We start from the raw sequence: 230,686 nt of genomic DNA, 5'->3' as shown, positions 1-230,686 counted from the left end.
GTCTCCCAGGCCATGCGGGTGCCGGCGGCGCGCAAGCGCGCGTTCGACGGGCTGGCGCACCGCAACATCGACGACCTCACCGAGGCGTGGGTGCGACCGGGGCTGTCCGACCCGCACATCGCCGAAGACCTGCGCCAGTTCACCCTGTCGATGCGCACGGAGGTGACGACGGGCGTCGCGGCCCGGCTGCCCGAGTTCGACAAGCCCACCCTGATCGCGTGGTCGGCCGACGATGTGTTCTTCGAGCAGGAGGACGGCGCCCGCCTGGCCGCCACCATCCCCAACGCCCGCCTCGAGGTCATCGAAGGCGCCAGGACATTCTCGATGATCGACCAGCCGGACCGGCTCGCCGACCTGTTGTCGACGATCGCGGTGCGCACGTAACCACCCGCCCCGCCGGCGGTAGCGTCTTGCGCATGTCAGACACGACGCCACCGCTGCGGGGCCGGCGGATCCTGGTCACCGGCGGTGCGACCGGGATCGGCGCGACCGCCGTGCGAGCCTTCAGCGAGGCCGGGGCCGAGGTCGCCGCCACCTATCACCAGACGCCGCCGCCGGACGGCCTCGCGGCCGGCTGGCTGCAGTGCGACGTGCGAGACGCCGACGCCGTCTCGGCGATGGTGCGGCAGGCCACCGAACGCATGGGTGGGCTCGACGTGTTGGTGAACGCCGCGGGGCTGTGGCAGGCCGGCATTCCCGGTTACATCGGCGTCGACGAGATCTCGTTCCTGTTGGACACCAACGTCAAGGCGACCATCCTGACCAATCAGGCCGCCTACTCCGTCATGAAGGGCCAGGACCCGAAGGGCGGCAGGATAATCAACTTCGGCTCGTCCGAAGCCGTGATGGGCAGCCCGATCTCGGCCGTCTACGCCGCGACCAAGGGCGCGGTCCAGGCGTGGACGCGCTCGGCCGCCAAGGCCTGGGCGGCGGACAAGATCACCGTCAACGCGCTGGCGCCTGCGGTGCAGACGGCCGGCGCCGACCGGCTGCGCGAGTTCCTCGGCCCCGACGCGAGTGCGTTCATCGACCAGCAGATGCAGATGATGATCCCCCTGGGCGGGAGACTGGGGGATCCCGCCCGGGATCTGGGCCCGATGCTGGTCTTTCTGGCCGGGCCCGGTTCGGGCTTCATCACGGGGCAGCTGCTGGCGGTCGATGGCGGTCTGATGATGGTGGGCGGATAGCGGCGGGGAGCGCGGCCAGTCGACCACCATCGCGCCACCGGCCGGAGAGATCCGTCGATCGTGATTGTGAGACTTGGCGATGGAATTCTCGCGCTCGATTCCTGAGCAGAATCAGCGACCTGTGCAACTCAAACAGCATGAGGCAATGTTCGCCGTTCAATACGGAGGGGGCCGCGATACACGCAGTGTTCGGTAGGGAATCCTGGGCAAATCTGGGATGAACTCTCACAACACGGGGTGGTGGACGGCCCTGCCAGTCCGGTGCCGACGACGTCGATCGACTGCCGCGATTTTGCGACCCTCAACTGGTCGCTACCATAAGACGGACCGTCTCGTCTCGCAGTGGCCAGGCAGAGTGAAGGTGATTTGAGACCGATGACTGACGACACGATTCAGGCGCTGCTGCGCAGGCGCTTGTCCGACCCGGGCGTCGCGGTCAAACACCGCGGCCTGCAGTGGAGTTGGAGTCAGTACCTGGCGGGAGCGGCGCAGCGAGCGGCGGCCCTGATCTCCGCGGCCGACCCGGGCCGGCCGATGCATGTCGGCGCCCTGCTGGGCAACAACCCCGAGATGCTGGCCCAGATGGCCGCGGCGGGCCTGGGCGGCTACGTGCTGTGCGGCCTGAACGACACCCGGCGCGGCGAGGCGCTGGCGGCCGACGTCCGGCGCGCGCATTGCCAGTTCCTCGTCACCGACGCCGAACACCGGCCGCTGCTGGACGGCCTGGACCTCGAGGGCACGCACATCCTCGACACCTCCACCCCGCAGTGGGCCGAGTTCATCGAAGGGGCCGGCGAACTGGAGCCGCACCGGCAGGTGACCGCGATGGACCCGTTCATGATGATCTTCACCTCGGGAACGAGCGGGAATCCCAAGGCGGTGCAGGTGTCGCACCTGATGGCGACGTTCGCCGGCATCAACCTGGTCGAGCGCTTCGCGCTCTCCGAGCAGGACACCTGCTACGTGTCGATGCCGCTGTTCCACTCCAACGCCGTCGTCGCCGGCTGGGCGCCCGCGGTGGTCTCCGGCGCCGCGATCGTGCCGGCGAAATTCTCGGCCAGCAGCTTCCTCGACGACGTCCGCCATTACGGCGCGACGTACATGAACTACGTGGGCAAGCCGCTCGCCTACATCCTGGCCACACCCGAGCGCGACGACGACGCCGACAATCCCCTGCGGGTGGCATTCGGCAACGAGGCCAACGACAAGGACATCGAGGAGTTCGCGCGCCGCTTCGGCGTGCAGGTGGAGGACGGCTTCGGCTCGACCGAGAACGCGGTCATCGTGATCCGCGAACCCGGCACGCCGAAGGGTTCGATCGGCAAAGGGGTCGACGGGGTGGCGATCTACAACGGCGACACCGTCACCGAGTGCGCGGTCGCGCGGTTCGACGCCGACGGCGCCCTGGTCAATGCCGACGAGGCCGTGGGCGAGTTGGTCAACACGGCGGGATCGGGATTCTTCACCGGCTACTACAACGACCCGGACGCCAACGCCGAACGCCTGCGCCACGGCATGTACTGGTCGGGTGACCTCGCCTACCGTGACGCCGACGGCTGGATTTACCTGGCCGGCCGCACCGCCGATTGGATGCGGGTGGACGGGGAGAACCTCGCCGCCGCACCGATCGAGCGAATCCTGTTGCGGCACAACTCGATCAACCGTGTAGCCGTGTACGCCGTCCCGGACGAGCGCGTCGGCGACCAGGTGATGGCGGCGATCGTGCTCAACGAGGGGCACACCCTGGACCCCGACGCGTTCGAGGCATTCCTCGACGCTCAGCCCGACCTGTCCCCGAAGGCCCGCCCACGCTACGTCCGCGTCGCCGCCGACCTGCCGAGCACCGCCACTCACAAGGTGCTCAAGCGCCAACTGATCGCCGAAGGAACGGCTATCGGTGCGGGGGAAACGCTGTGGGAGCGCGAGGCGCGCGGCACCGCCTACGCGGTCGCCGCGCCTAGTCCGGGCTCGGGGGTACCCGGCGGCGGATCTGGCCCTTCGACCGTCGCACCCGCTTGACGGGGTCTCGCGTTGTGCCGCCGGCGATCTCGTCGCGCAGCTGCGTGATGTTGGAGAGCTCCGCATACAGGCCGCGGATCGCGTAGTCCAGGACGGCGAACGAGAAGCGCTGGTCCGGGTCGGCGCTGATGCCGAGTTCACGCGACCGCTGACGCGACCACAGCGCCTCGTCCAGCCGCGCCCGGGTCGCCTCGAGGTGCCGGTCCAGGGTGTCGACGATGAGGTCGGGGTCCTCGCCGCGGGCGAGCCAGGTCTTGAGGATGACGGGGTGCTTGATGACGACCTGGTCCTGGCCGGGGAAGTGTTGCACCCACCGGCGCAGCGCGTCACGTCCGTCGTCGGTGGTCTCGTAGAGCGTGATCGCCCGCTTGCCCGCTTGGGCGCCGATCTCGCCGACCATGCCGCGCGCCAGCAAGCGGTTCAGCTCGCGCCGCACGTGACTGACCGACGGCGACCAGTAGAAGTGGCCGACGGACAGCTCGGCGCGCATCTTGATCTCGCCCGCGGTGAGCTGCTCGTCGTTGGCGGCGAGCACGCCGAGTACCAGGTAGGCGGTTACCGGCAGGCCGTTGCTGGTGCGCCGGGGGCTCACGGTTGCCTAGTCCTGGCCGGTGAAGTAGGGCAGGGTCACGTCGGGAGCGACGGCGTGAAACTGAACCCGCACGCGCATGCCGATCCGCAACTCCTCCGGCGCCACGCCGACGACGTTGGTCAGCATCTGGTAGCCCTCGTCCAGCGTGACGATCGCGGGCGCGTAGGGCGGGGAGAATTCAGCCGTCACCGGCCGGTGAACCACCGTCCAGCTGTAGATCTCGCCCAGGCCGGCGCTGCGCTCCCAGCGCACCTGGGCCGAAAGGCATTGGCGGCAGTGCTCGGTCGGCGGAAAGTTCGGGTACCCGCAGGCGTCGCAGCGCTGATACCACAGCTCCTCCGACCGGCAGCCCTGCCAGAAGGGCAGGCTCAGGTGGCTGCTGGCATGGGGCACCGGACCGGTCTGTGGGCGCAGGGCGTCGGAGGTCACAGCGGTTCGTCCCCCAGGATCAGCAGCGTGGTGAATAAGGCCCCCGCTCCCCCGTTGCTGCACAACGCGATATGGGCATCGGGGACCTGAAGTTCGCCGGCCTGGCCGCGCAGCTGCTCGACGGCCCGGACGGCCCGCTGCATCATCTGCGGATTGGAACCCGCGTGGCTGAACGACATGGTTCCTCCGTCGGTGGTGATGGGATGGCTGCCGTCGATCGCGATGTGGCCGTCGGCGACGAACGGTCCCCCCTCGCCCTCGCCGCAGAACCCGAACGCCTCGAGCTGGCGGATGATTTCGAAGGAGAACGGGTCGTAGAGCTCCAGCACGTCGATGTCGTCGGGCCGCAACCCGGCGTGGCGGAAGGCGCGCTCGGCCGCGCGCCGGCCGACCACCCCGTTGGCGTATCGGTCCCCCCGCCCGGCCAGGTCCCACGCCGGCGGATGCTGGTAGGACGGGCCGTGGAAGTCCGCGCCGCTGCCCAGCATGAAGATGGGTTGGCTTGCGCCATCGGTCTTTTCGACGTTGGCCACGACCAGGGCGCACCCGCCTTCGGAGGTGGTGGCGCAGTCCAGCAGATGAAACGGGTCGGCGATGGGCCGGGACGCGGTGATGTCGTCGGGCGCAAACGGTCCGCGTTGGTAGTAGACGGCGTGGGGGTTGCGTGATCCGTTGTTGCGGATGGTCGCGGCCACGATCGACAGCTGTTCGCGGGTGGTGCCGTAGGCGTGCATGTGGCGGCGCGCGATGAGCGCGAACTCGGCGGTGGTGAACATGCCCCAGGGCGCGACGAATTCGTTTTCGGGCCGGGTCCACGGCGCCGTGGCCTCGTGGTCGCGGTATTCCCCGGCCTGGGCCGCGACCAGCACCACCACGTCGGCCATGCCGTGCTCGATGGCGGCCGCCGCCTCGGTGATCATGCCGACGCCGAAGGCGAGCCCCTGCCAGGCCGGGCCGAGGCGCAGGTCGTAGATGAGCGCGGTGGACAGCGGCCCGGCACTGATCCCGTCGACGTCGTCGAGGCACAGGCCCGCGTCGTCGAGCGCGCCGCGGATGGCGGTCAGTGCCAGGCTCCGTGAGGTCTCGCCCTCCAGGCGCCGGCCCTGCCGGGTGTTGTGCACCCCGACGATCGCCGCGGTGCGTTTCGTGCTTGCCACGTCGTGATCCTTCGCGTTTAGTTTTCGTCCGCCACGACGCCGAGATAGGTGCCGACGACGTCGTACTGCCGCCCGTCACGGGTGATGGTCCCGATCGTCGTGGTCCGGACGTCGGGGGGCGGCCCCCCGGTGGCCGGACGCCGTTCCACGACGTCGATCCGCACGTCCACGGGACGCGCCGTCTGCGGGTCGGTGATCTCGACGACCATCACCACCGCGCGCTCGCGCTCGTCCCATTCGACGCCGGTGATGCGATGCCGGGCGGTCAGTTCCATCACCACCGAGTCCTCGCGCACCAAAAAGCGCACCGGCGCGCACAATTCGCCGGGCCGGGGTGGCACGCACAGGGTGACCGCCATGTCACAGGCCCGCCGGCCGGTCGCTGACGGTCCCCGACTGCCGCAACGCCGACAGATCTTGTTGGCTGCGCCCCAACAGCTCCGTCAGGACCTCGCCGGTGTGCTGGCCGTAGAGGGGCGGCACCCGGCGGATCCAGCGCCGCGGCCGGCCGAGGAACGCGAACGGCATTCCCGTGCACAGGAAGGAACCGGCGACCGGGTGATCGACGGTTTCCCAGAAACCGCGCGTGCGCAGGTGCGGGTCGCTCAGGAGTGCCGCCGCCGGCGTGACGGGCGCGGCGGCCACCCCTGCCGCGCGCAGCGCTTCGACCGCTTCGGCCACCGACCGGCGCGCCGTCCAGTCCGAGATGAGCCTGTCGCTTTCGTCCGGCCGCTCCCGCCAGTCGCCGTCGGGCGGCCGGCCGAGCAGCCGCGCCAATGCCACCCGCGCGTCGTCGTCCGTCGCGGACAGCGCCAGCCAGTCGTCATCCCCCCGGCAACGGTAGACGCCCTGAGGGCAGGCGCCGGGGCCCCGATTACCGTTGCGCCGCATCGCGATCCCGTTGCGGGAGTACTCCAGCATCATCTCGGCGGCCACGTTCAACGCCGCCTCCACCATGGTGGACTCCACGTGCATCCCACTCCCGTCGCGGTCGCGGATCACCAGCGCGGCCACCGCGGCGAAGGCCGCGTGCAGGCCCGCGATCGGGTCGCACACGCCGCGCGGAATCACGGGAGGCCCGTCGGCGTGGCCGGTCATCCACGCCATACCGGTCGCCTGCTCCATCGTCTGGGCGAAGCCCACGCGGTCCCGCCAGGGACCGTCGAGCCCGAATGCCGGCATCCGCACCATGATGGCGCGCGGGTTGGCCGCGCGCACGGCGTCCCAGCCCAGACCGAAGTTCGTCATTACCCGGGGCGAGAAGTTCTCGATGACCAGATCGCTTGCGGCGACGAGCTCCAGCGCGATGGCCCGCCCGGCCTCGGTGCTGAGTTCGACGCTCACGCCGCGCTTGTTGTTGTTGCTGCACAGGAAGACCGGGCCCCACTCCCACCACTGGTCCCAGCTGGGCGGGCGGCCGGCGGAGAACCGCATGCCGTCGGGCCGGCGGACCCCCTCGACCTTGATCACGTCGGCGCCCAGAGCCGCCAGCAATTGTGTGGCGACCGGCCCCGCCCAGAAGGCGGTGAAATCGGTGATCCGCGTGTCAGCCAACGGGAGTGCGCCGGCCCCGGCGCCCCGGGGCGGGGACGGTCGTGGCGGCCAGCGGACCCGGCCGTTGTCGGCGCCGAGCCGCGGCGGCCGCCCCGGTGGCCTCGTCGCCATCGCGTCGCTGCGATACGGCACCCTCGGCTGCAGCCCGCCGGCCCCGGATTCGACGAACACCCCGCGTTCCACGAAATGGTCGATCTTGGGCAGCATTTCGGGTGTTCCGATGGGGGCCACCGGGATGCGGAAGGCGACCGCGAGGTCGACGATCTCCTGCGTGGTGCGCGACTGGGTCCACCGGGTCACCATGGCGAGGAACTCGTCGCGGCGGGCGACCCGCCCGTCGAACGATGCCAGCTCGGCGTCGTCGAGCAGATCGGCGCGATCGATGAGCACCAGGAAGTCCTGGAACTGCTGCGCCGTGATGGTGCAGAAGCCCACCATCCCGTCGGCCGTCGGGACGATCGAGGGCAGTTCCAGACTGCGCCGGCCCAGCAGGGAGTCCGCGCCCAGCACGCTGGCCGACATGGCCGACAGCCCGCCCATCGCGATGACCATCGCTTCGTACGTCGAGACGTCGACGACCTCGCCGCGGCCGCTGCGCGCCGCGTGCCGGGCGGTGGCCGCGGCGACCGCGGCGGCGAAGGTGCCCGCCAGGAACTCGCCGAGCTGCCCGCCGGCCTGCACCGGTTCGTCCTCCGGCCAGCCGCGGCCGGCGATCGAGCCGCACAATGCCTGCAGGATGAACTCGTTGGCGATCACGCGATCGTCTACGTAGGGTCCCGTCGTGCCGAACGGTGTCACGGCGACCACCACCGCCGAAGCGCCGGTGTGGGCCGTGATTTCGTCGAGCGTCCAACCGTCGGTCAGGTCGGTGAGCACGATGTCGGCGCCGGCCAGGAGCGCGGCGATCTCCGCCTGGCCGCCGCCGGTCACCGATTTCTTGCCCGCGGCCAGGTAGCCGAACAGCGTCCCGGCGGGCCCGCCGGCGGAGCGCCTGCGTAACGAATCCCCTTGCGCCGACTCGATTTTCACCACTTCGGCGTCGGCGTCGGCGAACATCTTGCCGCAGTAGGACACCGCGATCCCGTTGGACAACTCCAGCACGCGCCAGTCCGCGAACGGCGCTTGAGCTGCCACGTTCAGTTGCCCAGGGTGGTGGCGCGCCCCGCGATCCCGGCGGCTTCCGCCGTCACCTGCGCCTGCAGGGCGAACTGGGTCATCCGGGTCCACGCGTCGCGGTCACGCTGGCTGGCCCGGCGGCCGACGTGCGTGACCACGTCGACGTCGGCGGCCTGGGCGCGGAGGCGTCCGGCGCGGGCGTGTTCCTTGGGGATGTGCCGGAACGGGTCGAACGAGTAAGCGGCCATGGCGTTTTCGTGAGTGATCTTGTCGATGACCGAATCGTCGAGATGCCCCATGGTCTCGATGACGTCCTCGGGCGCGAACGGCCAGTTGCTGTCGGAATGGGGGAAGTCGGACTCCCAGCACAGCATGTCTTCGTTGAACCAGTCCATGTTGTGCACGCCGACCTTGTCGCTGATGAAGCACGTGTAGAAGTGCCGCTTGAACACGTCGGCCGGCCCGCTGTAACCGGGCGGGAACTTGGCCAGCGTCCACCCCGAATGGCGGTTGTACACGTGCTCGGCCCGCCAGAGGAAGTACGGTATCCAGCCGACGTCACCCTCGGTGAGCGAGAACTTCAGCTGCGGGAAGTCCGCCCAGAACTCGGCCCAGATGAGCTCGGTGAAGGTGAACATGCTCATCATCGACGACGCCGTCATCTGCACGCTGGGCGGAGCGTCGCTGGACACCTGCGGGGAACGCGACGCCGAGCCGACGTGGGTGCACAGGACGGTCTTGTTCTCGCAAACCGCCTCGAACAGCGGGTACCAGTATCTGGTGTGAATGCTGGGCATTTGCAACGCCTCCGGGTTCTCGGAGAACGTCACCGCGTGGCAACCCTTGCCGGCGAGGCGATTGACCTCCTCGGCCGCCTCGGCCACGTCGAACAGGGGCAGGATGCCGCAGGGGATGAATCGGCCCGGGTAGGCCGCGCACCACTCGTCGACGTGCCAGTCGTTGTAGGCCCTGATCATCACCAGGTTGACGGCGCGGTCCGGACCCTGGTTGAGGACCTGGCCGGAGAAGCCGGTGAAGTTGGGGAAGTTCAGCCCGGCGAGCTGGCCGCCGGCGTTCATGTCCCGAACCCGCTCGTCGACGTTGAAGCAACCGGGCCGCATCTCGTCGTACCGGGATGCGTCGATGTTGTACATCTCCCGGGGCTTCCCCGCCACGGCATTGAGCCCCATGTTCCGGCCGCGGACCTCGCCGTAGTACCACTGCTGGACGCCGTCGGGTTCGATGACCACCCGGGGTGCGCGGTCTTTGTATTTCGCGGGGACGTGGGCGTCGAACATATCGGCGGGCTCGGCGATGTGGTCATCCACGCTGATCAGAATCAAGTCGTCCTTGTTCATGCCGCGCTCCTCGGTGATATAGGACTAGTAGATAATGGCGCCGATCACACTGTCAACCGTGCGCGGTCGTTCCCGGACCGCCGTATTCGGTTGCCGTGCAATGCGCACAGACCGCCCCCGTTCGAGCGCCGCCCCCGTGGTGTCGCCGCCTGTTATGGACTAATAGTCCGCGTCGCTGCCGGGCCGAAGGGGTCAGTCGGCCGGCTCGTACCGCAACATCGTCACGTCGTGCTCCGGGTAGTCGAAGAACACCGGCCGCACCCGCATCCCGACCCGGAGGTCGGCCGGGTCGACGTTGACCATTTCGGTGGAAAACCGTGGCCCCTCGTCCCATTCGACGATGGCCAGCAGTTGCGGGACGGCGTCCGCGAAGTGCGGACTGACCGGGCGGCGCGCCACGGTGTAGGAATACAACGTCCCCATTCCCGAGATCTCTCGCCATTCCAGATCGTCGGCCAGAGTGCGCGGGGCGCGCACCCGCGGGTAGAACACGTAGCTTCCCAGTGAGGGCGAATACTGGACGACGATGCGGTGCTGGGCCAGTGCGTCCCAAAAGGGCGTGCTGGTAGGGGTTTTGACCGGCATCGGGCGTTCGAAGGTGGCCATGTCGGACTCAATCCCCCTCGAGTATCAGCGTGGTTTGTTCCGACAGGATTCCGCCGTTGCCGGACACGAAGGCGCGGTGACAGTCGGCGACCTGCGCCGCACCCGCGCGGCCCATGATCTGGCGTGTGGCGTCGCAGACATGGTGCATCCCACCGGCGAGCCCGGCCTGCCCGAAGCCCAGCTGCCCGCCCGCCGTGTTCAGCGGGAAGTCACCGCGGAACGTCAGGTCATGATCGGCGACGAATTCCATGCCCTTGCCCTTCTCACAGAACCCGGCGTCCTCGAGCGACAGCAGCACGGTGATGGTGTAGCAGTCGTAAATCGACACCATGTCCATCTGCTCCCGGCTCAGAGCCGTCATGGCGAACGCGGTGTCGGCGGCCTCCGCGATCGGGGTGTGCAGCAGGTCCTTGGCGTAGGTGGGGGTCTTGAACGGCACGTGCTCACCAAATCCCTTGATCCACACCGGTCGATGACGGGCACGCCTGGCGAGGTCGGCGTTGGCGACGACCACCGCGGCACCCCCGACGCAGGGCATGACGATCTCCAGCATGTGCAGCGGGTCGGCGATCACCGGGCTGGCCAGGACCTCGTCGACCGTGAGCGGCTTGTCCTTCCAGATCGCTCCCTCGGTGTTATTCGCGTTGAACCGCTGGTCGACGACGATCTTGGCCATCGCCCGCTCGTCGTAGCCATAGACGGCCGCGTAGCGCTGCGCCACCTGCCCGTACGGGCCGTTCTGGCCGAGGTTGCCGTAGGGGATCTCGAATTCGGCTTGGGGAGAGCCGTATTGGTTGCTCGACGAACCGAAGAACATCGCGTCGACCAACGGTCTGGGCTTCTTCTTCGAAGACGGCGTGATGTACCGGGCCGGCAGCGCGCACAACACCGCGTCACAGATGCCCAGCTCGATCGCCGCGGCGGCCCGCCAGACCATGGCGGCGGCGCTGGCACCGCCGAGGTCGACGTGCTCGGCGAATCGCGCACCCACGCCGAGGTATTCGGCGATGGTGGACGGCACGAAGATCTCGGACTCCGCCAGGTGCGATGCCACGATTCCGTTGACGACATCGCCGGCCAACCCGGCATCGTCGAGGGCGGCGGCGGACAACTCCGCCCATTGCTCGATCGCGAACGGGGCGAGCGAGGCCTTATTGAGGCGCTCAGGCGGAAGTTCGACGTAGCCGACGATCGCGGCTTCCCCGCGTAATCCCATGGGTTGTCCTACTTTCGGGGTAGTCCGAGGATCATCTGCGCGATGATGTTCAGCTGGATCTCCCGGGTGCCGCCGCCGATCAACTCGGCGGGCAGGTGCAGGTAGCGCTCCACGATGTCGGGGTCGGAGTCGGCGACCATCGCCGCACGGCCGGTCAAGCGCAGCGTGGCCTCGAACGTCCTGCGCAGCAGCACGTTCATCGCCACCTTGGCGATGCTGGAGGCCGGCCCCGATGCCTGGCCGTCGAGCAACCGGATCGTTTCCCGCACGCCCAGCGCCTTGATGGCATTGGTGTAGGCGTCAAGCTCGCCGAGTGCGCGGAGTGCGTCGTCGCGGTCCGGTCCCGGTTCGGCCGCAAGCCGGCGCAGCGCGGCCGCCCGGTCGAATTTGACGTAACCGCTGATGGCGGAACGCTCTTCGGCCATGGTGGCGATCGCGAGGTTCCACCCTCCGGTCGGGTCGCCGAGCAGCATGTCGTCGGGCACGAACACGTCGGTCAGGAAGACCTCGTTGAAGTGCGCGTCGCCGGTCGCCGTCTTGATCGGCTGGACCTCGATGCCGGCCGATCGCATGTCGACGATGAAGTATCCGATGCCGCGGTGTTTGCCGGCGTCAGGATCGGTGCGCGCCAACAGGGCCCCGAAGTCCGCCCGATGCGCCGCCGACGTCCAGATCTTGTGCCCGTTGATCTTCCAGCCGCCGTCGACCTTCGTGGCCCGCGTGGACAGCGCGGCGAGATCCGATCCGGCGCCGGGCTCGCTGAAAAGCTGGCACCACGCGATCTCGCCGCGCTGCGTCGGAGGGATCAGCTTCTCCTGCAGATCCGGCTGCGCCGCGCGCAACACGGACGGCAGGATCCACTCGGCGATGCCCAGGGAGGGACGCACCAGGTCGGGCCGCTTGGCGAACTCGTCGTCGATGATGAGCTGCCGCAGCGGGCCGGCGTCAAGGCCCCAGGGCGCCGGCCAGTGCGGCGCGATCAACCCCTCGTCGGCGATCAGGGTGCGCTGCGGTCCGGTCTCGAACTCCGGGTAGTCGCCCTGGCGACCGGGCTGGTCGTTGCGCAATTGCGCCGCGGTGTCCAGGGTCTCGGCCACCCAGGACCGGAATTCCGATTCCGCGTCGCCGAGGTCGACCGACATGTCGCGTTGCCGGCTGCAGGTCAGCAGGCCCAGGCGCCGGGCCCAGCGATTCGCCGGGCCGATCGAGGCGGCGAGGCTGATCGCCCGCCGCCAGTACAGGTGCAGATCGTGCTCCCAGGTGAATCCGACGGCCCCGAACATGGTCAGCGCGTCGAGGACGAGATCGGGCACCGGTGAGATCGCGATCACCGCCGCGCCGGCGGCCGCCATGCGATGCTGGTCGATCGGTTCGTCGGCGGCACGCACGGCGTCCCAGGCCGCCGCGGTGGCCAGCTCGCTGCTGACCAGCAGCATCGCCGCGTTGTGCTGCAACGCCTGGAAGGTGCCGATCACCTTGCCGAACTGTTCCCGGATGCGCAGGTGCGCGGTGACCGCCTCGACGCACCACTGCACGATGCCGGACAGCGCGCTGGCCAACAGGGCCAGCGTGACGCACCGCGCGCGGTCGGGGTCGATCCCGGTGAGCACCTCGGAGCGGGCCGCCCGGTAGTCGTCGAGCCGCAAGGTGCCGGTGTCGGCGACCAGGTCGGTGCCGTTGACGGGTTCCGCTGTCACACCGGGCCTTTCGGTGTCCACCAGCACCCAGACCACGCCGTCGTCCTCCGCACGCGCTCCGACGAGAACCGTCCCCGCCGCACACACACCGGCGGAGACCTCCGACGCGCCGGTGATCAGCCACCCCCCGCCGTCGGCGCGTGCGCTGAAGTCGCCTTCGTCGGGAAGCACGACCGCCGCAGTGACCCCAGCGACCAGCTCCCGTACCAGGGCTTCGGCGGCCGGCGTCGGGTCGGCCAGCAACGCGACGGCCCCGGCGGAGACCGTGGGCAGCAGCGGGCCGGGCAACAGCGCCTTGCCCGCCGCCTCCAGAACGCACGCGGCGTCCATCAGCCGGCCACCCTGCCCGCCCAGGCTCTCGGGCAGGTGCACCGCGTGAAAGCCGTTGCCCACGAGGGCGTCCCACCACCCGGGCCGCCGCCCGGCCGCGAGGTCGTCGAAGCTCTCGCGGGTGGCGGCGATGGGCGCGTGCCGGCCGGCGAACTGCCCGACGGCGGCGCTGAGCTCCTGCTGCTCCGGGCTCAGTCCCAGGGTCACGGTGACGGCCGTGAGGTGACTAAGGTTGGCCGCACGGACTGCTACCCTTCCGACTTACAAGACGGACCGTCTCGTCTTGTGGCAGACTACCGGGGGTAGTCAGGCTGTGTAAAGCCGGCCACCGCGGCAGTGAGGATCACCATATGCCAAGCGATCTCACCCAGGTGAGCGCGCCGAGGCGCCGCAGCGAGAAGTCGCGCAGGGCGATCGTCACCGCCACGCGCGAACTGCTTCTCGAGCGCGGGTTCGACGGCCTGACCATCGAGGCGGTCGCCGCTCGCGCCGGGGTCGGCAAGCAGACCATCTATCGGTGGTGGCCCAGCCGCCCGGCCCTGGTCGCCGACGTGATGCTCGAGGACGCCGACAAACTCCTGGCGTCGGTGAATCACACCGACGATCTGGCCGCCGACCTGGTGGGGTGGGTGCGCAGGCTCGCCACCACGCTGACGACGGCCCGCGGCTCGGCGATGCTGCGAGTCTTGACCGCCGCGGGCATGGAACACGAGGACACCGCCGTCAAACTGCGCGGCGGGTTCAGTGAACCCCTGCACGAGAGCGTCAGGGCGCGGATCGTCGCCGACGGCATCGACGGGGCCACCGCCGAGTCGGCCGCGGACGCGATCGTCGGCGGGGTCGTCTACCCGATCCTGTCCGGCGCCCAGCCCTACTCACGACGACGGGCCGAGCGGACCACCCGGCTCATCGTCGAGGCCCTCGCCGATGGACGCTGACCAGGACCGCAGCGGACGAAACAATGCGTTCTTCTTGTAGTGGTGCTCCGCCATTCGCGACATGATGTTGTCGAGGGCGGTGATCGCGTCGTTGAGGTACGGCCCCTTGTTGAGCATCACGCACTCCGCCCGCTCGCTCATGGCCGCATCGCTGATCTCGGCGCGGGACGGCAAGCCGGTTTTGGCGAGCTGCTCGAGCACCTGCGTCGCCCAGATCACCGGCAAGTGCGCAGCCTCGCACAGCCACAGGATTTCCTCCTGCAACTCGGCCATCCGCTCATAGCCGCACTCGACCGCCAAATCCCCGCGCGCGATCATCACCCCGGCCAGGGGGCGGCGCATCGCCGTAAGCAGCAGTTGCGGCAGGTGTTCGAAGCCCTGCCGGGTTTCGATCTTGAGGACGATGCCCAGGTTGTCGCCACCCAGCCGGTCGAGCTCATCGAGCAACCGTTCGACGTCCGACGGCGTTCGCACGAACGACATATCGACCAGATCCGCCAGTTCGACCACCGCGGCCAAGTCGACGACGTCGCGGTCCGTGAGCGCCGACACCGGCAGGTCGGTATCGGGCATGTTGATGCCCTTGCCGGCCTTCAGGCGGGCTTGCCCATTCTCCGGATGGTCGATGCGCACGGTAAGAACGTCGCGGTCGACCGACACCACCCGCCCACCGATCCTGCCGTCGTCAAAGTGGACCGCATCATCGACACGGGCCTGATCGAACGCCTCGGGCAGCGTGCAACCGATGCGCGGAATCGCTTGGCTTCCGTCCACCGGGGCCGGTGAGCAGTCGCGCGTCAACCGCAGCAGGTCGCCGGCATGCAGCAGCAAGCTCTGCTCCGTCGTGGGGAGCAACCCCACTTCGGTCGATTTCCCGTCGCCTTCGGCGCGCAGCGCCGTTCCCGTCTGCACGTACGTTGTCTGCCGCGCGGACACGACGAATCCGCTCGGCCCGCGGCTCGCACCGAGGGCCCCGAGGACGAGCCGGCGCGTGGATCCGCGTGCGTCCGTCAAGGCCAGCACCTCACCGGCGGCGCGGTTGGCCAGCCACTCCCGCGGCACCGTAACCAAGGCCATTCCGGGTTCCGGTGGGTGGGTCGGTTCCTCGGTCGACGTCAGCCACGCGCGCGCCGGGGCGACAACCTGACCGAGAGCGTCCCGCCGCGGACGCAGTTTGATCACGCGCGGCCCCGGCATCAGGGGCCCGGTCCGCAGCTTCGGCCCGGCCAGATCCATTGCCACCAGACATGTCGTGCCCGCGCATGCGGCCGCGTCCCGAACGTGGTGGACCATCGCGCGCCACGCCCGCACATCGTCGTGAGCGCAGTTGATCCGGGCAATGTTCATGCCGCGTTGCACAAATCCGCGAACCACCTCGCGGTCGGTCGCGGCCTCCGACGGGAGCGTGACCATGATGCGGGCCATGCGATGCGCGGGCTGAGGGCCCAGCAGCTCGGCCGCGCGTTGTCGCAGGATCCTCGGTCCCTGCGCAATGGGCACCGCTGACGGTGGCGGCGGCCGCCAGCTTCCGTGCACCATGGCGGCGATCGCCGAGCGAACCGCCGCCAGGGTGGCCTGCACATGTGCCTCGCTGCGACCCAACGACGAAAGGCCGAAGTCGGCCAGGGTGGCCTGCAGATCGCGCAGATCGGATTGGCGAATTGCCCAATAGTGCACCAGGTTCCGAGCGCTCGATCGATGCTCGGTAGCGACGGCCGATAGCCATCCCGCCCAGGAGGATTCCGCGTCCGACAAGCTGGTCAGGAGGCCGTCGATCTGATCGAGCAAACCCACCAGGCGCCGGGGGACGCCGGCTTCCACGCCTGCCCGTATGAGGTGCGGGGCGCTGTCCACCTGGTTGGCCATGCGCTCACCGGACACGGCAGCTCCTCGTTTGTATGGCATCGCGGCGGCCACCCGGTGTTAACCTTCGCGTAACGCCATTGACGCGAATCCTCAAGCCACACACCAAAATAGCGACGATACGCGCTCCGCAGCAGGGGCATTGGTCCCCAATCGGTGCCGACGTCGGTGATCGGCGACACGTGGGGAAGCGATCTGCCGGAGTTCCGAATCGAATCCCGGCTCACCCGATCGTGATCGCGGCCAGGCCCTGAGCCACGCGGTCCGGCAGGGATCCCCCGTGGCTCAGCCAATCGTCCAGCGCGATCCGCACGGTCGCCATCGCGAGCGCGCCGATCAGGCGGGGCCTGGGGTCTTGCGGGGCCAATCGCGGCAGGCGCGGCGCGATGAGATCGGCGATCGCCAGCTCGTAGCGCACATAAATGTGGAGCGTCCACGCGTCCAGCGTCTCGGAAGACCTTGTGAGAATCGCCAATTCACGAATTCGGTCCTCGATGTCGGCGGACCCGGCGGCGAGCTCGGCGAAGGCGCCGATGACCGCGTTGGTGGCGCTCAAGCGCTCGGGCTGGGCGGCCAGCGCGGTGGTGATCCGGTTGAGCCAATGCACGGTCATGCCCTCGGCGACGGCGTCTTCCTTGGAGTTGAAGTACCGGAAGAAGGTCGCCCGCCCGATGTCGGCTGCGTCGGCAATGCGTTCCACCGTCGTGCCCGCCAAACCGCGGTCCGCGACCAGCTGAGCCGCCGCCGCGGCGATGCGCTGACGCATCGCCGTTCGCTTCCGTTCGGCCAACGACGCCGTGGCAGCCATCCCCCACCTTTTCCGCGAATCGACGCCTTAATCGTAAGACATAGTCTTAGCATGAGACGATGTCTCAGGAACCCGCTTCGCCCGATCCGGTGGCCCCGAAGACGCGCGCCGCGTGGCAGTTCTTCCAGCAGATGCTCGCGGACGTGACGAAGATCGTCACCGAGGACGCCGAGTCCGAGCGGGAGCTGCTTGAAGGGTTGCGGCTGATCGCGCGCGTCTCGTCCCTGTGCGCGCAAATGTCGGTCGAGGCCGATGCCGAGCGGCCCTTTTTCTTCGATATGTGTTCGCCGAACCGCATGGTCGGCGGCCCCAACCCCGACGGCAACTATTACCTGGCGATGATCCGTGGCGACCGGAGCTACCGGGTGAGCGGTTCCCGGGGCACCAGCGCCTACCTGGGGCTGCAGGTCCTGGCCGGCACGGGACTCACACCGCGCCGCATGGCCGGATATGTCCGCGACGGCGACTTGGCAATGGACTTAGGCGAATTCGCGCTCGTGCTCTCGGCGGACGAACCCTCGGACCTCGCCGGTGCGCAGTGGGTGCAGATCCCCGCCGACGCCTCGTCGTTGGTGGTCCGCGAATACATCGGTGATCGCGCGCACGAGAGGTTGGCCACGCTGCGGATCGAGGCCTTGGATCCCGCCCCCCTGACGCCGCTGACGGACGCCGAGCTCGCCGATCAGTTCACCGCGATGGCCTGGTCGTTGATGAAGCTCGCGACACTGCACCGCAGCATCAAGCCGGAGCTGCTCGACATGCCGAACACGCTGCTGACCGCCGAGGCCGCGAGCCTGGGCGCCGCGGACACCACACCGGACAACCTGTACATGATCGGGACCTACCGGCTTCAACCCGACGAGGCCCTGGTGCTCGACATCGCGCCCCCCGACACCCGGTACTGGAACGTCACGCTGGAAAGCATCTGGCACGAGTGCCTGGAACCGCGCGCCCGGCACAGCTCGGTGACGAACTGCGGCGTGGTGCCCGACGCCGACGGCCGGGTGCGGATCGCGGTGTCTGCCAAGAATTTCGGAGCCGGCCACTGGCTTGACACCGGTGGCAGGCAGCGAGGCTTCGTCGTCTTGCGCTGGCTGGACAACCCCAGCCCTCCCGAGGTGACGGTGTCGGTGCGCCAGTGTGAGGAGCCGGTATGAACCTGCAGGACCGATTCGCCCCCGAACGGCTGATCGCCGCGGCCTGCGAGGAGGCCGGAAGCGACGACTTCGGCGCCGAGGGGTGGCGGCCCGGGCTGCATCGCCTCACCGACGGTCTGATCAACGACGCGCGGCTGTCGGACATCGGCGTGGAGATCGCCCACCTCGACATCATGCGCGCCCTGAAGAACCGCCTGGGCGTAATCGCCTGGCGCAAGCAGCATCCCGAGATCGCCGCCAAGCCGGTCGCGGCGCCGATTTTCATCGTCGGGCAGCCCCGGACCGGGACCACCATCCTCTACGACCTGCTCGCTCAGGACCCGGAGCTGCGCGCCCCGTTGACATGGGAGGTCGACGAGCCCTGTCCGGTTCCGCGGCCCGAGACCTATCACGACGATCCGCGTATCGCGCAGACGCAGGCCAGCATCGACATGTCCGAGCAGATCATGCCGGGCTTTCTGGCCTTTCATCCGATGGGCGCCCTGGTCGGGCAGGAGTGCGTGCGCATCACCGCCGGAGAATTCGTCAGCATGATCTTCTCGGTGCAGTACCGTCTGCCGAGCTACTACCGCTGGCTGCTGTATGATGCCGACCACACCGGCGCCTACCGCTTCCACCGAATCTTCTTGCAACACTTGCAGTCCGGCGTGCCCGGTCAATGGTTGCTCAAGTCTCCGGCGCACCTGTGGCAGCTCGACACATTGCTGGCCGAATACCCCGACGCGTTGATCGTGCAGACTCACCGCGACCCGCTCAACGTGATCTCGTCGATCGCCGCCCTGACCCACCACCTGCGCCGAATGTGCAGCGACGAGTCCAGCATCGCCGAGTGCGCGGCGCAGTCCTATGAGGAGATCGTCGTCGGGCTGCAGCGCGAGATGGCCCTGCGCGACAGCGGGGCGGTGCCGGCCGACCGCGTGATCGACGTGCAATACCGCGACTTCGTCAACGACCCGTGGACCACCATCAAGGACATCTACCAGCGGCTGGATCGCGAGCTGCGACCCGAGGCCGAGCAGAGGATGCGTGAGTTCCTGGCCGCCCACCCGGGCGACGGCGGGCGCGGCCGCTACACGTGGTCGGACACCGGCCTGCGAGAGGACGAGGTGCGCGAGCGGGTGCGCGCCTACCAGGACCGCTACGCGGTGCCGACCGAGAAGCTGCGTTGACTTGAGCGTCGAACACCGTTGCCGCGCTTGCGGTCTGAAGCGAGTAAGATCGCGGCAAACCGACGGGAGCGGCCATGGACGAGGACAGCCTGAAGCTCACCACCTATCTGGCTGAGCGTCGGCGAACCGATGACGGCTTCGTGTCCGATGCGCTGCTCGACCTGTGTACGCGGCATCGCATCGCCTGTGCCGTGGTGCTGCGCGGCATAGGCGGCTTCGGTACCGGGCGCCACCTGAGGACCGACGAGTCATTGACGTTGTCCGAGGATCCGCCCGTCGCGATCGTCGCGGTCGACACCAGGGCGAAAATCGAGGCCCTGCTCGACCCGGTGCTTGCCATCAAGCGGCGCGGCCTGGTCACCTTGGAGCGGGCGCGGTTGCTGCGCGAACACGTCGGGCCGCTGGAGCTGCCCGACGAATTGCGCGAAGCCGTCAAGCTGACCGTCTACGTCGGCCGCAAGGAACGGGTCAACGGCACCCCGGCCTACATCGCCATCTGCGATCTCCTGCACCGGCGTCGCATCGCGGGTGCATCGGTGCTGCTGGGGGTCGACGGCGTCACCGACGGGCAGCGGCACCGGGCGCGCTTCATCGGCCGGAACGCCAACGTGCCGATGATGATCCTCGCCGTCGGCTCCGGTGAGCGCATCGCGAGGGTCCTGCCGGAACTGGCGGCGCTGCTGCGCCGCCCGATGTTCACGCTGGAGCGGGTCCGCGTGTGCAAACGCGACGGCGAACTACTGGAACGGCCGCACGAGCTGCCCGGGGTCGACGAGCGTGGCTTGCCGCTGTTCCAGAAATTGACGATCTACACGTCCGAGTCGGCCCTACACGAGGGCGCGCCGATTCACCGCGCGATCGTGCGGCGGCTTCGACTGCACGAAGCGCCCGACGGGGCGACCGTGCTGCGGGGCATCTGGGGATACCACGGTGACCATCGACCGCACGGTGACAAGTTCCTGTCGCTGCGCCGCCGCGTCCCCGTGGTGACCATCGTCGTGGACACCCCCGCCAACATCGCCGAAACCTTCGATGTGATCGACGAATTGACGCGCGACGAGGGGCTGGTGACGAGCGAGATGGTGCCCGCCGTGGTGTCAGACGAACACGATAGCGGCGACGGCCCGCCGCGCATGGCCCACCACCGCTACTAGGTCAGCCGGCGACCGAGGCGTCGTAAATCGACTGGATCGCCTTGTCCAGCGTGGCGTTGAACTGCTCATCGGACTGATCGACCGTGAGCCCCTCGGTCAGCGCGCGGCTGAAGCTGGCGATCAATCCGGTGTTCTTCGCCAACAGCTCGTTGGCCTCTTCGCGCGAATAGCCCCCGGAGAGCGCGACCACCCGCATCACCCTCGGGTGTTCGATCAGGGGGCGGTAGTAGTTGACCTCGCTGGGCAAGCTCAGCTTGAGCATCACGCGCTGCCCGTCGGGCACGTTCTCGAGTTGCTTGGTGATCTCGTCGCGCAGGATCGCCTCGGCCTCGGCCTTGTCCGGGATCGAGATGGTGACCTCAGGTTCGATGATCGGCACCAGACCGTGCGAGAGCACCTGGCGGGCCAACTCGAACTGCTGGGCGACCACGGCGGCGATGCCCTTGTTGTTGGCGCCGCCGATCACCGAGCGCTCCTTGGTGCCGAAAACACCCAGGCCGACCGCCCGCTCGAGCAGGCCGTCCAGGCCGGGGATCGGCTTCATCAGCTGCACGTCGTCGGACGACTCCGCCAGGCCCTTGTCGATTTTGAGGATGGGCACCACGCCCTTGGTCTCCCACAGGTAGGTGGTTGACGGTTTGCCCGCGATCTCGCGGTCCATCGTCTGCTCGAACAGGATGGCGGCCAGCACGCGGTCACCGGTGAACGCCGGGGAGGTGATGATCCGCGAGCGCATCTGGTGGATGAGGTCGAACATCTCCTCCTCGGACGAGTACGCGTCGTCCTGGATGCCGTAGAGGCGCAGCGCCTTGGGCGTGGAGCCGCCGCTCTGGTCGAGCGCCGCGATGAACCCCTTGCCTGACGTCATCCGGTCGGCTTGCTGCTGGTTCGGCATGGAAGTTCCCACTCCTTCGTGGTCGGCGTATGGGCGCGGCGCCCGCGGCGCGGCGCACCCTCCATGATCGTGCCGATCATATTCGGCCGGTCGTCTCCCGAGGAGGCAGGCCGTCAGAGCTCGGCGTGATCGGGCTGCGCGGCGGCGGGTCTGCCGCGCCACAGCGCCATGCGATCGAGGAGCCGGTCCCGCAGAACGAGCGTGTGGAAGAGGACCGCGCACATGTGCGCGGTGAACGTCAGGAACAGCAGCAACGCCAAGGCGCCGTGGCACTCGCGCAGCACCGCGAACACGTCGATGCTCTGCGGCGCGATGCCCGGCAATCGCAGCGGCCCGACCAACGTGACGGGAACCCGCGCGGCCGACAGCGTGGCCCACCCGGTCAGGGGTTGCAGCAACAGCAGGGCGTACAGCAGGTATTCCGACCACGTCGCAACCCGCCGTTCCGCCCGGCTCATGGTGGACAGGAACGGTGGCGGGCGGTGTCTGAGCCGATTCGCCAGCCGCACGACGGCAAACGCCAGGATCAGGATGCCCAGCGGCCGGTGGATGGCCAGCAGTAGCGGGTAGTAGCTCAGGGACGCGACCATGGTGACACCGATGAGCAGTTGCGCGATGACCATCGGCGCCATCAGCCAGTGCAGCACGCGGGACGGCAGCGCGAACCGGGTCGCCGCGGTGCCTCCCGTCACCGGAGCACCCGGGAGACGTCGACGGCGCTGGGTGTCTTGGGTTCCTCGGCGCGGCGGGTGAACGAGCGGGCGTAGACCGCCGATCGCGCGGCCAGCAGCGGGTCGTCGGATGCGGCGATGCCGTCCGGCAGGACCAGCGGGTCGAAGTTGATGTCGCGCGCGTTGCCGGGAGCCTCGGTCTGTACGGCGGTGATGGTGATGGTGCCGGCATCGACGGTGCGGCGGGCCACCGGCCACGGTTTCGTGGCGTCGTTCGTCGGGTCGCCGGGCTCGCCGATGGTAAGGACCAGCCGCCAACTCAGCGGTCGCTGGGCCAGCACGCGGATCAGGTCGTCGAACAGGTAGTCCTTGCCGCCCGTCGGCCCCGGAGTGCCCGCCGCTTGCTGCGGGACGGCAGCCCAGCGGACCGGAACCGTCGCCCCGGCGGCGCTGGTGAACCGGAACGCGTTCAGGCCATAAAAGGCGCTGTCGGCGAACCCCGCGCTCGGCGGGGCCTGCTTGATCACCTTCATCGCCGCGACGGTCTCGGGATGGCGATCGAGGAAGGCGGCCATCTTGTCGGGGTCGGGCTTGCCGGTCCCCGGTACGGGTTGGGACGCCAGCAGCCGGTCGTAGAACCCCTGCGGGGTGCGGTCCGGGAAGACGGGGATGTTGACCATTGCGGTGCGCCATTGCTGGCCGCCGGGACCCTGGAAGAGCAGGCCGAGTCCCCTGACCGTGGTGCGCGCGTCCGCCTGATCGGGCAGTCCCCCCGACAGGGAGAACCGGCCGATCAACGGGACGCTCCCCGCGCGCAAGACCGCGGCCCGGCAGATCGCCGCCCCGGCGCCGGTGCTCGCGAAGGTTCCCACCGCGCTCAGACCCTTGGCGTGGTTCCGGCGGAAACCGTCGTGGCGTCCGTAGACGTGTTCGAAGCGGTCGGCGAATCGCGGTGGGGTCAGCGCGCCGGGCCGCAGCCAGCCGCCGGCGTAGGCGAACCCGCCCACATCGACCGCGGCGATCCCCGCCACGGCCCCCATGCCCAGCAACGCCCGCCGGCGTGACACCGCGTCGGCAACGGGCCGGGTGGACTCAACGTCGCCGGGCGGGTCGTCCGGCTCGCCACTGCGATCATCGGGCTCCATGCCCACCGCCCTTCCGTGTTTGCGCAGGCAACGAGGCCCACACTGGACACGAATCCGATTGAGCTGATTCACGCACGGGCCGACGCCCGGTGCAACTTCTGCGGGGACCGCCAGACACACTCTCAGGACGGGGCGGTGGCGCGATCGGTTCACTCGTTTTGAGTGTGGTTCGCCCCGTGTCATACCATCGAATAAACAAGTTGCGGCTGCACCTGTTGCTAGCAGCGCAGATCGACGGAGTGTGTCTCCTCCGAAGGCAAGCGCTTTCCGCGGGGTTGAACAAGCAGCCCCCGGCCTCGGCAGCGGCTATTTTGAGAGCTAACGGCGTCCCACCGGGGACCGAATGTGAGTGATGGACCATGGGCGAACAAACCGGCGATCCAATCGATCCGACCGCTTTCGCAGTAGGAAAACAGCAGGTAGATCAGGCGGTCGTGCTCACCGTCTCGGGTGAGGTGGACATGCTCAGCTCGCCGCATCTGGCCGACGCGATCCAGACGGCGCTCGGGACCAAACCCGCCGCGCTCATCGTCGACCTCTCCAAAGTCGACTTCTTGGCATCGGCGGGGATGACCGTCCTGGTCACGGCGCAGGCGGAGGCCGAGCCGCCCACCCGGTTCGCGGTCGTCGCCAACGGGTCCGCGACGAGCCGGCCGATCAAACTGATGGGCATCGACAGCGTGCTCGCGCTCTACAGCTCGCTCGACGACGCGCTGAGCGGCGTCGCTGCTGGGTGAGGCCTGAGATGGGGGCACAGCTGGGAACGATGGGGTGTTCTGATCATCAGCCGCACAGCGCGGCGAACCTCGGTGATCGGTCCCGCTTTGTACGGAACCGCGTCCCCACCGACGCCCGCAGCGCCGCCCGGGCCCGCGCCGAGTTCGCGACCTGGCTCGAAACGCACCTCGCCCGCGACGCCGACCGGTTCAGCGACGTGTTGCTGGCGGTGAACGAAGCCATCGCCAACGCCGCGGAATTCGCCTATTGCGACGCCTCCCGGCGCGGGACGCTGGACGTGAGTGCGGCCTATGACCACCGATCCGACGGCCTGGCCGTCACCGTCGACGATCGCGGCCGCTGGCGCCACAAAGTTCCGGCACTGCACCATCAGCAGCTCCGCGGGCGCGGCATCCCGCTCATGGAGGCACTGGCTGACGAAGTGACCATCGACCGCACGCCGCAGGGCACCCGCGTCACGCTGACCTGGACCGCCCTGACCCGACGACCCTAGGCGTCGAGGTCTTGGTGCAAGGCATCGGCGATGTGCTTGGTTGGCAATCGATTTCGTTGTTTCCCGCCAGGGGCGCCGTAACATCTGCGCCATGGAACCGAGCCGTCGGTGGGGCGACGACCGCGCGATCCTCGACGACGAAGAGGCGCGCAGGCGCATCCTGGACGCCGCGGGCCGCTGCATCGTGCGACGCGGTAACACCCAGTTCCGGATGGGCGAGGTGGCCGACGAGGCGGGAGTGTCGCGGTCCACTGTGTACCGGTACTTCCCCGGCCGCGACGACGTCCTGCTGGATCTGATCTTGGCGCGCGTCGACCGCGCGCTCGGCGAGTTGGTGCGCTCACTGGCCGCCCCGGACGATCCCGCGCGTTCGGTGCCCGAGATGATCTTGGCGCGCGTCGAATCGGTGGACGGCGACCCACTGAACGAGGCGCTGTTCGCCGCCGAGAGCACCGCCGTGGCGACGGCGCTCGAGAGGGGTTCGGAGCCCATCGTGGAGACGCTGTTGCGCCACTACGAACCGTTGCTGGAGCGGTGGACATCGGCGGGCCGCCTGCATGCGGACCTCGATCCGCGGTCGGTCGTCCAATGGCTGCACGCGACGACGTTGTTTCTGCTCGCGCCCTCGTGGCGACACCGCCCGGTCGCCGACAAACGCGAGTTCGTCGAGAAGTTCGTGGTACGCGCCCTGGTGCCGAACATCAGACAATAACGGCGTATTGTCTGATGTTCGGACGATCGCGTATTTTTGTCTGACCCCGTGCCGCGACGCCGCCCAGGCTCGCGGCGCGGGTGACATGTCCGCGCCACGAAACGAACGGATATGAGAAACCCTGTGTCACAGGCGGTTTCGGCCGTCGGCCTGGCCGCTCACCTGGGCCGCGGCGTGGGCCGGGTAGCCACCGACGCATTCGTCGGTGGCCGGTTCGGACTGCCCCGCCGGGTTCAGGACATCGACGCGGCGGTGCTCTCGAGGCTGATGGGCACCACCGTGCGGTCGATCCGCGTCCTTGGCAGCGACGCGGGAACGTCGACGCGAGCGCGGCTGGTATTGACCGGGAAGAACGTCCCCGACTCGGTGTTCGTCAAGCTCGCGGCGAAGTCGGCGGCCACCCGCCTGATGGGCGAGTTGGGCCGGCTCGGGCAGACCGAGGTGCTGTTTTACAGCCGGCTCGCCCCGCAAGTCGTGGGCGCTCCGTATGCCTACGGCGCGGCGTTCGATCCGTGGACCGGGCGCTACCTCGTGGTGCTCGAAGACCTTCCCGCCGAGACGTGCGTGTTCCCCGACACCTTGCACCCGCTGTCGTTGGAGCAGGCCGGACTGATCGTCGAACTGCTGGCGGATCTGCACGCCACCTTCTGGGAACGCCGACCCCGCGACACGCGCGGCCCGCTGGGCTGGGTCTACACGCCCTCCGGCGACGTCACCTCCCTGCTGACAGGCTCGCTCATGCACGCCGCCATCAAGCGCCTCGCCGAGCGCACCGACATCCCCGTCGAGAACGGCCGCTTCATCGCCGACAATTACCGTGCGGTCGCCGCCCTCATCGACACTCCCCCACACACCCTCATGCACGGCGACGCCCACCCGGGCAACATGTACTTCCACGGCGGCAAGGCCGGCCTGCTGGACTGGCAGGCGGTGCGGCGCGGGCACCCGTCCCGGGAACTGGCCTACACGCTGATCACCAGCCTCACGCCCGAAGATCGCCGGGCCACCCAGCGCGAGCTGCTCGACGACTACCGCCGCGCGCTCGCCGCGGCCGGCGGGCCCGAGCTGGACCGCGACGACCTCTGGCTGAGGTTCCGCCAGGCCGCGCTGTATGCCTACGTCGCCCCGCTGATCACGGCGGGAATGGGCGGCATGCAGGTCGAAGACATCGCCATGGAAGGGTTGCGGCGCGGCGTCGCGGCGCTCGACGACCTGGAAACGGTCGCGGCGCTGAAGAGTTCGCTCTCCAGCACGTAAGTTTGCGCCGAACCTATTGCGATGGCCGCCCCACGAGTTACGCTACTTAGCGTAGCGAAATGCTGGCGCGTCTTGTTGCGTCTTCGGCCCGTGGCGGCAAGGAGAGTCTCGTGTTGGACCTGAAGATCATTGGTGGCACCGTCGTCGACGGCACCGGCGCGGAGCGCTATCGCGCCGACATCGGCATCAAGGACGGCAAGATCGTCGACGTCGTGCGCCGCGGCGCCGACGACGGCGGCCTGGAAATGGCCGGGGCCGCCGAAACCATCGACGCCACAGGGCGTGTGGTGGCCCCCGGCTTCGTCGACATCCACACCCACTACGACGGTCAGGTGAGCTGGGACAGCCTGCTCGAGCCGTCCAGCGGTCACGGCGTCACGACGATCGTCACCGGCAACTGCGGCGTCGGTTTTGCGCCGGTGCGGCCCGGCACCGAGCAGTGGCTGATCGAATTGATGGAGGGCGTGGAAGACATCCCCGGCACCGCGCTGACCGAGGGCATCGAATGGGGCTGGGAGACCTACCCCGAGTACCTCGACGCGATAGGCAAGCACAAGTTCGCGATCGACGTCGGCAGCCAGGTCGCCCACGGCGCCATCCGCGCCTACGCGATGGGCGAGCGGGGCGCCCGGAACGAGCCGGCGACGCCTGACGACATCGAGGCGATGGGCCGGCTGGTTCGCGAGGCGATCGAAGCCGGCGCGCTCGGCTTTTCGACATCGCGCACGATGGGCCACCGCGCGATGGACGGCGAGCCGGTTCCCGGCACCTACGCGGCCGAGGATGAGCTGTTCGGCCTCGGGCGGGCCATGGCCGCCGGCGGCCAGGCGGTGTTCGAGCTCGCCCCGCAGGGCTCCGCCGGCGAGGACATCGTCGCGCCCAAGAAGGAACTGGACTGGATGCGCCGGTTGAGCGGCGAGATCGATCGGCCGGTTTCCTTTGCCCTTATTCAAGTGGACGCCGATCCCAACCTGTGGCGCGAGATGCTGGACCTGTCCGCGGACGCGCACGCCGAGGGCGCCCGGCTCTACCCGCAGGTCGCGGCTCGGCCGTTCGGCATGATGATCGGATTTCAGGGTCATCACGGCTTCAGTCACCGGCCCACCTACCGCCGGCTGGCGGCCGAGTGCGAGCGCGAGGAACTCGCACAGCGCCTGGCGGACCCGGCGGTGAAGGCGGCGATCCTGGCCGACGACGACCTGCCCGCCGACCCGACGCTGTTGTTCGACGGGATGTTCGCTCTGGTCCAGCATTCACTCAAGCGGCTGTACGCGCTGGGCGACCCACCCGATTACGAACCGACCCCGGACCGCACCGTCGCGGCCATCGCCGAGGCCCGCGGCGAGGACCCGCTGTCCACGCTGTACGACCTCATGCTCGAGCGGGACGCGACCGCGATGCTGATGCTGCCGCTGTTCAATTACGCCGAAGGCAACTGCGACGCGATCCGCGAGATGCTGCTGCACCCGGCCGGTGTGCTCGGGCTTTCCGACGGCGGCGCCCATTGCGGGATGATCTGCGACGCTTCGTATCCCACCTTCCTGCTGACGCACTGGGCCCGGGACCGGCGCCGGGGCGAGAAGCTTTCGCTGGAGTACGTGATCCGCAAGCAGTCCCGCGATACCGCGCACCTCTTCGGCCTCACCGACCGGGGCACCATCGAGCCGGGCAAGAAGGCCGACCTCAACGTCATCGACTTGGACGCCCTGACGCTGCATCCCGCCGCGATGGCCTTCGACCTGCCCGCCGGCGGAAACCGGATCCTGCAGGGAGCCAGCGGCTACGCGGCCACCGTCGTCAGCGGGACCGTGACCCGGCGCGACGATGTCGACACCGGGGCCCGTCCCGGCCGGCTGGTACGCGGAGCGCGTTAAGGCTCCCCGCGTGAACGCGCCCGCCGGCAACCCGACCCGCACCCGCGACGAGGACGCGATCGGCACCCCGCCGGACAGTCCGACCCTGGTTCCGGCCGAGCGCTACTACTCGCCGGCGTTCGCCGCGCTCGAGGTCGAGCGGATGTGGCCGAAGGTCTGGCAGCTCGCATGCATGGTCGACCACGTCGCCGAACCGGGCGACTATTTCGAGTACCGGTGCGGCCCGTACGGGGTGCTGATCGTCCGCGGCGACGACGGGCTGCTGCGCGCCTTCCAGAACGCCTGCCGCCACCGCGGCAACTCGGTGTGCGTGGGCTCGGGTTCGGGGTTGCGCGAACTCAAGTGCGGCTACCACGGGTGGACCTGGGACCTGGCCGGCACGCTCAAGCGGGTGCCCAATCGCAGGGGCTTCGGGTCGCTCATGCTGTCCGACTTCCCGCTGGTGCCGGTCCGGGTGGACACCTGGGAAGGCCTCGTCTTCGTCAATCTCGACCTCGACGCGATGCCGTTGCTCGAGTATCTCGAGGCGGTGCCCGACGACATCGCCTGGTGCCGGCTGAGCGACTTCCGCTGCTATGCCACTCTGACCGTCGAGGTCGACGCGAATTGGAAGACGATCGCCGACGGCTACAGCGAGACCTACCACGTCCAGACGCTGCACCCGGAACTGCTGCGCTGTGTCGATGACATTCATGCGCCACAACAGATCTGGGGTCACACCGGCAAATCCGACCAGCCCTACGGCGTCCAGAGCCCCCGCTTCGACGGCACGCTGAGCGACGAAGAGGTCTGGGATGCTTACGTTTACACGCAGGGGGCGCTCATGGGCGCCGCCGAAGGCACCCCCTTCCCCGCTGATGAGCGCCGGCCCGGGCAGACGGTGCAGGATCTGATCGCCGCGCACACCCGGGCCTTCGCCGCCAGTCGCGGGGTGGACCTCGAATGGGCCGACACCGACCGCATCACCCGGCTGCACCAGTACAACGTCTTCCCCAACATGACACTGCTGGCCAACGCCGACCACCTGACCGTCATGTGCTCGCGGCCCGGCCCCGACCCAGATAAGGGTGAGCTGGTCATGTTCTTGATGACGCGCATGCCGCCGGGGGCTCCGCGCGCCAAACCGACCGACGTGCGGGTGCCCGCCGGGGAGGCCGAGCCCGGCGTGGTACTCACCCAGGACATCAAGGTGCTCGCCGGGCTGCAGCGCGGCATGCACCAACCGGGCTTCACCCATCTGGTGCTTTCCGGCGAGGAGCGGCGCGTGATCAACACGCACCGCAACCTGGAGCGTTATCTGGACCTGCCCGAGGCCGAGCGCGCGAGCGGTGGCGCGGCGCGCGGTCAACATAATTTGTGTGTAGACACGCCGTAATCGGCCCGATGCGATTTAGAATCCGTTTCGTGATGACCCCGTCAAACCCGTGGGGGGAAGACCGAGGGCAACTCGCGCATCAGCTACAGATGCGATATCAACCACTCGCGCGAAGACGCGCGCGACGAATGTGCCGGAGCTTTGAGCGGGTCGGCGTCCGAACGGCGCCCGACCGCCTGCAGGAGATGCTGGCGGGCGCGCCCCTGGCCGCCCACGAGGTGACCGACGTCAAATTCGCATTGATCGCGCTGCGGTTCGACCGGGAAACCCGCGCCGCCCGGTACAAGCGGCTGAAGCGACAGGGCACCCGCTCACTGATGTTCGCCGGGTTGGTCCTGGTGGTGCTGAACTTCTTGATGTGCATGGCATACGCCCTGCTAAACCTGGCGGAGCAGGGCGCCCCGCTGTAATCCCGCTTTGTCCCTCAGCGCGGGACGACGATGCCGTTGTCATAGGCGTAGACGATCGCCGCCGCCCGGTCCCGCAGGTCGAGTTTTCCGAAGATCCGGCCGATGTGGCTTTTGACGGTGACACCGGAGATGCAGAGTTCGTCGGCGATCTCGGCGTTGGAAAAGCCTCTGCCCATCAACGTCAGCACGTCGAGCTCTCGGGTGGTCAACTCGGCGGTGGCGGTGCCGCGGGGCCCCGGCGCGGCCTTGCGATAGGTGGTCAACACGCGCGCCGTGACGGCCGGATCGAGGTAGCTGTCGCCCCTGGCGACGGCCCGCACGGCGCGGATCAGCTCCTCGGCGGACGAGTCCTTGAGCACGAAACCGGCGGCCCCGGCGCGCAGCGCCTCCGATAGCAGCTCGTCCTCGTTGAAGGTGGTCAGCGCCAACACCGGCGGCGTGCCCCCGAGCCGGCGCGTCGCCTCGATGCCGTCAATCCGGCGCATGCGCAGATCCATCACGACGACCTCGGGCCGGTGCTCGGCAACCGCCGCCGGCACCTCGTCACCATCGGAGCATTCCGCGACGATAACGAACCCATCCTTACGACGCAGGATCCGGCGAAGTCCCGAGCGCACCAGGTCCTGGTCGTCGACGAGGAGGACGGTGATCTCGGGCGTCTCCGGGTGTGGGATCACGCCTTGCACCACCAGGGCCGCCAACCCGTCTCACCTTCGTGCAGCGGTATGTCGGCACGCACCGACCACCCCTCGGGGGTGGGGCCCGCCTCGATGGCCCCGCCCAACAGCTCGACCCGCTGACGCATGCCGCGCAACCCGCGGCCCTCCGCGGACAGCGGGGCGGTGATCGCCACGGGCAACCGGTTCTCCACGGTGAGACCGGCCGACGTCGCCGAGATACAGAGCGACACCGTCGATTTCGAGTCCGGAGCGTGCTTGGCGATGTTGGCCAGCGATTCCTGGGTGATGCGGTACAGCGCCAGGCCGACCGCCGCCGAGACGTGGTCGGCCGGGCCGTCGACGCGCAGCGCGACGTCCAGGCCGGCGCGCTGGAAATCCGCGACGAGGCCGCCGACGTCATCGATGCCGGGTTCCGGCGTCGTCTGCGCGGATTTCGTGGGCGCGCCGTCCAGGAGCCCGACGGTGCGCCGGATGTCTGCCATCGCCTGCCGGCCCAGGCGTTCGGCCTGTTCGAGCGCCTCGATCGCGTCGTCGACGTCGCGGTCCTGCTGCAGCCCCCGACGCGCGCCCGTCACATGCAGCAGGGTGATGCTCAGCGAGTGCGCGATGACGTCGTGCACTTCCCGGGCGATGCGCCGCCGCTCGTCGGCGGCGGCGTGCTGGGCCAACATCTTCTGCGCCTCGATCTGATCGGCCAGTAGCAGCCGCTGGGCACGCATGACATAACCGAGAAGCCACCCCGCCCCGACGAAAGCCAGGTACAGCATTACCGCGTCAAGGCGGTGCAGTCCGGACGCGGCCAGCAGCAGCGCGACCGCCGACACGGCGGACAGGAATCCGCCCGCGATGGAGCTCAATGTCGCAATGGACAACACCATCAGCACCAGCAGCGCGGGGGCGAAATCGGCACGAATGGGTGTCGACGTGCCGAACAGCATCATGGCGGTGGCCGTCCACCAGGTTGCCCACATCAGGACGGGGCTGAGCTTCGTGTTCAGGAAGAAGAACACCAGCGTCGGCGCGATCGACACCGCGAACGCGGCCAGCCCGACGGGCAGGTCGGCGGAGGGGCGCTGCGCGATCGCGATCAGCGCGCCGCCGACATGGCTGACATCGACGGCGAGAAGCGACGCCCAGGTGAGACCGACGGGAATCAGCTCGCTTCGCCGGCGAAACTGTTCCCGCGCGTATCTCGTTGCGCCACGCAACATCGTCCAATCGTAAAAGAGGGCGCGAACTGGTCACATCATCCCGTGGGCGGCAATCGCCTCCGCCCGTGGTAGGAGACAAAGACTGCACTTCGGCACGACGCGCACCACCCGGTCGCTTTCCTAGCGTCGAGTCATGACATGGACACTGCTGCACGACCGGATGGCCTTCATGGCCGAAGTGATCAAAACCGCCGACACCGATCCCGACGCGGCGCTCACGTTGGTCGCCAACTCCGCCGACGTCCCCCGGCTCTTCGGTGACCAGGAGGGCCTGCTGCTGTCACTGGGACAGCGCTGGATCACCATGCTGGTGGCCAAGCTGGACCAGGCGGCGCACGAGGGCCTGTCGGCCGAACAGGTACGGGCAGACCTCGAGGCCGCCGAGCCCGGCCTGCACGCACTCGTGCGGATCGGCTCGCGGCGCTCGCTCCGGGTGCGCGCCCTGTCCCGGGGCGAGCACGTCGCCGTGGGCCTCTTCGGTGGACCGGCGGGCGATCGGCAGACCGTTGCATGACCGCGGCGGATTACTGAGGCACCTCACCGGTCGCTACGCGGTCCTGGTCGTCGGCCTATGGGTCCTGGCGGCGGGCGCCGCCAATTTGCTTGTCCCGCAACTGGAGCGGGTGGTCGACTCGCACGCCCGATCCTTCATGCCCACCGACGCACCGAGCGCCGTCGCCGCCTCGCGCGCCGCCCAATTGTTCGATCAAACCCCGAGCAACAACTTCGTTTACGTTGTGCTGGAACGCGATCAGGGGCTCGCGCCGCGCGACCGGCAGTTCTACGACGCGATGACGGCGGCGCTGGGATCGGATCATCGTCACGTGTATGCGGTGACCGACCTGTGGTCGCAGCCCGCCACGGCCGCCGGCGCGCAGAGTTCGGACGGGCGGGCCGTCAGCGTCATGGTGCGGCTGGCCGGGATGCTCGGCACGGCTCAGGCCCGCGACTCGGTGAACGCCGTGCGCGCCACCGTCCAAAGGCTTTCCCCGCCGGCCGGCTTGGACGTCCATGTCACCGGACCCGGTGCCACGATCGTCGACGAGTTCTCCGCGATCGATCGACAGATGCTCGGCATCACCGCCGCCACCATCGGCCTCATCCTGCTCCTCCTGCTGGTGGTGTACCGATCGCCGATCGCGGCAACGATACCGCTGATCTCGGTCGGGCTCGCCCTGGCGCTGGCCCGCGCCGTCGTCGCCGCTCTGGGACAGTCCAATGTGGTTGAAGTGTCGCTGTTTTCCGTCGCGCTGATGGCGGCCATGACGCTGGGCGCCGGCACCGACTACGCGATCTTCCTGGTCGGCCGCTATCACGAAGGCCGCCGCCGCGGCGTCGCACCGGCCCAGGCGCTGGCGCAGGCCTACCGTTCGATCGCGCCCGTGGTGATCGGGTCGGCGCTCACGGTGTCGGTGGCGCTGGCGTGCCTGGTGTTCGCTCAGGTGGGTTCGTTCCGCAGCGCCGGGTTGCCCTGCGCCGTCGGCATTCTTTCGACCATGGCAGCCGCGTTGACCCTGACGCCCGCGCTGATGGGCCTGGCCATCCGCCGGGGGTATCTCGAACCGCGGCCGTCGAGGACGGCGTGGCGCTGGCGCCGCGTGGGGACGGCCGTGGCCCGCTGGCCCGGCCCCGTCCTGGTCGCCGCGGGCGGGTTGACGCTGCTGGCCGCGCTGCCGTTGGCCGGCATGCGGGTCGGCTTCGACGAACCCGCCGCAACGCCGTCGTCGACCGACTCCAACCGCGGGTACGTCAGCGCCGACCGCCATTTCGCGGCCAACTCGCTGTTGCCCGACGTCGTCGCGATCCAGGCCGATCACGACCTGCGAAACCCGGCCGGCCTGATCGCCATCGAGCGAATCACGCGGCACATCATGGCCGTACCCGGTGTGCGTGCGGTGCAGTCGGCCAGCCGGCCCGACGGCAAGGTCCCCGAACAGGCCACCCTGAGCTATCAGGCGGGTGTGCTCGGGCGGCAGTTCGGGGACACCATGGACTCGCTGACCCAACGCCTCAGGCGGGTCTCCGAACTGGACGGCGCGCTGGCACAGACCCAGCTGGCGGTGGACGGCTTGGGGAAGGGCCTGCGCGGCGGCGGTGCGGGGCTGGCCGAGGTGTCCGGCGCCGCGGACGACATGCGCGCGGGAATGGATGGGCTGCAACGCAACGTCACCACGGTGTCGGGATACCTCGACCCGCTGCGCGACTTCGTCGGTCGAACCGCCGACTGCGCCGCCAACCCGATCTGTTCGACCGTGGACCGCGTGCTCCAGCCGGTAGACAGCCTGGTGCAGGCGTCGGCACGCCTCAACACCGGCGCCGCCGAACTGACCAGCGGTTCGAGGACGGCCGCCACAGCGATGGCCGCTCTGCCGCAGAGTGTGGCCTCGATGAAAGACGCGTTGGGGCAGGCGCGTTCGGCCACCCGTGACCTCCTGAGCCTGACCGATACGCTCGGGCCCCAGATGCGGCAATTGACCGACTACCTCAACGAGCTCGCAACGCAATTCCAGGGCAGTGCGGCGGCGGATTTCTACCTGCCGCGGCGGGCTTTGACCGATCCGCGCTACACCGCCGCCCTGGGCCACCTGATCTCCCGGAACGGCCGCGCCGCCTACCTGCTGGTCTACGGCGGCGGCTCGGAGTGGGGCTCCGACGGAGCCAAGCGGGCAGACCAGGTGCGCGCAGCCATCGAGGAGGCCACCAAGGAGGGCACCCTGGCCCCGGTCGAGGTCGACCTTGCCGGCGTCGGGCCCGTCACTGCCGACCTGCAGCGCTTCGTCGCCGACGACGTCAAGCTGCTCGTCGGCGTCGCCTTGGTGCTGATCTTCTTGATCGTCACGGCGATGCTGGGCAGCCCGGTCGCGGGCCTGGTCGTCGTCGGAACAGTCGTCACCTCCTACGCGTCGGCCCTCGGCGCCAGCGTGCTGATCTGGCAGCACCTGCTGCACCACGAATTGCACTGGGCCGTCGCCCCGATCGCGTTCATCGCGCTGATCGCCGTCGGGGCGGACTACAACCTGCTGCTGGCGCTGCGTATCAAACAGGAATCGGCAGCGGGCCTGCGGACCGGCATCATTCGCGCCTTCGGCGGCACCGGCGGGGTCGTCACCGTCGCGGGCATCGTCTTCGGGCTCACCATGCTGGCGTTGCTGAGCAGCAGCGTGCTCAGCATCGCGCAGATCGGCACCACGATCGCGGTCGGGCTGCTGTTGGACACCCTGATCGTGCGGGCTTTCATCGTGCCGTCCATCGTGGCGCTGCTCGGCCGCTGGTTCTGGTGGCCGCGGACGCTACCGCTGCGGCCCAACGCCGCCGTGGAAACCCGCGCGGCACAGCCGATTCCGATGGCTACTGCTGCGGGATCACGACCGTAGACGGCAACCCCACCAGCACGCCTTCGACGTCGCCGTCGGCGCTCACCATCAGGCCGCGCCCCGGCGGCAGCGCCTGGGCGCGGACCAAACGGTTGATCCGGTTTTGCGGGTCGTTGTCCATGTAGAGCTGCGCCACCTTCGCCGAGTTCTGGAACCTCATCCACGGATCCATCTGCAGCGTCGCCCAGTTCGCGCTGTTGCGGGTGGTGAACACGTGCAGGCCGATCTGCCGGGCGCGTTCCATCAGCTTCCACAACGCCGCCCCCACCGGCGGTTTGGGCGGGTAGCTCTGATCGGGGCGCAGATCCTGCGCATCGTCGATCAGCACGAAGTGCCGGGGGCCCTCCCACGGCTTGAGCGCACGCAGCTCCTCCTGGCTCAGGCCCTTCGGGGGTAGCCGGGGCAGCAGGATCTGTTGCGCGAGTTGGGTTATGACTTCATCGATCTCATCTTGGTCGTAGGCATACGCGCGCACATAGCCGGGCCCGCTCAGATCCCGCAGTCCGTGCGGTGCGGTTTTGGGGTCGATGAGCGTCAGTTGCGCCTCCTCGGGGCTGAACCGGCTCATGATCGCCTCGCCGATCGACACCAGTGACAGCGTCTTGCCGCAGCCCTGCCGGCCCAGGATCATCAAACCCGGGCTTTCGCGGAGCTTCAGCGGAACCGGACCCAGCTCGTGGCGCTCGCCGATCGCAAACGCGATCGACAGGTCGTCGCCACTGGGGTGCGCCGCGTCGTATTCCAGGATCGCGCGCAGCTCGACACGCTGCGGAAGCCGCTGCAGGGTAGCGTGTTTGGTCACGCCCGCGACGTCGGCGATCCGCGCCCCGACGTCGATGATGCTGACCAGCGAACCGGTGGCGGGGTCGGCGAGCGCGGGGATGCCCACCCTGAGCTCGTGCAGGCTGTCGGTCAGACCGAAGCCCGGCCGGTTCAGCGTCCGCCGGGCGGCGTCACGCGATTCGAGCGAAGAGTGGCCCATCTGGCTTTCGCTGGGGTCGGCCAGCCGCAATTGGATTCGGGCCGTGGCGTTTTGCAGCAGGCTCTGCCGCTGGCCATGAATCCATCCGCCGGCACTGCACATCACGTGAACCCCGTACTCGGGGCCGCGGCTGCTCAACGAGATGATGCGGTCCCCCAGGACGGTGTCCTTGGAGTACACGTCGTCGTAGTCATCCACCACGACGAACACGTCACCGAAGGGGTCGTTGGGGTCGGTGCCGCCCAGCCCGTCGCTGCCCGGCGCGAACCGGCGCTCGCGGAAGCCGTCGAGGTCGATCTTCAGCCGCCGGAACGAGTCCTCACGCGCGTCGATCAACGCGTCCATGCTGCTCAAGATGCGCTCGATGCCCTCGGCGTCCTTCGGCGACACGATGTCCGTGACGTGCGGCAGCGACGCAACCTGGGCCAGCGTGGCGCCGCCGATGCAGAAGAACGTCACGCGCGCCGGGCTGTACATCGTTGCCGCCGCGCACATCAGCGTCATCAGCGTGGTCGTCTTGCCCCGCTGCTTGGCGCCCACCACGATGACGTTGCTGCGTAGTGCATCGACCGCGTGCACGACCTGCTTGGACTCCTCGGGGATGTCCATGACGCCGACCGGGAACATCAGCCCCGCGTTCTGGCCGTAGTCCACATGCCACGGCTTGCCCCGGTAAGCCGACACCAGGACGTCGACGGGTTCCGGGTCCTCCAGCGGCTCGAGCCAGGGCCGCCGGGGCGCCCGGTGCGGAACATGCTGCAACGACTCCCGCAGCACGTCGACGATCTTCTTCCGTTTGAAACCGTCATCGTGATAAAGGAATTCGTCGGGCTCGGTGTCGGCCGCCGCCGCCGCTTCCAGCGCCGCGGCGTCGGCAGCCTCGAGCGGCTGGTACTGCCAGTTGTAGAGCCGGGGCTTGGTCAGGGTCATGTCGACGGTGGTCGCGACCTCCTTGCCCTTGGGCACCACGAAGGGAGCCGACAAGTAGAAGCACCGGAACGGTTCGAGGTCGCGCGGCCCCACCTTCAGCAGGGCGAAGCCGTTCTCCTTCGACGGCAGGTGGTAGGCGGCGTCCGAACCGATCACCTCGCGGCTGTCGTCACCCGATTCGGCGCGCAGCGCGATCCGGAACGCGATGTTGGACTTGACCTTCTGCAGCGACGACAGGTCCAGCCGCTGCCCGCCGAGCATGAAGAAGACGTTGGCGCCGCGGCCTTCCTGACCGATGTGGATGATCAGATTGATCCACTTCTCATGATTGGCAAAGAGTTCCAGGTACTCGTCGACGATGACGAGCAGGACGGGCACCGGCGGCAGGTCTCGTCCGGCCAACCGGATCTCTTCGTAGTCGTTGGCATCGCGCGCGCCCACCGAAGTGAACAGCTCATAGCGCTGCTTGATCTCGCCGTCGATGACCCTGCGCATCCGCTCCGCCAGATGCCGCTCGTCCTTGCCCAGGTTCGACAGCGCGGCCACGACGTGCGGGATGCCCAGAATGTCCTGGGCCGCCGACTCGAACTTCATGTCGACGAAGATGACGTTGAACGCCTCTGGGGAGTGCGTCAGCGCGATGCCGTAGACCAGCGACAGGAAGAACTCCGACTTTCCCGAACCACTGGTGCCGATGACCACGGAGTGAAACCCGAAGCCGCCGAAGTCTTTCGCGCGGATGATGATGTTCTGCAGCTCGCCGGTGGGTTTGGCGCCGACCGGGATCTCGCACCACCGCTCGTCGCCGCGGCCGCGGCGCTCGGCCCACAGCCGGTCGACGTCCAATTCGCGCGGATCGATGATGCCCAGGCCGCGCAGCAATTCGGCGGCGCCGCCGGTCGAATCGGCGATCTCACTGCGGCTGGTCGGCGACCACCGGGCCATCGCCCGGGCATACCGGTAGGCACGGTGGATCGACAGCTGGTCGGCGTGGGCGAAGAACTTGCCGCGCACCCGTAACAACGGCGCGGGGCGCCCATCCTCACCGTCCGCGTCGAACCCGTTCCGGCCGAACCTGACCTCGCCGTTGACCGGCACGGTGTGCCGCTCCCCCATCTCGAACACCTGGTCCTGGGCGAAGCCGACGCCGGCGCCTACCCGGGATGCGATGCGCAGCAAGGTGATTCCCGCCTTACCCACCTGGCCCACCACGCTCTCCCACGCGTCGGGGCTGCCGGTGTTGTCGTCGACGATCACCAGGTGCGGTCCCAGGTCGACAGTGTCGGCGCCGGTCTCGAGCGCCGATCCCATGGCGGTGGGGCTGGCCGCCGCGAGCGGTGTCCACGCTCCGCGCTTTCCTTTCATGTGCAGCTCCGCGCCGAGGGTCTCCTCGAGCTCCTCCGGTGTGGCGAACACCAGCCGCCGCCAGCCGCACGCGTCGAACAGCTCGTCGTGCAGGTTGTGCGGCAGCCACACCATCCACGACCACACCTCGGGGTTGCGGGTGACCACCATCAATTTCAGGTCGCGCGGGTTGTGGAACACCGCCAGCGAGCACAAGACGGAGCGCATCAACGAGCGCAGCCGGTCCAGTTCGTCGCCGACGAAGCTGAAGCCGGGCGCCGATCGCAGGTTGACCACTTTGGCGATATCGCGAATCTTGCGCTGCTCCAAGATGAAATCGCGCAGCGCCTGCCCGGTGACGGGTTCGAGCTCCTCATCGGAGGCGATGTCGGGCCAGGTCACCGACAGCACGGAGTCGGGGGCGTGCTGCACGCCGGTGCCCAGCCGCACCTCCAGGAAATCCGCGTCGCCGCGTCCGCGTTCCCACATCCGCGGGCCGCCGATGATCGCCCCCAGCCCGCGCGGATCCGAGTGCAGCGCGTTCTGCCATTCGCGCTGCGCGCACACCGCGGTCTGGATCTCGTCGCGGTTGGAGTCGAGGTCCCGCAGGTAGCGGCGGCGGCCCTTTTCCATTTCGCCCCAAGTGATCTTGCGGGCCCGCCCGAAGCGTCCGGAGAACGCCAGCATGCTGAACGCGCCGATGCCCATCAACGGGAAGAACCCGGTCGACAGGCTGCGCACCCCGGACACGTAGAGCATGACGATGGTGCCGATGAGCGCCACGATCAGCGCCGGCACCCCGATCATCACCCAGATGTTGCGGGGTTCGCGCTCCGGCAGCGCGATCGGCGCATTCGGCGCTACCCGAACGGGTTTCGGCGGTTCGATCTTGACCCGGTTGATCGGAAACGCTTTCTTGGACATCCCTAGCCTCCCGCCTTCGCCGATGTCGTGACCACCGCCGCCCGACCGAGTGCCGGCACGGTGTCACGCGCCACGAGCGCTGCCTCCCGCGACAACGCCGGGCCCGCGGCGAACGTGCGCAGCAACGGCCACGGCGCCTGGACGGCCGAGGCCGCATCGAGGCCGAGCGCGCGCATGGTGTCGTCGTTGGCGGCGATGCCGAACCGAACGCCGTTGTCGGACACCCAGAACAACGACTCGCGGGAATCCGAGGTGATCACCCCGCTGGTCGAGGTGACGAAGTTGGCCGCCCCCGGCAGCACCAGCACCTGGTTGGCGACCACCGAGCCCGGGTTGCGGTCGTCGCGCACCAGGTGCACGATCCGGTCGTCGAGGTAGGAGTACACCGGCAGGCCCCGTCCGTTGTAGATGACCACGCGGGCCTGCGGGTCCGTCGAGCCCTTCTCCCAGCTGACGCAGGTGGTCGGATTCGCCGCCGTGTCAATGAAATTCAGCCGCTTCGTCGGGTAGTAGTCCACCGCCAGCGAGTTCACCTGGGGAATGTTGACCAGCACGTCGGGGGTCACCACGCGCGGCGCCGTCGACCCGTAGGAGTTCGCGCTGCGGAGCAGGTCCGCGACGAAGCTGGTGATCTTCTGCACGCCGTCGGGCAGCAGCACGTAGAACTGTTTGCCACCGCCGGCGGTCTGGGCCTGCAGCACGGCGCCCACCTGCGAGCCGGAGACCCAGGTCGACGGCGCGCCCGCCTGGGGGACGTCCGGGACGCGCAGCGGCTCGGTAGCGGGCAGCCCGTCGTAGAGCGCGCGCGAAATCTCAACGGGCGAGGTCACTCCGGGGTCCAGCCCGAGACTCAGGGTGATCGCTCTGCTGGCCGGATCGATTTGCGAGCGTTTGCCGCCCCAGATGACGTACGTGTTGCCCTCGAAGGTCACGAGCACACCGGCGTCGTCGGCCAGCGGCGACGCGCGGCCGCCGCCGTCGAGTGTGCCGGCGATTGACGTGACGACCGGCTTCTCCCCGCTGCGCGGGCGCCCGGCGGTATCGCACACCGCCCACGCCGAGATCGCGCCCCGGTTCACCGGCATCGCCGCCGGCGCCCCCGGGATGCCGATCAGCGGCCCGGTCGGGTACTTCGCGATCTCGCTGCGCTTCACCCACGTCGGCGGATTCGCCGTCCCGGTGGCCAGCCGCGCCGACGTCAAGTTCAGGGCCGGATACAGGCGGCCGTCGATCCGGGCGTAGATCGCGCCCGAATCGCGGTCTCCGATGATCGCCGATTGACCAACTGCCCCAGTCGGTTTCAGGACGTTCAGCAGCATCATCCACCCGGCGGCGATGGCCACCAGCAGGATCGACAACACCAGGGCGGCGGTCTGCTTGCGGTCGTCGTGCTTCATGCGCACCGAGAATCGCGTGGTCGCCGCGCGCAGCCGTCGGTTGTAGAACAGGTGACCGGAGTTCTGGTCGCGATTCGACAAACTCAGCGGCATGCTCAATACCCCTTAGGTGATCGCCGAGGATCGGCCTGCTGAATCAGATCAGCCAGATTCGACGCGTCAACCGCGACGCCGTAGCGGCCCATCGCATAGTTGATGAACGCGCAGGCCTGCGCCACCAGATCGTTGATGTCGCGGGAGGTTCCCGGCTGGTGATAGGCCGCGAACGTGGGCGCGATGAACTGCCAGGCGCCCTTGCTGGGTGTGCCCCGTGCCGCGTTGGAGTCCGAGTCGTTGACCGCGTTGGCGTTGTAGTTGGATTCGCGGCGGGCCACCAGATCCATGCCCCGCTCCCAGCGGGCCCGCGCCGCCGGGTCGTGAATGCCCTTGATGTCCAAGGCTTTACGGATCGCCGCCGCAACCGCCGCCCGCCCGCTGCCGTGGTCGCCTCGCATCGCCGTCCGCCTCTGCCGGTAGCGCAGCCGCCGCACTCGCAGCGCCAGGATTCGCGCCCGCCGGCGCGAGTTCACGATGTGCCGATGCTGCGCGCGCAGCCTCGCCGCCATCCGGGCCATCGCCTCGCGCCGCGCCATCGGGGTGTCGGCGGTCGTCGTGTCGGCCAACGCGTCTTCGAGTACTGCCCTGGTGGCAGCCCTTGCTTGCGCGTGATCCTTGTGCGCCATCGCCATGATGCGTGCCAGCGTGCGGTCGGTGTCGGTGGACCGGTGGAGGTCGTTCCGCATGTTCGTCGACCTTTGCGCTGCCGCGCCGGGGAGGCCGTCGGTTCTCACTTCGCCGTGTTGCTGCGTGTTGTCGACCCGGACGACGGTCGCCTCACCGGCGAACAGACCGTGGCCGCGGGCCAAGACCGCCACCGCATGCATCGTCAGCGGATCAGTCAATGACCGCCCCACCCTGGTCCCCTATTGCGTCCATCCGTCCTGGACACTCGAGCTGCTACTCCCACACCCTCTGGCCGCAAAATCCGTAGCAATAGCATGCACGAATCGGCAGTCCCGCTGTCAATAACGAGCGATTACGTAGCGACCCTACTGCCGGGGCCGGCGCGCGACCACTCACCTTCGGAGTCTTGGGAATGGCGCTGTAGGTCGGGCTATTACTTCGCCTCGTCCTCGGTCGGCATGATCACGATTCGCCGATTCGGCCGGTTGGTAACGACGGTGGGTTTGTCCTCGCCCGGCTTAGGCCCCGGCGGGCTCGGCGGCATCGTCAGGCGGCCCTTGACGGGCTGGCCGTTCGGCACGCCCGGGGCCGAGATGCGCTTCTCCGGCGGCTTATCTTTGTTGCCGCCTTCGCCGTGGCCGCCCATCGCGCCGGGGGGCATCATCCCCATGCCACCCATGCTGGTCGGCCCCGCGGTGGTCGGCGCGCCGCTGACCGGCGGCGTCATGCCCGCCTTTGCCGCGCCGGCGGGAGTCGTCGGCGGGGACGACGTCGGCACCGGTGGCGGGCCGAGAGAGCTGGCCGGGGTGGTGCCACCGCCAAGGCCGGCGCCGCCTCCGCCCGACCCCGCGCCGCCGCCCGGTCCCGCGTCTGGTTTGACGCTGTCGACCAGATGCGCGTCGTTGACGAGGCCCGCGCCGTGGGCGCCCTGGACCGCGCTCATCAACGGCTGGATGGCGCTCTGACCGGCCTGCATCGCCTGCTGCGGCAGCTGCGTCAGCGGCTGCATGACGCCGCCGACGGCGCCGCCGAGCGCGCCCGTGATGCTCTGCAGCATCTGCTGCATCATTTGCGGGGCCTGCTGGCCGACGTTCTGCATCTGCTGCTGTGATTCAGCTTCGTTGGCGGGGAACTTCGCGGCGGCGTCGGCGGCGTGCGCACGGCGATCCGCGTCCGCCGCGGCGGCGTCGGCGGCGTCCTTCGGCACGCCCGCGTTGCCGGCGGTTTCAAGCGCTCCCCGTAATCCGTCAGTCGGGCTGGTTCCACCTGCGGACATAGGAAACGGCATCGGCGGCGGCGCTTCCGGCGCGCCGACCAACCCTCCCAATACGGCTGGAGCGCTTTTGATGGTGCCATCGCCACCGGTCATAGCCTCACCTCCACCCCGCTATTCGAACCGGAACCCCTTGGTGCGCGTTCAAGCGCACTTCATCAGTTTGGCATAGCAGCCTGAGATTGGTATTCACCTCGGTTTTTGGACGATGCCCTAGGCGCCGGGGAGGTGGCCGATGACGTCGAACCAGGCCATGTGGTAATTCGCGAGATACTCGTGCCCATCTATCATCGCCTCGATTGTCGCGAGCAGCATCCAATCCCCCACGGCGGCCGGGTCATGATTTGGGTATGCCGTAAGAACCGAATTCTGAATATCAGCGATGCAAGTACGCAAGAGCTCAATTTCGGTTTCGAGTACGCCGGTATGCCGGACGGCTGGCGCCGCGATCGCCTGCGCAATTCGCGGCAAACCATCGCGACGGCGCACAGCTTCGACCAAAGCTGGTCCGAGTTCGTCTACCTGGGGCGAGGCCGACCGCGCCGGTCGATCACCGCTCAGCACAGGAGCTTCGGGGTCCGGTTCGCCGACATACGTGTTGTGCTCGTGGGCAGCGGCGCAGACGACGGCCCCCAGCAAGTCCACCGCGCTTGCATCTCGTCGGCGCGGGGCTGGCTCGAGCAGCGTTACGTGGGCTGGCAGTTTGACGTGGGGCGGGACCCACCCGGCAGCGAGGTCGGTGACCAGCAAAGTGGTGCTGCCGTCGTCCCGCAATCCGGCAGCCCACGAAAGTCGCGGCTCCTGTCGGGCCACCGCATCGACGAGCCGCTGCAGGCGTTGCTGTTCGGCCGCCCTACTGGATACCGCGCCGGCGGTCGCGCCTGTTGCCGCCGACGCCGCTGATGCACCGACCATGCTCGACGAGTTCGCACCCGCCTGCCCTGCCGCGGCTCCCGGAGCCCCGCGTTCCACCGGAGAAACCAATGGCCCACCCGCGGACGGGGACGATCCCGGCGACGGCGCCACCGGCGCCCCCGACACCGGCCCCGCCGGAGCCACAGGCATAGTGGCGGGCGCCCCAACCGACGGGCGCAGGTCGGAGCCGTAGGCGGGCAAAGGTCCAGCAGGAATATTCGGATTACCGCTTAGCGGCGCTGACGACCCCGACCACGATCCCCCTGTCATCACCGGCGCTACCGTGCCGCCGGAGGCCGGTGGCGCGGAAGCGGCCGGCGGGGCTGCGTCGACTGGTGGGTTCGTAGGGACAAACACTCCGGCGCTGGGTGCGGTCGGCGCCACCGGAGGCGTTCCCGCTGGAGCCTCGGCTTGCGGAGGTGTACCCGCTCCGGACTCCATCGCGTGCACGGCGCCTGACGACAACCCCTGAGCACCGGCACCGGCCGGCTGCCCAGTCGCCATGCCGGATGCGAACGATTGAGCCAAGTTCGGCGGGCCGCCCTGCCCCAAGCCGGCGGCTGGCACGCCGCCACCGTGAATTGATGAATTCATTGATGGCGCACTGAAAGCCGACCCACCACCACCTGCCGGCGGTGCACCTGTGCGCATGGCCGGCGCGCTCCCCGGGAATTGAACCCCGTGGCCCTGCAGTCCATTGATTGCCGGGGCCGCAGGCGAGGGCGTGCCGGTGCCCCCGCTAGCCGACGCCTGCACGCCGTGCCCCTGCAAGCCGCTCACCCCGGGCTCGCTAGGCGAAGTCGAAAGTGGACCACCTCCTCCACCTGCCGTTTGTCCGCCATGCCCCTCACCGCCTCCAACAGCAGGCGTTTGAGATGCCGCACTTGAAGGCGGATGGAGATCGTCACCGGTAAGCAAGGGCGGCCGGGATTGATTGTCGGCGGTAAAGCCATGTTCACGCGCCCACGTTCGGGCATCACCACCAACGCCTTCAACATCAAGAATCTTTTGGGTCGACGTCACGAGTTTGTCGGCTGCCTGCAAACTCGCGTTCGTCGCATCACCATTGCAGCGCAACTGGACCGCCTGTATCTCTGCTATTTGTTCGGGAAGCGGTTTTTTCGACGCAAGGATCTGATCGATTTCTTGGTTGCCAGTGTCCGATATGTCTGACAACCGACTCCGTAGATAGTCGATGGCATCAGCCCCCGAATTGAAGGCCGACGCCTTCACCTGATACTTCTCAGCGAGATCCAGATGAAACTTCTCGCCTTGCTGGTACCTCGAGATCAAGTCATCCGCCGTGTGGCCCTGGTTACTCGCCGCGATAGCCGCCCACTGATTGCGCAGGACTTCCGAAAACAGTTGCTGCTCCGCGCAAGCCTGGCTCCAATGCTGAGCGCCAGCACGAAGTGTGGTAGACGGCTCCGGCCACCAGGGCCCAATCAGCGCCAGGGTCCACTTTCCCGGCGGAAGGTCAACCGCCACTGCATACCTTCTTCATCGCAGCATCCTTTGCGATGGCGTCATCGATTGCTGATTGAAAGGCGGCTTCCGTCGCAGCCCCATAGCTGCTCTTTGCCGTCATCGTCAGGCAAGCAGCTTCTAGAGCGCGCGCGGCATCCCGGTGGTTAGCGTCGAGGGCCGGGTTACTCGCTGCCATGTCGAGCATCAGAGCCCCATTGGTTGTGGCGATGCGAGCGAGCGCTTTGTGAGTGCCAGCGGTGTCTACCTGGACAGCTTTCGCTGCGAGTTGGTACATGTCACAGAGTTGTTGTTGTGCGGCGGCGACATCGGCGGGCGCATGGGTCGGCGTCGTAGTAGCGGTTGATGAACTCGGAGCCCTCGGGCGTGTGCGCGCCAAGATTAGAGCGGCGATGGCTAAGCCTGCTGTTAATACGACGGCGATTGCCAGCCACGGGCGCGAGCGAGGCACTGGCTGCTCGACATATTTCGGTGACCAATTTGCCCAGGGCGGCTGCGGGGCCGGACCCCCAGCAGGCCTCCAAGGCTCGTTGCCCACCATCCACCCTCCTCGAAGTCCAAAACAGGGAGGACACTGTCGCCCGGATACGCGTGCCTCCTATTCCATAGTGGAACAAGGAACCGCGGAGCGGGCAATTCACTGGCTGCTGTCGGGCATCGAGCGATCGACGAAACGGTCAGGGCGCTTGAATAGTCTCAGGATGTGAGTCCACGCGGAACCAAGCTAACCCCCTAGACCGTGCACGGCCGCTGAGCTCGCGATGCGTGTCCAGATGTCGTCAACCGCCACCGCATACCTTTTTCATGGCGGCGTCCTTGGCGTTGGCATCGCTGAGCGCGGCTTGCCAAGCCGGGTCTTGACCACCCGCCAGGCTAGCCGTCGCCGCGACGGTGGTATAGGACTCCGCGAGGGCCAGTGCGGCAGCGCGGTCACCAGAAGCAAGCGCTGGGTATGCATTCACCACGCCTTGCAGCATGACTGCCCCGTTTACCGTCGCAATCCCGGCGAACGCTTGATTGGTGCCATTTGTTTCGATCTGGACGGCACGCGCAGCGAGCTTGTAGGCGTCGCACAACTTTTGGTGCGCGGCTGCAGTTTCACCTGCGCTATGTGAAGGGACCGTCGACGTAACCGGGAGCGATTCCGACGAGCCGCTCGTTGAGCGTGTTGAGACCACAATCAGGGCCACAACGCCCAGCAGAAGCGCAATTGACGCTAGTGCGATCGCTGGCCAAGTCCGTACACGATTTACCGCCTGGGATGGATAGGTTGGCGGCCACTGACCCGGTGGCGGCCCGATAGGCGGTTCCCCTCTGAAGTTTGGAGGCGTATCCCCCATCAGCCCTCCTCACGTCGCCCCACACCTTGGAAGCGTTTCTCCCGGATTATCCACACGTTTCGCACCTCACGTTGGGAACGACCCCATCAATGCGGGGCAAATGCGGGGGCACCTACCTCCGCGACATGGACTGTGATGCATAAGGCCTGATCGACGGGATAGCCGCGCCCGTGTAGTGCCTTGCAGCCCGCGGTGGCAACTGGACAATTCGTTTGCGCGGTGTTGTGCTGTCTATGTATGGCAAAGACTTAGCCTCCCGACCGCGCTTGCGATGCTCGTGGCTCTCGATCGGAACCAGGTCAGCCCATCAGAAGGGTGTGACAACCAAGGTCACTGTCGCGTTTGCAGGGGTCGAAACTTTAACCAGTGATAGGGCCTCGATCCTCGTGTTCGTTAATCAGGTCACCGCAAGTCTCGCGAAACCAGGTTCCGAAACTACGGGCAGCTCGGTGCGAGTGGGGCTACAGAAAGGTGAACGGAGCCTGGCTAATCGATAGCTTTAATCCCGTGTAATTCAGCGACTCATGGGTTGGCGCCCCTGCGGCTGAGGCGATCAAACTCGCGGCGTAGAGCCGTTTGCGCTCGGCCGCACCGCCTGCAGTTCGCCGGCGTTCTGCTGGTCCATGCTCGTGAATCCTCGAGCCGCAACGTGCGCCTTCGCGCCGACGTCGGTCAGCGCCTGCTGGTGCCCCTGCAGATTCTGCACATGCTTCGTGTGAGCGGCGGTGACGGCCCCGTGGAACGAATCGGCCGCGGCGAAGTCACCGAACATTCCCGATGCCAGCGGTCCGCGCGCGAGTTGGTCGGCTCCCTCTTGGGCGTGCCCGCCCGCACGATGCGAATCGTTGCCCCCGGAGTGCAGCAGTGCTGTGTCGACGAACATTGCCACCCCTTTCGATCGATCGCAGCGATCCCCCGCGCCACTATCGACCAGGTTAATGCCCCGCAGGCATCGGTCAATTCACGTCACCTCGACCAGCCTGGGGCCGCCTTCACAACGCGTTTGCACCGTCGGCAAGACCGTCCCCGTCCGCATCACTCAGCCGCACGTTCCACTTGCCGTCGCCGTCGGTGTCGACGTACCCGGTGACGCCGTCCTCGTCGGTGCACAGCACCCGATCGGCGACACCGTCGCCGTCGAGATCAAAGAGTCGATCATTGACGCCGCCGTGGCCGTCGAAGTCGACCAACGGGCCGCCGGTGTGCTCCACGCCGTCGAGTCCGAACCAGCGCAGTTGCCGGCCCTGCTCGGTGGCTACCCCCCACGTCCCGGATCCGTCGTCGGTGAAGTACGCCTCGGGAGTGCCGTCGTTGTCGAGGTCGAGCACCGCGTGATCGGCGATGCCGTCGCCGTCGAGGTCCGCGAGCGCGTCGTCGTGCAGGCCGTCACCATCGAAGTCCAGACCGAACGCATCGAGCCGGCCGTCGCCGTCAAGGTCCATGTCGAGGTCGCGGTGCCACATCGCCGCCGTGCCGTCGTCCCCACTCATGCAGTAATCCACGAATGATCGGACGCCCGACCACCGTTACGGGTTCCCGCGCGAGCGCCACCAGTCCAGCAGTTCCGCGGTGGCCTCCTCGGCCGTCAGCGGCCCGCGCTCCAATCGCAGCTCTTTGAGGAAGCGCCACGCCTCGCCGACTTGCGGGCCGGCGGGGATGTCGAGCAGTTTCATGATCTGGTTGCCGTCCAAATCCGGACGCACGCGCGCCAAATCCTCTTGGGCGGCCAGCTCGGCGATGCGCGCCTCCAGCCGGTCGTAGCTCGCCTGCAGCCGCGCGGCCCGGCGCTTGTTGCGGGTGGTGCAATCGGCCCGCACCAGCTTGTGCAGCCGCGGCAACAGCGGCCCGGCGTCGGTGACGTAGCGGCGCACCGCGGAATCGGTCCACCTCCCCTCGCCGTACCCGTGAAACCGCAGATGCAGATACACCAGCTGCGAGACGTCTTCGACCATCTGCTTGGAATACTTCAACGCCCGCAACCGCTTTCGCGCCATCTTGGCGCCGACCACCTCGTGGTGGTGAAAGCTCACGCCGCCGTTGGCTTCGTGGCGCCTGGTCGCGGGCTTGCCGATGTCATGCAGCAGCGCGGCCCAGCGCAGCACCAGATCCGGGCCGTCGTCTTCCAGCGCGATCGCCTGTCGCAGCACCGTCAGCGAATGCTGATAGACGTCCTTGTGCTGGTGGTGTTCGTCGATGGCCATCTGCATGCCGCCGACCTCGGGCAGCACCACCTCGCCCATGCCGGTCTGCACCAACAGGTCGATGCCGGACACCGGGTCGTCGCCGAGCAGAAGTTTGTCCAACTCGGCGGCCACCCGCTCGGCGCTGATCCGCCCCAACTCGGGCGCCATCGCCTCGATCGCGTCGCGCACCCGCGGCGCGACGGCCAAGTCGAGCTGCGAGACGAACCGCGCCGCGCGCAGCATCCGCAGCGGGTCGTCGCCGAAGGACACCTCCGGCGCGGCCGGGGTGTCGAGCACCCGATCACGTAGGGCCGCCAAACCGCCCAGGGGATCGAGGAATTCGCCCGGTCCGTCCGGCGTGATGCGCACGGCCATCGCGTTGGCCGTGAAATCTCGCCGCACCAGGTCGTCGTCGAGGCGCTCGCCGTACTGCACCGCCGGTTTGCGGGACACCTGGTCGTAGGCGTCAGCCCGAAAGGTGGTGATTTCCAAGCGGTGGCCGCCCTTGCCGACACCGACGGTGCCGAACTCGATGCCGGTGTCCCACAAACTGTCGGCCCAGCGCCGCAAGAGTTGTTGAACCTGCTCGGGGCGGGCGTCGGTGGTGAAGTCCAAATCCGGACTCAACCTGCCCAACAGCGCATCTCGCACCGAACCGCCGACGAGGTACAGCTCATGGCCCGCGGCATCGAACGCCGACCCCAGCTCGCGCAGCATGGGCGCGTGTTGATTCAGGGCTACCGCAGCGGCGGCAAGCAGCTCGACATCGGCTTCGGACACGTTCGATCAGCGTAGTCGGCCGGGACCGAAAAGCCCGTGTGAGGAGCCTCGCACGGGCTCGTGGGGCGCGCACCGAAGGGTGAATTGACCGTCTGACGGGCGGTATTAGCGTTACGTGCAAGGGGGAAGGTGGACGGGCGGGGTGATGCGGTGCATCTCCGATACATAAGCAAGGGCGCACTCATCATGTTCGCCGGCGGAGATCCGTGGAAGATCAACCAGACGTTCCAGAGCGGTCAGCCAGCCCAGATTTCGAACCTTGCACAAGCGTTTCATGACGCAGGCCGGTCCACGAGTGAAGCCGAGGCAGCATTCCATCAGGCACGTGATCGGTTCGACAAGGCCTGGATTCACGATAGTGGCGAGAATCCGATCAACACCTCCGCCGAGGTGCAGCGGGCCACCAAGTCACTCGGGGCGCAAGCTGCTCAATTGCCCAAGATCGCCGCCGATCTGGAGAAGGTCGCCGCCGCACTCGCCGAGGCTCAACGTTTCGGGCGAGGCGAAATCTCCGCGCTGGAAGGACAGCTAGAAGGTCTTGACGACCAGATTGGTGAAGCCGTCGAACTGGAGAAAAGCCCCGCCCTGAACCAATCGGAAAGGCAGCTCCTAGATCACTACATCGACGGGCTTGAGAAGCACGCGATCGACGACACCAAGGCGTCGCTGAACAGGGTGACACAAATCCGCGATCAATATTCTCGGCAGCTGCACGCGTCGATGGCCAACCTTCATAAGCAAGACGGATACGATCCGCCAGTCCAGGCCCTGGACGGTGACATCCCCGAAACGCCTCCGCAGAATGCCGAGGAACGCTGTCGGAACCAGATCGAGGCGTTCAAGCAGGTCTTTGGTCGCGAACCGACCGCGCCGGCCGATTGGGAGACCGCGGCAGCTTTGGATCCGCAAACCTACGACCCGAAGTTCAAGGGCGACAAATCGGAGATCCGAGTGGTGAAGATTCGCCCCGTGCCAGGGCAGGGAGTAGTCCGCGTCTCGCAGTGGATCGCCCAACGGGACGTGACGAGCTTTCCGCCGTGGAAGCGCGACCTTGGGAACAACCGAGGGCCGAATCCCAATTTCGATCCCGAAGACACCAAGGTAACGACCTACATCGACTACGAAAACGGCGTCGTCGTTCTAAGGCAGAATCCTTCAGTTGAGGAAAACTCGACCGGCGGGCCGGGCCAGGTAAAGGTCGGCATACCCAAAGGCAGCGTGACGCAACTTCCGGATGGATCGGTCCGGGTGAAATACGACGCGGGCAACCCTTTCGCGCCGGGAATTACCTCAGATCCCACAGGGCCTTTTGCGGGCCATACAGTTACGGTCAACGGCGACCTCGTTTTCACGCCCGGGTCGGGAGGTGTCCAAGTCAACGGAACGCGCACTGACTACCCGTCATTGGAGGTGTATCAGGACTTGCCCAATGGGGGCACCCGCACAGTACTGATCGACCCTGCCCAGTCAGGTCGATCATGGGGGCCGGCTTTCAACCTGCCCGGCCACCATGACGTAGGTCCGCTCGGCGGTAAGGCGTTCACGCCGTTCGACGCCGGCGGATGGAATCCGAAATACGATGTGCCAGCTCCCTTGCCGGCTACCGATTTTGGCCCAGTCACCGACATACCGTCGGTACCTCCCTTACCCACGGGCAGCGCAGTTCCCGCGTGATCGCGATTCAATTGAAAGCAGGTGAAGATGCCTCTTCGAGTTCGTGACTTGGACGCCCGCGCCTGGCGCACGGCGACGTTGTCGGCGCCGTTCATCGTGCAGATCGTCTTGGGCTTGCTGCTCGCCACGATCTGGGCCTTGGGCAAGGCGCCCTTCACAACCGAAAGCGGGCACGGCGAGCGCGGCTGGGTGCTCACCGGCGTCGTCATCACGACGTTGGTCTGTCTTGTGCTCGCCGCCGCACTGCTGCGGTCGTCGGCGCAGCGCAATCTTGGTCTTGCGCTTAGCCTTGCGGGAACTTCCGTGGCGGTTCTCATCGGTGGGAGTGTTTACGCTTACTTGGTTTTGCGCTGAAAGGTCCTGCAGTGGGAGAAGAATCGGTGGTCGGGGCCTCGAACACCTCCTATGGCCCGCTCACCTTCCTGGTTGCTGTATTGCATATTTTCGTCGTTGAATTCGCCACTTGGCTGTTCATGCCGTACTCAATCGTGTTCGTACTCCCGATAGTCCTCATCTATATGGCGATCGCAGCCCTTGCGATGCGGGCTCCGGGCATGATCGGCCAGATCGGACGCGGGACGCTCATCGGTAGCCTGTCCGGACCGCTTTCTCTGATCATCTTTGGTGCGGCCTGGGCTATCGCGCACGCAATAGGCCCGCTCTGACCAGACGCATGCAGCAATGAGCCATCGCGGGGCCGCCCAGCGGCGAGTATGTCCTGGGAGACGATGTCGTGCCAGCTACTATCGCTTGGGTGTCGGACGGCGAACAACACAAGCCACGTCGACGCCGGGGGCGGCGGCGCGGTCGTGGCGCTGCGAGTTCGACCGAGAACCAGACGAACGGCCAAGCGCCCGCCGACTCGACGGCGACGAAGTCGCGCCGATCCCGTTCGCCTCGCCGCGGACCGGACCGGCTGCGCACCGTGCACGAAACCTCCGCCGGCGGGCTGGTCATCGACGGCCTCGACGGCCCGCGCGACTCCCAGGTCGCCGTGCTGATCGGCCGCGTCGACCGGCGGGGGCGGATGCTGTGGTCGCTGCCCAAGGGGCACATCGAACAGGGTGAGACCGCCGAACAGACCGCTATAAGAGAGGTCGCCGAAGAGACCGGCATCCGCGGCAGCGTGCTGGCGGCGCTGGGCCGCATCGACTACTGGTTCGTCACCGACGGCCGCCGGGTCCACAAGACCGTGCACCACTATTTGATGCGCTTCTCCGGCGGCGAGTTGTCCGACGAGGACCTCGAAGTGGCCGAGGTGGCCTGGGTGCCGATCCACGAGCTGCCGTCCAAGCTGGCCTACGCCGACGAACGCCGGCTCGCCCGTGTCGCCGACGAGCTGATCGACAAGCTGCAGAACGACGGCCCGGCCGCGTTGCCGCCGCTGCCGCCCACCTCTCCGCGGCGCCGCCCGCAAACGCACTCCCGCACCCGGCACGCCGACAAGCCGGCCACCGGCCGCAAGAACGGCCACGGGCCAGGGCCGTGACGGCATCCCGACTCCGCTTGTTGCGCCTCGCGGCAGTGATCGGCATCGTGGCCGGGTTCGCGATGCTCACCGGGCCCGTCATGCCGCACGCCACCGCCGGTGAACCCGGCGTGACGCCGTTCGTCCGGGTCCGCATCGACCAAGTCACCCCCGACGTCGTCACCACGACCAGCCAACCCGTCGTGACCGTCAGCGGCATGGTGACCAACATCGGCGACCGCCCCGTCCGGGACGTGATGGTCCGGCTCGAACACGCGGGGGCGGTCACCGCGTCCGCGCGCTTGCGAACCACCCTGGACGGCGACACCGATCAATACCAACCGGCGGCCGACTTCCTCACGGTCGCCCCCGAACTGCAACGCGGACAACAAGCCGGCTTCACGTTGTCGGCGCCGCTGCGCTCCCTGACCAAGCAATCGTTGGGTGTCGAAAAGCCGGGCATCTACCCGGTCCTGGTCAACGTGAACGGCACCCCCGATTACGGCGCCCCGGCCCGGCTCGACAACGCTCGCTTCCTGTTGCCCGTGGTCGGCGTGCCGCCCGACCAGGGCGGCGATCTGGGCTCCGCTGTCGCGCCCGACACCTCCAAACCCGTGGGGCTCACCATGCTGTGGCCCCTGGCCGACCGGCCCAGGCTGGCTCCCGGCGTTCCCGGCGGCACCATTCCGGTGCGCCTGGTCGACGACGACCTCGCCACCTCCCTGGCCGGCGGTGGCAGGCTGGACGTCCTGCTGTCCGCAGCCGAGGTCGCCACCAGCCACGACGTCGACCCCGACGGCGCAGTCGGCCGGGCGTTATGTTTGGCCGTCGACCCCGACCTGCTCGTTACCGTCAACGCGATGACCGCCGGCTATGTGGTGACCGACCCGCCCGAGGGCCCCGGTCAGCTCCCGGGCACTTTGACCCATCCGGGTGCCGGACAGGCCGCAGCGACCGAGTGGCTCAACCGGCTGCGTGCCCTGGCCCGCCGCACCTGCGTCGCGCCGCTCCCCTACGCGCAAGCCGACTTGGACGCTCTGCAGCGCGTCAACGACCGCGGGCTGAGCGCCGCCGCGACCACAGCCGTCAACAGCATCGTCGACCGCATCCTGGACGTGCCGTCCATCCACGGCGCCACGCTGCTGCCCGACGGCCCGTTGACCAACCGCGCGGTCAACCTGCTCGGGGCCAACGAAAACACCGTCGCCGTTGCGGCCGCCAACCTGTCCGCCCCGGATGCACAGGGACCCTCCGAAGCCGCCGTCGACATCGCGCCGCGGCGGCTGTCCCCGCAAGTCGTGGTCGCGCCGTTCGACCCGGCGGTGGGCGCCGCGCTGGCCGGGGCGGGAAACGCACCCACGGTCCCCACCTACCTGGACCCGTCGCTGACCGTCCGGCTCGCGCACGACTCGGCGATCGCGCGCCGCGAGGACGCCCTGGGATCGATGTTCTGGCACGCCTTGCGCCACGACGACGAGCCGCGCACCCAGCTCCTCGTCCCGCCGGCGACATGGAACCTGCAGGCCGATGACGCCCACGTCATCCTGACCGCGCTCACCACCAGCATCCGGTCCGGGCTGGCGGTGCCGCGACCGCTGCCGGCGGTCATCGCCGAGGCAAATCCGGCTGAGCAACCCGGCGCCGAGCCGTCCGAACCGGTGGGGCCCTACACCTCGGCACGCGGTCGGTTCGGCGACGATGTCACGGCCTCGATCGCGGGTCAGGTAGGTCGGCTGTGGGGCCTGACCTCCGCGCTGACCACCGACGACCGCACCGGGCTGACCGGCATCCAGTACACGGCCCCGCTTCGTGAGGACATGCTGCGCGCGCTGAGCCAATCCGAACCGCCCGACACCCGCAACGGGCTGGCCCAGCAACGCCTGGCCGTCGTCGGCAAGACGATCAACGACCTGTTCGGCGCGGTCACGATCGTCAACCCGGGCGGCTCGTACACCCTGGCCACCGAGCACAGCCCGCTGCCGCTGGCCCTGCACAACGGCCTGGCCGTTCCCATCCGGGTGCGGCTGCACGTCGACGCCCCGCCGGGGATGACGGTCACCGACATCGGCCAGATCGAGTTGCCGCCGGGGTACCTACCGCTGCGGGTGCCGATCGAGGTGAACTTCACCCAGCGGGTGGCCATCGACGTCACGCTCCGCACCCCGGACGGCCTGCGGCTGGGCGACCCGGTCCGCCTGTCGGTGCATTCCAACGCCTACGGCAAGGTGCTCTTCGCGATCACCATGACGGCCGCGGCCGTGCTGGTGTTACTGGCCGGACGCCGCCTCTGGCACCGTTTCCGCGGCCAGCCCGACCCCGCCGACCTGGACCGGCCCGACCCACCGCGCACCAGATCCGCGGGCCTGGACGACGGCGCCGACGATCGGGTCGAGCAAGAGCACCGAGTATGAATCCCGCCCACCGGCAGGCCGCACCGCAACACCCACGCCTGCCACAGCCCCCACGGCGACCCCGGATCCCGGGCTCACCGCCCACCGGTCCCCTGCCGCCCGTCCCCGCGGGCGTCGATCGCCGGCGACCGGAACTGTCCGACGCCGCCCTGGTGTCGCGGTCGTGGGCGATGGCCTTCGCGACGCTGGTCAGCCGGCTCACCGGCTTCGCCAGGATCGTGCTCCTGGCGGCCATCCTCGGCGCCGCGCTCTCCAGCGCGTTCTCAGTGGCCAACCAGCTGCCCAACCTGGTGGCCGCGCTCGTGCTCGAGGCGACCTTCACCGCCATCTTCGTGCCCGTGCTGGCCCGCGCCGAGCAGAGCGATCCCGACGGCGGGGCGGCATTCGTGCGCCGCCTGGTCACGCTGACCACCGCGCTGCTGGTGGTGGCGACCGTGTTGTCGGTGCTCGCCGCACCCCTGCTGGTGCGGCTCATGCTCGGCCGCGACCCGCAGGTCAACGAGCCGCTCACCACCGCCTTCGCCTACCTGCTGCTCCCCCAGGTGCTCGCCTACGGGCTCACCTCGGTGTTCATGGCGATCCTGAACACCCGCAACGTGTTCGGGCCGACGGCGTGGGCGCCGGTCGTCAACAACGTCGTCGCCCTCGCGACCCTGGCGGTGTACGCGGTCGTGCCCGGTGAGCTGTCGGTCGACCCCGTCCGGATGGGCAACACCAAGCTGCTTGTCCTCGGCGTCGGCACCACGCTGGGTGTCTTCGCGCAGACCGCGGTCCTGCTGGTGGCGCTGCGGCGCCAACGCGTCGACCTGCGCCCGATGTGGGGGATCGACGAACGCCTGAAGCGCTTCGGCACCATGGCCGCCGCGATGGTGCTCTACGTGCTGATCAGCCAGCTCGGCCTGGTGGTCGGCAACCAGATCGCCAGCACGGCGGCCGCCTCGGGCCCGGCGATCTACAACTACACCTGGCTGGTCCTCATGCTGCCGTTCGGCATGATCGGCGTCACCGTGCTGACCGTGGTGATGCCGCGGCTGAGCCGAAACGCCGCCGCCGACGACACCGAGGCCGTGCTCGGCGACCTGTCGCTGGCCACCCGCCTGACACTGATCACGCTGATCCCGATCGTCGCGTTCATGACCGTCGGCGGCCCCGCGATGGGCAGCGCGTTGTTCGCCTACGGCCACTTCGGCGGCGTCGACGCCGGCTACCTCGGCGCCGCGATCGCCCTGTCGGCTTTCACCCTGATCCCCTACGGGCTGGTGCTGCTCCAGCTGCGCGTCTTCTACGCGCGCGAGCAGCCCTGGACGCCGATCGTGATCATCCTGGTCATCACGGCCGTCAAGATCGTCGGCTCCGTGCTGGCGCCACACCTCACCCATGACCCCAAGCTGGTGGCCGGCTATCTGGGGCTGGCGAACGGGGTCGGCTTCCTGGCCGGCGCGGTCATCGGTTACCTCCTGTTGCGGCACGCCCTGCTGCCGACCGGTGGCCAGTTGATCGGCAAGGGTGAGCTGCGAACCATCCTGGTCACCATCACCGCGTCCATGCTGGCCGGATTGGTGGCCCACGTGGCCGACCGCCTGCTCGGGCTCGACCGGCTGACCACGCACGGTGGGGGCGCAGGATCGCTGCTGCGCCTGCTCATCCTCGCGGTCATCATGCTGCCGATCATGGCCGCGGTCATGCTCCGCGCACGCGTCCCGGAGGCGCAGGGCGCACTCGACGCCGTCAGACGGCGCTTCCGCGGGCGCACGCCGACCCCCCGCAAACCGGTGACACCGGATCGATCGTCCCGCCCATCCCCGGTCACGTACCCTGAGCAGAGGAATTCGTCCCCGCCTGGGGTAAATGCGGTCCAGGAGCCGATCCGGCGCAGACCTCCGGAGCGGGCAACCCCAGCCCGGCTAGCGAAAGGACCGGAGGTGACCGACCGCCCTGTCGAGAGCGCCGCGTCGGGTGCCGAGCTGCCACGACCGGTCGCAGACGACTTCCAACCCGACATACCCGCCGGCCGTGAGCCGCCGTCGACACCGCGCCCGTCCGACCAGCGCAACGGCGACGTCACCCCCGAGTCGCGGCGCGGCCCGGCCCCGTTCGATGCGCCCCGCGACCGCGGAGGGGACCCCGCGGCGGACGACGTCCATCTGGTTCCCGGTGCCCGCATCGCCGGCGGCCGCTACCGGCTGTTGGTCTTCCACGGCGGCGCACCGCCCCTGCAGTTCTGGCAGGCTCTGGACACCGCGCTGGACCGGCAGGTGGCGCTGACCTTCGTCGACCCGGACGGGGCGTTGCCCGACGACGTGCTGCAGGAAATCCTGTCCCGCACCCTGCGGCTCAGCCGCATCGACAAGCCCGGCATCGCCCGGGTGCTCGACGTGGTCCACACGGGCCACGGCGGCCTGGTCGTCTCCGAGTGGGTACGGGGTGGTTCGCTGCAGGAGGTGGCCGACACCGCGCCGTCGCCCGTCGGCGCCGTGCGGGCCATGCAATCGCTGGCGGCGGCCGCCGATGCGGCCCACCGGGCCGGCGTCGCGTTGTCGATCGACCACCCGAGCCGGGTGCGAGTCAGCATCGAGGGCGACGTCGTGCTCGCTTACCCGGCGACCATGCCCGACGCCAACCCGCAGGGCGACATCCGCGGCATCGGTGCGGCGCTGTATGCCCTGCTGGTCAATCGGTGGCCGCTCACGGAGTCCAGCGTGCGCAGCGGGCTCGCCCCGGCCGAACGCGATTCGACGGGCCAGCCGGTGGAACCAATGGTCATCGACCGCGAGATTCCGTTCCAGATCTCGGCCGTCGCGGTCCGGGCGGTCCAGGAGGATGGCGGGATTCGTAGTGCCTCAACGCTTTTGAACCTGCTGCAGCAGGCGACCGCCGTGGCCGATCGGACCGAGGTGCTGGGCCCGATCGACGATTCGCCCGCACCCCCCATCGCCCGCGTGTCCGCGGCGCAAGACGACGCCAACTTGGCGCGCCGCCGCCGCAACGTGTTGATCGGCGTCGGGGCCGGCCTCGTCGTCATCGTGGTGGCCCTGCTGGTCCTGGCGTCGGTGGTGAGCAAGATCTTCGGCAACGTCGGCGGCGGCCTGAACAAGGACGAGCTGGGGCTCAACGGCCCCTCGTCGTCCGTGTCTTCGTCGGCCCCGAGCTCCTCCGCCGCCGGTAGCGTCGTCAAACCGACCAGGGCGTCGGTCTACGCCCCCGACGGCGACGCCGACAACGCAAGCACGGCGGGCCAGGCCATCGACGGCGACCCTTCCACAGCCTGGGCGACGGAGGTCTACACCGACGCCGTCCCGTTCCCCAGCTTCAAGCAGGGTGAAGGGCTCATGCTGCAGCTGCCGAACCCCACGGTGGTCGGGCAGGTCACCATCGACACCCCCAGCAGCGGGACGAAAGTCGAGATCCGGTCGTCGGCCACGGCGTCGCCGGCGTCGCTGAACGACACCACCGTGCTGGCGCCGGCGTTCACGCTCAAGCCCGGGCACAACGTCATCCCGGTCCGATCCGGCTCGCCGACGTCGAATCTGCTGGTGTGGATCTCCACGCTGGGAACCACGAACGGCAAGAGCCAGGCCGGCTTTTCGGAGATCACGGTCCAGGCCGCATCCTGATCTCGCCCCACAATCGGCCGCCGTGGTGAAGTGCCGCCCCGCAGCCGATTGGATACTGTCCGGCCGTGGGCTCCCGGGGAGACATCCAGCGTGAACGCAGCGACGCCGAACTGCTGGCAGCCCACGTCGCCGGCGATCGCCGCGCCTTCGGGGAGTTGTTTCTTCGCCATCAACGACAGCTGCACCGGTTGGCCCGGCTGACCACGCGCACCGCGGAGGATGCGGAGGACGCGCTGCAGGACGCCATGCTCTCGGCGCACCGCGGCGCCGGCGCGTTCCGGCATGACGCCGCCGTCGGCAGCTGGCTGCACCGCATCGTCGTCAACGCCTGCCTGGACCGGCTGCGGCGCACGAAGGCACATCCCACCGTCCCGCTCGAGGACGTCTTCCCGGTGGCCGATCGAACGGCCCAAGTCGAGACCGCGATGGTGGTGCAGCGCGCCTTGATGCGGCTTCCCGTCGAGCAGCGGGCGGCGGTGGTGGCCGTTGACATGCAGGGGTATTCGGTGGCCGACACCGCCGCGCTGCTGGGCATCGCCGAGGGCACCGTCAAGAGCCGGTGCGCGCGTGCCCGGGCGCGCCTCGCCGAGCTCCTCGGCTACCTCAAGGCCTCCCCCGACCTGGCCCCACCCATGGCCGTCAAGCAGCCCATGACGGACACTGGGGCGGATGGATGAAGCCGACCACGACGCCGACGAGCCGCCCCTGACGGTCGAGCTTCTCGCCGACCTGCAGGCCGGCCTGCTGGACGACGAGTCCGCGGCCCGGGTGCGCCGGCGGGTCCGCGGCGACGCCGATGCGGAGCAGATCCTGCGCGCCTTGAATCGGGTGCGCTGCGACGTCGCCACCCTTGGCGCCGAGCCACCGCCCGATGTCCCGCCGGAGGTCACCGCCCGCGTCTTGGCGGCGCTGGAATCGGCGCCGGCGGGCCGGCCCGCCGCGCACTCGGCTCGGCCAGCGATGCGGCCCGGGCGGGTCGTCGCCACGGTGGCCGGCGTCGGCGCGGTGCTGGCGGCGGTGGGCGTGGGGACCGCGGCGCTGATCACCGCCCCGGAACCCGCGCCCAGCACCCCGGTCACCGCCGAGCACATCACGGTGTCGACGCCGCCGATGGCGATCCCGTTGTCGAAGGACGAGATCCTCGGTCTGCTCGACCAGAGTCCGGATTACGGCCCCCTCGGCGACCCTGGCCGGCGCGCCTCATGCCTCACCGGCCTCGGTTATCCGGCGGCCACGCAGGTGCTGGGGGGGCGTCGTGTCGAGATCAACGCCCGCCCCGGCGTCGTGCTGGTGGTGGCCGGCGACACTCCCCACAGCCTGGCGGTCTACGCGGTGGCGCTCAACTGCAGCGCCGCCGATACCGGCTTGTTGGCCACCACTTCGGTTCCGCGCCCCTAGTGTGGTGCCGGGGTGTCCGACGCGCCGGGGAACACCCGTGCCTACGCTGGCGTTTGTACGAATCCAGGGACGATCGTTTTGAAAGGGTTCTATGACCGCCGACACTGTCCACGACGTGATCATCATCGGCTCGGGTCCCGCCGGATACACCGCGGCGTTGTATACGGCGCGGGCACAGCTGGCGCCGGTGGTGTTCGAGGGAACGTCGTTTGGCGGGGCCTTGATGACCACCACCGAGGTGGAGAATTTCCCGGGATTCCGTGACGGCATCACCGGTCCGGAGTTGATGGACCAGATGCGTGAGCAGGCCCTGCGCTTCGGGGCCGACCTGCGGATGGAAGACGTCGAGTCGGTGTCGCTGGACGGGCCGATCAAGTCGGTGACGACCGCCGAGGGTGAGACCGTCCGCGCGCGGGCGGTCATCCTGGCGATGGGCGCCGCGGCGCGGTACCTGGGCGTGCCCGGCGAGCAGGAGCTGCTCGGCCGTGGCGTGAGCTCGTGTGCGACCTGTGACGGATTCTTCTTCAAGGATCAAGACATCGCGGTCATCGGCGGCGGGGACTCGGCGATGGAGGAGGCAACGTTCTTGACCCGATTCGCGCGCAGCGTCACCCTGGTGCACCGCCGTGACGAATTCCGCGCCTCGCGCATCATGCTCGACCGCGCGCGCGCCAACGAGAAGATCACCATCCTGACCAACAAGGCGGTGCTGGGGGTCGACGGGGACCAGACGGTGACGGGTTTGCGGGTGCGCGACACCGTCACCGGGGAGGAGAGCACCCTGCCCGTGACCGGCGTCTTCGTGGCGATCGGTCACGACCCGCGCTCGGAATTGGTGCGCGACGTCCTCGACACCGACCCCGAGGGCTACGTGCTGGTTCGGGGCCACACCACGGCGACCTCGATCGAGGGGGTGTTCGCCGCCGGGGACCTGGTGGATCGCACCTACCGCCAGGCCATCACCGCGGCCGGCAGCGGTTGCGCTGCGGCCATCGACGCCGAACGCTGGCTGGCCGATCACGTCGAATCAAGCTCGCCCGCCCATAGCGACGCAACCGAATTTCCGGGCAGTACCGAGATGATTGGAGCACCTCAATGACCGACGCCGAAAAAGCCGGGGCCACAATCGAAGTCTCTGACGCATCCTTCTCCGCAGAGGTGCTATCCAGCAATAAGCCTGTGCTGGTTGACTTTTGGGCGACATGGTGCGGCCCGTGCAAGATGGTCGCGCCGGTTCTCGAGGAAATCGCGAGCGAGCGGGCCGGGCAGCTCACTGTCGCCAAGCTCGACGTGGACGCCAATCCGGTGACCGCGCGCGACTTCCAGGTCGTGTCGATCCCGACGATGATCCTGTTCAAGGATGGCCAACCGGTCAAGCGGATCGTCGGTGCCAAGGGTAAGGCGGCGCTGCTGCGCGAGCTCTCGGACGCGGTGCCCAACCTCAGCTGACCCGTCCTTTCAGTTCGCCGCACCACGCCCCGCGTTCAGCCTGGGGTTTTCCCGAATATGGGAAGCATCTGCGACAATGACCGTTAGCTGTTGCCCAGATGCGAGCCTGTCAGTGTGTCCCGGAGGGCCTTTGGTATGTCGAGTCCGCGCCGTGAACACGGCGATGCGCTGCGCTGTGGTGACCGCAGCGCGGCTGTGACCGAAATCCGGGCTACGTTGGCGGCGCTAGGGCTGCTCGACGGCCCCGAGGACGACCTCGCGACCGGCCGGCAGGTGCCCGCCGAGCTCTTCGACACCGAACTCGACCAGGCGGTGCGCGCCTTCCAGCAGCACCGCGGCCTGCTGGTCGACGGCATCGTCGGCGAGGCCACCTATCGCGCGTTGAAGGAAGCGTCGTACCGGCTCGGCGCGCGCACGCTGTATCACCAATTCGGCGCACCGCTCTATGGCGACGACGTCGCCAGCCTGCAGGCCCGCCTCCAAGACCTCGGTTTCTACACCGGACTGGTCGACGGGCACTTCGGGTTGCAGACGCACAATGCGCTGATGTCGTACCAGCGTGAGTACGGGCTCGCCGCCGACGGCATCTGTGGCCCGGAAACGTTGCGCTCCTTGTACTTTCTGAGCTCCCGCGTCACCGGCGGTTCACCGCACGCGATCCGCGAGGAAGAACTGGTGCGCCGATCGGGGCCCAAGCTGTCGGGCAAGCGGATCATCATCGATCCGGGCCGCGGCGGCACCGATCTCGGCGAGCTGATGCAGGGTCCGTCGGGACCGGTCAGCGAAGCCGATGTGTTGTGGGACTTGGCAAGCCGACTCGAGGGGCGAATGACCGCCATCGGGATGGAAACGTTCTTGTCGCGGCCGGTCAACCGCAGCCCGTCCGACGCCGAGCGCGCCGCCACCGCCAACAATGTCGGCGCGGACCTGATGATCAGTTTGCGCTGCGAGAGTCAGCCCAGCGCCGCGGCCAACGGGGTCGCTTCCTTTCACTTCGGCAACTCGCACGGCTCGGTGTCCACGATCGGGCGCAATCTCGCCGACTTCATCCAACGAGAGGTCGTGGCCCGCACGGGGTTACGGGATTGCCGGACGCACGGCCGGACCTGGGATCTGTTGCGCCTGACCCGGATGCCGACCGTACAGGTTGACGTCGGCTACATCACCAACCCGCAGGATCGTGCGATGCTGACCTCGACGCAAACGCGCGACGCCATCGCCGAAGGCATCCTCGCCGCGGTCAAACGGCTCTACCTGCTGGGCAAAAACGATCGGCCCACCGGGACGTTCACCTTCGCCGAACTCCTGGCCCACGAACTGTCGGTGGAGCGCACCAGCCGGCTCGGCGGCTCCTAGCCGATCTCGGCGCCGCGCAACGTATTTCCCGCCACCGACCCGGCTCCGACCGGCTCTTGCAGCTGCGCGTTTTCCAGCAGGCGTTCTAGGGCCGCCTCGACTTCGGCCTTCCAACCGAGGCCCTTGTCCAGCTCGAGCCGCAGCCGCGGGAAGTACGGATGTGGCGCCACCACAACAAAACCCGCGTCCTTCAAGAACTCCGCGTCGATGACGCAGTGGTCCACCGAACAGTCACCGACGGCCTCCAACACCGGCCGCACATCCGGGCTCGCGGTCAGCGGGTCCTGCAGTTCCGAGGCCGCCGGGGTGCGGCCGAAGGCTTCCAGCGCCCGGACCCCACGGCGGACCAGTTCGTCGATCACCCGGGCGAGAAGACCGTGCGGCAGATCGTCGGTGGCCTGACCGGGCTCGACGCCCATCGACGTGAGCAGCACGGCGTCCGCGGAGACCGGGGCCGTGGGAAACCGCTGCGCTCGGGGCACCGCCCGCGGCGGTGCGTAGAAGACGTAGCCCAGGCAGGGGGGCTCGCTTTGGCTTCGGTCGTCGGTGGCCGCGGTGGCGACCTGGCCGCACGAGCCCCACTCCAGCATCACCATCGACAACCAGGCTTCCTTCTCGAATTCCGGGTCGGCGAGGTGGTCCTGGTCACCGAGGATCGCTGGATCGACCTCCCAATACACGCAGCGGCGAGCATGCTTGGGAAGCTGTTCGAAGGCCTCGAGGCGCAGCGGTGTGATTCGAGCGGACACTAGCCTCCTGGCTCCTGTGCGGTGCTGCAGCCAATTTGCGCCGGCAACCCCTCCAGGATAGGAGAGTAAGTCGCAATCGGGCCAGCTTTGCCGTCGAGGCGCCGATCACGGCACCGGGACGCCCCGGTGCGTTACCGTCCCGACCGGGTTGTTACCGAAAATGATTGGAACGCATGCGCTTTCGTAATCCTACGGCGCCGAGAACCCCTTGTTGCCGAGCCGCAACCGCTCCGATGTCACAGTGACGTAATTACAGCGTATGGCGGGTTAGGCCTTCGCGGCGGTCATCATGTCGATGATCCGCTGCAAATCGTCCACGGAGCCGAACTCCACGACGATCTTGCCCTTTCGCTTGCCCAGGCTCACCGTCACCCGCGTATCGAAGGCGTTGGACAGCCGCTCGGCGACCTCCTGCAGGCCGGGCATCTGGATCGGCTTGCGCCGCTGGGGTGCCGGGGTGGTCGCGCCGGCGCGGTTGGCCAGCGTGACCGCCTCCTCGGTCGCCCGCACCGACAACCCTTCCGCAACGATCCGGCTGGCCAGTTCCTCTTGCGCCTCGGGACCGGCTTCCAGCGAGAGCAGGGCGCGGGCGTGACCGGCCGAGAGCACGCCGGCGGCCACCCGCCGCTGCACGGGGATCGGCAGTTTCAGCAACCGGATCATGTTGGTGATCAACGGCCGCGAGCGGCCGATGCGTGAGGCAAGTTCGTCGTGGGTGACGCCGAACTCGTCGAGCAGCTGCTGGTATGCCGCCGCCTCTTCCAACGGGTTCAGCTGCACCCGGTGAATGTTCTCCAGGAGGGCGTCGCGGAGCAGATTGTCGTCACCGGTCTCGCGCACGATGGTGGGGATGGTGGCGAGCCCCGCCTCTTGGGCCGCCCGCCAGCGTCGCTCCCCCATCACGATCTGATACCGCGGTCCCGTCTTGGCGCCGGGCACCGCCCGCACCACGATCGGCTGCAGCAGACCGAACTCGCGGATGGAGTGCACCAACTCGGACAGCGCCTCGTCGTCGAACACCTGCCGGGGCTGACGCGGGTTGGGCTCGATATCGGCCGGCGCGATCTCGCGATACACCGCGCCCGCCGGCGCCAGGTCGGGCCCCGGTCCCCCGATCAACACGTCCGCCGCCGCGTCACCCATCCGCGGACCGAGCGTCGCGGGACCCGAGTCGCCCTCGGCGGGACCAGTCGGGATCAGCGAAGCCAGGCCCCGGCCGAGGCCACCCTTCTTGCGTAACGGCTGCGTCATCGTCGTCCCTTCACGGATGGTGGTCAATCGCGTTCGGCGAGTTCGCGACTCGCGTCGAGGTAGCTCATCGCCCCGCGGGAGCCGGGGTCGTAATCGATGATGGTCATGCTGTAGCCGGGCGCCTCGGAGACTTTGACGCTGCGGGGGATAACCGTGCGCAGCACCTTGCTTCCGAAGTACCGGCGCACCTCTTCGGCCACCTGGTCGGCGAGCTTGGTGCGGCCGTCGTACATCGTGAGGATGACGGTGGACACGTCGAGCCGGGGATTCAGGTGGGCCTTCACCATTTCGATGTTGCGCATCAGCTGTGACACACCCTCGAGCGCGTAGTACTCGCACTGGATCGGGATCATCACCTCGGGCGCGGCGACGAGCGCATTGATGGTCAGCAGTCCCAGTGAGGGCGGGCAGTCGATGAAGACGTAATCGAAGTCGAGGTCGTCCAGTTCGGCCAGGGCGGTGCGCAACCGATTCTCGCGGGCGACCATGCTGACCAATTCGATCTCAGCCCCCGCCAGGTCGATGGTGGCGGGAACACAGAACAGGCGCTCGTTGTGCGGGCTGCGCCGCAGCGCGTCCTTGACCGCCACCTCACCGATGAGCACCTCATATGACGACGGAGTGCCCGATTGCCGATCGGTGATACCGAGCGCCGTGCTGGCGTTGCCCTGCGGGTCGAGATCGATGACCAATGTCTTGAGCCCCTGGAGCGCGAGGGCCGCGGCGAGGTTCACTGCGGTGGTGGTCTTGCCGACGCCGCCCTTCTGATTGGCGACGGTCAGCACCCGACGGTGGCTCGGCCGGCGCAGCGGCGGATAGGTGGTGTGCAAGACCCGCATCGCCCGTTCGGCGGCCGCGCCGATCGGGGTATCGAACTCGTCCGATGTTTCACGTGAAACATCCGTCTCGGGGTCGCCCACGGTGCTCGATACCGGCGGCCGGGCCTCGGGGGCGATCGGCGCGTGGGCGTCCGCGACGCTGGGGGCCGGCCCTGACGGCGTCGGCCGATCTCCCGGACTGCTCATCGGTTCCCGGCCTTCCCGATCCGTGCCGACTGGTGGCGCTGCGGTCTTCCGCGCCGCGCTATAACTACGGTTGCGGGGGGATGCAAATAGGTCGCGCCACATGTCACCACCCTGGCATCAACGGCGCCCGATGCTGCCATCACACGCCGGTACTGTTCAACTTCCTCGTGGCCGCGCTCGCCCTTGATCGCGAGCATCCGCCCACCCGTCCGAAGCAACGGCATGCTCCACTTCGCCAACTTGTCCAACGGCGCAACCGCTCGTGACACCGCCGCATCCCTTCCCCCGAACTGGTGGCGCACCCACAGTTCCTCGGCACGGCCGCGGACCACTTCGACGGCTAACCCTAGTTGGTCGACGACCTCGCCGAGAAATTCGCTGCGGCGCAGTAGCGGTTCAAGAAGCACCACCTCCACGTCGGGGCGCGCGAGCGCCAACGGGATGCCGGGTAGCCCCGCTCCGCTGCCGATGTCGATGACCCTCTCCCCGGCCTCCAACAGTTCGGCCATGGCGGCGCTGTTGAGCAGGTGCCGATCCCAGATGCGATCCACCTCGCGAGGTCCGAGCAGTCCCCGTTCCACCCCCGGACCGGCCAGCAATTCCGCGTACCGCCGCGCGATATCGATTCGCGTACCGAAGATGGTCGCCGCCGCCTCTGGCGCGGTGCCGGGCCCTGGCGAAGCGTGCATGCCCGCCGCAGCGTCGCCCGGGCCGACATGTTTCACGTGAAACATCCTCCGCTCGGCCGGCACCCGGATGGGCTTCGGCGTAGGAACTACACCGCTGTAACTCGCTAGTCGTGCAGGACGACCACGCGGCGCGCGGGCTCCGCGCCCTCGCTTTCGCTGTGCACGCCGGGCACCGCCGCCACGGCGTCGTGCACGATCTTGCGCTCGAACGGCGTCATCGGCGCCAGCTCTTCACGCTCGCCGGATTCCAGCACGCGTCGGGCAACCTTGTCGCCCAGGGCCGCCAGCTCCTCGCGGCGCCGGCGTCGCCAGCCGGCGATGTCGAGCATCAGCCGGCTACGCACACCGGTCTTTTGGTGCACGGCCAGCCGGGTGAGCTCCTGCAGCGCGTCGAGCACGTCGCCGCCGCGCCCCACCAACTTGTTCAGGTCGTCGCTACCGTCGATGCTCACCACCGCGCGGTTGCCCTCGACGTCCAGGTCGATGTCGCCGTCGAAGTCCAACAGGTCGAGCAGCTCTTCCAAGTAGTCGCCGGCGATCTCGCCCTCGGCGACCAACCGCTCTTCTTGATCGTCGAATTCGTCGGCGCCGGCCTCCGCACCGTTCTCCGATGGCCGCTCTGCATCGAGTTCGGTGTCTGCGTCGCGTTCGGTCGTCGTCTCTGCGTCGGTCATGTCTTTCTCTCCCTCATCCGCGGGTCCCTGCCCTCGGGGTCACCATGCCAAGGCGACCCGCTCCGGCTGTGTCCCCTTGTCAGCGTTTGCGTCTCTTGGGTCGCGCCCCGGGCCGCGGGGTGCGGTTGGCGGTTCCACCGTTTTGGCCACCCGGATTCGGCTTGGGCGGCGGGGGCTTCGCGGCCGCCGCGTCCCCGTCGGCGGCGTCGGACTCCGCCTCTTCCTCCCCCGCGGTCGACGACCCGTTACCACCCGGCTGTCCCGCCTTGGCGTTCCGCTTGGGTTTGGCCCCCGGCGCCGGTGCGTTGGCCGCTCGTCGCTCCAGCGCTTCCCGCTTCTTGGCCTCGTCCTCTTTTTCGATCATCCCGAACACGTAGTGCTGCTGACCGAACGTCCAGATGTTGTTGGCGAACCAGTACAGGATGATCGCCAGCGGCAGGAACGGGCCACCGACGACCACGCCGAGCGGAAACACATACAGCGCAAGCTTGTTCATCATCGCGGTCTGCGGATTGGCCGCGGCTTCCGGGCTCTGTCGCGCCACCGAGGCCCGGCTGTTGAAGTACGTCGCTATGCCGGCCAGGATCATCACCGGCGCCCCGACCGCGATGACCGCCGGCCGGCTGAAGTAGGTGAACGCGTCCAGCCCGGTCCGCTGCGTCATGAAGGCGCCGATCGGTGCGCCGAAAAGGTTGGCGTCCAGGAAGTGCCCGACGTCCGTCGGGCTGAAGACGTAGTTTCCGGTCAGCCTGTTCTGAGCCACCGACAGGTGGGGCTGACCGAAGCCTCCCGTGGTCCGGTTGAACGACCGCAGCACGTGATACAGGCCGATGAAGACCGGGATCTGCGCGAGCATCGGCAGGCAGCCGAGGATGGGGTTGAACCCGTGCTCGCGTTGCAGCTTCTGCATCTCCAGCGCCATCCGCTGGCGGTCCTTGCCGTACTTCTTCTGCAGCGCCTTGATCTGTGGTTGCAGTTCCTGCATCTGGCGGGTGGTGCGGATCTGCCGGACGAACGGCTTGTACAGCAGCGCACGCAGACTGAAGACCAGGAACATCACCGACAGGGCCCACGCGAAGAAGTTGGACGGCCCCAACATCGCGGCGAACAGCTTGTACCAGGCCCACATAATCCACGACACCGGGTAGTAGACGAAGTCGAGGCTAAAGAAATCAAACAAGAGTTCCACTCTCCCCTCGCGCCGCCGGGTGGGGCCACGCGTCGCTGGCGTCTTCGAAGTTCTCTTGGCATCCCGGGCGCTCCGGTATCGGATCCCATCCGCCCCTATGCCATGGTCCGCACTTCGCGAGCCGGACCGCGGCCAACCAACTCCCCCGCACCAAGCCGTACTCGGTCAGCGCCTCGACCGCGTACTGGCTGCACGTTGGAACGAAGCGACATGTGGCCGGTCTCAGTGGCGAGACCATATGCCGGTACAGCTGGATCACCGAGACAAGCCCGCGCACCACCGCCGCGCACAACGTATGGCCGACGCTCGCGGGCGCGCTCACCGGTCCCGCCCCGCCACGTCGAGTGCCCGTCGCAACCCCCGCCGCAGCTCCTGTTCCAACCGCGCCGACGATGCCGTGCGACTCCCGGGCAGCGCCCGGATCACCAACTGGTCGGAATCGTGGAGCTCACCCAACACGCATCGCGCGACGTGCCGCAGCCGACGCGACACCCGGTGACGTTCGACCGCCGACCCCACGGACTTGCCGACGATCAATCCGACGCGCGGAGCCCTCGCAGCGTCACCATCGCCCGCACGCCGAACATGGACGACGACGTCGGGCTGCGCCGCGCGGGTTCCGTGCTTCACCGTCGCGTCGAAGTCCGTTGACCGCCTCATGCGGTTGCGTGCCGGAAGCACCGCCGAAAAACCCGACGTTGCGATCAGGCAGATAGCGCGCGGCGCCCCTTACGGCGCCGGCTCGACACAATCGAGCGTCCGGCGCGGGTACGCATGCGCAACCGGAAGCCGTGCACGCGGGCTCGGCGCCGGTTGTTCGGCTGGAAGGTCCGCTTGCCCTTGGCCACGACGTTCTCCTCGTTGTGTCTCGCATTTCCATCCGGCCGGCAGACGTCTCGCTCAGGTTCGTCTGCGGGTCGGTCGGAGGTAATCTTGCTGCTGGCCGGCGCGGTCCCCAGGCAGACCTGGGTCGCAGCCGCATCGCCGACTTTCGGGCGACTGTTTGAGGGTACTGACCGCGCTTCCCCTGGTCAAACCTGGCCTGCCGCAAGGCACCCGCTCGATCGCAGCCGGCGATATGCCGCCAGCGGCGCCTTCCGGGGAGCCATCTCACCGGCGTCGAGCAGAGCCAGGCCCACCGAACCCTAAACAACCCGATTGGAATGCAGCAGAACGGTTGGCAGCCGCACGGAAAACTGTTAGCTTCTGCCAGTGTCGTTTTAGACTGCAACGGCGCTCGACAACGAAGCGAGGATGGTGGGTCGACTAGCTGCCTGACAGCCTTCAATGGTTTTCTTCCAGCACGGAGATCACGAGCCGTCGCCGGTAGGTTGTGGCTCGCATACGCTCATCCTGTCCACACCTGTGTATAACTATGTGGACAGTCGCTTTGTCGCCAAGCGTGGTTGTACTTCGACCCGGGATGCTCGAGAACCAGGGGGATGCGTCGTTGACCGATGACCCCGGTTCAAGTTTCACCACCGTGTGGAACGCGGTCGTGTCCGAGCTCAACGGGGAATCCACCCCGGACGGGGTCGCCGGCAACCGCACCACCCTCATCACTCCCCTCACCCCTCAGCAGCGGGCCTGGCTCAATCTCGTCCAACCACTGACCATCGTCGAGGGGTTCGCCCTGCTCTCGGTCCCCAGCAGCTTCGTGCAAAACGAGATCGAGCGTCATCTGCGCGCACCCATCACCGATGCCCTCAGCCGGCGGCTCGGACAGCAGATCCAACTGGGGGTGCGCATCGCACCCCCCGACGACGACGCCGACGATGTCGTCCTTCCGCAAGCGGAACAGTTCCCGCAGTCCGAGTCGCCGTTTGCCGAGGACGAGGCCGACGAGAACGGCGAGGGCGTTGACAGCGCGTCGCAGAGTTGGCCGAACTACTTCACCGAGCGTCCGCACCCCACTGACCCGGCGGTCGCCGGCGGCACCAGTCTCAACCGGCGGTACACCTTCGACACGTTCGTCATCGGTGCGTCCAACCGCTTCGCGCACGCCGCGGCCCTGGCAATCGCCGAAGCGCCAGCGCGCGCCTACAACCCACTGTTCATCTGGGGCGAGTCCGGGCTGGGCAAGACCCACCTGCTGCACGCCGCCGGCAATTACGCCCAGCGACTGTTCCCGGGCATGCGCGTCAAGTACGTCTCCACCGAGGAATTCACCAACGACTTCATCAACTCGCTGCGCGACGACCGCAAGGTCGCCTTCAAGCGCAGCTACCGCGACGTCGACGTGCTGCTGGTCGATGACATTCAGTTCATCGAGGGCAAGGAAGGTATCCAGGAGGAGTTCTTCCATACCTTCAACACCCTGCACAACGCCAACAAGCAGATCGTCATCTCGTCGGACCGGCCGCCCAAACAGCTCGCCACGCTCGAAGACCGCCTGCGGACCCGGTTCGAGTGGGGTCTTATCACCGACGTCCAGCCGCCCGAACTCGAAACCCGCATCGCCATCCTTCGCAAGAAGGCACAGATGGAGCGGCTGGCCGTCCCCGATGACGTCCTCGAACTCATCGCCAGCAGCATCGAGCGCAACATCCGCGAACTCGAGGGCGCCCTCATCAGGGTCACCGCGTTCGCCTCGTTGAACAAGACCCCGATCGACAAGGCCTTGGCCGAGATCGTGCTACGCGATCTGATCGCCGACGCGAGCACGATGCAGATCAGTGCGGCGACCATCATGGCCGCCACCGCTGAATACTTCGATACCACCGTCGAAGAACTACGCGGACCCGGCAAGACCCGCGCGCTGGCGCAGTCCCGCCAGATCGCCATGTATCTGTGCCGCGAGCTCACCGACCTGTCATTGCCCAAGATCGGGCAGGCGTTCGGGCGGGACCACACCACGGTCATGTATGCCCAACGCAAGATCTTGTCCGAGATGGCCGAGCGACGTGAGGTCTTCGATCACGTCAAGGAGCTCACCACTCGCATCCGCCAGCGCTCCAAGCGCTGAATCCTGGGGTTCTGTCGGCCCTCGCGGGGAATCAATTTCAAAAAACTTCTCCCCCGGTTGTCACACCCGCCACACCGAGAGATTGTGGGCAGCACTGTGCACAACACACTCAATCAGCCGTGCACTAACCGTCGCCGCGTTCACAGCCGCAATTCGTCCCAAGCCGCCCCACACCGCACGCACAGTTGTCCACGCCGTGATCCACAGCCCGATCCACGCCCTAGCTGCATCGAACCGTCGTTGTCCCCAGGATGCACAGCCCTTATTACTAGTACTGAGATCTCTTCGTCGTTTCTTCTTTGAAATACAGCGCTGGGGAGTCCCGGTGCAACGCGCATGGCGGATCCGCCGGTAACCCGCCTTGTCGGGCTTCGCGATTAGCTTTCAAGATGGCCTCCGACGATCTACGGTTGTTCTTCGACTGCCGTTGCGCTCGTCGTTGGCCGAGGTGCCAGTGGCGTTCGTGGCGGAGCCCCGTGCTAGCGGGGAGAGGCTAGCCACTGAACTTTTTAATCGCTCGGTAGGTGAAGGGACGCTATGGACGCGGCGACGACTAGAGCTGGCCTCAGCGACTTGAAGTTTCGTTTGGTGCGGGAGTCTTTCGCCGATGCGGTGTCGTGGGTGGCGAAGAATCTGCCGACCCGGCCGGCGGTGCCGGTGCTGTCGGGGGTGCTGTTATCGGGGTCCGACGAGGGCCTGACAATCTCGGGATTTGATTACGAAGTTTCCGCCGAAGCGCAGGTTGCTGCCGAAATCGCTTCTCCCGGAAGCGTTTTGGTGTCGGGAAGGTTGTTGTCCGATATCACCCGGGCGTTGCCGAACAAGCCTGTCGACTTCTACGTCGACGGCAATCGGGTCGCGCTGAACTGCGGAAGCGCGAGATTCTCGCTGCCGACCATGGCCGTCGAGGATTACCCGACGCTGCCGGGGTTACCGGACGAGACCGGCACGCTGCCCGCCGATCTTTTCGCGGAGGCGATCAGCCAGGTGGCCATCGCGGCCGGCCGGGATGACACGTTGCCGATGTTGACCGGGATTCGGGTCGAGATCTCGGGTAACACCGTGGTTTTGGCGGCGACCGACCGGTTCCGCCTGGCGGTGCGTGAGCTGACCTGGTCGGCGTCGTCAGCCGACATCGAAGCCGCCGTGCTGGTGCCGGCGAAAACGTTGGCCGAGGCGGCCAGGGCCGGCGCCGACGGTTCCGAGGTTCGGTTGTCATTGGGCGCCGGCAGCGGGGTCGGCAAGGACGGGCTGCTCGGGATCAGCGGGAACGGCAAGCGGAGCACCACGCGGCTGCTCGACGCGGAGTTCCCGAAGTTCCGCCAACTATTGCCGGCCGAGCACACGGCGGTGGCGACGATAAACGTGGCCGAGCTGACCGAGGCCATCAAGCTGGTGGCGTTGGTGGCCGATCGGGGCGCCCAGGTTCGGATGGAATTCTCCGAGGGCTCGCTGCGGCTGTCCGCGGGCGCCGACGATGTGGGCCGGGCCGAGGAAGACCTCGCCGTCGATTTCGTCGGCGAACCCTTGACGATCGCGTTCAACCCGACGTACCTGACCGACGGGCTGGCCGCGGTGCATTCGGAGCGGGTGTCGTTCGGCTTCACGACCCCGGGCAAGCCGGCGCTGCTGCGGCCCGCCTCGGCCGACGACAGTTCTCCGACCGGAAACGGACCCTTCGCGGCGCTGCCGACGGACTACGTCTACCTGTTGATGCCAGTTCGGTTGCCCGGATAGGTGTACGTCCGGCATTTGGGACTGCGTGATTTCCGGTCCTGGGCGCACGCCGACCTCGAGTTGGAGCCGGGCCGGACGGTGTTCGTCGGCTCGAACGGATTTGGTAAAACCAATCTCATCGAGGCGCTGTGGTTTTCGACGACGTTGGGGTCGCACCGCGTGGGCACCGATACGCCGCTGATCAGGGCGGGCGCCGACCGTGCGGTGGTTTCGACGATCGTGGTCAACGAGGGCAGGGAATGCGCCATCGACCTGGAGATCGCGGCGGGGCGCGCGAACAAGGCACGGCTGAATCGGTCACCGGTGCGCAGCACGCGCGAGGTGATCGGGGTGTTGCGCGCCGTGCTGTTCGCCCCCGAGGACTTGGCTTTGGTGCGGGGGGACCCGGCGGACCGGCGGCGCTATCTCGATGATCTGGCGACGGTGCGGCGCCCGACCGTCGCCGCGGTGCGCGCGGATTACGAAAAAGTTCTGCGGCAACGCACGGCGTTGCTCAAATCCGCCTCCGGGATACGGCACCGTGGTGACCGCGGCGCCCTGGACACCCTCGATGTATGGGACAGCCGGTTGGCCGAGTACGGCGCCGGGTTGATGGCCGCGCGGATCGACCTGGTGAACGAGTTGGCGCCCGAGGTGGAAAAGGCTTACCAGCTGCTGGCACCGGCATCGCGGCCGGCGACGATCTCCTACCGCACCAGCCTTGGCGCACAGGCGCCGGCTGACATGGGCGGTGGCGACCGGGCATTCCTCGAGGCAGCGCTGCTGGCGGCGTTGGCGGAACGCCGCGACGCCGAGCTCGACCGTGGGATGTGTCTGGTGGGCCCGCATCGCGATGATCTAGAGCTCTGGTTGGGTGATCAACCGGCGAAAGGTTTTGCCAGCCATGGGGAATCATGGTCTTTCGCGGTGGCGTTACGGCTGGCGTCGTACGAGTTGCTGCGCGCCGACGGGACCGAACCGGTGCTGTTACTCGACGACGTCTTCGCCGAACTGGATGCGGCCCGGCGGCGGGCCTTGGCGACGGTAGCGGAATCGGCGGAGCAGGTGTTGGTCACGGCGGCGGTGGTCGAAGACGTCCCGGCGGACTGGGCCGCCACGCAGGTGAACATCGAATTGCGGGACGACGATCTGGGTCGGGTCTCGGCGGTGCGGTCATGACCGGCGGCGACGAGCAAGAATCGGCCGGCGCCGGGGATCAGGGCCTGCTGCGCGGGATGGACATGGTCCGGCGCACCCTCGAGGAGGCGCGCGCCGCGGCGCGGGCGCAGGGAAAGGATGCCGGGCGGGGGCACTCGACGCCACGAGTCGCCCGCCGTGTGGCCGGACAGCGACGAAGCTGGTCGGGCCCGGGGCCCGACGCGCGCGATCCCCAGCCGTTGGGCAGGTTGGCGCGCGACTTGGCCAAGAAGCGCGGTTGGTCGACGCAGGTGGCCGAAGGCACGGTACTCGGCAACTGGTCGTCGGTGGTGGGCGCGCAGATCGCCGACCACGCGACGCCGACCGCACTGAGCGATGGCGTGCTGAGCGTGACAGCGGAATCGACCGCGTGGGCCACCCAGTTACGGATGATCCAGTCGCAGCTGCTGGCCAAGATCGCCGCCGCCGTCGGCAACGGGGTGGTGACGTCGCTGAAGATCACCGGGCCGGCGGCACCGTCGTGGCGCAAGGGGCCGCGCCACATCGCCGGAAGGGGTCCGCGCGACACCTACGGCTAGGGCCCGGGCCCGCGCCGACCATCCCCAGCCGAGCGTTCATCAACAGGCCGCTCAAAGCCGCTAGGACGACGCGGAGTGCCTTGATGCACGTCGGGACGCGGCGGGAATCCAGAAATTGCCCGCACGGCGCAGTTAGCTGGGCAGAAACGCGCCCAGAGAATCGGTACGGACGGCCCATCACGGTAGACTGGGCACATGCGACTGACGCGGTGACCGAACCGCCCGCATGAAACCCCAAGGAGAGCATTCCGACCGTGGCTGCCCAGAAGAAGAAGGCGCAAGACGAATACGGCGCGTCAGCGATCACCGTGCTCGAAGGGCTGGAGGCGGTCCGCAAACGCCCCGGCATGTACATCGGGTCCACGGGTGAGCGTGGGCTGCACCACCTCATCTGGGAGGTGGTCGACAACTCGGTAGACGAGGCGATGGCCGGCTACGCCACCCTGGTCGACGTGCGGCTCCTCGACGACGGCAGTGTGGAGGTGGCCGACGACGGCCGCGGCATTCCGGTGGCGATGCACGCCACCGGCGCCCCCACCGTCGACGTGGTGATGACCCAGCTGCACGCCGGCGGCAAGTTCGGTGGCGAGAACAGCGGTTACACCGTCAGCGGCGGGTTGCACGGCGTCGGCGTCTCGGTGGTCAACGCGCTGTCCACCCGACTCGAGGTCACCATCAAGCGCGACGGGCACGAGTGGTTTCAGTATTACGACCGCGCGGTGCCCGGCACGCTCAAGCAAGGCGAGGCGACCAAGAAGACCGGCACCACCATCCGGTTCTGGGCCGACCCGGAGATCTTCGAAACCACCCAATACGACTTCGAGACCGTGGCGCGCCGCCTCCAGGAGATGGCGTTCCTGAACAAAGGCCTCACGATCAATCTCACCGACGAGCGAGTGGAACAGGACGAGGTCGTCGACGAAGTCGTCAGCGACACCGCCGAGGCGCCCAAGTCCGCCGAGGAGAAGGCCGCGGAATCGACCGCACCGCACAAGGTCAAACACCGCACGTTCCACTACCCCGGCGGCCTGGTGGACTTCGTCAAGCACATCAACCGCACCAAGAGCCCGATCCAGCAGAGCGTCATCGATTTCGACGGAAAAGGCACCGGCCACGAGGTTGAGATCGCCATGCAGTGGAACGGCGGCTACTCGGAATCGGTCCACACCTTCGCCAACACCATCAATACCCACGAGGGCGGCACGCACGAAGAGGGCTTCCGCAGCGCGCTGACCTCGGTGGTGAACAAGTACGCCAAAGACAAGAAACTGCTGAAAGAGAAGGACGCCAACCTGACCGGCGACGACATCCGGGAAGGCCTGGCGGCGGTCATCTCGGTCAAGGTCGCCGAGCCCCAGTTCGAAGGCCAGACCAAGACGAAGCTGGGCAACACCGAGGTCAAGTCGTTCGTGCAGCGGGTGTGCAACGAACAGCTGACGCATTGGTTCGAGGCGAATCCCTCTGAGGCGAAAACCGTTGTGAACAAGGCGGTGTCGTCGGCGCAGGCACGAATCGCGGCCCGCAAGGCACGGGAGCTGGTGCGCCGCAAGAGCGCCACGGACCTCGGCGGGCTGCCCGGGAAGCTGGCCGACTGCCGCTCGACCGACCCGCGGAAATCGGAACTCTATGTGGTGGAGGGCGATTCGGCCGGCGGCTCGGCGAAGAGCGGCCGCGACTCGATGTTCCAGGCGATCCTGCCGTTGCGCGGCAAGATCATCAACGTGGAAAAGGCCCGCATCGACCGCGTGTTGAAGAACACCGAAGTCCAGGCGATCATCACCGCGCTCGGTACCGGCATTCACGACGAGTTCGACATCACCAAGTTGCGTTACCACAAGATCGTCCTGATGGCCGACGCCGACGTGGACGGCCAGCACATCTCGACGCTGCTGTTGACGCTGTTGTTCCGGTTCATGCGGCCATTGATCGAGAACGGGCACGTGTTCTTGGCCCAGCCGCCGCTGTACAAGTTGAAGTGGCAGCGCACGGATCCCGAATTCGCCTACTCCGACCGTGAACGCGACGGCCTGCTCGAGGCGGGGCTGAAGTCCGGCAAGAAGATCAACAAAGAGGACGGCATCCAGCGTTACAAGGGTCTGGGTGAGATGGACGCAAAAGAGTTGTGGGAGACCACGATGGACCCGTCGGTGCGGGTGCTGCGCCAGGTCACGCTGGACGACGCCGCCGCGGCCGACGAGTTGTTCTCCATTCTGATGGGCGAAGACGTCGACGCGCGCCGCAGCTTCATCACCCGCAACGCCAAGGACGTTCGCTTCCTGGATGTCTGACGTATCAGTCGGGCACGCCAACCCACAAAGGGGAATAGATGACTGACACCACGCTGCCGCCCGGCGACGAGGCCGGCGACCGCATCGAACCTGTCGACATTCAGCAGGAGATGCAGCGCAGCTACATCGATTACGCGATGAGCGTGATCGTCGGCCGCGCACTGCCGGAGGTACGCGACGGCCTCAAGCCGGTACACCGGCGCGTGCTGTACGCGATGTACGACTCGGGATTCCGGCCCGACCGCGGCCACGCCAAGTCGGCGCGTTCGGTCGCCGAGACGATGGGCAACTACCACCCCCATGGCGACTCGTCGATCTACGACACCCTGGTCCGGATGGCGCAGCCGTGGTCACTGCGCTACCCGCTGGTCGACGGGCAGGGCAACTTCGGCTCGCCGGGTAACGACCCGCCGGCGGCGATGCGGTACACCGAGGCGCGGCTGACGCCCCTGGCGATGGAGATGCTGCGCGAAATCGACGAGGAGACAGTCGATTTCATCCCGAACTACGACGGCCGGGTCCAAGAGCCGACGGTTCTGCCCAGCCGGTTCCCCAACCTACTGGCAAACGGCTCCGGCGGTATCGCCGTCGGCATGGCCACCAATATGCCGCCGCACAACCTGCGCGAGCTGGCCGAGGCGGTGTTCTGGTGCCTGGAGAACCACGACGCCGATGAAGAGGCCACCCTGGCCGCGGTTTGCGAGCGGGTCAAGGGACCAGACTTCCCGACCTACGGCCTGATCGTCGGATCGCAAGGCATCCACGACGCCTACACCACCGGCCGCGGTTCGATCCGTATGCGAGGTGTCGTGGAGATCGAAGAGGACTCGCGGGGCCGCACCCTGCTGGTGATCACCGAGCTGCCCTATCAGGTCAACCACGACAACTTCATCACCTCGATCGCCGAGCAGGTCCGCGACGGCCGACTGGCAGGCATCTCGAATATCGAGGATCAGAGCAGCGACCGGGTGGGGTTGCGCATCGTCGTCGAGATCAAGCGCGACGCGGTGGCCAAGGTGGTGCTGAACAACCTCTACAAGCACACCCAGCTGCAGACCAGCTTCGGCGCCAACATGTTGTCGATCGTCGACGGGGTGCCGCGCACGTTACGTCTCGACCAGCTGATCCGGCACTACGTGGTCCATCAATTGGACGTCATCGTGCGGCGCACCACCTACCGGTTGCGCAAGGCCAACGAGCGGGCCCACATCCTGCGCGGCCTGGTCAAGGCGCTCGACGCGCTCGACGAGGTCATCGCGCTGATCCGGGCGTCGGAGACCGTCGACATCGCCCGAGCCGGACTGATCGAGTTGCTCGACATCGACGAGATCCAGGCGCAGGCGATCCTGGACATGCAGTTGCGCCGGCTGGCTGCCCTGGAGCGCCAGCGCATCGTCGACGACCTGGCCAAGATCGAGGCCGAAATCGCCGACCTGGAAGACATTTTGGCCAAGCCGGAGCGGCAGCGCGCCATCGTGCACGACGAACTGGCCGAGATCGTCGAGAAGCACGGCGACGACCGGCGTACCCGGATCGTCGCGGCCGACGGCGATGTCGCCGACGAGGACCTGATCGCCCGCGAAGAGGTCGTCGTCACGATCACCGAGACCGGCTATGCCAAGCGGACCAAGTCCGACCTGTACCGCAGCCAGAAACGCGGCGGCAAGGGCGTGCAGGGCGCCGGCCTCAAGCAGGACGACATCGTGCGGCACTTCTTCGTCAGCTCGACGCACGACTGGATCCTGTTCTTCACCACCCAGGGCCGGGTCTATCGCGCCAAGGCGTACGAACTGCCCGAGGCGTCCCGCACAGCTCGCGGTCAGCACGTCGCCAACCTGCTGGCCTTCCAGCCCGAGGAGCGCATCGCCCAGGTCATCCAGATCCGCAGTTATGAGGACGCGCCCTATCTGGTGCTGGCCACCCGCAACGGCCTGGTCAAGAAGACCAAGCTCACCGACTTCGACTCCAACCGGTCGGGCGGGATCGTGGCGATCAATCTGCGGGACAACGACGAGCTCGTCGGCGCGGTGCTGTGCTCCGCGGACGACGACCTATTGCTGGTGTCGGCCAACGGTCAATCGATCCGGTTCTCGGCCACCGACGAGGCGCTGCGCCCGATGGGACGCGCCACCTCCGGCGTCCAGGGCATGCGGTTCAACACCGACGATTACCTGTTGTCACTCAACGTGGTTCACGAGGGCACCTACCTGTTGGTGGCGACGTCGGGCGGTTACGCCAAGCGCACCGCGATCGAGGAGTATCCGGTGCAGGGCCGCGGCGGCAAGGGCGTGCTGACCGTGATGTACGACCGGCGGCGCGGCAAGCTGGTGGGCGCGCTGATCGTCGACGACGACAGCGAGCTCTACGCGATCACCTCCGGCGGCGGCGTGATCCGCACCGACGCGCGCCAGGTCCGCAAGGCGGGACGACAGACCAAGGGCGTGCGGCTGATGAACCTGGGCGAGGACAACACGCTGCTGGCCATCGCGCGCAACGCCGAGGAAAACGCGGACGAGGTCGTCGAGGAAGCCGAAGGCGCCGCGGGCTCGGATGGCTAGCCGGTAACAATCCGGGGGGTTCGGGGAAGGGCCGGGCAATTAGACTCGGCCCGACCAGACAAAATGCGACTGCCATAGCCCCGGGGCCGTGGCGGCAGATGTAAGGAGTCGGGGTGACCTCACCGAACGAGCCGGGCGCCCCCAAGAAGGGCGACGGCCTTAATGGGGACGGTTCGGCCGAGCGTGCCGGTGTACACCGCGCGGCGCCGCCCGCACAGTCCGGCCGCGCTCCAGATTCCGGGGACGTACCGCCGTGGCAGCGCGGCGGGCCCAGGCCGCCGCAGGCACCGCAGCGCCAGAGCGAGCCGCCGACCGAGGCGCGGCCGTCGGGACCGCCCAGCGGTGTCGAGGCACGGCTCAACCGCTTCGTCTCGGGCACCGCGGCACCGGGGGCCGGCGCTCCCCCACCGGCGAAGAACCCGTCGCACGACACCGATGCGCCGGCACCGCGCGGCGACGGGCCGCCCGCGGAGGCCTACGCCAGCGAGTTGCCCGACCTGTCCGGCCCGATGCCGCGGGGTCCGCAGCGCAAGACGACGCCCGACCGCTCGGCGGAGCCGCCCAGCGCGCCGGGTTCCGGCCGTTCGCCGGCCTCGGAAGGCCGGGAGGGCCGCGAAGCCCGGGACAATCGAACCCAGGTGTCCCGGCGGCCGCGCGGCCCGGTACGCGCGAGCATGCAGATCCGCCGGATCGACCCGTGGAGCACGCTGAAGGTCTCCCTGCTGCTCTCGGTCGCGCTGTTCTTCGTCTGGATGATCGCCGTCGCGTTCCTCTACCTCGTGCTCGGGGGCATGGGCGTGTGGTCGAAGCTGAACAGCAACGTCGGCGACCTGTTGAACAACACCAGCGGCAGCAGCGGCGAGCTCGTCTCCAGCGGCACCATCTTCGGCGGCGCCGTGTTGATCGGCTTGGTCAACATCGTGTTGTTGACCGCGATGGCCACCATCGCCGCGTTCGTCTACAACCTGACGACCGATCTGATCGGCGGCATCGAAGTGACGCTGGCGGACCGCGACTAGCGTTTTTGGGGGTGCGGCGGCGATTGCGGTAATCTCGTCGCTCGGCCGTACCGCGAGTACGGGCCTATAGCTCAGGCGGTTAGAGCGCTTCGCTGATAACGAAGAGGTCGGAGGTTCGAGTCCTCCTAGGCCCACAACCATGTGCCCATCGAGACGTTGCGTAAGACTCGCCCTGCCAATCACACTGATCGCTGTGGTGGCGGCGGTGGGACGCTACCGACGCGGGGTCGAGGTCTGGCACGTGGCGGTGGACGACACATCCGGTCAGCCACCCGATCACGTCGAGGGGCCTTAGCTCAGTTGGTAGAGCACCGCCTTTGCAAGGCGGGTGTCAGGGGTTCGATTCCCCTAGGCTCCACACATCACGGCCGCGGCTGAACGTCGACGCTGGGGGGTCGCGACTGCGGCTCCTGCGGCTTCGCCCGCACCGAGCGCCGCACCACGCTGAACGCGACGGCGCCGCCGGCAACGACCGCGACGACGACTCCGGCGATCACCCACGGGCGCTTGCCTCGCCGCTGCCCCCGACGTGCGTCCTGAAGCGCCTGAGGCAGCCCCGCCACCACCTCCTGGGCGGCGGCCAACTCCTGAGCCAGGGTCTCCTGGGCGGCGGTGAGCTCCTTGGCCAGGCGCCCCTCCTGGTATTTGCGGCGAATCTGCGCTGCGGTCGACTGCGCCGACTGGACACCGAGGCCGACCGCTCCACGGGTGACGTCCACCGGTCCCAATGTCGAGTAGGTCAGCCCGCGAGTCAGTCGCTCCCGCGGGGTCAGCCGGGATTCCGCCTTCGCCCTCATCTGTCGCCTTTCTGTGCGTGCTGAACAGACTGCCAGCATAGGGAGCTCGGCGGAACCGTTATGTGCGCGCCGCGTTTTCGGCCGTGGCTTGGCTGGAGCGACACCGGGTGCGGGCATGCGGATGGGTAGTGGCAGACTCTCATGCCGTGACCAACAGCCCCTTTCAGACCGCTACCGCCACACTCCACACCAACCGCGGCGACATCAAAGTCGCCCTGTTCGGAAACCACGCGCCCAAGACCGTCGCGAACTTCGTTGGCCTGGCGCAGGGCACCAAGGAGTACTCGACCCAGAACGCATCGGGCGGGTCGTCTGGTCCGTTCTACGACGGCGCGGTGTTTCACCGGGTGATCCAGGGCTTCATGATCCAGGGCGGCGATCCGACCGGTACGGGCCGCGGCGGCCCGGGCTACAAGTTCGCCGACGAGTTCCACCCCGAACTGCAATTCGACAAGCCGTACCTGCTGGCGATGGCGAATGCCGGCCCGGGCACCAACGGCTCCCAGTTCTTCATCACGGTAGGCAAGACTCCCCACCTGAACCGGCGGCACACGATCTTCGGCGAAGTGACGGACCCGGAGTCGCAGCGGGTTGTCGAGGTCATCTCGACGACGGCCACCGACGGCAACGACCGCCCCACCGAGCCGGTCGTCATCGAGTCGATCACCATCTCGTAGGCCCGTCAGCGCGCGCCCGGTCAGCGCGCGGGGCCTCCCGCGTAACCGGCGTCTGTCAGCGCATCGAGCACCTCCAGCGGGTCCGTCCCGAGGTCCCACCGGGAGAAGAGCACCAGCGCGTCGTCGGCCGTCTCGACCTCGAGCAACCGGACCTTGCGTCCGTAGCGGCGGAACTCGGTGATGCGGATGATCTTGATATCGGGGGGCCGCAATACCTGCGTTCGGACCCATCCCCGAAGCACCAGCCCGTCGGCCGTAATTGCCAGCTTCGGCCGCGCGCGCCACGTCGCGCCCGCAAACAAGATCAGACCCACCGCGGCAATCCCTGCCAAAATGCGGCCCGGAGCGTCTGTGACGACGGTCACAGCGGCGATAGCCATCAAAACACCGGCGGCCCCACAACCAGCGATTCCCGCCGCGCTGGGCTCCCATTGTGTTTGCTGCACGGGGCCTTCAGCCCCTCCCACCACGGCCGATGGAGTTATCCACAGACGCTATCAACAGTGGGGATAAATCACACGCGTGTGATTGGGTGGTAGCAATGTTGCTGACGCAGTAACGAAGCAACCCAAAAATAAATTCATTCCGGCGGGGGTTGTGCTCAGTGCCACCGCATGGTCAGCAACAAACCGGTGATCATGAAAGCGAACGCGATGGCATAGTTCCACGGTCCCAGTTGCGCCATCCAGTTGAGGGCGGCCGGCGCCTGGCTGCCGACGGCGGCCAACTGGAACACCATCAGCCAGACCAAACCGATCAGCATGAGGCCGACGAACAGGGCCACGAACCACACGCTCGACGGCCCGACCTTCACCTTCACCGGCGTGCGACTGACCGAGCCGACGGCGAAGTCGTTCTTCTTGCGGACCTTGGACTTGGGCATGATTACCTCAACAAGACGGTGAGCGGGACGGGGTGCAACGATGAAGACCGCAGCTGCACGCACAGCTTGGCTACGAGACTAACTCACCGGACGCGGCGACCAGGAAATTGGAGACCCGATGAGCGACGGACGCCCGTCACCGTGGCGCTTCGGCGTTCCGGTGGTGTGCCTGTTGGCCGGGCTGCTGCTCGCCGCCACGCACGGGGTGTCCGGCGGCGCGGAGATCCGGCGCAGTGATGCCCCGCGGCTGGTGGACCTGGTCCGGGAGGCCCAGTCGTCGGTGAATCATCTCAACGCCCAGCGCGACGAGCTGTCCGGCAAGATCGACGCCGCGCACGGACGGTCCTCGGATCGAGCGTTGTCGGCGATGCTGCGACGCTCCGCCGAGCTGGCCGCCGACGCGGACATGAACCCGGTACACGGGCCGGGCCTGGTGGTCACCCTGGAGGACGCGCCACGGGATGCCAATGGGCGGTTCCCGCGGGACGCCTCCCCCGACGATCTCGTGGTGCACCAGCAAGACATCGAGGCCGTCCTCAACGCGATGTGGAGCGCCGGGGCCGAGGCGATCCAGATGCAGGACCAGCGCATCATCGCCACCTCGGTGCCCCGCTGCGTCGGCAACACGCTGCTGCTCAACGGGCGCACCTACAGCCCGCCCTACACGATCACCGCGATTGGCAACGCGGCCGCCATGCAGGCCGCTCTGGCCGCCGCTCCCCTGGTCATTCTGTACCGGCAATACGTGGTCCGGTTCGGGCTCGGCTACCGCGAAGAGGTCAAGCCCGACGTCCAGGTCGTCGGCCACACCGAGCCGGACCGGCTGCATTTCGCGCAGCCAATGGGAACCATCGGCTACTGATTTCGGGCGGACGGTAATCTGGCACGGTGCGGATCCTTGTCGTCGACAACTACGACAGCTTCGTGTTCAACCTGGTGCAGTACCTCGGCCAGTTGGGCGTCGAGGCCGAGGTGTGGCGCAACGACGACGCCAGGCTCTCCGACGAGGCCGCCGTCGCCCAGCGGTTCGACGGGGTCCTGCTCAGCCCCGGGCCGGGCACCCCGGAACGTGCCGGCGCTTCCATCGGTCTGGTGCGCGCGTGTGCCGCCGAGCGCACGCCGCTGCTCGGCGTCTGCCTCGGCCACCAGGCCATCGGAGTGGCCTTCGGCGCCACCGTGGATCGCGCGCCCGAACTGCTGCACGGTAAGACCAGCAGCGTCTTCCACACCAATACTGGTGTGCTACAAGGGCTTCCGGATCCCTTCACGGCTACGCGCTACCACTCGCTGACCATACTGCCGGAGTCACTGCCCCCGGTTCTGGAGGTGACGGCACGCACGCGGGGTGGCGTCATCATGGGGGTGCGGCACAGCGAGCTTCCCATTCACGGCGTCCAGTTCCACCCGGAGTCGATCCTGACCGAGGGTGGGCACCGGATGCTGGCGAACTGGCTGGCGTACTGCGGGTGGCCCCGCAACGACACGTTGATTCGCCGGCTCGAGAACGAGGTCCGTGCGGCGGTGCAGCCCTATTTCCCGGCCGACCCGGCGGCTACTGGCCGAACTTCAGCGTGATGATCCCGTCGCGGTTGCAGCCGGCGCCGGCCGGCGGGTTCTGATACACCACCCGGTGGGACTGCGAGCCGCCCGCGTCCACGTCGGGTCCCTTGTCCAGCACCCCTGTCCAGCCCAGCGCCCGTAACCGCGGCTCGGCGTCCGTCCAGAACATGCCGCTGAGGTCGGGCATCACGAACTGGTTGCCCTTGGACACCTGCAACTCGATCACCGAATCGACCGGAACCATCTGGCCCTTGGGCGGATTGGTGCCGATGACCTCGCCGGCGGGTCGGGTGCTGTCCACCTGCGCCTGGGTGATCTTGCTGAACCCGTAGACGGTGAGATTCTTCTGGGCGACGTCGACGGTCTGGCCAGCGACGTCGGGCACCTGCTTGGTCTCCGGGCCGGAGCCGACGATGACGGTGATCACGTTGGTGATTGCCGACGTCTGGTTGGCCGGCGGGTTGGTGCCGATCACCTTGCCCATCGACTCGGGACTCGACGGCGAATTGGCCTGCTTGAACTTGCTGAATCCCGCGGCCTTGAGCTTGCTGACCGCGTCTGAGTAACTCAGCGAGGACACGTCGGGTACTTCACGCTGTTCGGGACCGGTCGAGACGTTGATGGTGATCTCGTCGCCCGCGCTCACCGACGCGTTGGCGCCGGGATCGGTGCTAATGACATGGTCGGGCGGGATCGCGGAATCGGGCTTTTGCAGGGTGCGGGTCTTGAAGCCGCGATTCTGCAGCGCGGCAATGGCATCCGCGGACACCTGGCCCCGCATGTCGGGCACCTGGACATCTCGGGTCGTGCCGCCGAAGGTGTTGAAGGCGATGACGACGACGATCGTCAGCACCGCCAGCGCGGCGACCGCGACGATCCAGCGACCGACCGATCCGCCGTCGCGGTCCTCGATGCGGCGCAGGGACTGCCGGGGCAGCGGATCAGTGCGCGGGCCGGGCAGGTTGCCGCCCGTGGCGAGCAGCGACGAGCGGTCGGCATCGGTGAGTATCTTTGGCGCCTCGGGGGTTTCGCCGTTGTGCACCCGCACCAGGTCGGCGCGCATTTCGGCGGCCGTCTGGTAGCGGTTGTCCGGATTCTTGGCCAGCGCCTTGAGCACGACGGCGTCGAGGTCGGCCGAGATGCCCTCGTGCCGATGTGACGGTGGAATCGGGTCCTCGCGCACGTGCTGGTATGCGACCGCGACCGGGGAGTCGCCGGTGAAAGGTGGCTCACCCGTGAGGATTTCGTAGAGTACACACCCTAGCGAGTAGACGTCGGATCGGGCGTCGACCGTGTCGCCGCGGGCCTGCTCGGGCGACAGGTACTGGGCCGTGCCGATCACGGCCGCCGTCTGGGTGACGCTGTTGCCGCTGTCGGCGATCGCGCGCGCGATGCCGAAGTCCATCACCTTGACCGCGTTGGTGTTGCTGATCATGATGTTCGCCGGCTTGACGTCGCGGTGGATGATGCCGGCCTGGTGACTGAAGTTCAGCGCCTGGCATGCGTCGGCGATGATCTCGATGGCTCGCCGCGGGGGTAGCGGGCCGTCGGTGTGCACGATGTCCCGCAGCGTGACACCGTCGACGTACTCCATAACGATGTAGGGCAGCGGGCCCGTTGGGGTCTCCGCCTCGCCGGTGTCGTAGACCGCGACGATCGACGGGTGGTTCAGCGCGGCGGCGTTCTGCGCCTCGCGGCGGAACCGCAGATAAAAGCTGGGATCGCGGGCCAGGTCGGCGCGCAGGACTTTGACCGCGACATCGCGGTGGAGCCGGACGTCGCGGGCCAGGTGAACCTCGGACATGCCCCCGAAACCGAGGATTTCGCCCAGTTCATAGCGGTCAGACAGGTGTTGAGGGGAGGTCATCGTGGTATCTCGTGTCGGGGCGGTGACACGCTGGGCGCCAGTGGTGCACGCCACCCGTGCTCGGCCGGCCCCCTTCGCGGTCCAGAATTCCCTATCGTCGGTCGATCCGTCCAATTGAGCCGCAGCGCGGCGCCGGGCGCAGAACCGCTCGGGGTCTTGCTCGGCGGCGGCGCCGGCGGACCCCCCGTGTCGGTGACCGTCGGAGGCGGCGGTTGCTGCGGGGTGTCCGCGCGGGAATTGATGACGATGAGCACCGCGATGATGATCGCCAGCGCTCCGAGCACCCCGGCGGCCCACAACAATGCCCGCTGACCCGACGAGAAGGTGCGCCGCGCCGGGGGCGGACGATGACCGCCGGTGGCCGGCCGGGTTCGGCGCGGCGCCGCAGCGCGGGTGCTGGTGACGGCGGCCGCCCTGGTGGTGGGGCTGGACGGGATGGCCGCCGGCGACGCCCGTCCGGGCGGTGGTGACTGGCTGGGCCGGGGCGGCCGGCGGCCGGCGCGCACCGCCGCCACGGCGTCGGCGAAAGGACCGCCACTGCGGTAGCGCATCGCGGGATTCTTGACGAGCGTGATCTCGATGAGCTCGCGCACGTTGGGCGGCAGCTCGGCGGGCAGCGGCGGGGGCGGCTCTTTGATGTGTTTCATCGCCACCGTCAGGGCGCCGTCACCGGTGAACGGCCGCTTGCCCGACACCACCTCGTAGCCGACGACGCCCAGCGAATACACGTCGCTGGCGGGGGTTGCGTCGTGCCCCAGTGCCTGTTCGGGGGCGATGTACTGGGCGGTGCCCATCACCATCCCGGTCTGGGTGACGGGTGCCGCGTCGACGGCTTTGGCGATACCGAAGTCGGTGATCTTCACCTGGCCCGTCGGGGTGATCAGGATGTTGCCCGGTTTGACGTCGCGGTGCACCAAGCCGGCGGCGTGCGCGACCTGCAGCGCCCGGCCGGTCTGCTCGAGCATGTCCAGCGCGTGCCGCAGCGACAGCCGGCCCGTGCGCTTGAGCACCGAGTTCAGCGGCTCGCCGTTGACCAGCTCCATCACCAGGTAGGCCGTGCGGCCTTCCCCGTCCAGCTGACTTTCGCCGTAGTCGTGGACCTGGGCGATGCCGGGGTGGTTGAGCATGGCGGTGGTGCGGGCCTCGGCCCGGAACCGCTCGATGAACTCCGGGTCCTGGGAGAACTCCTGCTTGAGCACCTTGACCGCGACACGGCGGCCGAGCCGGCTGTCCACGGCCTCCCAAACCTGGCCCATGCCGCCGGTGGCGATCAGGCGCTGCAGGCGGTAGCGGCCCGACAGCGTCACACCAACTCGCGGGCTCATGGTCCTCCCTGTAGCGCGGCTTGGATGACGGCCCGTCCGATCGGCGCGGCGAGTGCACCTCCCGTCGCGGACAGGCGGTCGCCGCCATTCTCCACCAACACTGCCACGGCGACTTTGGGCGTCTGCGCGGGCGCGAAGGCGATGTACCACGCGTGCGGCGGCGTATTTCGCGGATCGGTGCCGTGCTCTGCGGTACCAGTCTTTGATGCGATCTGCACGCCGGGAATGGCCCCTTTCTGCTGCGCGACCTTCTCGGCGCCGACCATCAGCTCTGTTAGCTTAGCGGCGACTTGGGGTGACACCGCGCGGCGCTGCTGATAGGGAACGGTGGTGCTGATGGTCGCCAGGTCGGGGCCCTTGAGGCTGTCGATCAGGTAGGGCTGCATCGTGACGCCGTCGTTCGCGATGGTCGCGGCGATCTGAGCGTTTTCCAGCGGCGTCAGCGCCACGTCCTTCTGGCCGATGCTGGACATGCCCAGCGCGGCGGCGTCCGGAATGATCCCGAGGGCGGATTCGGCCACCTGCAGCGGAATGACGCCGGGGGTGGTGTCCAGGCCGAACGAGTGCGCCATGCTGCGCAGCGCATCGGCCCCGGTGTGGATGCCGAGCTGAACGAATGCGGTGTTGCACGACAGGGCGAACGCCTGCTTGAGGGATACCGTGAGCTCGCTGCCACAGGGCTGGCCGCCGTAGTTCTCGAGCGTCGCGGTGCTGTCGGGCAGCTGGATGGAGGCCGCCGCGGTCAGCTGCTCGGCGTCGGTCGCACCGGCCTCGAGCGCGGCGGCGGTGGTGATGACCTTGAACGTGGAACCGGGTGGGTACGTCTCCGAGATGGCGCGGTTGGTCATGGGATTGTCGGGGTCGTCGCGAAGCCGCTGCCATGCCTGCGCCTGCACCTCGGGATCGTGCGAGGCGAGCAGATTGGGGTCGTAGGACGGCGATGACACCATCGCCAAGATCTTGCCGGTGGACGGCTCGAGGGCGACGACGGCACCCTTGCACGGCGGCCCGCCGCAGCCCTGCTGCATCGCGTCCCACCCGGCCTGCTGGACCCGCGGCCGGATCGTGGTGTCCACGTTGCCGCCGCGCGGATCGCGGCCGGTGAAGAAGTCGGCCAGCCGCCGCCCGAACAGCCGCTCGTCGGAGCCGTTCAGCAGCGGGTCCTCGGCACGCTCCAGGCCCGTGCTGGAGTAGCGCAGCGAGTAGAAGCCGGTGAGCGGCGCGTACACCGCGGGGTTGGGATAGACCCGCAGAAAGCGGAAGCGGCTGTCGGTGGCCACCGAGTACGCCAGCAGCTGGCCACCCGCGACGATCTGGCCGCGTTGCCGCGAGTACTCGTCGAGCAGGACGCGCTGATTGCGCGGGTCCGCCCGCAGCGAGTCGGCGGCGAACACCTGCGTCATCGTGGCGTTGAGCAGCAGCAGCACGATCAACGCCATGACGGTGACCGAGATGCGGCGCAGAGAGGTGTTCATACCTTCTCGATTACCTCGGTCTTGGCCGCCGCGATCGGGGAGTCCGTGCGGTCGCGCCCGCGCACGGGGTGCCGGGCGCTGTTGGAGATGCGAGCGAGGATGGCCAGCAGTATGTAGTTCGCCAGCAATGACGAGCCGCCATAGGACATCCACGGCGTGGTCAGTCCGGTCAGTGGAATGAGTTGCGTGACGCCGCCGACGACGATGAATAGTTGAATCGCCAGGGTGGAAGCCAGGCCCGCGGCCAGTAGCTTGCCGAAGCTGTCCCGCGTCGCGATCGCGGTGCGCATGCCGCGGACGATGACGATGGTGTAGAGCATCAAAATGCTGGCCAGGCCCACGAGTCCCAGCTCTTCACCGAAGGCCGCGATGATGAAATCAGTCGACGCGGCCGGCACCGTATCGGGCTGACCATTGCCGAGCCCGGTGCCGAAGATGCCGCCCGTGGCGAAACTGAACAGGGACTGCACGATCTGGTAGCCGCTGCCGTCCGGGTCGGAGAACGGGTCCCACCACATCTGCACGCGCACGCGGACGTGGGCGAAGATGAAATACGCGATGACGCTGCCCACCGCGAACAGCACCAGGCCGATCACCACCCAGCTGAACCGTTGTGTCGCAAGGTAAACCACCACCAGGAACGACGCGTAGAGCAGCAGCGAGGTGCCCAGGTCCTTCTCGAAGGCCATCACACCCACCGAGATCACCCAGGCCGCCAGCAGCGGCGCGAGGTCGCGCGGGCGCGGCAGGGTCAGGCCCATGAAATGCTTTCCGACGCTGTTGAAGAGCCCCCGCTTGGCGATCAGCACGGCGGAAAAGAAGATCAGCAATAAGATTTTGGAGAATTCGGCTGGCTGAATTGAGAAGCCGGAGAAGCGAATCCAGATCTTCGCGCCGTTCTGCTCGGATAGCGATGCCGGCAGCAGGGCGGGAATCACCAACAGCACCAGCCCCGTGATGCCGCAGATGTAGCCGTACCGCGCCAACTGGCGATGGTCTTTGAGAAACGTGACCACGAGCGCGAACGTGACGACCCCGACCACGGTCCACATCATCTGCTGGGTGGCGCTGGGGTGATGGCGGCCGCTCATCTGGTTGTCGACCAGGTCGAGTCGATGGATCATTACCAGGCCAAGCCCGTTGAGCAGGGCCACAATTGGCAACAGCAGCGGATCGGTGTAGGGGGCGAAGCGCCTGATGGCCATGTGCGCGGACCCGAATACGAGCAGGAACACCAGCCCGTAGCTGATGACGTTCCAGCGCACTTCGCGATCCTGGTTGGCCTCGACGATCAGCAACGCGGCGACGGTGATCGCCGCGGCGAAACACAGCAGCAGCAGCTCGGCGTTGCGACGCGTTGGCAGCGGAGGCGTGACCGCGACGGGCGGCTGCAGTTGTGTTGTCATGCCACCGTCCGGCAGTCAATGCCCGGTTGCAGTGGAGGCGCTGGAAGCGCGGTGACCGTCTGGGAAGTGGTCGTGGGGCCCACCGGCGAAGGGATCGCGCCGCCTGTGGCACTGGTGGGGGCTGGGGCGCCGGGAGCGGAAGAAGTGGTGGTCGGTGGAGCGGTCGTTGTCGACGATGTCGCGGCACTTGACTCGGGGGGGCCGCTCCCGGGGGCAGGCGGCCCCGGCGGCGACGTGGCGCGCGGCGACGGACAGGTTGGCAGCAGGTACTCGGCCAGCAGTTGCCGTAGCTGCGACTCCGCCTGGTCCAGGCTGCCTCCCGGCAACCCGGTCTGCACCTGCACCTGCCCGGGACGGCGCAGATCCCGCAACGTCATCAGCTGGCAGTTCGAGTGACCGGATTGGCCATAACTGATCAGCGACAGTTCGTTGCGCGGACTCAGGCAGCCGACCAAATATGGCTCCTGCAGGGGCACGCCCAACAAGGACCCCTGAATTCCGCGGACGATCGACACCTTGCCGTCGTATTCGGCGACGTAATAGTTGCGCTGGATGACCCACCACGCGATGGCGAGGCCCGAGAGGGCGAACAACACCGCCAGTGTCGCCACGAAGAACATCCGCCGCCGGGGCCAACGGGGGCGGATGGGTGTTTCTGGTTGTGGCGCAACGCGTTTGGCGGATTCGTCGCGCGGCCTGATCGCCGAGGCGCGGCCCGCGGAGGTGTTCGGCAAGGTCATCTGGTCGTCGTCACCGGAAACTGCGCCGGCCAGAATCGGCTGGGTCTGGCCGTAGTCGTAGTCGACGACGTCGGCCACCACCACGGTCACGTTGTCGGGGCCGCCGCCGCGCAGCGCCAACTCGATGAGCCGGTAGGCGGCTTCGGCGACGTCGGGGATCTGCAGCGCCTCGAGGATGGTTTCGTCGCTCACCGGGTCGCTGAGCCCATCGGAGCAGAGCAGGTACCGGTCGCCGGCGCGTGCCTCGCGCATGGTCAGGGTGGGTTCGACCTCGTGACCGGTCAGCGCGCGCATGATCAGCGACCGTTGCGGGTGGCTGTGTGCCTCTTCGCGGGTGATGCGGCCCTCGTCGACCAGGGTCTGGACGAAGGTGTCGTCCTTGGTGATCTGGGTCAGTTCGCCGTCGCGCAGCAGGTAGCCGCGCGAGTCGCCGATGTGCACCAGACCGATCCGGTCACCCGCGAACAGGATGGCGGTGAGCGTGGTGCCCATTCCCTCGAGCTCGGGCTCCGCCTCGACCTGCGCCGCGATCGCCGCGTTGCCTGAGCGCACCGCGGCGTCGAGCTTGGCCAGCAGGTCCCCGCCGGGCTCGTCGTCGTCGAGATGGGCCAGGGCGGCGATCACCAGTTGGGAGGCGACCTCGCCGGCGGCGTGGCCGCCCATGCCGTCGGCCAGGGCGAGCAGTCGCGCACCGGCGTACACGGAGTCTTCGTTGTTGGCGCGCACCAGGCCGCGATCGCTGCGGGCGGCATATCGCAAGACCAGCGTCACGGGCGCAACTCGATCGCCGTTTTGCCGATCCGAATCGGCGTCCCTATCGGAACTCGTACCGCAGTCGTCACCTTTGCCCTGTCAAGGTAAGTGCCGTTCGTCGATCCTAGATCCTCGACGTACCATTCCGAACCGCGCTGAGACAGCCGCGCGTGCCGTGTGGAGGCGTAGTCGTCGGTGAGGACCAGGGTCGAGTCGTCAGCCCTCCCGATCAACACCGGTTGCCCGCTGAGTGTGATGCGCGCCCCGGCCAACGCTCCCTCGGTCACCACCAGATAGCGCGCGGCGTGCCGGCGCTGCCGCGACGGCAGCAGGGTGCCGCGCAACGCCAACCCGCGGCGCACCATGACGGCGCCCGTGGGCGCATAGATATCGGTCCGCAAGATCCGCAAGACGGACCAGATGAATACCCATAACAACATTAAAAATCCGGCGCGCGTCAGCTGCAGAACGAGTCCCTGCATCTGGCGTCCTTTCCGTCCTGGCGTCATCCCCCCTGCGCCCGTGACCCCGAGCACATCGGCAACGTCACGATACTTGGACGCCGGTCGACACGGGGCGAAGCACGGCAGCGTTGAGCCGAGCGGGTTAGTGGATCCGGACGATGATCTCCGAGTGGCCCAGACGAATCACGTCACCGTCCGCTAGCTGCCACTCCTGCACGGGCGCGTTGTTCACGGTGGTGCCGTTGGTCGAGTTCAGGTCCGAAAGGAGCGCCACCTGCCCGTCCCAGCGGATCTCGAGGTGACGCCGTGACACCCCCGTGTCGGGCAGCCGGAATTGGGCGTCTTGCCCGCGGCCAACGATGTTGGAGCCTTCACGCAGCTGATAGGTGCGGCCGCTGCCGTCGTCGAGCTGCAGGGTGACCGTCGTTCCGGCCGCGCCGTAGCCGCCACCGCCGTACGCGCCGTAGCCACCGGCCGGCTGGCCGTAGTCGGCGGGCTGGCCGTACTCGCTCGGCTGTGCGTACTCGGCCTGCTGGCCGTAGTCGTAGTCGCGGTGCGCGGGCTCGGCGTATCCGCCGGCCTGGCCGGGGTATCCCCCGGCGGGGACGTTTTCGGCGTATTGCGTGTAGTCGCCGGGGCCGTAGTCCGGCCGGCCGTAGCCGCCGCCCTGCGGGTATCCCTGCTCGTAGCCGGCGCCCTGCTCATACCCGGCGCCTTGCTCGTAGCCGGCACCCTGCTCGTAGCCGGCGCCTTGCTCGTAGCCGGCGCCCTGCTCGGGATAGGCCGGCCGTTGCTCGGGCGGGGCGTAGCCCCCCTCGTCCGGGCGCGCCGGTCCGCGGCCGTATTCGCCGTAACCGCCGTAGCCCTGCTGGCCGCCGGGCTGACCGCCCCCGGGCGGGGGGCCGTAGCCGCCGCCCGGGCGGTAGCCCTGGTCGTAACCCTGGCCGCCGTACCCGCCGGGTCCGGGAGGACGCTGCTCGTACTGCGGCGGGTAGCCGCCCTGGCCCTGCTCGGGGTAGCCGCCCGGGCCCTGGTAGCCGCGTTGGTCGGGGTAGCCGCCCGGGCCTTGGTAGCCGCGTTGGTCGGGGTAGCCGCCCGGGCCTTGGTACCCGCCTTGTTCCGGGTAGCCGCCCTGCTCGGGCTGCCGGGGTGGCGGGTAGCCCTGCTGCGGCGGATAGCCGCTCGGCTCGGGCGGATACCCACCGCGCTGGTCAGGTGCCCCCTGAGGTTCCGCGCCACCCTCTGGCGGACGCTGGTAGCGGTCGTCGTAATACTCATCACTGGGCCGCCCCGGCCCCTGAGCCCCGCGGTAGCTCGAATCGTCAGTCATTGGTGCTACTCCTCGTTCTGCGCCGAACGCATTATTTGATTGTGGCCGGACGGGATCGTTGACCGTCGGGCGGGGCTGCACATCGGGGTTGACAGCACCACGGGCGCGGTACTGGCCGGTACGCAGGTTCGATGACTGCTCGAACCGGACGACCACCTCACCATACGTTTGCCACCCCTGTTCACGGATGTAGTCGGTCAAGTACCCAGCGAAAGCGTCCGAAGTGAGATCAGGGTCGGCGCCCACCTTCTCGAAGTCGTGCCTACCGAGGGTAATGATGTATTCGTTGGGGGCCAAAAGGCGATTTCCCTGCAGCCTCTCGACACCGTCCCGGGCCTCGCGCCGCAGGAGGGCTTCCACCTCCTGCGGAACGATCGAGCCGCCGAAGACGCGGGCGAACGCATTGTCGACGGTGGCCTCGAGCTTGCGCTCGATCCGCGCCGCCAGGCCCCGTTGGTTACTCATGCGCTGGCATTCACCTGCACGTGACGCGGTATGCCGCACGCCGGCGGCAAACCAATCGCGCGGTGACCTTTCACTCCAGCATGGTATCGGGACAGCGCGCCGCCGCGGCACCGTGGAAACTCTGAGAACTGCGTCGGACCTGCTCAGAGGCGTTGTCGCGCAGTGCCGCCCAGCTTCCGAGCCCGACCAGCGGGTTGGGGAACGCGGCTATTAGAGTGGTATGGTCCACCGGTTGTTTTCCGGGCGAGTGGCGGAATGGCAGACGCGCTGGCTTCAGGTGCCAGTGTCCTTCGGGACGTGGGGGTTCAAGTCCCCCTTCGCCCACATTTGAATATTGGCGGTGAGTTCACGGGCTCGAGGAGCTCGTGACCTCTGTGTATTCCCTCATGTTGCGCCGGAGGCAGGACACCCGGCCACCCTCCCCATCCCAGTAGGAGCGGTGTGTTGGTCATCGCCCCATGGGCTGAAGCCCGCAGTGAATTGACGGCTGCGATCGCATTAGTAGCGTAATTGCCAGCTCAGGAGGGGTGGCAATGGTCGTGGCGTATGACGCCGCGCAGCTAAGGGTGATGCGATGCAGCTGCGCTACATAAGCGTTGCGGCGCTGATTGGCGAGGCCGGCGGTGACCCGTGGGCGATCAACAAGAGCTTGCAATCCGGGAGCCCCGGGCAGATCTCCTCGCTGGCGGAGGTCTTCCACCGCGCCGGCCGATGCACCGCTGAGGCGCAGCACGCCTTCGAGCAAGCTCGCAACCGATTCAACGCTGCGTGGGACCGCAGGGATGGCGGTCATCCGATCAACGACTCCGCCGAAGTGCAGCGGGTGACCCAGTCGCTCGGTATTCAGTCCCGTGGGGATTCCTACAAAGGATAAGGTGATGCAAGACTTTTCCCGCTTATCGAGCCACTGGTATCGATGGGCGCCCGGGATGGGCGGTGGCAAGGCATTTGTCACGACAAATTGCCCTGACTGTGTCGTCCTTTTTGGCACCGACGACTATTCGGTCCATCTTCGCGATGAGGGGGATTGGTGGGTTGTGGATACCGTGAATGACCGTGGGCAGCGACGCAATGGCGCCGCACGACTTTCGAACTTCAACCTGACCGAAAAATATCTCATCTGGGACTGGGCAACCACCTCACGCTCAGATCTTGCATCAGGTCCCTTGGGAGCCGATCTCGCCCGGCAGGGCTATGCGCCGGGTGTGGACGTTTCCAAAACAGAGTCAGGATACGAGATATGCCTGAACAAAGAATGTGCTGTTTTATCAGCGGTCAATGCCACGATTTTCAGCCATCTCATGGCGAAATCGGTGGATGAGATTGAGCGCATGGTTCTCAATGGATCCTAGCCGCGGGTTGTAAAGCCGAGTAACCGGAACCACCCGCCACTTCCGCGAAGATTCACCCGCCAAACTACGACTGCACCCACCGCAAGACATCCGGCGTCACGGCGTCGGTGATGTCGTCGTACTCGGGGTGCTTCTTCAACACCGTGCCGATCATCGAGCACACGGGGACGATGCGCTTGCCTTCGCCGCGGGCGTCGTTGAGTGCCTCCTCGACGAGGATGGTCGCCAGGCCACGTCCGCCGTACGCCGGATCGATTTCGGTGTGGTAGAAGACGCGCTGGTCACCGCGGTCGGCGAAATCGGCGAGGCCGACCTGCCTGCCTTCCACGGCAATGGTGTAGCGGCCCTCCTCCAGCCTGACAGTGGTTTCGGCTCCGGTCTTATCGGTGGTCATCTGTGCTTTCCTCTCTTTGCGGTACAGGCCGGGGCCGCAGCCGGGTGGTCGGCAGCGGCGGGGCGGGCAGTCGCGCAAGCGAACCGCGGTAGCCGTGGACGGCGCCGAAGCGCTCGTCGCCGTCCTCCCACAGGCGGCGGTAACCGACGATGTCGTCGTGGCTTCGTCCCACGAAGTTCCACCACATCACCAGCTCTTCGGTGAATGGTGGCCCACCGAGCAGCAGCACCCGCGCCGGCCCCTCCCCCACGTTGTGCAGGTGCAGCGAGGTGTGGCCGGGGCTCAGATAGGCGAGCTCGGCAACCGTCAAAGCGGTCTCCTTCACGCGGACGGAACCCCGATCGGCGAGCACGCCGTGCTCGAATGACGGGTCGATGGCGATATCGAGGCGGGCCCCGGCGTCGAGATCGACCTGCGCGCCCAGCAGCGGAGTAAAGGTATGCACCGGGGACGAGGCATCGGGCAGCTCGCCGAGGAACACCCGCACCGTCGCACCGGGAAGCGCCGCCGGCGGCGGCACGTAGTGGGCGAAGTCGCGACCGGTATCGCGGTCCGACCCCGGCAGCGCCACCCAGAGCTGTACGCCGTGCAAGGCGGCCGGCGATTCAACCGATACCTCGGAATGGCAGATACCGGCGCCCGCAGTCATCAGGTTCAGCTCGCCGGGCCGGACCATCGCGTGCACGCCGGCGCTGTCGTTGTGCTCCACTTCCCCACTGAACAACCAACTCACCGTTTGTAGTCCGGTGTGCGGATGCGGCGGGACGTCCATGCGCGTGGATGCGGGGCCGTAGTGGTCGACAAAGCACCACGCCCCGATCAGCGAGCGTTGGCGCTGCGGAAGCGTGCGATGCACCCGCATGGCGCGGGGCCCGCCCAATGGAACCTCCCGGGGGCGCAGCACCTCGAGGCCCGCGCTTGGGAAAGCAGCGCAGGCGACTTCGATCGGCGCCGCCTCAAGGTTGCTCATCGTCACCTCGACCGTACCCAGACACCCCTACTTGCGCGGCGGGCGGAGCACCTTCATGGCCAGCCGCATGACGGGTTCGGGCACCCGGTCCTGCATCGACAACGCGGCGTCGGCGGCGCGGGATCGAAGCGGGGTGCCGCGCCCGAAGACCCGGTTCAGCGGTCCGCCCGACGGCTCGAGCACCACATGCAGTGGGGGCGTGCCGACGCTGGCCCCCAGCGCGTTGGCGATCACCATCCGCTGGATCTCGCTGGTGCCCTCAAAGATGGTGTACAGCTTGGCATCCCGATACCACTTCTCCACCGGGTGATCGGTGATGTAGCCCCAGCCGCCCATGGTTTGAATCGCGCGTTCGGTGGCCTTGACGGCCACCTCACTGGCGGCCATCTTCGACATCGAGCCTTCCCCGCGTTCGAACGCAACGTTGTTGGCCGCCATCCACGACGCTCGCCAGGTCAGCAGTCGGGCGGCGTCGATCTGGGTGGCCAGCTCCGCCAGCGGGAAGGCGATGCCTTGGTTGTCGATGATCGGCCCGCCGAACGCCTCGCGCTCGGTGGCATACGCCGTCGCGTACTCCAGCGCCGCGCGGGCGATCCCGATGGCCTGGGCGGCGACCATGGGCCGGGTCTGCTCGAACGTGCCCAACGTCGCGGAGCCGGAGCGCTTCCCGCCCGCCACGACTTCGCGTGCCTTGGCGAGCTTGTGCTCCAACTTCTCTTGTCCGCCAAGCAGATTCGCGCCAGGCACCCGAACGCCTTCGAACAGCAGCTCGGCGGTGTGGGACGCGCGGCAGCCCAGCTTGTCCAGCTTGCGCACCAGCTTCAGCCCCGGTGTGCCACCGGGCACCACGAACAGCGCCTGTCCGCGATGGCCGAGTTCTTCGTCGACGACCGCGTTGACGACGTGGACGTTGGCGATCCCGCCATTGCCGATCCACATCTTGTGGCCGTCGATGATCCAGTCGTCACCGTCGCGGCGTGCGCGTGTGCGCAGGTTCCTGACGTCGCTGCCGCCCTCCGGTTCGGAGATCGCCAACGCCGCGAGCTTGAGATCGCCTGGGGTTCCGAAACACTCGGGCGCCCACTGGAGCATCTGCTCGGGCGACGCGGCCTGCCCGATCGCCGACAGCGCCAACGCCGGCATCACGATCGCCAGCCCGATCCCGGCGCAGCCCCAGAACAGCTCCTCCATGAACATCGGCAACGAGAGGCCGCTCGGATCGCCGATGAGGTCGCGGTAGAACAGGGGGCTGTAGAAGCCGCGCTGGGCCGCCTCCTCCAACACCGCCCACGGAAACTCCTGCCGTTGGTCGTAGTGCAGCGCCACAGGGCGGATCACTTCTTCGGCGAACTCGTGGGTTCGCCGGGCCAGGTCGTGCTGTGCTGCGGTCGGGGTCAGGTCGAACGTCATGGATCCCGCCTTCGGGTCGACAGACACGGTCGTGCCGCCCGACTACCCCGTTGACTACGCCAGCAAACGATTCGAATGCCGGACGGAAACGTCAGGCGGCCGAGCGCGGCCCGACCTGGGCGAGCGGCAGGTGCAGCACCACCGCGGCCACCGGAACGGTCTCGTGTTCGTGGTTGGCGAGCAGGGCCGCATTCTCCGGCAGCTGGCGCGCATTGATCTCGCCGGACGCGATGCGCCGCAGAACCTCATGAGCCTGGGCAAGCTGTTCGCGCTTGCGGTACTGGCCACCGGGGAGCTTCACCCCCGCCCAGACGCCGTACTCCTCGCGGTGTGCAATGGCGTGCTGGGCGCAGCGGCGCTGCTGCGCCAGCGGGCAGCGGCGCAGGCACTGGATGCGCGCCTCGACGGCCGACCGTTCGTACGCACGGGCCTTGGCCGCGCCATCACCACCGTCGTCGTCGGGGTAGCCGAACCAAAGTTCCGGGTTGGCAGCGCAGGGGTGTCCCATGTCGGTCTCCTTGTCGAGCGCGAAACGTAGATAGAAGCGTATACAGATAGACGGGCGGCGCGCAAGAGAAACGTGACAAAAACGTATATACGGAGCGATACGGCCTGCGCTGTGTACTATCCGGCCTATGGCCGGAGCGTGCGGTGAGCCGTGAATCGGCCGGCGCGGCGATCCGCGCTTTACGAGAGTCGCGCGACTGGTCACTGGCCGACCTTGCCGCCGCGACCGGTGTCAGCATCATGGGGCTGAGCTTCCTGGAGCGCGGCGCCCGTAAGCCACACAAAAGCACAGTTCAGAAGGTTGAGAACGGACTTGGCCTCCCCCCGGGCACCTATTCCCGGCTGTTGGTGGCCGCCGATCCGGATGCCGAACTGGCCCGGCTGATGGCCGCGCAGCCGCCCGCCGCCGTGCCCGCCAGGCGCACCGGGCCCGTGATCGTGGACCGGCACACTGACACCGAAGTGCTGGAAGGTTACGCCGAAGCTCAGCTCGAAGCGCTCAAGTCCGTCATCGATCGGTTGCCTGCGACAACATCAAACGAATATGAGACGTATATTCTGTCTGTGATCGCTCAGTGCGTGAAGGCCGAGATGCTCGCCGCCGGTTCCTGGCGGGTCGCGGTGAATGCCGGCGCGGACTCCACCGACCGCCTGATGGAGCACCTCCAAGCCCTCGAGGCCACCCGCACGGCCCTGCTCAAGCGGATGCCTACCAGCTTGAGCGCACGCTTCGACAGGGCCTGCGCGCGCTCGTCACTGCCGGAAACGATCATCGCAGCCCTGGTCGGGGTCGACGTCGAGGAGATCTGGGACATTCGCAACCGGGGGGTTATCCCGCCCGGGGCACTCCCCCGCGTGCGCGCCTTCACCGATGCCGTCGAAGCCGAAGGCCGCCAAGGCGAGGAGGCGCAGTGAACGGAAGCGAGATCGCGGCATTGAGCCGTGCTCACGACATGTTCGTCGGTAGTACTCGGGCCCCGTCGTTGGATGCCGGCATCGGGCATTACCGCGACCTCTTGCGTCCGGCCGCGGAGCTGAGCGACGGATTGGGACACGGTGGCTATCGGCTCGCCGCGGATCACAGTCGGCAACGCCTCGCGGCCGCCGCTGCGACGGACGCCGCGGCGGCAAACGTCATCGCCGGAGCCCAGCGGGATCGGGACCAGGCCCGCGATTTGACCCGGACCGTCCTCGAAGAGGCCCGCGCCGACGCTGTGGTCCCGACGACACCGATGGCGCAGCGCGAGGCGATGCGCCGCCGCGCGGCGCGACTTCGGACACAACGCGCGCACGTCTTGTCGGCCCGATTACGGTCCCGACGACACCTCGCGGAACTGCGGGCACTGCGCTACCAACTCCTGCGCCACCGCGTCGCCGGATCGGGGCTGACCGGGCGAGCCGCAGCCGCGGTGCGCGCCGCGTTGTCACGCCTGGGTCGGCCCTACGTGTGGGGTGCGACGGGGCCCGACGAGTTCGACTGTTCGGGCCTGGTCCAGTGGAGCTACGCGCAAGCCGGAATTCGGTTGGACCGCACCACCTATCAGCAGATCAACGACGGGATCCCGGTGCCTCGTTCGCAAGTCCGTCCCGGTGATCTCGTCTTCCCCCACCCCGGGCACGTTCAGCTGGCCATCGGCAACAACCTGGTGATCGAAGCGCCGTATTCGGGTGCTTCGGTTCGGATCAGCCGGCTGGGCGCCAACGTCGCTATCCGCCGACCGCTATGACGAACAGGGTGAACCGATGACCGAACAAGCCGGACCTTCGGTAGCCGCCATGCAGGCGCGGCAGTCGGCGTTGGCCGGCCGGCATGGCACGGCCGCCGACGCCGACCGCGTGCTGGCGGAGGTGCTCACCAGCGCTCATGCCGCGATGCGGGAGGGTGCCCGGCGGCTGGATGCCATCGCCGAGCAGATCGACCACGCCACCTCGCACCAAGCGGGCCTCGCCGTCGATACGCCCATGGGCGCGCGGGAGTTTCAAAGATTCCTGCTGGCCAAACAGCGCGAGATCGCAGCGGTCGTCGAACATGCACGCGAACTCAGTCAAGCGAAAAAGGTTGTCCTGGACGGTCTTCGGGACCAGTACGCCCCCGAGAACGGCTAGCACGGCGCGGTCGCAGTGTCATCCACAGTCGCCCTGCGCAGTGAATTGTCGGCAGCCAGATGTCTGGGTACTGTCGCCGGACATGGAGGGGCCGCAACGCATCCCGCAAACACGTGCGGTGCATGCAGCGCCGGTCGCCTAGATGTCGGCGTACGAGGAGCTGCTTGCCGCGGTGCAATATGCGCGAGATCGCACCGGTGACCCGAACGCGTGGCAGGCGGGCCTATCGCCCGGTGAGCTGGCCGCCGTGATCGCCCCGACGACGCGCCCCGAACAGCTTCAGGCGATCGTGGGCAAGATCCGTCAGCAACACGCGACGCCCCCGGGTGGGGAGAAGGGTGAAGCGGCGGAAGCCATCGCGCGCGCCGAAGCCGCTTTGGCACACCAGAATTCGTCGAGCTCCCAGCTCGACATGCAGGTGATTACCGCCATCTTGAATGCCCACCTGAACGCCGTCGATGGCGGCCAGGCGCTGGCCAAGTTGCAGCACGACACCGAAGCCGCGGTACGGACGCGATCGGATCTGGACACCCCGGCCGGAGCGCGAGACTTCCAGCGCTTTCTGATCGGCAAACTCCGAGACATTCGCGCGGTGGTCCTCAGCGCCAGCCTGGACGACACGTCGAAATCAGCTCTGATGGCCGCATGGACATCGCTCTACGACGCATCGAAGACCCAGCCGAACGGCCCCGACGAGCGCCCGCCGGGCCGGGCCTCCGGCGCCGATACCGAAACCCAGCCGTCGGCGGATGATGCCGAGTGGGATCCGCTGCTGGATTCATTGCTGGCCGACGATCCGGGCCCAGCACCCGATGACGGAATGGGTGTGCCGGACGGCGTGACCGCCCCGGCGGCGCCCATGCCTGCGATGTTGCCGCAACTGCCCAGCCTCGGCCCGGGACTGCCGAGTCTCGGCGCCACGCCGGGCGGGTTCCCGCTTCCCGCCCCGCAGGGCGGCGAATCCCTGCCCGGCCTCGACGACGGCGGCCCGCTGGAGTCCGGGCAAGACCCGGATCCGGAGGCCGACGCTTCATCAGATGAATCAGGCGCACAAGACGGTGACGCCCCCATTGACGTGCCGGCGGATGGGGACGAGCCGGCACCGGCCGGTCCCACCACCGTGACCTTGCCCGACGGTGAGACGGTGACCGCGGCCAGCCCCCAGTTAGCGGCGGCGATCAAAGCCGCGGTTGGTGGGGTGGCTATATCAGATGCCTTTCAACAGCAGGGAATAACGATTCCGCCGCCGGGCACGGCGGTCACCGAACCGATCGACGCGTCGCGCGTGGCTCCGGCGGACATCGGGATGTTCGTCGACCGGCACGCACTTGCCCTCGGCCCGGGCAAGGCCCTTCTCGATGGCCGAATTCAAGACATCGCCACCGTGAGCGGGCCGGCCTTTCTAGGCTGGGAGCATCCACCGGCGTCGGCCGTGACCGCGCCGGCGAAGCCCGACACACCGACACCCACACGGCCGGCGAGTTCGTCGACCACCTGACAATAGTGATCACGCCGGTCTGGCCGGCAACCGTGAACAGGAGACAGCGGATGGCAGATTCGATCCATGTGGTTCCCACGCACTTGCGTCAAGCCGCCGCGCGTCACCAGGAAACCTCCGAGTACTTGCGTACGGTCCCGTCGTCGCATGAGGCGATACAGGAAAGCCTGGACTCGCTGGGCCCGATCTTCGGTGAACTACGCGACGCCGGGCGCGAACTGCTCGAACTCCGACGCCAGTGCTACGAACAACAAGCCGCCGACCACGCCGACCTGGCGGACAAACTCGCGGCGTCGGCGGCGATGTGGGAGCAGCACGAGCAGGAGTCGGCGCGCAACCTCGGCGGCATTGCCGACCGCGGTCGATGACGGACGCGAATCCCGCTTTTGACACCGTTCACCCGAGTGGGCACATCCTCGTCCGCTCCTGCCGCGGCGGCTACATGCACAGCGTCGCGCTGAGCGAAGAGGCGATGGAGACCGACGCCGAGACGCTGGCACGTGGCATTTTGCTGACCGCCGACGTTTCTTGCCTCAAGGCATTGCTGGAGATTCGCGACGAAATCCTGGCGGCCGGGCATACCCCCTCGGCGGAGGTTCCCACTCCGCGCGATCTTGATACGGCGATCGAGAAGTTGCTTGCGCATAAACTGCGCCGCCGCGGCACCGCACGGTAGCCGGTTTCGGGCCCTACAGCAGCCAGGTCTTGGCCGCCCGGGGATCCGGAGCGATATCGGTGGGCGGCTCGACGGGATTGGGGCCGAACAACTCTCGTGCGCGAGCGAGCAGGGCACGCACTTCGTCGAGTTGCTGCTGCAGCGCAGATTCAGCCATATCCCCACGCTACCCAGGCCGTCACAGCTGCACAATTCACTGACCGAATAAGCGATTCGTCAGCTGCCGGTACGCTTAACCGGTGGCGATCTTCGGTCGGATGACGGCGCGTCAGCGCCTCCGGAGAGCTACCCGGGAATCACTGGCGATGCCGGCCTTTAGCTCTCCCATCGATTGCACCCCCTGGGTGATCGGTGGGCTTTGGCCTGCCGAGCTTGCGACGCTCACCACCGAAAACGCCACGCTCGCAGAGTATCTGAAGGTCGACCTGCAACGAATCGCCGACAACGCCAACCAGCAGCTGAGGATGATCAAACGTGCGGGATTGGCAGATCTGCCCCGCCAGGCCGAAGAAGCACGGGTCATCGATGAGGCCCGTGCCCGCGCCGTGCGGCGCGTGGAATCGACGATTCGCCAGCTGCACTCGGTGAACGCCGGGTATCCACGTCCGCAATTCGCCGAGCCGCCGTCGTCGGACATGGAGCAGACCCGGATCATCCCTGCTGTCACGGACGCGCGACCTTCCGAAGCGCCCACCAGGACGGTGCGTAAGCCGCGCTGGCGGGTCGCCGACAGGCCGCCTCCCGTGATGCCGACAGGGGACGAGCCCGGGCCGCCGCCGCGTGAAACCCCTGCACAGGAGATCGCGGCGGAGGCTGCGACCGCGCCGGAAATGCCGGATGTGCCGGAAATCCAGCATATGGAGGAGACGCAGGTCATCCCGAGCTTGGCTGAAGTGGAGCACGTCGCCGAAGCGCCGGCCGAGGACGTGGAAGCCGGTCATGAGTCCCTCGCGAACGGTCGCCACTACGTGGAGGCGCAGGAGCCGGCACCGCGCCAGGACGAGCCCGAGTGGCCGCCGGAGGACGATGCCGCGGTGACCGCGGTCGAGGAGACGCGGGTCATCCCCGCGATCACCGAAGTCGAACGTGTCGTCGACGAGCCCGCCGACAGCGTGCCCGCGATGGATTGGGCGCCCGTCGCCACCGGTCGCCACCATGTCGACGTGGCGGAGCCGGCGCCGGGACCGGACGAGGCCCAGCAGGAGCCGGAACCCGCCGACACCGCAGCGGCGGCTTCGATTGCCGAGACACAGGTCATCCCCGCGATCACCGAGGCCGAGCCCGTCGTCGACGAACCGGCGGACGCCGGTCGCCACCACGCGTTCGTCGGCGAGCCCGCTGCCGGGCACGACGAACCGCGGATTCCCCGGGAGTCCCCCGGCCTGCCCCGCGAAAAACGCCCCACTGCAACGGGTTTCGAGGTCGACCGGCTGAACCGATTGCTCGAGTATGTGGTCCGCCAGGAGCCGCGGCTGAATTGGGCGGTCGGCGAGCGCGCCGACGGTACGACGGTCTTGGTCACCGATCTCGCCCACGGCTGGATACCTGCAGGCATCACCCTTCCGGCCGGCGTGCGGTTGTTGGAACCCGAGCCACGCACCGGCAGGGTCGGGGCGTTGATCGGCGACGCGGTACGCGTCGTGACTTATGCCCCCGGTGATTCGCTGCGCCGCTCGGCGGACTTCGCCGCGACGAAATCGTCTGTGGAACCGCGCGAGCTGCCCGCGATCGAGGACCTGGGCAGGGCGCTGAGCGAGACCACGCGCCGCTTCGACGGGCTTCCCCGGATCGTGCAGAGGCTGGCGGATGCGGCCGCCGCGGACGCCGTGATCATCGACCAGGAGGTCGATGTCTTGCGGGTGCACCTCGATACGGCGCGCTACCAGCTCTTGGTCCAATACCCGACCGTGAATCCGGCACTTCTGCTCAAGTGCCTGTTGATGGCGGCCACCGAAGGCCTCGCCAGCGGTGACGCGATATCGGCGAACTACCACCTCGCCTGGTATCGGAAACTCGCCGGCCCGCCGCCCGACGCCTAGGCGATCGGAGTTGCCCCTGGCCCACGAATTGTCGAATTGACGCTGGTTGGAGGGGTCGACATACTGTGATCGTGTCGGGTTCGGGCGGTCGCGCGAATCTCAGCGACAAGGATCTCGTCGAGTCGGTTCTTCGCGAACTGAGCGAGGCCGCCGACAAGTGGGAAGCCCTTGTGGCGCAGGCCGAGGCCGTCACCTACAGCGTCGATCTCGGCGACATCTTTGCCGTGGCCAATGCCGACGGACGGTTGCTCAAGCTGACGCTGCATCCCGGCGTGATGACCGGATATGCCCACGGCGAGCTCGCCGACCGACTGAACCTCGCGATCACGGCCCTGCGGGAAGAGGCCGAGGCCGAGAACCGGGCAAGTTACGGCGGACCGCTGCACTAACTCGCGCCGGCGCGCTCATCGACCGACGCTCGGTCCGTGGGCGTCGGCTCTCTTCGCGCGCCGGCGCGCTCATCGACCGACGCTCGGTCCGTGGGCGCCGGCTCTCTTCGCGCGCCGGCGCGCTCATCGACCGACGCCGGGCGGGCCGGCGAAGGCCTGCGCGATCTCCAGCCAGCGCTGGGCGTCGGGCCCGTGCGCGGTGATGTCGAGGGCACTGAGCGAGCGGCGCTGAGTGACCAGACAGCAGAAGTCTTCCGCGGAACCGGTGACCCGCTGGGCGGCGTCGGGCGGTCCCCAACTCCAGGTGTCGCCGCTGGGTCCCCGCAACTCGACCAGGAAAGGCTCGGCCGGAGCGGGGAGGTTGTTCACGAAAAAGGCGTAGTCGCGGGTGCGCACCCCCAGATGAGCGATCGACCGCAACCGGTCGGTGGCCACCCGCTTGACGCCCAGCGCGTCCGCCACGTCCAGTCCGTGGGCCCACGTCTCCATCAACCGCGCGGTAGCCATCGACGCCGCGCTCATCGGGGGGCCGAACCAGGGAAGTTTTCGCCCGGCGGGAACCATCAGCAGGTCGTCGTGCAATCGGCCGCGGGTGACCCGCCAATCGGCGAGCAGCTCGGCCGGCGGAAGAGCCGCCAACTCTTCGGCGCCGGCGTCGACGAAGCCGGCTGGGTCGGCGGCCGCCGCCTTGAGCTCTTCGGCGAACCCGGCCTCGTCGGTGACCGCGGTCAGCGCGACCCGGTCGGTCCACAACAAATGCCCGATCTGATGGGCGATTGTCCAGCCGGGCGCGGGCGTCGGATCGGCCCAGCGTTCGGGCGGCAGCGGTGCAACCAGGGCGTCGAGCTCATCGCTTTCGGCCCGTAGGTCAGCCACGATCGGTTCGGGACCCGCCATCATTGCCTCCGCTCGTCGGTTGCCGCCGCCGGGTAGCGATTATTCGCCTGCTCGCCCCGCCGGCCCAGGACGCCGTGCATGGCCAGGCCGGCCAGGTACACCCCCGAGCCGAACAGGACGAAAGCCGGCGCGTGGCCGTCGGCGGGAATCAACAGCGCGGCCACCGTGATCGAGACGATGAACGAGACCCAGAACAGCGCGTCCTGCACGGCGAACACGTGCCCGCGCAGGGCGTCATCGACATCCATCTGCATCGCCGAGTCGGCGCACAGCTTGACCATCTGCCCGGTCACACCGAGGAAGAAGCCGCAAGCCACCATGATCGGTAGCAGTAATCCCGCGCCGGCGACTTCGATGATCGCCGACATCACCAAAGCACCATTGACCGTCGCATAGCGCCCCCAGCGACGGACCGCGGGCGGAGTCAGCACATTGGCCAGGAATGCGCCCAGACCCGCGGCGCCGAAGAACACCAGCGCGGTGCCCAATCCCCCGGCTTCGGGGTCGGTCATGTGGTGGACCAGCAACAGGACCAGCAAGGAATTGATGCCGATCACCATCCGGTGGGCGGCCAGGCCGGACAAGGTCGCGGCGACGGTCGGCCGTTGCGCCACCGTGCGCGCGCCGTGCAGCCAGCCGGTGACCACGGCGTAGATGACCGGTCCGTGGATCGCCCGCTTGGTGTCGTCGGGGCCGAGGACACGAGGGCCGAACCGCCACGACAGCAGCAAGGCGATCACGACGGGGATCGCGGTGAGGAAGATGATCGCCGAGGCCCCCTTGTCACCGGCGCCGAATACGAACCGGGGCACGAGCATGAAGTTGGCGCCGATGAAGGCGGCGACGGCCCCGGCCGCGTTGGCTGCGGCGTTCATCGTCACGACCTGTTCGCGCGGCACGACGTGCGGCAGCGACGCCGAGAGCCCGGAAGCGACGAACCGGGCCAAACCGTTGGCGAACAGCGCGCCCAACAACAGCGGCAGATCGCCGGCCCGGACGGCCAGGATGGTGCCTATCGCTGCGATCAGGATGACGCGGCCGGCGTTGGCGCCGACGAGCACGAGCCGCCGGTCCCAACGGTCCATCAGCGCTCCCGCGAACGGACCCAACAGCGAATAAGGCAGGAACAGCACGGTGAACGCCCGCGCGATGGCCATCGGATCGGCGGCCCGGTCCGGATTGAACAGCAACGCCCCGGCCAGACCCGCCTGGAACAGCCCGTCACCGAATTGACTCGCCATGCGCACCTGCAGCAGCCGCCAGAATTCCGGCAAACTGCGCACCGACCGCCAGATTTCGGCGGGTGCGCTTGAGTGCATCCGGGATTGGATCACAAAACCGACTTCCAAGAGGGGGGCTAGCAAGCTCGTCACGTCCGAGCCGACTTACCAACAGTACAAATCTTCACGCCCCGCGCTTGATTCCCCCGAGCGGCAACCGCCGGATGCGATGATGGTGGGGTGCCGCCCGAGGATCCAGAGGACTATGTCGCGCCGGCCGCGCAGCGGGTGCGCGCGGGTACCTTGCTGCTGGCCAACACCGATCTTTTCGAACCGACGTTCCGGCGCAGTGTGATCTACATCGTCGAGCACAACGATGGCGGCACCTTGGGTGTGGTGCTCAACCGCGCCAGCGAGACCGCGGTGTACAACGTCTTACCGCAGTGGACCAAACTGGCGGCCAAGCCGAAGACGATGTTCATCGGCGGTCCGGTGAAGCGCGACGCGGCCCTATGCCTGGCGGCGTTGCGCGTTGGCGCCGATCCGCAAGGCGTGGCGGGCCTGCGGCATGTGGATGGCCGAGTGGTGATGGTCGACCTCGACGCCGACCCCGACACGATCGCGCCCTTCGTGGAGGGGGTGCGGATTTTCGCGGGCTACTCCGGATGGACCATCGGGCAGCTGGAAGGCGAAATCGAACGCGACGACTGGATCGTTTTGTCCGCGTTGCCCTCTGACGTTCTCGCGGGGTCGAGGTCCGACCTGTGGGGGCAGGTGCTGCGCCGCCAGCCGCTGCCGCTGTCGCTGCTGGCCACCCATCCGATCGACCTCAGCCGCAACTAGCCCCGCCGGGCTCAGTGGCAGGACTGCGCGCAGCCCGCACAGGTCCCCGCGCAGGCCGGCGCGGCCGACTCTTGTCGCAGTGCGAAGCGCGCGCTCTGCCAGGACCCGGCGGCGAGCGTTCCGAAGGCGCCGATGACACAGACGATCAGCACCACCAGCGCCGTGTGCGCAGGGGCCGCCAGCGCCACCACCCCCCCGGCGGAAAGCATGATGGCCGCCGCCAGTTGAGCGGGAGCCATGGACCGCAGCGCCAGCGCGGTGGGGTCGACATTCCGGGGGCGCGCCAGCGACCAGGTCCCGAACCCGGCGGAGGCGACCGCCGCACACATGCTCAGCAGGCCCGCAATCAGCATGGCCTCACAATACGAGGCCGAACCCCCGTCCGCTCAGTCGGCTCCGAGGGGTCGGGGCCGTGGGCCTAGTGCTGCAAAAACGAGAAGTTGGGCAGCGGGGGCAGCCCGGGAACCAGGGCCAGCAGGTTTGGCGTGGGCTGCCGGCTGGGCATGGGCGCCTGCACCGGCAGGCCAACCGGGGCGGTGGCCGAGGTCTGCCGGAGCGGGGCCACGGCGGGTGCCTGGCCGACCGGAGCGGTGACGGGTGCCTGCCCGATCGGGGGCATGGGCGGTACTTGCCCGACCGGGGCCGCGACCGGAACTTGCGAGACCGGGGCCTGGGGGACCGGAGCCAGGGCCGGCCTTTGTGCAACCGGCGCCGGGGCCGGGGTCAGCCCGACCGGCGAGGCCGCGGGCGCTTGGACCGGCGCGGGGACGGGCGCCCCGGGAACGGTCACGCGGAAGCCGTTGACGATCGCGTCGGTGGCCGGTGCGTCGGCCACGGCGACCGCGCGATCGGTGGTTACTGCGAGCGAGACCAGGTAATTGTCATGCCCTGAGGTGGCGATGACGTGACGCCGCGACGTGTTCAGCGTCATGTCGCCGTCACGGTAGGTGCCTTCAACGATCGAGGACGGGAAGCCGCCGAAATCGGCCATCGAGGCGTTGGTGGGCTGCCAGGCGAGAAGTTTCTGGCTGTCGACATAACCGTGGGAGATGGCCTCTCGCGGGTCGAAATTGCCGACCAGCTTGTACACCACCACCTGGGCATTCGAGGTGTAAATGCTGCTGCCTTGCCGGTCGGCGATCACCGCGAACGCGTCGGGCACGTTCGGGTCGGGCACCTGGGTCCAGCGCGCCGGCACGGGCAGGGTGATGTCGAGCGCGTTGAGCCCTTGGGGCTTCTGCGCCTCGAGCTTGACCCCCTTCGACTCCAGGTATTCGCGGATGGTGCCCGAGGCGGCCGGGGTCACCGCGGGGGCCACCGGCGCGGCGGGCGCGACCGGGGCCGCGGCACCCGGGGCCGTCGGCGACGCGACGGGATTCGACGCCGGGGGGGCGGCGAGGAGCCGGTTGGTCGGTGCCTGTCCCGGCACGGCGGTGACGTTCTGCGGCGCGGGTGCCGGGAGCACGGGAACGGGTGATGGTGCGGGAAGCACGGGGTCTGCCGATGCCTGGGCGCAAGTGAAAACCGCCATGCCGATCAGGCCGGCGACCATACCCCCGAGGAGCGCACGGTGGGCGGGGACGATCTCGATCATCTGCGTCGGTCCTTCCAATGGCGCACTGCCAGCAGCTAGAGGCCGACTGTAACTACAGGTCAAAGGCGATGAATAGGCCCGAAATCGAGATGGGATGAACCTCTGATCGGTGCGCAACGGAACCGAGACCATCCTGTGGCCGGGGGTCGGGCCGAGGCCGCCCTTATACCCTGTTCAGGTGACCGACTCCCCGACCGCCGCCCCCGGGAACAACCCCGGTGCCGTTCAGACGGACTCCGATGCGCCGACGTATCGTTACACGGCGGCGCTGGCGGGCCGTATCGAGAGCACCTGGCAGGAGAACTGGGCGAGGCTCGGCACGTTCAACGTGCCCAACCCGGTCGGTTCGCTGGCCCCGACGGACGGCACCCCTGTCCCCGCCGACAAGTTGTTCGTGCAGGACATGTTTCCCTATCCCTCGGGCGAGGGACTGCACGTCGGGCACCCGCTGGGCTATATCGCCACCGACGTGTACGCCCGCTACTACCGGATGACTGGACATAACGTCCTGCACGCGTTGGGTTTCGACGCCTTCGGGCTGCCCGCCGAGCAATACGCCGTGCAAACCGGCACCCACCCCCGCACCCGGACCGAGGCCAACGTCGTGAACTTCCGGCGTCAACTGGGCCGGCTGGGCCTGGGCCACGACAGCCGGCGCAGCTTCTCGACCACCGACGTCGAGTTCTACAAGTGGACGCAGTGGATCTTCCTGCAGATCTACAACGCCTGGTTCGACACCTCGGCCCGCAAGGCGCGCCCGATCGCCGAGCTCATCGCCGAATTCGACTCGGGCGCAAGGAGGCTCGAGGACGGACGGGACTGGGCCGCGCTGTCGGTGGGGGAGCGCGCCGACGTGATCGACAGCCACCGACTGGTCTACCGCGCGGACTCGATGGTGAATTGGTGTCCCGGTCTAGGCACGGTGCTGGCGAACGAAGAGGTCACCGCGGATGGCCGTAGCGATCGCGGCAACTTCCCCGTGTTCCGGAAGCGGTTGCGGCAGTGGATGATGCGTATCACCGCCTACGCCGACCGCCTGCTCGACGACCTGGAACTGCTTGACTGGCCGGATCCGGTCAAGACCATGCAACGCAACTGGATCGGCCGCTCCACCGGCACCCGGGCGCTGTTCGCGGCGATCAACGCCGGCGGCGAGACGGTCGACATCGAGGTGTTCACCACCCGGCCGGACACCATGTTCGGCGCCACCTACCTGGTGCTGGCTCCCGAGCACGACCTGGTCGACGGCCTGATCGCCGCCGGCTGGCCGGAGGGGACCGACGCGCGGTGGACCTACGGGGCCGCGACGCCGGGCGAGGCGGTCGCCGCCTACCGGCAGGCGATCGCGGCGAAGTCGGACCTCGAGCGTCAAGAGAACAGGGACAAGACCGGCGTGTTCCTGGGTAGCTACGCGACGAACCCCGCCAACGGCAAGCCGGTACCGATCTTCATCGCCGACTACGTGTTGGCCGGCTACGGCACCGGCGCCATCATGGCGGTCCCCGGCCACGACCAGCGCGACTGGGACTTCGCCCGGGAGCTCGGGCTGCCGATCGTGGAAGTCATTGCGGGAGGAGATATCTCGGAGGCCGCATACCCCGGTGACGGTGTTCTGGTCAATTCCGGTTACCTCGACGGAATGGACGTGCCCGCGGCGAAGGAGGCGATCACCGCCCGCCTGGAGGCGGACGGCCGCGGCTGGGCGCGGATCGAATTCAAGCTGCGGGACTGGCTTTTCGCCCGGCAGCGCTACTGGGGTGAGCCGTTTCCGATCGTCTACGACGGCGACGGACGCGCCCACGCGCTCGACGAGGCTGCGCTGCCCGTCGAGCTGCCCGACGTGCCCGACTATTCGCCGGTGCTGTTCGACCCCGACGACGCGGACAGCGAGCCGTCGCCACCACTGGCCAAGGCGACGGGGTGGGTGCATGTCGACCTGGACCTCGGCGACGGCCTGCAGCCCTACACCCGCGACACCAACGTGATGCCGCAGTGGGCCGGCAGCTCCTGGTACGAACTGCGATACACCGATCCGCACAACTCGGAACGGTTGTGCGCCAAGGAAAATGAAGCTTACTGGATGGGACCGCGACCGGACGAGCACGGCCCGCAGGATCCCGGCGGCGTCGACCTCTACGTGGGAGGCGCCGAGCACGCGGTGCTGCACCTGCTGTACGCCCGGTTCTGGCACAAGGTTTTATACGACCTGGGCCACGTCAGTTCCCGGGAGCCGTACCGCCGCCTGGTCAACCAGGGTTACATTCAGGCCTTCGCCTACACCGACTCGCGCGGGTCTTACGTTCCGGCCGACGAGGTGCTCGAGCGCGGCGGCCGCTTTTTCTACCGGGGTCCGGACGGCGAGATCGAGGTCTTCCAGGAATTCGGCAAAATCGGCAAGAGCCTGAAGAACTCGATCTCGCCCGATGAGATCTGCGACGAGTACGGCGCCGACACGCTGCGGGTGTACGAGATGTCGATGGGTCCGCTGGAGGCCTCCCGCCCATGGGCCACCAAGGACGTCGTCGGGGCGCACCGCTTCCTGCAACGTGTGTGGCGCCTCGTGGTCGACGAGCAGACCGGCGAGACGCGGGTAGTCGATGTGGCAGGGGAGCAGGAGCTCGACGTCAACACCCTGCGAGCGTTGCACCGCACCATCGCGGGAGTGTCGGAAGACTATGCCGCACTGCGCAACAACACTGCGGCCGCCAAACTGATCGAGTACACCAACCACCTCACCAAAGAGCACCGCGACGCGGTGCCGCGGGCGGCGGCCGAGCCGCTGGTGCTGATGTTGGCGCCGCTGGCGCCGCACATGGCCGAGGAGCTATGGCTGCGGTTGGGCCACACCACGTCGCTGGCGCATGGCCCGTTCCCGGAGGCCGACCCGGCCTACCTGGTCGACGACAGCGTCGAATACCCCGTCCAGGTGAACGGCAAGGTGCGGGGGCGAGTAGTGGTGGCCGCCGACGCCGATCAGGACACCCTGAAGGCCGCGGCGTTGTCGGACGAAAAGGTTCGGGCATTCCTGGCCGGAGCCAACCCGCGCAAGGTCATCGTGGTCCCGGGCCGGCTGGTCAACCTGGTCGTCTAGCGGCCGACGAGTCACCGGCCCGTGGGCCGCAGCACCACCTCGTGGACGTGGCCGTCTGGGGGCGTAGCCACCACGTTGGCGACCGCGACCGCGACAGTTTCGGGCCGGAGGAACTTGCTGGGGTCGTACGTCCCGCCCTCGTACTCGACGAGCTCGCGTTGCATCTCGCTGTCCGTGCGGCCGGGGTAGACCGTGGTCACCCGCAGCTCGGGCTCGTCGGCGCGCAGCGAGTCGGCGAAGGCGCGCAGCGCGAACTTGCTGGCCGAGTACGAGGCCATGCCGGGCGAAACGTTGCGGCCCGCCCCGGAGTTGATGAACACCACCTGACCGTGCGCCTGCCGCAGCGCAGGTAGCAACGCCAACGTAAGTTCCACCGGCCCTAGCACATTGACGGCAAAGGTGGCGCGCCACTCGTCGACGTTGGACTCGGCCACATGACCGGGGATCGACACGCCGGCGTTGTGCACCAGCACGTCGAGTTCGTCCACGATCTCGCAGGCGGCCTCGATATCACCGGAGTCGGTCAGGTCCAGTGGAAACGTCGTCGACCCGAGCCGCTGCGCGACGGCGTCGAGCCGGTCGGACGGCCGACCGGCCAGCAGCAGGGTGTGGGTGGGCGCCAACGCCGTGGCGATCGCGGAACCGATGCCGCCACCGGCGCCGGTGATGAGTGCAGTGGGCATGTACCGCAGTCTACGGGTGCGACCAAACTTGTTGCATGGCAGACATTTTCATGCCTCTTTACACGCCGGCGGCGCACCCGCGGGGCCCGCGGTCGGTTCGCCGCAGCCCAGCCGCTCCAGCGGCGCCAGCGCCTGCATCAGGATACCGAGGTCGGACGGGGGTAGCTGACTGAGCATCGCGGCCAGCGAGGCGCGCCGGTTGGCCAGCGACTCGCCGTGAACGGCACGCCCGCGCGGGGTGATGTCGACCAGCACCGCCCGCAGGTCGGACGGGTCGCGCGAGCGTTTCACCAGCCCCAGCTTTTCCAGCCGGCGGATCGCCACGGTGGTGGTGGGCGTGCGCACCCGTTCGTGGGCCGCGAGGTCGGTCATCCGAATCGGCCCTTGGTCCAGCAGGGTGACCAGAATCGACAGTTGCGCCAACGTCAGTTCGCCCGCGGCCGCCGTGCCGCTGGGGTCCCCGCGCCGCAGAATCGAAAACAATTTGGACAGCGCACGGTGCAAACCTTCCGCAAGCTCGGTGACGTCGGCCGCGGTGGATTCGCTGTCCGCCATAAACGGGGAGTCTAACGCTATATCAGCACGGACAAGGTAGCTATGCCGACTAATTAGTCGCAATGAGGTGGTCAAAGTACCTGGGACAAGAATCGCTGTAGCCGTTCGGTCCGCGCGGCTTCGAAAATCTGGTCCGGCGCCCCGGATTCCACGACCTTGCCGCGATCCATGAAGACAACGGTGTCGGATGCCGAGCGGGCAAAACCCATTTCGTGAGTGACCACGATCATGGTCATACCGTCGGCACCGAGGTCGGCGATGAGTTGCAGAATTCCTTTCACCGTTTCGGGATCCAGCGCCGACGTCGCCTCGTCGAAAAACATCACCTGCGGGGCCATGGCCAGCGCCCGGGCGATCGCCACCCGTTGTTGTTGGCCGCCGGACAGCATGCCGGGCCGCGCATCGGCCTTGTGCTTCAGGCCAACTCGCTCCAACTGAGCCAGCGCCAGCTCGCGGGCCTGGTCGGCGGGCAGGTGCCGCAACTTGCGCGGCGCCATCGCAACGTTTTTCAGCACGCTCAGATGCGGGAAGAGGTTGAATTGCTGGAACACCATGCCGATGCGCTGGCGCAGCTCGTTGGGGTCGTCGCGCAACACCGATCGGCCGTCCAGCAAGATGTCGCCGCTATCGGGTTCGTGCAATCGGTTCAAGGTGCGCAGCAGCGTCGACTTGCCGGAGCCGGACGGCCCGATGACGGCGACGGTGGTGCCGGCGGGCGCCTCGAAGTCAACGCCGCGCAGCACCTTGTTTCCGCCCAGAGTTTGGTGAATGTCTTTGGCGGCCAGCGATACCGGCGCACGTCCCGCAGCGGCGACGCTCACGTGATCTCCTGGCCGAACGTGGTGGCGAGCAAGCTGGAATTGTCATCGGGGTCGGGGGCGCCTCGACCGCGGCGCAGGCGCGCGTCGATGTAATTCACCAAATGCGTTAACGGAATGGTCAGTATCAGGTAGAACAGACCGGCCGCCACCAGCGGGGACAGGCTCCCGGTTTGGGCATTCAAATCCCGGCCCACCTGGAACAACTCCCGTTGATCGGCGATCAGGCCGAGGAAGTACACCAAAGCCGACGCCTTCAACAACCCGATGAACTGATTGACCAGCGCCGGCAGTACCCGTCGGATGCCCTGCGGCACCACCACCAGCCGCATCGCGGCCGTATAGCTGAATCCCAGGGCCCGCGAGGCCTCCAACTGGCCGGGGTCCACACTTTGTATTCCGGAGCGGAGGATTTCGCCGATGTAGGCCGCCGCCATCAATCCCAACGCGGCAATACCTAAGGGATAGGGATTCTTGTTCGTCAGTCCACCGACCAACGGCCCGATGCCCATTCCGATCAGCAGAATGATCACCACTTCGGGAAGGCCACGGAAGATGTCCGTGTAAACCCGCGCCGGCCAGCGCAGCCAGCGCCGATGCGAGATGCCCGCCATGGCCAGCACCATTCCGAGCGCCAAGCCGATCACGATGGCGCTGTTGGTCAGGATCAACGTGTTTGGTAGGCCCGTCGTGAACAGGACCGGAATGGCCTGGCGGTACATGTCCCAGTCGAAGAACGAGTCACGCAACTGGGCCAGCGTCGACTTGGGCGCGGCTTGACCCGTCGGCGCGCCATGCCGGCTGGCGGCGATCGCGGCGAAATCCGGCAGGCTTGGGACGGGCGCGGCCTTGGACCCGGGTTTCCAGCCCGGCGGCAGGCTACGCGGGACCCATTGGCAGTACAGCTTCGCCCAGGTGCCGTCGGCGATCACCGCGTCCAGCGCGGAGTTCAGCGCATCGATCAGTGGCTGGTTCTCCTTGGCGACCGCGTAGGCCACGAAATTGCCTGCGCTGTAAGTGTTCGCGACGGTCACCGCCGGATCGCCCGGTCGAATGACGGTCGAGGCGAGGGTTCCGGGCGCCACCCACGCGTCGATCTGCCGGGTCTTCAGGCTGGCATACAGGGTCGCGAAGCCCGGATACTTCACCGGTTGCAGATGCAGGGTGTCGACGACGTAAGACTCCTCGACGGTGCCCTGGACGACACCGATGCGCTGGCCGGCCGCCAGGTCGCTGAACTTGTGGATCGGCGAACCGGGCGGCACCACCAGCGAATAGAAGCCGAAGTCGTAGCCGTTGGTGAACGCGACGGTGTGACGGCGCCGCTCGGTGGCTTTCACCGACGCCGATCCGACGTCGAAGCGCCGGGACGCCACTTGGGCGAGTAGCGCGGAGAAGTCCGTGCTGACAAAGCGGACCTGCAGGTGCAGCTTGTCGGCGATGGCGCGCAGCAGCAGGTTGTCGAAGCCGCTGAATTCGCCGGTGGGATTGATGCAGATGTTGGGCGGGGCGTCCGACAGCGTCCCCACCGTCAGCACGCCCGGAATGCCCAGGCGCAGCGCGCCGACGTCGACAGCGCTGAGCGGTTCCACGGAATTGGTCGTGTCCCGGTCTTCCTCGGGCGTGGGCTGGGACTCGGTCAGATCTTTGGGCAGGGCCCTTGCGCTGTCCAAACCGGCCGGCGCGCATTGGTTCCAATCGGCAGCGGCGGGCACGGCGAGCCCGCCTAATGCCATGCAGCACACCAACACCGTGGTCGCGGTGAGTCCGAACAGCCTGCCGCGACGCAGGGTGCGCCGGTCCGCGCGCGCGTTCATCCCTGCCACCGTAACGACCGGCGCCCGGCCTCGTCGGGTGAGCGTCCCCTCTATAGGGCCAGCGACGGCTCGACGCCCACGGGTTCGGCGTCGTCGAGTCCCTCGAGCGGTCCGGGGACGACCGGGATCACCTCGTCGGGCGCGGTGAACACTCTGCGCCGGGAAAGTTCGGCCAGCATGGTCTGGGCCATCAGGTAGGAGCGGCCGACGCACGCGGCCCGTGCCGCCTCGGGGTCGCGCCGGTTGATCGCGGCCGTCTCGTCTTCGTAGAACGGCAGCATTTCCTCGCGGCTGCCTTGATAGATCAGCCAGAACACCCGGGGGACCAGGTTTTGCGAGGCGCGGATCGTCGCGTGCAGTCGCGGGCCGGCGTATTCGTCGTTGATCGTTTGCCGGTATTCCGCGGCGATGTCGCAAAAGGTCCGCGAATCCTTCGCGGCGCGCAGCGATCGCATCAGGGCGTCGAGCCGACCCAGGATCCTCGGGGTGGGACTAGTGGCCGCGCGCGCGGACGCGATGCCGTTGAGCAGGCCCTCGAGCTCGTGATGCTCGAGGACGGTGGCTTCGTCGAATCGCTCGACGAACGCCCCACGGTGATAGCGGGTGGAGACAATGCCGTCGTGTTCGAGCTGAACCAGCGCCTCTTGAATGGGGACGCGGCTCACTCCCAGTCCCAACGCGATCTCATTGCGATCGACGCGGTCGCCGGTGCGCAACTTTCCCGTCAGCAAGAGGTGAAGGATGTGCGAAACAACCAGGTCCTTTTCTTTGACCCCGTATTTCTTCGGCATTCGTCGTTGAGTCTCTTTCAAACCCGATTCGGTCATCAGCGCGAGAAGTTTCTCACGAGTGGGCTCGTACTTTCCGGCGTTTGACCGATAAATGGTCGGAGGCCTCAACGACTATCGCGCCACCGGCACAGCGCTTCGGCCGCGCCGAGGTCGTAATCCGGACCGTCACAGGCAACCGTCAACAGCGTGACACCGAGGCCGACGAGCGTCTCGGCATTGCCTACCAGGTCGCCGCGGTGCTGCACGGCCGCCGAACGTTCGATGCTCGCCGGGTCGCGGCCGACGTCGGCGCAGTGCCGGGCCAGCACCTCTGACTTGGCCGGGAACTCGTCGGCGGAGGTGAAGCTGTGCCACATGTCGGCGTATTGGGCGACCAGCCGTAGCGTCTTACGCTCGCCGCCGCCGCCGATCAGGATCGGGATGTCGCGGTTCGGCAGCGGATTCAGCTTGGCCAGCCGGGCCTTGATGCGGGGGAGCGCGCCGGCCAGGTCGTCCAGACGGCTGCCCGCGGTGCCGAAGTGGTAGCCGTATTCGTCGTAGTCCTTCTGCTTCCAGCCCGAGCCGATCCCCAGCACGAGGCGGCCGTCAGAGATGTGGTCGACCGTGCGGGCCATGTCGGCCAGCAACTCGGGATTCCGGTAGGAGTTGCAGGTGACCAGCGCGCCGATCTGAATGCGCGATGTCTGCTCGGCCCACGCCCCGAGCATGGTCCAGCATTCGAAATGCGCGCCGTCGGGATCCCCGTAAAGGGGGAAGAAGTGGTCCCAGTTGAACGCGATGTCGACGCCGATGTCCTCGCAGCGACGCACGGCGTCACGGATTTGTCCGTATTGCGGCGCGTGCTGCGGCTGCAGTTGCACACCGACGCGGATGGGGAGGCCTGATTGCATACCACCCACCGTAGGCTCAGCGCGCCTCCAGCACCCCGCGCAGCAGGTCGATCAGGGCGCGGGGCTGGTCGCTTTGCACGGAGTGGCCGGCATTCTCGACGACGTGTGCGGTACGGAAATGCCTTGTTCGACGCCGTAATTCGGCGGCATCGTCGTCGCTGACGAATCCGGAGTTGCCGCCGCGGATGAGGGTGATGGGCGCGGACAACCTGTCCACGTCGTCCCAGAGGACGTCGAAGTCGGGGAACTTGCGGATGACGTCGTAGCGCCACGTCCACGTGCCGTTGTCCAGCCGCCGCGAGTTGTGAAAGACGCCGCGGCGCAGCGCCGTCACCTCGCGATGCGGCGCCGCGGCGATCGTCAGGTCCAGCATCGCTTGGAAGCTTTCGAATTCGCGCTCCCCATGCATCAACGCCACCGTGCCCTGCTGTTCTTTGGTCATCTCCGAGTGCCGCTGCAGCGCCGACGGTGTGACGTCGATGAGGACCAGTTCGTCGACGAGTTCGGGCGCCACGGCGGCCAGCCGTATCGCGGTCAACCCGCCCAGCGACATGCCCACGACAAGATCGGCGTTTGGGGCGTGCTCGCGCAGCGCCGGCAACAGGGCGTCGGCGTTGAGCTGCGGCGAGTAGTCGCCGTCCTCGCGCCACGCCGAATGGCCGTGCCCGGGCAGGTCGACGGCCAGCGCGGGCTCGCCGAGGCCGACGATGACGGTGTCCCAGGTGTGCGCGTTCTGACCGCCGCCGTGCAGGAAGACGATCCGCGGGGGAGTGGCGCCCCAGCGCAGCGCGCTGATCTTGCCCTCCCCGTCGCCCGCCTCGACGCGTTGCACATCGGGCAGCGGGCCGGTGACACCGGCTTGCTCGGCGTTCTCGCCCAACAGCGCGAATTCAGAGAGTCCATCCAGTACGTCTTCGGAGATTTCGGCCACGATCTAAGACCCTAGCTCCGGTGTCTAGAGGACGTAACGACGGCGAATGCCGTGGAAGCGCTCCCACATCGCGGCGGTGCGTTCGGCTGGGGTGACCATGGCGGTGCCTGCGGGCAGGGCGGCGAGCAGTTCGTCGTGCTTGACAACCCGGGTGTTCAGCGCGGCGGGCTCGCCTTCGAGCATGTGCCGGTAGGTCAGGTTGCCGCGCGCGAAGCCCTGGGTGTCGAGCCAGTTGTGAACGCCCAGATCACGGTGGGCCATGACGAGACGAACACGTCCGTCTGCGTCGGTCTGCGTGCGGCTCGGCGTGTAGCTCACCGGCCGGTACAGGTAATCCATGCTGTTGAAGAAGACACCCATGTTGCTCAGCATCCACAACCCCTCGTGGGCGCCGAACTCGACGATCAGCGCCTCGTCGTCCGCGAGTTCCCAATACATGTTGGCGGCCGCCCGGCCGCGCCTGGTATCCGCATCGGACGCGGCGACGTGCGGGAAGGTGTTGGGGCAGTTGGCGTCGACGCCGCCGTAGGTGAAGGGAAACTCGGGCCAGTCGGCCATCAGGCCGGTGACGAACTCACCGGCCCAGCGCATCGCCTCGACCATCTCGATGGGCGAGGGCAACGGCTTGGGGGAGTCCATGTCGATCCGCTCGATGCGCAGCTGCGCCGGCAGTTCGTCCCAACGGTCGAAACCCTGGCGAACGAACAGTTTCCGCGACGCGGCCGTGGTGGGCAGCCAGTTCGGCCCGCGCTCGGGTCCGCCGATGTAGAGCTCGAATTCGCTGTCGTCGCCGACCTGGAGCTGATGACCGAGCAGATTGGCCTCCGGTACGTCGCCGAACGGTTCGTGCAGCACGCCCGGGCCGGGCGCACGTGGCCCGTGGACCGTAACGTTGAAGAACCTTGCGGTGCCCCGGGTCCCGGCGAGCCGGTACGTCGACTGCCCGTCGATCCACGCCTGCTGGTAGGTGAAGTCGGCGCAGTCGCCGCCCAGCTTGCGGGTCGGGCCACAGAAGGTGTGCAGAACCGGGTAGCGGGTGTCGTGCGTCTCGAGCGCCAGATCGAAGGCCTGGCCGAGGTTTTGGGTGAGAAACCGGTAGGCGTCGACCCGATGCACGCCCGACGCCGGGTTGGCCTGCTTGAAGACCTGCTCGCCCGCTTCCTGCAGCCGCGCGCAGAATTCGGACCACGCCCGCTGCAGCGCTGCGTCGTGGGGACCGTCACCGAAGGCCATGCTCACGCACCCAGCCTCTCGAGCATCGCGCTGAGGACACCACATGCGCGCCGGGCGGATTCCAGATGCCCCTCGCGGTCGATCCGGGGACCGATCAGTTCCAGGTCGAAACCGTGGGAGTAGCCGCCGGCGAGCGCTTGGGCGACGAACGCCTCGAGCGGAATCGTGCCGTCGCCCGGCACCGCCCTGGCCGGCAACGCCCGGTCGCCGAGCACATAGTCGCTCAGCTGGATCAGCGACGTGCGCGGTAACGCCCGCTGCACCATAGCCTCGACATCCCCCTCAGCCCAACAGTGGAACACGTCGATGCAGACACCCAGGCCGCCCATCTCGGCCAGCGTGACGGTGTCGCGCAGGGTGTGGGCAAGGTGGATGTCGGCGTAGAGGCTGGACGCATTCTCGATGGCCAGCGCCACCCCGGCCGCCTCGGCCTGCGCCACGCAGGGCGCGACCATCGCGCAAAATCGGTCGGCGGCCTGCGCCCACGTGAGGTCGCCGCGCCCGCCGGTCAGCAAATAGACGGTGCGGGCGCCGACTGCGGCAGCGGCGTCGATCACAGCCGACAGCGCATCACGCGCGGCGTGCGAGTCGCTGGACAGCCGGCCACCGGCGAACAGGTGGTAGACGGCCTCCACGGCATATGCGTTGCCGTGCAACAACATTGGGAAGTTCGGTTCGAGCAGCTGGCTGTCCAGGATGCTCAGCCGGGAGACACCAAGCGCCGCCCAATGAGCTTCCAGTTCGGCCAGGGACTCACCGTGGAAGGTGACGTTGTGCACCGACAGACGGTGGTGTGGGCCGGCCATGTCAGGCGCGGTTCTCGATGGCGATGCCGAATCGCTCGCGGAATGACTGGAATTCGGCGTGCAGCGCATCGAGGTCTTCGCCGATGTCGGTCAGCAGTTGGGTGGAATAGGTGAATTTGCCGTAGCGGTCGCCACGATTGTTGGCCAGGTAGGCGCGCATCGCCGATTCGGCGTCGTCCGACAGCTGGCGGCCGCAGAACTGGTAGTAGCGCCGCACGGTGCCGACGTGGTCTGCGACGAAGTCGGCGTAGCGCACGTGCAGGATGCGCGGGTCGTCGACGAACGGATTGCTCATCGTGTTGGCGATACTGGCGCGGGTCATCTCGAGGTGCCTCTTTGCTTCGGCATGCAGGTCGACCGGACCGACGATGCCCTCGGCGATGTCGGCCATCATCATCGTGCGCGACGCCGCGACCTGGACGGGGTCGCGATGCAGCCACACCATGTGCGCGTCGGGATAGGTGTCGAACAGTTCCTTGAGGCGAAAACCGTGAAAACCCTTGAGCACCCAATACTTTCGTGGCCGACGATATTGCAGCTGTTGCAGCATGGCCTTGTGGAGCCGATATTGCGCCGCCGGATCGGTGGCCAGGCCGCCGACCAGCGACTGCATCGGCACTCGCCACCAGGCGGTGGGCGTCATCACGCGGAAGTCGAACGCCCAGGTGCGCTCGTCCTCGGGCAGGCCGTCACCCAGCATGTCGTTGTACGGGTGGCTGTGCAGCCACTTGGGCAGCTTGGCGTTGATCTCCCGCCAGTCCTCGTCGGCCCGCTCCCGGCGGTCGTCGTCGGGACCCGCCAGACCCGGCGGCGGTGACGGATACATCACTTCCCAGAAGCGCAGCGCCCGGGCTGACGGGTCGACGGACATCAGGGCGTGCATGAGCGTTGTGCCCGAGCGGGGTTCGCCCGTGACGAACATCGGCCCGTCGATCACCTCGTCGGCGATCGGGTAGCGGTTGCGGTCTTCGATGAGTTCCAGACGCGACGTCAGCAGCCAGCGGCACACCCGTGCCGCCTGCCGGTTTCCCTCGGTGTCCATGCCCAGGCCGTTGAGGTGGTCGACGGCGACGGCGAAGCGTTGCGGCAAGGTGGGATCGCCGTAGTCGCGCAGCCCCGTCTCGGCCTGCGCGTCGGCGAGCAGCTGGGCGGCGTCCAGGGGCGTCGTCACGATGACGCTCCGCACAGCCGCACCAGTTCGTCTTCGGCGGCGCGCACGTTGGCCGTCGAAGCCTCGGCGTATCTCAGGCCTGCCATCGCGCCATAATCCAGGATCTTGGGGACGCGCAGTCCCGCGTCCACAAAGGTCTTGACGATCTCGGCGACCTGCTTCGGCGTCCCGTGCGGTACGGCGGCCAGCACCATCTCGGGCCGCGCTTTGTCGAGGAATTCCAGGACCCGGTCGCGGGTGAGCACCGCCGGGTCGATGTCGTGGAATCCGCGCCACCGGTCGCCCATCGGGTGCTCAAATCCGAAGTCGCGCAACGTGTCCGCGGATACCTGCAGCAGGAACGCCTTGACCAGGGGCGCTTGGAGGATCTCGGCGAGGGCGTCCTCGTCCTCGCCGATCAGACACACCTGGATGAAGCACGGCGTGATCGCCTGCGGATCGCGGCCGGCGCGTTCGGCCGATTCCCTGACCGCGGCGAGCATTTCGGCGTAGTGCTCCGGTGTCCAGGCGCCGGCGGGCCACCACCCGTCGGCGTGCCGGCCGGCGATGTCCAGCATCCGGGGGCCACTGGCACCGATCCAGATTTGCGGCGGCCGGCCCGCGTAGGGTTCGGTGTCCAGCCGGGCATGGCGCAGCGTGTAGAACTGCCCGTCGAAATCGACCGGGCCGTCGCTCTCCCAGAGCAGCCGGATCACCGTCAGCGCCTCCTCGAAGCGGCTGACCGGCCGGGAGAAGTCGAAGCCGTAGGGCAGGGTGTTCTCGCTCTCGCCGCTGCCCAGGCCCAGGATGAAGCGCCCCTTGGCCAGGTGGTCGATGGTGAGCGCCGTCTGGGCCAGCATGGCTGGGTGGCGGCGCACGGTGTCGACGACGGCGCTGACGAGCGGCACGTTCTCGGTCAGGACGGCGGCCGCGGCGGCTACCGCCAGCCCGTCCAGGTGGCGGTGCGGCGACGGGGATGCGGTGGCCAGGTCGGTGAACTCGGGGGTCCAGAGGGAGTCGGGCCAGAAGCTGACCATGTGGTCGGGCAGCCAGATCGAGTGGTATCGGCCGCTGTCCAACTCCGCGAGCCGGGACAGGTCCAGCGGGAGGGTGGTGCGCAGGAACGCGGCGGGCTGAACGGTCATCGAGAGATGATGCTAAGCACTCGCACAGCGCGGTGGGGCCGAAACGGCTCCAGCGACCGCGAGCGTAACGCTGTGGCGAATTCCAGAGGTGAAAATCGCCGCGGCGTTACGCCCGCGGTTAGAGACTTCAGCCTTCGCTGATGAACTCTTCGAGCTGGGTGCGCGCGACATCGTCGGGCAGCTGCTGCGGCGGGCTCTTCATCAGGTAGGCCGACGCCGGGATCACCGGGCCGCCGATGCCGCGGTCCTTGGCGATCTTGGCCGCGCGCACCGCGTCGATGATGACGCCCGCTGAGTTCGGCGAGTCCCACACCTCGAGCTTGTACTCCAGGTTCAGCGGCACGTCGCCGAACGCCCGACCCTCGAGCCGCACGTAGGCCCACTTGCGGTCGTCGAGCCAGCCGACGTGGTCCGACGGCCCGATGTGCACGTCCTTCGTCTTGAACTCCCGCTGCAGGTTGGAGGTGACCGCCTGCGTCTTGGAGATCTTCTTGGACTCCAGCCGCTCGCGCTCGAGCATGTTGAGGAAGTCCATGTTGCCGCCCACGTTGAGCTGCATGGTGCGGTCCAGCTGCACACCGCGGTCCTCGAACAGCTTGGCCATCACGCGGTGGGTGATGGTCGCGCCGACCTGGCTCTTGATGTCGTCGCCGACGATCGGCACACCCGCGTCGGCGAACTTCTTGGCCCACACCGGGTCCGAGGCGATGAACACCGGCAGCGCGTTGACGAACGCCACGCCTGCGTCGATGGCGCACTGGGCGTAGAACTTGTCGGCCTCTTCCGAACCCACGGGCAGGTAGGAGACCAGCACGTCGACGTTGTTCTCCTTGAGCACCTTGACCACGTCGACCGGCTCGGCGTCGGAAAGCTCGATGGTGTCGGCGTAGTACTTGCCGATGCCGTCCAGGGTCGGGCCGCGCTGCACTGTCACGTTGGTGGGCGGCACGTCGGCGATCTTGATCGTGTTGTTCTCCGAGGCGAAGATCGCGTCGGACAGGTCGAATCCGACCTTCTTGGCGTCCACGTCGAAGGCGGCAACGAACTTGACGTCGCGCACGTGGTACTGGCCGAACTTCACGTGCATCAGACCGGGGACGGTGCTGTTCTCGTCCGCGTTCTGGTAGTACTCGACGCCCTGTACCAGCGAAGACGCGCAATTACCGACGCCGACAATGGCGACTCGTACCTCGGTGTGCGCCTCTTCCGCCTTCGGCGGCAGGTGGTCACTCATGGGGCGTTCTCCTAACTCCAATAACCTTGTTTCGCAGCTGATGGGATTCGTGCAGGGGTTTACGTCTGCTCGGAGAGGCCGGGCATCGCCCGCTCCGCGGCGATGAGCTCGTTGAGCCACTTCACTTCGCGCTCGCTGGACTCGAGCCCGAGTTGGTGAAGTTGGCGGGTGTAACGGTCGAACGAGTTACTGGCCCGCGCCACGGCTTCGCGCAAGCCCTCCCGCCGCTCTTCGACCTGACGGCGGCGGCCCTCCAGGATGCGCATGCGTGCTTCCGCCGGAGTCCGGTTGAAGAAGGCCAGGTGCACCCCGAAGCCGTCGTCGGTGTAGTTGTGCGGACCGGTGTCGGCCACCAGCTCACCGAAGCGCCGACGGCCCTCGTCGGTTAGCTGGTAGACGCGCCGGGCGCGCCGAACCGGGGTCCCGGCCGGGGCGGCATCCTCGGCAATCAACCCTTCGGCCTGCATCCGCCGGAGGGCCGGGTACAGCGAACCGTACGAGAATGCACGGAACGCACCGAGGAGTCCGGTCAGTCGTTTGCGCAACTCGTAACCATGCATCGGCGATTCGATCAGAAGGCCCAGGATGGCGAGCTCGAGCATCGAATCACCCCCTTTGCACGATTGGTTACGACGGTTCGACGCCTCGCGTCATCGTATCGCCTCGATATATTCGCCACAACACCACCGGATGTTCGTCGGCTGTTAGTCGGGGTGCGCGAAATCGAATTGCGGCGGGTGCCGGCCCGCTCACATGGCGGTCAGGACGGCAAGTTCAGCTGCTTGACGGTTCCGTCACCTGCGAAGACGATGTAGCCACTACCGTAGTCGCTGGAGACATACAGCGATAGCGACAGCGCGCCGGGGGTGGTCGGGTCGCTCGCCGGTTCGATGATCAGGTACTGGGTTTTGACGTCCGACGGCTTCATGCGAAGCGTCTGCGGGGCGCCGCGCATGATGCCCACCGTCGCCGTGACGTCGAACTTGCTCAGGTCGACGGCGACGGGACCGTCGGCAGAGCTCCTGGCAGAACTGGAGGGGTCTGACCATCCGCCGCGGTAGGTGTAGGTCAGCACCCTGCGGTCGTCGGAGGGATCCGGGCGGTCGAACACCGCGTACGTCGGGTAGATCACCAGCCGGTACCCGACGGCGTCGCCGAACCGTTTGCGCGTTTGCTCGAGCAGCCCGGTAAGCCCGCCGACCGAATGCAGTTGGGTGGGCGGGGTCAGCACCACGGGGCCGACTCCGTCCGGCCTGGCTCCGGGATCGGTGGTGAAGTCCAGGGGCGAGCTGGTGTTGCCGTACAGGCCCCAGCCGATGCCTATGCCGAGCAGCACCGACACGGCGAAGGCGGCGGCGAGCGAGCCCCAGCCGCCGAGCTTCGGCGGCAACCGCGGGCCCTTGACCGCCGGCGTCGGCAGCGCGGAGCTGTCGGTCTGCAGGTCGGTCACCAGGGCCTGGAGGTCGCCGAGGGTGACCGCATTGGTGGCCGCGCTGACACGTTCCCGGTGTTCCTCCATGGAGAGCTGGCCGTCGTTCAACGCGTCGTCGAGGATCTTGCAGGCGTCTTGCCGGTTGGTGTCCGTCGCGCGGGTGTTCGCCGCCGGCCGCCCAGCGAGCGACGTCCCGAGCCATTTCGCCACGGGGATGATCGTAGAGTCCGGCCCCCGGTCCGGGGCGGAAAGCAGCGGCCGACCACCCGCCGCGGGACGCCACGGTTTTGGTTGCGTATCGGCGCTCGCCGATGGCGACGTACTCTGGGGGCGTGCGACTGCAGCGACAAGTGGTGGACTACGCGCTCCGGCGGCGAGCACTGCTGGCCGAGGTGTACTCGGGCCGCACGGGTGTGTCCGAGGTGTGTGACGCGAACCCTTATCTGCTGCGCGCCGCCAAGTTTCACGGGAAACCGAGCCAGGTCATGTGCCCGATCTGCCGCAAGGAGCAGCTGACGCTGGTGTCGTGGGTATTCGGTGAGCACCTGGGTCCGGTGTCGGGCTCGGCGCGCACGGCCGAAGAGTTGGTCCTGCTGGCAAGTCGCTTCGAGGAGTTCGCCGTCCACGTGGTGGAGGTATGTCGAACCTGCGAGTGGAACCATCTGGTCAAGTCGTACGTGCTCGGCGCGGCGCGCACCGCACCTCCGCCCAGGGGCACCCGGACCACGCGGACGGCGCGCAACGGCGCGCGAACGGCCATTGAATAACGACGGACCCCACAACCAGCCGCCGGGCGACGCGGACGGGCCGGCGACTGAGCGTGTGGGCAGACATGGAATCGGCGATCGTCCGCGCGACGCGCCATCGCCCGGCCACCGCCGGGGCGTCCCACCCGATGACAGGCTGACCACGATCCTGCCGCCGGTTGTCGACGACCGGTCACCCCGCCGGCCCGACCCCAGCGTCGACGAAGTCAAAGCCGCGATGGACGCCCCCCCGTCGACGCCCCTGCAACGGGACGCGCTCGAAGAGGTCAAGGCCGCGCTGGACAGCCGGACGTCGGCGCGCCGCGACCGGCCGGGCGGGGGAGGCCGCCCGCCGGAAGGCCCACCGCCGCCGGCGGGGCCGCGCGGACGGCCCGGCGGGCCCGACGGCTTCGGGCCCCGACCGCGGGGTGGCGTTCACTGGACCCAACAGATCAACTGGGTGTGGGTGCGGCGAGCGGCCTACCTGTCGGCGGCGGTGCTGGTGCTCCTGCCGATCGTCACGTTCGCCATGGCCTACTTCATCGTCGACATCCCCAAGCCGGGTGACCTGCGCACCAACCAGGTCTCCACCATTCTGGCCAGCGACGGGTCTGAAATCGCCAAAATCATTCCGCCCGAGGGTAATCGGGTCGACGTCAACATCAACCAGGTGCCGGTGCACGTGCGCCAGGCGGTGATCGCCGCCGAGGATCGTAACTTCTATTCGAACCCCGGGTTCGACTTCAGCGGCTTCGCGCGGGCGGTGGACAACAACCTCTTCGGCAACGGCGACCTGCAGGGCGGGTCGACGATCACCCAGCAATACGTGAAGAACGCGCTGGTGGGGTCGGCCCAGCACGGCCTCAGCGGTCTGATGCGCAAGGCCAAGGAACTCGTCATCGCCACCAAGATGTCGGGGGAGTGGTCGAAAGACGATGTGCTGCAGGCCTACCTGAACATCATCTACTTCGGCCGCGGTGCCTACGGGATCTCGGCCGCCGCCAAGGCTTATTTCAACAAACCCGTCGAGCAGCTCACGGTCTCCGAGGGTGCCTTGCTGGCGGCCCTGATTCGGCGGCCGTCCGCGCTGGACCCGGCCATCGATCCGCAGGGCGCCCGGGCCCGCTGGAACTGGGTGCTCGACGGCATGGTGGAGACCAAGGCGCTCTCACCCAGCGACCGTGCCGCGCAGGAGTTTCCACAGACCGTTCCGCCCGATCAGGCGCGCGCGGAGAACCAGACGACGGGGCCCAACGGGCTCATCGAGCGCCAGGTGACCAAAGAGTTGATGGAGTTGTTCAACATCGACGAGCGGACCCTGAACACGCAGGGCTTGCAGGTCACCACCACCATCGACCCGAAGGCCCAGCAGGCCGCCGAGAAGGCGGTTTCGAAATACCTTGACGGGCAAGACCCCGACATGCGGTCGGCCGTGGTGTCGATCGACCCGCACGACGGGGCGATCCGCGCCTATTACGGGGGCACGGACGCCAACGGCTTCGACTTCGCGCAGGCCGGGCTGCAAACCGGTTCGTCGTTCAAGGTGTTCGCCTTGGTCGCCGCGCTCGAGCAGGGGATCGGACTGGGTTACCAGGTCGACAGTTCACCGCTGACGGTCGACGGCATCAAGATCACGAACGTGGACGGCGAGGGCTGCGGGACGTGCAACATCGCCCAGGCGCTCAAGCAATCGCTGAACACCTCCTATTACCGGTTGATGCTCAAGCTCAAGGGCGGACCCCAGGCCGTCGCGGACGCCGCGCACCAGGCCGGAGTCGCGACCAGCTTCCCCGGCGTGGACCACACGTTGTCCGAAGACGGCAAGGGTGGGCCGCCCAACAACGGGGTTGTGTTGGGGCAGTACCAGACCCGGGTCATCGACATGGCCTCGGCGTACGCCACCCTGGCCGCGTCCGGTGTCTACCACCGGCCGCACTTTGTGCAGAAGGTCGTCAACTCCGACGGGCAGGTGCTCTTCGACGCGAGCAAGTCCGACAACAACGGCGAACAGCGCATCCCGAAGGCCGTGGCCGACAACGTCACCGCGGCCATGGAGCCGATCGCCAGCTACTCGCGCGGCCACGCCCTGTCGGGCGGCAGGCCGTCGGCGGCCAAGACGGGCACCACGCAGCTCGGCGACACCAACGCCGACAAGGACGCGTGGATGGTCGGATACACGCCGTCGTTGGCGACGGCCGTGTGGGTGGGCACCGCGAAAGGCGACGTGCCGCTGGTAACCGCTTCGGGCGCACCGGTTTACGGCTCGGGGCTGCCGTCGGACATCTGGAAGTCCACCATGGACGGCGCCCTGAAGGGCACGCCCAACGAATCCTTCCCCAAGCCAACCGAGATCGGCGGCTACGCGGGTGTCCCGGCGCCGCCGCCCCCGCCGCCGCAGCCGTCGGTGACCGTCATTCAGCCGACCGTCGAAGTGGCGCCCGGCATCACCATCCCGGTCGGCCCGCCCACGACGGTCACGGTCGGGCCGGCGCCGCCCGGCGGCGGTCCCGAGCCCGGTGTCCCGCCGGGTGGTCCCCAAGCCCCGCCGCCTGGCCAACCGCCACCGTGACCGAGGCTCAGCGGCAGACCGCCACCATTTCCCCAGTGCCGCTGGCCGCCGATCTGCGTAGCGTCGGCAATCGCGATTGCCCGAGTCGCACCGACCCGTTGGGCGCCGCGCTGGCGGACGTCGCCGGGGGGCCGGTAGGCCGGCACGCCCTGATCGGCCGTACCCGGGTGCTGACCCCGCTGCGGGTGATGTTCATGATCGGCCTGGTGTTCCTGGCGCTTGGCTGGTCGACGAAGGCGGCCTGCCTGCAGAGCACCGGCACCGGAACCGCCGATCAGCGGGTGGCCAACTGGGAGAACCAGCGCGCCTACTACGAGTTGTGTTACTCAGACACGGTTCCGCTTTACGGCGCGGAGTTGTTGAGCCAGGGTAAGTTTCCGTACAAGTCCAGCTGGGTCGAGACCGACGGCAGCGGCACCCCGCAGACCCGCTACGACGGCCGGCCCGCGGTGCGCTACATGGAGTATCCGGTGCTGACCGGGATGTATCAGTACGTCTCCATGGCGCTGGCGAAGACCTACACCGCGCTGAGCAAGCTGGCCCCGTTGCCGGTGGTCGCCGAGGTGGTGATGTTCTTCGACGTCGCGGCATTCGGCCTTGCGCTGGCGTGGCTGGCCACGGTCTGGGCGACCGCCGGTCTGGCGGGGCGGCGGGTCTGGGATGCGGCCCTGGTGGCCGCGTCGCCGCTGGTGATCTTCCAGATCTTCACCAACTTCGATGCGCTGGCAACGGCATTCGCGATGGCCGGGCTGCTGGCGTGGGCGCGGCGCAGACCGGTGCTCGCCGGTGTGCTGATCGGATTGGGCGCCGCCGCCAAGCTGTATCCGCTGTTGTTCCTCGGTCCGATGGTGGCCCTGGCGATCCGGACGGGGCGCTTCCGCGCGTCGGCCCGCACGGCCGGGACGGCCGCGGTGACCTGGTTGTTGGTGAATCTGCCGGTCCTGGTGCTGTTTCCGCGTGGGTGGTCGGAGTTCTTCCGGCTCAACACCCGGCGTGGCGACGACATGGATTCGGTGTACAACGTGGTGAAGTCGTTCACGGGCTGGCGCGGTTTCGATCCCAAGCTCGGGTTCTGGGAGCCGCCCACCGTGCTGAACGCGGTGGTCGCCGTACTTTTCGTAATCGGTTGTGCGGCAATCGTATACGTGGCGCTCACCGCTCCCCAGCGGCCGCGGCTGGCGCAGCTGGTGTTCTTGGTGGTGGCCGTCTTCCTGTTGACCAACAAGGTGTGGAGTCCGCAGTTCTCGTTGTGGCTGGTGCCGCTTGCGGTGCTGGCCTTGCCGCATCGCCGGATCCTGCTGGCCTGGATGACCATCGACGCGGTGGTATGGGTGCCGCGGATGTACTACCTGTATGGCAACCCGAACCGCTCGTTGCCCGAGCAGTTCTTCACCACGACGGTGTTACTGCGCGACATCGCCGTCGTCGCGTTGTGCGCGCTGGTGGTCCGCCAGATCTACCGGCCCGACGAGGATCTGGTGCGCTGGGGCGGCCGGGTGGACGACCCGTCGGGCGGCCCGTTCGACCGCGCCCCCGACGCCCCGCGGGGGTGGCTGCCGGACCGGCTGCGACCGCCCGGCGCGCGCCGCGCGGCGGTCCCCGAGGTCGAGCCCGCCGTGCCATGACACTCGTCGCCGTGCCGCTGTTTCCCCGGGTGACCGCGCTCGACGCGGTGGGCCCCTACGAGGTGCTGCAACGCGTCCCGTCGATCGAGGTGGTGTTCATCGGTCACCGCCGCGGCGAGGTGCGTACGGAAAACGGCATGCTCGGGCTGAGCTGCGACGCGCGATTCGACGAGGTCACCTCGCCGGACGTGGTGCTGTTTCCCGGCGGGATCGGCACGCGGCAGTTGATCCACGACGACACCATCCGCGCCTGGCTGCAAGCCGTGCACCCCACCACGACGTTCACCACGTCGGTGTGCACCGGCGCATTGTTGTTGGCCGCCGCGGGCCTGCTCGACGGGCTCACCGCCACCACGCATTGGCGGGCCAGCGACCTGCTCACCGACCTCGGAGCGCGTTACGTGCCGGACCGGGTCGTCGAGCACCTACCGGAGCGGATCATCACCGCCGCCGGCGTCTCCAGCGGCATCGACATGGCCTTGCGGCTGGTTGAGCTCCTGGTCGATCGACAGGCCGCGCAGGCTGCGCAGCTGCTCATCGAATACGACCCGCAGCCGCCCTTCGATTCCGGTTCCCTCGCCAGGGCCGATCAGGCGACGCTGGACAGGGCCACCGAATACCTGGGCGCCCGGCGGTAGCCGGGTTGCTCGAGCGCCCGGATCGCCGTCAGTTTTGGAGGCCACCCCGCCCGTCCGGTAGCCTGGTGCGGTTGCCGACGCAGGCGACCCTCCTGCCACGGATCGACCGTGGCCGTGCAGACCAGAGGAGGTGGTGAGGTTTCCATGCGTCCATACGAAATCATGGTCATTCTTGACCCCACGCTCGACGAGCGCACTGTTGCCCCGTCGCTGGAGACGTTCCTCAACGTCGTCCGCAAAGACGGCGGAACCGTCGAAAAGGTCGACATCTGGGGCCGGCGCCGGCTGGCCTACGAGATCGCCAAGCACGCCGAGGGCATCTATGTCGTCGTCGACCTGAAAGCGGAGCCGGCGACGGTCTCCGAGCTCGACCGCCAGCTCAGCCTCAACGAGTCGGTATTGCGCACCAAGGTGATGCGCACCGACAAGCACTAACACCCGTGGCTGAGTCGCGGGCCCACGGTCGGTGGACTTGCGTAGGCTCAGCGAGGACACGTGCCATCCACCGTCTGAGAAGCGAGTAGCAGGGCGGAACTAGGAGGAAATTGTGGCTGGTGACACCACTATCACCGTCGTCGGAAACCTGACCGCCGACCCCGAACTGCGGTTCACCCCGTCGGGTGCCGCCGTCGCGAATTTCACCGTCGCGTCGACACCGCGGATCTATGACCGCCAGAGCGGGGAATGGAAAGACGGCGAGGCCCTCTTCCTGCGCTGCAACATCTGGCGGGAAGCCGCCGAGAACGTGGCAGAGAGCCTCACCCGCGGCGCGCGAGTGATCGTCACCGGCCGGCTTAAGCAGCGGTCCTTCGAGACGCGCGAGGGCGAGAAGCGCACGGTCGTCGAGGTCGAGGTCGACGAGATCGGGCCCTCGCTGCGGTACGCCACCGCCAAGGTGAACAAGGCCAGCCGCAGCGGTGGCGGTGGCGGTGGTGGCGGATTCGGCGGCGGAGGCGGGTCCCGGCAGGGGTCGGCTCCGGCGAGCCCCGCGCCCGCCGACGACCCCTGGGGCAGCGCCCCCGCGTCGGGTTCCTTCGGCGGCGGCGACGACGAACCGCCGTTCTAAAAAGAACTTCAACAGTAAGAAACGGAAAGAAAGACAGTCATGGCCAAGTCCAGCAAGCGACGCCCGGCGCCCGAAAAGCCGGTCAAGACGCGGAAGTGTGTCTTCTGCGCGAAGAAGGACCAATCGATCGACTACAAGGACACCGCGCTGCTGCGCACCTACATCAGTGAGCGCGGCAAGATCCGCGCCCGCCGCGTCACCGGCAACTGCGTGCAGCACCAGCGCGACATCGCGATCGCGGTGAAGAACGCCCGCGAGGTGGCTCTGCTGCCCTTCACTTCCTCGGCGCGATAGCCGCCGAAGCCTGAGCGAAAGTACGAACAACGATGAAGCTGATTCTGACGGCCGACGTCGACCACCTCGGTACCGTCGGTGACACGGTCGAGGTCAAGGACGGCTATGGCCGCAACTTCCTGCTCCCGCGCGGCCTGGCGATCGTCGCATCACGCGGCGCGCAGAAGCAGGCCGACGACATCCGCCGGTCCCGCGAGAGCAAGGCGGTGCGCGACCTCGGGCACGCCAACGAACTCAAGACGGCGATCGAAGCGCTGGGCCCCGTCCAGCTGCCGGTGCGGACCGCGGCCGACTCCGGCAAGCTGTTCGGCTCGGTGACCTCCGGCGACGTCGTCGCGGCCATCAAGAAGGCGGGCGGGCCGAACCTCGACAAGCGGATCGTCCGGTTGCCCAAGTCACACATCAAGGCCGTCGGCACCCACCCGGTGTCGGTGCATCTGCATCCCGAGGTCGACGTCGAGGTCGCTCTCGAGGTTGTCGCGGAGAGCTAAGCCTCCGACGTTTGCTCTTTCCCGGCGGCGGCCCTGATCGGCCGCCGCCGGGTTCAGTTGTGCTGCGGTCATGCCCTCTGCCCTGATGGCCGACGGTCGCGGAGGCGTGCGCCAGCGAACTATTGGTGGGGGGTGTTTGGCGGACCCTATTTACCCTGCCGTAACTCTCCGAAAATATGGCTGAAAGCCAACACGCCCGGCGCAGTAACCTGCGACGACACGCCGTAGAGATTCTTGTCCACACCAAATTCGTCGCGTTACATGGCCCTTAACAGCATTGATGTTCAAGCCCATTGAATTCATACACAGGTTCTCCACACCCCACTCAACACAGGTGTCGACGGATATGCACACACGATGCACAGGTTCATGAACAGCGCCCCTTTCACCTCCTAGCCAGCAACGTCTAACGTCATCCCGGCGCGAGGCGTGCGAGTGCTGTGCGGCGAAAGTGTCGGCTCCTTGACTTACGCTGACGAGAGCGGTTTTCGAATGTACGTTCGGGTGCGTGGTAGGGGAGGAGGGATCCATGGCGGTCGTCGATGACCTGACGTCTGGCATGGATTCGCCGGCTCCCAGCGAGGACTTTGGTCGTCAGCCACCGCAGGATCTCGCGGCGGAGCAGGCGGTGCTCGGCGGCATGCTGCTGAGCAAGGACGCCATCGCCGATGTGCTGGAACGGCTGCGGCCCGGCGACTTCTACCGCCCCGCGCATCAGAACGTCTACGACGCGATCCTGGATCTTTACGGGCGCGGTGAACCGGCCGATGCCGTGACGGTGGCCGCGGAATTGGACCGCCGCGGGATGCTGCGCCGCATCGGTGGCGCGCCCTATCTGCACACGCTGATCTCGACCGTGCCCACGGCCGCCAACGCCGGCTACTACGCCGGCATCGTCGCCGAGAAGGCGCTGCTGCGCCGGCTGGTGGAGGCGGGGACGCGGGTCGTGCAGTACGGCTACGCGGGGGCCGAGGGCGCCGACGTGGCCGAGGTGGTCGATCGGGCGCAGGCGGAGATCTACGACGTCGCTGACCGCCGCACGTCGGAGGACTTCGTGCCGTTGGAGGACTTGCTGCAACCGACGATGGACGAGATCGACGCCATCGCCTCCAACGGCGGCATCTCGCGCGGCGTCCCGACCGGCTTCACCGAACTCGACGAGGTGACCAACGGCCTGCACCCCGGGCAGATGATCATCGTGGCGGCGAGACCTGGAGTCGGGAAGTCGACCCTCGGACTGGATTTTTTACGGTCCTGCTCGATCAAGCACCGGATGGCCAGCGTGATCTTCTCGCTGGAGATGAGCAAGTCCGAGATCGTGATGCGGCTGCTCTCGGCCGAGGCGAAGATCAAACTGTCCGACATGCGTTCGGGCCGGATGAGCGACGACGACTGGACGCGGCTGGCGCGGCGGATGAGCGAAATCAGCGAGGCCCCGCTGTATATAGACGACTCGCCCAACCTGACGATGATGGAGATCCGCGCCAAAGCACGCCGGCTCAAGCAGAAGGCCGACCTGAAGCTGGTCGTGGTCGACTACCTGCAGCTGATGACGTCGGGCAAGAAGCACGAGTCACGCCAGGTCGAAGTCTCGGAATTCTCGCGCCAACTCAAGTTGTTGGCCAAAGAGCTTGAGGTGCCGGTGGTGGCGATCGCTCAGCTGAACCGCGGTCCCGAGCAGCGCACCGACAAGAAGCCGATGTTGTCCGACCTCCGTGAGTCCGGGTCGCTGGAGCAGGACGCGGACATGGTCATCCTGTTGAACCGGCCGGACGCTTTCGAGCGCGACGATCCACGCGGGGGGGAGGCGGATTTCATTCTCGCCAAACACCGTAACGGGCCGACCAAGACCGTCACCGTCGCGCACCAGCTGCACCTGTCGCGTTTCGCCAACATGGCGCGGTGATTCGCTGTGGGTGTCGGTTCTCAACCAAGATGGCGGAATTGTCATCGTCGCGACATCGAATGGCGGATCCGTCACCACGATGGTTAATTCGGGAGCCGGCAACCACCGCGGCTGCTCATCAGCAGCTTCGATCCGGCGACAGCGAAGTGGGACCGTTGATCGATGACGTCATCGAATTTGCAGATGCGAGAAGGGCGTTCAAGCAATTGCTCGACGGTAAGCATCGGCAAGCTCGTCATCCGCATCAGCTGACGCGCGAGGTAAGCCGCACATGATGCTTCGAGCCCATGCATCCGCTGACGCGGACCAATAGGCCACCCCTCCCACGGAGGACATTCAGCGAAAGCGGATGTTCAACGTCGCCAGGCCGAAGATTTTCCGGCCACCGGACTTGGCGCCGATGATGATCACACCGGTTCGGGTCGCGGGGTCCAACGACTTGATCCGGCCGCTGTACTCGATGTCTGCACCGCCTGCGGCCGACACGATCGCGGGCTGCGACAGGCGCACCGCGTAGCGGGTCACCGCACCGGGGTCGCCCGACCAGGCGGACGCGAACGCGGCACCCAAACCCATGGTGAGCATTCCGTGGGCGATCACATCGGGCTGCCGCGCCAGCTTGGCGACGTTCTCGTCCCAATGCAGCGGGTTGGCGTCGCCGGCCACGCCGGCATAGTTCACCAGGTCGCCGCGCGACAATCGGGCGTGGTGCACCGGCAGCTCATCGCCGACCTTGAGGGCATCGAAGGAGAGGGTGCCGGGGATGCGCTGCGTGCCGCCCTGGGCTACCCGCACGTCAGCCTCGGGACGTACCGTCTTGCGGTAGGCCGCTTCGGAGCGATCGACTCCGGCGAGATTCACGTCGTGCATCACCACGTTCTCCGCGGCAGCCATCATCGCCGGATCGACGTCCTCCGCCGTCACCCCGACGACGGTGGTGTGCATGGTGTGCACCCGTTCGCCGACCGAGTCCGTGAAGGTGTTGGTCACGGTGATCAGATCCCTGCCCGCGATTCTGCGCACCGACGACAGCTCGACGTCCGTGTGCAGTTCATCGCCGGCCACGATCGGCCGATGCTGCTCGAAGACTTCTTCGGTTTGCAGGTACATGTCGTAACCGACGACCACCGATTCGAACAGGTGCCGGTTGGCGACCATGCCGGGGATCGACGTGAAGGTCAGCGGCGCCACCAGGCCCGAATATCCGAGCTTCGCGGCGGCAGCGACATCCCAGTGCGCGGGGTGATAGTCCTGCACCGCGCGGGCGTATTCGCGCACCTTTTCAGCGGCGACCCGGTAGCTGTCGTCGACTCGGTAGTAGTGGCCGACGCGCGATTCGAGCGTTGACTCTTCTGCTGCTGCGGTCATGAATTGCTCAACTTTTCTATCGACCGGTTCGCTGCGGCCGACCAAGGCACACTAACGTGCCGACATTGCGCCGGTAACGCCGCTGTTGAACACCGCCACCTGCCGGCGCACTCTCAAGGCCCGTAACGTCTGCGACCATGACCGTTTATGCCCTGAACCTCTTCGATATCGCCGACGCAGACGAGTACCGCGCATACTCACGACGCTCACCCGCCGAGGTGGCCAAGCACGGCGGTCGCGTCGTCGCGCTCGGGAGTCTCCAACATGCGATTGTCGGTGACATCGAGCCGCGACAAGTGCTGATACTCGTGGAATGGGAATCACGAGACGCATTTGACAGCTACTGCAACGACCCGGAGCTCGCCGATCTGCATCGGCACCGGGAGAACGGGTCATCGGGATACATCTGGCACCTATTCGACCGCCTCGACGACCTCAGGCCGGTACTGACCCGGTAATTCCCTCCTCACCGGAAGCCGGGACGGCCTTGATGGTCGTGAGTCACTCTGGGGCTCAGGCGATTCCATCGAATTGAGCGGTCATCGTCTGATCAAGCAGTGTGCCGAAATCCTCTGGGTCCTCGGGGGTCCCGCCGTAAACGGTGACGGCCTGTCCCAAAGGAAGATCAGGTGAAACGCACACGTGTGAGTCCGCGGTGGTTGCCAGGAGCAGCAGGCGCCTAGGGTCTACCGCGTCACGCGGCCAGTTGGATCGCGGCAGTCCTTGCGGGCATCCCAGGTATTCGGCGTAGGTCTGCAAGTGCCGAGGTTGGATGGGTCCGTTGGACATCCAGTCGGGAGCGACGAAGCCGGCGTGCGCCTCGCGGTAGAAGCGCCGCACGGCATTGGGGATTGCTTCGGCGAACCGCAATTCTGTGTTGTGGGAGAGAGCCGGGTCCCAGCCGATCCAACAGCGCACGTGCCGCTGGTCGGCGTCGTGATGTTCGACGGCGTACACCAGGACGGATTCTCCGGCGACGTGGCCGAGTCGGACGTCGGCGAGTTCGGTCGTGAATACGTGGGCGAAGGTGGGCACCAGTTCCAGGAAGTCGCTGTTCCACAGCGACACTGCCGCCAGGCGCCGGGCTCCTGCCGCATCGGAGTGCGCGATCGGCCGCCAGGATTCAGGCACATCGGTGCCGGATCCGATTTCGGCGAGGACGACGGGCTCGGAGTGCGCGACACTTCCAAGAATCGTTTCGATTTCGGCGATTTGCACTGTCATCGGCTGGGCGGGTCGGCGCCGATCTCGGCGATGCTATCGGGGCTTTTCATGCCATCGGCATAGGCCAGTGCTACCCGACCCACCGGCTTGTCACGTTTCATCTCGATGCGAGATTACCCATTCAGGCGCCGCCGACCGGTGGTGACTTGTTTGCCGAAGGCGGCAAGCGCTCTGGTCGCCGGGTCAAAGCGGTCGGGGGTTTCATCCCATTGTGCGGCGCACTCGACAACTTCGCGCTATGACAGCGATTCGCGGTCAATGCGTCGAAGCGCCCCTGGACTGTCAACCGATGGATTTCCCCGCCGTCGCGCAGGCAGCCCGATCGATCGCTTCGCAACGGTGGACCGCGAAGCGTCGTGCGGACTCACCGCCGCACTGTGAGCTGAGCTGGCGGAGCGCGAAATGCTCTACCGGGCGATGTCTCGCGGCACCTGCCGTCAGTCCGCGGCGGCGAGCACGTCCCGCACCGCCTCGTCGACCGTGCTCAGCAAGTCCGGGTCGATGCCGGCTCGGCCGCGAACCAGAACCGATGCGTTATTGGTGGGCGGTAGTCCCTCGGCCGGACACAAGCCGTCGGGCAGCTTGCCGATCATCGGCAACAACGCCACCCCGAGGCCCGACCGTACCGCCGCGTACAGCCCGGACAGATCGCCGCATTCGGCGGCGATCTCATAGTCGATGCCGTGGTCTTCGAGAATGGCGAAGGCGGGCTCACGCAGGGTGCACGGCTCGGAGAAGATCACCAGTGGGAGTGGGTTGCGCGCCGGGACAGCCAACGCGCGCGCGGAAATCCATTGCAGCCGAACCAACCCGGATGCGTTCGCGCGGTCCAGGCCGGCGCCGTCGAGCATGATCGCCAGGTCAACCAGCCCGCGTTCGATCGAGTCGGCCAGCGACACGTTGCGGTCGAGCCGGAACCGCACCCGCCGGTCCGGGAGCCGCTCCCGCAGCGCGCCGGTCAGCCCGGCCAGCATCACGTCCGCGCCGTGCTCGGTGGCCCCGATCGTCACGAGCTTGGGTTCGATGGCGCCGAGGTCGTCGAGCGCCGTGTCGTGTGCGGCCAATATCGTGCGGGCATGACGCAGCGTCTTCAGCCCTATCTCGGTGAACACGATGCCGCGGCCGGAGCGTTGGATCAGGGGCTCGCCGACGACCGCCTCGACCCGGCGCAGATGCTGGCTGACCGCGGACTGACTGAGGTGCAGGGCGGCGGCGGCGCGGTGAAATCCACCACAGTCGGCGACGGCGACGAGGCTGCGCAGCGGCGCGATGTCCAGCACCTGGGGCATAGCAGCACCATAATCCGATCTGGATTGGTGATCAATCGTTGAGTCCTAGCCCTAAATCTCAGCCAAGGCCCTGCCGCACTGATAAGGGGATGCGATCGGTCCCGATCAGCAATAATCGTTGGACTGCCGGGGAGGGTCTGGGCCAGCATGGGTCGCATGGACCTGCCGCGCATGCCACTGACCACCGCGTCGGCGGTGACGTTCTTCTACGCGCTCGGTTACCCCATCGGAGTGCTGGCGGTGACCGCCATGGCGCCGATGGCCGCGCTGGTGCTCCGCTTCGGTTTGGCCGCAACGATTTTGGGCTTGTGGGCGGTACTGGCCAAGGCGCCCTGGCCCCGGGGCGCCCAGTTCGGTCACGTCGCGGTGGTCGGCCTGCTGATCCAGGCCCTGCAGTTCTGCTGCCTGTACGAAGCCGTTCAGCTCGGATCGCCCGCGGTGCTGTGCGCGGTGGTGATCGCGATGAATCCGGTCGCCACGGCCATCCTCGCCGCCATGTTCTTGCGCGAGCCGCTCGGTCCCCAACGGATGGTCGCGCTCCTTCTCGGCGTCCTCGCGGTGCTCGCCGCATGCGCCAAACGGTTGGCGTCCACCCACGGAGTGGACCCGGTCATCGTGCTGCTTGGCATTGCGCTGCTGGGCCTTTCGGCGGGCGGCGTCTATCAGCAGCGGTTCTGCGCCGGCGTCGACTTTCGCGCGATGAGCGCGATGCAGAACGCGGTCGCGCTCATTCCGGCGGCCGCGCTGGCGACCCTCACGCCGTTCACCGTGCACGACGTCCGGCGGGCGGCGATCGCGGTCGCCGGCATGGTGCTGCTGAACGCGACGCTCGCGGTGAGCCTCTACGTCCGGGCCATCAACACCCACGGCGCGGCTGCGGTGGCGATGCTCTTCGCCGTCATCCCCGCGGTCGCCGCGGTGCTGGCCTGGCTCATGCTGGGCCAGCGCCCCGACCCCGGTGTCGCGGTCGGCCTCGTCCTGGGCGGGTTCGCCTGCTGGCTCAACAGCCGACAGTCTCGTCCACGCCGAGCGGCCCAGGCTGCGGAGCCTACCGGCGCGTTGCAGGCCTCGGTCGCGGTTGGTCAGCGGGTTCACGCGTCGTGCGGGTCGCCCTCGGGTCCGGCATGAGGGGGCTTCCCAATTGCCCGCGACACCAAGCGCTTTGACGATGGAGGGTGCCCCGCCTGCAGGCGGGAGCCCCGCGTCCCCGCTGTGGCGGGCTGATCCGGAGAACCAGCCAGCGGCGCGCCCACCCAGCCAGGCATGCTGGGACTACGGTGATCTCTATGACGCCGGCCGGCCGTACGTCCGCAGACCCCGTGAGGCGGCGCCCGAAAGACCGCAAGGCGCAGATCGCCCGCGCCGCCACCGACGCCTTCGGCGAATTCGGATACCACGCGGTCAGCATGGAAAACATCGCTGCCCGTGTGGGAATCTCGGCGGCGGCGCTGTACCGGCATTCGCAGGGCAAATACGACTTGTTCCGTTCGGCGGTCCTCGCGCTCGGGCAACAACTCGTCGATGCGACGGACTTCGCCGATGAACTGCCCGAGGGCGCCGATCCCGAAGCGACGCTGCGCGCGCTGACCGCTGCGTTGATCGACACCGCCATCGCCAACCGCACCGCGGGCGGGCTGTACCGATGGGAGGGCCGTTACCTACTCGGTGAAGATCAGGGGCTATTGGCAGAGCAGGTCAAGTTGGTCAACCGTCGCCTGCAGCGGCCGTTACTCAGCTTGCGGCCCAAGCTGAAATCGCGGCAACGCTGGGTGCTGTCGGCAGCCGCGTTGAGCGTCATCGGCAGCATCACCGACCATCGCTCCCGGCTGGGCAACGGCGAGATCCGGGCGACGTTGGCCGACATCGCCACCGCCGTGTTGTGGGCCGACGTGCCGGCGCAGCGGACCGGCACGGCGGGGCCGGCGCCGGCAGTGGCGATCACCAGCGCGGTCGGCAGCTACGAAATACTCTTGCGCGAATCGATGCGTCTGTTCAACGAACGGGGTTACCGCGAAACCGGTATGGAGGACATCGCGGCGGCCGTCGGCATACCGGTGGCCAGCATTTACCAATACTTTCCGAGCAAGTCCGCCATCTTGGCGGCCTCATACCGCCGCGGCGCCGACCAGCTCTCCGGCGACCTGTCGACCATTGTGGCCGCCGGGGGCGATCCCGAGCAGTCGTTGCGGCGGCTGATCGACGCCTTCGTCGCGCGGTCGCTGGTCAGCCCCGAACTCGCCCGGGTGTACTACACCGAGCGGCACAACCTGGCGGACGCGGACGCGTTGCTGCTGTACAACATTCAGCGTTCCATCGTCGAATCGTGGGCCGGGCTGGCGGTGGCGGCGCGGCCCGACCTGACGCTCGGCCGCGCGCGATACGCCGTACACGGTGCGTTCGCCCTCGCCGTCGACATCGGCCGGCTCGTCATTCCCGGCTCGAGCCAGTCGGCACGCATGACACTGCGGCGGCTGATGGAAATCACCTTGCTGGGCCAGCCCGCCACGACATCGGGCAAGGCTGCCGGCGGGACGCGACGGCGCTGAGTCGCCTAGGGTGCGTCGGCGACAGCCGAATTGCGCACCACTTCCTGGATCTGTGCTGGCCGACGTGAAGTCAATCGCAGCTCCGAACCCCAGTTAAACCAACACGAATTGGGACGTCCGGCGCGACCGGGCAACGCAAAATTATCGGCAGAAGCTACCGAAGCGGGCGAATAGTCATTAACATAATGGCTCGTCTAGCTCGTGCGAAGGGGACGTCCGATGCTCAGCAGGATCCGTCGAATACTGGACTACCAGTTGACTATCGCCGAGCTGCTGGGGCTGTCTGTGCTGCTGGGCACGCCGTACCTCATCGTCGGGGTGATCTGGTCGTGTACTCACACCGCACATCTGCGCGACATGCACGGCATCGACCTGGTCGTGTCATTTCTCGGCTCGATCGTGTCGTGGCCCGTGCTGATCTTCGCCAACGTGTGCATGACCTAGGGGTGTGGAGATGTCCAGACGCGGGCCCGCGATCTTCTCGGTGGCCACGGTGGCTTTGGTCATCGGGCTTTGCGCGCTGCGTTTCCCGGTGTTCATCGACGCCTACGATCAGTTCGGCTGGCAGGTCAAATGCGGCAGCGGCTTCACGACGGACCTCACCCAGGCGTCAGTCGCTGACGGCAACAAGAACGACCACGGAGGCCCCATTCAGCCCGCCCCGCCGAGGACGAACTACGTCGACCAATGCGACAACGCGCTCTTCATCCGACGCGCGTGGGCGATTCCCGCGGCGACGGTCGGCGGCCTGACTTTGGTGGGGCTGGCAGCGGCAGCGCTCGCACATGACCGCAGGCACGCCAGGAGCTGACGCCCTATCCCGATCGCCCTTGGAATCCAGCACCATCGGCCGCCGGGAGGAAACTAGCGCGTGCTTTCGTCGGCCGTATCGTGCCGGGACTGCTGCAATCCGGGCCCGTCCGGGTCATCGTTCTGGTGCTCGAGTTGTTCCTGCAGCTTGCGCTGGTCCTCCGTCGCCCGGGTGGCATCCTCGGGTGCGGCTGGCGGGTTGAGATTGACTTGCTGGTCCACGTGAGATCTCCTCTGACCGGTTATGGCACTCCAGTCAGGGTCTCCCGTATCCCGCGGTCCGAAACCTGGCGGAGTCCGTCGAGCTAGCCGAGATGCGCGGAGAGCAGCCACGCCCGCATCGACTTGCGGCCGTTGCCCTCGTCGCGGACGTCGCTGAGGGCGAAGGCCTCCGAGCCTTCCAGGAAACTGTCGGGCACGTTGGCGTGGATGCGTGCCGGCCGAATCTCGTCGATCACCCAGTACTTTGAGACCGCGTTGCGCAGCTCGTCCTCGGTCACCGCGTTGATCGGGCTGTCGGCTGGCATCCCTTCCCGGTCGAACACCAGCACGAAGTAGGAGGCACCGGGCGCGGCGGCGCGCACGACGGACCGCTGGTAGCCCTCGCGCAACTCCACGGGCATCGAGTGGAAAAGGGTGCTGTCGACGACGGTGCCGAAGCGGCCGTCGTAACCACCGAAGTCGCTGATGTCGGCGACGTCGAAGGTGGCATTGGCGAGCCCGCGCCGCGCGGCCTTCTCGCGCGCCAGCTTGATCGCGGTGGGCGACTGGTCCAGACCCACCGTGGTGAAGCCGCGCTCGGCGAGGAACAACGACACCGCCGCCTCCCCGCAACCGGCATCGAGCACGTCGCCGTGGAACTTCCCCGCCTCGATCAGTGCCGCGATTTCCGGCTGCGGTTCGCCGATGCTCCACGGCGGGCGGTTGCCCTCGCCCATCTCGGGGGCTTCGCCGCGATAGGCGGCCTCGAACATTTCATGAGTCGGCTGAGTCATACCGCCTTTATATCAACCAGCCTGATATATGTCAACGGCGTTGATGCGTGTGGCGAGCGACCTATTTGAGCGCGGCCGTCAGGTAACCGGAGTCTTCGCCGAAGGAAGCCAGCTCGTCATCGGGCACCTCGAACCCATGCGCGGCAAAGGCCTCCTCGGTTGTCCGGATCTCGACCCGCCAGCCGCGGGCGGCCAGGTATTCGGCGGCGGTGTTGCGGTCGCCGGTGTAGAAAAGGTCGGCCAAGTTGATGTCGGAGCCCAGCCGTTGCGACCGCTCGGTCAGCTTCTGCGCCCAGTCCGACGGGATGTTGCGCATATCCATGTGCTCGGTCGCGATCCGACTCCCCGGCGCAGACAACACGACGATGTTGTCGAACAAACGGTCCTGGGCCTCGGGCGGCAGGTAGACGAGCAGCCCTTCGGCGCTCCAGGCGGTCGGCGCGTCGGCGTCGAAGCCGGCCTCGACCAGTGCTGCCGGCCAGTCGTCGCGCAGATCTTTCGCGACCGTGCGGCGCTCGGCGGGCGGTGCGGCGCCCAGGTCGGCCAGTACCCGCGTCTTGAACTCGATGACCTCGGGCTGGTCGATCTCGTAAACCACCGTGCCCGCCGGCCACGGCAGGCGGTAGGCCCTGGTGTCCAGGCCGGACGCCAGGATCACCGCCTGGCGAACACCGGATTCGGTTGCCTGCATGAAGAAATCGTCGAAGTAGCGGGTGCGGACCGTGATCTGCTCGTTCACGGCCCGGCGGTTCAGCAAGGGATCGTCGGACCGGTCGATCTCATTGTCGAGAAGCTTGACGAAGACCTCGCTGGCCACCGCGCGCACGAGCGCGTCGGCGAACGGATCGTGCAGCAGGGGCTCGGCTCCCTTCGAAGCGATCGCCCGCTGTGCGGCGACGGCTGTTGCGGTCGCTCCGACGCTGGAGGCCAAGTCCCATGTGTCGTTCTCGCTGCGGGCCACTCCAGCGTCTCCCCTCGGTCATTAGTTAGCTCATTTAAGCGATGGCGCCCACTGTACGCTCCCCGGGCGCGCGGATGGTGGGCGATGCGCATCGGGGGATGACTCGGGCGCGGGGACGTGTTGAGATCGGGTATGGCCGACGAGATCGAACTGAGCCCGAGGGACTGGGTGCGCGAGCAGACCGAGCAGATCCTGAAACAAGGCACGACCGACGGGGTCGAGATTCTCGATCGGCCCGTGGTTCTGGTGACCGTGACGGGCGCGAAGTCCGGCAAGAAGCGGTACGTCCCGATGATGCGCGTCGAACACGACGGCCGTTACGCCATGGTCGCTTCGAAAGGCGGCGCTCCCGCGCATCCCCTGTGGTACTTCAACCTGAAGGCGAACCCGGAGGTGTCGCTGCAAGACGGGGAACGGGTCGTCTCCCTGAGAGCGCGTCAGCTTGAGGGGGCCGAACGCGAGCAGTGGTGGCTGCGGGCGGTCGAGGCTTACCCGCCCTACGCCGAGTATCAGGCCAAGACGACGCGACAGATACCAGTCTTCGTCCTCGAGTAAACACGCTGGGCCCCAATTCATTCCAGCGCGCGAGCGCGCCGTCAGGCAGCACCGTCGCTGCCGCAGCCGTCCGCGGCAAAGATTTGCATTCGATATGCGCCCCGAATGTCGGGTTGCGACTGGGTGGGCCGGCCCATACCGTCGATGTGCATAGGCAGGGCACGCACAGCGGAACAACGGCGTTCGCGGCGACTGTGATCGATTGTGCCACAGAAGCTTACACCGCTGTCTTGGCGCGATAACGGGTGGTACCCGAACGCGTCTCTCATGCGTATTCCAGGGAGGCTCGATGCAACACGCCCGGCGGCCAGGTGAACACGACGCCGAGCAGGCGGAGCCGAATCGAGTCGACCGACCGTGCGCCGCCATGCAGTACGACCTGCCGGCATCGTTGGTGGTCTTTCTGGTTGCGCTGCCGTTGTCGCTGGGAATCGCGATCGCCTCCGACGCCCCCGTGCTGTCGGGTTTGATCGCGGCGATCGTCGGCGGCATCGTCGCCGGGTGCATCGGCGGGTCACCGCTGCAGGTCAGTGGACCGGCAGCCGGGCTCACCGTCGTCGTCGCCGATCTCATCTCCCAGTTCGGATGGACGGTAACATGTTTCATCACCGTCATTGCCGGGGCGCTGCAAGTCATGTTGGGTATCAGCGGGATTGCGCGGGCCGCCTTGGCCATCTCGCCGGTCGTGGTGCACGCCATGCTGGCAGGGATCGGAATCACCATCGCGCTGCAGCAGGTGCACGTATTGCTCGGCGGTGAATCGCAGAGTTCGGCGTGGACGAACGTCGTCGGTCTGCCCACGCAAATCGTCGGCGCGCACCGGCCGGGGGTCGTGCTGGGCCTGCTCGTGATCGCCATTCTGATTGCGTGGCGCTGGGCCCCGGCCCGGCTGGCCAAGATCCCCGGGCCGCTGGTCGCCATCGTGACCGTCACGGTCATCTCGGTCACGTTGCCGTTCAACGTCTCCCGCATCCGGCTGGAGGGCTCGGTGCTAGAGGCGCTCCAGCTTCCCCAACTACCCGACGGGAACTGGGGGGCCGTCGTGATCGCGGTGATCACCGTCACCCTGATCACCAGCGTCCAAAGCCTGTTGACGGCCGTCTCGATCGACCGAATGCACACCGGGGCGCGTACCGACTTCAACCGCGAGCTGATCGGGCAAGGCGCGGCGAACATCGCCTCGGGTGCGGTCGGCGGGCTTCCGATCGCCGGCGTGATCGTGCGCAGCGCGGCTAACGTCAACGCGGGAGCCAGAACTCGCGCGTCGACGATCATGCACGGGGTGTGGATCCTGGTGTTCGCCGTACCCTTCGCCGGGTTGGTCGAACGGATCCCCACCGCGGCGCTCGCGGGCTTGCTCATCGTCATCGGAATCGAGCTGCTGAAGCCGGCCCACATCGAGACCGCCTTGCGCAACGGCGATCTCGCCGTTTATCTGGTGACCATCGTCGGCGTCGTCTTTCTCAATCTGCTGCACGGCGTCATGATCGGACTCGCGGTGGCGGTCATGGTGACCGGATGGCGGGTGGTGCGGGCCAGGGTGGAAGCGAAGTCGGTCGGTGCGGAATGGCAGCTGACCATCGAAGGGGCCTGCACCTTCCTGGCCCTGCCCCGGCTGACCGGAGTGCTCGCGACCATCCCCGAGCGCACCACCGTCACGATCCACATGATGGCCACTTACCTCGATCACGCTGCACACCAGGCGATCAGCGACTGGCAGCGCCGGCATTGCGCGACGGGGGGCGAGGTCAAGGTGGCCCACGGGCTGATGAATCCCCATGCACGGGCGGACAAGTCGTCGAAGGCCAGCGGCCGCGCCGTCCACCTCAGCCTGGTCGAAGCGGACACCGGCTAACCCGTTGCCGCTACCTCAGGTCGGCGGCGATCCGCTCCAGCGCAGCGAGGTGGTCATCGACGGTCGCGAACCCCGACTGCATCGTGTTGACCGACACATGGGTGGCACCCGCGGCTCGCCAGGCGGCGATGGCGGCGGCGGCCTCGTCCCGGTCACCGGTCCAATTGACCCGGCCTTCCATGCCCAGGCTTTCCGCGTCCCGGCCGGCCGCCGCGGCCGCGCGGTGCACCTGTTCGCGTGCGTGGTCCAGGCCCGGTCCGGGGCCGGTCATCGGGAACCAGCCGTCCGCGAGCCGTCCCACGCGTTCCCACCCGCGTTGTGACGCCGTGCCGATCCACACCGGGATGGGGCGTTGGGTGGGCAGCGGCGCCAGTCCCGCGGCGGTCACGGTGTGATAGGTGCCGTCGAAGGTGACCGATCGTTGGGTCCACAGCCTGCGCATCAGCTCGACCTGCTCCTCGGAGCGCTTCCCGCGATTGGTGAACTTCTCGCCCAGCGCCTCGTATTCGACCGCGTTCCAGCCCACTCCGATGCCGAGCCGAAATCGGCCGCCGGTCAGCAGGTCGACTTCGGCCGCTTGCTTGGCCACCAGCGCCGTCTGTCGCTCCGGCAGGATGATCACACCGGTCACGAGTTCGAGAGAAGTGATCGCTGCCAGGTAGCCGAACATGACGAACGGCTCATGGAAGGTCGAGTCGATGTCGTAGGGGCCGTCCCAGCCTTGATGCACGCTCGGGTCGGCGCCCACGACGTGGTCGTAGGCGAGGATGTGGGTGAACCCGAGCCCTTCGACTGCCTGCCCGTACGTGCGTACGACGGCGGGGTCTGAGCCGAGCTCGGTTTGTGGGAACACCACTCCGATGCGCATTGGCGGTGCAACCGCACCGCGGCGGATTTGCTTCCCGCGCGCGACGGAAAAGTCTGGGACGGTGCCGTCTTCACGCCTCTCGGCAAGTGGTCGCTCGAAGCGACGGTTCTGAGGTGGTACCCGGGGGAATGTCCGGCACCGTCGGGATCCACAACGACGCCCGGCGCCGGGATATTTCCCCGACGCCCGATGATGGAGTGGTGACGGCAACAGAGATCATGAGCGCGGTGCGGGTCGGCGCCTTCGAGCGGACATTCGAAGCCGAGCTGGCCGCGCGCTACGACATCGCGAAGCTTCCCGACGCCCCACACCGGGCCGCCTTCCTCGCCGAGCATGCGGCGGACATCCGGGTGGTGATCACCTCGGGGCCACCCGGCGTCGACGCCGACACGATCGCGGCGCTGCCCAACCTGGAGGTCATCATCAACAACGGGGCCGGAGTGGACATGATCGACATGTCCGCGGCGCGGCGCCGCGGCATCGGCGTCAGCAACACTCCCGACGTCCTATCGGACACCGTCGCCGACACCGCCCTGGGCCTGATCCTGATGACACTGCGCCGTTTCGGCGCCGCGGACCGCTACGTGCGGGCGGGCCGATGGGTGCGCGACGGCCCATTCCCGTACGGACGCGACGTCAGCGGCCTGCAGGTCGGGATCCTGGGCCTGGGCCGCATCGGTTCGGCCATCGCGACCCGCCTGCTCGGATTCGACTGTGCCATCGCGTATCACAACCGCCACCGCGTCGACGGATCGCCGTATCGCTATGCCGAGTCGCCGGTGGAGCTGGCCGAGTCGGTCGACGTCCTCGTCGTGGCCACCACCGGCGATCCCAAGACGCGGCACCTGGTCGACCGCGCCGTCCTCGAGGCGCTGGGGCCCGAGGGTTACCTGGTCAACATCGCCCGCGGCAGCGTCGTCGACCAGGACGCGCTGGTGGAACTGCTCGCCGGCGGCGCCCTGGGTGGAGCGGGGCTGGACGTCTTCGTCGACGAGCCCCGCGTGCCGCCGGCGCTGTTCGACCTGGACAACGTGGTGCTCTTCCCGCACATCGGCAGCGCCACCGCCCGGACCCGTCGGGCGATGGCGCTGCTGGCGATCCGAAACTTCGAGAGCTACTTAAACACCGGTGAACTGGTGACACCCGTGCTGCGGCCGCGAAGATGACGGGGGCGGGCCGTGTCAGATCCCTCACACCTGATGGTCCGTCCGCCGAATAACGGGTATCTGGCCATCCACCATGAGTGAGACCACCCAACGCCACCTCGGGCAGACCGACAGTCCGATCGAGGACGAGCTCGAGGACGCCTTCAGCCGGATGCTGAGCGAGGGCAGCCAGCGCCTGCACCGCACCTGGCGCGGCGTGCTGGTCACCGGCTTCTTCGGCGGCACGGAGGTGGGGATCGGGGTGCTCGCCTACCTGTCGGTGCTGGACGCCACCCACCGGCCGCTGCTGGCCGGGGTGGCGTTCTCGATCGGCTTCCTGGCCCTGCTGCTGGGCCGCAGCGAGCTGTTCACCGAGGGTTTCATCATCCCCGTCGTGACCGTGGCCGCCAAGCGCGCCAGCCTCCGCCAGCTGGCCAAGCTGTGGGGCGGCACCATGTTCGCCAACCTGGTGGGCGGATGGGTGATCATGTGGCTGATCATGACGGGGTTTCCCGAGCTGCACGCGCAGACCATCGAGTCCGGCGCCCACTTCGCCACCGCACCGCTGTCGGTTCAGAGCATGGTGTTGGCGATCCTGGGCGGCATGGTCATCACGCTGATGACCCGGATGCAACACGGCACCGATTCGGTGCCCGCCAAGATCGCCGCCGCGGTCGCCGCCGCGTTCCTGCTCGCCGGGCTGCGGTTGTTCCATTCGATCCTGGATTCGCTGCTCATCTTCGGCGCCCTGGTCACCGGGAATGCGCCGTTCGGCTATCTGACCTGGCTCGGCTGGTTCGGCTACACCGTGGTCGGCAACATGGTCGGCGGGCTGCTGTTTGTGACGCTGCTGCGGTTGCTGCGCAGCAAGGATCGGCTCGAGGAGGAACGCGCCGACGCCGAGTCCTCGTGACGGGTTAACCGGCGGGGCCTCAAAGCAGTTGCGGCATAACCTTGCTCGCCAGCAGCTCGAGGTGCGCCAGATCCGACAGGTCCAGCAGCTGGGTGTAGACGCGCTGCACGCCGATCTGTCTCCAGGCACCCAAGTTGTCGACGATCTCGGCGGGGGTGCCGACAAGCGGGCTGCTGCTGCGCAATTCGTTGAGGTCGCGGCCGATGGCCGCGGCCCGGCGGGCCACCTGGCTGTCGTTCCGCCCCGCGCAGAGCACGAACGCGCTCGAGTAGACCATCGAGTCGGCGGGTCTGCCGACCGCGGCGACCGCGTCCGCCACCCGTTGGTATTGCTTCTCGGCCACGCCGATCGGCGCGAACGGAATGTTGAACTCGGCCGCATACTGCGCCGCGAGCAGCGGAGTGCGTTTGGCGCCGTGGCCGCCGATGACGATCGGCGGGTGCGGGCGCTGCGTCGGTTTGGGCAGCGCGGGTGAGCCGGTGATGGTGTAGTACTCGCCGGCGTAGTCGAAGGTCTGGCCCGGTTCGGTCGTCCACAGCCCGGTCAGGATGGCCAACTGTTCGCTCAGCCGATCGAACCTCTCCCGCAGCGGGGGGAAGGGAATCCCGTATGCCTGGTGCTCCTCGGCGAACCAGCCGCTGCCCAAACCGAATTCGACGCGCCCCGAGCTCATGTCGTCCACCTGCGCCACCGCGACGGCAAGCGGGCCGGGGTAGCGGAATGTCGCGGAGGTCACCAGGGTGCCCAGCCGGATGCTCGATGTCTCCCGCGCGATCGCGCCCAGTGTCACCCACGAGTCGGTGGGACCGGGCAGGCCGTCGCCGCTCATCGCCAGGTAGTGGTCGGACCGGAAAAACGCTGCGAAGCCCAGTTGTTCGGCGGTTTGGGCTACGGCGACCTGATCGGCGTATCCGGCGCCCTGCTGAGGCTCGATGAATGCACGGAATTCCATAGGATCCCTTGGTATGTCGTTGTACGGCAGGCCGATTCCGAATGTGTACCCGTGTGTGGCCAAAGCGAGACGGTCAACAAGTTAACACCACGCCCGCAACTGGGTATGCCCTGAGCATGACCTCACTTCTTCCCCCCACGATCGTGACGCCCGCGCGATTGACCTGCGCCGGCGCCGCCGACGCGGTGACGGCGGCGGAATTGCGCCGCGCCCTGCGCCGGTGGCTTCAGGAGGCGACTGAGGCTCCCGCGGAGGTTCGCGACGACATCATCCTGGGCGTCAACGAGGCATTGGCCAATTGCGTCGAGCACGCCTACCGGGCCCACCGCACGGTCGGCACCATGAAACTGCAGGCAAGCCACGACCCTGCCGCGCAGTCGATCAGCGTGTGCGTCAGCGACCGCGGCTCGTGGTGCCACCCCTCGCCGCAGCGGCTCAGCGATCCGCGACGGTCCCGGGGCATCGCGCTGATGCACGCTCTCGCCGACCACTGCACCATCAACGCCCGTCCCGACGGCACCACGGTGTGCCTGGACTACACCACCAGGCCATAGCCTCACACTCCGACGGCGCGCTCCAGGTCCTTCAGCGACGTCTCCAGGTGGCCCAGCAACCGCTGCAGGTGCGGGATGCTGCGCCGGCAGCCCACCAGGCCGAAGTCGAGGTTGTCGGCGTTGTTGGTCACGGTGATGTTGACCGCCTGCCCGTCGAGCGGGATGGACAGCGGATAGTTTCCGTCCAGCCGCGCGCCGCGCCAGTACAGCGGCTCGGAGGGACCGGTCGAGACGTTGGAGATGACGATGTTGAACGGCGGTGACGCCGCCGAGAGGTAGCCGGGGATCAGCCCGAAGAACAGACCGCCGATGTTGAACGCCGAGAGGGCCAGTTGCTGAATCGGGGGCAATTGCTGGAACACGTCTTTGGTGTCGCGGATCGATGCGCTGATGGTCTCGAGACGCCCAGCCGGATCATCGAGATCCGTTGCCAGATTGCACAGGAACGTTCCGACCTGGTTGCCGCCGCGGTCGTCGTCCGCCTTGCGGAGATTGACCGGCACCATTGCGGTCAGCGGGCCGTCCGGCAGGGCGCCCTGCTCGAGTAGGTAGGCCCGGAGAGCCCCGGCACACATGGCGAGCACGACGTCGTTGACCGTCACCCCGGTCGCCGACTTGACCGCTTTGATCCGGTCCAGCGACCACGACTGTGCGGCGACCCGCCGGGCGCCGCCGATCCGGACGTTGAACATGCTGCGCGGCGCCCGGAACGGCAGCGTGAGCTGCTGTTCGAGCAGCGCGGCCCGCGCGAGCTTCAGGGTGGAGGGCGCCAGGCCGAGCACCGACGCCGCGGCCCCCCCGGTGCGCTCGAACAGTGACCGGCGTTTCTGCCCACCGGCGCGTTTGCGCGGCCCGAGGGTCCACGGGACGCGCACCTCGTCGTCTTCCGGATCGGGGGTGAAGGCGCGCTGCACCAGGCGCATCGCGGACACGCCGTCCATGAGGGAGTGGTGGTATTTGGTGTAGACGGCGTACCGGCCGTCCTGCAGCCCCTCGACCAGGTGGGCCTCCCACAGCGGGCGGTGGCGGTCGAGAAGGCTGCCGTGCAGGCGCGACGCCAGCTCCAGCAGGTCCCGGACCCGCCCGGGCTCCGGAAGGGCGGACCGGCGCAGGTGGTAGTCCAGCTCGACATCGTTGTCGAACGACCATGCGAGGTTGGTGAGGCCACCGAAAAAGGCGGGGTGCTTGCGGAACGTGGGTTGCACGTCCGTGCACTCGAGCATGGCCTGGTAGGACTCGCGGACGAAGTGCGGCCCGGCGTCCTCGGGCGGTTCGAAGAGTTGCAGCGACCCCACATGCATCGGGTGTTCGCGCGACTCGCCGATGAGGAACAGCGCGTCCGTCGGCGATATCGGTTCCATGGTCAACCCCAATCCCTCCGCTGCACCGTCCGTGCGGCGCACGCCCATCTCCTAGTAGCCGCAGTGCGCGTTTGCTAATCGCGAAAAGCCGGGCCGAATCCGGCGGGTTTGGCGCGGCCTGTCCGAAGGGCTATGGCGACTCGCGAAAGATCGCCGTGATTTCGGCGACCCTCGGGTCGGCGCGCAGCTCCTCCGACGTCTCGGGCAGCGGGAGCCGCCAGTTCGGGTACTCGTCGATGGTGCCCGGCAGATTGGGCTGGCGCGGTTCGGCCAGCACGTCGTAGGGCGAAATCAACTTCAGCCGGCTGGGGGTTGCCGCGAGCAACCGGTGCATAGCGGTGACGATCGCCGCCTCGTCCGGGTCCGGGCCCGTCAGCAGCCCCTCGGCGCGCAGCAGTTCCAGCCACTCGGCGCGTTCCTTGTCGGCCACCGACTGCTCACCCGGCACGTCATCGAGCAGACCGAGGTCGGCGCGGGCCCGGACGTGTTCGCCGCGCAGGAAGCCCGCGGCGGTGGGCAGGTCGTGGGTGGACAGGCTGGCGGCAGCGCGTGACGGCCACTTCGCCGGTGGGAGCAGCGGCTCGTCCGGCGCGGACTGGTCCCGGGTGAACCAGGACACGGCGCACCCGAGCATCTCGTTGTCGGCCAGCGCCCGGGTCACCTCCGGTTCGACGGTGCCCAGATCCTCGCCCACGACGGTGGCCCCGGCCCGGTGCGCTTCCAGCGCCAGCACCGCGAGCATGACGTCGGCGTCGTAGTGCACGTAGGTGCCGCGATCCGGGCCGTCCCCCGGCGGTATCCACCACAGCCGCCACAGTCCGGCGACATGGTCGATCCGCAGACCGTCGGCGTGCGCGAGCACCGCGCGCAGCATGTCCCGCGGCGCGGTGTACCCGGTGGCGGCGAGCCGGTCCGGCCGCCACGGCGGCAGCCCCCAGTCCTGCCCGCGCGGGGTGAAGTTGTCCGGTGGGGCCCCGACGCTCACCCCGGCGGCGAGCACGTCGGCCAGCGCCCACGCGTCGGCGCCGTTCGCGTCCACTCCCACCGGCAGGTCGTGCAGCACGCCGAGCGCCATGCCCGCGCGCCGAGCGGCATCGCGCACCGTGGTCAGCTGCTCGCCGCAGCGCTGCTGCACCCAGGCGTGGAACGCCACCCGCGGCGCCAGCTCACGACGGGCCGCCGCGACCGCCGGCCCGGCGACGTCCCGCAGTGCGGTCGGCCACCGGGTCCACCGGCCGCCATGGCGCTCGGCCAGGGCGCAGTACGTGGCCCAGTCGGGCAGACCCGCCGCCACGGCCGATTCGTCCAGCGGACTGGGACGACCTTCGGCGCGCCACAGCAGCTCCAGCGCCGACCGTTTGGCCGCCCACACCAGGTCGTAATCGATGCGCTCGGTGGTCGGCGAGACCCGCAGCGCGTCCACCTCGGCGCGGGTGTCCGGATCGGCTCGGCGGTAGGCGTCGAGGTCCTCGACCCGCAACGACAGCGGGTTGGCGAACCGTCGGCTGGAGGGCGTGTACGGCGATGGCTGCACCGGATGCGTCGGGCCGGGCGCGTGCAGCGGATTGAGCAGCACCGCGCCCGCGCCGTGCTCGGAGGCGGTCCACTCCAGGAATTCCCGCAGGTCACCCAGGTCACCCACGCCCCACGACCGGGCCGACCGCAGCGCGTACAGCTGCAGCATCCAGCCCCAGGTGGCCGGCGTCGGCGGCACCCGCGGCGGGGCCGCGACCAGGGTGGCCTCCTGGCCGTCACGCAGGTGCAGCCGATACCAGCCGGCGGTCAGGTCGCTCGGCAGCTCGTCGCGGACGTTAATCCGTTCTCCGTTCTCGTTGACCAGCAGGGCGGCGCGGGGAAACGGCCGGGGCCGCCCGTCCACGCGTACGGCGACGGTGGGCGCCAGGACGCCGGCGCGGTCGCGCTCGGCCAGCCGGGTGAGCTCGCGGCGCCGGTCGGCTTCGCTCGCGGCGTCGACGTCGAGCAGGCCGAGCACCCGGATGACGACGTCGGCGTCGACCTCCACGGGCTCCCGCCGCTCGTTTCGGTAGGAGGTCGCCACCCCGTGTGCCGCGGCCAGCCGACGAAGGTCGTCGGGAACCGGCTTGGGTCGCGCCGTCAACGCGCCGGCCCGGGTGGGGCGCCGGCGCGGGCGATTAGACGGTGACGCTGGAGCACATCGCTTATATACCCACGCCTGGGCTTCTCACACGCGCCGCCCAAACACGTTTGGTGGCAATAACTTTCGCCTAGTGACCGGTCGCCTGGAAGATGACCCGCCGCGCGATCTGCACGGCATGGTCGGCGAATCGTTGGTAAAACCGCCCCAACAGCGTGACGTCCACCGGGTCGGCCGACGATTGATCCCGCGCCCGAAATAGCCGTTCGAAAGCGCTTCGTGGGCAACGCCTTTCACCGGGCCGGCTACCGGACGTCGTCGGCCAGCTCGCGCGCTTCCTTCTCGTTTTCCACGGCGGGCCCGGATCCGGGCAGCGGCTTCCTGGCGACTTCGGGCGTGAACAGCAGCGTGACGGCCCCCACCAGTCCACCGAAGATCAGCATGTAGGCGGGTGCCATGACGTTCCCGGTTCCCGACACCAGCGCTTGGGCGATCAGCGGCGTGGTGCCGCCCACGGCCGAGATCGAGATGTTGTAAGAGATCGCCAGCGCCCCGTAGCGCACGTTGGTGGGGAACAGGGCGGGCAGCATGGCGGGCGCGGTGCTGTCGAAGCAGAGCTCCATCAATCCGATCAGCAGCACGCCGAGGAAGATCACCGGGTAGACGCCGCCGAAGCGGATGAGCAGGAAGGCGGGAATGGAGCCCACGATCAGCAGTGCGCAGCCCGTCCACATGATCGGTTTGACGCCGACGCGATCGGACAACGCGGCCACGAGCACCACCGTGACCATCAGGATCGCCAGCGTCACCACGATCATCACCAGGCCGGCGGAGTGACCGACGCGCACGAACAGCTTGAGATATGTCGGCAGGTAGCCGGTCAGCATGAAGTCGGCGACCTGTGAGGTCAGCACGAGGGCCGCGCAGATCAGCAGGCCACGCCACTGGTCGATGACCGTGTGCCGGAGTTGCTGCCGGCCGCCGCCGCCCGGGTGGATGCCATCGGTCGCATTCTCGTAGGCGGAGGACTCCTCGAGCCGTAGCCGCAGAAACAGCGCGAACAGGCCGAAGGGCAAACCCAGCAGCAGAGGAATCCGCCAGCCGTACGTCAGCATGTCGTTCTCGGGCAGCCAGGTCTGCAACCCGGTCACCAGCATCCCGGCGAGCACGAACCCGACGAGGTTGCCCATCGGCAAGAAGCCGACCATCATGCCGCGTTTGTGGTCGGGCGCCTGCTCGACCAGATAGGTCATCGCGCCGACGTACTCACCGCCGGTCGACAGGCCCTGAAAAATGCGGGCGACCACGAGCAGGATCGGCGCCCAGATGCCGATCGCGCTGTAGCCGGGCAGCAAACCGGTCACGGTGGTGCTCACCGTCATCATCAGGATGGTGACGACAAGCACCCGGTGCCGTCCGATGCGGTCGCCGAGCGGGCCGAAGATGAACCCGCCGAGCGGACGCACCACGAACGCCGCGGCCAGGGTGCCGAACGTCGCGATCAGGTGGACGCCGCTGACGCTCTTACCGGGATAGAACACCTGGGCGATGGTGGTGGCGATGTAGCCGTAGACCCCGAAGTCGTACCACTCCATGAAGTTGCCGATGGCGGTGCCCATGATGGTCTGGCGCATAGCCGGGTCGGCGACCCTGATCTCCTTGCGTGCCCATTTCCTTCGGCGGCCCCGTGCACTCATCGACGGATTGCGTACCCAGAAGTTTCGCGGGCCGAACAACTCACACTCCCAACCGGCTCTCTCGTCTGCATCGACCGGGAGCCGATGCTAGCGAGCGGGGCGCTCCGGCGGGAACTCACTGACCTTTCAGGCTGCCGATGCGGAGCGAGAAGTCGTCGGGCGTGGACCGTTCCTTCGGCGCGGGCCGCGTGGGCCCAACCTCCTCGACGTAGCTTTGCGGGTCGCGGTCGACGATCGGCAATCCCTCGGTGGTGGGATGTTCGGCCATGAAATCGCTGTATTGCCGCCCAAGCGCTTCGCGAAGCCCGATCGGGGCGCTGCGACGAAAGTCCGACAGCCCTTCTCGCTCCTCTTCAGCCATGTGGTCGTCGTTGGCCTCGCGGGTGCGTCCGACCGCGGCCCACCACTGTTCGGAGCCGACCTGCGCGGCGTCGGCGTCGCGCACCCCGTCGCGGATGTCGTTGTGGTCCCCGATGGCGTCGAGCGTCTCCCCCTCGGCGTCGGCGGAGCCCCGCCGCAGCAACTGCGGATAGAAGACCTTCTCTTCGATGTAGGCGTGCACGTCCAGCTTGTCGGCGAGGGGACGCCACACCCGCGCCAGGGCGGTTTGGTCCGTCGGCGCCCGGGCTTGCAGGTCGTCCAGCCTGGCGAACTGTCGGCGGAACCACTCGTGGTCGGCGAGGATCAACATGGTGATGTCAGCCATCGCGACGCGCCACCTCCCTCACCGGTTCGCGGCCATGGTGTCCCATGGCGACGGAACCAGTCAACCTGGGGAACACGCCGGCGGGGCCGCGCGAACCGTCCGGATACACTAGGGCACCAGCGTGCCGATCGACCGCGATCGCACGCCGCCAAGCCCCACAGATGTCAGAGGTTGTTCGTGTCGGAAAATCGCAGTGAGCCCGCAAGCCTGGAACCGCATTTCGAGGACGTTCAGGCACACTACGACCTGTCCGACGAGTTCTTCGCGCTCTTCCTCGACCCGACGCGGACCTACAGCTGCGCCTACTTCGAGCGCGACGACATGACCCTGGAAGAGGCGCAGCTCGCGAAGGTCGACCTGTCGCTGGGCAAGCTCGGCCTGCAGGCAGGGCAGACGCTGCTCGACATCGGCTGCGGCTGGGGCACCACCATCGTTCGGGCGCTCGAACGCTACGACGTCAACGTCGTCGGACTGACCCTGAGCCGCAACCAGCAGGCGCACGTGCAGCGGCGTCTGGACCAGCACCCCAGCCCGCGCAGCAAGCGGGTGCTGCTTCAGGGCTGGGAGCAGTTCGACGAAAAGGTGGATCGCATCGTGTCCATCGGCGCCTTCGAACACTTCGGCCGCGACCGGTACCCCGACTTCTTCAAGATGGCCTACGAGGCGCTGCCCGCCGACGGCGTGATGATGCTGCACACCATCATCCAGCCCAGCAGCGAAGAATTCGCCGAGCGCGGGCTGCCCATCACCATGACGAAGCTGCGGTTCATGAAATTCATCATGGACGAGATCTTCCCGGGCGGTGACCTGCCCGCCGCCAAGACCGTCGTCGAGCACGCGGAGCGCGCCGGCTTCGGGGCCAAGCTCGTCCAGCCGCTGCGCCTGCACTACGCGCGGACCCTCGACACCTGGGCGGCCGCGCTCGAATCACGCCGCGACGAGGCCATCGCGATCCAGTCCCAGGAGGTCTACGACCGATACATGAAGTACCTGACCGGTTGCGCCGACCTGTTCCGCGAGGGCTACACCGACGTCGCGCAGTTCACCCTCGCCAAGGGCTGACCGCCCGCGAGGGTGGTGATCCGGGACGGGCCGCCACCGGACCGGTTTATCAGCGCCACCCCCGGGGTAAAACCACGAGCAACAACCTGATTCGGTACGCGTCGACCTTCGTCGGCGCGAAACCGCAGGGGAGGATTGCTCGTGAGTGCCAAGCATCGAATGTGCCCGACGCCGCAGCAAAGTCGGCCCGCGGTTCCCGCCGCGCGGCGGTGGCTGGGCATCGCGACGGTGTGCGACGTCATCTCCGCCTCGACGCTGTGCGCGGCGGCCCTGACAGCCCTGGTGCTCAATGCGCCGCATGACGACAAGCGGACGGTCGAGGCCAGCCAGGAGCCGCCGTCGGCGTCGCAGCCGGTGCGGCAGGAGGGCACGGTGATCGCCGTGTCGGCGGGCTCGGTCACCGCGCGCAGCGCCAACGGCTACACCCAGACGTATCTCGTCACCCCCAACACCACCCTCATCGGGCACGGCGGGGGCCAACCAGCCACTGTCATCCCGCATTTCACGGTGAACGACCACGTAGAAATCGTCGGGACCATTCAGGATGGCACCGCTCTGGCCACCGCGGTGGCCGACCGCGACGCGGGAAACGGTGACGGACCTCCGATGGATTACCTTGACGGGCAGATCGTTCCGGCCGGCCGCACCTGACTCTGGGCCGTCGTAGGGGCTGGGTGCGTCAATGCGCCTGCCGCACAAGGTGTCCAAAGCTCGGCGGCCGTCGTTGCGTCCCCGTCGCCTCCCGGCCGGCGCCTCGGGCCTAGTCTGAATGCCATCGAGCGTCCAGAGGAGGGCCCGTGAGCGAGCACGAAGTCAAGATGATCGTCCTGTCGACCGACGACCTCGACGAGTCGATCCGGTTCTACAGCGAGACGCTGGGCATGCCGCTGAAATTCCGCGACGGCGCGCACTTCGCCGCCCTCGACGGCGGCCCGGTCACCCTCGCGCTGGCGACTGAAGTGGACCATCCGATACCGGGTCAGGTCGTCGTCGGCATCAAGACCGCCGACGTCGACGCAGCGGCCAAGGCGGTGGAGGCCAGCGGCGGCGGCATCGTCAAAGGCCCGTACGACGACGCGCACGAACGCCGCGCCGTGGTCTACGACAACAAGGGCAACGGCCTGGTGTTCTACAAGTCACTGGGACGCTGACCCGCGCCCTTATCTCCCGGTGCGCTCGCGGTGCTTGCAGCCGGGCCAGCAGCACGGCCGGCGCTTGCCTTCTTCGAGTTCCTCCTGCGTCCGGCGAATGCGGCGCTGCCTGGTCGCCTCCTGCTTGGCGTCCTCGACCCAGCAGATGAACTCGTTGCGGGCCAACGGCGTGATGTCCTGCCACGCGGCGAGCGCGGCGGCGTTGCCGATCAGCGACTCGCGCAGGTCCGCGGGGAGCTTGTGCACGACCCCGCCGGGTATCCGCTGACTGCTCATGGGGCTAGATTAACCCGTCGTCGCGCGGCTGCTGAGACGGCAAATGCGCGCTGTCGTCGTGCAATTCGTCGCGGCGCAACGACATAGGGGTGAGGTCGGGGACATCGCCGCCCGCGACCACGGCGCGGGTGACCGGTGTGAGCGCACGGAACAGGGTTTCCACCTCCTCGTCGCTGAGCGCATCGAGCGCCGACAGGGAAAGAGCATCGGTGGACCGCTCGATGTGGTCCTTCAGTTCCCTGCCGGCGGTGGTCAGCGAGCCATCATCGTCGAGCAGGCCCCGCTCGGCCAGGCGTTGCTCGTGGTGCGTCCACGCCGCCCCGTCGTAGTCGCGGGTGCGCGCGATGTACTCGCGCGGGACCCCGCCCGCGGCGGCGTGCAACACGTTGGACTCCCGGCCCGAGACGCCCGCGGCGGCCAGCACCGCCACGTGCCCGTCGCCGCGGTGCTCGCGCAACAACGTCGTCGCGTGCCACAGCGCGGCCAGTGGATCCTCCGGCCACGGCAGCGCCAGGTTCGCGGCGAACAGGGGGCGTCCGTCCAGCGGCGCCTGCCGGGCCGCCTTTCCCGCCAATCCCGCTGCGATGCGAACGGTTTCGTCCGCGATCAGGCCGTAACGGTGCAGCGCCGCGACGGCGGACTCCCGCCGGGCGCGCAACGCCGCGTCGGGACCGGCGACCTGCCAGGCCGCGGGTAACGCCTTGGCGACCCGCTCGGGGGCGAAGTTGTAGAAGATCGCGGTGACCACCTCGCGCGGGACCACGCCCAGCGGTGCCGAGCGGGCCGCGAAGTAGCCCATCCAGAAGCCCCGGTAGCCCAGCCCGTCCAACGCAGCGCGAGCCTCCGGGGCGAAATATGTCACGGCATGTACCGGCTCGTAGCGATCGAAGAAGCGCCGGGCCAGCACCGGTTCCCTTTGCACGGTCGCAGTTAACCACACCCACCCGTTCGGGCGGCTCCGATGAGGGCCGGCGGCTCAAAGCCTCAGCAGGCGCTCGGCGTTGCGGTGGGCGATCTTGTCTCGATCGTCTTCGCCGATGGGCATTTGGTCGAGAAACTGCCGGCACGCCTTGATGTTTCCGTAGGGATAGTCGGCGGTGAACACGACTCGGTCGATGCCGATGACGTTCACCATCGCCAGGTACGCGTTGAAGGACAGGCTCCAACTGGGGTCCATCGCGCCGGGCTCCTGGTTGAAGAAGTCGCCGGCGAGGATGCCGCCGTAGAAGTTTTCCCGAAGGTATTCCTTGACGGTGCGCTTGAGGCCGGTGACCTCTGTCGGAAACGAGTAGTCGGTCCGCCAGCCCATCCAGCTCAGCGCCTCGAAGTGGTGGCCCACGATGATCTGCAGCCGGGGGAACCGGTCGAACACCCCGCCCAGGATCAGCCGCAGGCAGTGCACCCCCGTGTCGATGTGCCAGCCGACTCCCGCCCCCGCCAGTCGGGCGGTGATCTTCGGGTCGAAGCCGGCGTAGTAGGCGTCGATGACCGGCCGCGGTGGCAGCGTGGGGTGCAAAAAGATTGGCACACCGAGTGTTTCGGCGGCTTCGAAGACCGGCCAGAAGAAGGTGTCATCGAGATACCGGCCGCCGATGTGACCGTTGATCAGCGCGCCCACGAAACCGTGATCACCGACGGTGCGTTCGAGCTCGGCCGCGGCCGCGGCCGGGTCGCGCATCGGCAGCGTGGCGAAGCCACGGAACCGGTCCGGGTGCCGGGCTACCGCGGCCACCACCGCGTCGTTGGCCCGCCCGGCCAGCTCGACCCCGATCGCGGGTTCCAGCGTCTCGGGGCCGGGGACGGAGTGCGACAGGATCTGCATATCGACGCCCGCGGCGTCCATCGCGGCGATGCGGCCCTCGCCCAGGTCATTGATGCCCGGCGGCCATTCTCCTTGCGGACCGGGCGAGCCGTAGCCCGCCTCCTGGAGGAGTTCGGGCGCCCCGCCCCGCCCGTCGTTCCGGTGTTCGTCGCCTATCGCCGGGAGCCTGTAGTGCTCTTCGAAGCCGATGACCTTCATCCTTCTCCTCCCATACATGGACACCTACGACGCCGGAGCGCCGGGCGTTCACCGGGGTACCCGACGGGCCGGGATCGCCGTTGCGGCAACCGTCCGCGGGCAGCCGGCCATTCCCGCCTAATCTCGAACGCGTGACCATCCCGTACGACGAGACGCTGCGCGACCGGATCAGGGGCCACCTGGCGCGCCATGATCGTCGCAAGCTGACCGACCCGGCGAAGCGGCATGCGGCGGTCGCCGTCGTCCTGGTCGACTCGGCCCTCGGCGAGGACCGGGTGGATCCGGCGCCGGTGGACGAGTGGATCGGTGATCGCGCGATGCCGGAGCCCGGTCTCGACGGCCGGATGGTCGGCGTATCCGGTGGCGCGGCTTTCCTGTTGTGTCGCAGGGCGTCTCGCCTCAATGCCCACGCGGCGCAGTGGGCGCTGCCCGGCGGCCGGCTCGACCCGGGCGAGACCGCCGTCGACGCGGCGCTCAGGGAACTACACGAGGAGGTCGACGTCGACCTGCCCGGCTCGACCGTGCTCGGCCTCCTGGACGACTACCCGACACGCTCGGGCTACGTCATCACCCCGGTCGTGATCTGGGGTGGCGGGCGCCTCGATCCCCGCCCCGCGCCCGACGAGGTGGTGGCCGTCTACCGGGTGGGCCTGCACCAATTGCAGCGCGACGACTCGCCGCGATTCATCACCATCCCGGAGAGCACCCGCCCCGTCGTGCAGATCCCGCTGGGGAACGACCTGATTCACGCGCCGACGGGTGCCGTGCTGCTGCAGGTGCGGTGGTGGTGTCTGGAGGGCCGTCACGATCCCGTCGACGAGCTGGAGCAACCGGTCTTCGCGTGGAGGTAGACGCCGCGGAGTCCGGGCAAACGTGCCAAGTTCACTGACGGCGGGACCGTTCCCGAGGTCGGTCAGGATGAGCTACCCGGCCCGCGGCAGCCTGGTGGCGCGGTGAGCTCGGGGCCGTCTTAGCCACCGCCGAGAGGCGGTGGTCGATGACCGCCAGCGCGCGCTCGGCCCACCGAATGTTCTCTTCCTCGAACGTTATTCCGCGTAGCAGCGTCAGGTAGGGGCCGATTCGCTCGGCGTGGGCCAGGTATTCACCCTCGTCGCGGCCGTTGAGCACGCGTGCCCGCGACCGTTCGTAGCGTTGCAGTTTCGCCGCCGCCCACCGCAGGCGTTCGCTGACGAATTCACGCACGGCCGGGGTGTCGCCGGCGTCCGCGGCCTGGACCTTGACCAGCAGTTCGTCGCGGATCGCCAACGGCTTCGGCGGCTGACCGGTGAACTCCCGGATGGCGTCGCGACCGGCGTCGGTCAGTGAGAACAGGCGCTTGTTGGGCCGGCGTTCCTGGTGCACGAGGCGGGCCTGAATGAGACCTTGCTCGGCGAGCCGGTCGAGTTCCCGGTACAGCTGCTGCGGGGTGGCCATCCAGAAGTTCGCGACCGACGCGTCGAAGTCTTTGGCCAGGTCGTAGCCCGACGACTCCCCCTCGAGCAGGGCGGCCAATACCGCGTCACGCAGCGACACCGGGAAAGATTACCTCGAGATGATTATTCAACAAAGTGATTAATCGCACTCTGGACACGCTGGGGTGGACGGCATAGCGTCAACGACGCTTCTGAAACGAATCCACTAGGCGAGGTGTGGGATGCATCCGTTCCGCAAGGCGGTCGAAGAACGCGACGAGAAGGGCATCCAGGCGCTGCTTGCCGACGGCGTGGTATTCACCAGCCCGGTGGCGTTCAAGCCCTACGTCGGCAAGCCGATCACCGCGGCGATCCTGCGCGGCGTGATGCGGATCTTCGAGGACTTCCGCTACGTGCGTGAGATCCACGACGACAGTGGCGGCAACCACGCGCTGGTGTTCGAGACCGGGATCGTCGGGGCGCCGGGAGTCAAGATCACCGGTTGCGACTTCCTGCACGTCAACGAGGACGGTCTCATCGACGACTTCATGGTCATGGTGCGGCCGCTGTCGGGCGCGAAGGCGCTGTCGGAGGCGATGGGTGCCCAGTTCGAGCGGATCCAGCAGGAGGCGCTTGAACTGGCCGACGAATTCACCACCGCGTAGGAGCAGGCGAACATGCGAATCGGACTGGCCATCAACTATGCCGGCGGCTTCAAGGACGTGGCCGCCGAAGTGGCCGACCTCGAGCGCGCCGGGCTCGACATCGTCTTCGTCCCCGAGGCGTACTCGTTCGACGCGGTGAGCGCGCTCGGTTACCTGGCCGCCAGCACCGATCGGGTCGGACTGGCCTCGGGAATCTTGCAGCTCTACACCAGAACGCCCACGCTGACCGCGATGACCGCGGCCGGCCTGGACTACGTCTCCGACGGCCGATTCACCCTCGGGCTGGGCGCATCCGGCCCGCAAGTCATCGAGGGTTTTCACGGTGTACCCTACGACGCGCCGATCGCCCGGACGCGCGAAGTGATCGACATCTGCCGCCAGGTGTGGCGCCGCGAGACCGTCAACCACCAGGGCAGGTATTACACGATTCCGCTGCCCGCCGACCAGGGCACCGGGCTGGGCAAACCGCTGAAGCTCATCAACAAACCTGTGCGGGAACGGATCCCGATACTAATCGCCGCGCTGGGCCCCAAGAACGTCGAGCTCGCGGCCGAGATCGCCGAGGGTTGGCAGCCGATCTTCTACCTGCCCGAGAAGGCGCAGGATGTGTGGGGAGAGGCACTCGCCACCGGCCGGGCCAAGCGGGACCCCAGTCTGGGCGAGCTGGACATCTACGCCGGCCCGGTGCTGGCCATCGGCGAAAACGTCGAACCACTACGGGAATTCGTCAAACCGCACCTGGCCCTGTATATCGGCGGAATGGGCGCCAAGGGCAAGAACTTCTACCACGCGCTGGCCACCAAGTACGGCTATGGGCCCCAGGCCGACCGGATCCAAGAGCTCTACCTGGCCGGTGACAAGGATGGCGCCGCCAAGGTGGTGCCCGACGATCTGGTGCGCGACGTGAACCTGATCGGCAGCCGCGAGTTCGTCATGGATCGCCTGGCCGCGTTTCGGGAAGCGGGGGTCACCGCCCTCAACGTCGCGCCCATCGCGTCCACAGCGGCCGAACGGATCAAGCTGATCGAGACCCTGCGCGAACTGGTGTGAGCGCCGCGTCCACCGGCGGTCAGCCCTGGCGGTGCGCGTCTGCGCGGAGTCGGACCGCTCGGCTCACGGCAGTCAGCGACGCCAGCACCGCCATCACCGCGAGGATGGCCGTCGAAGCCCCCGACCCGACCGTCGCCAAGATCAACGGCAGTCCGAAACCTACGTATGTGACGACGTAAAACGCCCCAACGAGCGCGCCGCGCAAGCGTTTCGGCGCCGCGGCCTCCAGGTCGATCAAGCCTTCGCGCAAACACAGGCCGGAGGCGCACCCCAGCACCAGGAACAGCGGCACACCCAGCGCCAGCGGGATGGTGGGCGGGGCGAGCGCGGTGACCGCGTAGCCGAGCGCGGCCAGCACCGCACCGGCCGTGCCGGCCTGCGGCCCCCACCGGCGGGCGCGGGCGAGAACCTGGATCAGCCCGCTGACGCCATTGACCAGCAGGGTGGCCGTGCCGGCGGCCATCGGAGCGGTCAGCCCGGTGTGCACTCGGCCGGGCAGGGCGATGAATCCGAGTGTCGCCGAGGCGAACACCCACGGGGCCAGCGGCATGGCCCAACTCAACGCCCGCGCCGCGCCGTGCCCGGCGGTCGTCGACGGCTCCCAGACCCGGGCGGCTGCGGCCGCGGTGACCCCCGTGTGCCGCGCAGCGACGACCACGACGCCCATCGCCGCCAGGCCGACGGCGGCCGCGACGCCGAACGACAGGCGAACGCCGGCCGGACCGATCCCGGCGATCAGCGCTCCGGCGAACGGGCCGACCGCGAAACCGCCCATCAGCACCGCGCCGGCGGCGGCCGCCCCCGCGGGACCCTTCAGGTCGGAGGCCCACGCGGTGCAGGAACTCATCGCCAGCCCGACCCCGGCCCCCACGATGAGGCGGCCCAGCAGCAACACGTCGTACTGTTGTGAGCACAGCATCGCAATCGTCCCCACTACGGCGGTCGCCGAACCGGCCAGCGCCACTGACCGGCGCCCGAACGCATCCGACGCTCGCCCGCCGACAAGCAGACCCGGCAGCAGCCCCAGGGCGTAGATGCCGAAGATGGCGTCGAGCGTGGCCGGGCGGAGATGTTGCCGGGCGCTGAGTAAGGGCATCAGCGCGACGAAGTGGTTCGCGACCCAGCCGATGGACAGCAACAGCACCAGCACACCCGCGAACACGCCACGGGGTCCCACCGAAGCGGCGCCGGCGTCGGTCGCGACCGACGCCGACCGTGTTGCTGACCGGTTGGACACGGGCGTTCCCTCCCCTGCGAGCTAGGCGCGGCCGGGCCGACGAAATCTAAACGACGACGTGGACCCGGCAGTTATTCCCGAGCCGCCGGGCAAAGCGGGTGCGGGGGTTTCAAATCGGCCGATTTGGTGTACAGATACCACTACTCGGCTCGAGGAAGGCACATCATGAAGCAAATAGCGGCCGCCATGTTCGCGATCGCCGCGCTGCTGTCCAGCGCGTGTTCGGCCTCGCAGGTCATCAACACCGGCGGCGACACCAAGTGCAAGGACTTCACTTCGCAGGACGAGAAGAAGCAGAACGACGAAGTCAGCAAGATGCTGAAGGACAAGAACGGCACCGACCCGGCCAACGCCGAGATTTCGGCCACCCGGCTGTCGGCGTTGACGTACTGCCAGACGTTGGGCAAGCCGGACACGAAGATCTCCGAGGCGCCGCACGGCTGACGGTTACCGCCTGCTCTGTCACGGGCGCCGGTGCCGTCCGATGATCGAAGTTCGCGCGGGGTGGCCACGCCTGGATCGGCCGCCACACCCGCGACGTGACCTCGGCTGGCGTGCGGCTCGAAAGCCGTTCGCTCCGAACGGATCCGGCGCATATCGGTGAACTTGTGCCGCGCGGGGGCGGGCAACTTTTCGCCCACGCCAACGAGTTGCCGTGGCCCCACGGGTCGTCCACCAAGACGGGTTCGCCGTAGCGCCAGCTCCCCGTGCCGCGCCAGCTCGTAGGCGGCGGCCAGCCCACAGACTCCGGCGCCGACGATGACGATCACGCGACCCGCATACCCGCGCGGCTAGAAGAAGAACCCGGCGTGCGGTGCGTCCGACACCGCGAACAACCGATCGGCGACGGCAATCGCCGACGGGTCGTCGGCGCGGACCAGTCCGGCGACCGCGAGGTCGCGCCACGTGGTGCCGCCGAGCAGGACGGCGCCCAGCCCCTCGATGTCCACGTCGAGTTCCGCTGGCCGCCCGGTCGGCTCGGCACCGCCGCCGCGGACCGTGAAGCGAGCCGAATTCTGCGGCAGCAAGGCGTCATTGACCGCGATGGTGACCGCGCCGTCGCCGGCGTAGCGGCGTGCCGTCAGCACCCGCTCCGCGTCGATGACGCGCAACCACGTTTCGTCGTGTACCGCGGTGACCCGCGCGGCCCGCCGATCGGCCAGCAACCAGGGCAGCGGGTCGTCCATCGGCAACATCCAAAACACCACGCGGTCGATGAGATCCAGCCCCAACAGGAACCGCAGCAGCCCGAGATAGGCGTGCGCGGTGGGCGCGAAGAAGTCCTCCACCGCGATCGCGCGCTGGTCGCTGACGAACCACCTTTCGGTGTCCACGGGACGGTAGCGGGCAAAACCCGATTCGGACCCCGGCTCGCCGTGCACCGCGAAGTACGCGGGCCCGGGCGAACTTTCGGTGCGCAGCCGCAGGCCTTCCCACCACACGTCCGGCCGGTCGATGGTTCCCGGACGTGACGGGCGATTCGCGGCATAGATGCGCGGCAGCAGCTCCCAGGCTTGCTCGGCGTCGATCAGCCGGACCGGACCGCCTGTTCCGACGGCGCGCCGCAGTGCCGCCCGCGCGGTGTGCACCTGGACGGTCTGCGAAGAACTGGCGACGCCATACCCGTACCGGCCGTAGATCGTCGCCTCCGACGCCCGCAACGATGCCACGGCTTCACCGCGGGAGGCCATGTCGCGCAACTGATGACGGATCAGGTCCGTGGCCACGCCCCGCCGGGTGAACGACGGCAGCACCCCGATGTGCGTGACGGCGGCGTGCCCCACCATCGCCCCGCCGGGCAGCGTCATCTGACTCGTCACGGCGTCCGCGGTACCGACGAGTTGGCCGCCGACGAACGCCCCGACGGTGCGGCCGGGCTCGAGCAACTTGGTGATCTGCCCCGGCGGCAGGTCCGGCAGCGGTGGGAAGCCGATCATGGCGACACGGAACACGTTCGCGGCGGCCAGCAGGTCGTCGGCGCTGTCGAGGACCCGGATCTCGGTGCTCATCCGGTCATCATGTCGCGCGGGCGCCGTGCCGTGGACCGCGGGATCCGGCCGCTATCGAATCTGCAGGCCGGTCAGCGCCCGCGAGATCACCAGGCGCTGGATCTCGCTGGTCCCCTCGAAGATCGTGAAGATCTTGGCGTCACGGTGCATGCGCTCGACGGGGTAGTCGCGGGTGTAGCCGTTGCCGCCCAGGATCTGGATCGCCTCGTCGGTGACGTAGACGGCCGTTTCGCTGGCCACCAGCTTGGCCATCGATCCCTCGGCCGCGTCGAAGGACTGGTTGTTGCGCGCCATCCAGCCGGCCCGCCACACCAGCAGACGGGCGGCGTCGATGCGGCTCTTCATGTCCGCCAACTTGAACGCCACCGCCTGGAATTCGCCGATCTTGCGGCCGAATTGCTCGCGCTGGCAGGCGTAGTCGAGCGCGTACTCGTACGCCGCGCGCGCGACGCCGACCGCCATCGCGCCCACCGTGGGCCGGGTGCGCTCGAAGGTTTTCATCGCCGCCTGACTGCGCGCCGAGGCGCCCGACTTCACCCGGGCGATCCGCGCCTCGAACTTCTCCCGTCCACCGAGGATGTGGTCCTCGGGCAGGCGGACGTTGTCCAGCACCACCTCGGCGGTGTGGGACGCCCGGATCCCGTGCTTTTTGAACTTCTGGCCCTGGGCCAACCCGCCGACGCCCGCGGGGACGACGAACGTGGCCTGGCCGCGGGTGCCCAGCTCGGGGTAGACCGACGCCACCACGATGTGCACGTTCGCGATGCCGCCGTTGGTCGCCCAGGTCTTGGTGCCGTTGAGGACCCACTCTCCGGTGGCCTCGTCGTAGCGTGCCCGGGTGCGGATCGCCCCGACGTCCGACCCGGCGTCCGGCTCGGAGGAGCAGAACGCGCCCAGCTTCGGCTCGTCGGCGGTACCGAACATCTCGGGGAGCCACTGGCCCAGCTGCTCGGGAGTTCCGTTGCCCGCCAGCGCAGCTGCTGCCAGGCCGGTGCCCATGATGGACAGCGCGATGCCGGCGTCGCCCCAGAACATCTCCTCGAACGCGGTCAGCATGCCCAGGCCCGTCGGCTCGGCCGCCTGCTGCGCGAAGAAGTCCGGGGAGTACAGGCCCACCTTGGCGGCCTCCCGGATCACCGGCCACGGGGTTTCCTCCCGTTCGTCCCATTCGGACGCGGCGGGGCGGATGACGTCGGCGGCGAACTTGTGCACCCAGTCGCGCACCTCGATCACGTCGTCGGTGAGTTGCAGTGAGAAAGTCACGGTTCTACTCCTGAAAGGTTGCTGATTTCACGGGTTTTCGGGGTTTCCGTATTGGGCGAGGACGCTGACGGTCTGGCTGACCCACGCCTCGAAGTACCGCTGTTCGTCGATGTTGCCGGGCAGGCGTCCGGTCAGCGCCTGCAGCGTCGCGGCATAGGACAACGACCCGATCGCCACAGCGGCGGCCGCCTCCGGATCGGGGATGCGGGTGCGCCCGGCCCGATTCGACGCGGCCAGTTCGTCGGCGAACCGCTGGTAGGCGTTGTCGGTGATGACCTGCCACGTCTTCTCGTCGAGGTCACCGAGCTCGTCGGGCTCACGCAACATGACCTTGAGCAGGTCCTCACTTTCTTTGAGGTTGCTCCAGATCAACTGCCCGGCGGTCCGCACCGCCTGCTCGACGCTGCCCGGCTGCCCGGCGTCGTACTGCTCACGCGCCGCCACGATGCTGTCGATTCGGTGGGCGACGGCGGCCTCGAGCAGCTCGCGCTTGGAGCCGAAGTGCTTGTAGAGCGCGCCCGACCCCGGCGCCAGACCGGATGCCCGCTGGATGTCGGCAACCGACGTCGCCGCGTAGCCCTTGTCCGCAAAGAGCTTCAGCGCCGCGGCCAGCAGCCGATCGCGTCCGGAGGCGAGCATGGTGAGAGAATACTCACTCACCGGTCTGGCGCGCAAAATGCCGGCCGTCGCTGCGGGGGCGGCACGCGCGTTCGCCGATTGGCGCTAGATTCTCTGCGAAACCCCGCGACGCCTGGACGGCGAATCGCCATCGGTGTGAGGGTGGTGGCCAGGTGGTCGACACCGTCGCAGGCCCGGTGCCGCGAACCGCACAAGAGGAGCGTGACAGTCGCGTGTTACCGCACGTACAGCTGCCGATGCGGGTGTTGTCGCTCCGCACCATCGTCGTCGTCGCCGCGTTGTCGGTCATCACCCTGGTCGTGCTGCTAGGCACCTGGGTGTGGGTCGGCGTCACCAACGACCAATACAGCCAGCTCGACCGCCGGCTCGACTCGGTCAGCAGCCTGGGCGACATCAACTCCCTGCTCAACAACGTCCAGCACGCCAGCCCCGACCAGCCCATGCCGGACGGCAACCTGGTGCGCACCGCGCGCATCGGCGACCAGACGGTGTCGGTGCCCAGCAACATCGTGCTGCCCAAGCTGCCCAACGGGTACGCGAACACCACGATCAACGGGGTGCAGTACCGCGTGCGCACCTTCTCCGCGGGCCCGGCCTCGATCGCGCTGGCCGCGCCGCTGGCCGAAGCCCAGCACCGGATCAACGAGCTGCACCTGCGGGTGCTGTTGATCTGCGCCAGCGTCATCGGCGGCACCGTGGTGGTCGGCTGGGTGATCTCGTTGATCATGGTGAACCCGTTCCTGCTGCTGGCTCAGCAGGCTCGCGCCATCAACGCGCAGTCCAGCCCCGACGAGGTCCAGGTGCGCGGGGTGCGCGAGGCCGTGGAGATCGCCGAGGCCGTCGAGGGCATGCTCGCGCGCATCGGTAACGAACAACAGCGCACCAGGGCGGCGCTCGAGTCGGCCCGCGACTTCGCCGCGGTCGCCTCCCACGAGCTGCGCACCCCATTGACGGCCATGCGCACCAACCTCGAGGTGCTGTCCACCCTGGACCTGCCGCACGAGCAGCGCCAGGAGGTCATCGGCGACGTCATCCGCACCCAGAGCCGCATCGAGGCGACACTGACGGCACTGGAACGGCTGGCGCAGGGCGAGCTCACCACTGTCGACGACTTCGTCCCGTTCGACATCACCGAACTGCTGGACCGCGCCGCGCACGACGCGCTGCGGATCTACCCCGAGGTGGAGGTGTCGCTGGTGCCTTCGCCGACGGTGCTGATGGTGGGGTTGCCCACCGGGCTGCGGCTGGTGATCGACAACGCCATCGCCAACGCCGTCAAGCACGGGAACGCCGGCAAGATCCAGCTCACCGTGAGCAGCTCCAGCGAGGGCGTCCAGATCGCGATCGACGACGACGGCACCGGCGTCCCCGAATCGGAACGGGCCACCGTCTTCGAGCGCTTCACCCGCGGGTCGACGGCATCGCGCTCGGGCTCCGGGCTCGGGCTGGCCCTGGTCGCCCAGCAGGCCGAATTGCACGGCGGCACAGCGGCATTGCAGACCAGCCCGCTCGGCGGCACCCGACTGTTGCTCAACCTGGCCGGCGACGGTCGCGGCCCCGCGTAACTTTTAGGCGCGATACCGCGCCGGGAATCGGACGGCCACGCCCATTCAACGCCGAATCGGCGCCGATTGGGCGGAGCGCATCGGTAATTCCTGCGAGCTATTGGCATGACCCCTTCCGGCCGCGTTTTGACGGCGATCCCGTGGCCCCTGTGTCTGCAGTGGCTTACGAGGTTGTTTGACGGATGACTCATAACGGGAATACCGGCGACCAGAAAAAACGCGTAATTTCCGGCCCGCGGCCGGGGAGGATCGACTGAATACACGAACGGTCGGATCGCACTAGACTGAGGCGCCAAGTCGTCTTTTATGACGCTGAGCAATCGGAGGGAAATCATGGTGCTGCAGGTGCAATCGGAGGCGGTGCTGGCCTCCTCGTCCGCGGAGGCGGGGATCAGCGCCGAAACTCAGGCGGCGGCTTCGGCGGCCGCCCCCGTGCTGCTGGGCGTGCTGCCGATGGGCGGCGACCCTGACTCGGCGATGTTCGCGGCGGCGCTCAACGCGTGCGGCGGAAGCTACCTGGGAGTGGTCTCCGAGCACGCCGCTCAGCGCGGGTTGTTCGCCGGCGCGCAGAGCCTCGCCTCGGGCACCTACGTCGTCACCGAGCTCATGCGCAGCCTGACGCTGGCAATCGGCGCGTAAGGCCGACGACCCAAAGAGGGGGAAGTACGCATGGCCGATCCGGGGTGGGCCGCGCGTACGCCTGAGGACAACGATCTGTTGCTCAAGGCGGGTGCCGGCGTCGTGACGCATCTGGCGAACCAGGCCGCCTGGACGGTGCTGGCGGCCACTCATCACGGGTCGAGCATCGCGTCCGCGATCAACACCGTGGCCACGTCGGCCGGCTGGGTTGGTGCCGGATCCCTCGCCTCGGCGGCCAACGCCACCGCGCTGAACACGTCCCTGCACGGGCTCGCCGGGTGGGTGGACGTCAAACCGGCGGTGGTCTCGACCGCGGTCTCGGCGTATCACATGGCGTACGGCTCGATGCGCCCGGCGCCCGAATGCATCGAGAACCGCACCGAATGCGCCACCGACTACGGCATCAACCCCTTGGTGCTGGGGGCGTTGACGCCACGGATCACATCGCTCGAGCTCGAGTACTTCGGATCGATGTGGCCGAACAACTCCGCCGTCGGGGCCAGCTACGGGGCCATCCTCACGGCGCTGACCCAAAGCCTGACCATTCCGCCGCCGCTGGCGACCATGGGCGCGTCGCCGGCGGCGCCGGCGGAAGCGGCTTCGGCGGTGGGCGAGTCGGCCGCCCAGGTCGGCGCCGGCGACGGGATGCGTTCGGCTTTTCAGGGGGTGCAGCAGGGGACATCGGGAGCCGGCCAGGCGGCGTCGGGCGGGGACTTCATGAGTCAAGCCGGGTCGTTCATGGAACCGGTGCAATCGATGATGGGCGCGGTCCCGCAGGCGATGCAGGCTCCCATGCAGATGATGCAGGCGCCGATGCAGATGATGCAGCCGCTGCAATCGATGATGGGCATGTTCTCCGGGTCCGGCGCCATGGGCGGGGCGGCACCGGGGGTTTCGGCGGTGTCGGCGACGGAGATGTCGGCAGTCGGCGCGTCGGGCGGCGGCGGGGCGGCATCCCTGGGCAATGCCGGTATGTCCGCGACCAGCTTTACCCGTCCGGTCAGCGCGTTCGAGCCCGTAGCCAGTGGCCGTCCGGTGGGGCTGCGGCCGGCCGGGGCGCTGGGCACGGACGAATTGCGCCCGCAGACCACGTCGACGGGAGGCGCCCCGACGGGCGGCATGCCCGTGGGGCATGGGGTCGGGGGCCAGCGCGGCTCCCGTGACAAAGCAGAGCAACCCGTGACGGTGCGGGTCGTCGACGAAAGGGTGTGAAGCCGACCCGGCCAAGGGTGAATCGACAGGTCCAAATAGCCCTCATACACTTCGCTTCATGCCCCAGGTAATTCCCCGGGGGAGGGCAGCAGTAGTTAGGAGAAACCGCAAGTGGACAGCTCAACAATCCAAGTATCGGCTCAGGTGCTGCGCGATGCTTCCAACCATATCCAGGCGAACATGGAGCACGCGATCGCAATCGCCCAGGGCTACATTGCGAATCACGAAAACGTGATGAACCCTTCGACCTGGTCGGGTGAGGCAGTGACCGCCTCCCACGCGACTGCCATTGAAATTCAGAACGATCTGAACAAGGTCCTCAACGGCGGAACCCGCCTGGCCGAGGGCCTCAAGCAGGCGGCGGCGCTGATGGAACACCACGAGGCGGATTCCACCCACGCATTCAGCGCGCTATTCGGCGGTCACGGCTCCTGACAACGCACTCGGTCGTAAATCCATCAACGGACTTTTGAAAGGACTTCACCATGTCGAACCCGATCACCTATAACCCGGGTGCGGTAGCCGATTTCGCCTCCGACATCGCCTCCCGTGCCGGCCAGCTGCAAGGAATTTATGACGACACCTCGAACCGGACCAACCAGCTGACGGAATTCTTCGCCGGTCATGGCGCGAAGCAATTCTTCGAGGCGCAGGCGCAGATGCTGTCCGGGCTGCAGGGGCTGATCGACACCGTGAGCCAGCACGGGACGACGACTTCGCACGTGCTGGACAACGCGCTCGCCACCGACCAGAACATCGGCAACTTGTTCGGCTGAGATCAGCTGACCGCGACGAGCTCCGATTGGATCGTCGGACCGTAATGGGATGAGGGTGGGGCAGATGCGCGGGCGCATGTGCCCCCCTTCGCTGTCAGGTCCGCCCGTCGAGGAGCGCGCTGCTTGGAGAGCGAAGTGACATGCTGACAACGACGGTCGACGGCCTGTGGGTGCTGCAAGCGGTGACCGGGGTGGAGCAGACTTGTCCCGAGCTTGGATTACGGCCGTTGCTGCCGCGGCTCGACACCGCCGAGCGGGCGCTGAGCCACCCGATCGCGGCCGAGTTGAGGGCCGCCGGCGCCCTCGACGAGGCCGGCAATGTCGACCCGATGATCCGCGAATGGCTCACGGTGCTATTGCGGCGAGACTTGGCGCTGATGGTGATCATCGACGTGCCGGGGCGCGAACCGACCCGGGTGTCTATCTGCCGTTTCGCGAGCTGGTGGGTGGTGTTGGAGCGCCACGACGAGCTCATCCGCCTGTACCCCGCCGGGACCGCCACCGACGAGGGGGGAGCCAGCGACCTCGTGGTGGGACAAGTCGAGCGGTTGTGCGGCGTGGCGGAGGTCGCGCCCCTGCGGCCCGTCACCTTGGACACCGAAGAACTGCTCGCGTCGGTGCGTGACGCCGCCAGCCTGAAGACCTTCCTGCTTGCCCAGCGCCTCGACGCCGACCAGTTGCAGCTCGTGCTGGCGGCCGCCGACCCCGCGCGCTCGGCGCGGGCGTCCATCGTCGCGCTGCAGGCCGGTGTCGGGCCGGACGAACTGGCGCGCATGGCCGTCGGCGATTCGTCGGTGTCCATCGTCGACACCCCCTCCGGGCGCGTGTGCATCGAGTGCGTCATCTCGGGGCAGCGGCGCTATCAGATCATCTCGCCCGGCTCCCGCAGCGACATCAGCGGCGCCGTGCAGCGGCTCATCCGCCGTTTGCCCGCCGGCGACGAGTGGTACTCGTATCGGCGGGTGGTCTGACCGGCGCCGGATTCTCCACTGACCCAAGATAAGTCGGTTCACCAATGCCGTGGAATAGCAACCCCTTACGCACTTGGAGGGGTTTCTTGATCGGTAAACGCGGTATGGTCGAGCGTGTTAGCATCGCGACGTGACCAGCCCTTGGAATGACCCGAATATCTCGGACGAAGGGGCGCTCAGACGGGGGGATCCGTCAGGGGGCCGCAACTTCCCGGATTCGGTATCCGACACCATGCGTATTACCGATCTGGCCGCGCCTCGAAAGATTCCTCCCGGCTCGGGTTGGCGGAAATTCATCTACGTCATCTCTTTTAAGAAAATAAACCCCGGTGAATCGCCCAGCGAGCGGCACTACCGGGACTTGCAGAACCGCATCCGGCGGCACATCCGGCGACAGTACGTCATCACGGTGGTCTCCGGTAAGGGCGGCGTCGGGGTGTCGACGATGGTTGCGTGCATCGGTGGCGTTTTTCGAGAGTGCCGCCCGCAGAACGTGATTGCGATCGACGCCGTCCCGGGTTTCGGCACGCTGGCCGACCGCATCGACGAGTCCCCGCCGGGCGACTACACCGCCATCATCAACGACACCGACGTCCAGGGCTACGCGGACATTCGTGAACACTTGGGGCAGAACCCGATCGGCCTCGATGTGCTGGCCGGAAACCGCACGTCGGACCAGCCCCGGCCGCTGGTGCCGGCGATGTTCTCCGGGGTGCTGTCGCGGCTGCGGCGCACCCACACCGTGATGATCGTCGACACCTCTCCGGATCTGGAACACGAAGTGATGAAGCCGGTCCTGGAGAACACCGACACCCTGGTGTTCGTCTCCGGCATCACCGCGGACCGGTCCCGGCCGGTGCTGCGGGCCGTGGATTATCTGAGGTCCCAGGGCTACCACGAGCTGGTCTCGCGCAGCACCGTGATCATCAACCACACCGACCAGATCGCCGACAAGGATGCGTTGGCCTACCTGACCGAGCGGTTCAGCAAAGTCGGCGCGACCGTCGAAGAGATGCCGTTCGATCCGCACCTGGCAAAAGGCGGGCTCATCGACACGGTTCACGAATTGAAGAAAAAGACGCGGTTGCGGCTTTTTGAAATTACCGCCGGCCTGGCCGACAAATACATTCCGGATGCGGAGCGGACGGCGCCGTGACGTCAGCGCATAAGGTCGCCTTCCCGGCGCGCTGTGCGGTCAATATTTCCTACGAGAAGCATCTGTGCTCGCAAGTGTTCCCCGCCGGAATTCCGGTCGAGGGATTTTTCGAGGGAATGGTCGAGCTCTTCGACGCGGACCTGAAGCGCAAAGGCTTTGAAGGCATTACGCTGCCCGCGGGCAGCTACGAACTGCACAAGATCAATGGGGTCCGGCTCGACATCAACAAGAGTCTCGACGAGCTGGGCGTGCAGGACGGCGACACCCTGGTGCTGGTGCCCCGGGTCGCGGGCGAGTCCTTCGAACCGCAGTACGAGTCGCTGTCAACCGGTTTGGCGGCCATGGGCAAGTGGCTGGGCCGCGACGGCGGTGACCGGATGTTCGCCCCCGTGACGCCCCTGACGGCCGCGCACACCGCCATCGCGGTCATCGCGATGGCGGCCGCGGTGGTGGTGGCCCTCACCCTGCGGGCGCGGACGTTCACCGACAACCCCGTCCCGGCCGCCGTGGCCGGCGCCGTCGGTGTCTTCCTGGTGATCGCGACCTCTGTGGTCTGGTGGGGCTGGCGGGAGCGGCGGGACCTGTTCAGCGGGTTCGGGTGGCTGGCCGTCGTGTTGCTGGCCGTCGCGGGCGGGTGTGCGCCGCCGGGCACCCTGGGCGCGGCCCACGGGTTGATCGGCCTGGTGATCGTGATCCTCGGTGCCATCGCCATCGGTGTGATGACGCGCAAGCGCTGGCAGACCGCCGTCGTCACGGCGGTGGTGACGGTGTGCGGGATCGTGGCCGCCGTTGCCCTGGTCCGGATGTTCCGGCCGGCCTCGGCGCAGGTGCTGGCCATCTGCGTGCTGGTCGGGTTGCTGATCCTGGTCCGGATGACCCCCCTGATCGCGCTCTGGGTGGCCCGGGTGCGCCCGCCACACTTCGGATCGATCACCGGCCGCGACCTGTTCGCGCGCCGCGAGGGCATGCCCGTCGACACGGTCTCCCCGGTCAGCGAGGACGAATCCGAGGACGAGGACAACGAATTGACCGACATCACCGCGCGCGGAGCGGCGATCGCCGCCTCGGCGCGGCTGGTCAACGCCGTCCAGGTCGGGGTGTGCGTCGGGGTGTCGATCGTGCTGCCCGCCGCGGTGTGGGGGGTGCTGGCGCCGGGACGCCCCTGGGCCTGGTTGGCGCTGGTGGTGGCCGGGCTGGTGGTGGGCATCTTCATCACCCAGGGCCGCGGATTCGCCGCCAAGTACCAGGCCGTCGCGCTCGTCTGCGGGGCCTCGGCGGCGGTATGCGCCGGTGTGGTCAAATATGCCGTCGCCGAGCCGAAAGACGTTATGAGCGGCCTACTTTGGCCCGCGGCGGCGATCGCCGCCTTCGCCGCATGCGGTCTGGCCGCGGCGCTCCTGGTGCCGACGGTGCGGTTCCGGCCCTTCATCCGGTTGACCGTGGAATGGGTGGAGGTGTTGGCGTTCATCGTCCTGCTGCCGGCGGCGGCGGCCCTGGGAGGGCTGTTCACGTGGATTCGGCACTAAAGAGGGCTGCGGCGATGGCCGCCGCCGTCACCCTGGTCGCGCTGTCGGCGAATATCCCCGCCGCACAAGCCATCACGCCCCCGCAGGTGGATCCGGGGTTGGTGCCGCCCGACGGACCGCCCCGACCGGACCAACCGATGCGCCGCGCAAACAGCTGCTCGACGCCCATCACGGTGCGCAACCCCGACGTCGCGCAGCTGGCGCCGGGCTTCAACTTGCTCAACATCAGCAAGGCATGGCAGTACAGCACCGGCAACGGTGTACCGGTGGCGGTCATCGACACCGGCATCTCACCCAACCCGCGGCTGCCGGCCGTGCCCGGTGGTGACTACATCATGGGCGAGGACGGCCTGTCGGACTGCGACGCGCACGGCACGATCGTGGGCTCGATCATCGCCGCCGCACCGCAAGGCGTCTTGCCCATGCCGCGACCGATGCCGTCGACACCGGCGTTCCCTCCGCCGGCCGGACCGCCGCCGGCCATCGGCGCCCCGCCACCACCGGTCGAGGTGCCGCCGCCGGTCGCTCCGCCGCCGCCGCCCCCACCGGTGACGATCACCCAGGTGATTCCGCCGCCGCCACCGCCGCCACCGCCGCCGGAGGGTGGCGGGGCCACCGCCATCTCGAACGGGCCGCCCGACCCGCAGACCGAGGACGAACCGGCGGTGCCCCCGCTTCCGCCGGGAGCGCCCGACGGGGTGGTGGGGGTTGCCCCGAACGCGACCGTGATCTCAATTCGCCAGTCGTCGAGGGCTTTTGAGCCGGTCAACCCCGGACCGGGAGACCCCAATTCCGACGAGAAGGTCAAAGCCGGCACGCTCAACACGGTGGCGCGCGCCGTGGTCCATGCGGCCAACATGGGTGCGAAGGTGATCAACATCTCGGTCACCGCGTGCCTGCCTGCGGCGGCCCCCGCCGACCAGCGGGCGCTCGGCGCGGCGCTGTGGTACGCCGCCACCGTCAAGGACGCGGTGGTCGTGGCCGCGGCCGGAAACGACGGGGAAGCCGGCTGCAACAACAACCCGATGTACGACCCCCTGGATCCGTCGGATCCCCGGGACTGGCATCAGGTCAAGGTCGTATCGTCGCCGTCGTGGTTTTCCGACTACGTCCTGTCGGTAGGGGCGGTCGATGCCACCGGCGCCGCGCTCGACAAGAGCATGTCGGGGCCCTGGGTGGGTGTCGCGGCGCCGGGCACCCACATCATGGGTCTCTCGTCCCAGGGGGGCGGACCCGTCAACGCCTACCCGCCGTCGCGGCCGGGCGAGAAGAACATGCCGTTCTGGGGCACCAGCTTCTCGGCCGCCTATGTCAGCGGAGTCGCGGCCCTGGTCCGGGCGAAGTTCCCCGATCTGAGCGCGCATCAGGTGATCAACAGGATCGTCCAGTCGGCGCACAATCCACCTTCGGGAGTGGACAACAAGGTCGGGTACGGGCTGGTCGATCCCGTTGCGGCACTGACGTTCAACATTCCGCCGGGTGACCGGATGGCACCGGGCGCGCAGACCCGGGTCATCAGGCCCGCCCCGCCACCCCCGCCGCCGGACCACCGGGCGCGCAACATCGCCATCGGGTTCGTCGGGGCGGTGGCCGCCGGCGTACTCGTGGCCGCGGTCGCTGCGCGGCTCAGGAGGGCGCGGTGAGGCCCACGCTGACCGGGTTCGGCCCGGGCAGCAACCGGCGGGTCCTCGGGGTGTGGGTGCTGTTCGTGCTCGCGGTGGCGAGTTGGGCAGTGGGCGGCTATATCGGCGCCGCGGTCGCCGTGGTGGTCGGCGCCGCGCTGGTGTTCGTCCGGTGGTGGGGTCAGCCGGCGTGGTCATGGCTGGTGTTGTGGCGGCGCGGGCGGCGCCCGATCACCTGGGACGCGCCAATCACCGTGGCCAACAACCGGTCCGGTGGTGGAGTGCGGGTGCAGGACGGTGTCGCGGTGGTGGCGGTGCAGTTGCTCGGCAGGGCGCACCAAGCCACCACGGTGACCGGTTCGGTGAGCGTCGAGACCGACAACGTCATCGACGTCGTCGAATTGGTGCCGATGATGCACCAGGCGCTGGGGCTCGTGCTGGACTCGATCAGCGTCGTCTCGCTCGGCTCTCGGCACGGCAACGTCGGGGACTACCCGCGGGTGTACGACTCGGAGATCGGCACCCCGCCGTATGCGGGCCGGCGCGAAACCTGGTTGATCGTGCGGCTATCCGTCATCGACAACACGCAAGCGCTCCGATGGCGCACAACCGTTGGCGCGGCGGCCATTTCGGTGGCGCAGCGCATCGCGGGTCTGCTCCGTTGCCAGGGGTTGCGGGCGAAGGTGGCCAACGCCACCGATCTGGCCGAGCTCGACCGCCGGCTGGGGTGTGACGCGATCGAGGGCGAGACGCAGAGGTGGAAGGCCATCCGGGGTGAGGCGGGCTGGATGACGACCTACGCGTATCCGGCCGAGGCGATCACCTCGCGGGTGCTGTCGCAGGCATGGACGCTGCGCGTCGACGAGGTCATCCAGAATGTGACCGTGTACCCGGACGCGACCTGCACCGCGACCATCACCGTGCGCACGCCGACGCCGGCTCCCACCCCGCCCAGCGTGATCTTGCGTCGGCTCAACGGGGAGCAGGCGGCCGCCGCCGCGGCCAACATGTGCGGCCCGCGGCCCTACCTGCGCGCGCTGCGCCCCAGCCCGCTGCCCCAGCAACTGCTCACCGAGATCGGCCCGTCGGGCGTGCTGATCGGCAAGCTGAGCAACGGGGACCGGCTGATGGTTCCCGTCACCGACGCCGGTGAGTTGTCACGGGTTTTCGTGGCCGCCGACGATCCGATCGCCAAGCGCATCGTGATCCGCACCGCCGGAGCGGGCGAGCGGGTCTGCGTGCATACCCGCGACACGACGCGCTGGTCCACGGTGCGGATGCCGGAGATCAGCGTCGTCAGCACGGTGCGGCCCGCGCCGCGCACCACCGTCAGCGTCGTGGAGCACGTCGCACCGATCTCACCGACGCCGCGACCCGCGACCGTGATCACCGTCGCGCCGTCGGGCACCAGGCTGCCCGAGGGGCACCGGCACAACTTCGAGGTGATCGTCGAGCAGGTCGGTCCCGCGACGGTGCGGGTCAGCGCGGCGGGCAAGGAGTGGCTGGCCGAGATGGACATGTTCCGTGCCGAGAACCGCTACGTGAGTCTCGAGCCGGTCACCATGTCGGTCATGTAGGACGTCGAGGATTCGAAGGCACACTGTGATGAGCGGCCGCAACAGCCACCGTGCGAAGGATGGTGCACGCGATGGGTGACCTACAAACTGCCCGTAGGCATTTCGACCGGGCCATGGCCGTCAAGAGCAGGCAGGGCCGGGCGGCGGCCCTGCCCGAGTTCGTCGCGGCCACCGACGCCGACCCGTCGATGGCCGACGCGTGGCTGGGCCGCATCGCCTGCGGTGACAACGATCTGACCTCGCTGAAGAAGCTCTACGCCGCCGGCGAATGGTTGCACCGCGAGACGACCCGCATCGGGCAGACCCTCGCCGCGGAGATCCAGCTCGGCCCCTACGTCGGGATCACGGTGACCGACGCATCCCAGGTGGGGCTTGCCTTGTCGTCGGCGCTGACCATCGCCGGGGAGTACGCCGAGGCCGACCGGCTGCTGGCCAATCGCGACCTGCTGGATTCGTGGGCCAACTATCAGTGGCACCAGCTGGCCCGGGCGTTCCTGATGTTTGCCACGCAGCGCTGGCCGGACGTGTTGCTGGCAGCCGCCGAGGAGCTGCCTCCGCAGGCCATCATCATGTCGGCGGTGACAGCGTCGATCTGCGCGCTGGCGGCCCACGCCGCCGCGCATCTCGGGCAGGGCAGGGTCGCGCTGGACTGGCTCGACCGCGTCGACGTGATCGGGCAGACCAACGCATCGGGCCGCTTCGACGCCGACGTGCTGACCGCTTCGATCGGGCCGGCCGATATCCCGTTGCTGGTCGCCGACCTGGCGTATGTGCGCGGGATGGTGCACCGCCAGCTGCGTGAGGAGGACAAGGCCCAGATCTGGCTGTCGAAGGCCACCATCAACGGCGTCCTCACCGAGGCCGCCAAGGAGGCGCTGGCCGACCCGAACCTGCAGTTGGTCGTGACCGACGAGGAGACCATCGCCAGCCGCATCGATCGCTGGGACGCGTCGACGGCCAAGAGCCGCGACGAGCTCAACGACGATGCCACTGCCGAGCGGCGCGCCGAGCTGCTCGCCGAGGGCCGCGCGCTGCTGGCCAAGCAGGTCGGGCTGGCGGCGGTCAAGCAGGCCGTGTCGGCGCTCGAAGACCAGCTCGAAGTGCGGATGATGCGCCTCGAGCACGGGCTGCCGGTGGAGGGACAGACCAACCACATGCTGTTGGTGGGCCCGCCCGGCACCGGTAAAACGACCACCGCCGAGGCGCTCGGCAAGATCTACGCCGGCATGGGCATCGTCCGCAACCCCGAAATCCGGGAGGTCCGCCGGTCGGACTTCTGCGGCCACTACATCGGGGAGTCGGGGCCCAAGACCAACGAACTGATCGAAAAGTCGCTTGGCCAAATCATTTTCATGGACGAGTTCTATACGTTGATCGAGCGGCACCAGGACGGCACGCCCGACATGATCGGCATGGAAGCCGTCAACCAACTCCTGGTCGCGCTGGAAACGCACCGCTTCGACTTCTGTTTCATCGGCGCGGGGTATGAGGACCAGGTGGACGAATTCCTCACCGTGAACCCGGGTTTGGCGGGCCGGTTCAACCGCAAGCTGCGGTTCGAGTCGTATTCACCGGCCGAGATCGTCGAGATCGGGCACCGCTACGCGGCGCCGCGCGCCAGCAAGCTCGACGACGCGGCGCGGGAGGCGTTCCTGGATGCGGCCACCACCATCCGCAATTACACGACGCCCGGCGGCCGGCACGGCATCGACGCCATGCAGAACGGCCGGTTCGCCCGCAACGTCATCGAACGTGCGGAGGGCTTCCGGGACACCCGGGTGGTCGCGCAAAAACGTGCGGGCCAGGCGGTCACGGTCGAGGACCTACAAATCATCACCGCCCCCGACATCGAGGCCGCGGTGCGCAGCGTCTGTTCGGACAACCGTGACATGGCGGCCATCGTCTGGTAATCGCCAGGCGTCGTAAAAGCGTCCCGGGGCGTGGCCCGGAAAGCTTAGGATGCTCGCAGGCCCGCGGCCGGTGGTTCAGCCGCCGCGGCTGAGCGAATGGAGTGTCCGTCGGTGCACCGTATCTTCTCGATCACGGTGGCGGTCATGTTCATCCTGCTCATCGCGCCGCCGGCCTCGGCGGTCGCCCCGCCGACGATAGACCCGGGCGCCATGCCGCCCGACGCGACCGGACCCGACCAGCCCCTGGAACAACGCCGCGTATGCCGGGCACCATTGACGTTGCCGAGCACCAACTTTCACGACGCGCCGTGGGCGAATGCCTACCTGGGGGTCGGCCAGGCGCAGAAATTCGCCACCGGCGCCGGCGTGACGGTCGCCGTGATCGACACCGGAGTAGATCCCTCACCGCGGGTCCCCGCGGAACCGGGTGGCGATTTCGTCGTCCCCGACGGTGACGGGCTCTCCGACTGCGATGCCCACGGCACGCTCACGGCTTCCATCATCGCCGGCCGGCCCTCGCTCACCGACGGGTTCGTCGGCGTCGCGCCCGACGCGCGGCTCATCTCGGTGCGCCAGACGTCGGAAGCCTTCGAGCCGAAGGACAACCAGGCCAACCAGAACGACCCCAACGCCTCGCCGGCGGCCGGCTCGGTTCGCAGCCTGGCCCGCGCGGTGGTGCACGCGGCCAATCTGGGCGCAGGCGTGATCAACATCAGCGAAGCGGCCTGCTTCAAGGTGCACAAGCCGGTCGACGAATCCACCTTGGGCGCCGCCCTCAACTACGCCGTCAACGTCAAGGGTGCCGTCATCATCGTCGCGGCCGGTAACACCGGTGGCGATTGCTCGCAGAATCCGCCGCCCGACCCGTCGATGCCCAGCGACCCGCGCGGCTGGGCGCAGGTGCAGACCATCGTCACGCCGGCGTGGTACGCGCCGCTGGTGCTGGCCATCGGCGGCGTCGGCCAGAACGGAGCGCCGAGCCCGTTCTCCATGCACGGGCCCTGGGTGGGTGCGGCGGCGCCCGCGGAAGACATCGTCGCGCTCGGTGACAACGGCGACCCGGTGGATGCGTTGCCGGGCAAGGACGGCCCGGTGCCCATCGCCGGCACGTCCTTTGCCGCCGCCTACGTCTCCGGGGTGGCGGCGCTGCTCCGGCAGAAGTTTCCCGACCTGCCGCCGGCCCAGATCATCAACCGGATCACGGCGACCGCACGACACCCCGGCGGCGGCGTCGACGACGCGGTTGGCGCGGGCATCGTCGACGCCTACGCGGCGCTGACATGGGACCTTTCGGCGGGTCCCGCGAACTCCCCGTCGGTGCAACGGATTCAGCCCCCCGTCCCGGTGCCCGGCCCCGATCATGGGCCGATCTCGGCGGTGGCGCTGGGCATCATCGGTCTGACCCTGGTGTTGGGGCTGGCCGCGCTGGCTGGACGAGCCCTGCGACGGCGGTGAGGCGATGAGATCAGTACGGCTCCGGTTCAGCAGCGCGTACGCCCTGTGGGTGGCGGCGCTGGCACCGGTCTGCATCCTGCTGTTTCTGCGGACGCGCTACGTGTGGGCGGGGCCCACCGTGGTGGCGGTGGCGGTACTGCTGGGACTGGTCACTTTCCGCGGGCGGCGCCTATTCGGCTGGCTGGCAGCGTTCTTCGCATGGTCGGTGCGCCGACGCCGGCCCCTCGTTGCGCCGTCGGAGCCCGTCGTGGGCGCCACCGTGCAGCCCGGGGACCACGTGGCCGTGCGGTGGAAGGGCAGAGTTCTGGTCGCGGTCATCGAACTCATTCCCCGCCCGTTCACCCCGACGGTCATCGTCGAGGGCAAGGCACACACCGACGACGTGGTGGACACGCGGCTGCTGGACCGGCTGTTGTCGGTGCACTGCCCCGACCTGGAGGCGGACGTCGTGTCGGCGGGCTACCGGGTCGGCAGGACCGCGACCGCGGACGTGCTGGACCTTTACCAGCAGCTGCAGGGGTCCGACCCGGCGCCGGCGCACCGCCGGACCTGGATCATGGTGCGCGCCGACCCACGCCGGGTCCGCAAGTCGGCGGGGCGGCGCGACGCCGGAGTCGCCGGGATGGTCCGGTATCTGGTGGCGTCGACGACGCGGATCGCCGACGACCTGGCGCGGCACGGAGTCGACGCGGTGTGTGGGCGCAGCTTCGACGACTTCGACCGGGCCACGGATGTGGGCTTCGAACGGGAGAACTGGTCGACGCTCAAGGGCCACAACAGCTTCACCACCGCCTACACCGCGCCCGGCGGCCCGGATGTGTGGTGGTCGGCTGCCGCCGACCACACCATCGTCAGGGTGCGGGTCGGGGCGGGAACGACACCCCAGTCCACGGTGCTGCTCACGACGCCGGCCAAGCCGAAAAAGCGGCGCGGGTTCACCCGGGTGTCCGGCGGCCAGCGCGCCGCGTTGCAAGGCCAGACCCTGGTCTCCGATCGCCACCACCAGCTGCCGATCGGGTCGGCGGGCGTGCTCGTCGGTGAGACGGCGAGCCACCACCCGGTCTATCTGCCGTTCGACGACGTCGACGCGAGCGTCGCCCTGGGCGACGCCCGGGTGTTCACCCAGTTCGTCCTGCGGGCCGCGGCCGCGGGCGGCACCGTCACGCTCGGCCCGCACTTCCGGGAGTTCGCCGAGCTAATCGGCGCACAGGTCGGGCCGGAGGCGAAGGTGGCCTGGCCGAACGTGACCAGTTATCTCGGCCGCCACCCGGGAGTCGAACGGGTGGTGTTGCGGCACAACATGGTCAGCACCCCCCGGCACCGGCAATTGCCGATCCGGCCCGTCGCCCCTCCTGAGGAAGGCCGCTACGAACAGGCCCTGCCCGGGGCGGGCAGATCCGCCTCCTGAGGCGCCCGCCGCCCCGACGACGCTCGACGCGCGCGATCGGCCGGCCCGCTTTAGACTCAAGCCCGGTTGTGGACCGAGGCCGTCGGCGGCCCACGCGACAAGACTCAACCGAGTTTAAGGACCACCCGCATGAGCACTCTTGGCATGAGCCCGGACGCGCACCCCCAGGTCGCCCAGGCGCTTGAGCAGTTGCAGCAGTTCAGTTCGGCCCTCGAGTCCCAGATGCAGCGGACGCACACCCAATCCTTCACGGCCACAGACGAAACCGAGACCGTCGAAGTGACCATCAACGGGCAACGGTGCATCGTCGGCCTGGACATCGAGGACGGCCTGCTGCGCCTCGGCGCCCACACGGTGCAACAGCGCATCAACGAGGCGCTGCAGCAGGCGCAGGCCGGCGCCTCGGCGGCCCTGCAAGCCCAGCAGGCGCAGCTGTTTGCGTCCCTGACCGAGCTCGCCGGTTCGCTGCAGCACACCGTCGGCCTGATCTGAGGCAATCGGATTCAGCGACAACGGCTTGGCCCGGTGCCGGCCTGACCCCCACCGGGTGATACCCGGGACCGGCTCGAATTAAGTGCCCATACCTCCCCCCTTCGGCGTTTAAGCTTTGGCTGGAGGATGGTCGAACTTGAGCGAAATCGCGGTTCCGCAGGGCGAACACTCGCCGAGGCTTGAGCGAAGCGCGCTCGGCGATGTGCTGCGGGTAGATCGGCCCGCGGTCTATCTCGGCGGGAAAATCGGGGAGGCCATCGTCACCCTCCCGACGGTGCGCGCCCTCAGCGAGATGTTCACCGCCCCATTGACATTGGTCTGCCCAAAGTTCATTTTCGACCTGTGCTTATGGGAGGTGAGTCCTCGCCTGATCGATATCACCGCATCGCCCGCCGCCGGCGTAGCGCCCCGTCGGATGCCCGACTATGGCGCCCTGGCCGCGGAGGTCGGCGGTGTGGACGTGTTCATCAATACCGTGCCGTGGAACCTGATATCGAACAGCTTTGTTCGTCCCCTTCGAGAAGCCCTGGCTCCGAGGACGAGCATCGGCTTCAAGATCGACCACGATAGCTACGACATCGTGGCGCCGAAGGATGTCGACCATGCGGCCGACCTGATCTTCAATCTGGCGCGTCTGTTCGATCCTTCGGCGCGGATCGACGATCATGCGCAAGCGGTCGCCATTGCGCCCGAAGCGCGGGAGCGAGCGCGCTCGATCCGAGCCGACGTCGGGCGGGAGACCAAAGTCCTTGTCGTGCACGCCGACACCGATTGGACGGAGAAGCGTTGGCCGATCACCCGGTTCATCGACCTGCTGGACCGGTTCCTGTCGCGTCGTCGCGACTTCGTCGCGTGGATCGTGGGGATGGGGCACGAGGAGCTCAACGTCGGGAGTCAGCGCGACCGTGTCATTTCCTATCTCGGGTTACCCCTCGATCTCACCATGGGCCTGGTCGCCAGCGCCGACCTCTTTGTCGGCGTCGATTCGAGCATGCTCCATGCCGCGGACTTGGCGCGAGTTCCCGGCGTCGGTCTTTTCGGCCCGACCCGGCCCTCGACATGGGGGTTCAGGTTCGCACCGCACCGGCACGTCGATGTGAAGACCATGGCCGACATCACCGTCGACGAGGTGCTGCGCGCCTTGACCGATCTCGCCGATGAGCATGCCTGAAAGCTCGCGCGGCGCATCCCGCGATCCAACAGCGAGCGATCTTCTCGCCGCTGTGCGTCAGTTCTCCGACCTGGCGCAGGCGTGGCACCGCCAAGAACCCGAAATGTCATGGGAAGGCCGGACTATCGCGGCGACGGCGTTGCGTCTGCATGCGATCAACTTCGCGCTGTGGCATCACGAAGACGCCGTTCGCCGTGCCGGCGCCGACGACCATGAGATCGCCCGCAGGAAACGTTCTATCGACGACCTCAACGCGCGACGCAACGCGACCATCGAGGATATCGACGTCGCCTTGCTCGACCGCTTCCCGCCGAATCCCACTGCCAGGCTGCACACCGAGACGCCAGGCACGATCGTGGACCGGCTTTCGGTTCTCGCACTGCGGATCCTGCACACGGATGACCGGTTCGGTTCGCGCCACCGGCTGCTCGAAGAGCAGTATGACGACCTCTTCGGCGGCCTCGACCGGCTCCTTGCGGGTATCCGCGACGGCGAGGTCAGGTTCAAGCTGTATCGCCAATTCAAAGCCGAGGGTCAGGGCAGCTACTGTGCCCTGGTTGAGACGCGCCATACCGAACAGCGCTGACCACGACGAGCGGAGTGGACCGATTCACTCCCGGGCCCAGCGGCATCGCCGGGCCATCCAAAGTTGGTTGTCGACAACAAATCATGATGCTGCCGCCAACTGCGATGAAAGAAATGATGAGCTTCAAATTAGCGCCTACAGGCCGCTGGTTGGGGGCTTACGATAGCAGTCTGCAGCGGGCGGCGTGCCTTCTGCGACGCCCGCATGACCTGGCAAACGAAAGGGGTGGTCGGCGTTGAACCGGATAAATCGCCGCGGTCCTATTCCGACGACCCACAACGCCCCAGCCCTGCCTGACCAGCAACGATCTTCAACAACGGTGTGCTACCGGCCTCCGCGATCAATGTATGACGCGCTGGCGATGGTCTGGTAGCACGAGGAGAACGATCCGATATGACGCAGACGCTGAAGGTCGAATACGAAGAATTGATAGCACGCGCTGCCGAGCTGGAAGAGCCGCTGCCCGTTCCACCGCAGGGCAACCCGCAGGCGCCGTGCGCTCTTTCGATTTCCCTGGGCGCTGCCAAACAGCTGGCGATGTCCGCCGACACGATACGGGAGTACCTCGCTTACTGTGAACGCGAATATCAGCGGCTGGCGAAATCCCTACGGAATGCCGCCAAGGCCTACGAAGAGGTGGATGAGGGTGCCGCCGAGGCCATAAGCAACTCGATGTCGGAGTCGGCGGCGACGAGGTCCGCCGGCGGGAATGACCTGATGGCGGCCAATTGTGATCCCAACGAGGATTGGGGTTACGACCCGCTGCCGCCGCCACCTCCCCCGCCGCCTCCCTTCGAATATCCTTATTACGAGGTCAGGCAGGCCGCATACGACATTGAAGCCCCCGACCAGGGAGCGGCCTTCCTGGACTTCTCGCGGCAATGGGAAAAGTTTCAGCTAGAACTGCAACAGAAAACGCTGGACCGGTTTCGGCCATTCAAGAGCTGGGAAAGCGACAACCAGATATTGGTTGAGCAAAATTTCCAGGAACATCGCAATTACATTTTCGCGATGGTGCAAAGCTGCCTTCAGGTCTCTAATCAGGCGAAAGCGGTCCACGACGCCCACAAGAAGGCCAGATGGGAGCATCCGACTCCATACGATATCGAGTCATGCGACAGCTGGTACAAGAAGTACATGACTGAGGGTGATCCCCACGGTTATCTGTACATGATCATGACCTGGTACCAGGATTTGCAGAAGAAATCGGAAGAGGTGCTGGGCAACTACGTGCGGGAGGCGAACCTGCCGCTACAGCCCGTTATTCCGAGGAACCCGCCCAAGGCCACGAGAATTGATGCCCCCAGTGCGCCCGGCGAAGGCGACGGGACGATTCCCGGGGGCCCGTATGACGGCCTGCCCGGCGACGAGGGGGGGCTTGGCACCCCACCCACCCTGCCGACAATGCCGCCGGGCATGGGCGGAGCGCCGGACAAGGCGGCCATGGACGCCGCCATGAAAGACGCGTTGAAGGGCAAGCCCGGTATGCCCGCCGGTGCGGGGATGAAACCGGCGTCGCTGGGGGGCGGCGGCGGGGGCGGCGTGCCCGGGATGCCGCTCCAGCCCGCGGTGGATTCCGAGGCGGCGTCACGGCCGGCCGGGGCGGCACCCGGGGCCGCCGGCCCGGGCCGCGCGATGCCGGGTGCGGCGGCGGCCGCCGGCGGGGGCATGGGTGGCGGCATGGCTCCGATGGGGGGTGCCGGGCAGGGGCAGAACCAGGGCAAGGGCAAACGTGTGCAGTCCGATGATGACTCGCTCTACACCGAGGAGCGGCCCTGGACCGAAGGCGTTATCGGTAATCGCCCACGCAAGGCAGCAGCCCCCGACAAGTAAGGACCCCGAATGACCATCGAGATGCACCCCCAGGTGGCAGAGGTGCTGCGACAGGCCCAGCAATTTCAGTCTGCCCTCGAAGACCAGCAGCACCGGACGGACACCGAATTATTCACCGCGACAGACGAATCCGAGAGCGTCGAGGTGACCCTCAACGCCCGGCTTTGCCTGACCGGCCTCCATATCGAAGACGGGCTACTGCGGCTCGGCGCCGACATGGTCGAGCAACGCATCAACGAGGCGATTGGTAACGCACAGGCGGCAGCGACCGAGGCCATCGACGCCGAGCATGAGCGGCTCATCGAGTTGGCCGCCGGCATCGCCGGATCGCTCAAAGAGACCTTCGACCTGACCTGAGCGAAACCCGGTGGCAGCCAAGGAGTGCTGGGCGCCGCGAACGGTGACGGCTGCTCAATTTGGCGCAGTTGGCTTGGCCGAACCTCGCTTACGCTTGATAACCATGAAGTTCCGTACCTTCCGACGGCCGATGGGTTCGCCCGTGCCGCCCGCAGAGGAGTAGGCGATGGGCGTTGCGAAGCCGATGGGCGAGTACGCCGCGCAGATGCTTGCCCCCGACGCGTGGCCGGAAGTGGACGAGGACAACTACTACGACCGGGCACAGCGCTACACCGAGTTGCTGCGGCAGGTCACCGCGGTGTTGGAGGCCTGCCAGCACGAACAGAGCGAAATCTTCGACGGAGGATTTTGGTCGGGTGGTGCCGCCACCGCCGCCAAGAGCGAGCTCGGCACCAACATCGATGAACTGAAGAAACTGCAGAACGGTTTGGCGACGGTGATCACCTGGCACAGGTATGTCGCCGAATCGATCGCCTGGGCCAAGTGGGACGTGAGCGACATCGTGGAGGCCGCGCAGACACAGATCAGGGCGCTCGAGACCGACTCGACCTTGGATGCCGCCGAGCGGACCGCCGCGATCAATACGGTGGTCAGCACCACCTATGGGACGAACCTCAGCGTGGTGACGGGCGCCGCCGAGCGGATCGTGGCGAGCAAAGCATGGCAGCCGCCCCACAACGCGTTACAGGACCTGCTCGATCAGAAGACACCGCCCCCGGTCACGCTTCCTGATGCCCCTGTCCGGACACCACCGGTGGAGGAAGAGCGCCCACGGCCCAATCCCGCGCCACCCGCGCCCGTGAGCCCGCCGCCGGCGGCGCCGCCGCTGTCACCACCCGGAATGCCTACGGGTGGTGGCGCGCAACCGCCGCCCGGAATGCCTTCCCTGCCTGGGCAGCCGCCCGTACCGCCCGCCGCCGCGCCGGGCGGGTCCGGCCCGGCGGTGCCGGGCGGACCGGGAGGCGTACCGGGAGGTTCTCTGGGTCCCGCAACCCCGCTGAGTCCGGCGGCGTCGGCTGAACCGCTAGGTTCGGGCGGACGTGGCAAAGGCATGACGCCGGCGTCGCTGATGTCGCCGTCGGTGGCGCCCCGCACGGAAGACGCGGCCGCGGCCGCGCCGGCCGGAGCGACCGGCATGCCGGCCGGGCCGATGGGGGCCGCGGGTGGCGGATCGCGGGGCGGCGGAGCCGGTGCGGGCGCCGGGGCGGGTTCGAGCGCGTCCGCCGGGGCGAAGTCGGCAGGCGGTACGGCCACCACCAGACCGGCCGCGGCCGGTAACCGGGCAGCCCGGCCGGCCGGCCCCGGTGCTCTCGCTGCCGATCCGGCGCCGTCGGCTGAACGCATTGACTCGGCGGATTCCGTTGTGGTGACGCCGATTATCCCGGTCTCGAAAGCGCGCGCCGAACGCGACGCCATCGCCGAGGCCGCGACCGCCGACGCCGCCCGCCGCCAGAGCGGCGGGACCGATCCGCTGCGGTTGGCGCGGCGCGTCGCGGCGGCGTTGAACGCCCCCGGCAGTCCCGGCGCGGGCGATCTCGGCTTCTTCTGGGTGACCGCGGTGACCACCGACGGCGCGATCGTGGTGGCCAACAGCTACGGGCTCGCCTACATCCCCGACGGCATCCAATTACCCGAACAGGTGCAGATGGCCAGCGCCGATGAATCGATCGCTGCCGCCGAACGGGCCGGCTGGGCCACTTATCCGGTGATGGCCGTGCAGGGTTGGGCGGACCATCACGATAAGAAACTCCGGGCGGTGATCGCGACCGAGGAGCAATTGGCCAATTCCGATTCCGGCGCGGCCAAGATCGTGCTCAAGCCGGACGACATCCCCGACAGCGGGGACATGATAGGTCGTTCACGCCTGGAGGTCGTTGACCCCGAGGCGGCGGATCGGCTGGCGGCCACCACAGATGTGCGGTTGGTGAGCATATTGCCGCCGGCGCCGGCGGATGCCAAGCCGTCGGCTGACCAGCAACGCGCGCCCGATGAGTTGATGGATCCCGAGACCGCCGCGCGGCTCGCGGCATTGTTGGCCGAAGGGAAGATCAGCCTGCAGGAGATGCTGGCCGAGATGCCGGTGCCGCCGCAGGATGACAGCCCCAGCGCCGACGAGCGGCCCATGTTGTGGTTCGAGCTGATGAAACCCCTCGCCAGTCGTGCGCCCGGGCGACGGGTCGCACACCTTCGGGCCTTCCATCGTTACGCCGAACACGCCCAAGAGGTCATCCTCAACCAGGCGCACACCGCGGTCGACGCCGCCGCCCAGCGCGCCGCCATCGCCGATTGGCTCTACTGGAAGCACCTCGCCGGGTTGTTGGCCGCGGCCCTGTCCGACGCGTCGTGAAACGAAAAGGCGGGCCTCTCCCGGGTTCCCGGCACCCCTCGGCCGAGATGGGAAAGGCCCGCTTTCGTTTGAGCGTTGACCGATTACTTGGCCTCCCTTCCCTCGGAGACGTCCCTGCGCCGGCGACCGATGACGCCCTCGGTCCACGGCCGCTGCTCGGTATAGAGCGACTCCTGGTCCTGCGTCGCGCGCTTGCCCTTGGCGTTGTGCTGCCCCTGCGCGCCGGGAGCGCCCACCGGCGCCGCTCCCATGCCACCGGCCCCCAAACCGGCCGTGGCGCTCGGGATTCCGCGGCCCGGTCCCGTGGGCCCGGCGGCCGCGCCGACCGGTCGTGACGCCGCTTCGGCGTCCATCGGGGGCTGCAAGGGCATCGAGGGCACGCCACCACCAATTCCCTTGCCCCCGAATGAGGCCGGTTTGACACCCGGCGCTGTCGAGCCAGCGGGCGCCCCCCTCAATGCGCCCGCTGGCGTCGGGTCGGTGGGCATGGGCGGCGTGCCGGCAAACGGCGTGCTCGGCATGCCCGTCGGGGTGGTCACATATTCGTCGCCGTAGGGCAGCTCGTCGTACGGGATGCCGGGATCCGTCTCGTACGAGCCAGGCTCGGGAGGCGGAGCGATGTAGTAGGCGGCAGGAGGCTTGGGGGGATTGATCGGCGCCAACGGTAAGGCCGCCCGCTTTTCGTACTCGGCCAGCACCTCTTCCGATTTCTTCTGCAACCTCGCGTACTCCTCTTCCAGAGCGGGCTTGACGCTGCCCTTCCAGTGCGCCGCGGGTAAGTGCGTTTGGAAGTGGACCCAGGCGTCGTCGAGTTCCTTCAGCTGCGCCACCGTGGGGTGCTCCGTGACGGCCCAGCGGTGCGTTGACATGACGCCTTGCGCCTGGCTGACCATCGTGCCGGACAACGCCGCCATCTGGTCCAACCACGACCTGTGCGAATCGAAGTTGTCTTCAACGGCATACGCGGCGTCGCCGTACCAATCGACGAACGGCCGGAAACGATAGCGGGCTTCCAGCAGCGTCCGTTGGTGAACGGTCCACGCCGACGCGAACAGATCGAACGAGATGCCCTGATCAAGCGCGGCGATGTCCTTGGCGGCCTGCCGGACCGGGTAATAAGGTGTCTCTTCAATCGGCGTCGCAACCTTTTTCGTATCGCTCAGCGTCACGGGCTCCGGCCCTTCGTCCGCGAGGCCGGGCGTCGCCGACGCCACGAACGTGCCGTTGTCAATGGCCTCCTCCGCGCTTTCGTCCACCTCCTCGTAGGCCTTGGCAGCGTTTCGCAGCGACTCCGCCAGCCGCCGGCGCTCCCGGTCGCCCACGCCCAGATAAAGCCGCATGTTGTCGGCGGACAAGGCAAGTTGCGAGGCGGCCGCGGTGACCATGTCCAGGGCGCAGGGCGCGCCGGGGTTCTCGACGGGCTGGCCCGGAATCGCGGCCTCCACCTCGTCGGCTCGCGTCATCAGCTCCTGGTACTCCACACTCAGCGCCTGCGGTTGCGTCAGCGTCTGCGTCACGGTCGTCTCCTCCGAGTCGGTGCTGTAGTCAAATGACTACAGCGACTTATCCGGTAGTGTAGTCATATGACTACATCAGACGCAAGACCACCGGACCAGCAGTTATGTCCGACAGGCCGGGAAGAGGTGGTCGCGGCGATCATCGACAGCGCCGGCCGGCTATTCGCCGAGCGGGGACCGGCTGCCACATCAATTCGCGATATCGCCGTCCACGCGCGGGTCAACCACGGCCTGGCCTTCCGGCATTTCGGCACCAAAGAGCGGTTGGTCGCCGCCGTGCTCGATCAGCTGGCCGCCCAGCTGGCCGGTCTGATGGACCGCGGAGCACCGGTGGACGAAATCGAGGCCGCCGGCGACCACCAGTTGCGGGTGATCGCGCGGGCGCTGCTCGACGGGTATCCGGCAGGCCGACTGCAGACCGGCTTCCCCGCGGCGGCCAGGCTCCTTGACGAGATTCGGCCGCGGCACCCCAGCGATGAAGCCGCGCGACTGGCGGCGGCGCACGCCGGCGCGCTGCTGCTCGGTTGGCGGATGTTCGAAACGTTGCTGCGCTCGGCCTCGGGACTGCACGACTTACCCGCCGACGAGCTCGGTCGGTCCATCGCCTCCGAGGCGGAAACGCTCGCTCAGCCCCACTGAGGCGCGGCGGGTCCGGGGACTATCGGCTCAGAGGGTGATCTCCGACGGCGCCGCTTCGGGCCCCGCCGTCGAGGGTGCCGCCACCGGTGCGCCCTGGGAGGTTTCGGAACCCGGTGCCGCGCCCTCGGCGGGCACCCCCGGCTGCTCGCCTTCGTGGTTCTTTTCCTCGTCGACCTGACGCGCCCCGTCGTCGGGCTTGGTGCTGTCAGCGAGTTGCGCCGGCGTGGCACCGGCGCCCTGCATGCCCTGCATGCTGCCCATCGCCCCCTGCATGCCCTGCATCACGGATCCCAGTGATCCTGCCGCACCGGCCATTTGATCGAGTTGGGGCGCCGACGTGGCGGGCTGCATGGGCGGCTTGGCAGGGCCGGCCTTCTTGTCGTCCGTCGGTTCGTCTACTGGAGCCCCCGCGGGCTTCTCGGCCGAACCGCCGGCCGCGGGCTCCGTTGCCGCGCCGCGGAACTCGACCTGGGTGAGGTGGTCACCGAGGCGTTCGTCGGTGTCGGTGTACATTGCGGCCGCGGCGGCGATGCTGGATCCCGTCTTGGTCAGCGCGGCCTTGACGGCGGGCAATCCATCGATCACCGGCGATTCGATGATAGGCAACGTCGCATTGACCGCCGCCGACACGGAATCCGTCCCGGGAGCCACGATCGGGGCGGGCGGCACAGGAAAGACCAGTTCGCGCAACGTGTTTCCCGCGGCCTCCAAACGGGAGGGCTCAACGACCAATGGTTCGATCATCAGCCGATCTCCTCTGCGCGTTTCCCGTCACGAGAATCTTACCCAACCCCGCACCCCTGGAACTGCGGCAATTTCGGGCGCCACCCCCGTCGTCAGAATTGGATGTTGCGGACGATGTCGTAGACGCCGGTTATCCACAAGAGCATTGGCAGGATCGCGGCGACCAGGACGCCGTCGAGCAGTTCCAGAACGCGCTTCATCACCGGCGAGACACGGCGAATCCCGATCGTCGCGGCGACGGCAGCCAGCGCAATCAGGCCGGTGCTCGCGAGGATGGTCAGCAACAGCCAAGCGCTGTGCGGATACCAGATGCTCAACCTGGCGGTCACCCCAACCGGGATCGCGACCGTTGCCGCCAGCAGCGCCCACGCGCACCAACGGTCCGCGTAGAGACGCGACCTGAATCCGCAAGCGGCCGTGACCAAACCCGTCACCAGCAGGCTGTGCACGAAGAAGTGCCCGCGCACCACGATCGCGATGGCGCCCACCGTCAGCACCAGGGTGCCGGCCGTCACGAATCCGCTCAGCAGTCGCTTGGCCAATTCGCTGCGCTCGGTGAGGCGTGCGGCGGAGTCAGGCACCGAGGCGATGATCGCCTGCCAGGTCCGGGCCTCCTTGTCGTCGCCGACCTCTTGACCGGCAACGGCATCGAGCAATTCGTCGTGATCGACGGCCTCGCCCGGCGCGGGAATCGGAGGCAGGGCGATCCGGGCCACGGCCACGGTCAGCTTGGCCGCGTTGGTGATGGTGAAGAGCCCGAAGACGATCGCTCCCGCCGGTACCCAGTCCTGCCAGCCATAGCCGAAGGCCACGGCCGCCGCGGTGACCGCGATGGCGGTGATCACGACAAACGACGCGAGCTCCGAACGGCGACGGGGCCCGCCCCGGGTCAGCAGCGCCAAGAACAGCACGACCGCGGCGGCGCCGGCCAATTGGGGCGCGCCCAGCGGGTCGGCTCCGCGCGGCCGTGGAATGGCCAGTGCCGCAGCGGCTGTGATCAGCGGTACCGCCGTCACGAGCAGGCTCTCCGACAGGCTCGGATTTCGGTAGAACTTCTTGGCGCCCCAGCTGCCCGCCAGCGCCAAGAGCCCAGCGATACCCAGCGCCAGCGGCCACCACAGGTGACGCCCGGTGTTCCACCACGCCAGTGCCGCGATGGCGGTAATCGCCAGGGACACCACGGGAAGCGCGAAGCCGACGAAGCGATTCAAGGCGGTCCGGTCGAACTCCGGCGATTCGTCGAGCACGGCGATCGCGTCGATGACGTCCTCGACCAGCGGCCGGTACCGCTCGGTGCGGCTCACCGAGACGAGCGTCAGCAGCGACCCGTCGACGATGACGGCGTCGTCGAGTGACTTGTCGGGATTCAGCGGCGGGGCTCCGGGCCTGGCGAAAGTCCAAGCGCCCTGGGTGGAAAAGTCAAAGCCGGCCAGCACATCGGCCGGAGTGTCTTCGAGCAGTTCGGCCAGCACCGCGACGGTGTCGTCGATGTAGGTCTCTATCGCTGCCGACGACGGCAGCACGACGTCGGTCATTCGCCGGCCGGTGAGGATGGTCACCCGCGTCGTCGTGGGCTTGGCGGGCGTGGCGCCGGCGGGCCCCGCGGCGGCGGCCGCGCCGGCGGTTGCGGTGGGTGCGCTCAACGACGTTCACCCCTGTCGAAATCGTCGGACAGTGCTGCGGCAAGCTCGGTAATCCTACGCTTGTAGACCGGGTCGAGCAGGCGAATGTCGATCTCGCCTCCGGCCGCAATGTGCTTGTCCCACGGCAACACCACAACCCGATCCGGCCGAACGTGCTGCCCGAATTGGCGAACCAGGTCGGTGATGGCGACATTGGGCTCTCCCGGCGCAACATGGTTTATCACCACGCACGCGCGGCCGAGTAATTCGTGATGTCCGTTGTTGCGTAACCAATCGATCGCGACCGCCGCCTGCCGGGCGCCGTCGACCGATGCGCTGGTCACGATGACCGCCCCGGACGCCGTAGCGAGCACGCCGCGCATCAGACCCGCGCCGCAGTCGGCCAGGACCACGCTGTAGAACTTCGACACCGCGTCGGCTGCGTACTGCCAGTCCGCGGCGCTGAACGCGGGCTGCGCCGTGCCGTACCGCGCCGCGCCGATCACCTCCAGGTTGACCGCGTTGACGCCGGTGTGCGCGCGGACGTCGTTGTAATGCGAAAGATCCTTCTCTGCAAGCATTTCCTCGACAGTCGAGCCGGACCGATGGCCCGCGCGATCGGTGAGGTTCCCCGAGTCGGCATCCGCGTCGAACGCCAGGATCCGGTCGCTTCGCACTTGCGCCAACACCGAGCCGAGGGCGACCGTCAAGGTCGTCTTGCCCACCCCGCCCTTGAGGCTCACGACCGCGATCTGATGAGAACCGCTCGGGATGCGGCGAATTCGCCGGTACAAGTCCTGCTCGTATTTTTCGTCCCGGGACAGGCCTGCGTTGATGCGCGTCAGCTTGTGCAACCAGTGTTGCCAACCCCGTTGAGGGACCGCCTTTTCCGCCGGCTTCCTGGCCGGTTGCACGCCGATGTGGGCGACGGCATCTGTGCTGCCGCGATCACCATTCACCGGTGTTCGAGGCGATTGCGGTTGCGCCGGTGCCTCGGTGAGCGGTTGCCCCGTGGGGCGAGGAGGACGGGCGGGAACCACAGTGGGTTCACGGTCCCGCAACGGCACCGGCCCGCCGTTGGTTTTCGGCGCTGGGCGGCCGGCGCCCGGACTCGACGTCGCGGACGGGCCGACCGCTGCTTTCGCGCGAACCGTTCGGCTCTCGGCGCGGTGGCCGTGCCGGCCTGGGGCGGCGTTGGGCATGTTTGGCGCGTCGGAGTCATCGCGGCCGGCGCGGCGCGCGTGCCGCGGCTGCGGGGCGGGGGGTTGGACCCGCGGTTCCGGTTGGGGCGCAGACGATTCCGGCCGCACCGGCGGCGGCTGCCGGTGGCGCCGGTCGGCTGGTGCGGATTCGGGTGGGGCCGGCGGAGGTTGCCGCGGCCGCTCCACCGGCGGTGGCCCGACCCGCGCCTGCGAAGGTTGTGGGCGCGCGTCGACCGGCATCGGTGGAGGCGCCGGGGGCGATTCCGTTGGACCGGCGGGGGATTGCGCGGGCAGCTCGACCGGCATCGGGGGCTTGGCCGGCTTGCTTGGTTGGGACCAGTCGACCGGGGGCGGTGTCGATTCCGCCCGGCTGGGAAGGGCACGATCCGCCAGGTCGATCGGCATCGGTGGCGGGGGATGGCCGTTGGGTTCGGGAGGGCTGGACGGCATGGCGACCGGCGCATTGACGTCGAATTCCGTCTGCGCCGTGGCCTCATCCGGTATTTCCATCCCCTCGAGGGATTGGAAGAGCCGGTCGTAGTCGGCCGCCATCAAACCCTTCCGTCAAAGCGGTTCATGCGAGGAAGCACGAGAAGAGCCTAAATCGCCGGTCAGGTCGACGGGGCCCAATCTCGTGCTTCGCCGCTCGCCATCGTCTTACGTGAACATGCCCGTGACGCCGGATTCGGTTTGAGCCATCGCCTGGCTGGCCTCGGTGATGCGCTGGGACAGCGCCTGCAACGCGGCGTTGAGTTCAGCGGAGGTGTCGTCCCAATTCCGCTGGACCTGCTGGTAGGCCTCCGAACCGCTGCCGCCCCACGCCTCGGCCAGCTTGGCGAGGGAACTCTTCCCCTCGTCGAGAAGGCCCTGGGTGGTTTGCACAGCGCCCGCAATCGAGCTGGATCCCGCTTCGATACCGGCGAAATTCCACGACTGTTCCGACATATTGTTGCTCCGTTTCTTTGTGTTGCTGAGGGGTGATGGGTCAGAAGTTCATCTGCGACGACAGAGAACTGGCTTGTTCCTCGTCGGCCGAGGAGTACTGGATTCCGGCACCGTGAATGTTCTGCGAAATCTCGCTGAGCGCCTTGATCTGGGCTTGGCCCGCCTCGTGGAAGCGCGTCAACGCCTGCTGAGCGGCGGCACCGGCTTGACCGCGCCAGTGGCCGGCCAGGTCGCCCCCGGTCGACTCCACGGTCTGGATGACCCGCTGGAGCTCTCCGGAGATCCTGTCGAAGTTGCTAGCCTCCGCGCTGAGGGTAGCGGCATCGGTCTTCATCTCTGCCATGCTGGACTACTTTCTCTGTTTGCTGTCCTCGCCAAGTAATGGCAAGTCTTCCGGCCCGGGCGGCCGGGAAGTCTTTCTCTGTGGGCGCTCACCAGTCGTCCTCGTGCTCGAAATCGACGTCGTCGCCTTCATCCGGGCGGGCGAGCAGCGCCGGGGCGGCCGAACCCGGCCTGGAGGCGCCCGCGGATTGAGCGGCCGAGCCGCCCATGCCGACGGGGGCCGCGCCGCCCGCGGCCGACGACCCGGCGCCGGCGCCGGCGGGCGTAACCACTTGTGCGGGTTTATCGATCAGCTGGCTCATGATCCCCGTGCGCGCCGCGGTGCCGCCCGCGCCGGGCAGCGCCTCCGAGCGCATCAGTCCCATGCCGACGCTGGGCCCGGTTCCGCCGGCCAGCGGGTGGCTGGACAGCGGGCTGGCGCCGAGCAGGCCCAGCTGCGCACCGTCTTTGCCGGGCAGGTCGCCGAGCTTGTCACCGACCAGGCTGTCGCCCGGCCCGCCCATGCCGCCGGCCTGGCCGGCCATCGACGTGATCTGTTGCAGCGGCTGCATCAGCTGCTGCATCGGCCCACCCAGCTGACCCAGCTGTCCCAGCGACGGCATAGCCGGCTGCTCGAGCGGCACCCCGGCCTCGGGGAGGCTCTCGGGGATCTCGTCGGCCACCTCCGAGAGCGCACGCATGGCCCCGGGGATGGCGTCGGAGCCGACGGCCGACAGGTTGCTCAGCGCCGCGGTGGTCACCGCCTCGCCGGCCGCCGGTTGCAGGATCGGCTTGACGGGTGGCAGCGGCTCGAAGGCCGTGTTCGCGATCGTCTCCGCCTGATAGATGTCCATCACGGCCGCGGCCTGATTCCACATTCGGACGAAATAATCCGTTTCGTTGAGTCCGATCGGCACCATGTTGATGCCGAGGAAGTTCGTGGCCGTCAGAACCGCGTGGGTGATGTGGTTGGCCGCGATCTCCGGCAGCGACGGCGTCATGGCCAGTGCCGTCGTGTAGGCGGCGGCCTGCGCGGCGGCGCGCATTGCGCGGTCCTGGGCCAGCTGTGCCGCAGTTTGCAGCCAGGCGACCATCGGCATCGTCGCGGTGATGGCGCGTTCGCTGCTCATCCCGGACCACGAGGCCTTGAGGGAGACCAGGGCCGCGGACAGCTCCAGGGCCTGCGCCTCCAGGGCGCCCGCCAGCGCTTCCCACCCGGCGGCGGCCTGCAGCATCGGCGCCGGCCCCGCTCCGGCCATCAGCCGGGCGGTGTTCAGCTCCGGTGGCATCGCATGCCACAACATGGTATCCAGTCCCCTTGTCTGCGTGTACTTTTCGGCTATCCGTGGAAGCCGGCCGCGATGCCGAAGCGGCCGGTGTCGACTTCGTCGACCGCCACCAATGTCGCCGCCACACTCGGGTCGCTATTGGCCGCGACTGCGCCGACAATATCGACAACCGTCGGGCCAAGTGCCATTTTTTGCATTTGCGTACCTCACCTGTACTTCCGCGCGCAATAAGTTATTCAATTAGGGCTAAACAACGCTTGCGACAACGCAGTCTCGGCTCGTTATGCGGGCGGTGGTCCAGTGCTTCCTACTGGGCGCTGGGATAATCGTAACCGCCCCCTGGGGGTGCTGAGTGCACTTCTTCTGGGGGATCCAAGTAGGCGGCTTGGATGACCTCCTTCCCCTCGGGAGTGACGAAAAACCCCTGGCCAGGCGGCCGCCGCTTGACCTGGATATCCCTCGACGGGAAATCCTGCTTATCGCCCGAAAGGAACAGGGTGGGCGATCCGGCCCCGTACGCGGCGCCGACGAACTTATCCATCGTCGCCTTGTACGCGGAGCTCATTTGACAGGTCACAATGATGTGCAACCCGATATCCTGAGCGGCGGGCAATAAAGGCGCCAGCGGCGCCATGGGCGGTATTCCGCCGGAGGCTGCCACAATCATGTGCCAATCGTCGACGAGAAGAACGACATCGAATCCGCTCCACCACGACCGGGACCGCAGTTGTGCCGAGGTCAGGTCGGCCGGGGGCAGCCGCTTCTGCAGGTTGACCGCCAGCGCTTTGATTGCTTCGTCGAGCGTCGTGCTGTTGCGGTTGATCGCGCCCGCGTCGAGCAGATGGCTTTGCGGCACCGCGTCCAACAGCCCGGAGCGATAGTCGGCGAGCATGAAGCGCACCTGCTTGGGGCTGTTGCGGGCACAGATGGCCCGCGCGATCGCGTGGGCGGTGCGGGTCTTGCCGGCCTTGGCCGCACCGAAAATCAGCAGATGCGGCGTGGTGTACATGTGCGCGTGGGCCACGGACAGATCGGATTCCCGGACCCCGACGGGGATCGTCCAGCGCGTGCGGTAGTCGGAATCCGGCCCCGGCGGGTGCGGGTCGAGTTCGTAGAGGTAGATCCGCTCGGGCAGGACCCGGACCCTCGGCGCCCGCTCGGTGTGTTGCGCGGCAACCTCGTCCACCGCCGCGGTCAACGCCTCCACCAGGTTGTCGGCGCTGTGCACACCGTCGAACCGGGGGACGCCGATCATCAAGTGGTGCTTCTCCGTCGACATCGCCCGGCCCGGGCGATTCGCCGGAATCTCGCGGGTGGCCCGGTCGATCTGGGTGTCGTTGACGTCGCCGAGGCGGAACTCGATCTTGGTGCCGAGGTAATCGCGCACCCGCGACTTCAGCTCCGTCCAGCGTGGGGTGGTGATCACGACGTGGACGCCGAACGACAACCCTTGCGCGGCCAGATCCTGGACCTGCGACTCGAGATCGGGGAACTCGCTGACGAAAGCCGGCCACCCGTCGATGACCAGGAAGACGTCGCCGAAGGGGTCGGCCGCGACCGGTTGGTTCGGGTCCTCGCGCAGCTGCCGATACGCCGCGATCGAACCCACCCGGTGCTCCTTGAAGGTCGCCTCCCGTTGCCGCAGAACGGCTTGCACCTCCGCGACCACGCGCATGACGCGGTCGGGCTCCGAGCGAGTCGCCACCCCTCCGACGTGCGGGAGGTTTTCGAGATAGATCAGGCCACCGCCGCCGAGATCGATGCAATAGAACTGCACTTGGCGCGGTGAGTGGGTGGCGGCGGCCGACAGCATCATCGTCTGAAGCAGCGTGGATTTCCCGGTCTGCGGCGCTCCCCCGATGCCGATGTTGCCGCCCGCGCCGGACACGTCCACGCCCCAGGTCGCCTGCCGGTGCATGCGCGGCTCGTCCATGATTCCCAGCGCGAACCGAAGGGGCTGGGGGTGGTCCTGAGCGATGAGTTCGTTGATGGGTGTCGGGTCGGTCAGCGGGGGGAGCCACATCTTGTACGCGCGCGACTCGGTGGTGCTGAGTTGTTCGAGCACCACCTCGCGCAACGCGCGGCCCTTGCCGGCCTCGATCGTCATGACGCCATCACCTCGTCGGGCATCGGGCCCGCGCTGAACTGCTGGATGCGCACCTTCTTCGGGCCGGTTTGCGGGGCGGCGCCGTTGCCCTCGCCGTTGGTCTCGGCCCGAGTCGCCGGAACGTAGGTGTTGCCGGTGTACAAGGTGCTGAACTTGACCGGGTCCTCCATGCCGACCCGCAGGAAGCCGACACCGCTCTCTTTGTTGGTGATGTACTGCGCCTCCGGGGTTCCGATCACTGCTTTGGATTCGTGGGAACTGGTGGTGCGCAGCGCGATGCGATACGTCAGGTTCGGTTCCAATTTGTCGATGCGCACGCCACCGGTTTGCAGCGACTGGGTGGCCAGCAGCAGGTGCACGCGCAGCGACCGCCCCACCCGGCAGATCCTGTCGAACAGCCCGATGAAGTCGGGGTGGCTCTGCAGCAGCTCGGCGAACTCGTCGACGACGACGAAAAGCGTTGGCAGCGGCGGTAGATCGGCTCCCCGCTCGCGGTATTTCTCATACTCGGCGACGCCGGACAGCGCTCCGGCGGCGCCGACCTTCATGCCGGCCTGCCGCAGAATCCCCTGCCGACGGTCGAGTTCGCCCGTCAGGACCTCCCCCATCCGGCTGACGAGCTCGGCTTCCTCGGCCATGTTGGTGACCACGGCGGCGGTGTGCGGCAGCTTTTCCATACCCAAAAATGTTGAGCCGCCTTTGAAGTCGGTCAGCAGCAGGTTCACCTGGTCGGGGTGGTGCAGCGCCACCAGCGACAGGATGAGCGTGCGCAGGAATTCGGACTTCCCCGAGCCGGTGGTGCCGATGAGCATGCCGTGCGGTCCGGCGCCGAATTCGGCGCCCTCCTTGATGTCGAGGTACATGACGTTGCCGGTCTTGAGCTCGTGGCCGAACGGAATCTTCAGCCGATCACGGTCGGTATCGGTGAACATCCGCCACCGGCTCGGCGTCACCTCTTCGACACTGTGGGCACCGACCAGTTGGTGCCATTCGGTCGCCGCTTTCTTCTGGATGCCGGTGCCCTTCTTATCGAGCACCGTGCCGGTGATGGACCAACCCGCCAGTTTCCGCGCGATGCGGGTGGCCTGCTGGGCCGACATGCGGTCGGCGACCGACGTCACCTGGCGAAACTGCTGCCCCGGCAACCGGTCGTCGGCGGTCCCGTCGTCGGCGACCCTGATGCGGTAGTTCGAGCCGCGGTGATTGCCCAGCGTGATCACCGTGACGCCGGCCCTCCCGTCGGGCGGAAAGCCGGCCCTACCGCCGGTCAGGTCGATGACGACGACGTAGGGGCCGCCGGGTAGCGAGTCGGGGGTATGCGGCCCGCGGGCCGCCAGGTCGGCGAGGTGATCCGGGCGGGTGTAGATCATGCGGACCGGCCCGGCGGCGTCCGTCTCGGTCGAATGTTGCACGTGGGGTAGCCATTTCAACCACGACCAGTCCGGGTCGTCCGGGTCTTCGGTCAGTACCCGGATCTGCAACAGGTCGGGCGGATGGAAGACGGCCAGGTGGCAGACCATCGCGGTCAACAGGCCGGCCGCTCCCGCCGCGTCACCACCCACGGCGATCGTCGGAAAGGTGCGCAGCTGCACCAGCTTCGGGCAGTCATGGATGAGCCCGTGGGTGCGCAGGAACTTGACCACCCACATGTTGGCGACCGGCTCGAGGTATGGCTGCGGCGCCGCGGTCGGACCCGCCAGCTCACCGCCCGCGGACGGCTTCATCAGTCGGTCGACCGCCGGCTGGTCACCGATCCCGATGCGGGTCGCGGCATAGAAGTCGGCGTTCGCCGGGCGCGACCACTGCCGCGGCGTCCCGATGAGCGACCCCAGATCGTCGGGATGTGGTGCGTGGTAACCGAAGAACGCGACCTGCGCGCTGGCCGATGACGTCACCCGGGGGCGGAGTCCGGCGAGATAGCGCAGGTACTCCTTGCGGTCGGCGTTGATCTCGGGAACCTTCTTGCCGCCGCCGCCGTGGCCGGCCATCATGCCCATCGACATCATGATCATCATCAGCGGCATCATCAGCATGTACGGCGACAGCTGCCTGGTGCCGGTGACCACCATGATCGCGATCATGCCGAGCATGCAGACACCCATGACATAGGGAAGGGCCTTCTGCACACCCGACGGCGGGATGTCCACCCCGAGGTCCTCGGGCGGGGTGAGGCTGATCTCGCCCGGCGTCAGCCGCGGTCCGCGCGTGACGGTGGGGGTGAACTTCCTGGTCGTCATGAGGGTCCTCCCGCGGCTGCCGCCGGCGCCTTTCGCGGGCTGGGGTCAGCGGGCAGCGTGTCGTGCTCGAGCAGCGCGGCCTCCTTGGACAGCACCGGGCCGTCTACCAGCAGGCGCACGATCTCCCACGGCGCCGTCTTCGGCCCGCTCAGGCCCAATGCCGAGGCTGCCTGGGCGTCGGGCAGCCCGTAGCGCACCCCCTGTGGGTCGACGTAGTACAGCGATTCGCCGTACCGTGGGTCGGGGGACTGCAGCTGCACGTACTTGCCGCCATCGGTGTAAACGGTTGCGGGGCCTTGGATTTGCTTGATGCCGGAATTCATCGCCGACGCCGGTATCGGCAGGTGACGACCGGTCAACACCGCGGTCTTCGGTGCTTGTTCGCCGGCTTTGCGTTCCCACGTCCAGCACAGCGTGGGATCCTGCGGCCGGGAAACGATCTTGACCGGTTCGTCGGGCAGCGGCGAGTTGTACACCACCTCGGGGATCTTGACGATCTCACTCGGCACCACCGCCGGCGGCTCCACCAGCCCGTAGGACTGTATGGCGCGCAGCGCGGCGGCGGTGTTGGCGTTGACGGGCGCGACGCCGTCGAGCAGCACCACAAAGTAGCGCGGACCCGAGTTCGCGTGGATCTGCAGGATCGAGCCGATCACCAGTTGTTCGGGAAGCCCCAAAGTGTTGGGAGATCCGGCGCCGGGAATCGGAGGGAGCTGCCAGGACCCGGCATCGGGCAGCGCGTTGAACATGGCTTCGGAGATGGGGCTGGGCTTGGCGGTTCCGCGGATCCCCACGGCGAAGGTCATCGGGCGGTCACTCAGGTTCGTTGCGTGCCGCCCGTGTGCGTCCACGACCCAGTCCTTGCCCTGGTAGGACGCCAGGAGTGCCTCATTCGGGAGAATGGGGTCGATCACGGGCGTCTCGATCTGCAGCGGCATCGCAATCACCGAGGTCTGCAGGGTGGGGGCGATACTCTCGGCCTTGGTGACGGTGTCGCACAGCGCCCACGTCGACGAGGAGTCCGACGACACGGGCGTGGCATACGGGGCTCCGGGGATGCCGACGGATTGGCCCTTGGGAAAGCGGTTGAGTTCAGCGGGTTTGACGGCCTTCGGTTCGGCCGGGTTGCCCAGGATCAGCCGCGCCGAGGTCAGGTTGTAGACGGGGTGCAACTGGCCCGACACCATCAGGTAGAGCTGGTTGGTGGCGCGGTCGACGAACAGGTTGCCGCTGCCCAGCTTGCCCTGCGGCTTGAAGTACGCCATCGCCAGGGCCCCGACCACGACGAGCACCGAGACGAGGACACCCAGCGCGACGGAGCGGCTGTAGAACTGGAGGGGATCGTCGAACATGCGGGTGTCACGCCGCACGATGGCGTGCTCGAGGCGTCGCAGCAGGAAGCGCCAGCCGCTGACCTGAACCTTGGTGGTTAGCCGAAATCCCGCCATGCCTCACTCGATGATGTTGAGTCGTCCGTGTACCGCGGCGATCGCCTCGGTCATGTCCTCGCCGTTGATCTCGCGCAGGCGGTCCTCGTCGAGCGATTCGAAGTCGGCGGAGCGGGTCAGCCGGATGTCGCGGTACTGCTCGCCGGCCTCCACCAATTGGCGCGCGTAGCGGCCGTTGCCGGCGATGTCGAGCGCGGGTTTGCCGCGCACCGTCTGCTGGCTCAGCAGCTTCGCCGCCTGCAGCAGATTGTCGGCCGCCTCCGGGCTCATCGCCGAGTCATTGGCGGCCGCAATTACTTTCGCGATCTCCAGGATCTCCTCGGGTGAATAGGAGTCGAATTCGATCCGGGTGGCGAAGCGGGATCGCAGGCCCTCGTTGGTCTCCAACAGCCGGTCGATGTCGGAGCTGTAGCCCGCGATGATCACTACCAGCCGGTCCCGGTCGTTTTCCATCCGCGCCAGCAGCGTGTCCAGCGCCTCCTGGCCGAACGGGTCGGTCCGCCCGTCCCGTTCCTGCACCAGCGCGTACGCCTCGTCGATGAACAAGACACCACCCATCGCGCGATCGATGGTTTTGGTGGTCTTGACGGCGGACTGGCCTTCGTATTCGGCGACGAAATCCTTACGCGCGGTCTCGACGAGCTTCGGTTCGGGGATCACGCCCAGGCCGGCGAGGATGTTGGCCACGACCCTGGCGATGGTCGTCTTGCCGGTTCCCGGCGGCCCGGTGAAGATCATGTGCTTACTGGGTTGCGCGACCTTCATGCCGCGCGCCGCACGCACCCGAGCCATCTGGGTGGCGGCGCGGTATCGCTCGACCTGTTCTTTGACCCGGGTGAGTCCGATCTGCCGCTCCAGCTCGGCCTCCGCCTCCGCGAGCAACTTGTCGCGGCCCGAGGTGTCGGCCACGACGGTGTTCGCGTCCCACGGGTCGGTGCGGGCGGAGATCTGTTCGGCGCTGGTGGTCGTCAGGCGGTACGACGGGTCCTTCAGCGCGGCAGTCACTTTGGGTTCGGGATGGGTGGTTTGCAGCCATTCCAGCAGCGCCACCGCCGCTTCTTCGTTCCCCTGGCTGCGGCGCGTCATCGCCAGATACCAGGCAATGGCCCGCGCGCACGCTTCACCGGCCGGCGACGCGTTCGCCTCGGTGAGCCGGCGTTCGGCCTCGGTGAACAGACCCAGGTTGGCCGCGGCGACCCCGTGCGCGACCCCGGCAGCGGCGGACAAGAACTCGTCGGGCCACCTCCCGGCGCCCCTGACTTCGTCGATGACCTCGGTCCAGCGCCCAGCCTCGCCGTAAATCACCGCCTTGACCCACGACAGGAGGTGCTCGGCGCCTGCGGCCGGAGTGTTCTCGATGGCCTCCATCGCGTCGGCGTAATTCCCTTGCGCCGCCTCATTTACGGCGAAGCCCATGGTGATCGCCAGGGGCGAGTTGGCGGGGTAGGTGATGTCGCCGTAGGGGCCGCCGATCGGGAGCCGCGCGCCGACGGCGTTCATCGAAAGCTGGGCGGTCCCGGCAAGCTGGCCGAAATGGGTTCGCGAGTACCAGGCCCGAAACAACGTGACCCGTTCGGTGTCTCCGCAGCGGATGCGGCCGATCCATGCGTCGCAGGCGGATTCGTCGTAGTTGGTGATCTCGGTGAACAGATCCAGCGCCCGTGCCTCCGACACGGGCAGCATGCCGACCGCGCTTTCGAACAGGCCGGCCAGATGTTCCGTCATTTATCGGTCGAGTATCGGGTGGCGAACACTTCCGCCTGCGCCGCGGCAGCCTGCTCCGGCGTCGTCAAACCGATGCCGTTCTCCATGAAGTCGCGTACGACGTCGTTGCCGTCAATTCCCATCTCCCGCATGGTTTCCGACAGGGAATCGTCTCCCAACAGGTAGCTGTGCTGGGCGGCCAGGCCCTTCTGCCTGGCCAGGTCCGCGATGACGAGAATCTCCTCGGCGAGCTCGGTCTCGCTCATGCTCGTCACCTTCGGGGACAGCTCGACGCGCTGCGTCCTTCCGTCCATCAGCGCCGACACCGACACCGTCTCGGGGGGATTGGTCACCGTGAACTCTTGGGGGACTTCCTCGTCGCCCTCGCCGGCCTCCTGGGTGGCTTCGGTCTGCGACTCGATCGCGGCGAGGTCGGTGTCCAGATCCTCGGGTTCGCTCGGCGCGTAGTCGTGCAACGCATCGACGGCCGACTCCTCGTCATCCTCTGCGGGGGTCGAGAAGTCCAGCGCGTCTGACTGTTCGAGGGTGTCGGCACCGGATTCGGTGGTGGAGAAATCCAGGGCGGCCAGATCATCGCGGTCGTCGTACTGCGGCATGGTTCCTTCTTTCTGAACTATCGATCGGGGCTATGGGTCAGCCCCCGGCGGAGGCTTCGACGCGGTCGAACCAGGCGCCCGCCGGGAGGAACTCCATGAGGCCGTCCAGCGCGCGCTGCAGGTTTTCTTGGGTGCCGGACAGGAAGCTGCCGTAGAGCTCGCCACCGACGCGGCGGGGGAGCGAGACCAGCCTGCCGTGCACCGAGTCGAGGACACCGGCGGCGACCTCGGTATGCGTGGACGTTCCTCCCGGGTGCCGCTGGCCGGCGATGATCTCCACCCAACTGCTTGGATCGCTGATGATTTCGGCGTAGACGCGGGCCGATGCCGGCGTGGCGCCGTGCTGGACCAGTTGGCCGGCGGTGCTGCATCCGGCCAGCTCGGCCGCGACACCCGTGAGCGGCTCGACGTTGGCGGGCGTGGCCGGGCCGAGCACGGTCGTCACCATGCCGGCCAGCCCCACCTGCGGGGCCACCAGTTGCAGCACCACCAGGTCGCCGTCACGCGCGGCGATGACGTGGCGTTCACCCTTGCGGCACACCGCAAAACGCACCATGACGCCGCCGAGATCGCGCCGCCACCAACGGCACTCGAGGCTGCGGTCGGGCCTGCTGATCGTGTCGACCATCGCTGCCACTGCCGGGTGGGGTTGGCCCCGGTGGTCCAGCACCCCCTGCGCGGTGAGGTCGCGCTGCACCTGATCCCAGACGAGATCCCGCAATTCCTCTTGAGGGATGTTCGGGCGGATCCCGAGCACCGTCGGGAAGTCGACCAGGTGCAGCCGGTCGGCGATCACCAGCATGCCGTCGACGGTCACCTCCACCCCGACGACATCGTCGAGGCCCGCAAGGCCGGGAGAGAGGGGACCGGACATGGTCAGCTGTCGCGCATCTGCTTGTTGAGGTTTTCGCTCAACTCTTCGTCGACGCCGCCGTATGTTTGCCTGGCGACGCGCAACTTCGCGGCGAGATCCGACGCGTGCTGCCCGATGTTCTGGCCCGCGCCGCGGCGCTGCTTCTCGGCGGTGACGAACGCGCCGTTGGACGCTCCGCTGATGACGCCGTGGGTTACCCACACCGCGGTCTCGGTGTTGCTGGCGGCCGACGCCGCTTCGGCGGCCTTGGTGGCGGCTTGCCCCTGTTTGGTCGCCAGTTTCTCGAGATAGTTTTCGTCGACGTTCAACGTTGCCATGGGAATCTCCTCAACGGATATTTCTACTCGCTGTTGCCTTGACTCGTATCGGTTTTTGCCGCACTGGCCAGGGCTAAAGGACGCGCTGCGGCCGGCCCGGCGCGTGCGCCGCTTGGTCGCCGACCGCAGCGCCGTCGATCGGTGCGCGCCCGGCGCCGGCGGTGCCCAACGCCGCCCCGTCGCCGTTACCCGCCGCGGCGGCCTCCGCCGGGGCCGGCTCCTCGGTGGCATTCTCGACGGGCGGCGTTGCGCCCTGGCGCTGCTGACCCGTGGAGGCGAGTTGTTGGACCTGCCCCATCATCTGGTTGACGAAGTTCATCGGCTGAGAGATTTGCCCGGACATCTGCCCCAGCTGCCCGGACGCCTGAGCGACCTGGCTCAGGGTGGGCGCTGTCGCCGCCGGTGTCGTGGCCGCCGCGGCGGTTTCGACGGGTGTCGCGCCGTCGCTCTTGAGCGCACCCAGGACGCCGCGTTCCTCTGGTGAATCGCCGGTCGTCGGCGCCAGCCCGGCCAATGAGGCGACCGTGGGCGCGGCGGTGAAGGCCGACATGCTGGCGGAGATGGCCTTGAAGTCGCCCGCCGTGGTCTCGTCGGCCCCCTTCACCTCTATCCGAGCGAACGAGCTGGTGGGGATCGCCTTCTCGGCGACCACACCGTACTCGAGGGCGACCGCGTGGATCTGGCTCGACAGCGACATCGAGTTGGACAGCGTGAACATCTCGAACGCCAAGACGGTGGCGCATGCCGCGAAGGCGGCAATGATCTGCCACGCCGCCGAGATTTCATGGCCGACCACGGGGATGAGGTAGAGCGCCAGGGCAATGCCCTGGGCGATGACGAGCCCCAGCAGCGTCATCGCGATGCAGTTGTGCGCCTTGGCGACCTCGGAGCCTTGGTCGGCCATGAGCGTCTGCATCTTCTTGTCCAGATCCTGCATCGTCTGCACGAGTGCCTGCAGTGCGGCGGTCGCGTCGGCGTACGCCTTGGCCGCGTCCCCGCTCCAGTCCCGCGGGTCCGGGGCGGCATCGTTCAGGTAGAGGTACACGGTCTCGTATTTGTCAGCGCCGCTGGTGAATGAGGCGCCCTTGTCGGGAGTCCAGAACCCATTGAGAAGGTCGACCGCCGAGATCGCCACCATCGCGACGTCGATGATCGCCGTCGGTGTCGGCAGCGTCTTGGTGCCCTGGGTTTTCAGCGCGTCCGCGAGGACCTTGATCTGGTTCCTGCCGTACCACATCGCTTTCCCGGCGAGCGCGCCCAAGTTCGCTCCCAGGCCCAGCCAGTCCCCCGAATATGCGGCACCCCCACCGGCCTGTAGGCGGGTGAAGCAGTAGGCCAGATCGTGAATACCTGCAAGACGGCTCACGGCGGTGTATCCCTTCACGCTCGCTGATTGATGTTGTACTCGTGTTGAGGAGGGTAGGTTGAGCCTAACCCCCGGAGGCGAGGGCCCGCTGCACGAATTTTCCCGGGGCACAAAGGGTTCGGCTAACAAACGGTGAACGCGGCCGTAACAAAAAGGGAGGGTCTACGTCCGGAGAGCGGCCGGTGCTGAAGACCGACGATTCAGCCGGCGAGCCGAGTCGATAGGCAACGATCGTATTGCTCCAGGGGCTCCGGAGACTTCGGTCCGCCGGTGGCGTCAACGGACGCGGCCGCGCCGGGCCGCCTCCTCGTCGACGCCGGCCGCCGGGGCTTCGATGGGGCCCGTTCGTTGCCATCCGCGCCCGGAGCGGCCCCCGCGGCTTGGAGCTCCTCGGCGGGCGCTGTCTCCGGGCGAGTTGCTGCGCCCGGCCCGTTGCCTGGTTGATCATGCTCATGTGCTGGGACGCGGGCCCGGAAACCCTTGCGGCGTGCGAGGACGCCTCGGCCGCCTGGGTCATGGTGGGGGGTGTGAACGCCGGCCCGGCCGACGTCGCGGCCGCCGTCGGACCACCCGTGGAAGCGTCGCCACCGAAAGCGCTTATCACATCGAGGTCTTCGGCCGAGACGCCCGCGGTGCCGTACCCGCCCAGCTGTCAGCGTTGGGAAGGGCTGACTTCAGATGCCCACGAAGTTGCGGCGAATTGTTGGGAACCGTCCTCGAGGACGGCGCCCTCGGTTGGTGGGCCGAATCCGGTCGTCAGCTCCAGGACTTCGACGATGGTCAGGGTCCAAAGGATGAGATCCGTGCTCTTGCCTACGTCTTCCGCGGCTTTGTACCGGGCTGCATTGCGATCGGTCATCAACCCGCCCGTCATGCGGTCCAACTGCCACCGGTACAGGCGCGGGCCGATCACCTTGCCGGCCGTAGCCGTGGCGGCCAAGCCGTCTCCGGCCATGCTGCTCGCCGTCGCCGCAAGGTATTCGCCACTGAAATCGGGGCTGTCGACACCGACGAACTCCTGGCCCAGAAAGCCCAGGTTCACAATGAGCCGGGCTGCGTCGGCTAACACAGACATGCAGGTCCTTACGTTTACCGGCTCCGCGCACCCCAAGTGAGTGAACCGGAGGCGCCTGAATGTAGCACTTAGGGGGGCGTGGCATGACTAATTTCGTTGCCACCCTTGTTGATTCGCACTAGAGCGGCGCCTCGCAACATCTGGTGAGCGTTGCCACGCGCTGATGATGTGGCACCGAAGCGTTCGCATCCGGCGCGGACCGACAACGCATCCGACCGGATTAGCGGTCAAGCACCTGCTTGGCTATGTTCTTGCCCGACTGCTCGTCGGTGCTCGCGTAAGCACTCTTGGCGGTGCGCAGCTTGTCCGCGAGTTGGGTGGAGGCTCTGCTCATGGCGTCGCCCGTGCTTTTGCGTGCATTCGCGGCATTGGTAAAGGCAAGGTTCGACGCCGCACAGACCACGCCGTGGGTCACCCAGACATCGGTTTCGAGGCCGGACGCCGCCGAAGCTGCCGTCCCGGCTTGGCTCGACGCCTGTTCTTGCGTCATTGCCAGCTTGTCCAGGTGTTCTGGTGTTACCGCTACATCGGCCATGATTCGTACTCCTTAATGTCTAGCTGAAGTTGGTTCGCAGGGGTCTTCACCGGTCCGCCGGCATCAGAGGACGCGAGCGGCCGGGCCGGCTTGTTGCGCTGATTCGGTGCCGGCCGCCGCGGCCGCCAGCGGAGCACGTTCGGCACCCGCCGCGCCCAGGCCCGCTTCGGCGCCCGCGGCATCACCCGTCAGCACGGCCTCGCCGCCGGCGGCTTCCGCCTCCTCGCCGGGTATCGCAGCCTCTGGACCTTGCTTGGCCATTTGGCTGAGTTGCTGTATCTGGCCCATCGCCTGGTTGAAGAGGTTCATGTGCTGGGAAACCTGACCGGACAACTTCGAACTCTGTCCCGCCATCGCGGCGACCTGCGCCAGGGTGGGCATGGTTGCGCCCGATGGGGATGATGCCGTCGTATCCGACGTCTTCGGTGCCTCCAGCGAACCGTCCTCAGACGTTTCCGAAGCACTCATCCGGGCGCTCAAAGGAGCGCGTTCGTTCTCCGATCCGCCGTCCGCCTCGACCGGCTCGGTGACGGACGACGTCTGAGCCAAAGCGGACACTCCGGACATGCTGTTGGAGATGGCCTCAAAGCTGGAAACCGTGGATTGTCCCGCCGTCGCTACCTTCGACTGGGCCGGCGAACCGTGTTGAACCGTTCCGGCGGCCAGCTGGGAATATTGGGCGGCCAGGGCATTGGCCTTGTTGGCGTTTTGCACGGACATCGCGACCAAGGTACTGAGGAAACCCGTGGCCACCGTGATCCCCGCCGCGCACACCGCGATACCGAAAGCGACTGCCGTTGGGATATTGGCCGGCGGAGGCACAAGACTCCTGATCGCCATCTCGATGAAGAATGCCGCGATAAGCAAATCCTTCAAAATGCCAAAGCCCAACTTCATATGGTTGACCCAGTCGGCCTGATTCCCCACCACGGCTGCCAGCTGGATATCCAGCTCGGCCATGGTCAGCGCAATGCTCTGCAGTGCGGCGTCGAGGTCGGCATAGGCTTCCGACCCGCTACCTTGCCAGCTCTCCGTGGGAAGGGCGGCCGCCAACTGCTCTGAGAGACTACTGAATTGCTCCGAGCCTTCAACGAGGTCGCTGCCGTCGGTCGGCGGTCCGAAGCCGGCGGTCAGTTCCATGACCTCGACGATGCTGAGAGTCGCCAGGATGATGCTGGCGCCCCTGACCCTGGATTGACCCTTTTTGATCATGGCGTTGCGCCTCGTGGCGGAAACTCCGCGCGCCAACACGTGGGCCTGCCGGAGCTTATAGAGACGCCGGGCATTCAGCGCCAAAGCCGTGGCGTCTGCGCCCATACTCATCACACTCGAGGCAAGGTATTCACTGTTCCCAAAATCGACTTGGGGGCCGTTGGGGCCGCCGAAATTTTGGGCTAAGCCGCCTAAGTTGGCGATAATCTTGGCCGCTTCTGTAAGTACTGACATCCGTGGGTCCTTACCTCATGCCTTTGTGCGCTTGAGTCCCGCACCGCGTATTCATCGCCTGTTTAGCGTAACGCGGTCCGGCTGAGGCCCGTGCACGAATTTTCGGGATAGCCAACGGCTTCCACCCGAGGGGTTTGAGCGAGCTCAGTGGATGTGGCCGATGAGCGTTTCGATCGCGTCGGCAACGCCGGCGGGCACCGCTTCGTCGGCCTCCGCGCGCACGATCATTTCTTCGGTGACCCCGGCCGCTTCGGCGGTCTCCCCCGGCGAGAGATTCGCCCGCCGCCGGGCCGCATACAGGCGTTGCGCCAGCGGGGCACCCGGGGCGGTCGCGCCGAGCGTCATCAGTTGGTCGTAGTGCCGGCGGACGGTACCCAAGGCCCGGATCAGCTCGGGGGTGATGCGGCTGATGCGGGTCGCCCGCACGGCGATCGCCTCGAGCTGGCGCAGGTCGGCGAGGATCGGCGTCGCCCGCTCGGTGAACTCGGGGTCGTCGGCCGGCGGTAAGGCGGCGATGGCCAGGACGCAGCCGTCCACTGCGGCGACGATCGCCTGCGCGATCAGCGATGCCGGGGCATCCGCCTGACTGGTCTGGGCGGGCGCCTTTGCGGCCTCGACCGCGCCGTCCCGGGTGATCGCTTCGCCGGCGTCCTGCTGCCCGCGGCGGATCCGTGCGATGGTCCCCTCGGGCCATTGCAGAACCTGTTCGAGCTTGGCCTGGGTTCGCTCGCGCGGCCAACTGCGCCCCTTTTCGAAAGCGATGAGCGCGCCCGCATTGATGATCCCGTCGGCCGCCAGGCTGCGTTGGCTGATTCCCAGCTCGCGGCGGCGCGCGGCGGCGGCCGCGCCGGCACGCGCCATCCCCGGATCCGGTTCGCCCGCGCCGGGCCTCTGCGCGTCGGGGCGTCCATCGGCAGTCGAGGGTCTGACGACTTCAAACGTCAGGAGCTCGCCGGTGGCGGGATCACCGAGCCGGACCGTCGTCTTGTCCGTCACCGTCACCGAACTCGTCCGTTGTCCGTCGACGAACATCCCGTTCGGACCCTCGTCGACGATCCGCCATGAACCGTCGACGGCCTCGGCCTGAAAGCGCTCCGCGCCGATCGGGAGATCGTGGATCCGCACGTCGGCCTGCGCGTCGCGGCCGATGGTGACCACACCCTGCCCCGGCGGGATCGCATGTGAGGTGTCACCGCTGTGCACGACCAGCAGCGCGTGCTCGGCAGTCGACTCGGCGCGTGGCATCAGCGGTGATTCCTCGATAGAGGGTGGCGTGGCGGGCCTTCCGCCCTTCGTCAGTCTAACCGTCGCACCACCCTGATTTCCATCGCGCACCGCTACGTTTTGAAGCGCGGTCTGGGTGCTGTGTCGTGATAACGCGACGGCTATTCACCGGCCCGGCCGGTTGGGGCGGACCGCGGCCGGCTATGCCGTGGCGCCGGGTCCGTCGCCGCGCTACGGTTTCATACGCCGATTCGCCAACTTTCGGACGCGATTCGAGCCCTTGGATCACTCAACGCTACGGTTACGTAACCGTCTGCTGAGCAAGGGGAGTTGGGCCGCCGCGCCGATAAAAGCCCAGCGCAACGGCCAATTTCTGAGGACAGCGCTCCATCGCGTCGAAGCCTCAGCAACGCGACGCGGATCGGTACCGTGGCGGTACCGAGATAAAACTGTTGCGTTGCAGCGGTTAGTGCTATACCGTTGCGTGACATAGAAGCACAACGCAATGCTTTGGAGGAACGAGCGACATGACCGCTATACCTTTGTTCAACACCCCACTCGGCGCCTGCACGCGGGACCCCGACCGTTGGACGACTGCGCCCGACGCCGAGGCCATCGCCGCCTGCCGAGCCTGCCCCCGTCGCTGGATGTGCGCGCGGGACGCCGTGGAGTCGCCCGGCGCGGAAGGCTTGTGGGCCGGAGTGGTGATCCCCGAAAGTGGCCGCCCGCGCGCGTTCGCGCTGCGCCAGTTGCGATCGCTGGCCGAGCGCAACGGCTACCCCGTGCGCGAGACGGCGAAGTCGGCTTAGCCCCGCCCATGGCCGCCGATTCTGGACCGGCGGCGGGCGGCGGTGGCCGAAACCGCTGCGGCGCTTTCTCTTTCAGGCGACCGAGCAGGCGGCCGCTACGCCGGCTCGAAGCGGAACACGGCCAGCCGCCCCGCCAGTGCTTCGAATTCGTCAGCCGTTCCATCGCGCACCATCCCGGACCGTTTCGCGAACGACACCCCGACGGGGACTTTGGCGGGGAATTCCCGCAGCACCGGCCGGGCTTCGCCGGCGGAGAGCTCGACGATCCGGACTTCCCGTGACCGCCGGCCGCGGCTGAGCGTGCCGGTACCCGCCGCCCGAGCATTCGCCGCCCAGTCCGCACCCGGATAGCCCGCGACGACATAAAGGCCGCCCTCGAATTCGAACGGCGTCATCGGGGTGCTGCGGGGCCGGCCCGACTTGCGGCCGCGCACTGTCAACACCATCGCGGGGCCGGTGGGAATCCCGAGCCGTTGGACGGCCATCATCACCCTGTTCATGGGCTTGAGGTAGCGCGGCGGACGCGGTTCGGACATGTCAGACCTCCTTCGCTACTGCGCGCGGGCGAACACGCCGCGGTGCTCGGCAACCCACTGGGCGAACGGGAGCGCCGGCCGCCCGAGGATCTTCTCCACGTCGTGGGTGACCAGCGCGGGGGTATCGAGGGTCGCGCCAAGCATGCCGATGTAGGCGTCGGCGAAGTCCGCGCTGAAGCCCAAGCTGATAAAACGTTGACGCACCGGGGCGTTCGGGATTTCGCGATACTGCAGCGGTCGGCCCAGCACGGTGCCGATGAGCTCGACCAGCTCCGCGTTGGTGAACGCCTGCGGACCGGTCAGCGGGATGCGCTGCCCGACAAGCTCATCGGTCAGCAGCGCCCGCGCCGCCACCTCCGCGATATCGGTCTCCACGATCGGCGCGGTCGAAGCCGCGGCGTACGGCCCGAAAACAACGTCGCCCGCGCGGATCTGCGGTGACCACATGCCGGCGAAGTTCGTCGCGAAGACCGTCGGCCGCAGGCTCACCCAGGCCAGCCCGGAGTCGACGGCGAGCCGCTCGACCTCCTTGTTGCGGTCCCCGCGGAAGCGGGATGGTTGGCGGGAGAAGTCGTCGTCGGCATTGATCGCCGAGAGGGCCACCAGCTTGGTGACCCCGGTGCGCACGCACTGGGCAACCACGGGTTCCAGATCATCACCCAGGGCCCGGGAGTTGAGAAACACCGCCGACGCACCGGGCAGGGCCTCGGCCGCCGAGCCGACCAGTTCCACGGCCGGGGGAAGCCCCGCCGCTTCCGGCGTGCGGGTCACCGCACGCACCGACACTCCAGCGTCGGCGAGTGCGCCGACGAGGGGACGCCCGACGTTGCCGGTCGCCCCGGTTACCACGATGGTCATGGCATGGCTCCTTTCGGGAATTTCTATGTGCTCCAAGGACGGGGCGAAAGGTGGGAAAGTTACCCCGGACAACCCGTAACTTTTTGCCCCAGCAGATCGTCGATAGAGTCATGAACGAGTCGCAGTCACCGGGCGACCAGGTCGCCGAGGCCTGGCGTCAGCACCGCCCGTATCTGGTCAACCTTGCCTACCAAATGCTCGGGGATGTCGGTGACGCGGAAGACGTTGTGCAGGAGGCCTTCCTGCGGTTCTCGCGAGCCGACATCAACGAGATCGGGGACGTCCGGGGCTGGCTGACGGTGGTGGCAAGCCGGCTCTGCCTCGACCAGGTGCGCTCGGCCCGCGCCCGCTACGAACGCCCGGGTGAGGTCAGCGAGCTGCCCGCGCCCCAGCGCACCGACCCGGCGGACCGCGTCACCCTCGACGACGAGATCCGTACCGCGCTGCTCGAAGTCTTGCGCAGGCTCAGCCCGGCCGAACGGGTCGCCTTCGTGCTGCACGACGTCTTCGGCGTCCCTTTCGACTCGATCTCCGACACCGTGGGCCGCCCCGTCGGCACCTGCCGTCAGCTGGCGCGGCGTGCACGAGCCAAATTTCTTGCCGCGCAACCTAAAACGAACTCAGTCGCGTCTGCCGAGCATCAGCTCGTCACCGACAAATTCATCACCGCATGTGCCAACGGTGACCTCACCGGTCTGGCCGCCGTTCTGGACCCGACGGTGTGGGGCGTGGGCACGATCCTCGCCGACCCCGCGCCGCCGCCGCAGATCAACCACGGGCCACAGGCGGTGGCCACCAACCTGCTGCGCTACCTGTGGCCGGGCGTGACATTGGTCGTCGGCCCTGCCGGGGGGCCGGCCCTGTTGGCGTTCAGCGGGCGCCGTCTTTTCGCGGTCATCGTGCTCAGCATCCGCGGGTCCCGCGTGGTCAAGATCCAGGCCATAGCCGACCCGTCGGCGCGCGCGGGCCAGGTGGCCGAGTACACCTAGCCCGTCCGCCGATCCTCGGCGCGCGCCGCGAAGTACCCGGCGATAGTAGCCGTGACCTCGAGGAATTTCCGCCGCGTCGCAGAGGCCATTTCATGGCTCACATCGATGACGCCGCCCGGCCGCAGGTGCGGGTCGAACGGCACTTCGATCACGGGCCGGCCGTGATCGGTGAACTCGCGGGCCAGCAGCGCCCGCGTGCGCTTGTCGGCGTGGCCGTCTGAATCGTTGAGCACGACGACGCTGTTCTGCAGCAGCGATGCAAAGCCCTGATCGGCCAACCACTCCATGGTCCTGGCGGCCGCATTCGCCCCGTCCGCCCACGGTGAGGACACCACGATCAGCGCGTCCAAATCGCGCAGCGCCTCCTGGGTGACCGGGGCGTCCATCGTCGAGCCGCAGTCGATGACCGAGATCGCGAAATGCCGGTCGAGGCGCAGCGCGGCCTCCCGGTAGATCGCCGGGTCGAGCACGCGGCGCGGGCCGGTCGCGGGCTCGCCGCCGAGCACGTGCAGCCCGGCGGAGTTACGGCCCACCCGGGCAACCACGTCGCCGAAGGACTGCAGGTTCTTGTCCGCGGTCAGTTCCCAAAACGACCCCGTCGCCCCCGGGTCGATGCGGCTGCTGAGTCGGCCGAAGGCCGTATCGGCGTCGACGGCCACGACATGGTCTTGCCTGCGGAGTTCGGCGAACAGGGATCCGACGCTGGCGGCAACCGACGTCTTCCCTACGCCACCCTTGCCCAGGACGCCGACCTTGTAGTTGCCGACCAGGCGGGTCCGGATGGCGGCCTCGAACTGGGCGTCCTGCTGTTGTGCCGGCGACGGGCCCGGCTTGACGAGGCCGAAGGTCACGAGCCGCAGAACGCGCCGCCAGCCGCGGTCGGGCACGACGCTGGCCGGTGGCGCCGGCCGCTGGGGCGGTGCCTGTGGGTGCTGCGGCGGTGAGGGCGGGCGCTCCGGGGGTGGCGCCGGGGGCGGGAAAGCCGACGGGGGCCGCGGTGCGGCGCGCTGGCCGAGCGGGTGCGGCGGAGGCGGCGCACTCATGGCCGGGGGGCCGGGCGGGGGCGGCGGCGCGCCGCCCGGGGGCCGCAGACGGTCCCGCAGGAATTCGTCGCGCACGTTCATGGGCTCCTCGGGTGCCAGGCGGTCGATCGTCGGTTATGTGGTTGGTCCGGGGCCAGTGATTAGCGCCACGGGCCTTCCACCGGCGCCGGATGGGGACCAGTACCCGTCCAGTATCTCCTCCGCGCCTCGCGCCGCCACCGTGCAAACTTAGCAGCGCTTACTGCAGTACGCCCGCGGGCGGCTCGAGCTGCCCGCTGAGCACGATCGAGCGTCCTGGCGCGCGGGCCCCAGATGCTCCCTCGGGTGTTGCCAGCAAACATGTGGCGGCCCCGTATCCGGCGCACCGGACCGCTGACCGCGGCGCGACTGTGACGCAGGCGGCAGCCCCGGAACGGCCGGTCGGCGGGGTTGCCCACCGTCGGCCGCCGCGAAATTTACGGTGCTGCCGGGTGGCGGTTAGACTTGACGAAGTTGGCATGTCAGGCGGGTATTGTCATATCGTTTTACGACTTGTCGAGACCGGTTTCCAGGCCACCGTTCAGAGCTGCACGGACGCATCCCCAACAGGATGGTCTCCGCCTGGGGGACAGCCTATCGAGACAAGACCGAGGGGTCTTAGCCCGCAACCTCCGGGTACGGCCTCATCGAAGCAGCTGTTAACGCCGCTCGAAACGTTCAGGTGAAGGGTCAGGTGCATATGACGCCCAAGCGCGTCGGGTTATACAACCCCGCGTTCGAGCACGATTCGTGCGGGGTAGCCATGGTCGTCGACATGCACGGCCGTCGTAGCCGCGACATTGTGGACAAGGCAATCACCGCGCTGCTCAACCTCGAACACCGGGGTGCTCAGGGCGCCGAGCCGCGCAGCGGTGACGGCGCCGGCATCCTGATTCAGGTCCCGGATGAGTTCCTGCGGTCCGTCGTCGACTTCGAGCTGCCTCCGGCGGGCAGCTACGCCACCGGTATCGCCTTCCTGCCGCAGTCGTCCAAGGACGCAGCGGCTGCCTGCGACGCGGTGGAGAAGATCGCCGAAGCCGAGGGTCTGACCGTGCTGGGCTGGCGCAACGTGCCCATCGACGACTCCTCGCTGGGCGCGCTGTCCCGCGATGCGATGCCCACGTTCCGCCAGGTGTTCCTGGCGGGCGCGTCCGACATGACGCTGGAGCGCCGGTGTTACCTGGTCCGTAAGCGCGCCGAGCACGAACTGGGCACCAAGGGCCCGGGGCAGGACGGTCCCGGTCGCGAAACCGTCTATTTCCCAAGCCTTTCCGGTCAGACCCTGGTCTACAAGGGCATGTTGACCACCCCGCAGCTGAAGGCGTTCTACCTTGACCTGCAGGACGATCGGCTGACCAGTGCGCTCGGCATCGTGCACTCCCGGTTCTCCACCAACACCTTCCCGTCCTGGCCGCTGGCCCACCCGTTCCGTCGGGTGGCCCACAACGGTGAGATCAACACCGTCACCGGCAACGAGAACTGGATGCGGGCCCGCGAGGCGTTGATCAAGACCGACGTCTTCGGTTCGGAAGCCGACGTGGAAAAGCTGTTCCCGATCTGCACGCCGGGCGCCTCGGACACCGCGCGGTTCGACGAGGCGCTCGAACTGCTGCACCTGGGTGGCCGCAGCCTGGCCCACGCGGTGCTGATGATGATTCCCGAGGCGTGGGAACGCAACGATTCCATGGACCCGGCCCGGCGCGCCTTTTACCAGTACCACGCCTCGTTGATGGAGCCCTGGGACGGCCCGGCGTCTATCACCTTCACCGACGGCACCATCGTCGGAGCGGTGCTCGACCGAAACGGCTTGCGCCCGTCCAGGATCTGGGTCACCGATGACGGCTTGGTGGTGATGGCTTCCGAGGCCGGCGTGCTGGACCTGGACCCGGCCAAGGTGGTCCGCCGGATGCGGCTGCAGCCCGGCCGGATGTTCTTGGTGGACACCACCCAAGGGCGCATCGTCGCCGATGAGGAGATCAAGGCCGAGCTCGCGGCCGAGCACCCGTACCAGGAATGGCTCGACCGCAACCTGGTTCCCCTCGAGGAGCTGCCACAGGGCGACTACGTGCGGATGCCCCACGAGCGACTCGTCAAGCGGCAGTTGACATTCGGCTACACCTATGAGGAGCTCAACCTTTTGGTGTCGCCGATGGTGCGCACCGGCGCGGAGCCGATCGGTTCGATGGGCACCGACACCCCGGTCGCGGTGCTCTCGCAGCGGCCGCGGATGCTCTACGACTACTTCCAGCAGCTCTTCGCCCAGGTGACCAACCCGCCGCTGGACGCCATCCGCGAGGAGGTGGTGACCAGCCTGCAGGGCACCACCGGCGGCGAGTGCGACCTGCTGACGCCGACCGAGTACTCCTGTCACCAGATCTCGTTGCAGCAACCCATCCTGCGCAACCACGAGCTGGCCAAGCTGGTCAACCTCAATCCCGACGACGAGGTCAACGGGCGTCCGCATGGCATGCGGTCCAAGGTGATTCGCTGCCTGTACCCGGTCGCGGAGGGCGGCGCCGGCCTGGCCGCGGCACTCGACGACGTGCGCGCCCAGGCGTCGGCCGCGATCGAGGACGGCGCGCGCCTGATCATCCTGTCGGACCGCGAGTCCGACGAGCGGCTGGCCCCCATCCCGTCGCTGCTCGCCGTTGCCGGTGTGCACCACCATCTGGTGCGCGACCGGACGCGCACCCAGGTGGGTCTGGTCGCGGAGACCGGTGACGCCCGCGAGGTGCACCACATGGCGATGCTGATCGGATGCGGGGCGGCGGCGATCAACCCCTACCTGGCGTTCGAGTCGATCGAGGACATGCTCGACCGTGGCGCGATCGACGGCTTCGTCGATCGGCAAGACCGCGAGAAGGCACTGAACAACTACGTCAAGGCCGCCGGCAAGGGCGTGCTCAAAGTGATGTCCAAGATGGGCATCTCGACGCTGGCGTCCTACACCGGCGCGCAGCTGTTCCAGGCGGTCGGAGTCTCCGAGGAGGTGCTCGACGAGTACTTCACGGGGCTGAGCTGCCCGATCGGCGGGATCACCCTGGAGGACATCGCCGCCGACGTCGCCACCCGGCACCGGCTGGCCTACCTGGACCGCCGGGACGAGCGCGCGCACCGCGAGCTCGAGGTGGGCGGTGAGTACCAGTGGCGCCGGGAAGGCGAGTACCACCTGTTCAACCCGGAGACCGTCTTCAAGCTGCAGCACTCCACCCGCACCGGCCAATACAAGATCTTCAAGGACTACACCCGCCTGGTCGACGACCAGAGCGAGCGGATGGCCTCACTGCGCGGCCTGCTCAAATTCCGCGGCGGTGTGCGTCCCCCGGTTCCGCTGGACGAAGTCGAGCCGGCCAGCGAGATCGTCAAGCGCTTCTCCACCGGGGCAATGAGTTACGGATCGATCTCGGCCGAGGCGCACGAGACGCTCGCCATCGCGATGAACCGTCTCGGTGGGCGATCCAACAGCGGCGAAGGCGGCGAGGACGTCAAGCGTTTCGACCGCGACCCCAACGGTGATTGGCGGCGGAGCGCGATCAAGCAGGTCGCGTCCGCGCGCTTCGGTGTCACGTCGCACTACCTGACGAACTGCACCGACATCCAGATCAAGATGGCGCAGGGCGCGAAACCCGGTGAGGGGGGCCAGCTGCCCGGACACAAGGTGTACCCGTGGGTCGCCGAGGTTCGGCACTCCACGCCCGGTGTCGGCCTGATCTCGCCGCCGCCGCACCACGACATCTATTCGATCGAGGATCTCGCGCAGCTGATCCACGACCTGAAGAACGCCAACCCGTCGGCGCGGGTGCACGTCAAGCTGGTCTCCGAGAACGGGGTCGGCACGGTCGCGGCCGGTGTCTCCAAGGCCCATGCGGACGTGGTGTTGATCTCCGGCCATGACGGTGGCACCGGCGCAACCCCGCTGACGTCGATGAAGCACGCCGGTGCGCCGTGGGAGTTGGGCCTGGCCGAGACCCAGCAGACCCTGCTGCTCAACGGCTTACGCGACCGGATCGTGGTTCAGGTGGACGGCCAGCTCAAGACGGGCCGCGACGTGATGATCGCCGCGCTGCTGGGCGCCGAGGAATTCGGCTTCGCCACTGCGCCGCTGGTGGTGGCCGGCTGCATCATGATGCGGGTGTGTCACCTGGACACCTGCCCGGTCGGTGTGGCCACCCAGAACCCGGTGCTGCGCGAGCGGTTCACCGGTAAGCCCGAGTTCGTCGAGAACTTCTTCATGTTCATCGCCGAAGAGGTGCGGGAGTACATGGCGCAGTTGGGCTTCCGCACCCTCAACGAGGCCGTCGGCCAGGTGGGGGCGCTGGACACCACCCTGGCCCGCGCGCACTGGAAGGCGCACAAGTTGGATCTCACGCCGGTGCTGCACGAGCCGGAGTCGGCCTTCATGAACCAGGACCTGTACTGCAGCTCTCGGCAGGACCACGGCCTGGACAAGGCGCTCGATCAGCAGTTGATCGTGATGAGCCGGGAGGCACTCGATTCCGGCAAACCGGTGCGATTCTCCACCACGATCAGCAACGTCAACCGCACGGTGGGCACCATGCTCGGCCACGAGGTGACGAAAGCCTATGGCGGCCAAGGGCTTCCGGACGGGACCATCGATATCACCTTCGACGGATCGGCGGGTAACAGCTTCGGGGCCTTCGTACCGAAGGGAATCACCTTGCGCGTCTACGGCGACGCCAACGACTACGTGGGCAAGGGCCTGTCCGGGGGCCGGATCGTGGTCCGGCCGTCGGACAACGCCCCGCAGGACTATGTGGCCGAGGACAACATCATCGGCGGCAACGTGATCCTGTTCGGCGCGACCAGCGGGGAGGCCTTCCTGCGCGGGGTGGTCGGCGAACGGTTCGCCGTCCGCAACTCCGGCGCCCACGCCGTAGTCGAGGGCGTCGGTGACCATGGTTGCGAATACATGACGGGTGGTCGGGTGGTGATTCTCGGGCCGACCGGCCGCAACTTCGCGGCGGGGATGTCGGGCGGTGTGGCTTACGTGTACGACCCGAACGAGGAACTGCCCGACAACCTCAACATCGAGATGGTCGACACGGAGACCGTGGACCCCGACGACGCCGAGTTCCTGCACGGAATCATCCAGGCGCACGTCGACGCGACCGATTCCGCTGTCGGCCAGCGGATCCTGGCCGACTGGCGCTCCCAACTGCGCCACTTCGTCAAGGTGATGCCGCGCGACTACAAGAAGGTGCTGCAAGCGATCGCGGAAGCCGAGCGCGACGGCACCGACGTGGACAAGGCGATCATGGCGGCCGCGCATGGCTGATCCGAGCGGCTTCCTGAAGTACACCCACAGGGAACTGCCGAAGCGTCGGCCCGTCCCGCTGCGGTTGAAGGACTGGCACGAGGTCTACGAGGACTTCGACGAGGGCACCCTGCGTGAGCAGGCGACCCGTTGCATGGATTGCGGGATTCCGTTCTGCCACAACGGGTGCCCGTTGGGCAACCTGATCCCGGAATGGAATGACCTGGTGCGCAGGGGCCGTTGGCGCGACGCGATCGAACGGTTGCACGCCACCAACAACTTCCCTGACTTCACCGGCCGGCTGTGTCCGGCGCCGTGCGAACCGGCGTGTGTTCTTGGCATCAACCAGGATCCGGTGACGATCAAGCAGATCGAGCTGGAGATCATCGACCACGCCTTCGATGAAGGTTTTGTCGTCCCGCTGCCCCCGGACAAGTTGACCGGGAAAAAGGTCGCGGTGGTGGGCTCGGGCCCGGCCGGTCTGGCCGCCGCCCAGCAACTGACCCGCGCCGGCCACACGGTCACCGTTTTCGAGCGGGCGGATCGCATCGGCGGGCTGCTGCGCTACGGCATTCCGGAATTCAAGATGGAGAAGCGCGTCCTCGACCGGCGTCTGGACCAGATGCGGGCCGAGGGAACCGAATTCCGCGCGGGGGTCAACGTCGGCGTGGACATCACCGCCGAACAGTTGCGTGCCGACTTCGACGCGGTGGTGCTGGCCGGTGGCGCCACCGCCGGGCGGGACCTGCCGATTCCGGGTCGTGACCTGGACGGGATCCACCAGGCGATGGAGTACCTGCCGTGGGGGAACCGGGTGCAGGAGGGTGACGACGTTCTGGGGCCCGACGGCCAGCCTCCCATCACCGCCAAAGGCAAGAAGGTCGTCATCATCGGCGGCGGTGACACCGGGGCGGACTGCCTGGGTACCGCGCACCGGCAGGGCGCGACCATCGTGCACCAATTCGAAATCATGCCGCGCCCACCGGACACGCGCGCCGAGTCGACCCCGTGGCCGACCTATCCGCTGATGTACCGGGTGTCGTCGGCGCACGAAGAGGGCGGCGAGCGGGTGTTCTCGGTGAACACCGAGCGCTTCATCGGCGAAGACGGCCGCGTGACCGCGCTCAAGGCGCACGAGGTCACCATGCAGGACGGCAAGTTCGTCAAGGTCGAGGGCTCGGACTTCGAACTCGAGGCCGATCTGGTGTTACTGGCCATGGGATTCGTCGGACCGGAACGGGAGGGCCTGCTCACCGACCTCGAGGTCAAGCTCACCGACCGCGGCAACGTTGCGCGCGGGGGCGACTTCGACACGTCGGTTCCCGGTGTGTTCGTGGCCGGGGACATGGGGCGCGGCCAGTCGCTGATCGTGTGGGCGATAGCTGAAGGCAGGGCCGCGGCCGCCGCGGTGGACCGGTACCTGATGGGTGCGACCGCGCTTCCGGCGCCGGTCAAGCCGACCGCAGTACCGCTCCAGTAATCACACCAGTCACACCAGAAACACGCCGAGAATTATTCGGCGAGCCTGCCCTAGTTTGCCAGGACGTAGGTGTCTAATGGACCGCTGTGGGCTTCATGCCACAGAGGCCCCGGCTGAACAGACCGTCGCAGGAGTGGTCACTGTGCATATGAATCCATTACCTCGAACGCGGGTGGGGCGAATGGCCTGGTCGTGGCTTCGTCACCCGGTAAAGAGCCGCGAGTTTCCCGCCAAGCACGAACGTCTGGTCACCGCCGAGGATCTGCTGCTGTTCGGGGTATGACCAGCTGATGTGGCCGCGCACGGCGCCAGGGGGGTTTGCTCAAATCCTTTTCGGGCGAGCGGCCGGCGGTCAGCCGTCCAGCAGCCCCGAATCGCGGATGGCCTCGGCCAGCGGTGTCAGGACGGCCGGGTCATGCGGTGGATTGATGTACACGATGCCCAGGTCCAGGCCTTCGGCGGCCAGGCCGGCCGCCTCCCCGATGGCCTGCTCGTAGTTGCGCTCCTGGTCCAGGCGCAGGTGGGCCGACAGCGTGATCTCCTTGGGGTCGCGCCCGATCTTCTCGCACTCCGCGGCCAACACGTCGCGCTTGCGCGCGAACAGATCGGGCGGGCCGCCCGCGAAATTCCAGTGCTGCGCATAGCGTGCCGTGATCGGCAGGGTTCGCTTCTCCCCGCTGCCGCCGATACAGATCGGCGGATGGGGGCGCTGCACGCCCTTGGGCTCGTTGCGGGCACCCTTGAGCTGGTAGTACGTGCCGTCGAAGTCGGTCGTCTCCTCACTGAGCAGGCTGGTCAACACCTGGCACGCCTCCTCGAATCGATCGAAGCGTTCCCGCAGGCTGCCCAGCTCGATCCCGTAGGCGCCCGACTCCTCCTCGTTCCAGCCGGCGCCGATCCCCAGCTCGAGTCGCCCGTTCGAGATGATGTCCAGCGCGGCGACCATGTTGGCCAGCACGGCGGGGTGGCGGTAGTGGATCCCGGTGACCAGGGTGCCCAGCCGCAACCGCTTCGTCGCCTGCGCCAGCGCGGTCAGCGTCGTCCAACCCTCCAGGCAGGGCCCCGTGCTGTCGGAGAAGATCGGGTAGAAGTGGTCGAACGTCCACCCGGACTCGAAGACGTCGATATCGTCGGCGGCCTGCCAGACGGCGAGCATGTCGGCCCAGGTGGTGTTCTGCGGTGAGGTCTTGAACGCGAATCGCATGCAATCGACGTTAGTTGATCTTTATGAAGGGCAACTAAACTCAGCCGGGCGATGAGCTACTCCCCGGGACTCGACACCAAGATCACCCTGCTGGCGGCGGGTCTGATCTTTCTGCTGGCGTTAATCCTCGGGGTGTGGAAGTACCGGCAGATCATGACCGCCGCCGACCATCGCGCCCATCCCTACGTCGACATCGCGCACCGGGCGGCGTTGCTCTACTCGTTCGCGACGCTGCTGCTGGCGGTCTTCGTCGAGCTCAGCGCGTGGCCCGCGTGGGTCAACCTGGCCGCGGCCGGCGTGGTCGTCTTCTTCTTCGTCGGCGCCATCCTGAGCTACATCGGCCACGGGGCGCGCCGCGACACCGTCAACCAATTCGAGGATCCCGCCCCCGGCACCGGGCTGGTGATGGCGCTGCTCATCGCCGGCGAGATCGGGGGCTTCAGCGTCCTGCTCGCCGGTTTCGTCGTGGGCCAGCTGATCTGAACGGGATGGCGGCGCGTGGGCACACTGGAGCCATGGATCCCGTAGAGGCCTTGCGGCAGATCGCCTACTACAAGGACCGGAGCCGCCACGATCCCCGGCGGGTGATGGCGTACCGCAACGCGGCCGACATCGTCGAGGGTCTTGACGACGCGGCGCGGGAGCGGCATGGCCAGGCCAACAGCTGGCAGTCGCTGCCCGGCATCGGGCCCAAGACCGCCAAGGTGATCGATCAGGCCTGGTCCGGTCGTGAACCCGACATGCTGGTCGAATTGCGTTCGACGGCTGAGGATCTCGGCGGGGGCGACATCCGTGCGGCGTTGCGCGGGGACCTGCATCTGCATTCGAACTGGTCGGACGGGTCGGCGCCGATCGACGAGATGATGGCGGCCGCGTCCGCACTGGGGCACGAGTACTGCGCGCTGACCGATCACTCGCCGCGGCTGACGATCGCCAACGGGCTGTCGCCGGAACGGTTGCGCGCCCAGCTCGACGTCATCGACAGGCTGCGTGACCAGTTCGCCCCGATGCGCATCCTCACCGGGATCGAGGTGGACATCCTCGAGGACGGCGACCTCGACCAGGAGCCCGAGCTGCTCGAGCGCCTCGACGTCGTCGTGGCCAGCGTCCATTCGAAGCTGTCGATGGATGCCGCGGCGATGACGCGACGCATGGTGCGGGCCGTGTCCAATCCCCATGCCGACGTCCTGGGCCACTGCACCGGACGGCTGGTCTCCGGAAACCGGGGCATCCGGCCGGAGTCGAAGTTCGACGCCGAAGCGGTGTTCACCGCCTGCCGGGAGCACGGCACCGCCGTGGAGATCAACTCGCGTCCCGAACGCCGGGACCCGCCGACCCGCCTGCTCAAGCTGGCACTGGAGATCGGCTGCGTGTTCAGCATCGACACCGACGCGCACGCGCCCGGCCAGCTCGACTTCCTCGGCTACGGCGCGCAACGCGCCCTGGACATGGGCGTGCCCGTCGAGCGCATCGTCAACACCTGGCCGGCCGACAAGCTGCTGGAGTGGACCCGCTAGTCGGGTAGGTGCGGCATCTCCAGTCCCGGGTCGCGGCCCACGAGCACCGCGGGCGTGAGCGCGGACTTGCCGTAGCGGTCGCGCACCCGGTCGATCGCCGCGTCGATCGCGAGCCGGTTCTCGTCGTCGCCGAAGGGCAGCGTCAGCTGCTGGGCGCCGCTGCGGTCGATTCCCGACACCGCGAAACC

214 protein-coding genes, 3 tRNA genes and 3 pseudogenes (2 of these 220 cut by a window edge) are annotated in these 230,686 nt (G+C 67.8%); 105 read left to right on the top strand and 115 right to left on the bottom strand.

The annotated features are described in order from the left end of the window. The 3 genes from G6N51_RS19435 to fadD1 all read left to right on the top strand — a co-directional run. Positions 1–384: the final stretch of an alpha/beta fold hydrolase gene (locus tag G6N51_RS19435; protein WP_083171326.1), read on the top strand. It extends 447 nt beyond the left edge of the window; the window shows 384 of its 831 coding nt (coding positions 448–831); its start codon lies beyond the left edge, outside the window; it ends in the stop codon at positions 382–384. Positions 385–416: 32 nt separating this feature from the next. After that, the gene (locus tag G6N51_RS19430; RefSeq protein WP_083171323.1) at positions 417–1,187 is read left to right on the top strand and encodes an SDR family NAD(P)-dependent oxidoreductase; all 771 of its coding nucleotides are present in this window, start codon (positions 417–419) and stop codon (positions 1,185–1,187) included. A 375-nt stretch (positions 1,188–1,562) separates the two neighbouring features. After that, on the top strand, positions 1,563–3,206 hold the full coding sequence (gene fadD1 / locus G6N51_RS19425) for a fatty-acid--CoA ligase FadD1 (RefSeq protein WP_083171320.1): 1,644 nt from the start codon (positions 1,563–1,565) through the stop codon (positions 3,204–3,206). Here the strand turns inward: fadD1 and G6N51_RS19420 are convergent. The 9 genes from G6N51_RS19420 to G6N51_RS19380 form a co-directional block, all read right to left on the bottom strand. Beyond that, positions 3,145–3,798, bottom strand: a complete 654-nt coding sequence (locus G6N51_RS19420) for a PadR family transcriptional regulator (protein WP_083171317.1) — start codon at positions 3,796–3,798, stop codon at positions 3,145–3,147. The two genes, fadD1 and G6N51_RS19420, sit on opposite strands and share 62 nt — an antisense overlap. 6 nt (positions 3,799–3,804) lie before the next feature. Next, on the bottom strand, positions 3,805–4,227 hold the full coding sequence (locus G6N51_RS19415) for a Zn-ribbon domain-containing OB-fold protein (RefSeq protein ID WP_083171315.1): 423 nt from the start codon (positions 4,225–4,227) through the stop codon (positions 3,805–3,807). After that, the gene (locus tag G6N51_RS19410; RefSeq protein WP_083171312.1) at positions 4,224–5,384 is read right to left on the bottom strand and encodes a thiolase family protein; all 1,161 of its coding nucleotides are present in this window, start codon (positions 5,382–5,384) and stop codon (positions 4,224–4,226) included. Before G6N51_RS19410 ends, G6N51_RS19415 begins: the two co-directional genes overlap by 4 nt. Before the next feature lie 17 nt (positions 5,385–5,401). After that, positions 5,402–5,743: a hypothetical protein gene (locus G6N51_RS19405; protein ID WP_083171309.1), complete on the bottom strand. Its 342-nt coding sequence runs from the start codon at positions 5,741–5,743 to the stop codon at positions 5,402–5,404. A 1-nt stretch (position 5,744) separates the two neighbouring features. After that, positions 5,745–8,072, bottom strand: a complete 2,328-nt coding sequence (locus tag G6N51_RS19400; RefSeq protein ID WP_083171307.1) for a CaiB/BaiF CoA-transferase family protein — start codon at positions 8,070–8,072, stop codon at positions 5,745–5,747. A gap of 2 nt (positions 8,073–8,074) precedes the next feature. Continuing rightward, positions 8,075–9,412: an amidohydrolase family protein gene (locus G6N51_RS19395; RefSeq protein ID WP_083171305.1), complete on the bottom strand. Its 1,338-nt coding sequence runs from the start codon at positions 9,410–9,412 to the stop codon at positions 8,075–8,077. A gap of 192 nt (positions 9,413–9,604) precedes the next feature. After that, positions 9,605–10,018: a Zn-ribbon domain-containing OB-fold protein gene (locus G6N51_RS19390; protein WP_083171303.1), complete on the bottom strand. Its 414-nt coding sequence runs from the start codon at positions 10,016–10,018 to the stop codon at positions 9,605–9,607. Positions 10,019–10,025: 7 nt separating this feature from the next. Then, positions 10,026–11,234 (bottom strand): thiolase family protein, encoded by a 1,209-nt coding sequence (locus G6N51_RS19385; protein ID WP_083171301.1) that lies wholly within the window; start codon positions 11,232–11,234, stop codon positions 10,026–10,028. A gap of 8 nt (positions 11,235–11,242) precedes the next feature. Continuing rightward, positions 11,243–13,468 (bottom strand): acyl-CoA dehydrogenase, encoded by a 2,226-nt coding sequence (locus G6N51_RS19380; RefSeq protein ID WP_083171299.1) that lies wholly within the window; start codon positions 13,466–13,468, stop codon positions 11,243–11,245. A 143-nt stretch (positions 13,469–13,611) separates the two neighbouring features. Here G6N51_RS19380 and G6N51_RS19375 point away from each other — a divergent pair, with 143 nt between their 5' ends. Next, complete coding sequence (locus G6N51_RS19375) at positions 13,612–14,199, top strand: TetR/AcrR family transcriptional regulator (protein ID WP_083171297.1); 588 nt, start codon at positions 13,612–13,614, stop codon at positions 14,197–14,199. Here the strand turns inward: G6N51_RS19375 and G6N51_RS19370 are convergent. After that, positions 14,137–16,080 carry a pyruvate kinase gene (locus G6N51_RS19370; protein WP_232078438.1) on the bottom strand — a complete coding sequence of 648 codons (1,944 nt, stop codon included), beginning with the start codon at positions 16,078–16,080 and terminating at the stop codon, positions 14,137–14,139. The genes G6N51_RS19375 and G6N51_RS19370 overlap by 63 nt on opposite strands. A 205-nt stretch (positions 16,081–16,285) precedes the next feature. Then, entirely contained in the window at positions 16,286–16,870 is a 585-nt protein-coding gene (locus G6N51_RS19365; protein WP_083171293.1) for a TetR family transcriptional regulator, read from the bottom strand. A 59-nt stretch (positions 16,871–16,929) separates the two neighbouring features. On the opposite strand from G6N51_RS19365, the gene G6N51_RS19360 reads away from it, so the two are divergent. From G6N51_RS19360 to G6N51_RS19350, 3 genes are all read left to right on the top strand, one after another. Then, on the top strand, positions 16,930–18,027 hold the full coding sequence (locus tag G6N51_RS19360; protein WP_083171291.1) for a DUF1214 domain-containing protein: 1,098 nt from the start codon (positions 16,930–16,932) through the stop codon (positions 18,025–18,027). Continuing rightward, entirely contained in the window at positions 18,024–19,196 is a 1,173-nt protein-coding gene (locus G6N51_RS19355; RefSeq protein ID WP_083171289.1) for a sulfotransferase family protein, read from the top strand. The genes G6N51_RS19360 and G6N51_RS19355 overlap by 4 nt, the downstream gene beginning before the upstream one ends. Before the next feature lie 74 nt (positions 19,197–19,270). Next, positions 19,271–20,350, top strand: a complete 1,080-nt coding sequence (locus G6N51_RS19350; protein WP_083171287.1) for a DUF190 domain-containing protein — start codon at positions 19,271–19,273, stop codon at positions 20,348–20,350. Position 20,351: 1 nt separating this feature from the next. Here G6N51_RS19350 and G6N51_RS19345 read toward each other — a convergent pair whose 3' ends face one another. From G6N51_RS19345 to G6N51_RS19335, 3 genes are all read right to left on the bottom strand, one after another. Beyond that, on the bottom strand, positions 20,352–21,245 hold the full coding sequence (locus tag G6N51_RS19345) for a fructose bisphosphate aldolase (protein ID WP_083171285.1): 894 nt from the start codon (positions 21,243–21,245) through the stop codon (positions 20,352–20,354). Positions 21,246–21,358: 113 nt separating this feature from the next. Then, positions 21,359–21,937 (bottom strand): cytochrome b, encoded by a 579-nt coding sequence (locus G6N51_RS19340; RefSeq protein ID WP_083171283.1) that lies wholly within the window; start codon positions 21,935–21,937, stop codon positions 21,359–21,361. Then, positions 21,934–23,061, bottom strand: a complete 1,128-nt coding sequence (locus G6N51_RS19335) for a catalase family peroxidase (protein ID WP_276055758.1) — start codon at positions 23,059–23,061, stop codon at positions 21,934–21,936. Before G6N51_RS19335 ends, G6N51_RS19340 begins: the two co-directional genes overlap by 4 nt. 359 nt (positions 23,062–23,420) lie before the next feature. On the opposite strand from G6N51_RS19335, the gene G6N51_RS19330 reads away from it, so the two are divergent. The 7 genes from G6N51_RS19330 (at position 23,421) to G6N51_RS19300 (ending at position 29,920) form a co-directional block, all read left to right on the top strand. Continuing rightward, entirely contained in the window at positions 23,421–23,798 is a 378-nt protein-coding gene (locus G6N51_RS19330) for an STAS domain-containing protein (RefSeq protein WP_083171281.1), read from the top strand. 8 nt (positions 23,799–23,806) lie between these two features. Continuing rightward, a complete protein-coding gene (locus G6N51_RS19325; protein ID WP_083171279.1) occupies positions 23,807–24,292 on the top strand; it encodes an ATP-binding protein in 486 nt (161 codons plus the stop codon). 91 nt (positions 24,293–24,383) lie between these two features. Further along, positions 24,384–25,004, top strand: coding sequence for a TetR/AcrR family transcriptional regulator (locus G6N51_RS19320; protein ID WP_083171277.1), 621 nt, complete (start codon positions 24,384–24,386; stop codon positions 25,002–25,004). Between the two features lie 111 nt (positions 25,005–25,115). Beyond that, complete coding sequence (locus G6N51_RS19315; RefSeq protein WP_083171275.1) at positions 25,116–26,261, top strand: phosphotransferase; 1,146 nt, start codon at positions 25,116–25,118, stop codon at positions 26,259–26,261. A 110-nt stretch (positions 26,262–26,371) separates the two neighbouring features. Further along, complete coding sequence (locus G6N51_RS19310) at positions 26,372–28,135, top strand: N-acyl-D-amino-acid deacylase family protein (RefSeq protein ID WP_083171273.1); 1,764 nt, start codon at positions 26,372–26,374, stop codon at positions 28,133–28,135. A 10-nt stretch (positions 28,136–28,145) separates the two neighbouring features. Next, on the top strand, positions 28,146–29,510 hold the full coding sequence (locus G6N51_RS19305; RefSeq protein ID WP_083171415.1) for an aromatic ring-hydroxylating oxygenase subunit alpha: 1,365 nt from the start codon (positions 28,146–28,148) through the stop codon (positions 29,508–29,510). 128 nt (positions 29,511–29,638) lie between these two features. Continuing rightward, entirely contained in the window at positions 29,639–29,920 is a 282-nt protein-coding gene (locus tag G6N51_RS19300) for a hypothetical protein (RefSeq protein ID WP_142274912.1), read from the top strand. Positions 29,921–29,934: 14 nt separating this feature from the next. Here G6N51_RS19300 and G6N51_RS19295 read toward each other — a convergent pair whose 3' ends face one another. Both G6N51_RS19295 and G6N51_RS19290 read right to left on the bottom strand, forming a co-directional pair. Continuing rightward, positions 29,935–30,612: a response regulator transcription factor gene (locus G6N51_RS19295; RefSeq protein WP_174814405.1), complete on the bottom strand. Its 678-nt coding sequence runs from the start codon at positions 30,610–30,612 to the stop codon at positions 29,935–29,937. After that, positions 30,594–31,811, bottom strand: a complete 1,218-nt coding sequence (locus tag G6N51_RS19290; RefSeq protein ID WP_083171271.1) for a sensor histidine kinase — start codon at positions 31,809–31,811, stop codon at positions 30,594–30,596. The genes G6N51_RS19295 and G6N51_RS19290 overlap by 19 nt, the downstream gene beginning before the upstream one ends. Positions 31,812–31,944: 133 nt before the next feature. On the opposite strand from G6N51_RS19290, the gene G6N51_RS19285 reads away from it, so the two are divergent. Then, positions 31,945–32,325, top strand: a complete 381-nt coding sequence (locus G6N51_RS19285; protein ID WP_083171269.1) for a hypothetical protein — start codon at positions 31,945–31,947, stop codon at positions 32,323–32,325. Continuing rightward, the gene (locus G6N51_RS19280) at positions 32,318–35,185 is read left to right on the top strand and encodes an MMPL/RND family transporter (protein WP_083171405.1); all 2,868 of its coding nucleotides are present in this window, start codon (positions 32,318–32,320) and stop codon (positions 35,183–35,185) included. The genes G6N51_RS19285 and G6N51_RS19280 overlap by 8 nt, the downstream gene beginning before the upstream one ends. Here the strand turns inward: G6N51_RS19280 and eccCa (G6N51_RS19275) are convergent. From eccCa (G6N51_RS19275) to G6N51_RS29260, 5 genes are all read right to left on the bottom strand, one after another. After that, positions 35,160–39,365, bottom strand: coding sequence for a type VII secretion protein EccCa (gene eccCa, locus G6N51_RS19275; protein WP_083171267.1), 4,206 nt, complete (start codon positions 39,363–39,365; stop codon positions 35,160–35,162). The two genes, G6N51_RS19280 and eccCa (G6N51_RS19275), sit on opposite strands and share 26 nt — an antisense overlap. Before the next feature lie 2 nt (positions 39,366–39,367). After that, the gene (gene eccB, locus G6N51_RS19270) at positions 39,368–40,855 is read right to left on the bottom strand and encodes a type VII secretion protein EccB (protein ID WP_083171265.1); all 1,488 of its coding nucleotides are present in this window, start codon (positions 40,853–40,855) and stop codon (positions 39,368–39,370) included. A gap of 2 nt (positions 40,856–40,857) precedes the next feature. Continuing rightward, a complete protein-coding gene (locus G6N51_RS19265; protein ID WP_083171263.1) occupies positions 40,858–41,685 on the bottom strand; it encodes a transglycosylase in 828 nt (275 codons plus the stop codon). Positions 41,686–41,918: 233 nt separating this feature from the next. After that, positions 41,919–42,854, bottom strand: coding sequence for a hypothetical protein (locus tag G6N51_RS19260; protein ID WP_372510227.1), 936 nt, complete (start codon positions 42,852–42,854; stop codon positions 41,919–41,921). Positions 42,855–42,971: 117 nt separating this feature from the next. Next, positions 42,972–43,673 (bottom strand): DUF5631 domain-containing protein, encoded by a 702-nt coding sequence (locus tag G6N51_RS29260; protein ID WP_232078437.1) that lies wholly within the window; start codon positions 43,671–43,673, stop codon positions 42,972–42,974. Positions 43,674–44,567: 894 nt separating this feature from the next. Here G6N51_RS29260 and G6N51_RS29255 point away from each other — a divergent pair. Then, positions 44,568–44,846, top strand: coding sequence for a hypothetical protein (locus G6N51_RS29255; protein ID WP_232078436.1), 279 nt, complete (start codon positions 44,568–44,570; stop codon positions 44,844–44,846). A gap of 304 nt (positions 44,847–45,150) precedes the next feature. Here G6N51_RS29255 and G6N51_RS29570 read toward each other — a convergent pair whose 3' ends face one another. The 5 genes from G6N51_RS29570 to G6N51_RS19230 all read right to left on the bottom strand — a co-directional run bounded on the left by G6N51_RS29570 (position 45,151) and on the right by G6N51_RS19230 (position 49,461). Then, positions 45,151–45,345 (bottom strand): hypothetical protein, encoded by a 195-nt coding sequence (locus tag G6N51_RS29570; protein WP_306460837.1) that lies wholly within the window; start codon positions 45,343–45,345, stop codon positions 45,151–45,153. Positions 45,346–45,937: 592 nt separating this feature from the next. After that, on the bottom strand, positions 45,938–46,234 hold the full coding sequence (locus tag G6N51_RS29705; RefSeq protein ID WP_372510225.1) for a hypothetical protein: 297 nt from the start codon (positions 46,232–46,234) through the stop codon (positions 45,938–45,940). Between the two features lie 817 nt (positions 46,235–47,051). Further along, positions 47,052–47,381 carry a DUF2563 family protein gene (locus tag G6N51_RS19240; protein WP_083171251.1) on the bottom strand — a complete coding sequence of 110 codons (330 nt, stop codon included), beginning with the start codon at positions 47,379–47,381 and terminating at the stop codon, positions 47,052–47,054. A 109-nt stretch (positions 47,382–47,490) separates the two neighbouring features. Further along, the gene (locus G6N51_RS19235; protein WP_083171248.1) at positions 47,491–48,000 is read right to left on the bottom strand and encodes a pullulanase; all 510 of its coding nucleotides are present in this window, start codon (positions 47,998–48,000) and stop codon (positions 47,491–47,493) included. 24 nt (positions 48,001–48,024) lie between these two features. Next, the gene (locus G6N51_RS19230) at positions 48,025–49,461 is read right to left on the bottom strand and encodes a CCA tRNA nucleotidyltransferase (protein ID WP_083171245.1); all 1,437 of its coding nucleotides are present in this window, start codon (positions 49,459–49,461) and stop codon (positions 48,025–48,027) included. A 150-nt stretch (positions 49,462–49,611) separates the two neighbouring features. Between G6N51_RS19230 and G6N51_RS19225 the strand changes: the two genes are divergently transcribed. The 11 genes from G6N51_RS19225 (at position 49,612) to G6N51_RS19175 (ending at position 62,831) form a co-directional block, all read left to right on the top strand. After that, complete coding sequence (locus tag G6N51_RS19225) at positions 49,612–51,135, top strand: putative alpha/beta hydrolase (protein WP_083171402.1); 1,524 nt, start codon at positions 49,612–49,614, stop codon at positions 51,133–51,135. A gap of 48 nt (positions 51,136–51,183) precedes the next feature. Continuing rightward, complete coding sequence (locus G6N51_RS19220; protein WP_232078435.1) at positions 51,184–51,489, top strand: hypothetical protein; 306 nt, start codon at positions 51,184–51,186, stop codon at positions 51,487–51,489. An 11-nt stretch (positions 51,490–51,500) separates the two neighbouring features. Further along, complete coding sequence (locus tag G6N51_RS19215) at positions 51,501–51,800, top strand: hypothetical protein (protein ID WP_232078434.1); 300 nt, start codon at positions 51,501–51,503, stop codon at positions 51,798–51,800. Between the two features lie 89 nt (positions 51,801–51,889). After that, on the top strand, positions 51,890–52,624 hold the full coding sequence (locus tag G6N51_RS19210) for an NUDIX hydrolase (protein WP_083171240.1): 735 nt from the start codon (positions 51,890–51,892) through the stop codon (positions 52,622–52,624). Continuing rightward, on the top strand, positions 52,621–55,014 hold the full coding sequence (locus G6N51_RS19205) for a hypothetical protein (RefSeq protein ID WP_142274910.1): 2,394 nt from the start codon (positions 52,621–52,623) through the stop codon (positions 55,012–55,014). Before G6N51_RS19210 ends, G6N51_RS19205 begins: the two co-directional genes overlap by 4 nt. Then, on the top strand, positions 55,011–58,628 hold the full coding sequence (locus G6N51_RS19200) for a murein biosynthesis integral membrane protein MurJ (protein WP_232078433.1): 3,618 nt from the start codon (positions 55,011–55,013) through the stop codon (positions 58,626–58,628). Before G6N51_RS19205 ends, G6N51_RS19200 begins: the two co-directional genes overlap by 4 nt. Before the next feature lie 65 nt (positions 58,629–58,693). Beyond that, positions 58,694–59,305, top strand: a complete 612-nt coding sequence (gene sigM / locus G6N51_RS19195; protein WP_083171237.1) for an RNA polymerase sigma factor SigM — start codon at positions 58,694–58,696, stop codon at positions 59,303–59,305. Further along, entirely contained in the window at positions 59,298–60,026 is a 729-nt protein-coding gene (locus tag G6N51_RS19190) for a hypothetical protein (RefSeq protein WP_083171234.1), read from the top strand. Before sigM ends, G6N51_RS19190 begins: the two co-directional genes overlap by 8 nt. Positions 60,027–60,117: 91 nt before the next feature. After that, positions 60,118–61,125 (top strand): thioredoxin-disulfide reductase, encoded by a 1,008-nt coding sequence (gene trxB, locus G6N51_RS19185; protein ID WP_083171232.1) that lies wholly within the window; start codon positions 60,118–60,120, stop codon positions 61,123–61,125. After that, positions 61,122–61,475 (top strand): thioredoxin, encoded by a 354-nt coding sequence (gene trxA / locus G6N51_RS19180; RefSeq protein WP_083171230.1) that lies wholly within the window; start codon positions 61,122–61,124, stop codon positions 61,473–61,475. The genes trxB and trxA overlap by 4 nt, the downstream gene beginning before the upstream one ends. Before the next feature lie 135 nt (positions 61,476–61,610). Continuing rightward, positions 61,611–62,831: an N-acetylmuramoyl-L-alanine amidase gene (locus G6N51_RS19175; RefSeq protein ID WP_083171228.1), complete on the top strand. Its 1,221-nt coding sequence runs from the start codon at positions 61,611–61,613 to the stop codon at positions 62,829–62,831. On the opposite strand, the gene G6N51_RS19170 is transcribed toward G6N51_RS19175, so the two are convergent. The 9 genes from G6N51_RS19170 to rpmH form a co-directional block, all read right to left on the bottom strand. After that, positions 62,828–63,580 (bottom strand): acetyltransferase, encoded by a 753-nt coding sequence (locus tag G6N51_RS19170; RefSeq protein WP_083171226.1) that lies wholly within the window; start codon positions 63,578–63,580, stop codon positions 62,828–62,830. The two genes, G6N51_RS19175 and G6N51_RS19170, sit on opposite strands and share 4 nt — an antisense overlap. A 267-nt stretch (positions 63,581–63,847) precedes the next feature. Then, a complete protein-coding gene (locus G6N51_RS19165) occupies positions 63,848–64,831 on the bottom strand; it encodes a ParB/RepB/Spo0J family partition protein (RefSeq protein ID WP_083171224.1) in 984 nt (327 codons plus the stop codon). A 23-nt stretch (positions 64,832–64,854) separates the two neighbouring features. After that, entirely contained in the window at positions 64,855–65,856 is a 1,002-nt protein-coding gene (locus G6N51_RS19160) for a ParA family protein (protein WP_083171222.1), read from the bottom strand. Beyond that, positions 65,853–66,590, bottom strand: coding sequence for a 16S rRNA (guanine(527)-N(7))-methyltransferase RsmG (rsmG, locus tag G6N51_RS19155; protein ID WP_083171399.1), 738 nt, complete (start codon positions 66,588–66,590; stop codon positions 65,853–65,855). The genes G6N51_RS19160 and rsmG overlap by 4 nt, the downstream gene beginning before the upstream one ends. A 59-nt stretch (positions 66,591–66,649) precedes the next feature. After that, positions 66,650–67,219, bottom strand: coding sequence for a Jag family protein (locus G6N51_RS19150; protein WP_083171220.1), 570 nt, complete (start codon positions 67,217–67,219; stop codon positions 66,650–66,652). Between the two features lie 79 nt (positions 67,220–67,298). Beyond that, a complete protein-coding gene (gene yidC / locus G6N51_RS19145) occupies positions 67,299–68,408 on the bottom strand; it encodes a membrane protein insertase YidC (RefSeq protein WP_083171218.1) in 1,110 nt (369 codons plus the stop codon). After that, complete coding sequence (gene yidD, locus G6N51_RS19140) at positions 68,392–68,730, bottom strand: membrane protein insertion efficiency factor YidD (RefSeq protein WP_083171216.1); 339 nt, start codon at positions 68,728–68,730, stop codon at positions 68,392–68,394. Before yidD ends, yidC begins: the two co-directional genes overlap by 17 nt. Then, positions 68,727–69,089: a ribonuclease P protein component gene (gene rnpA, locus G6N51_RS19135; protein ID WP_083171214.1), complete on the bottom strand. Its 363-nt coding sequence runs from the start codon at positions 69,087–69,089 to the stop codon at positions 68,727–68,729. The genes yidD and rnpA overlap by 4 nt, the downstream gene beginning before the upstream one ends. A 23-nt stretch (positions 69,090–69,112) precedes the next feature. Further along, entirely contained in the window at positions 69,113–69,256 is a 144-nt protein-coding gene (gene rpmH, locus G6N51_RS19130) for a 50S ribosomal protein L34 (RefSeq protein ID WP_073880743.1), read from the bottom strand. 602 nt (positions 69,257–69,858) lie between these two features. Here rpmH and dnaA point away from each other — a divergent pair. The 9 genes from dnaA (at position 69,859) to G6N51_RS19085 (ending at position 81,048) form a co-directional block, all read left to right on the top strand. Further along, positions 69,859–71,373, top strand: coding sequence for a chromosomal replication initiator protein DnaA (gene dnaA, locus G6N51_RS19125; RefSeq protein WP_083171398.1), 1,515 nt, complete (start codon positions 69,859–69,861; stop codon positions 71,371–71,373). A 537-nt stretch (positions 71,374–71,910) separates the two neighbouring features. Next, positions 71,911–73,110, top strand: a complete 1,200-nt coding sequence (gene dnaN / locus G6N51_RS19120; RefSeq protein ID WP_083171212.1) for a DNA polymerase III subunit beta — start codon at positions 71,911–71,913, stop codon at positions 73,108–73,110. Then, positions 73,111–74,268, top strand: coding sequence for a DNA replication/repair protein RecF (recF, locus tag G6N51_RS19115; RefSeq protein WP_083171210.1), 1,158 nt, complete (start codon positions 73,111–73,113; stop codon positions 74,266–74,268). Continuing rightward, positions 74,265–74,825, top strand: a complete 561-nt coding sequence (locus G6N51_RS19110; RefSeq protein ID WP_083171208.1) for a DUF721 family protein — start codon at positions 74,265–74,267, stop codon at positions 74,823–74,825. The genes recF and G6N51_RS19110 overlap by 4 nt, the downstream gene beginning before the upstream one ends. 254 nt (positions 74,826–75,079) lie before the next feature. Then, positions 75,080–77,113: a DNA topoisomerase (ATP-hydrolyzing) subunit B gene (gene gyrB, locus G6N51_RS19105; protein ID WP_083171206.1), complete on the top strand. Its 2,034-nt coding sequence runs from the start codon at positions 75,080–75,082 to the stop codon at positions 77,111–77,113. A 38-nt stretch (positions 77,114–77,151) separates the two neighbouring features. Continuing rightward, on the top strand, positions 77,152–79,671 hold the full coding sequence (gyrA, locus tag G6N51_RS19100) for a DNA gyrase subunit A (protein ID WP_083171204.1): 2,520 nt from the start codon (positions 77,152–77,154) through the stop codon (positions 79,669–79,671). A gap of 113 nt (positions 79,672–79,784) precedes the next feature. Then, positions 79,785–80,690 (top strand): DUF3566 domain-containing protein, encoded by a 906-nt coding sequence (locus tag G6N51_RS19095; protein WP_083171202.1) that lies wholly within the window; start codon positions 79,785–79,787, stop codon positions 80,688–80,690. Between the two features lie 60 nt (positions 80,691–80,750). Further along, positions 80,751–80,824: transfer RNA gene (locus G6N51_RS19090), tRNA-Ile, on the top strand. A gap of 151 nt (positions 80,825–80,975) precedes the next feature. Then, a tRNA-Ala gene (locus G6N51_RS19085) sits at positions 80,976–81,048 on the top strand. Between the two features lie 4 nt (positions 81,049–81,052). Here the strand turns inward: G6N51_RS19085 and cwsA are convergent. After that, the gene (gene cwsA / locus G6N51_RS19080; RefSeq protein WP_083171200.1) at positions 81,053–81,487 is read right to left on the bottom strand and encodes a cell wall synthesis protein CwsA; all 435 of its coding nucleotides are present in this window, start codon (positions 81,485–81,487) and stop codon (positions 81,053–81,055) included. Between the two features lie 128 nt (positions 81,488–81,615). Between cwsA and G6N51_RS19075 the strand changes: the two genes are divergently transcribed. After that, positions 81,616–82,164 carry a peptidylprolyl isomerase gene (locus tag G6N51_RS19075; RefSeq protein WP_083171198.1) on the top strand — a complete coding sequence of 183 codons (549 nt, stop codon included), beginning with the start codon at positions 81,616–81,618 and terminating at the stop codon, positions 82,162–82,164. Positions 82,165–82,184: 20 nt separating this feature from the next. Here the strand turns inward: G6N51_RS19075 and G6N51_RS19070 are convergent, their stop codons facing one another. Together G6N51_RS19070 and crgA are read right to left on the bottom strand one after the other, a co-directional pair. After that, complete coding sequence (locus G6N51_RS19070; RefSeq protein ID WP_083171196.1) at positions 82,185–82,610, bottom strand: PH domain-containing protein; 426 nt, start codon at positions 82,608–82,610, stop codon at positions 82,185–82,187. A gap of 155 nt (positions 82,611–82,765) precedes the next feature. Continuing rightward, positions 82,766–83,047: a cell division protein CrgA gene (crgA, locus tag G6N51_RS19065; RefSeq protein ID WP_083171194.1), complete on the bottom strand. Its 282-nt coding sequence runs from the start codon at positions 83,045–83,047 to the stop codon at positions 82,766–82,768. 118 nt (positions 83,048–83,165) lie between these two features. On the opposite strand from crgA, the gene G6N51_RS19060 reads away from it, so the two are divergent. Then, positions 83,166–83,909, top strand: a complete 744-nt coding sequence (locus G6N51_RS19060) for a DUF881 domain-containing protein (RefSeq protein ID WP_083171192.1) — start codon at positions 83,166–83,168, stop codon at positions 83,907–83,909. Between the two features lie 26 nt (positions 83,910–83,935). Further along, complete coding sequence (locus G6N51_RS19055; RefSeq protein ID WP_083171190.1) at positions 83,936–84,622, top strand: aminodeoxychorismate/anthranilate synthase component II; 687 nt, start codon at positions 83,936–83,938, stop codon at positions 84,620–84,622. Here G6N51_RS19055 and pknB read toward each other — a convergent pair. From pknB to G6N51_RS19020, 7 genes are all read right to left on the bottom strand, one after another. Then, positions 84,600–86,474: a Stk1 family PASTA domain-containing Ser/Thr kinase gene (gene pknB, locus G6N51_RS19050; protein ID WP_083171188.1), complete on the bottom strand. Its 1,875-nt coding sequence runs from the start codon at positions 86,472–86,474 to the stop codon at positions 84,600–84,602. The two genes, G6N51_RS19055 and pknB, sit on opposite strands and share 23 nt — an antisense overlap. Next, on the bottom strand, positions 86,471–87,799 hold the full coding sequence (locus tag G6N51_RS19045; RefSeq protein WP_083171186.1) for a serine/threonine-protein kinase: 1,329 nt from the start codon (positions 87,797–87,799) through the stop codon (positions 86,471–86,473). The genes pknB and G6N51_RS19045 overlap by 4 nt, the downstream gene beginning before the upstream one ends. Beyond that, the gene (pbpA, locus tag G6N51_RS19040) at positions 87,796–89,274 is read right to left on the bottom strand and encodes a D,D-transpeptidase PbpA (protein WP_083171184.1); all 1,479 of its coding nucleotides are present in this window, start codon (positions 89,272–89,274) and stop codon (positions 87,796–87,798) included. The genes G6N51_RS19045 and pbpA overlap by 4 nt, the downstream gene beginning before the upstream one ends. Further along, complete coding sequence (locus tag G6N51_RS19035; protein WP_083171182.1) at positions 89,271–90,680, bottom strand: FtsW/RodA/SpoVE family cell cycle protein; 1,410 nt, start codon at positions 90,678–90,680, stop codon at positions 89,271–89,273. The genes pbpA and G6N51_RS19035 overlap by 4 nt, the downstream gene beginning before the upstream one ends. Beyond that, positions 90,677–92,191, bottom strand: a complete 1,515-nt coding sequence (locus tag G6N51_RS19030) for a PP2C family protein-serine/threonine phosphatase (protein ID WP_083171180.1) — start codon at positions 92,189–92,191, stop codon at positions 90,677–90,679. The genes G6N51_RS19035 and G6N51_RS19030 overlap by 4 nt, the downstream gene beginning before the upstream one ends. Continuing rightward, positions 92,188–92,655: an FHA domain-containing protein FhaB/FipA gene (locus G6N51_RS19025; RefSeq protein ID WP_083171178.1), complete on the bottom strand. Its 468-nt coding sequence runs from the start codon at positions 92,653–92,655 to the stop codon at positions 92,188–92,190. Before G6N51_RS19025 ends, G6N51_RS19030 begins: the two co-directional genes overlap by 4 nt. Positions 92,656–92,779: 124 nt before the next feature. Continuing rightward, entirely contained in the window at positions 92,780–94,432 is a 1,653-nt protein-coding gene (locus G6N51_RS19020; RefSeq protein WP_083171176.1) for a DUF3662 and FHA domain-containing protein, read from the bottom strand. 241 nt (positions 94,433–94,673) lie between these two features. Here G6N51_RS19020 and G6N51_RS19015 point away from each other — a divergent pair. The 3 genes and pseudogenes from G6N51_RS19015 to G6N51_RS29250 all read left to right on the top strand — a co-directional run bounded on the left by G6N51_RS19015 (position 94,674) and on the right by G6N51_RS29250 (position 95,784). Then, positions 94,674–94,756 (top strand) — tRNA-Leu (locus G6N51_RS19015). Between the two features lie 250 nt (positions 94,757–95,006). Next, positions 95,007–95,282: pseudogene (locus G6N51_RS19010) on the top strand (putative alpha/beta hydrolase); the annotation flags it as partial. A gap of 28 nt (positions 95,283–95,310) precedes the next feature. Further along, positions 95,311–95,784, top strand: coding sequence for a hypothetical protein (locus tag G6N51_RS29250; protein WP_232078431.1), 474 nt, complete (start codon positions 95,311–95,313; stop codon positions 95,782–95,784). Between the two features lie 64 nt (positions 95,785–95,848). Here the strand turns inward: G6N51_RS29250 and G6N51_RS19000 are convergent, their stop codons facing one another. The 4 genes from G6N51_RS19000 to G6N51_RS18985 all read right to left on the bottom strand — a co-directional run bounded on the left by G6N51_RS19000 (position 95,849) and on the right by G6N51_RS18985 (position 99,066). Next, positions 95,849–96,178, bottom strand: a complete 330-nt coding sequence (locus tag G6N51_RS19000; RefSeq protein WP_083171174.1) for a GNAT family N-acetyltransferase — start codon at positions 96,176–96,178, stop codon at positions 95,849–95,851. Next, positions 96,165–97,148 (bottom strand): pirin family protein, encoded by a 984-nt coding sequence (locus G6N51_RS18995; protein WP_083171395.1) that lies wholly within the window; start codon positions 97,146–97,148, stop codon positions 96,165–96,167. Before G6N51_RS18995 ends, G6N51_RS19000 begins: the two co-directional genes overlap by 14 nt. Positions 97,149–97,175: 27 nt before the next feature. Beyond that, positions 97,176–98,558, bottom strand: coding sequence for an acyl-CoA dehydrogenase family protein (locus tag G6N51_RS18990; protein ID WP_083171172.1), 1,383 nt, complete (start codon positions 98,556–98,558; stop codon positions 97,176–97,178). 91 nt (positions 98,559–98,649) lie between these two features. After that, positions 98,650–99,066 (bottom strand): WhiB family transcriptional regulator, encoded by a 417-nt coding sequence (locus G6N51_RS18985; RefSeq protein WP_083171170.1) that lies wholly within the window; start codon positions 99,064–99,066, stop codon positions 98,650–98,652. Between the two features lie 143 nt (positions 99,067–99,209). Between G6N51_RS18985 and G6N51_RS18980 the strand changes: the two genes are divergently transcribed. From G6N51_RS18980 to G6N51_RS18955, 6 genes are all read left to right on the top strand, one after another. After that, positions 99,210–99,980, top strand: a complete 771-nt coding sequence (locus tag G6N51_RS18980) for a helix-turn-helix domain-containing protein (RefSeq protein ID WP_083171168.1) — start codon at positions 99,210–99,212, stop codon at positions 99,978–99,980. Continuing rightward, positions 99,977–100,792 carry a C40 family peptidase gene (locus G6N51_RS18975; RefSeq protein WP_083171166.1) on the top strand — a complete coding sequence of 272 codons (816 nt, stop codon included), beginning with the start codon at positions 99,977–99,979 and terminating at the stop codon, positions 100,790–100,792. Before G6N51_RS18980 ends, G6N51_RS18975 begins: the two co-directional genes overlap by 4 nt. A gap of 16 nt (positions 100,793–100,808) precedes the next feature. Beyond that, positions 100,809–101,171: a DUF4226 domain-containing protein gene (locus G6N51_RS18970; protein ID WP_083171164.1), complete on the top strand. Its 363-nt coding sequence runs from the start codon at positions 100,809–100,811 to the stop codon at positions 101,169–101,171. Positions 101,172–101,313: 142 nt separating this feature from the next. Continuing rightward, positions 101,314–102,669: a DUF4226 domain-containing protein gene (locus G6N51_RS18965; RefSeq protein WP_083171162.1), complete on the top strand. Its 1,356-nt coding sequence runs from the start codon at positions 101,314–101,316 to the stop codon at positions 102,667–102,669. A 50-nt stretch (positions 102,670–102,719) separates the two neighbouring features. Beyond that, positions 102,720–103,037: an ESX-1 secretion-associated protein gene (locus G6N51_RS18960; RefSeq protein ID WP_083171392.1), complete on the top strand. Its 318-nt coding sequence runs from the start codon at positions 102,720–102,722 to the stop codon at positions 103,035–103,037. Next, positions 103,034–103,345 (top strand): DUF2694 family protein, encoded by a 312-nt coding sequence (locus tag G6N51_RS18955; protein ID WP_083171160.1) that lies wholly within the window; start codon positions 103,034–103,036, stop codon positions 103,343–103,345. The genes G6N51_RS18960 and G6N51_RS18955 overlap by 4 nt, the downstream gene beginning before the upstream one ends. Before the next feature lie 13 nt (positions 103,346–103,358). Here the strand turns inward: G6N51_RS18955 and G6N51_RS28795 are convergent, their stop codons facing one another. Next, positions 103,359–103,502, bottom strand: a complete 144-nt coding sequence (locus G6N51_RS28795) for a hypothetical protein (RefSeq protein ID WP_167528593.1) — start codon at positions 103,500–103,502, stop codon at positions 103,359–103,361. Positions 103,503–103,584: 82 nt separating this feature from the next. On the opposite strand from G6N51_RS28795, the gene G6N51_RS18950 reads away from it, so the two are divergent. Continuing rightward, the gene (locus G6N51_RS18950) at positions 103,585–105,384 is read left to right on the top strand and encodes a DUF5631 domain-containing protein (protein ID WP_083171158.1); all 1,800 of its coding nucleotides are present in this window, start codon (positions 103,585–103,587) and stop codon (positions 105,382–105,384) included. A gap of 68 nt (positions 105,385–105,452) precedes the next feature. Continuing rightward, positions 105,453–105,773, top strand: a complete 321-nt coding sequence (locus G6N51_RS18945; RefSeq protein WP_142274915.1) for a DUF2710 family protein — start codon at positions 105,453–105,455, stop codon at positions 105,771–105,773. Between the two features lie 123 nt (positions 105,774–105,896). Here the strand turns inward: G6N51_RS18945 and G6N51_RS18940 are convergent, their stop codons facing one another. After that, positions 105,897–106,670 carry a TIGR03084 family metal-binding protein gene (locus tag G6N51_RS18940; RefSeq protein WP_083171386.1) on the bottom strand — a complete coding sequence of 258 codons (774 nt, stop codon included), beginning with the start codon at positions 106,668–106,670 and terminating at the stop codon, positions 105,897–105,899. Further along, positions 106,670–107,989, bottom strand: coding sequence for an MFS transporter (locus tag G6N51_RS18935; protein ID WP_083171383.1), 1,320 nt, complete (start codon positions 107,987–107,989; stop codon positions 106,670–106,672). The genes G6N51_RS18940 and G6N51_RS18935 overlap by 1 nt, the downstream gene beginning before the upstream one ends. Positions 107,990–108,130: 141 nt before the next feature. Between G6N51_RS18935 and G6N51_RS18930 the strand changes: the two genes are divergently transcribed. Continuing rightward, positions 108,131–108,733, top strand: a complete 603-nt coding sequence (locus G6N51_RS18930) for a YqgE/AlgH family protein (protein ID WP_083171156.1) — start codon at positions 108,131–108,133, stop codon at positions 108,731–108,733. Between the two features lie 11 nt (positions 108,734–108,744). Here G6N51_RS18930 and G6N51_RS18925 read toward each other — a convergent pair whose 3' ends face one another. Continuing rightward, positions 108,745–109,086: a hypothetical protein gene (locus tag G6N51_RS18925; protein WP_083171154.1), complete on the bottom strand. Its 342-nt coding sequence runs from the start codon at positions 109,084–109,086 to the stop codon at positions 108,745–108,747. A 65-nt stretch (positions 109,087–109,151) separates the two neighbouring features. Continuing rightward, a complete protein-coding gene (locus tag G6N51_RS18920; protein ID WP_083171152.1) occupies positions 109,152–110,327 on the bottom strand; it encodes an LpqN/LpqT family lipoprotein in 1,176 nt (391 codons plus the stop codon). A gap of 178 nt (positions 110,328–110,505) precedes the next feature. On the opposite strand from G6N51_RS18920, the gene leuS reads away from it, so the two are divergent. After that, positions 110,506–113,418, top strand: a complete 2,913-nt coding sequence (gene leuS, locus G6N51_RS18915; RefSeq protein ID WP_083171380.1) for a leucine--tRNA ligase — start codon at positions 110,506–110,508, stop codon at positions 113,416–113,418. A gap of 11 nt (positions 113,419–113,429) precedes the next feature. Here leuS and G6N51_RS18910 read toward each other — a convergent pair whose 3' ends face one another. The 14 genes from G6N51_RS18910 to G6N51_RS18845 form a co-directional block, all read right to left on the bottom strand. After that, entirely contained in the window at positions 113,430–114,101 is a 672-nt protein-coding gene (locus tag G6N51_RS18910; protein WP_083171150.1) for an SDR family oxidoreductase, read from the bottom strand. 48 nt (positions 114,102–114,149) lie between these two features. Continuing rightward, positions 114,150–114,656 carry a MarR family winged helix-turn-helix transcriptional regulator gene (locus G6N51_RS18905; protein WP_083171148.1) on the bottom strand — a complete coding sequence of 169 codons (507 nt, stop codon included), beginning with the start codon at positions 114,654–114,656 and terminating at the stop codon, positions 114,150–114,152. A gap of 71 nt (positions 114,657–114,727) precedes the next feature. Further along, entirely contained in the window at positions 114,728–115,477 is a 750-nt protein-coding gene (locus tag G6N51_RS18900; protein WP_083171146.1) for an amino acid ABC transporter ATP-binding protein, read from the bottom strand. Further along, positions 115,474–117,291 (bottom strand): ABC transporter substrate-binding protein/permease, encoded by a 1,818-nt coding sequence (locus tag G6N51_RS18895; protein ID WP_083171144.1) that lies wholly within the window; start codon positions 117,289–117,291, stop codon positions 115,474–115,476. The genes G6N51_RS18900 and G6N51_RS18895 overlap by 4 nt, the downstream gene beginning before the upstream one ends. Positions 117,292–117,341: 50 nt before the next feature. Continuing rightward, positions 117,342–118,082 (bottom strand): GntR family transcriptional regulator, encoded by a 741-nt coding sequence (locus G6N51_RS18890; protein WP_083171142.1) that lies wholly within the window; start codon positions 118,080–118,082, stop codon positions 117,342–117,344. A 104-nt stretch (positions 118,083–118,186) separates the two neighbouring features. Continuing rightward, positions 118,187–118,972: an LLM class F420-dependent oxidoreductase gene (locus G6N51_RS18885; protein ID WP_083171140.1), complete on the bottom strand. Its 786-nt coding sequence runs from the start codon at positions 118,970–118,972 to the stop codon at positions 118,187–118,189. 16 nt (positions 118,973–118,988) lie between these two features. Next, positions 118,989–119,903: an alpha/beta fold hydrolase gene (locus G6N51_RS18880; protein WP_083171138.1), complete on the bottom strand. Its 915-nt coding sequence runs from the start codon at positions 119,901–119,903 to the stop codon at positions 118,989–118,991. Between the two features lie 24 nt (positions 119,904–119,927). Continuing rightward, positions 119,928–121,136, bottom strand: coding sequence for a hypothetical protein (locus G6N51_RS18875; protein WP_083171136.1), 1,209 nt, complete (start codon positions 121,134–121,136; stop codon positions 119,928–119,930). Between the two features lie 2 nt (positions 121,137–121,138). Beyond that, positions 121,139–121,942: a sugar phosphate isomerase/epimerase family protein gene (locus tag G6N51_RS18870; protein WP_083171134.1), complete on the bottom strand. Its 804-nt coding sequence runs from the start codon at positions 121,940–121,942 to the stop codon at positions 121,139–121,141. A 1-nt stretch (position 121,943) separates the two neighbouring features. Further along, positions 121,944–123,113 carry a sulfotransferase family protein gene (locus G6N51_RS18865; protein WP_083171377.1) on the bottom strand — a complete coding sequence of 390 codons (1,170 nt, stop codon included), beginning with the start codon at positions 123,111–123,113 and terminating at the stop codon, positions 121,944–121,946. Continuing rightward, positions 123,110–124,237, bottom strand: a complete 1,128-nt coding sequence (locus G6N51_RS18860) for an LLM class flavin-dependent oxidoreductase (RefSeq protein WP_083171132.1) — start codon at positions 124,235–124,237, stop codon at positions 123,110–123,112. The genes G6N51_RS18865 and G6N51_RS18860 overlap by 4 nt, the downstream gene beginning before the upstream one ends. A 127-nt stretch (positions 124,238–124,364) precedes the next feature. After that, a complete protein-coding gene (locus G6N51_RS18855) occupies positions 124,365–125,471 on the bottom strand; it encodes an inositol-3-phosphate synthase (protein ID WP_083171130.1) in 1,107 nt (368 codons plus the stop codon). 59 nt (positions 125,472–125,530) lie between these two features. Continuing rightward, the gene (locus tag G6N51_RS18850; protein WP_055399552.1) at positions 125,531–126,073 is read right to left on the bottom strand and encodes a PadR family transcriptional regulator; all 543 of its coding nucleotides are present in this window, start codon (positions 126,071–126,073) and stop codon (positions 125,531–125,533) included. A 158-nt stretch (positions 126,074–126,231) separates the two neighbouring features. Continuing rightward, the gene (locus G6N51_RS18845; protein ID WP_083171128.1) at positions 126,232–127,113 is read right to left on the bottom strand and encodes a DUF1707 SHOCT-like domain-containing protein; all 882 of its coding nucleotides are present in this window, start codon (positions 127,111–127,113) and stop codon (positions 126,232–126,234) included. A gap of 122 nt (positions 127,114–127,235) precedes the next feature. On the opposite strand from G6N51_RS18845, the gene G6N51_RS18840 reads away from it, so the two are divergent. The 9 genes from G6N51_RS18840 to dnaB all read left to right on the top strand — a co-directional run bounded on the left by G6N51_RS18840 (position 127,236) and on the right by dnaB (position 136,238). Further along, positions 127,236–127,670: a DUF5318 family protein gene (locus tag G6N51_RS18840; RefSeq protein WP_163682969.1), complete on the top strand. Its 435-nt coding sequence runs from the start codon at positions 127,236–127,238 to the stop codon at positions 127,668–127,670. Then, positions 127,663–130,218 carry a transglycosylase domain-containing protein gene (locus tag G6N51_RS18835; protein WP_372510223.1) on the top strand — a complete coding sequence of 852 codons (2,556 nt, stop codon included), beginning with the start codon at positions 127,663–127,665 and terminating at the stop codon, positions 130,216–130,218. Before G6N51_RS18840 ends, G6N51_RS18835 begins: the two co-directional genes overlap by 8 nt. Then, positions 130,215–131,843: a glycosyltransferase family 87 protein gene (locus G6N51_RS18830; RefSeq protein ID WP_083171121.1), complete on the top strand. Its 1,629-nt coding sequence runs from the start codon at positions 130,215–130,217 to the stop codon at positions 131,841–131,843. The genes G6N51_RS18835 and G6N51_RS18830 overlap by 4 nt, the downstream gene beginning before the upstream one ends. Then, positions 131,840–132,481 (top strand): DJ-1/PfpI family protein, encoded by a 642-nt coding sequence (locus G6N51_RS18825; protein ID WP_083171119.1) that lies wholly within the window; start codon positions 131,840–131,842, stop codon positions 132,479–132,481. Before G6N51_RS18830 ends, G6N51_RS18825 begins: the two co-directional genes overlap by 4 nt. Before the next feature lie 144 nt (positions 132,482–132,625). Further along, the gene (gene rpsF / locus G6N51_RS18820; protein WP_036362157.1) at positions 132,626–132,916 is read left to right on the top strand and encodes a 30S ribosomal protein S6; all 291 of its coding nucleotides are present in this window, start codon (positions 132,626–132,628) and stop codon (positions 132,914–132,916) included. A gap of 112 nt (positions 132,917–133,028) precedes the next feature. Next, positions 133,029–133,547 (top strand): single-stranded DNA-binding protein, encoded by a 519-nt coding sequence (locus G6N51_RS18815; RefSeq protein WP_083171117.1) that lies wholly within the window; start codon positions 133,029–133,031, stop codon positions 133,545–133,547. A 39-nt stretch (positions 133,548–133,586) separates the two neighbouring features. Next, a complete protein-coding gene (rpsR, locus tag G6N51_RS18810) occupies positions 133,587–133,841 on the top strand; it encodes a 30S ribosomal protein S18 (RefSeq protein ID WP_055399563.1) in 255 nt (84 codons plus the stop codon). 32 nt (positions 133,842–133,873) lie between these two features. Continuing rightward, positions 133,874–134,332 (top strand): 50S ribosomal protein L9, encoded by a 459-nt coding sequence (gene rplI, locus G6N51_RS18805; RefSeq protein ID WP_083171115.1) that lies wholly within the window; start codon positions 133,874–133,876, stop codon positions 134,330–134,332. Between the two features lie 529 nt (positions 134,333–134,861). Then, complete coding sequence (dnaB, locus tag G6N51_RS18800; protein WP_083171113.1) at positions 134,862–136,238, top strand: replicative DNA helicase; 1,377 nt, start codon at positions 134,862–134,864, stop codon at positions 136,236–136,238. 336 nt (positions 136,239–136,574) lie between these two features. Here dnaB and G6N51_RS18795 read toward each other — a convergent pair whose 3' ends face one another. Next, positions 136,575–137,606, bottom strand: a complete 1,032-nt coding sequence (locus G6N51_RS18795; protein WP_083171111.1) for a fused (3R)-hydroxyacyl-ACP dehydratase subunits HadA/HadB — start codon at positions 137,604–137,606, stop codon at positions 136,575–136,577. A 137-nt stretch (positions 137,607–137,743) separates the two neighbouring features. Here G6N51_RS18795 and G6N51_RS18790 point away from each other — a divergent pair, with 137 nt between their 5' ends. Continuing rightward, complete coding sequence (locus G6N51_RS18790) at positions 137,744–138,064, top strand: DUF1330 domain-containing protein (protein WP_083171109.1); 321 nt, start codon at positions 137,744–137,746, stop codon at positions 138,062–138,064. A 55-nt stretch (positions 138,065–138,119) separates the two neighbouring features. Here G6N51_RS18790 and G6N51_RS18785 read toward each other — a convergent pair whose 3' ends face one another. Together G6N51_RS18785 and G6N51_RS18780 are read right to left on the bottom strand one after the other, a co-directional pair. Next, the gene (locus G6N51_RS18785) at positions 138,120–138,830 is read right to left on the bottom strand and encodes a hypothetical protein (protein ID WP_142274909.1); all 711 of its coding nucleotides are present in this window, start codon (positions 138,828–138,830) and stop codon (positions 138,120–138,122) included. Between the two features lie 437 nt (positions 138,831–139,267). Beyond that, a complete protein-coding gene (locus G6N51_RS18780) occupies positions 139,268–140,119 on the bottom strand; it encodes a LysR family transcriptional regulator (RefSeq protein WP_083171105.1) in 852 nt (283 codons plus the stop codon). Between the two features lie 171 nt (positions 140,120–140,290). On the opposite strand from G6N51_RS18780, the gene G6N51_RS18775 reads away from it, so the two are divergent. The 4 genes from G6N51_RS18775 to G6N51_RS18760 all read left to right on the top strand — a co-directional run bounded on the left by G6N51_RS18775 (position 140,291) and on the right by G6N51_RS18760 (position 143,476). Beyond that, entirely contained in the window at positions 140,291–141,247 is a 957-nt protein-coding gene (locus G6N51_RS18775; RefSeq protein ID WP_083171374.1) for a DMT family transporter, read from the top strand. Between the two features lie 191 nt (positions 141,248–141,438). Beyond that, positions 141,439–142,665, top strand: coding sequence for a TetR/AcrR family transcriptional regulator (locus tag G6N51_RS18770; protein WP_174814402.1), 1,227 nt, complete (start codon positions 141,439–141,441; stop codon positions 142,663–142,665). A gap of 219 nt (positions 142,666–142,884) precedes the next feature. Next, entirely contained in the window at positions 142,885–143,109 is a 225-nt protein-coding gene (locus tag G6N51_RS18765) for a hypothetical protein (RefSeq protein WP_083171101.1), read from the top strand. Between the two features lie 10 nt (positions 143,110–143,119). Then, on the top strand, positions 143,120–143,476 hold the full coding sequence (locus G6N51_RS18760; protein WP_083171372.1) for a hypothetical protein: 357 nt from the start codon (positions 143,120–143,122) through the stop codon (positions 143,474–143,476). A gap of 53 nt (positions 143,477–143,529) precedes the next feature. On the opposite strand, the gene G6N51_RS28790 is transcribed toward G6N51_RS18760, so the two are convergent. The 3 genes from G6N51_RS28790 to G6N51_RS18750 form a co-directional block, all read right to left on the bottom strand. Next, positions 143,530–143,697 carry a hypothetical protein gene (locus G6N51_RS28790; RefSeq protein WP_167528592.1) on the bottom strand — a complete coding sequence of 56 codons (168 nt, stop codon included), beginning with the start codon at positions 143,695–143,697 and terminating at the stop codon, positions 143,530–143,532. Positions 143,698–143,780: 83 nt separating this feature from the next. Continuing rightward, on the bottom strand, positions 143,781–144,470 hold the full coding sequence (locus G6N51_RS18755) for a class I SAM-dependent methyltransferase (RefSeq protein WP_083171099.1): 690 nt from the start codon (positions 144,468–144,470) through the stop codon (positions 143,781–143,783). A gap of 61 nt (positions 144,471–144,531) precedes the next feature. Then, the gene (locus G6N51_RS18750; protein WP_083171097.1) at positions 144,532–145,431 is read right to left on the bottom strand and encodes a class I SAM-dependent methyltransferase; all 900 of its coding nucleotides are present in this window, start codon (positions 145,429–145,431) and stop codon (positions 144,532–144,534) included. A gap of 132 nt (positions 145,432–145,563) precedes the next feature. Between G6N51_RS18750 and G6N51_RS18745 the strand changes: the two genes are divergently transcribed. Both G6N51_RS18745 and G6N51_RS18740 read left to right on the top strand, forming a co-directional pair. After that, entirely contained in the window at positions 145,564–145,986 is a 423-nt protein-coding gene (locus G6N51_RS18745) for a nitroreductase family deazaflavin-dependent oxidoreductase (protein ID WP_083171095.1), read from the top strand. Between the two features lie 289 nt (positions 145,987–146,275). Next, positions 146,276–147,841 carry a SulP family inorganic anion transporter gene (locus tag G6N51_RS18740; protein WP_083171093.1) on the top strand — a complete coding sequence of 522 codons (1,566 nt, stop codon included), beginning with the start codon at positions 146,276–146,278 and terminating at the stop codon, positions 147,839–147,841. Positions 147,842–147,851: 10 nt separating this feature from the next. Here the strand turns inward: G6N51_RS18740 and G6N51_RS18735 are convergent, their stop codons facing one another. Continuing rightward, on the bottom strand, positions 147,852–148,709 hold the full coding sequence (locus tag G6N51_RS18735) for an LLM class F420-dependent oxidoreductase (RefSeq protein WP_083171091.1): 858 nt from the start codon (positions 148,707–148,709) through the stop codon (positions 147,852–147,854). Positions 148,710–148,927: 218 nt separating this feature from the next. On the opposite strand from G6N51_RS18735, the gene G6N51_RS18730 reads away from it, so the two are divergent. Both G6N51_RS18730 and G6N51_RS18725 read left to right on the top strand, forming a co-directional pair. Then, entirely contained in the window at positions 148,928–149,875 is a 948-nt protein-coding gene (locus G6N51_RS18730) for a 2-hydroxyacid dehydrogenase (RefSeq protein ID WP_232078567.1), read from the top strand. Between the two features lie 73 nt (positions 149,876–149,948). Next, positions 149,949–150,767, top strand: coding sequence for a formate/nitrite transporter family protein (locus tag G6N51_RS18725; protein ID WP_083171090.1), 819 nt, complete (start codon positions 149,949–149,951; stop codon positions 150,765–150,767). A 19-nt stretch (positions 150,768–150,786) separates the two neighbouring features. Here G6N51_RS18725 and G6N51_RS18720 read toward each other — a convergent pair whose 3' ends face one another. Beyond that, the gene (locus G6N51_RS18720) at positions 150,787–151,719 is read right to left on the bottom strand and encodes an LLM class F420-dependent oxidoreductase (RefSeq protein WP_083171088.1); all 933 of its coding nucleotides are present in this window, start codon (positions 151,717–151,719) and stop codon (positions 150,787–150,789) included. A 116-nt stretch (positions 151,720–151,835) separates the two neighbouring features. On the opposite strand from G6N51_RS18720, the gene G6N51_RS18715 reads away from it, so the two are divergent. Next, a complete protein-coding gene (locus G6N51_RS18715) occupies positions 151,836–152,273 on the top strand; it encodes an ATP-binding protein (protein WP_083171086.1) in 438 nt (145 codons plus the stop codon). Positions 152,274–152,275: 2 nt separating this feature from the next. Here the strand turns inward: G6N51_RS18715 and G6N51_RS18710 are convergent, their stop codons facing one another. From G6N51_RS18710 to G6N51_RS18690, 5 genes and pseudogenes are all read right to left on the bottom strand, one after another. Next, a complete protein-coding gene (locus G6N51_RS18710) occupies positions 152,276–153,634 on the bottom strand; it encodes a WS/DGAT/MGAT family O-acyltransferase (protein WP_083171084.1) in 1,359 nt (452 codons plus the stop codon). Between the two features lie 130 nt (positions 153,635–153,764). After that, on the bottom strand, positions 153,765–155,753 hold the full coding sequence (gene malQ, locus G6N51_RS18705; RefSeq protein ID WP_142274908.1) for a 4-alpha-glucanotransferase: 1,989 nt from the start codon (positions 155,751–155,753) through the stop codon (positions 153,765–153,767). 127 nt (positions 155,754–155,880) lie between these two features. Then, positions 155,881–155,985: pseudogene (locus G6N51_RS18700) on the bottom strand (phosphate transport system regulatory protein PhoU); the annotation flags it as partial. Between the two features lie 70 nt (positions 155,986–156,055). After that, complete coding sequence (locus tag G6N51_RS18695; RefSeq protein WP_083171082.1) at positions 156,056–157,384, bottom strand: MFS transporter; 1,329 nt, start codon at positions 157,382–157,384, stop codon at positions 156,056–156,058. Positions 157,385–157,562: 178 nt separating this feature from the next. After that, entirely contained in the window at positions 157,563–158,153 is a 591-nt protein-coding gene (locus G6N51_RS18690) for a hemerythrin domain-containing protein (RefSeq protein WP_083171080.1), read from the bottom strand. Positions 158,154–158,330: 177 nt separating this feature from the next. On the opposite strand from G6N51_RS18690, the gene G6N51_RS18685 reads away from it, so the two are divergent. From G6N51_RS18685 to G6N51_RS18675, 3 genes are all read left to right on the top strand, one after another. Continuing rightward, entirely contained in the window at positions 158,331–159,215 is an 885-nt protein-coding gene (locus G6N51_RS18685) for a cyclopropane mycolic acid synthase family methyltransferase (RefSeq protein ID WP_083171363.1), read from the top strand. Between the two features lie 141 nt (positions 159,216–159,356). After that, positions 159,357–159,866 carry a hypothetical protein gene (locus G6N51_RS18680; protein WP_083171360.1) on the top strand — a complete coding sequence of 170 codons (510 nt, stop codon included), beginning with the start codon at positions 159,357–159,359 and terminating at the stop codon, positions 159,864–159,866. Positions 159,867–160,012: 146 nt separating this feature from the next. Beyond that, complete coding sequence (locus tag G6N51_RS18675; protein ID WP_083171078.1) at positions 160,013–160,366, top strand: VOC family protein; 354 nt, start codon at positions 160,013–160,015, stop codon at positions 160,364–160,366. Between the two features lie 9 nt (positions 160,367–160,375). Here G6N51_RS18675 and G6N51_RS18670 read toward each other — a convergent pair whose 3' ends face one another. From G6N51_RS18670 to G6N51_RS18660, 3 genes are read right to left on the bottom strand one after another with little or no spacing between them, the layout of a single operon-like run. Beyond that, the gene (locus G6N51_RS18670; protein ID WP_083171076.1) at positions 160,376–160,642 is read right to left on the bottom strand and encodes a YdeI/OmpD-associated family protein; all 267 of its coding nucleotides are present in this window, start codon (positions 160,640–160,642) and stop codon (positions 160,376–160,378) included. A 4-nt stretch (positions 160,643–160,646) separates the two neighbouring features. Next, entirely contained in the window at positions 160,647–161,564 is a 918-nt protein-coding gene (locus G6N51_RS18665; RefSeq protein ID WP_083171074.1) for an SCO6745 family protein, read from the bottom strand. Between the two features lie 54 nt (positions 161,565–161,618). Beyond that, a complete protein-coding gene (locus G6N51_RS18660; protein WP_197747125.1) occupies positions 161,619–162,662 on the bottom strand; it encodes an amidohydrolase family protein in 1,044 nt (347 codons plus the stop codon). A gap of 131 nt (positions 162,663–162,793) precedes the next feature. On the opposite strand from G6N51_RS18660, the gene G6N51_RS18655 reads away from it, so the two are divergent. Continuing rightward, complete coding sequence (locus G6N51_RS18655) at positions 162,794–163,513, top strand: NUDIX hydrolase (RefSeq protein WP_083171070.1); 720 nt, start codon at positions 162,794–162,796, stop codon at positions 163,511–163,513. Between the two features lie 31 nt (positions 163,514–163,544). On the opposite strand, the gene G6N51_RS18650 is transcribed toward G6N51_RS18655, so the two are convergent. Further along, a complete protein-coding gene (locus G6N51_RS18650) occupies positions 163,545–164,195 on the bottom strand; it encodes a PadR family transcriptional regulator (protein WP_083171068.1) in 651 nt (216 codons plus the stop codon). Between the two features lie 121 nt (positions 164,196–164,316). Between G6N51_RS18650 and G6N51_RS18645 the strand changes: the two genes are divergently transcribed. After that, positions 164,317–164,739 carry a nuclear transport factor 2 family protein gene (locus G6N51_RS18645; RefSeq protein WP_083171066.1) on the top strand — a complete coding sequence of 141 codons (423 nt, stop codon included), beginning with the start codon at positions 164,317–164,319 and terminating at the stop codon, positions 164,737–164,739. 12 nt (positions 164,740–164,751) lie between these two features. Continuing rightward, positions 164,752–165,789, top strand: a complete 1,038-nt coding sequence (locus G6N51_RS18640) for an LLM class F420-dependent oxidoreductase (protein WP_083171064.1) — start codon at positions 164,752–164,754, stop codon at positions 165,787–165,789. Between the two features lie 19 nt (positions 165,790–165,808). Here G6N51_RS18640 and G6N51_RS18635 read toward each other — a convergent pair whose 3' ends face one another. Continuing rightward, positions 165,809–167,026, bottom strand: coding sequence for an MFS transporter (locus G6N51_RS18635; RefSeq protein WP_232078430.1), 1,218 nt, complete (start codon positions 167,024–167,026; stop codon positions 165,809–165,811). A 165-nt stretch (positions 167,027–167,191) separates the two neighbouring features. Between G6N51_RS18635 and G6N51_RS18630 the strand changes: the two genes are divergently transcribed. Beyond that, entirely contained in the window at positions 167,192–167,470 is a 279-nt protein-coding gene (locus tag G6N51_RS18630) for a hypothetical protein (RefSeq protein WP_083171061.1), read from the top strand. A gap of 110 nt (positions 167,471–167,580) precedes the next feature. On the opposite strand, the pseudogene G6N51_RS29700 reads toward G6N51_RS18630, so the two are convergent. The 4 genes and pseudogenes from G6N51_RS29700 to G6N51_RS18615 all read right to left on the bottom strand — a co-directional run. Beyond that, a pseudogene (locus G6N51_RS29700) lies at positions 167,581–167,735 on the bottom strand (hypothetical protein); the annotation flags it as partial. A gap of 82 nt (positions 167,736–167,817) precedes the next feature. After that, positions 167,818–169,035: a GNAT family N-acetyltransferase gene (locus tag G6N51_RS18625; protein WP_083171059.1), complete on the bottom strand. Its 1,218-nt coding sequence runs from the start codon at positions 169,033–169,035 to the stop codon at positions 167,818–167,820. A gap of 51 nt (positions 169,036–169,086) precedes the next feature. Next, the gene (locus tag G6N51_RS18620) at positions 169,087–170,298 is read right to left on the bottom strand and encodes an acyl-CoA dehydrogenase family protein (protein ID WP_083171057.1); all 1,212 of its coding nucleotides are present in this window, start codon (positions 170,296–170,298) and stop codon (positions 169,087–169,089) included. Between the two features lie 27 nt (positions 170,299–170,325). Next, entirely contained in the window at positions 170,326–170,937 is a 612-nt protein-coding gene (locus tag G6N51_RS18615; protein ID WP_083171054.1) for a TetR/AcrR family transcriptional regulator, read from the bottom strand. A 236-nt stretch (positions 170,938–171,173) separates the two neighbouring features. Here G6N51_RS18615 and G6N51_RS18610 point away from each other — a divergent pair, with 236 nt between their 5' ends. From G6N51_RS18610 to G6N51_RS18520, 19 genes are all read left to right on the top strand, one after another. Beyond that, positions 171,174–172,502, top strand: coding sequence for a sensor histidine kinase (locus G6N51_RS18610; protein ID WP_083171358.1), 1,329 nt, complete (start codon positions 171,174–171,176; stop codon positions 172,500–172,502). 333 nt (positions 172,503–172,835) lie between these two features. Continuing rightward, positions 172,836–173,141 carry a PE domain-containing protein gene (locus G6N51_RS18605; protein ID WP_083171355.1) on the top strand — a complete coding sequence of 102 codons (306 nt, stop codon included), beginning with the start codon at positions 172,836–172,838 and terminating at the stop codon, positions 173,139–173,141. Positions 173,142–173,171: 30 nt separating this feature from the next. After that, positions 173,172–174,353 carry a PPE family protein gene (locus G6N51_RS18600; protein ID WP_083171051.1) on the top strand — a complete coding sequence of 394 codons (1,182 nt, stop codon included), beginning with the start codon at positions 173,172–173,174 and terminating at the stop codon, positions 174,351–174,353. A gap of 111 nt (positions 174,354–174,464) precedes the next feature. Continuing rightward, on the top strand, positions 174,465–174,788 hold the full coding sequence (locus tag G6N51_RS18595; RefSeq protein ID WP_067271862.1) for a WXG100 family type VII secretion target: 324 nt from the start codon (positions 174,465–174,467) through the stop codon (positions 174,786–174,788). A 50-nt stretch (positions 174,789–174,838) separates the two neighbouring features. Further along, positions 174,839–175,129, top strand: a complete 291-nt coding sequence (locus G6N51_RS18590; protein ID WP_083171049.1) for a WXG100 family type VII secretion target — start codon at positions 174,839–174,841, stop codon at positions 175,127–175,129. A gap of 140 nt (positions 175,130–175,269) precedes the next feature. After that, entirely contained in the window at positions 175,270–176,100 is an 831-nt protein-coding gene (locus G6N51_RS18585) for an ESX secretion-associated protein EspG (protein WP_083171047.1), read from the top strand. A gap of 130 nt (positions 176,101–176,230) precedes the next feature. After that, the gene (locus G6N51_RS18580; protein WP_142274907.1) at positions 176,231–177,256 is read left to right on the top strand and encodes a MinD/ParA family ATP-binding protein; all 1,026 of its coding nucleotides are present in this window, start codon (positions 176,231–176,233) and stop codon (positions 177,254–177,256) included. Then, positions 177,253–178,782, top strand: coding sequence for a type VII secretion integral membrane protein EccD (gene eccD / locus G6N51_RS18575; protein ID WP_083171045.1), 1,530 nt, complete (start codon positions 177,253–177,255; stop codon positions 178,780–178,782). Before G6N51_RS18580 ends, eccD (G6N51_RS18575) begins: the two co-directional genes overlap by 4 nt. 14 nt (positions 178,783–178,796) lie before the next feature. Further along, positions 178,797–180,425, top strand: a complete 1,629-nt coding sequence (gene mycP / locus G6N51_RS18570) for a type VII secretion-associated serine protease mycosin (protein ID WP_163750928.1) — start codon at positions 178,797–178,799, stop codon at positions 180,423–180,425. After that, the gene (gene eccE, locus G6N51_RS18565; RefSeq protein WP_083176599.1) at positions 180,422–181,981 is read left to right on the top strand and encodes a type VII secretion protein EccE; all 1,560 of its coding nucleotides are present in this window, start codon (positions 180,422–180,424) and stop codon (positions 181,979–181,981) included. The genes mycP (G6N51_RS18570) and eccE (G6N51_RS18565) overlap by 4 nt, the downstream gene beginning before the upstream one ends. 50 nt (positions 181,982–182,031) lie before the next feature. After that, complete coding sequence (gene eccA / locus G6N51_RS18560) at positions 182,032–183,891, top strand: type VII secretion AAA-ATPase EccA (RefSeq protein ID WP_142275284.1); 1,860 nt, start codon at positions 182,032–182,034, stop codon at positions 183,889–183,891. 111 nt (positions 183,892–184,002) lie between these two features. Further along, a complete protein-coding gene (gene mycP, locus G6N51_RS18555) occupies positions 184,003–185,346 on the top strand; it encodes a type VII secretion-associated serine protease mycosin (RefSeq protein WP_083176603.1) in 1,344 nt (447 codons plus the stop codon). A gap of 4 nt (positions 185,347–185,350) precedes the next feature. After that, positions 185,351–186,754, top strand: coding sequence for a type VII secretion protein EccE (eccE, locus tag G6N51_RS18550; RefSeq protein WP_083176589.1), 1,404 nt, complete (start codon positions 185,351–185,353; stop codon positions 186,752–186,754). Positions 186,755–186,883: 129 nt separating this feature from the next. Next, positions 186,884–187,246, top strand: a complete 363-nt coding sequence (locus G6N51_RS18545; protein WP_232078429.1) for a YbaB/EbfC family nucleoid-associated protein — start codon at positions 186,884–186,886, stop codon at positions 187,244–187,246. Positions 187,247–187,382: 136 nt separating this feature from the next. Then, positions 187,383–188,417 (top strand): glycosyltransferase family 9 protein, encoded by a 1,035-nt coding sequence (locus G6N51_RS18540; RefSeq protein WP_083176593.1) that lies wholly within the window; start codon positions 187,383–187,385, stop codon positions 188,415–188,417. Next, on the top strand, positions 188,404–189,003 hold the full coding sequence (locus tag G6N51_RS18535) for a DUF4254 domain-containing protein (RefSeq protein ID WP_083176595.1): 600 nt from the start codon (positions 188,404–188,406) through the stop codon (positions 189,001–189,003). Before G6N51_RS18540 ends, G6N51_RS18535 begins: the two co-directional genes overlap by 14 nt. 393 nt (positions 189,004–189,396) lie before the next feature. Further along, positions 189,397–190,836, top strand: coding sequence for an EspB family ESX-1 secretion system-associated protein (espB, locus tag G6N51_RS18530; protein WP_163750754.1), 1,440 nt, complete (start codon positions 189,397–189,399; stop codon positions 190,834–190,836). Between the two features lie 9 nt (positions 190,837–190,845). Then, a complete protein-coding gene (locus G6N51_RS18525) occupies positions 190,846–191,193 on the top strand; it encodes a YbaB/EbfC family nucleoid-associated protein (RefSeq protein ID WP_083176801.1) in 348 nt (115 codons plus the stop codon). 166 nt (positions 191,194–191,359) lie between these two features. Next, positions 191,360–193,540 (top strand): hypothetical protein, encoded by a 2,181-nt coding sequence (locus G6N51_RS18520; RefSeq protein WP_163750752.1) that lies wholly within the window; start codon positions 191,360–191,362, stop codon positions 193,538–193,540. 83 nt (positions 193,541–193,623) lie between these two features. Here G6N51_RS18520 and espB (G6N51_RS18515) read toward each other — a convergent pair whose 3' ends face one another. Then, positions 193,624–195,057 carry an EspB family ESX-1 secretion system-associated protein gene (gene espB / locus G6N51_RS18515; RefSeq protein WP_083175850.1) on the bottom strand — a complete coding sequence of 478 codons (1,434 nt, stop codon included), beginning with the start codon at positions 195,055–195,057 and terminating at the stop codon, positions 193,624–193,626. Between the two features lie 66 nt (positions 195,058–195,123). Here espB (G6N51_RS18515) and G6N51_RS18510 point away from each other — a divergent pair, with 66 nt between their 5' ends. Beyond that, a complete protein-coding gene (locus G6N51_RS18510) occupies positions 195,124–195,696 on the top strand; it encodes a TetR/AcrR family transcriptional regulator (protein WP_083175848.1) in 573 nt (190 codons plus the stop codon). 27 nt (positions 195,697–195,723) lie between these two features. Here the strand turns inward: G6N51_RS18510 and G6N51_RS18505 are convergent, their stop codons facing one another. From G6N51_RS18505 to espM, 19 genes are all read right to left on the bottom strand, one after another. Next, positions 195,724–196,440, bottom strand: coding sequence for a hypothetical protein (locus G6N51_RS18505; RefSeq protein WP_083175846.1), 717 nt, complete (start codon positions 196,438–196,440; stop codon positions 195,724–195,726). 92 nt (positions 196,441–196,532) lie between these two features. Next, positions 196,533–198,083 carry a type VII secretion integral membrane protein EccD gene (eccD, locus tag G6N51_RS18500; protein WP_083175844.1) on the bottom strand — a complete coding sequence of 517 codons (1,551 nt, stop codon included), beginning with the start codon at positions 198,081–198,083 and terminating at the stop codon, positions 196,533–196,535. Then, positions 198,080–199,816 carry an ESX-1 associated ATP-binding protein EpsI N-terminal domain-containing protein gene (locus tag G6N51_RS29790; protein WP_083175842.1) on the bottom strand — a complete coding sequence of 579 codons (1,737 nt, stop codon included), beginning with the start codon at positions 199,814–199,816 and terminating at the stop codon, positions 198,080–198,082. Before G6N51_RS29790 ends, eccD (G6N51_RS18500) begins: the two co-directional genes overlap by 4 nt. A gap of 105 nt (positions 199,817–199,921) precedes the next feature. Continuing rightward, positions 199,922–200,209, bottom strand: coding sequence for a WXG100 family type VII secretion target (locus G6N51_RS18490; RefSeq protein ID WP_067754652.1), 288 nt, complete (start codon positions 200,207–200,209; stop codon positions 199,922–199,924). A 40-nt stretch (positions 200,210–200,249) separates the two neighbouring features. Beyond that, complete coding sequence (locus tag G6N51_RS18485) at positions 200,250–200,552, bottom strand: WXG100 family type VII secretion target (RefSeq protein WP_083175840.1); 303 nt, start codon at positions 200,550–200,552, stop codon at positions 200,250–200,252. Positions 200,553–200,640: 88 nt separating this feature from the next. Further along, the gene (locus G6N51_RS18480) at positions 200,641–201,834 is read right to left on the bottom strand and encodes a PPE family protein (protein ID WP_083175838.1); all 1,194 of its coding nucleotides are present in this window, start codon (positions 201,832–201,834) and stop codon (positions 200,641–200,643) included. A gap of 35 nt (positions 201,835–201,869) precedes the next feature. After that, positions 201,870–202,016, bottom strand: coding sequence for a hypothetical protein (locus G6N51_RS18475; RefSeq protein WP_158086265.1), 147 nt, complete (start codon positions 202,014–202,016; stop codon positions 201,870–201,872). A gap of 110 nt (positions 202,017–202,126) precedes the next feature. Next, a complete protein-coding gene (gene eccCb, locus G6N51_RS18470) occupies positions 202,127–203,926 on the bottom strand; it encodes a type VII secretion protein EccCb (RefSeq protein WP_083175836.1) in 1,800 nt (599 codons plus the stop codon). Continuing rightward, entirely contained in the window at positions 203,923–206,163 is a 2,241-nt protein-coding gene (gene eccCa, locus G6N51_RS18465; RefSeq protein ID WP_083175834.1) for a type VII secretion protein EccCa, read from the bottom strand. Before eccCa (G6N51_RS18465) ends, eccCb begins: the two co-directional genes overlap by 4 nt. Further along, positions 206,160–207,611, bottom strand: coding sequence for a type VII secretion protein EccB (gene eccB / locus G6N51_RS18460; protein ID WP_083175832.1), 1,452 nt, complete (start codon positions 207,609–207,611; stop codon positions 206,160–206,162). Before eccB (G6N51_RS18460) ends, eccCa (G6N51_RS18465) begins: the two co-directional genes overlap by 4 nt. Before the next feature lie 3 nt (positions 207,612–207,614). After that, positions 207,615–209,336: a type VII secretion AAA-ATPase EccA gene (eccA, locus tag G6N51_RS18455; protein WP_083175830.1), complete on the bottom strand. Its 1,722-nt coding sequence runs from the start codon at positions 209,334–209,336 to the stop codon at positions 207,615–207,617. Next, complete coding sequence (locus G6N51_RS18450; protein WP_083175828.1) at positions 209,333–209,932, bottom strand: hypothetical protein; 600 nt, start codon at positions 209,930–209,932, stop codon at positions 209,333–209,335. Before G6N51_RS18450 ends, eccA (G6N51_RS18455) begins: the two co-directional genes overlap by 4 nt. Before the next feature lie 37 nt (positions 209,933–209,969). Beyond that, a complete protein-coding gene (locus tag G6N51_RS18445) occupies positions 209,970–210,806 on the bottom strand; it encodes an ESX secretion-associated protein EspG (RefSeq protein ID WP_083175826.1) in 837 nt (278 codons plus the stop codon). Between the two features lie 2 nt (positions 210,807–210,808). Next, positions 210,809–211,123, bottom strand: a complete 315-nt coding sequence (locus G6N51_RS18440) for a type VII secretion target (protein ID WP_083175824.1) — start codon at positions 211,121–211,123, stop codon at positions 210,809–210,811. A gap of 73 nt (positions 211,124–211,196) precedes the next feature. After that, positions 211,197–212,489, bottom strand: a complete 1,293-nt coding sequence (locus tag G6N51_RS18435) for an EspA/EspE family type VII secretion system effector (RefSeq protein ID WP_158086264.1) — start codon at positions 212,487–212,489, stop codon at positions 211,197–211,199. 652 nt (positions 212,490–213,141) lie between these two features. Beyond that, positions 213,142–213,564 (bottom strand): hypothetical protein, encoded by a 423-nt coding sequence (locus tag G6N51_RS18430; protein WP_142275243.1) that lies wholly within the window; start codon positions 213,562–213,564, stop codon positions 213,142–213,144. 220 nt (positions 213,565–213,784) lie between these two features. Continuing rightward, positions 213,785–214,099, bottom strand: coding sequence for an ESX-1 secretion-associated protein (locus G6N51_RS18425; protein WP_083175818.1), 315 nt, complete (start codon positions 214,097–214,099; stop codon positions 213,785–213,787). A gap of 63 nt (positions 214,100–214,162) precedes the next feature. After that, entirely contained in the window at positions 214,163–215,545 is a 1,383-nt protein-coding gene (locus G6N51_RS18420; protein ID WP_142275242.1) for an EspA/EspE family type VII secretion system effector, read from the bottom strand. A gap of 144 nt (positions 215,546–215,689) precedes the next feature. Next, positions 215,690–216,790 (bottom strand): ESX-1 type VII secretion system transcriptional regulator EspM, encoded by a 1,101-nt coding sequence (espM, locus tag G6N51_RS18415; protein ID WP_083175814.1) that lies wholly within the window; start codon positions 216,788–216,790, stop codon positions 215,690–215,692. 506 nt (positions 216,791–217,296) lie between these two features. Between espM and G6N51_RS18410 the strand changes: the two genes are divergently transcribed. Then, entirely contained in the window at positions 217,297–217,578 is a 282-nt protein-coding gene (locus tag G6N51_RS18410; RefSeq protein ID WP_083175812.1) for a WhiB family transcriptional regulator, read from the top strand. Positions 217,579–217,673: 95 nt separating this feature from the next. Here G6N51_RS18410 and G6N51_RS18405 read toward each other — a convergent pair whose 3' ends face one another. Both G6N51_RS18405 and G6N51_RS18400 read right to left on the bottom strand, forming a co-directional pair. After that, positions 217,674–218,114: a nitroreductase family deazaflavin-dependent oxidoreductase gene (locus tag G6N51_RS18405; protein WP_083175810.1), complete on the bottom strand. Its 441-nt coding sequence runs from the start codon at positions 218,112–218,114 to the stop codon at positions 217,674–217,676. Positions 218,115–218,129: 15 nt separating this feature from the next. Next, the gene (locus G6N51_RS18400) at positions 218,130–218,972 is read right to left on the bottom strand and encodes an NAD(P)H-binding protein (protein ID WP_083175808.1); all 843 of its coding nucleotides are present in this window, start codon (positions 218,970–218,972) and stop codon (positions 218,130–218,132) included. A gap of 110 nt (positions 218,973–219,082) precedes the next feature. Between G6N51_RS18400 and sigI the strand changes: the two genes are divergently transcribed. After that, entirely contained in the window at positions 219,083–219,961 is an 879-nt protein-coding gene (gene sigI, locus G6N51_RS18395; protein ID WP_083175806.1) for an RNA polymerase sigma factor SigI, read from the top strand. Here sigI and G6N51_RS18390 read toward each other — a convergent pair. Beyond that, a complete protein-coding gene (locus G6N51_RS18390; protein ID WP_174814329.1) occupies positions 219,958–221,085 on the bottom strand; it encodes a MinD/ParA family ATP-binding protein in 1,128 nt (375 codons plus the stop codon). The genes sigI and G6N51_RS18390 overlap by 4 nt on opposite strands. 637 nt (positions 221,086–221,722) lie before the next feature. Here G6N51_RS18390 and gltB point away from each other — a divergent pair. Then, the gene (gene gltB / locus G6N51_RS18385) at positions 221,723–226,318 is read left to right on the top strand and encodes a glutamate synthase large subunit (protein ID WP_083175886.1); all 4,596 of its coding nucleotides are present in this window, start codon (positions 221,723–221,725) and stop codon (positions 226,316–226,318) included. Continuing rightward, positions 226,311–227,777: a glutamate synthase subunit beta gene (locus tag G6N51_RS18380; protein ID WP_083175852.1), complete on the top strand. Its 1,467-nt coding sequence runs from the start codon at positions 226,311–226,313 to the stop codon at positions 227,775–227,777. Before gltB ends, G6N51_RS18380 begins: the two co-directional genes overlap by 8 nt. Before the next feature lie 352 nt (positions 227,778–228,129). On the opposite strand, the gene G6N51_RS18375 is transcribed toward G6N51_RS18380, so the two are convergent. Continuing rightward, positions 228,130–228,981, bottom strand: coding sequence for an LLM class F420-dependent oxidoreductase (locus tag G6N51_RS18375; RefSeq protein WP_083175854.1), 852 nt, complete (start codon positions 228,979–228,981; stop codon positions 228,130–228,132). Positions 228,982–229,032: 51 nt separating this feature from the next. Between G6N51_RS18375 and G6N51_RS18370 the strand changes: the two genes are divergently transcribed. Continuing rightward, on the top strand, positions 229,033–229,464 hold the full coding sequence (locus tag G6N51_RS18370) for a hypothetical protein (RefSeq protein WP_083175856.1): 432 nt from the start codon (positions 229,033–229,035) through the stop codon (positions 229,462–229,464). Between the two features lie 32 nt (positions 229,465–229,496). Continuing rightward, complete coding sequence (locus G6N51_RS18365; RefSeq protein ID WP_083175858.1) at positions 229,497–230,498, top strand: PHP domain-containing protein; 1,002 nt, start codon at positions 229,497–229,499, stop codon at positions 230,496–230,498. On the opposite strand, the gene dinB is transcribed toward G6N51_RS18365, so the two are convergent. Then, a protein-coding gene (gene dinB, locus G6N51_RS18360) for a DNA polymerase IV (RefSeq protein ID WP_083175860.1) crosses the window boundary here: on the bottom strand, positions 230,495–230,686 show its end. The gene runs 1,014 nt beyond the window's last position; 192 of the gene's 1,206 nt are visible here — the last part of the coding sequence; its start codon lies off the right edge, out of view — the gene reads right to left on this strand; its stop codon occupies positions 230,495–230,497. The genes G6N51_RS18365 and dinB overlap by 4 nt on opposite strands.

Origin of the sequence: Mycobacterium paraseoulense, assembly GCF_010731655.1 — a bacterium.
Classification (GTDB): domain Bacteria; phylum Actinomycetota; class Actinomycetes; order Mycobacteriales; family Mycobacteriaceae; genus Mycobacterium; species Mycobacterium paraseoulense.
This window is presented reverse-complemented; position numbering and strand designations above follow the sequence as displayed.

Excerpts from the sequence above, each read along its gene's own strand:
- G6N51_RS19430 (WP_083171323.1), top strand. The coding sequence starts at position 417 with ATGTCAGACACGACGCCACCGCTGCGGGGCCGGCGGATCCTGGTCACC.
- fadD1 (WP_083171320.1), top strand. The coding sequence starts at position 1,563 with ATGACTGACGACACGATTCAGGCGCTGCTGCGCAGGCGCTTGTCCGAC.
- G6N51_RS19405 (WP_083171309.1), bottom strand. The coding sequence starts at position 5,743 with ATGGCGGTCACCCTGTGCGTGCCACCCCGGCCCGGCGAATTGTGCGCG.
- G6N51_RS19395 (WP_083171305.1), bottom strand. The coding sequence starts at position 9,412 with ATGAACAAGGACGACTTGATTCTGATCAGCGTGGATGACCACATCGCC.
- G6N51_RS19390 (WP_083171303.1), bottom strand. The coding sequence starts at position 10,018 with ATGGCCACCTTCGAACGCCCGATGCCGGTCAAAACCCCTACCAGCACG.
- G6N51_RS19385 (WP_083171301.1), bottom strand. The coding sequence starts at position 11,234 with ATGGGATTACGCGGGGAAGCCGCGATCGTCGGCTACGTCGAACTTCCG.
- G6N51_RS19375 (WP_083171297.1), top strand. The coding sequence starts at position 13,612 with ATGCCAAGCGATCTCACCCAGGTGAGCGCGCCGAGGCGCCGCAGCGAG.
- G6N51_RS19365 (WP_083171293.1), bottom strand. The coding sequence starts at position 16,870 with ATGGCTGCCACGGCGTCGTTGGCCGAACGGAAGCGAACGGCGATGCGT.
- G6N51_RS19360 (WP_083171291.1), top strand. The coding sequence starts at position 16,930 with ATGTCTCAGGAACCCGCTTCGCCCGATCCGGTGGCCCCGAAGACGCGC.
- G6N51_RS19355 (WP_083171289.1), top strand. The coding sequence starts at position 18,024 with ATGAACCTGCAGGACCGATTCGCCCCCGAACGGCTGATCGCCGCGGCC.
- G6N51_RS19350 (WP_083171287.1), top strand. The coding sequence starts at position 19,271 with ATGGACGAGGACAGCCTGAAGCTCACCACCTATCTGGCTGAGCGTCGG.
- G6N51_RS19345 (WP_083171285.1), bottom strand. The coding sequence starts at position 21,245 with ATGCCGAACCAGCAGCAAGCCGACCGGATGACGTCAGGCAAGGGGTTC.
- G6N51_RS19335 (WP_276055758.1), bottom strand. The coding sequence starts at position 23,061 with ATGGAGCCCGATGATCGCAGTGGCGAGCCGGACGACCCGCCCGGCGAC.
- G6N51_RS19330 (WP_083171281.1), top strand. The coding sequence starts at position 23,421 with ATGGGCGAACAAACCGGCGATCCAATCGATCCGACCGCTTTCGCAGTA.
- G6N51_RS19325 (WP_083171279.1), top strand. The coding sequence starts at position 23,807 with ATGGGGGCACAGCTGGGAACGATGGGGTGTTCTGATCATCAGCCGCAC.
- G6N51_RS19320 (WP_083171277.1), top strand. The coding sequence starts at position 24,384 with ATGGAACCGAGCCGTCGGTGGGGCGACGACCGCGCGATCCTCGACGAC.
- G6N51_RS19315 (WP_083171275.1), top strand. The coding sequence starts at position 25,116 with ATGAGAAACCCTGTGTCACAGGCGGTTTCGGCCGTCGGCCTGGCCGCT.
- G6N51_RS19300 (WP_142274912.1), top strand. The coding sequence starts at position 29,639 with ATGTGCCGGAGCTTTGAGCGGGTCGGCGTCCGAACGGCGCCCGACCGC.
- G6N51_RS19290 (WP_083171271.1), bottom strand. The coding sequence starts at position 31,811 with ATGTTGCGTGGCGCAACGAGATACGCGCGGGAACAGTTTCGCCGGCGA.
- G6N51_RS19285 (WP_083171269.1), top strand. The coding sequence starts at position 31,945 with ATGACATGGACACTGCTGCACGACCGGATGGCCTTCATGGCCGAAGTG.
- eccCa (WP_083171267.1), bottom strand. The coding sequence starts at position 39,365 with ATGTCCAAGAAAGCGTTTCCGATCAACCGGGTCAAGATCGAACCGCCG.
- eccB (WP_083171265.1), bottom strand. The coding sequence starts at position 40,855 with ATGCCGCTGAGTTTGTCGAATCGCGACCAGAACTCCGGTCACCTGTTC.
- G6N51_RS19265 (WP_083171263.1), bottom strand. The coding sequence starts at position 41,685 with ATGCATGCGGTGGCGGTCTTGGCCCGCGGCCACGGTCTGTTCGCCGGT.
- G6N51_RS19260 (WP_372510227.1), bottom strand. The coding sequence starts at position 42,854 with ATGACCGGTGGCGATGGCACCATCAAAAGCGCTCCAGCCGTATTGGGA.
- G6N51_RS29260 (WP_232078437.1), bottom strand. The coding sequence starts at position 43,673 with ATGGTCGGTGCATCAGCGGCGTCGGCGGCAACAGGCGCGACCGCCGGC.
- G6N51_RS29255 (WP_232078436.1), top strand. The coding sequence starts at position 44,568 with ATGGAGATCGTCACCGGTAAGCAAGGGCGGCCGGGATTGATTGTCGGC.
- G6N51_RS29570 (WP_306460837.1), bottom strand. The coding sequence starts at position 45,345 with ATGCTCGACATGGCAGCGAGTAACCCGGCCCTCGACGCTAACCACCGG.
- G6N51_RS19240 (WP_083171251.1), bottom strand. The coding sequence starts at position 47,381 with ATGTTCGTCGACACAGCACTGCTGCACTCCGGGGGCAACGATTCGCAT.
- G6N51_RS19200 (WP_232078433.1), top strand. The coding sequence starts at position 55,011 with ATGAATCCCGCCCACCGGCAGGCCGCACCGCAACACCCACGCCTGCCA.
- G6N51_RS19190 (WP_083171234.1), top strand. The coding sequence starts at position 59,298 with ATGGATGAAGCCGACCACGACGCCGACGAGCCGCCCCTGACGGTCGAG.
- trxB (WP_083171232.1), top strand. The coding sequence starts at position 60,118 with ATGACCGCCGACACTGTCCACGACGTGATCATCATCGGCTCGGGTCCC.
- trxA (WP_083171230.1), top strand. The coding sequence starts at position 61,122 with ATGACCGACGCCGAAAAAGCCGGGGCCACAATCGAAGTCTCTGACGCA.
- G6N51_RS19175 (WP_083171228.1), top strand. The coding sequence starts at position 61,611 with ATGTCGAGTCCGCGCCGTGAACACGGCGATGCGCTGCGCTGTGGTGAC.
- G6N51_RS19165 (WP_083171224.1), bottom strand. The coding sequence starts at position 64,831 with ATGACGCAGCCGTTACGCAAGAAGGGTGGCCTCGGCCGGGGCCTGGCT.
- G6N51_RS19160 (WP_083171222.1), bottom strand. The coding sequence starts at position 65,856 with ATGAGCAGTCCGGGAGATCGGCCGACGCCGTCAGGGCCGGCCCCCAGC.
- rsmG (WP_083171399.1), bottom strand. The coding sequence starts at position 66,590 with ATGTTTCACGTGAAACATGTCGGCCCGGGCGACGCTGCGGCGGGCATG.
- G6N51_RS19150 (WP_083171220.1), bottom strand. The coding sequence starts at position 67,219 with ATGACCGACGCAGAGACGACGACCGAACGCGACGCAGACACCGAACTC.
- dnaN (WP_083171212.1), top strand. The coding sequence starts at position 71,911 with ATGGACGCGGCGACGACTAGAGCTGGCCTCAGCGACTTGAAGTTTCGT.
- G6N51_RS19110 (WP_083171208.1), top strand. The coding sequence starts at position 74,265 with ATGACCGGCGGCGACGAGCAAGAATCGGCCGGCGCCGGGGATCAGGGC.
- gyrA (WP_083171204.1), top strand. The coding sequence starts at position 77,152 with ATGACTGACACCACGCTGCCGCCCGGCGACGAGGCCGGCGACCGCATC.
- cwsA (WP_083171200.1), bottom strand. The coding sequence starts at position 81,487 with ATGAGGGCGAAGGCGGAATCCCGGCTGACCCCGCGGGAGCGACTGACT.
- crgA (WP_083171194.1), bottom strand. The coding sequence starts at position 83,047 with ATGCCCAAGTCCAAGGTCCGCAAGAAGAACGACTTCGCCGTCGGCTCG.
- G6N51_RS19060 (WP_083171192.1), top strand. The coding sequence starts at position 83,166 with ATGAGCGACGGACGCCCGTCACCGTGGCGCTTCGGCGTTCCGGTGGTG.
- pknB (WP_083171188.1), bottom strand. The coding sequence starts at position 86,474 with ATGACCTCCCCTCAACACCTGTCTGACCGCTATGAACTGGGCGAAATC.
- G6N51_RS19045 (WP_083171186.1), bottom strand. The coding sequence starts at position 87,799 with ATGAGCCCGCGAGTTGGTGTGACGCTGTCGGGCCGCTACCGCCTGCAG.
- pbpA (WP_083171184.1), bottom strand. The coding sequence starts at position 89,274 with ATGAACACCTCTCTGCGCCGCATCTCGGTCACCGTCATGGCGTTGATC.
- G6N51_RS19035 (WP_083171182.1), bottom strand. The coding sequence starts at position 90,680 with ATGACAACACAACTGCAGCCGCCCGTCGCGGTCACGCCTCCGCTGCCA.
- G6N51_RS19025 (WP_083171178.1), bottom strand. The coding sequence starts at position 92,655 with ATGCAGGGACTCGTTCTGCAGCTGACGCGCGCCGGATTTTTAATGTTG.
- G6N51_RS19020 (WP_083171176.1), bottom strand. The coding sequence starts at position 94,432 with ATGAGTAACCAACGGGGCCTGGCGGCGCGGATCGAGCGCAAGCTCGAG.
- G6N51_RS29250 (WP_232078431.1), top strand. The coding sequence starts at position 95,311 with ATGCAAGACTTTTCCCGCTTATCGAGCCACTGGTATCGATGGGCGCCC.
- G6N51_RS19000 (WP_083171174.1), bottom strand. The coding sequence starts at position 96,178 with ATGACCACCGATAAGACCGGAGCCGAAACCACTGTCAGGCTGGAGGAG.
- G6N51_RS18995 (WP_083171395.1), bottom strand. The coding sequence starts at position 97,148 with ATGAGCAACCTTGAGGCGGCGCCGATCGAAGTCGCCTGCGCTGCTTTC.
- G6N51_RS18990 (WP_083171172.1), bottom strand. The coding sequence starts at position 98,558 with ATGACGTTCGACCTGACCCCGACCGCAGCACAGCACGACCTGGCCCGG.
- G6N51_RS18985 (WP_083171170.1), bottom strand. The coding sequence starts at position 99,066 with ATGGGACACCCCTGCGCTGCCAACCCGGAACTTTGGTTCGGCTACCCC.
- G6N51_RS18970 (WP_083171164.1), top strand. The coding sequence starts at position 100,809 with ATGACCGAACAAGCCGGACCTTCGGTAGCCGCCATGCAGGCGCGGCAG.
- G6N51_RS18965 (WP_083171162.1), top strand. The coding sequence starts at position 101,314 with ATGTCGGCGTACGAGGAGCTGCTTGCCGCGGTGCAATATGCGCGAGAT.
- G6N51_RS18960 (WP_083171392.1), top strand. The coding sequence starts at position 102,720 with ATGGCAGATTCGATCCATGTGGTTCCCACGCACTTGCGTCAAGCCGCC.
- G6N51_RS18955 (WP_083171160.1), top strand. The coding sequence starts at position 103,034 with ATGACGGACGCGAATCCCGCTTTTGACACCGTTCACCCGAGTGGGCAC.
- G6N51_RS28795 (WP_167528593.1), bottom strand. The coding sequence starts at position 103,502 with ATGGCTGAATCTGCGCTGCAGCAGCAACTCGACGAAGTGCGTGCCCTG.
- G6N51_RS18940 (WP_083171386.1), bottom strand. The coding sequence starts at position 106,670 with ATGGCGGGTCCCGAACCGATCGTGGCTGACCTACGGGCCGAAAGCGAT.
- G6N51_RS18935 (WP_083171383.1), bottom strand. The coding sequence starts at position 107,989 with ATGCACTCAAGCGCACCCGCCGAAATCTGGCGGTCGGTGCGCAGTTTG.
- G6N51_RS18925 (WP_083171154.1), bottom strand. The coding sequence starts at position 109,086 with ATGCTGATTGCGGGCCTGCTGAGCATGTGTGCGGCGGTCGCCTCCGCC.
- G6N51_RS18920 (WP_083171152.1), bottom strand. The coding sequence starts at position 110,327 with ATGATCGAGATCGTCCCCGCCCACCGTGCGCTCCTCGGGGGTATGGTC.
- G6N51_RS18910 (WP_083171150.1), bottom strand. The coding sequence starts at position 114,101 with ATGCCCACTGCACTCATCACCGGCGCCGGTGGCGGCATCGGTTCCGCG.
- G6N51_RS18905 (WP_083171148.1), bottom strand. The coding sequence starts at position 114,656 with ATGGCGGACAGCGAATCCACCGCGGCCGACGTCACCGAGCTTGCGGAA.
- G6N51_RS18895 (WP_083171144.1), bottom strand. The coding sequence starts at position 117,291 with ATGAACGCGCGCGCGGACCGGCGCACCCTGCGTCGCGGCAGGCTGTTC.
- G6N51_RS18890 (WP_083171142.1), bottom strand. The coding sequence starts at position 118,082 with ATGCCGAAGAAATACGGGGTCAAAGAAAAGGACCTGGTTGTTTCGCAC.
- G6N51_RS18885 (WP_083171140.1), bottom strand. The coding sequence starts at position 118,972 with ATGCAATCAGGCCTCCCCATCCGCGTCGGTGTGCAACTGCAGCCGCAG.
- G6N51_RS18875 (WP_083171136.1), bottom strand. The coding sequence starts at position 121,136 with ATGGCCTTCGGTGACGGTCCCCACGACGCAGCGCTGCAGCGGGCGTGG.
- G6N51_RS18870 (WP_083171134.1), bottom strand. The coding sequence starts at position 121,942 with ATGGCCGGCCCACACCACCGTCTGTCGGTGCACAACGTCACCTTCCAC.
- G6N51_RS18860 (WP_083171132.1), bottom strand. The coding sequence starts at position 124,237 with ATGACCGTTCAGCCCGCCGCGTTCCTGCGCACCACCCTCCCGCTGGAC.
- G6N51_RS18855 (WP_083171130.1), bottom strand. The coding sequence starts at position 125,471 with ATGAGTGACCACCTGCCGCCGAAGGCGGAAGAGGCGCACACCGAGGTA.
- G6N51_RS18850 (WP_055399552.1), bottom strand. The coding sequence starts at position 126,073 with ATGCTCGAGCTCGCCATCCTGGGCCTTCTGATCGAATCGCCGATGCAT.
- G6N51_RS18825 (WP_083171119.1), top strand. The coding sequence starts at position 131,840 with ATGACACTCGTCGCCGTGCCGCTGTTTCCCCGGGTGACCGCGCTCGAC.
- rpsF (WP_036362157.1), top strand. The coding sequence starts at position 132,626 with ATGCGTCCATACGAAATCATGGTCATTCTTGACCCCACGCTCGACGAG.
- rpsR (WP_055399563.1), top strand. The coding sequence starts at position 133,587 with ATGGCCAAGTCCAGCAAGCGACGCCCGGCGCCCGAAAAGCCGGTCAAG.
- rplI (WP_083171115.1), top strand. The coding sequence starts at position 133,874 with ATGAAGCTGATTCTGACGGCCGACGTCGACCACCTCGGTACCGTCGGT.
- dnaB (WP_083171113.1), top strand. The coding sequence starts at position 134,862 with ATGGCGGTCGTCGATGACCTGACGTCTGGCATGGATTCGCCGGCTCCC.
- G6N51_RS18795 (WP_083171111.1), bottom strand. The coding sequence starts at position 137,606 with ATGACCGCAGCAGCAGAAGAGTCAACGCTCGAATCGCGCGTCGGCCAC.
- G6N51_RS18790 (WP_083171109.1), top strand. The coding sequence starts at position 137,744 with ATGACCGTTTATGCCCTGAACCTCTTCGATATCGCCGACGCAGACGAG.
- G6N51_RS18785 (WP_142274909.1), bottom strand. The coding sequence starts at position 138,830 with ATGACAGTGCAAATCGCCGAAATCGAAACGATTCTTGGAAGTGTCGCG.
- G6N51_RS18780 (WP_083171105.1), bottom strand. The coding sequence starts at position 140,119 with ATGCCCCAGGTGCTGGACATCGCGCCGCTGCGCAGCCTCGTCGCCGTC.
- G6N51_RS18775 (WP_083171374.1), top strand. The coding sequence starts at position 140,291 with ATGCCACTGACCACCGCGTCGGCGGTGACGTTCTTCTACGCGCTCGGT.
- G6N51_RS18765 (WP_083171101.1), top strand. The coding sequence starts at position 142,885 with ATGCTCAGCAGGATCCGTCGAATACTGGACTACCAGTTGACTATCGCC.
- G6N51_RS18760 (WP_083171372.1), top strand. The coding sequence starts at position 143,120 with ATGTCCAGACGCGGGCCCGCGATCTTCTCGGTGGCCACGGTGGCTTTG.
- G6N51_RS18755 (WP_083171099.1), bottom strand. The coding sequence starts at position 144,470 with ATGACTCAGCCGACTCATGAAATGTTCGAGGCCGCCTATCGCGGCGAA.
- G6N51_RS18745 (WP_083171095.1), top strand. The coding sequence starts at position 145,564 with ATGGCCGACGAGATCGAACTGAGCCCGAGGGACTGGGTGCGCGAGCAG.
- G6N51_RS18740 (WP_083171093.1), top strand. The coding sequence starts at position 146,276 with ATGCAACACGCCCGGCGGCCAGGTGAACACGACGCCGAGCAGGCGGAG.
- G6N51_RS18735 (WP_083171091.1), bottom strand. The coding sequence starts at position 148,709 with ATGCGCATCGGAGTGGTGTTCCCACAAACCGAGCTCGGCTCAGACCCC.
- G6N51_RS18730 (WP_232078567.1), top strand. The coding sequence starts at position 148,928 with ATGAGCGCGGTGCGGGTCGGCGCCTTCGAGCGGACATTCGAAGCCGAG.
- G6N51_RS18725 (WP_083171090.1), top strand. The coding sequence starts at position 149,949 with ATGAGTGAGACCACCCAACGCCACCTCGGGCAGACCGACAGTCCGATC.
- G6N51_RS18720 (WP_083171088.1), bottom strand. The coding sequence starts at position 151,719 with ATGGAATTCCGTGCATTCATCGAGCCTCAGCAGGGCGCCGGATACGCC.
- G6N51_RS18715 (WP_083171086.1), top strand. The coding sequence starts at position 151,836 with ATGACCTCACTTCTTCCCCCCACGATCGTGACGCCCGCGCGATTGACC.
- G6N51_RS18710 (WP_083171084.1), bottom strand. The coding sequence starts at position 153,634 with ATGGAACCGATATCGCCGACGGACGCGCTGTTCCTCATCGGCGAGTCG.
- G6N51_RS18695 (WP_083171082.1), bottom strand. The coding sequence starts at position 157,384 with ATGCGCCAGACCATCATGGGCACCGCCATCGGCAACTTCATGGAGTGG.
- G6N51_RS18690 (WP_083171080.1), bottom strand. The coding sequence starts at position 158,153 with ATGGCTGACATCACCATGTTGATCCTCGCCGACCACGAGTGGTTCCGC.
- G6N51_RS18670 (WP_083171076.1), bottom strand. The coding sequence starts at position 160,642 with ATGAGCAGTCAGCGGATACCCGGCGGGGTCGTGCACAAGCTCCCCGCG.
- G6N51_RS18660 (WP_197747125.1), bottom strand. The coding sequence starts at position 162,662 with ATGAAGGTCATCGGCTTCGAAGAGCACTACAGGCTCCCGGCGATAGGC.
- G6N51_RS18645 (WP_083171066.1), top strand. The coding sequence starts at position 164,317 with ATGCATCCGTTCCGCAAGGCGGTCGAAGAACGCGACGAGAAGGGCATC.
- G6N51_RS18640 (WP_083171064.1), top strand. The coding sequence starts at position 164,752 with ATGCGAATCGGACTGGCCATCAACTATGCCGGCGGCTTCAAGGACGTG.
- G6N51_RS18630 (WP_083171061.1), top strand. The coding sequence starts at position 167,192 with ATGAAGCAAATAGCGGCCGCCATGTTCGCGATCGCCGCGCTGCTGTCC.
- G6N51_RS18625 (WP_083171059.1), bottom strand. The coding sequence starts at position 169,035 with ATGAGCACCGAGATCCGGGTCCTCGACAGCGCCGACGACCTGCTGGCC.
- G6N51_RS18615 (WP_083171054.1), bottom strand. The coding sequence starts at position 170,937 with ATGCTCGCCTCCGGACGCGATCGGCTGCTGGCCGCGGCGCTGAAGCTC.
- G6N51_RS18610 (WP_083171358.1), top strand. The coding sequence starts at position 171,174 with ATGCGGGTGTTGTCGCTCCGCACCATCGTCGTCGTCGCCGCGTTGTCG.
- G6N51_RS18605 (WP_083171355.1), top strand. The coding sequence starts at position 172,836 with ATGGTGCTGCAGGTGCAATCGGAGGCGGTGCTGGCCTCCTCGTCCGCG.
- G6N51_RS18600 (WP_083171051.1), top strand. The coding sequence starts at position 173,172 with ATGGCCGATCCGGGGTGGGCCGCGCGTACGCCTGAGGACAACGATCTG.
- G6N51_RS18590 (WP_083171049.1), top strand. The coding sequence starts at position 174,839 with ATGTCGAACCCGATCACCTATAACCCGGGTGCGGTAGCCGATTTCGCC.
- G6N51_RS18585 (WP_083171047.1), top strand. The coding sequence starts at position 175,270 with ATGCTGACAACGACGGTCGACGGCCTGTGGGTGCTGCAAGCGGTGACC.
- mycP (WP_163750928.1), top strand. The coding sequence starts at position 178,797 with ATGGCCGCCGCCGTCACCCTGGTCGCGCTGTCGGCGAATATCCCCGCC.
- eccE (WP_083176589.1), top strand. The coding sequence starts at position 185,351 with ATGAGATCAGTACGGCTCCGGTTCAGCAGCGCGTACGCCCTGTGGGTG.
- G6N51_RS18545 (WP_232078429.1), top strand. The coding sequence starts at position 186,884 with ATGAGCACTCTTGGCATGAGCCCGGACGCGCACCCCCAGGTCGCCCAG.
- G6N51_RS18535 (WP_083176595.1), top strand. The coding sequence starts at position 188,404 with ATGAGCATGCCTGAAAGCTCGCGCGGCGCATCCCGCGATCCAACAGCG.
- espB (WP_163750754.1), top strand. The coding sequence starts at position 189,397 with ATGACGCAGACGCTGAAGGTCGAATACGAAGAATTGATAGCACGCGCT.
- G6N51_RS18525 (WP_083176801.1), top strand. The coding sequence starts at position 190,846 with ATGACCATCGAGATGCACCCCCAGGTGGCAGAGGTGCTGCGACAGGCC.
- G6N51_RS18520 (WP_163750752.1), top strand. The coding sequence starts at position 191,360 with ATGGGCGTTGCGAAGCCGATGGGCGAGTACGCCGCGCAGATGCTTGCC.
- G6N51_RS18510 (WP_083175848.1), top strand. The coding sequence starts at position 195,124 with ATGACTACATCAGACGCAAGACCACCGGACCAGCAGTTATGTCCGACA.
- G6N51_RS18505 (WP_083175846.1), bottom strand. The coding sequence starts at position 196,440 with ATGATCGAACCATTGGTCGTTGAGCCCTCCCGTTTGGAGGCCGCGGGA.
- G6N51_RS29790 (WP_083175842.1), bottom strand. The coding sequence starts at position 199,816 with ATGGCGGCCGACTACGACCGGCTCTTCCAATCCCTCGAGGGGATGGAA.
- G6N51_RS18490 (WP_067754652.1), bottom strand. The coding sequence starts at position 200,209 with ATGTCGGAACAGTCGTGGAATTTCGCCGGTATCGAAGCGGGATCCAGC.
- G6N51_RS18485 (WP_083175840.1), bottom strand. The coding sequence starts at position 200,552 with ATGGCAGAGATGAAGACCGATGCCGCTACCCTCAGCGCGGAGGCTAGC.
- G6N51_RS18480 (WP_083175838.1), bottom strand. The coding sequence starts at position 201,834 with ATGTTGTGGCATGCGATGCCACCGGAGCTGAACACCGCCCGGCTGATG.
- G6N51_RS18475 (WP_158086265.1), bottom strand. The coding sequence starts at position 202,016 with ATGCAAAAAATGGCACTTGGCCCGACGGTTGTCGATATTGTCGGCGCA.
- eccCb (WP_083175836.1), bottom strand. The coding sequence starts at position 203,926 with ATGACGATCGAGGCCGGCAAGGGCCGCGCGTTGCGCGAGGTGGTGCTC.
- eccCa (WP_083175834.1), bottom strand. The coding sequence starts at position 206,163 with ATGACGACCAGGAAGTTCACCCCCACCGTCACGCGCGGACCGCGGCTG.
- eccB (WP_083175832.1), bottom strand. The coding sequence starts at position 207,611 with ATGGCGGGATTTCGGCTAACCACCAAGGTTCAGGTCAGCGGCTGGCGC.
- eccA (WP_083175830.1), bottom strand. The coding sequence starts at position 209,336 with ATGACGGAACATCTGGCCGGCCTGTTCGAAAGCGCGGTCGGCATGCTG.
- G6N51_RS18450 (WP_083175828.1), bottom strand. The coding sequence starts at position 209,932 with ATGCCGCAGTACGACGACCGCGATGATCTGGCCGCCCTGGATTTCTCC.
- G6N51_RS18445 (WP_083175826.1), bottom strand. The coding sequence starts at position 210,806 with ATGTCCGGTCCCCTCTCTCCCGGCCTTGCGGGCCTCGACGATGTCGTC.
- G6N51_RS18440 (WP_083175824.1), bottom strand. The coding sequence starts at position 211,123 with ATGGCAACGTTGAACGTCGACGAAAACTATCTCGAGAAACTGGCGACC.
- G6N51_RS18430 (WP_142275243.1), bottom strand. The coding sequence starts at position 213,564 with ATGTCTGTGTTAGCCGACGCAGCCCGGCTCATTGTGAACCTGGGCTTT.
- G6N51_RS18425 (WP_083175818.1), bottom strand. The coding sequence starts at position 214,099 with ATGGCCGATGTAGCGGTAACACCAGAACACCTGGACAAGCTGGCAATG.
- G6N51_RS18420 (WP_142275242.1), bottom strand. The coding sequence starts at position 215,545 with ATGTCAGTACTTACAGAAGCGGCCAAGATTATCGCCAACTTAGGCGGC.
- espM (WP_083175814.1), bottom strand. The coding sequence starts at position 216,790 with ATGCCACGCGCCGAGTCGACTGCCGAGCACGCGCTGCTGGTCGTGCAC.
- G6N51_RS18410 (WP_083175812.1), top strand. The coding sequence starts at position 217,297 with ATGACCGCTATACCTTTGTTCAACACCCCACTCGGCGCCTGCACGCGG.
- G6N51_RS18405 (WP_083175810.1), bottom strand. The coding sequence starts at position 218,114 with ATGTCCGAACCGCGTCCGCCGCGCTACCTCAAGCCCATGAACAGGGTG.
- G6N51_RS18400 (WP_083175808.1), bottom strand. The coding sequence starts at position 218,972 with ATGACCATCGTGGTAACCGGGGCGACCGGCAACGTCGGGCGTCCCCTC.
- sigI (WP_083175806.1), top strand. The coding sequence starts at position 219,083 with ATGAACGAGTCGCAGTCACCGGGCGACCAGGTCGCCGAGGCCTGGCGT.
- G6N51_RS18390 (WP_174814329.1), bottom strand. The coding sequence starts at position 221,085 with ATGAACGTGCGCGACGAATTCCTGCGGGACCGTCTGCGGCCCCCGGGC.
- gltB (WP_083175886.1), top strand. The coding sequence starts at position 221,723 with ATGACGCCCAAGCGCGTCGGGTTATACAACCCCGCGTTCGAGCACGAT.
- G6N51_RS18380 (WP_083175852.1), top strand. The coding sequence starts at position 226,311 with ATGGCTGATCCGAGCGGCTTCCTGAAGTACACCCACAGGGAACTGCCG.
- G6N51_RS18375 (WP_083175854.1), bottom strand. The coding sequence starts at position 228,981 with ATGCGATTCGCGTTCAAGACCTCACCGCAGAACACCACCTGGGCCGAC.
- G6N51_RS18370 (WP_083175856.1), top strand. The coding sequence starts at position 229,033 with ATGAGCTACTCCCCGGGACTCGACACCAAGATCACCCTGCTGGCGGCG.
- G6N51_RS18365 (WP_083175858.1), top strand. The coding sequence starts at position 229,497 with ATGGATCCCGTAGAGGCCTTGCGGCAGATCGCCTACTACAAGGACCGG.